The following is a 230,686-nucleotide window of genomic DNA, read 5'->3' as shown; positions in this document are numbered from 1 at the left end:
TCCCGATCGTCTTGAGCACAGGCAGCAGGGCACGGCCGAGGTCGATGGCGAGGGCACGGGCTTGGTTGGCAGCCAGCTGCCATTGGCCTGTGACGGTGTCGGTCTGAAGGGCATACGCCTTCTGCGTGGCTTCAGCGCGCGCCACTTCGCTGGCGATGCCCGCGTAGGTGTTGGCGTAGTTCTGTCCGCCAGCGGTGGCCAGGGCGAGAGCCGCGCGAGTGGCGCGGATGTCCTTCCACATGTTCGCGATGCCCTCGGCGGTGTTGCCCGCCGCACCGTTGAGCTTGTTCACGACCACGTACAGGCCGTCTTGTTCGACGGCGGAGGCTGCCGACTCGTATCCGAGGTCCTTGATCGCCTGCTTGAGGTCCTGCGTCGGCTTCATCACCCGGGTGAGGAGCATGTTCAGTGCGGTTACGGCCTCGGCCGCAGGGATGCCAGTGAGGGTGATCGCGGCGAGCGCGGCGCTCATGTCGTCGAACTCCACGCCGGCCGCCGCGGCCATAGGTACGACGTCGCCAAGCTGCTGCGCGAGCTCTTCGAAGGAGATAACGCCGTAGTTGACGGTCTGGAACATGACGTCCATGACGTCGCTGGCGTCGGCCGCGGTCATCCCGTACGCGTTGAGGACGCCGAGCAGGGCTCGTGCGGACGTCTCCGACGTGGTCAGACCCGCTGCGGCGCCCTGGGCCGCGACTTCCAGGATCTTCATGGCGGCCGCGCCGTCGAAGCCGGACGAGACCACCTGGTAGAGGCCCTCGGCGAGCTGTTCGGCGGTCTGCGGCAGACGGGTGGACAGCTCGACGATCTGGTCGGTGAAGGCACCGACGTTCTCGGACGTGATCTGCCGGGAGATCGTCAGTACGTTGGCCATCGCCCGCTCCAGTGCGATGGCCTGCGCCACGCTGACGCCGAGCGCCGCCCCGATCAGCAGTCCGTTCTGAGCAGCTCGCGCGGCTTGGGCGTTGCGTGCTGCCGCCAACTGGGCTTCCGCCCGCGCGACTTGCTGCGCCTGCCGTTGCGCACTGCGGGCTGCGGCGGCCTGTGCCTCGTCACGCATCCGCACCGCTGAGGTCGCGCGGGCCTCGGCCGACGCGGCGAGAGTCGCGGCACGCGAAGCTGTAGTCTGCGCGGCCGTCGCCCGCCGCTGAGCATTCGCGTGTTCCTGAGTGGCGCGAGCGGCGGCTGTCTGGGCTGCTGCGGCTGTGCGAGCGGCAGCCGCCGCTCCGGCGCCGACCGTGGCCTGGGCGCGGGCGGTCATCGTCTGCGCCAGCGCCTGGGCGCGCGTTGCGCGCTCTGCGGCGGCCGTCACCGCAGCCTGTGCGGCCGCCGCACGGCGTGCTGTCGCCGCCACCACCGCTTGGGCGCGCCGAGCGCGCTCCTGTGCTGCGGTCGTCCGCTGGACCGCCTGGGCCACTTGGGCCTGGGAGCGCACCATCTGCGCCGACGCGGCGGCCTGAGCACGGGCCAGGTTGTCGCTGGCGACGCGTACCTGGTTCAGCCGTGTGGCTGTCCCGTCCAACTGGCCATCGAATGTGCGCAGTTGGGCTGCCCCCTGTCGGAGTCCGGTAGAAAGCCCACCGGTCGACGCGAGCAGGTTGACGTACAAGGTGTAGGCACCGGCCACGTCAGGATGCCTCTCTGGGTCTCAGCCCGATCTTGAGCCCCCGCCCCTCTGGTCCGTCAGGAATGTGTTCGCGCTCCATCTCGATGACCTCGCAGCCCACGCAGCGGTAGGGCTCGGCCACGTACGCGAAGCGGTCGCCGCCCTGGTCCTCGTCCCACTCCGCCGCCCGTGTCCCGCAGGTCTCGCACACGCTGCGCCGGTACGCCAGGTAGGCGATCGCCTTCGCCCGATCCAGGGCCGTCCACCTGCCGTCCCCCGCACCCGTGAACTGCGAGTGCGGGATCCCGTAGGCGTGGCACAGCTCCATCTCGGCCCGGAATTGGTCGTCGGCGATCAGCCTTTTCCCAGGTCGGCCCTCATGGTCTGGTTGACCAGCAGTGCCGCCGTGAACAGGGCCTTGGCGTCCGCATCGCTCCAGCTGTCCAGGAGTTCCTGGGCCTCTGCCTCGCTCATGCCGTCCACCGAGGACGCGGCGATGAGCGCGGCCGGGAACGTCTCGACGTTGTACTCGTGCCCGAGGTCGGCCTGATCCTCCGTGGGCGCGTGCTCGTGCAGCAGTTGCTCCCAGACGGGCCGCGGCAAGGCCCGGAAAGTGAGCGTGAGGGTCCCGGACACCAGAGCCCGCCGCGCGTCGTCCAGCGTGGACTGAGCGGCCAGCACATCCGGCTGAGCGTCCGCCCATATCTCCCGCTGGTCGGCCGGCACCTCCATTTCAGAGGCTCGGCCCAGCGCGCTGGTACGGGCCTTGGCGAGATCGAGCGCCGCATCGGTCACTCGCTGCTTCAGGTCCCGGTCGTCGAGGAAGGAGACGGTACGTTCGGGAAGGCGACGCGCCCGCAGCCGAGCCATCTTGGCGGCCCAGTGCGGATCGCGGGCAACGGCCTCGGCGGGGGGCTCAACAAACGACGTGGTCATACGGCAACCCCGCCCGCTCAGACGCTCGTCGCCGCGGCCGGGACGGGCGCGTCCTGGATGGGCTTGTCGGTCACGTTGAAGCTGACCTTGAACTTGGCCGGTTCGGCGGCCGTCGTGTAGGTGCTCGACCGGGAGCCCACGCGCACCGGGAAGATGTCCATGGACTTCGACCCCGGAGTGTCGCCCTTGCGGAGGATCACCACGTAGCCCTCGGTGCCCTTGGCCAGGAGCACCTCCAGGTCGTTGCTGACCTTGTCCTCGTAGAACGTGAGGCTGGAGTTGTCCGCCTTGTCCTCGCCAGGGATGTTGCCAGTGAACTCGGTCGCCAAGTCGGGGGTGTCGATCGGGGTGTTCTCGACGGCGAAGCCCTCGATGTCGCTGATCGCCGGTGAGAGGTCGGTTCCGTTGGTGCCGCCGAGCTCCGATCGGGTCGGTATCAGGTCCTTCGCGGCGATGTCCTTCAGGAAGTAGAACTTCGTGGTGCCGCGACGGGTGAACCGCTGCTGTGACACTGATTCTCGCTCTCCGGGAACCGGTGTTCCGGAGCACAGACGCCGGGCCGGTCCCCATGAAGGGGGGAATCGGCCCGTGCCGGGTGGCCGGGCGTCCGCGAGGAGGCCTCCGCGGTGAGGTAGCTGGAACGTCAGGACCCGAGAGTCGTCACAGTGAGGACGTACCGCTGCACATAACTGTATACGCCACCACTGACGGACATCCCTTCCTCCTTGTCCAGCTCACGGTCGATCACGACGTAGCCGGTGATGGCGATGGTGTTGACGTAGGCCCCGCTCAAGCGCGCGAGGAGCGCGGTGCGGACCTTGTCGGCCATCCACTCGACCTGTTCGGCGGTTGAGGCAACCGAGGTGACCTGGACGAGCACCCGGGCGTCAGCGTCGCCGTCACCGTAGGGCGGGCCGCTCGTCGTCACGCCCAGCGGGTAGAGGACGCTGTAGGGGATCGTGGCGCCGGTGGGCGTACTTGATGCCGTGGGGGCAGTCCCGTACCCGCAGCTTCGGGCGGTCGCTGTGGCCAGTGTCTTCTGGATCGCGAGCGACACTTCTCTGCCGGAGACGGGCACTACTCCTCCTCTTCTTCTGCGGGGTGGTGATCTGTCGCGCGGTGGCGTGGCGGTCACTCACGGGTCGTCATCGATCGTGTCGCCGAGCGCGGCGATGAACAGCGGCCGGATCTCCTCGACGGCTGGCCCGACATGCGGGTAGGGCGGCTGGTTGTAGATGCGCCCCAGACTGTCTGCGCCGACGAAGCCGTACTCCAGGCGTCGTGCCTGTGGCTTGTTCGTGCCGACGACCGCCGTGACGGTGAACCCGTCCGTGGACACCTCGTGCGTCCAGGAGCGCCGGTAGTCCCCCGTGGGCGCGTTGGGGCCCGGCCTGCCGCTGGCCTTGGCCTTGATCCTCGTTTCCAGCAGCATCGCGTAGTGCTGGACGGCTGCGGTGACCTCGGGCAGAGTGCGCGCCGCCCTGGCGTCGAGCTGCGCGGCGATCTGGAACGCGTTGGAGTAGGCGCCCGCAAGAGGGTGGGCGTTGGGGTGCGGATTCAGCGAGGACGCCACTGACTCACTGCCCGTCTTCCGGTTCCGGCTCGTCCCACTGGCCGAGGGCCCATTCCCGCAGCAGGGCGAGCATGGCGCGGGTCAGCTCGTGCGGTCGGCCGTCCATGAGGTCGTGTCGGTCGAGCGCAGCCTTCTCCAGCTCGGCGGGACTGATCACGGACAGGAAGGCAGCCGCTGCCGGACCAGGGTCCGGCGGGTCGCCGATGACAACGTGCGCCAGGCCCTTGAACACACCGGTCGCCGTGGATCTCGGGGAGAGTTCGATGACCATCTGCGGTACGTGGCCCGCGCGGTGGGCCAGCGAATAGGCAGAGAGGTCCCGGGAGACGTCGTGACCGTCGATCTCCACGACGGCGGTATGCCCCTGCCCGGTGACGCGCACCGACAGGGGCTCACCCTTAGGAGAGGTAGGTTCTTTACTCTGATGTGTTGGCACCTATCTGAGCTTACGGGCATCCGGCGACAGCCCAGTTCGACAGCCGTCTACGGAGGGGTGATCTCGTCGAGACGGGTCACCCGAACAATCTCGACCGTGGACGCCTCCGACGGATCGAGGACCTGCCACACCCGATTCGCTGTCGCCGCGTGCTCCCCAGCTGCGGCCACGACCTCCACGCGGTCGTACCGCACGGGAACGGGCGCCGAAATCGGCGTGAGGAGCCGATACCAGCTGACCGTGTCGTCCAGCCATTCCCGCCCGAGAACGTGCTGCGCAGTGACCTGGCCATGGCCGGACAGGACAGCTCCCGGTCCCTCGTAGACCAGTTCCGCTGGCACGGACCCCAGGAGGCCGGTCGAGGGGTCGAGTTGGGGAGTTCCCGTTGGGCGGGTGATCCGTACCGTGTCCACCAGCAGCGTCGACTCCAGCCTCTCCCGTTCCGCCTCAGTGTCGATCGGCGTGCTCACGAGGTGCTGCCCGAAGTGCTGGACTGGGTGTTCTGATCCAGGAACGTCGTGCGGACCACGGCCAGAGTGGAGGTCTGCCCGACATCGAGGACGCGCCACGTGCGGCCGATCGCTGCCGGGTCGGCGGCGTTGACGACGCTCACCGTGTCCTCGCGCGAGGCCACCGGGGCGTCCAGAGGCGTGATCAGCTTGTACTTCGACGTGGAGTCGTCGACGTACGCCTGGCCTTCCAGATGCAAGACGATGCCGGGATCTCCATTCGGGAAGACCCCGCCATGCCCTTCGTAGATGATGACTGGCGGGCCAGGCTCGTACTGGCCCGTGTCCGGGTTGAAGACCGGCTCGCCCGCTCTGCTGATACGTACGATGTCGGTGAGGATCTTGCGTTCGATCAGGGCGCTGACGGCCCCGAGGGTCAACCCTTCAGCGGGAGTGCTCATATGTTCGAGCGTAGCCCTGTCAACTGACAGCCCGAATTCCTCCTGACTGCAGCCGGTACATATCACCCAAGCCTGCGATATGCCGAACAGCCCCTGCGCTTAACGGAGTTGTCTTACTGGCGTGTCACCTTCGTGTAGCGAGGCCGGCCTCGAAACACCGGGGTCAGGAGGTAATGCGGAGCGTCAGTTCGCGAAGCCGGCGGCCGGTGGTGGTGATGTCGTATCGGCGCGCGTTCTCGAGAGCCGCCTTGGTCAGGGCCTTGCGCCGGTCGGAGTCCCGGCCCATCTCGTCTAGAGCCACGGCCAGCGAGCGCGGGCTTCCAGGAATATAGGGAACGCCAGCACCCCCGAGGATTTCCCTCACACCGGGAAGATCGGAGTAGGCAACCGGAAGTCCGTGGGCTTGAGCCTCAATGAGGACGAGCCCGAAAGCCTCCAGGCCCCTGGTGGTGAAGACCCAGGTGTCGAAGTTCGGCAGGCGGCGCCACAGGTCGGTGCGGGGCAGGAACGGTTCAAAATGAACCCGGGCCCGGAGCCCGAGCTCGACAGCCCGCTGTTCCAGATGCTCCCGTAGGCTTCCTTCGCCGATCACAGTCAAGTGGTGCGGTAGATCCGTTAAAGCGAGGGCTTCGACTGCGGTGATCGTGGATTTGTTGTCGTCCAGACGACCGGCGTGCACCAACGATAGCGGTCCGATTCCGGTAGGCGAGTGATCCCGCACTCGGGCATCACTCAAAGGGATGCCCCATGGGACAACGGTAAGTCGATCGGTGAATCGGCGTCCGGTGAGACGGTCGATGCGGTCAGCGAGGGCGGAGGTCGGAGCCACGATCGCGGCGCTTGCGGCAGCAACTTCATTCATAGCCTCGCGTTCCGATGAGCTGCGCTCGGCCACCATCACGTCGGGGCCGTGGGCGATGGCGATGATCGGGATGCTGCCGGCGGCTCGGGTGAAGGCCAGGCTGAGAGCGAACCCGAGGTACTGGGCATGAATGGCATGCGGCTGGATCTTCTCGATGAGCGCACCGACCTCACACGTCAGCTCGTCAACGTACGGGGCGAAGTCGGGGCCGTGAGGGCGCTTCGTCGTGGAGAGGGTGATCAGCTGATCAAACGCAGCCTTCCAAGCCTGATCGACCGGCGCCCTACCCAGGAAGGTCGTATGGATGTCAGGCATCGCGCCGTAGAGATCGTTGACGAGGATCATGCTCCCGGACGAAGGCGCGGCCGTGCGGTTAATGCCGGTCAGGATGTTCAGGAGCTGGGCGGTCACGCCAGGGCCTCGAATCGTGAATCGTCGGTGACGTTCTGCATCTCGCGCTGACGGGGTGGTGCCCACCACGACGCCAGGTGCGGTGTGAACACGGCCGTGACCTCATCGGCCGGATGTAAATAGCCCTTACCGTCCAGTTCTGCCGTCCATACTCTGACTGTCGATCGGGGGTAGACGGGATTTACCCCCACCTCTCCCTTGGGGAGGACTCCGTTAAAGGGGGTGGGTATTCCCTCGTTGTTCCAGTAGTCCCATGCCTCCAGCGCCTTGGCTTTTTCGAAGCAGTGGTACAACTGCCGATAGCGGGGCATGTACCGGATCTCGCGGAAGATCATCTGGCCGATCAGTCCGGGCGCGGCTTTCCGGACCGTGCAGAGATCGGCGCCCTGGAAGGTGACCGATGCCGCGTCCTGGGACGGGTGCAGCGCGGTCCGGGCGAACAGGTGGGACAGGCGTCTCCGGACGTACTCGGCGGCTCCCTGGCCGAGAGCCGGTTCCATGCCTTCGATGATCTGGACGAGCCGGTCATGGCGCGGATTGAAGCGGGCCAGGTCGAACAACTGGTCCATGCCGTCCACGGCGGCGAAGGCCAGTCGTTTGTAGAGCCAGTTGTTCAGCTCTCCTGCCTGGGCGTAGGTCTTGGTCTCCGGAGTAACGGAGTGGAGCATCAGGTATTCGGACACAACCTCGAAGTAGAGGTAGCCGAGGAACGGCACGTGGGCCACGGCGTCGGACAACTGGTCGATGAACTTGGGTGCCGGAGTGGCATGGCCGACGGCGTTGCGCAGGGCGACGTCGAGGAACACGGCCGCGGCGCGCAGCCCGGCCAGCACTGCGCGGTCGAGCTGGTCGTTCTCGGCCGGGGTGAGGAAGCTCTGGTAGCGCAGGTAGGTACGCAGGTGGATGGCACCGAGATGCAGGTAGTCGACGCCCTTGGGCCGGATCGGGGCATCCGGGGTGACCTCGAAGACCATGGGCGTGGTGGAAGGCTTTGTCCGCATCAGGTAGGCGCCGAGGTTGTGTGGGCGCAGTCCCTCGCGCTGACTGGCCAGAGGCGAGCAGTACAGGGCCCCGACCAGGCATCCAGTGGAGACGTGCAACTGCCGGCTGGCGCGGATGGCGTCGATGTCCTTGGTGGTGTGCAGGAGGTACATCGGCTTTCCGCTGACGAGCGCCTCGGTCATGGCGTTGTGTCGTATCAGCCAGCCGTTGGGGGTTGAGCGTTCCAGGTGGTGGCGCCAGTCACTCTCACTTTCGGCCAGCGACGCAGGAATTTGACGCTGGGCGGGCATGGTGTAGTCCGTGTGGACGTGTTCCCATTCGTCGCGCAAGACAGCTCCCGGGGACGGAGGATTGGCAGCGGGGGCCGGGGGATTTCGAGAAGCTAAAGAGTCTCGACGTTCACTCCGGAAAGGCGGTTTCGGCAGTCGAGAACATAAGTCGCGTTCTTCTCGATCATTGGGAGGTCGAATCGCGGGTGATCCATGAGAAGAACCACTGCATCAGCGGCGGCAACCTCGTCCGGGGTCGCATCGACCCGAGGCACGTTCAGCTTGGCGTCGTCGCCGTCCGGGATGTTGGGTTCGGCGCCGCGGACCTCGGCGCCGAGGCCGATGAGGAGTTCAGCGACACGCGCCGAAGGGGAATTGCGAAGGTCGGTGGCGTTGTACTTGTAGGTCAGGCCGAGCAGCAGAATCCGAGATCGACTGATGGGCATGCCGCGCTTGTCGAGTGCGTCCACGAGACGCCGGACAACGTAGTCGGGCATGTGCCGGTTCACGTCAGCGGCGAGTTCCGCGAACCGGAAAGGGACGCCGAGGTCCTGCTGGGCCTTCCACGAGAGGAACATCGGGTCAACGGGCAGGCAGTGCCCGCCGACTCCCGGCCCTGGGGTGAACCGTGTGAATCCGAAGGGCTTGGTCGCGGCGGCGTCAATCGCCTCCCAGATGTTCACGCCGAGGGAAGCGGCCAGCATCGCCATCTCGTTGACCATGGAGATGTTGACGAACCGGAAGGTGTTTTCGATCAGCTTGGCCAGCTCGGCGACCTTCGTCCCGGACACCGGTACCGTGGTCTGGAAGATGCCGTCGTAGAAACCCTTGATCACGTCGAGTGATTTGGCGTTGATTCCGGACACCAATTTCGGCGTCCCGTCGAACGACCACCGTTTGTTTCCGATCCGCTCGGGGCTGAATCCGGCCAGGAAGTCCACCCCGCCCTTGAGGCCCGACGCCTCCTCCAGGATCGGCAGCAGCAGTTCCTCGGTGGTGCCGGGATAGGTCGTGGACTCCAGGACCACCGTCGCACCGGGGCAAAGGTGCTCGCCCAGCGTCCGGGCGCAGGACTCGATGTAGGTCAGGTCGGGCACGCCGTCCCGCAGCGGGGTCGGCACGGTGATCACCGCGATGTCGAAGCCGACCAGCGCGGCAGCGTCGGCGGTCGCGGAGTAGGCCCCGGAATCCAGCACTGCGCGCAGCCGCGAGGAGTCCACGTCCCTCACGTAGGACTGGCCGGCGGCGAGCTGCTGGACACGGTGCGTGTCCACGTCGTAGCCGACGACACGGTGACCTACCTCGGCGGCGCGTACGGCCAGGGGAAGCCCTACATAGCCCTGACCAGCGACAACTATCTGCATGGCAGCTCCTACTCGATTGCGGTGCTTGAATGGACCGTCGTTCCTGGTCTGGCAAGGAGAAGTGCTGTGCCCCTGGTGTCTGTCGTGATGCCCGTGTACAACTCGGCAGCGACCCTCGGCGCAGCCGTCCGATCGGTGCTCACGCAGACCCACAGCGACCTGGAGCTGCTGGTCACCGACGACCAGTCCTCCGATGGCTCCATGGACCTGCTCCGCGAGTTCGCCGAGCAGGACGAGCGCGTTCTGCCGAAGTCGGCACCCGAACGGGGCGGTGCGGGCCGGGCACGCAACCTGGCGATTCAGCGGGCCCGCGGGGACTACATCGCCTTTCTCGACAGCGACGACATGTGGCTTCCGGAGAAGACCGAGAAACAGCTCGCCTTCGCCGCGGAAGGTGATGCGCCGCTGACGTTCACCTCGTACTTCAAGATGGACGCCGACTACGACGGCGAGAGCACCGACTGGGTACCGAACGGGCGGGTGATCCGTGCGCGGGAGCGCGTGGACTACCGCGCGATGCTGGTCCGAGACCACATCGGTGCCCTCACCGCCATGTACGACCGCAATGTCCTGGGCACGAGGTTGATGCCGGAGATGCGCAAACGGCAGGACTACGCCCTCTGGCTGTCGATCATGCGGGACGGCGCTGACGCCCGGGGCCTGGATGAGCCGCTTGCGGTGTACAGGGCGCACCAGGCGGGATCGCTGTCCTCCAACAAACTGTCGCTCGTGCAATACAACTGGGCCCTGTACCGCGAGCACGAGCGTCTGTCGGTCCCGCGGGCGACGCGGGCGCTGGCCGGCGCTGTGTGGCAGTCGCTGTACAACTCGCGCATATAGGTCCGTGCGCGGGGAGCCCGCTGCCCGACCGTTTCCGGGGGTGCCCGATCGGGCCCCGCCCCGTGGCCGTGCCACGTGCTCGGGGGCTGGACCCGGGGGCGGGACTCGGTGGGTCACCGGTGCTGTCGGCCGGCTACGCGACCGAGTCGTCGCCGGCCCTCGCGCGCAGGAACAACTGGAGGAGCAGCCGCCGGTCGGAGACCGGGACGGTCTCCTGACCGCTGTGGAGCGCCTCCCGACCGTGCAGGAAGCGGCGCTGGTTCACGATGAGGTAGTCCCCGGGCTGAAGCATGAAGGAGACCTGCCCCCGGACGAGCTCCGCGGCGAGCTCCCTGGCGGCGTCGGCGTGCGCCTGGCCGAGCTCGGACCTCTCCAGCATCTTGGCGGTGAACCGGACGAACCCCTCGCCCGGGTCGGAGCCGTCCAGTATCGGAAACGGCTTGTACTCCTCGCCCACGCCGAACAGGTCGAAGAAGGTCCCGTAGTGGTAGGCCGACTCGGCCAGCAGGGCGCGGCTGTCCTCCGACAGCCGCGCCACCGCAGCGTGGGCGTCGGAGAGGATGCTGGGGCCACCGCCGAGCGGGTCGGGGCGAACGCACAAGAGCGTGGTGTAGTCCGGGGGCAGAGTCCCGTTCACCAGGTCCATGTGGAACGCGTTGTACCCGATGCCGCTGGACTTGCCGGGGTCCTTGTCGACCTTGACCCCAATGTCCTTCCACAGAGGCCACCGTGGGAAGGGCGAGAAGGGGACCGCCACCTCGGCCGCGAAGCCCGTCACCAGCCGCAGGAACCGGCCGTCGTCGGTCCCCAGCTCCTTAACGAGGTTCCCCAGGCGCAGCACGGCGTATCCACCGCCCTCCCCGGTCAGCGCGTGGCGCAGCGTCGCGGCGGTCTCCTCGAACCGCAGGGTGGCCGTCAGCTCCGTCCGGTACTCCGCCATGGTGGACTGCGCCAGGAACGAACCGTCCAGTTCCCAGGGCGGGAGAGAGCGGTCGATCAGAGCGGCTTCGAGTTCGCTCGGGATGTCGATAAACACGCGGAGCTTCCTTGTCTCTTGGGGTCTCGGGGTGTCGAATCCGGCTCAAATCAGCCAGTTCATCAGCGCGGCCGTCTATCAAGCCGCGACGTCTGCGGCTTGCTGGTTGAGGACGTCCGAGATGCTGTCGCCGTCGAGCGTGACGCGGACGATGTGGTGGTCCGACACGTCTTCGGGCACCTCGACCACGTCCACACCGGTCACCGCAGTCAGCAGGTCAGTGGTGGCGTAGACGCGGTCGACGCGGGAGTCCGGGCCGTGGGTCTCGCAGCCGTTGACCGTGCGCGAGACCGCCGTGGGGTCGTTGTGTCTGACGGCCCAGTGACGTGCCACGTCTTCCAAACCAGCGGTGCGCAGCGCCTCATCCGGGCGGGTGTCCATCACTCGGGTGCCGTCCGGGCCCACATACGAGCGGTGCAGGCGGTGCGGTCGGTCCTTGATGTCCTCCAGCACCGGCAGCACGCAGTCGCCTTCGATGCCGGGGACCGGATAGCTGTTGGTGTCCCCGGCAGCGAGACACGGCATCCTTACGATCTCGCCGTGCGGGGCGGTCCACTTCTTGTCGGCCCAGGTGGACAGCCACTCAGCCTCAGCGAGACGGTTGGTGCCGGATGCGTAGTTGAGGTGGTAGGAGGCCAAGCAGAGCGGCATGGCCTCGCTCCCGGCGGGCAGGTAGCGCATGGTCAGGGCCGTGGGTGGCAGCACCCACATAGGGCCCGTCTTCGACCACTCACGCACAGGCTGGAATCTGCGTTGGTCCGCGAAGATGGCCGTGCGAGAGTCTCGGCCCAGCCAGCCGCGCAGGCCGAGAATGCCCTCCAGCTCGTACAGGATCGCGTTGCCGTCGGCGTCCGCACCCCACATTTCCTGACGGAATACGAGGTGAGGGCTCAGGGACACCAGCCTCTCGTGCGCCTGGAGACGCTTCGCGGAGTCACCGCCGCCGTTGTTCTCGAAGTTCCAGGACACCACTGTGAGTTGAGTGCTCATGCTGCGACAGCCCCCTTGCCGGGCGCACGGTCCAGGGCGCGACGCAGCTTGGAGCGACTGAACGTGGCCAGGACGGGCGCATGGTCGGAGACTTCGATCACCTCGTCGGTGACGATGACCTCCACCCGGGTCAGGGCCTCGGCAACCCGCGGTGTCGCATAGATGCGGTCGATTCGCCGCCTCGGCCCCTGGTCCTTGCGCCACAGGGAGGCTGTCGCGGTCAGGGCGTCCTGCTGGCCGAGTTCGGTCGCGGCGTAGTGCGCCAGGTCCACGAAGACGGGCGGCTGCCCGTCGTACTCGCCGGCGAGGATCTCATCGGGCACGGTATCGGTGACGCGCCTGCCGTCTAGCTCGATCGTCCGGGCCTGGAACAGCGCCCGGTCCTCGACCTGGCTCCAGTCCGTGGGGTCCGCCGTCTCGTCGTCCTGTCGGTGCGGTTCGCTGTTGCAGTCGCCGCCGAATATGGCTTCCATACCCGGCCGCCTCAGTACGGTCAGCCGCTTCGCTTCCCGGGCCCGCGTCGTCGGGTCCCAGGAGCACAGATGGATCGACGCGAGGCTCAGGGGTGTCGGTGCGTCCATGAGCTGCACCAGCGGATTGCACACGGGGTGCCACATGAGGGTGCGGTGATCGAAAAACTGGATCGGGTCGCAGAGATCCCGGTCGACGTAGACGCCGGTCGGGTTGGCGGACTCCTTGGTGGCACTGGCGAGGAACGGAGTGTGGTTGCCGAGTCGTCGGGCTTCCGCCCAGACCATGCGCTGACCGTACATCTCAGCGCGCGTCAGCTCCTGCCGGAGCAGCACATGTGGTCTTAGCCCCATGAGGATGTCCATCGCCAGGTGCCAGCGGTGGTCGGACCCGTCAGCGTCCGTGCCGTTGTGTTCGACGTTCCACGACACGACGGTGAACTCGTCGTTCGCAGCCTGATTCATCAGATCCCCTGAAGGTGCGGATTGGTCATGTGCACCGCCGTGTCTGGCTGGTGCCGGGTTCGGTGCCGCCCGACGGAGCGGGGCATTGCAGTGGTCCGCCGGGCGGCCGTCTATGCGGCGCTCGTCGCCACGCGCGCCGCGTCGAAAGCGGGGGTCACTCAGGCACGGTCGAATCCGCGTTCCCGCTCGACATCGGTGACTTGTCGGCGGTGCTCGGCGAGTTCGACCTCGGCCGCGATGGCGTAGTGATGCACCACCGCGGCTCCGAGCGCGCTCGTCGCGAAGTTGCTGCCGTCGAAGTACGCCACTGCCTCGGCGAGGTCACGTCGGACGCGGGGCGACTGCCGGTCTGCGTAGGCGTCGCCCACGCAGGGAGCGGGTGGCGTCAGCTTCTCGGCCAGGCCGTGCACGATCCCGGCGAGTGAGGCGGTCAGCGCGAGGTAGGGATTGGCGTCGGCTCCGGGCAGGCGGATCTCCAGGTGCGTGCCCTCGCCGTGTCCGGTGACGCGGACTGCGCACCCGCGGTTGTCGTGCCCCCAGTTCATGTACTGGGGTGCGAAGGAGTGCGCCGTCGCGTACCGCTTGTAGGAGTTTGGGTTGGGCGCGTACAGCGGGGCGAGGTGCGGCATTCCGGAGAGCAGTCCGGCGATGCTGTGGCGCATCGTCTCGGGCAGTTCCTCGCCGGGGGCTGTTGCGAAGGCTGGCGCGCCGTCCTTCCAGAGGGACAGGTGCAGGTGCAGTCCGCTGCCCACGCCGGTGAACGGTGCGCTCATGAACGTCGCCGTCAGGGCCTGGCGTCTGGCCAGGTGCTGCACGGTCTGCTTGTAGACGGTGTAGGCGTCGCATGCTTCCAGCGCCGGGCCGTAGGGGAAGGTGATCTCCACCTGGCCGGGAGCGCCCTCTGTCTTGGTCGCCTCGATCGGCACACCGGCCTCGGGTAGAGCGTCTTCCAGATATCGGAGGAAGTCGCTGAGCGTCGGCGGAAGGTTGAGGGCATAGTCGAGGTTGTGCGGCACTACGGGCTGAAAGCCGTCGCAGAGAACGAACTCGCTCTCCAGCCCCACACGCGCCTCGAAGCCGAGATCTTCCAGCCGATTGAGCTGCGTGCGGAGCATGCGGCGCGGAGCGATCTGAACGGGCGTCCCGTCGGGCTGGACGGCATCGCAGTGCACCAGCGCGAGGCCAGGCATGTAGGGCAGGACACGCAGCGTGCTCAGGTCAGCGACCATGCCGAGGTCCTGGAAGCCTTTGTCCCAACCCGTGAGGTCGAAGCCGCCAAGGGGGTCCATGCTGACGTTGGTGGCCAGGATGTAGGCGCAGGCCTCCGACACCGTGGTCTCTTTGGCGGTCCGGTCAAGGAAGGTGAAGGCGTTGAGCCGCTTGCCCTTGAGGCGCCCCATCATGTCGGGCAGGCAGACCATGACGGTGGTGATGTCTTCGCGCTCGACTGCGGCCCGGAAGTCCTCGGCGGAGATGAGACCGGCGAGCCGGGACAGTTCGTGTTCCGGGTCAGTGTGATGGCTGTTCATCAGACCATGTCCTCCGCGAGGGAAGCGTGCGTGGCGGTGTTGCCCAGGGTCGGGATTCGGTAGTTGCGGCGTCCCTGGGTGATCCACAGGATCCAAGCCAGCGTGAGCACGGCGATGAGAGCGACGCCGGCGTAGTTGAACGACGCGGTGGTGATCGGGGCCACCTGCGGCAGGCAGAACAGGACGGTGACGAAGCCGACCCAGGTCACGGCCGTCCAGCCGATGGGCCTGCTCCACCGGCCGAGGTTCCACGGTCCGGGCCGGAAGTGATCCCCCGCGCGCAGCCGCAGGTAGACGGGGATGGCGTAGGCGGGGGTGATGCCAATGACGTTGATGGCTGTGACCGCTGCGTACGCGGTCGGCGAGTACAGCGACGGTGCAGCCAGGACGAGCGCGACTCCCACCGACAGCCACACGGCTGCAACCGGCGTCTTGGTGCGGGTGCTAACGCGACGCCAGGTGGCGGCGAACGGAACCGCCCCGTCACGGGAGAAGGCGAACACCATGCGGGAGGCAGCGGCGGTCTCGGCGTTGCCACAGAACAGTTGGGCCACGATCACGATCAGCAGCAGGGCCTTGGCGCCGGAAAGCCCGAGGACGTCTTCGAAGATCTGCGCAGGCGGCACTCCGGTGGCGCTTTTCTGCGTGCCCGCGTAGTCCTGGATTGACCAGGTGAGGCCGGCCAGCAGGACGAACCCGGCGATCCACGAGACCCAGATCGAGCGGACGATGCCCCTCGGCGCGGATATCTGGGCGTGCGTGGTCTCCTCGGACAGGTGGGAGGAGGCGTCGTAGCCACAGAAGGTGTACTGCGCCAGAAGCAGCCCGAGTGCGGTCACGTACAGGCCGTTGCTGAAACCGGTGTCGTTGTTGAACGTGGTGAAGACGAAGTCGGCGCTCTGGTGATCGGCCGGGGCGAGGGTCAGGCAGCCGACGATGACCGCGACGCCGATGAGGTGCCACCACACCGAGACGGAGTTGAGGAGGCTGACCAGGCGGACGCCGGCCACGTTCAACAGGGCGTGCAGCAGCAGGATCCCAGCGAAGATCATCATGGTCTTCTCCGGTGTTGGCGTGAAGCCCCACTGGAGGTTGGCGAACGCACCGACGAACGTGGCGGCGCCGTAGTCGATCCCTGCGATGGCGCCGAGCAGCCCGAGCAGGTTCAGCCAGCCGGTCACCCAGGCCCAGCGGGGTCCGCCGAGGCGGTGGGCCATGTAGTAAAGGCCGCCGGAGGTGGGGTAGGCGGAGGTGACCTCGGCCAGCGACAGGCCGAGCAGCAGGACCATCAGGCCGACGCCGACCCAGCCCCACATGATCACGGCCGGTCCGCCGGTGCTCAGGCCGAAGCCGTAGAGAGTCATGCAGCCGGACAGGATGCTGATGACGGAGAAGGAGATCGCGAAGTTGCCGAACGGGCCCATGCGGCGTGCCAGTACGGTCTGGTAGCCGAGCCCGGCCAGGACAGCATCGTCGTCAACCAGCCGGTGGGCGGCACTTCTCGGAGACACCGAAAGAATCCTCTGGATCGAAGGGGTGAGGGACGGGGTGGCGCTGAGGGCTCGGGGCGGGGGTGCGCGGCTTCTCATCTGCGGTTCCGCTCGCGCTTCATCGCGTAGTTGCGCGCTTGGAGGAAGTCGTCCTGCCACCACCGGCTTTCGCTGACGTGCTGCCAGGGCGCGGGCGTGGCGAAGGGGCCGATCGCCGTGAACACCTCTGCCGCGCCGGGCAGACCACAGGCAGTCAGCGTGTAGGCCAGATAGTTCAGGTCCAGCAGGGAGCAGGTGCTCATGTCGGTGACGTGAGCGAACCAGCCATCTCTCGCCCGCTCGACGTAGTGCCGGACCTGCTCGTTGTCCCAGAACCCGAGCGTGCTGGCGACCTGCCTGCTCGCCATCCGAGACCGGTACTCCTCGACCCAGGCGTACAGGGGCAAGGTCAGCTGCACGGACCCCGGCCTCGCCTGGGATGAAACCCACCGTGTGAAGTCCACGGATCCAGTGCCGCGGGCCTGCAAGCACTGGAGCATCCGGTGATACGCCTCCCTGTTGGGCCAGTCCCGCCGGTCTACCTGCCAAAGCAGCGGCCAGGGCCCCCGCGGCAGCATGGCCTCTGGCGGATTCGCCCAGTGATCGACCTGATGCCAGTTCCTCGGGTCGACGTCCAACTGGGAGAGGGCCAGCAGGCACACCCAGGGCACGGGGTCCGCTGGCCAGCGGCGAGCAGCGTCCTCACATGCCACTCGTGCGGCGCTGACCCTGAGGAGCAGCGTGTGACTGTCTGCCGTGCTGTGGCGAGCAGCGAGAACCCGGTGAGTCATGACGCGGGCCCGCATCATCATGGCGTTCGCGTCTCCGGGCTCCTCCGCGCACCAGGCCGCGATGGCGTCACCTTTCGCCGCGCCGGCCGCCAAGACTTGACTGCGGGACGTGCGCAGCGCCCAGCTGAGGGTGTTGGCGAGCAGAGCCTTGGTGGACAGCCACCGATCGAGCAGGAGGTCTTCGAGGGCTAGGCGCAAGTCTTCGTCGTAACCCGCCGGATGCGGGGTCAGGGGCATGTCAGTATCCGTCACTGGAGCACCCGCCCGACGTTGTGGGGACGGTGGCAAGGGGTAGGCCGGCCTTGAACACGTAAGAGGGGCATGGAGGCCTCGTGTGGGGGTCGGAGGACCGCGGGGCGGCAATCGGGCACAGACCTTGGGTAGGCAACTGCGGACCGGCGGCTGCTCAGGGGGTCCCGATGGGGAGGAACGTCTGGTCAACCGCCAGGGCAGAAACCGGCAGCTCATCAAGGTCAGTTGCTCGACACCCTCCCGAATCGGCGCTGGTGGCCAACTGCGTTTCAGCGCAGCGTGCGTCCGGGGAGGGGATGGCGAGGGAGCACCACGTCATCGTGCCGTCGGGGCTAACGCCCCACTCCTTTGCCAGGGTGGCAACGAGCAGCAACCCCCGGCCACTCTCGGCGTCAAGGCCTACCTTGCGTCGTCGGGCCGGAGCGGGGTTTCCGTCAGTAACCTCGATACGCAATTCCTCTGCCAAGATCACGACCCGAACCGCGATCGCCTCGCCTCGGCAGTGCCGCACGGCATTGGTGACCAGTTCCGAAACGGCGAGAATTGCCGTGTCGCTAAGTGCCGTCAGGTCCCAATGGCGCAGGTGCGCTGCGGTGATCCGACGCATATGCCAAACGCGCTCGTCGGCTGGAGCGAAGGTCACCTCGAAGTCACGGATGGCTGCCTGTGCCGATCCAGCCGGAAGGCGTTGAGAGCAACACCCCCGGCGGTCCTCGTAGGTGGGCGCCTTGCGGAACGTGGTCATGGACCTATCGCACCGCGCGCCCGGACAGCCTGCCAGGGGAAACTAGAGGGGGAAAATCCCGTCAAGGGGGAAACCAGCGGGGGGATCTCGCGCCATGATTGGCCCAGTCCACCAACAGAGGTCACACTCATGCCAGCAGATCCGTTCGCTGAGCTGCTTCTCCGACTGCGTAAGGAAGCAGGACGCACACAGGAGGAACAAGCAGAGGCCATCAACGCTGTCTCCGGCCGGGAAACCATGACCCGCCGCGAAATCAACCGGTACGAACACGGGCAGAACATCCCGACCAACCACACGGTCGCGCATATTGCGACGGCCTGCGGCTTACCCCCTGAACAGTTACAGCGGGAGGCAGCAGCCGCCCGCGCCCGGCGGAGGAAGGGACGCCGCCGTGAAGGGGAGGACCTGGACGACGTGAACCGCAGGACACTGATTGGTGGCGCCGTTCTCGGCGCGGCTGCTGCCGCCGAGCCGTGGGGGCGCCTCGCGCACGCCCTCAAACGAGGAACGAAGCTCGATTCAGCGGGGGTGGAGGCTCTCACCGGTCACGCCGCCGACCTCCATGTGAGCGAGCATCACCTCACAGCCCGTCAGCTTCAGAGCAGGGTTGAGGCACATCTTGACGCCATCACTGCCGTTCTGCCCCGCGTCGGCGAGAGCGAGCGTGCTGTGACCATTGCTGCTGGTGAGACGGCCGCCCTGGCAGGTTGGGTGGCCTGGGATCTGGGCGACTCCGAAAGGGCGCGGGCCTACTACGGGGTCACGAGCGAGTGTGCCGAGGCCGCCGGACACCCCCCGTTGAGGGCCTTGGCTCTGGCCTACGCCAGCTACGGGGCTGCCACGCCAGAAAAGGCTATGAAGCTCCTGGCCCAGGCTGCCCAAGATGTACGAGGCCCTGGTAACGCTGCCGCCGCTGCCTGGGTCCACGGCCGCTATGCGGAAGAAGCGGCTACCGCCGGCGATGACATAGGCGCGCTGCGGGCCTTGGAGCGTGCCCAGGCCGTGTACGACTTCGCAGACCACACCACCGAGCAAGCATGGGTGCGCTTCATGACCCCGTACCGCCTCGACTCTCTGTCGTTGTCGGTATACGGGCAGCTCAGGCGGCAGGAGTTGACGGAGACCGCCGACAACGCCGTAAACCGCCTCGGTGATGAGCTACCCGCCTCAGGGGTCGTGGTATTGGGCGACCTGGCCTCAGCACTGCTGCGTGGGGGAGACATCGAACAAGGTGTCTACGTGTCGCATCAATTCGCAGCCGCAGCGGAGGCCCGGCCGAACACCATGGGCAGAGCACGCGCGCGGGACATCGCAACGCTGCTTCCCAGCCGGGAGAACGAACTCGCCTGGCACCTGCAACAGTTGGCAGCGTGAACTGACGTGCGGCTGCCGCACGAAACGGTCCGCGCAGCAGCCGCTTCTCGGTGATGGTCCGCGCTCTACCTCGCGGTCGACTGTTCGGCTACCCAGGCCAGGTAGGCCGCAGACCCTCCGGTAATCGGCAGGACGACCCACTCTGGAACCTCGTAGCTGTGTTCCTGGGCGACCCACGCCTCAAGTTCCGGGAGACGGTCCGTGGTCGTCTTGTACGAGATCCGCCATTCTCGGGCGATCTCGATCTTTTCCTTCCACCAGTACACCGCGGTCAGCGGCGGGTCGATGTGGGCGCCGGCGGCCAGCCGGTTCTCAACCGCGCCTCGCGCCAGCAACGTTGCCTTGTCCTCGTCATCGATGGTGGTCTGCGCCACCACGATCTCGCTCGCCATGAACTCCACTCCTGGTCGATGTGCAACGACCCTACCTAGCCTCCGCTGACCGAACTCACGTGGCAGACCAAGTCCGCCGTTGACGGGGTCCGTATCTCCTCAGGTAGCGTCCACGACATCTGGCCGCGGCCCGAACCCACGCCGGCAGCGTGGATGGGAGATTGGCCACTCCGCAGCGTCCTCGACCGTGCGGATGGTGCGGTTGGCCTTGTCAGGGTCCTGGTGCGCAGTCCAGCCGCAGTCGGATCCGTCGAAGACCTCGACCATGGTGACTCCGGCCTGGCGTGTCCGGTTGAGAGTGCCTGCGTTGTAGGCGACGGCCGACTTGGCGAGCGTCGCGGCCTCCGCCCAGGCACGGACTGGAACGCGGGCACCGTTGCGGTAGATGACGTGGGTCAGCTTGTGGTCGGCCGCGAGCTTGCTCGCCAGTTGCCTCGCTGCCTGCTTGGCCGTCATGTTCCCCGCAGCGAGCAGGGGGACTTCCCGACGGGCGGCTTCACGAGCTGCTCGGTAGAACTGGCTCGCCATCCTCTCCGCCTCTTGCGAGCGGCGTAGGAAGTCGGCGTACGAGTCGGCAGCCAGCGATTGGAGGGCGTCACGGTGGAACATCGTCCATGTGAACGGCTCGCCAAGAGACTCGGCAGCCACGCCGGCACCAGCGGCGTACAGATGGGGCAGCTGTCGCTGGACGAACTGTTGGGCTTCCTGATCAACACGCTTCCGGAAGGCGCGGATCGCCTGCTTGAACTCTTCCAGGGTCGCTGCGGTGCGTGGCGCTCTTGGGTTGTCGGCGAACTGAGTGATGACGGCGCGCTGCTTGTCGGCGAGGCGCTGCCAGGCTTCCTCGAGCACCGCGGCGACCCGGCGGGCAATCTCGTCCTGGTCGCCCGGTACCAGCGGTGGCCACTCGTAGGGCATGTCGCTCTACCGTGCCCGGTGGGTGTGCAGCAGAGGTGCGGTCACGAGGTCGGTCCCTTGCTCGGCTTCCAGCAGTTCGTCAGGCGCGACGAGGTCGACGAGGTCGGTGATCTGTCTTTCGGTGCCTGCGAGGTTGTTGCTTTGGTCGATGGTGACCACGCCGTCCACGGTCATGCGGAGCGGTTCAGCGAGCAGTTTCGCGCGCCGCTCGGCCAGGACCTCGTTGGCAACGGCGCGGGCGGAGAGCAAGCGGGCGTAGCGGACTTCAAGGTCGGCGGTGTCGGTGGCGGGTCCGAGCTGAGCCAGCAGCCAGGCGCGTACAGCGTCGTTCACGGGGTGCTCCTGTTGTACCAAGTGAGGCTCGGCACCCTGGTGGTGTCGAGCCTCACGGATGTTGGTCTGCTAGTCGGCCTCGGTCTTCTTCGACGTACGCCGTCTCGGACTCCTGGCAGGCTCCGGCTCCGGCTCCCCCACGCCAGTGCCGACGGTGGGCGGCCTCTCTACTTCGTCGACGAACGACGGATCGCTCGACGAAGGCTCGCTCAGTTCCCAGGCGTCTGGATGAGTGATCAACTCGGCGAGAACTTCGTCCGGTTCGTCGCCCGGCAGCAGAACTACCGAGTCATGGGTGCGCGGATCCACCAAGTGCACTGCGGTACGCAGTCGTTGAGCCATGTCAGATCACCGTGGCCACGAGATGGGCATCCGGGGTGTGCATCACCGGCATCGCCGCCGCCGCGACCTTCGTCCAGATCTGGCCCGGGTCGGTCTGGATACCGCGCGTGACGATGAGCCCGGGTGCGTCCTCACGGAGGATCTCCGGATTGGTACCGCGGGTGAGGTTCAGTGAGTCCCAGGTACGACCCCACTGGATCTGCGCCCACCTGTCACGCTGCGGCGGGATGTAGATCCACTTGTCCTGCGGCAGGACCTTCGTCGCCACCCCGTCCACGCGGACCTGGGCCTTGTAGAACACCACCCGAGGCAGACCGTACGTGTCGCGCACGGACTGCACCTGCGCCGGCGTCAGTGTCGCGGTCGGCGTCGTGGACGGCGACACGGAGTTCCAGAACGCGGCCCGGTACGCGGCGTTGTTCGCGAAGTAGCTGTTTGCCTTCTTCGACGTGAGGACGAACTCCGGCGTCGGGACCCCAAGATCGTCGAGGTACTGGAGCCAGCCGAGCTCGTCCTTGAGCGGATCCGACGCTGGATCTGACCAGGGCACCGGGGCGGTGACCTGGTTCGCCGCAGGCATGCCGAAGTCGGCCTCGTTGACGTAGTTGTTCTCGTTGATCGTGAGCTTGCCATCCAGCAGTACGTCTGCCGCAGCCAGCTCGATGCGGCCCTGGATGGCCTCCACGTGCCGCTCCACATCGTCGTAGAGCAACTCGATCAGCCGGTCCTGGTCAGCTCCGCGCTCGGCGTCCAGAAGCAGCTGTTCCTGCTCGCCAACGACGAGCTTCTGCCCCATCTCCGCGAGCCCACCTTCACGGACATTCGACCACGCTTCGCGCGAGGCGAACGGGACGGACGCGTCGTACGCCCGGTACTTCGCGACGTTGACGTAGCGGCCGTTGTCCTTGATCCGCCACTTCACCTCGTTGATCTTCAGTGCCGGGAAGACCAGCTGCTGAAGGAGGAAGTCCTCGGGCGCGGGCAGGGCGCGGGCGAAGGTCGTCAGGTCCCTGACCGTGACGTCCTTGAGGAGGTCCTGAATGGTCATCTGCTGGTCACCTCACACGAACCTGATCTGCGCACCGGTCGGCGACCAGGTGACCTTGGTGATGTCGATGCCGCCGGGCACCTTCGACGTCCTGACGACGCCGTGCCACAGCAGCGCGGCCGGCACCTTCGTGGCACCGGGCGCGAAGAACGCCTCGGCGAAGACGACTCCGGCGAGGACCTGGGTGCCGTCGGAGGCGGCCGGGTTCCAGGGCGCGTAAAGGCCCGAGGCGGTGATCTTTCCCACCGGGATCCCGGACACGATTCGGGAGTACGGCTGGTCGGGATCGGTCGACGCGAAGTAGTGCGTGTTCGCAGTGAACTTCGACAAGTCGAGAGTGATCGTTTCGGTCTGGTCGGTTCCGTGCAGCGACGCGAGCCAGTCACGGTTCGCGCTGTACGTCGCCGACCGGGATATGGGCTGAATGGACAACGCCCCTACCTCCAGTGGACGGTCGCGGATGGGTGCCGCGCGCTCACCGCGTCGGTGGCGCCGTCCACGAGTCGGGTAGGGGCGTGGTCCCCGTGTCCGGCCTGCCCGCCGGTGGGATCTGGTCTACGCCATGACGTTGCTGAGCTGGTCAGTCAGCGATGAAGCCGCGTCGCCGGGCCATTTCGAGCCCGGCCGCACCGGGCTTGGGCGGAACGCCTCCTCGCGACGGCGGGCCGCCGGCGGGAGATCCGCCCGGTGCGGGCGGCACAGTCTCACGGGCCTGGCGGAACAGCTCAGGCCGCCGCTCCTTCAACTGCTCGGCAGCAGCGGTGACCGCATCCTCGTCGGCATCGGGCTGATCGAGCAGGGCCCGATCGATGAGCAGCACGGCGTCCGCGAGGTCGTCTCCGGCCGCGCCGAGCCCAGCCAGAGCAGCCCGACGGATGGCTGCGCGCTCCCTTGCTGCGGCCTGCGCTTCGCGAGTCTCCGCTGCCTTCACCTTCTCCTCGGCAGCCTGCTCCCGGCGTTCGATCTCCGTCAGCGCGGCCTTGTCGGCTTCGCGCTTCGCAGTGACGAACTCGGTCAGCGCCTCAGAGTTGTCGAAGCCCAGCTCACCGAGCAGCTTCTTGACGGCGGCCCGCCCGCCCTGCGTCTTCTCGCGGGCCAGCAGCCGGGCCAGGTCTTCCTGGGTGACACCGGCGTTTGGGGTATCACCAGCTTCACCGGGCTTGTTGGTGTCGTCTTCGGGCGAGGGATGCGTCATGCGTGAACCATCCACAGATCTCCAGCGCCCCCGCGCCAGTGATCAGTGTAGCGATCAGCCGGAGTTGGCCGTTGTACTCATGGGGCCATTGCGAACGAAGGCCATCGTGCCCGCTGGCCCTCAAAATCGAACACGTGATTGAATCCGGCCATGAGACCGATTCCCCACGACCTCGCCCAAGCCCTTGAGGAGTGGCACACCACCTACCGCCAGCTGGCCATGCAGCCGCGCACGGAGCTCCGCCGTCGACTGATCCAGCTGTCGATCTCGGTGGTGTTCCATCCACACTGGCAGAACGGCAACAGGACGGCGGCGTGGGCGGCGCTGCACACGGCCGGTCGGGGAGGAAGGAGCTGACGATGAGCGGCTTCACCTGCGGGAATGGTGCGCACCATGCCCCAGCTGCCGCCTGACCCAGTCCGGCTCCGCGCGATCCTCGCTCACCTCGACCGGCAGATCGCGGACAACGAGACGATCGCCATCTACCTGCGGCTGCAGCGCGACGCCGCACTGAAGGCTCTCGCCGACGCCGAACGGCAGCCAGAGCGGCCACAGCGCCAGTCGAAGGGTTCCAGACCACTGCCGACCTTCACGCCGGCGTCCGCGAAGGTCGGCTACGTCGTCCAACAGAAGCGCACGCCGACCGGGCCCGAGCCCGCCCTGATCCACATAGCCGACTGCTCCATGATCGAGGGCACACCCCAATCAATCCGCGCGGATGAGGCTCGGGTCGCGCTCACCGACCCGAACATCACGGCCTGCGAGTTCTGCCGCCCGGACACCGAGCTAGGCATGGATATTGAGTAACCAGTCAGCCGCGCTCGGCAAAGGCTGGCGTTACAGGTAGAAGATGGCGATGCCCGCCAGTCGGCCCTCCAGGTCCGGGGGCAGCGCCCTTCCCGCCTCTGCGTCCCGGACATACGACGGAAGTTCCGTGCGCAGACCGCGCAAAATGTTCCCGTAGTAGGACCGGGAGAAGTGTCCACGATCGACAGGGAGGTCCGGAAAGATCTTTCCATCCCCCACGCCAATCCGCCTGGGAGCGGCCAACAGCATCTGCCCTCTCCGAAGCTTCGAGACTTGCGTGAACAAAAGTTTGGCTACCTGAAGGGCTCCGTACTGCCGTTCCACGAGAAAGGCGCGAAGCTCTGGAACGTTACTGAAGTTTGGGTCATCCCAAAGCGGGCGCTGTCGAACCTTGGGGTCCGCGAGGTCTTCGAGTGGTACGGCGTGGCCGAACGCGTCAACAGCGGCCGAGTCCTGACTCAGCAGCAGGAAGTACTGCACCGCCAACGCGCTAAGAACCGATACCCCAGCCCGGGTGCAGCGGTCGCAGACCGGTTCTGTGTGCCGCAAACCGCAGTGCAGGCCCGTCCGGTATTCGGTGTCTCCGCAGTACAGGACATACGCAGGCGCGACTTGGAAGAGATCTGCCGCTTGGAGCAGAAGATCCAGCTGCTGCCCCTTCTTATTGGCGTGGTCAAAGTCAACTGACCATCTCCCCTTCTTGCGTTCAAGGTTCTTGGCCTGGACGAGCATGCCGAAGCAGGTGCCCGATGGATCAACCCACCACCACAGCCAGTCAGCCCCGATTATTCCTTCTTGCTGCTTGTTGAAGGTGATGGGCTTTACGTGCGGCGCCACGTTCTGGCAGAGGATCGCAGTCATTGGCTCTTCATCCCAACGGCCGTTCTGCTGCACCCAAAACGCCATCGATTCATCGACGGCCTTTCTCCCCCTCGCGAGAGCAGCAAGCAGCGCGGGATTCTCGTTCAAGGGCCCTCCCTGGTCCAGCTCAAGGGTAGGGCAGGGCCACCCACCACATGACGCCCTCTTCATCGGCCTTCGGCAGGCGGCACGAGCGGCACAGAAGAAACGTCTGGATCGGCCTCGGGCAATCCCAGGTACTCGCGCACTGCCGCGTTGTCACCCGTTGCGTCAGCGAGCCGGCCTGCGGCCTCGAAGGCACGCGCTTGAATGCGCTCAATCTCTGTCTGAGCATCGTCGATTGGATAGCCAGCATCGATGAGCATCCGGACTCCGGTCTCGACGGACAGCACACCGGCTCCCACACCCTTGACCACCTCGTCGAGGACGGCAGCACGATCGGTCGGGGTGTGGGGGCCCCACATGAGGCGCGCAGGAAGGGATTCCCCCGCAGGCCAGCCTTGTGCCTGCCCCGCCTGGTGAAGGCGCTGCACCATCCGCAGCAAGACCGCGTACTTATGGGTGCGGGCCAGGCGCATGGCAGCGACCAATGTGTCCAGCGGGCCGAGTGCGAGCTGTAGCGCGTACCCGGAAGGTAGGGCGGTCGGGTCGAGGGTGCCGAGGCCAGCGGCGGTGAGTCGGCTGTTCGCGGCGATGCGGTCGAGGATGTGGTCGACGCGGGCGCGGAGTTCGGCGAGCTGGGCGGAAGTGTCGAGAACATCCATGCGCCCGTTGTCGTTGAGCTGCCATACCGTCCCGGCGCGTACCTTGACCGGGAGCGGCTGGCCGGTGGCGCGGTCAATGGGCAGTCGGGCTCCGGCCAAGCCGATGATCGGGGAGCCGGTGGTGGCCGACGCACCGGAGCTGTCGGTGTCCGTGGCGGACAGCTCGTCCACGGCCTGGAGGACGGTGGCGAGGGTGGGTTTGCCCCAGTGTTCGCCGCTGGCGGGGATGCTGTTCGTGATGTGGATGACGGGGATGAAGTCCGCCATCAGGTCGAGCCGGTCGAGGACTTCGCCGTCCGAGCGGACTCGGAACTTGGCCTTGTGCAGGGGGAGGTCGTACAGGAGCTGGGAGCCCTTGAGGTCATCCAGCTGCCATTCCGCGTCCGTGAGGTAACAGGTCCACGGAGATGGCCGGTTCGGCGCCCAGGGGTAGTTGCGTGTGATGACGCCCGTCTCGGCGTTGAGCGTGTCACCGGCTACCAGGACCGGTTCGCCGTCGCCTGCGTAGAGGTACTCACGGGCTGGGCTGCCGTCTTTCGCCGTGCCGCGCCGACTGGCAGGGCCGATCGGGCCGAGCTCATACGTAACCCGTCGAAGCCTCGCCTTAAGGCCGCGCCTTTCGTCTTCAGGCAGCTCCCAGGCAAGGTGGACCCTCAGCGGGAACTCGGCTCCGTCCTGCTCGCCGTCCTCCGGCCATTCCGGGAAGTACAGGCCCGGGTCCCATGTGCGCAGCAGGACACGGCCTTTCTCCGGCTCCCAGGCCAGGGTGTAGACGGCGTCACCCAGGAGGATCGCGGTGCGCTCGGCCTGCTGAAGTCGCAGCGGCAGCAGCTCCTTCTCTGCCCAGTCCCGCAGCCTTTCCTGCACAGCGAGCGCCATGGCCGCCTCGGCGTTCGGCTCCTCATCGGCGTGCTCGGCGCCCGCGACGGTGATCGTCTGCTCGGAGCCGAGGAGGTACCCGAGCGCGGTGTCGACGAGCTTCGAGGCGTCGCCGAGTTCCCGCCGTTCGGTTCCAGCGTCGTCGTCTCCGGTTACGGCGGCGACCTGGCCGGCCTGATTGGAGTCGTATGCGGCGAGCAGCCGGTAGGCCGCGAGACGGCGCAGGTCCTCGTCCGGTACCCATGACCGGGTCAGCTCTGCCCAGGTGTTACGGCCCGGACGGCGTGGGTCGGTCATCGCTGGCTTGTAGTCCAGCCAGCTCCAGACGTCGGTGATCAGCTCGCGCAGGCCCACAGTGCCCCTCCAGGCAGTCGGCCCCGCGCCGCGCCTCCAGCCTACGAGACGTCTTCCACGTCAGGCTTCCACGTGCACCGCCCCTCGGGGTCGAGAAATTCCGAGCAGCCGAAGGTTCCGAGGTCGAAGATTCCGTCATGAACAGCAACCCGCCGGATGATTGGTCCCCAGCGGACAATCCGTACGCGATCGCGCTCTCGGAAGCGAACTGGTGGCGTGCCACGGTCACCTTGACCGTCGAGCGCATGCACAGCGACGACGTCCAAGTTGGCTGGTTCAGCTCCCGGCAGATCGACGCTCGCATTCTGGTCGTCGCCCTGCGCCAGCTTCTCGCCGCAGTCAAGCTCGAACGGATCGCCCTCAAAGACCTCGGCATGGACCCGGCTGTCGTCACCGCACTTGATGATGCCGAGCAACGCTTCCTTGACACCCTGCCGAACATCAAACACGTCCGCGATGGCCTGACGCACTTCGAGGACTGGGCGCGCGGCATGGGCAAGTTCGGCCCGCAGACAGACGCCCGCAAGAACGCTGACCCTCGTGACGCAGCCCGCGACTTCTGGAGTTTCGGCTACGACCCGACCACCGACACCGTCACCATGGGACCGTTCACCATTTCCGTCAGCGCGGCAGTCCCCGCCGCCAATGCATTGTGCGCCGCCATCTACGCCGCGACACGCTCGGTCGACCAGCGGAACGCTGCTGAACTACGCGACCAAATCGTTCAGGCTCTGGCCGACGCAACGATTCCCTGCGCTCCCCCGCAGGACCGGGTGCGGGTCACGCAGGGCCACGACACGCGAATCTGGCTCTCCCTCGAACTCAGCCGTATTCCGGACGAAGAGCGCGAGAAACTAGCGCACCGTGTCGCAACGGCGATGGCCGGCGCCGGACTGCGGCTGACGTCGTCGACGTTCCCTCAGGCCCAAGACACGACTGAACGTCTGGTCGTTGGCGAGGTGCTGCGCGTGGAGAGGAACAGCCGGTAGACCTGCAAGCCCCCAGGCAGGCCGCTGGAGACCATGACCTCCTGGGCCGTTTCCTCTTGGGGCCGTATCCGCTCGTGCGTCTGTCCTCGCCAGTTCAGCGGCGGCCGTCGAAGCGATCGTCATCGGTATCGGTCGGCAGAGTGTCGAGCTGGTCGGGGTCGGCCAGCTCAGTCAGCCCATGGACGGCGGCGTCCATGCGGTCCGGGCTGTCCATCCCCTCGACCCAAGTGACCATCTGGTCTTCCAGGTCGGGGTACTCGCCGACGTGGTGAACGAGCTGCTGCTCGTAGAGCTGAGCCACGGGAGCAGCGCGAAGGCGCTTGCCGACCTTGGCGGTGACCTCCAGGATCATCGGCATGAGGAGGCCTTTGGTGACACCCTCGCGGCGCAGCTGCTCCCATGCCTGTGTGACGATCTGCCGCGCCATGTCTCCGCCGTAGTTCTTCTCGACCACGATGGCGTCGGCCTTGAGTTCGAGGGCCAGTCGGCACGCAGCGATGCCCCAGTCGTTGGCGCCCATCGAACCGGATCGGTCAGCGAGGAGATACAGGTGCCGGTCGAAGTCACGGCCGACGCCGATGACTCCGGTCTCGTCGCCGACGGTGGACTCTCCGCCGGCGGGGTCGACGGCAACAACGATGCGCGCCAGGTCGATGCCCGAGAACTGGACGGCGTTGATGCGGGCGGTCTCGATCCACTCGCGCTTCCAGACGCCTCCCTCCGGGGGCCGGGGCTTTTGCATGTACAGGGCGCCCCAGACACGTTCGCCGACGCGCTTGCGGGTCTTGGCATGGTGGGCGGCGTCGAAGCGTTCGGGCCAGAGGGGCTCGCCGAGATTGCGGCCGAGTGGGTCGTCGGGGGTGTCGGCGAGGGCGGGAAGGTCGATGACTCGCCAGGCGTCGCCCTCGGTGGCGAGGATGCGTCCGGCGAGATCGTCTTCGTGCCACCGGGTCTGGATGAGGCAGATGGCGCCGACGGGTTCGAGTCGGGTCTGCAGGACGGATGTCCACCAGTCCCAGGCGCGCTTGCGCATGGTGGGGCTGTCGGCGTCGGCCATGTCCTTGACCGGGTCGTCGACGATGGCGATGTGCGCGCCGCGTCCAGTCAGGCCGCCGCCGATGCCGGCGGCGAGCAGTCCGCCTTCGCCGCCGACGATGTCGAAGCGGTTGGCGGCCTGGCTGCCTGACTTCAGCTGGATGCCGAGGTCGTCACCCCAGGTGGTGATGGCGTCTCTGATCCATCGCCCGTGGTCGGCGGCCAGGTCGGCGGAGTAGCTGGCGATCATCATGCGGTGGCCGGGGTTGCGCCGCAGGTACCAGAGGGGAGCCCAGCGGGAGGCGCGTCGGCTCTTGCCGTGCCGCGGAGGCATGGTGAGCATGACGCGGTCGCACCGACCTTCGGCCATGTCGATGAAGGCCTCGTCGATGAGGTCGAGGTGGGGTGCTTGCATCTCGCGTCCGCAAGTGAGGACGGCAGCGAGCGAGCCCGGCGAGCAATCCATGGCCATCTGGCGCTCGATGCGGGCCAGTTCGGCGCGAAGCGCGGGCGAGGCGGCCCGAGCGATTGCACGTCGATGCGACGGGGGAAGCGTCCTGTAGTGGGCTATCGCACTCGCGTCGTCACGCTGCCTCATACGCCGTCCGGATCGGTGAGGTCGATCAGGGCGCTGAGTTCGTCTGCGGTGACGTCCTCGACCTTGACAGGGCCGCCGTCCGGGCCCGACAGTTCCGTCCTGACGGGCATGTCGAGGCCGAGCAGCCGAGCGCGGCGCTCCATGATCCGGAGCGTGCGGTCGATGGCCGCGAGGTCCTGGTCTCGGACGGCCTTCTTGTAGGCGACGAAGAACAGGCGGTCGAGGCGGTCTGCCTCGAGTGCGCGCAACTCGTCGACATCATCATTGAGTTCGGCGCGACGGCTGGCGAGTGCGGTACGGACATCTCGGCAGGCTGCGTGGATCAGCGCCTCGTTAGTGGGCGGGTCCTGGTTCTTGCGGTACCGCTCGATCCCATAGCCCTGCGGATAAGCGATGCCGTCGGAGTTGACGGTCGGATCGGCGGCGAGCTTGCGTGCGATCGTCAACCAGTCCACGCCGGCGAGGCGTAGATCGATGGCGTCCGAGCGGCGGCGGGCGATGGCCGCACGCGCGGCTTTGTCGGGGCGTCCCACGGCGGGGGTCCTCCACTGCTCGGGTGCGCCCCCGCGCCCGGGTCCATGATCCCACTTCGTTGCGGCTGGCCCTCTATCAGCGTGTCTGAGACGGGTACAGTCCCCGCCTTGCACGCTGCGATGAGCCTGGCGGCCCTGTCACTGGCATCGGCTAGGTTTGGGCTCGGCTGCTACGGGAGTGACGGAGGGACGGACCGTGAGTGATATGGGCGAGCGGGCAAAGAATCGCTTGATCATGCTCGATGGTCACTTTGCACACCCTGTGAGAGTGGAGCACGTCGAGCCGATCGGGACCGGCGTCTTTCTTGTTAGGGTCCGGCACGCCAATGGAGCGCCCGATGAAACGCAGGTGCTGGAATCTGAGCTTGACGCTGCTCTTGCGAAGGTTGCACCAAAACCTGAGCTGGTTGACGCGCAGGATCTGTTCCTGTGGGTAGAGTCGCAGCGAATTAAGCACGCCTTTGCTCACGATCCGCTCTTCGCTGTTTCAATGAGCGGCGTTCGAGGCCTGCCGCACCAGATTGAGGCGGTCTATCGGCACATGCTGCCTCAGCCCAGGCTGCGGTTTGTGCTCGCGGATGACCCTGGCGCAGGTAAGACGATCATGGCTGGTCTGCTACTCAAGGAGCTGAAACTCCGAGGGGCGGTGGAACGGATCCTGATCCTCAGCCCTGCTCCGCTCACCACACAGTGGCAAGACGAAATGCTCGACAAGTTCGACGAGCAATTCGAGATCGTGTCAGGCGAGCAGGTTCGCCATCAGCTTGGACAGAGCCCTTGGGAACGCTTCCCTCTCGCCATCAGTAGCATCGACTTTGCCAAGCGGGACGACGTGCGCGATGAACTTCTCCGCGCCCAGTGGGACCTGGTCATCGTTGATGAAGCCCACAAAGCATCGGCATTCACGAAGCGTGGCCGTGACGAGCGGGTCATCAAGACGAAACGGTACGTCCTGGTGGAGGGGGTAGCACAGCAGGCAGATCGGTTGCTGCTACTCACAGCGACACCGCACTCAGGTGACGAGGACAGGTTTACGCGCTTCCTGGGGCTGCTGGATCCCGACCAGTTCTCGACACCTGACCTCGTGAAGAAGCAGATTTCGAATGACGGAAATCCGTACTTCTTGCGGCGCCAGAAGGAAGACCTGGTCGACGAACAGAATCACGCGCTCTTCGTCGAAAGGCATGTCCGCACTCAGCCGTTCCAGCTCTCGACCGCAGAATATGCGCTGTACCAGGATGTCACTGAATACGTGAACACCTACCTGGGGTCGAGCGGAGGATCGAGGGGTAACGCGGTCGCTCTCGCACGCACCGTTCTCCAACGTCGTCTCGCGTCGAGTCTGGGCGCCATCAGGTCCTCGCTGGCCAAGCGAGCCGACCGCTTGAGCGATCTCGTCGACCAGCTGACCGCCATGGACCCCGCTGATCGAAACCGGCGCTTGGCCGCACTGGGACGTATGCCGGCGGACTCAGACTTCGAAGACGACGGGGAAGCTGAGTCGGACGACATCGACGAGATCGTCGATGACGCCCTGGCCACGGAGGTAAGCAGCGCGGAACAGATCTCCCAACTGCGCACCGAAGTGAGCGAACTCCGCAAGCTGGTCTCTCACGCGGACAGAGTCCGAGCCCAGGGGGACGAACGGAAGCTGGTGGCTCTGCGAGAGTGCCTAGCAAGGGCAGAGTTCGAGGAATTGCGGGACGGCCGCGGGAAGCTCCTCATCTTCACAGAGCACCGCGACACCCTGAGCTACCTGGAAGAGAACCTCCGGAGGCAGGGCTACTCCGTGTGCACCATCCACGGCGGTCACTCTCCAGCGGAGCGGAAGCGGATCCAGCACGACTTCCGGCAGAACAAGCAGATCTGCATCGCCACCGAAGCGGCTGGCGAGGGCATCAACCTCCAGTTCTGCCACCTGATGATCAACTATGACCTTCCCTGGAACCCGGTACGCCTGGAACAGCGGATGGGTCGAGTGCACCGCATCGGTCAGAGCGCAGACTGCTGGATCTTCAACTTCTGTGCCACCAATACGGTTGAGGGCCAGCTCCTGGCAGGTCTCCACGCCCGTCTCGAAGCGATGCGCGCCGACCTGGATGGCCGCGTCTACGACGTGATCGGCGAGCTCCTCACGATCAACGGCATCGACTTCGAACGGCTCGTCAAGGAGACACTGGCCAACCCCACCCGGGCCAACAGGGACGCCGCAGTCGCCGCGATCAACCAGCTCAACTCGGAGAAGCTGGCCGAGTACGAGAAGGACACAGGGATCGCCCTGGCGAAGAAGTACGTGGACATCGACTGGGTTCGCGGCCAGAACTTCCTCTCCGACGAGCGTCGACTCATGCCCGAATACGCGGAAGCGTTCTTCCTACGTGCCGCGAGTCGGCAGCGCCTTCGTGTTGAGCGCCGAGCGGACCAGCTGCTCCGCATCGAGCACGTCCCCGTCGCGCTGCGCAGTGAAGACCTTGCGGCGGTGAAACACCGGGGCCGCCCGGATTCCGAATACCGCAAGCTCACCTTCCGGAAGGAAGAACGAAGCCGCATCGAGCACGAGGACTCGGTGCTGTGCTCGCCGGGCCACCCGCTGTTCGCGGCGCTTGCCGAGTCTCTGGAACGCGATCTCACTGCTGACAACGTCCCCCAAGGCGCTGCAGCGTTCGTAGACCCGGGTGCTCTGGCCCCGTACTTCGTCCACCTCTTTGCATATGAGGTGGTGGGTGAGGACGTGCACGGCGCCTCGGAGCTTGCCTTCGCAGAGGTCGTGGCGGTGATAGAGGACCAAGACGGCCTCCACCGGGGACCGGCAGATGTCCTTCACACGCTTACGCCCGCGACCCCTGTGGAAGCGCGGAAGGCGGCTGCTCCTTCGCCGGACCAGATTAAGACCGCGACCGACTGGCTACGCGTGGAGGTCCAGCTTTCGCGGAGTACGGCGGAGCGAAACAGCCGGCTCGATCAAGCCAAACTCCGCGCCTCTTACCTTGAGGAGGCGATGGACGCACAGAAGCGACGGCTGGAGAGTCGATGGGACACCTACGATGCCAAGGTCGCTGCAGGTGATGACTCGTACCGGCTCCAGCGGGACAACGCTGCACGACAGCTCCAGGAGCTGAAGCATCGACGGGCCTCCAAACTGGAGTCCCTCAACCGCCTCGGTGTCGTGCGCTCAGGCAAAGTGACGCACCTCGGCTCCGCCTCCGTGGTGCCGCCCCACAAGCCAGAGCACCCTGACGTCGACGTCATGCGCTCCAGCAGCAAGGAAGTCGAGGAGGCTGCGGTCGAGGTCGCGATGGCTTTCGAAACGGAACAGGGCTGGGAGCCCGAATACCTCGGGCACCTGATGGACGGCAGCGGCTTTGACATTCGCTCGACACGAACGCTTCCCGACGGCAGCTCGCAGGTGCGCCGCATCGAGGTGAAGGGCCGCAGCGCCGCATCGGGCGACGTGGGCCTGTACCGGACCGAGTGGTACGCCGCCCAGCGATGGGCAGCAGGCTTCTGGCTGTATGTCGTCTACAGCGCGACATCGAACCCTGTATTGATGAGGGTGCAAGATCCGTACCACACGCTGCCCAATGTGTCCGAAATCCGGCAGGTTACCGGCTATCGCGTGCCAGGCGCTAGCATCCGAGCTCACGCGGTTGTAGAGACGAGAGCTGCGGAGCGAGAGGAATAGAGTGCGCGACAGCAGTGACAAGCGGCTCATCGAGGACGTCATCCCCATCGACGTCATCAGCCGCACGAGCGCCAGCGAGAAGGTGGGCGGCCGTGTCGGCCACCCGGCATCGCTGCACCTCTGGTGGGCTCGTCGGCCGCTCGCGGCCTCCCGCGCTGCCGTTTACTCGGCCCTTGCGCCAGCGGAAGGGCGGACTCGCACGCTCGAGGAGGAGTCGATCTTCTTCGACGCACTCTGCACATGGGGGGCCGGAGATCACGCCATTCGTACAGCGCGTAGCGAGGTACTCGCCGCTAGCGACGATGGCCCGCCGAAGGTTGTGGACCTCTTCTCCGGCGGAGGTGCTATCCCCCTGGAGGCACTGCGTCTGGGATGCGAGGTCACAGCAAATGAGCTCAACCCAGTGGCCCACCTCATCGAGCGCATGCTCCTGGAGTTTCCGCAGAGCTACCCCGGTCTCGCTGACGACGTGCGTAAGTGGGGTCAGACGTGGGTCGACGCGGCCTGGGGCGACTTGTCTGACTTCTACCCGGCCGTCGACGGTGGCACGGGACAGCAGCACCTCCTCGCCGACGATGAAAGCGAGCAGCGTCTCCCCCTGGCCTACCTATGGACACGCACCGTGCGCTGCCCCAACCCAGCGGCTCCCGAGCACGACGCCCATCTTGTTCGGCAGACCTGGCTTGGCCGGAAGAAGAACCGGGTCGTCGCTCTCAAGCCGGTAGTCGACCGTGATGCGTTGTCACTGCGCTACGAGGTGGTTACCGGAGCAACCGAAGAGGATCTTGGTTTTGACCCGGCTGAGGGCTCGCGAGGCGGTCAAGTGACGTGCCGCATTTGCGGTGCACCCGTGACGGGGAAGTACGTCAAGGACGAGGCCCGTGCCGGTCGCATGGGTACAGCGCCACTCGCGGCTCTCGCGGCAAAACCGGGCCCGCGGCGCGGACGCGACTACCTGGCCGTCGGCGAGTACGAACTCCCGGACGATGCGGAGTGCCTGAAGCGCCTAGAAGAACTACCGGTCGATCCGCTCAACGAGCCGCTTCCCGGCACCATGCGCATCACAGGCGGCACATGCATGGTTTACGGCTTCTCTCAGTACCGTGATCTGTTCACCCCCAGGCAGCTTCTTGCGCTGAGCACACTGGCCGCAGGTATCCGCACCGTGCATGACAAGGCCTGTGCCGAGGGCATGGAGCCGGGGCGCGCAGCCGCGCTGTCAACGGCATTGGCCATGGCCCTGAACCGGGTCGCGGACCGGCTATCGAACCTGTGCCGGCTTGACACGAAGAATGAGGGTGGAACGAATACGTTCGCCCGCCAGGCGCTGCCGATGGTGTGGGATTTCTATGAGGCTAATCCGTTCGCGGGGGCCTCTGGGGACGTGCGTAAGTACCTCAAGGAAACGGCCGACCTCATCGAACGGCTGTCCACTCTTCCGAACGCTGCAAAGTGTGTGCGTGGGTCCGCCGCTTCTCTCCCCCTTCCGAGTGACTCTCAGGACGCGGTCATCACGGACCCGCCGTACTACGACAACATCTCGTACGCGGACCTGTCTGACTTCTTCTATGTCTGGCTGAAGCGGTCGGTCGGATTCCTGTACCCCACGGATCTCGGTGGGGAGCTGACTCCGAAGAGGAACGAGGCAGTGGTCGCTGCCTATCGCCACTCCGGCAGCAAGGATGACGCGCGTCGGCACTACGAAGACCTCATGGAGAAGGCATTCAAGGAAGCTCATCGGGTACTCAAGCCCGGCGCACCGCTCGTCTGTGTCTACGCGCACAAGACCACTTCAGGGTGGTCCAGCCTGGTCGAGTCGCTCAAGAGCGCAGGCTTCACGATCACCGAGGCATGGCCTCTCGACACCGAGATGCCGGAGAGGGCCGTCGGTCGCGGAACGGCCAGTCTCGCCTCGTCGATCTTCCTGGTCGCGCGCAAGCGCAGGCCCGACGCAGGTGTAGGCAGTGAAGCCGAGGTGATGGCCGAGCTCACTCAAATCATCCTGGAGCGCCGTGCACGGCTGGAAGAGCTTGGCATCACGGGCTCGGACCTGGTCATTGCCACCGTCGGGGCTGGCCTTCGGGCCCTGACCCGGTACGAACGTGTGGAGCAGGACAACGGCGAGGTACTGCCCGCTGAGACGTTCTTGGAGATGGTCCAGAGCCGTGTGCTTGACGCTATCTTCGGGTCGCTCGCCGGCACGGACCCCGTTACCCGCTACTACGTGGCGGCCCAGTACTCCTACGGGTACGCGGCAGTCCCCTTCGATGAGGCCAACAACCTGGCCAGGATGACCGGCGCCAACCTGGACGGACCTGGCGGTCTCACAACCGGCCCCAACCCGCTCGTGTCGAAGGTCAAATCCACCGTCGTCCTCAGAGACTTCGAAGACCGGGGCGACGACGCTCGCCTGGGGCAACCAGACACCGAAGCCAGCGGGACGATGCCGCTCTACGAAATTGAGTCATCAGTCGCACCACCCCTCATCGATGTCGCGCATGCTGTCCTTTGGCGTGCAGAACATCGTCCAGCCTCCGAGGTTCGCTCCTATCTGATGTCCGTGAACGTCGATGCTGTCGCGCTCCGCCAAGTTATCCAGACCCTGGCAGGTCGGGCCCTGCGCGCCAGCTCAAGCGAGACGAAGAGCCGAGAGGCCAGCGCGGCAGAGCGGCTGCTGGTGTCGTGGAGGACGATTGTTGGTGAACGGGGGCTGCTCTGAGGTGCTGGCCATCCACAACGTTGAAGTACAGGGGGTAGGAACGCTGTGAGTTCGAGCTATCGGCTGTCGCCTTGGACGCAGGTAGCACGTCCGCATGATGACGTTGCGGCAGGCGTCCTCGACATGGGGACTTACGCGGCCAATCTGGCCGGGGTCTTCAGAGGCCGGACGGGTATCGCACCCGTCTACACGGACGCCGGTAGGTTTTATCAGGCGACGTACCTCACCAAGAAGATGCGGGAGTTGCTCACGGACGTCATGGACGTCCTCTCAGGTGGAACCGGCTCCCACGTCCTGCAACTCCGCACCCCCTTCGGCGGCGGTAAGACCCACAGTCTTGTCGCCCTCCTCCACCTGGTCCGCGACCGCGCCGCCTCCATCGCTGCTTGCCCGGACTTGAAGGACATCGCCGATCCAGGCGAGGTGCAGATTGCCGTGCTGTCTGGAGAGGAACTCGACCCTCTCTCCCCGATGAGCGCGACAGGAGTCGAGACACACACTCTCTGGGGAGAACTCGCAGCCCAGCTCGGACGCTACGAGCTCGTAGAGCAACACGACCTGACGGGGTCCGCCCCAGGCGGAGATGTCCTCCGGCAGGTCATCGGCGATGGTCCGACCCTCATCCTCCTCGATGAGGTCCTGATCTATGTCGAGAAGGCCATGGCGCTTCAGCGCGCAGAGTCCACCGCCGGCCGTCAGGCCATGCTGTTCGTTCAGGCGCTCACCGAAGCCATCAGCGCGCAGCCGCGTGCCGCCATGGTCTACAGCCTCCAAGCCAGTGTCGGCGAGGCCGTCGGCGCTGAGGGGTTGCTGAGCGACCTGGACAAGCTCGTGGCCCGAGTTGATGCCAAGCGCGAGCCGGTGTCAGGCGACGAGGTGCTCCGCGTTGTTCAGCGGCGGCTCTTCGCGGAGCTCGGCGACGAGGCCATCCACAGAGAGGTCGCACGCTCCTATTCCGACGTCCTTCGGAAGCAACTGCTGGCCACGGCGGAAACCGGCGACGCACGCCGGGAAGCAGAGGAGGCGGCAGACTCCCTGGAGAAGCGGGTACTGGCTGCATATCCCTTGCATCCCGACCTGCTTGATCTCATGTACCACCGTTGGGGGTCTCTGCCTTCGTACCAGCGAACCCGTGGTGCATTGCAGTTCTTGGCTGCAGTCGTCCACGCCCTGTGGCAGTCGGGAGCGAAGAGCCCGCTCATCGGGCCGGGTGACATCGACTTCACTGATGAGGCGTCCCGCGGCGCGTTCTTCTCCCAGGTAGGCGAGAGGGAGCGGTACACGTCCGTGCTGTCGAGCGACGTGACCTCGGAGGGCGCGGGGTGCACGACAGTAGACCGGACGCTCGGGGCTGACAGCCCGACAATCGCGCAGCTTCGGGTGGGGACGCGCGTTGCCACCGCCATCATGCTCTACAGCTTCGGGGCACGTGAGGGCGAGGACCGTGGCGTGCTCGAATCAGACCTTGTCCGAAGTGTCCTTGTTCCCGGCCTGACCCGGAACATCGTCATTTCTGCATTGCATGATCTCCGCGAGGAGGAGCTGTACCTCCACTACACGGGACGCCGCTACCGCTTCGAAGCCACTCCCAACCTGACGAAACTCGTACGCGACGAGGCCAGCAAGCTCAACTCCAATGAAGTGCTCACCGAGGTACGCGCTGAACTCGACAAGCAGCTGCAGGGAAACAAGGGCGTAGCTCTGTGGCCGGAGACTCCTGGCGGTATCGCTGACGAGCGCCCCCTGTTCACGGTCGCCTACCTGCATCCGGACTGGTCTGAAGACCGTGACCCGCAGGAGAAGTTCATTGAACAGGCCGGCAAGGGCAGTCCACGGCGATACCGCAACGGACTCGCGCTGGTCCTCCCGGACAAGGCCCAGTTCGATCTCGCCCGACATGCAATAAGGCTGCGTTTGGCCGCCAAATCACTCCTGGACCAGCACAGGAAATACAACTTCAGCGCCGAGCAGATCGAGGAACTTCAAGAGAAGGCTGCCAACGCTCGACGCGACGGCTCTGCGGCCATCGGCGCCGCTTACAGCACCGTGACGATCCCCACGCGATCGCGGTCAGGCGACGCGCCCTATGTACTTGAGCCTTCAGATCTCCGCACGATGCTGGCAGCAGGCCGTGCCCTCCACGAGCGTGTCGTGGAAGCCCTGAGCCAGCGCGTGTTCAGTTCCGTCACCACCGCGAAGCTCGTCGCCTTGGCGGGCCTGGGACCGGACCGTAAGGCGGTCACCTGCGCTGACCTGGTGGACTGGTTCTACAGCTACTACGAGTTCACCAAGCTCTGGGATAAGAAGGTCATCGCCTCGGCTATCGCGAACGCAGTCAAGACTTCCGAACTCGGTTACGCCGTCGGGCTTGTGCGAGAAGAGGAAGAGATCGTTCCTCGCGACGCACGGCAAGTGCGCTTCGGGGAACGCCTTACGGCAGATGAGATCGACCTCTCAGACGACGCAGCGATCCTCTGGCACGACTACGCCCGTGAGTGTCTGCAGGCGACCGTTGAGCCCGCCCCCAACGCCCCCCAGTCCGAAGCGCCCGCAGCGCCCCAGCCCACTCCGCCATCGCTAGCTCCACGCCCGCAAGGAGGCACGTCGGCCGGCGGCGCTCCCGCTGCCCCAGCTCCCAATGACAGCGTTCGGGTGGCGGACATTGAGGCGGTCCTCGATAGGTCTGGTCTCTTCAACCTGCGGCGCGCGCTTTCCTGGCTCTCGGATCAGCCGGGCCAAGCTCGCATCGAGATCAAGATCCATGCGGAGGGCGAGTTCGACCGGGTTTCCTTCCGGAATGGCTTGGTAGAGCCCTTGGAGGAAGCAACCGAGGTTCTCGACGTCGACACCCAGTAGCCCATAGCCGTCATCGCCGACAGCAACGGCGCCCGCAGCATGGGAGATAGGCGAGCGCCGTGTCGACGAGAGTCGCCGGGTCATCGAACTCCCGGGCGTTCGACTGCAGCCTGGTTGACAGCCAAGGCTGCGGGCGCGCCTACGTGGTCGGAGTCGCGGGGTGCCGAGTTTATGGTCGGCCAGGTTCCGTCCGCCACGTGGGGTAGCCAGGTGGCACTACGTACCAGGCCCCACTTACACCAGGGGGAGGGCGACGGGCGCTGGTAAATCGCGGGCGCACACAGCCTGCTCATCGATACGGTGAGTCATTGAAGTGGCGCGGGGAGAGACGATGCAGCGGGATGTGAAGCCCGAGAAGGTGGTGCTCGCGGTCGCGAAGGCCATTGAGGCCAAGTTCGATCGCGGGGATTGGCTGACACTCGGCTACGAGACGGGGTACGCCGACCGAATCCGGGAGCACCCCAGGCTCCTGCGCAGTCTGGATTGGAACGACGAGGACTATTCCGGCCATGTGCTGGACATGGTCGAGGCGATCCTCCGACCACCTGGCCAGTACACCGGTGCCGGCCCCTACAGGATCTCGACCAAGGCCATTGATGAAGCGCACTTCGCGGTTGCCGAACGAATGCTGGGGCTCCCCGAGTGGCTGACCCAGCACGAGCCTGTCCTATTCAGCGACATCTACGGCAGCCAAATGGCTGACGTCGGCGTGGATGAACTACAGGCTGCGGCCAAGCAACTGGGCCTTGCAGATGTTGACGAACATGCGGCCCGTATCCGGCGCGGCATTCGAGACGATCCAGCCCAGGCGATCGGATCAGCCAAGGAACTGCTGGAGACCGTCCTCAAGGCAGTGCTGGGACTTCACGGCAACGGACCAGAAACGAAGAAGGACATCCCGCACTTGTTGAAGGAGGCCAACATCGCTCTGGGCCTTGATCCGGCGGGAGTTCGGGGCAGCGAGCCAGGGGCCGTACAGCGCCGCAAGACGCTTGGTGCTCTCGCGAACCTCGTGAACAGCATCGCGGAGCTACGGAACGCTGGATTCGGGACCGGCCACGGACTAAGCCAACGTCCCACGCTGGATGTTGCGACCGCACGCCTGGCCGTGTCCGCGGCCGTCACGGCCGCGACCTTCTATATCGAAGCCCACGCTGCGGAGCAGGTGTAGCCGATCAGCGCCGCGCCCGACAGATGATCGGCACGGTGCGGTGGCATCACACTCACGCCCGTACCGTTGTAGCGCGGCGAGCTGCTTCAGGGTGCGCGGCCGCATCCACACGGTCAGGCAAGTCTCTGCCGGCCACCTAACACCCTTCTGCTGTCCGACTGTTGGTCACACGACGATGTGATGGTCACGCTCCTGCTCGTAGAGCTGGGCCGTCGGTTCCGCTCCGGCCCTGTCCCGTGTGGCTTTGACGGATGGACCGTGGGTTTCCTCTCAGGTCCCACCCCGCGTGCGCTCGAAACCGAAATGAGCATTGCGGGACCAGTGACAAGCCATGTCGTGCAGAGTCTGTCGGCGCTGATGAATGGCCGTAGGGAACACATTGGGACGGCTGCAATCGATACGGCTACGCTGACCTGTCTGAGTCCGGCTGCACGCGTGTGCAGGCATCGGCTGGCCGTGTGGGAGCGCGGGCGGGACAAGGCGGAGGAAGCTTGCAGTTCACGGTCGTGGAGCGGGGTCAACGACAACCGAAGGGCGTCCGGTCCCAGGCGCTGCTGGTCAGAGACAAATGGAACGACTATGGCTTCGTCACCATGTTCCACCTGGTGATTTACGACCAGGACGGGCGCCGTCACGGGATCGGCGAGGTGAAGATCGGCGAGTTTGGGATGCACCCGGGGCGGGATCAGAACCCGGAAGAGCCGGGCCGCATTGCGCGCATACCTCAGAGCTTCGAGGTACTTGGGGAACGGCATTTTTCCTTGGGCCAGGACGACTCGTACTACGAACGCCTGCGCCAACTCGGCGACGACATTCGCGTACCAGTCCTGAGCGCGCTGAAGGACATGGCCTTCGACGCGAGCATCTTCGACCGCGTCCAGCACGAGCAAGTGACTCGCGATTCCCTCATGCGGTTCGTGAAGGCAACCGCAGTCGAGGAGCAGTTCCGCCGCATCGCTCAAGGCGGCGTTCGAGTGTCAGGTTTCCAGGTGGCTTATGAGGCGCCGGTCCCCGCTGGCAGCGGGGGCAAGTCGGTGATCCTTCCGTTCGAGGTGTCTCCGAACTCGCGACCGTCCACCAACATCCATGTGCTGATCGGCCGCAACAGCGTCGGCAAGTCTTACCTCCTGAACAGTCTGACACGCTGTGTTGCCGACTACGCAGCTCCTGAGGAAGACGTCGGTCGCATCATTGAGTACAACCGAGGCGCTCGCAGGTCCTTCGCGAACCTGGTCAGCGTTACCTTCAGTGCCTTCGATGAGTTCCCGCTTATCCACGACGACGATGTGGCTATCTCCTATGCCTATGTCGGGCTGAAGATCCCCACTGGCGGAACGCGTGCGCCGCGGGTCAAGACATCGGGTCAGATCAAGAAGGACTTCGCGGACAGTGTGGAGGCCTGCCTGACGGGAGAGCGGGCAGATCGGTGGGCGATGGCGCTTCGAACCCTGCAATTCGCTGGCAGCGGCCTCCTCGAGGAATCATGGCTGGCGGACTTCCAGTCCACCCGGAGCGCGAACATGCGCCGGCGGAAAGCTCGGCAGTTGTTCAGTAGCCTGAGCTCGGGTCATAAAGTTGTACTGCTGACCATGACTCGGTTGGTCGAGCACGTCACTGAGCGTTCGCTGGTGATCATCGACGAACCTGAATCTCATCTGCACCCACCGCTGCTGGCCGCGTTCATACGCGCTCTGTCCGACCTACTCGCGGACCGTAACGGTCTGGCAGTCATCGCCACACACTCGCCCGTCGCCCTCCAGGAGGTTCCGGCGTCCTGCGTGTGGAAACTGAGGCGCCACGGCAATCAGTTGGTCGCTGACCGCCCCGCCATCGAGACTTTCGGTGAGAACGTCGGCGTCCTCACTCACGAGGTCTTTGGGCTAGAGGTAACCGACTCCGGATTCCACCGTGACCTGAAGGCCGCGGTACGCCAGGGCCTCTCGTACGAGCATGTCCTCGGACGGTTCGACGGCAAGCTCGGAGGCGAGGCCAAGGCTATCGTCCGATCCCTCATCGCTGTCCGAGACTCAGACGGACCCGTGAACTGGGAGGGCCGGACCTGATGTGGACTCTGCCAGTCCCTGCCCTCTCGGCCCGCACGGTCTACCTGACTTGCATAAGCAAGTCCCGGCCGAAGGCCATGACACGGCTGATGGCCCTGGAAGAAGAGGTGGTCAACGCCGCTGACCGCTTTGAAACCGCAGCCGCGGCGGCAACCCTGCACACGCTGGCTGACCTCAGGGCCAAGCCCGCCGACAAGACCGATAGAGCCGAGCTGAAGAAGAACTACACGCAGCGTATGTCCCGAAAGGGCAATCCAGGTAGGGACGAGTACGACAAGCTGAAGGCCGCCGCGCCCCTGGGGCGTTGCCCCCTGTGCGGTCATCGGGATGTAGAGACCCTCGACCATCAGTTGCCGAAGACGGCGTATCCGCTGCTGTCCGTTGTGCCGTTCAACCTGGTTCCCGCGTGCCGTAGCTGCAACACGGTGAAGGGCGAGACCGTTCCGACGAGTGCCGTTGAGCAGACGCTTCACCCCTACTTCGACGACGTCGGTAAAGAAAAGTGGCTCTTCGCCCGTGTCCACGAAGTGGCCCCTGCAGCCGTCGAGTTTTATGTGAATCCGCCGTCGGCGTGGGACACCGTTCTAACGGCACGGGTTCACGGGCACTTCCGCACGTTCGAACTCGCGTCGCTGTACGGATCGCAGGCAGCTCGAGAGATGAGCAGTCTTCGGTACGTCCTGAAGCGCAAGGCTCCGTCGGTGGTGGGCGATTATCTGCGAGACGAAGCCGCAGGCTTAGCCGAGGAAGATCCGAACCTGTGGCGGGCTGCCATGTACCAGGCACTGGCTGACAGCTCATGGTACATAAATGGCGGCTTCGCCCTGGAGTAGTTGTGAACCTTCAGTGAGCCAGTACACCAGGCTGATAACGGGGGAATAATTGAACGCAGATCACTCCTGGGAGCCATCGTCAGCGAGCTGGCTTGCGACTACTTCGGTGCCGCTACAGGTGAGCCGGTTTCCGGCTGAGGCAGCTATGTGACGCCAGCCTCTTGGACCAAGGACAAGGGGAGCCCGCTATGGGCGGAAAGGGCTGCGGAGTCAAGAATACCAACAGCGTGAGCCGCGGCGAGCACATCTCGAATTTGCTGGCGCGGGTCTATGTCAAGGTCCCAGCGGCTATAAACACTTCCGCTAGTCCGCACGGAGGCCATTCTGGCGTTCCAACTGCCTGCTGGAATAATCCGCTCGTCCGTCACGGCCCGCCCAATTAGGGCCTCTATTCCATCAGCAAAAATGGGCGGCTCTCCGAAGGCTGTCAATGCTGGTGCAGCAGGGGTTCCTACACCACCCATTTGGTCGAACTCAGGCAGTGATCCGGGACCGCATAGCAGGTGACGAACAAGGTGAGCATCTGGGCTATGAGGAATTAGCTGCAAAATCCGATTAGCAATGACAGACGACCATTCCGCCCGATCTTCGTCCCCGATTTCACACTTATAGTAGTTCACAAACCCAAAGGCAAGACCGTAGGCGCCAATTAGGGCGAGGATTGGGTTATCGAATTTGCCATTCCGGAGAGCACGCTCATCCTTTCGAGAGAGAATGATCCGCCCCTCGGCCAGTCCGTCAAGTGCTGCTTCGACATGAGTGTATTGCCACGCCGCTTTCGGAGAAAACCCTGCCGCACGCGGCACCATAGTGAAAAGACTCCGCTCGAGTTCAGCTTCGCCGCCAGGAAAATCAGAAGCGCCTCCCTCTGCACCCCAGGGCACGAAGAGCTGTGTCTGCCAGCCTTCCTCAACAAAGACTGCCTGGCCACGCAAACCTAGATCTGACACTTGATGGGTAAGCAAGTAAGTGCCTGGCGGTAGCGCGACAGAGAGCGCATAGAATCCCATCCCTAGGTCACCGACGCCGTCCTCGGCAACGCTGGCAATGGGTTCGCGGTCCAGGGTCTCAACAGTGAGGACCGGTGGCAGACTACGAGGAGATCCGTCGGTTCGGACGAAGATGAAAAGCTGTCCAGAGCTGTTTGTCCCCCAGTCCAGGTGAACCTTTCGACTCTCGTGGACCGCGGCGGCCTCGTGGATCGCACGGTGCGTACGCACATCATGCAGGGGAACCGGCGAGTCCAAGATCGGCGCTAGATCCTTAAGGTGAATCCACCCAGATGACGGGAGGGTGACCAGACGTTCGTCAACTGCACCGGGCACTCGCGCTTCTACACGATAGATGCCACGGGGCAGGTGCGCCGTGAGCATGTGCGTGCCGGCAGCGACCTCGCGCATGAGCGAGTCGAGCACCCGGAGTTGAGTAAACTCGTGTCTACCCTCGACGATCAACCGTGGCATGAGTAGGTCCCCGAGAGATCAAGGGGGTAGGCGTTGCCGTCGAGGTCGGGTAGCAGATCGATGGTCATCGAGACTCCCGTCGGCTCAACCTTGATCGTGTAAAGGCCCAACGTCAGGTGCAGCGCCGCCTGCGTTTGCCCTGGGGCCGTCACTTGCGTCCACACAGTGTCACCGTGTTCGTCGTTCACGACAATGCGACTCGCATCGATCGGCAGCGTGACGCTCACCTCCCTGCGCCATGGCTCAACGCCCGAAGCCAGGATGAGGTGCTGCTTCTCACCTTGAGTGTCCCCCGTGTAACATTGACGAACCTTTTCACTCTTTGCCAGCACAGCGAGCCGTCTTTGGACATATGCCCCAAGTCCGGCGCTAGTGATGACACCGCTTGCGGTTGCTGCCGCCCCCTCCAGGCCTTCCATCAGTGCCTGGGTGAACAAACCGCGACGCACCGACCAGCGCATGCTGCGTTCGTGGGCTGCCTGTCTGAAGCCGGCTGCGTACATCACCACCTGAGTGAGGCCCTGAACGTCCTCCTCGGTGTCATCGCTAGTCCAGTCGGGTCCGTGCCCTGTGATTCGGCCGTCATACTTGCGGCAGCAATCAAATAGATAGATTTGTTCCGGAAACATGCGCCGAGCCAATGCGTTACGGTATTCTGTAGAGTTCATCGCGCGGTTCAGATTGCGCCGATCCGCATTAGCCATGATGAGCGCGAGGTGGTTCCGCTCTCGAGAGCAGCCGTGCCCAGCAAAGTAGACGTATAGCCTACGGACGGGCCTCCGGGGGCGTTCCTTATTGTAGGCTTCGGCACGTGCAAATATTTCATCGAACCCCTTGTTAATCTCGTCGATAACGGGCCGCTCGTGCTCCAGCCCCAGACTTTCAATGACTTTGACATTTTGCCATGGCAGGCCCCCCGGTCCCTTTAGCCAATGCGCCACTCGACGAGCATCTTCGATCGGACCCTGCAGGGACTTCAGATGCGGGTAATGCGCTATACCAATGATCAACGCATAGTCCTGATCTTGAGTCACGGCGCCCACCCCGCTGCCAACTTTCGATAAGTCTCGGGTAGGTTCCAGTACTCGCTGTGCGCTGCAGGGAATGGTGCACCAGTATCGAGCACGATGTCGTTGACTCGCGTGAAAACAGGAGCAGCGAGGAAGCTCAATACGTCATCCGGGTCGTAAATATTGAGCCAGGTGCCCACGTGCGCCGGAGACTCAAACTGTCCACTAGCCAGCCGCGCAGGGACCTGATGTATTGCACCAAGTTCAGAAAATAGACCAACTTGGCTTCCTACCGTGCCGAGCAACTCTATGGTTCTTCCCGCCTCCATGCAGTATTCGAAGGCAATCACCCCACCCAAACTATGGCCTATGATGACCAATGGGCCCTGGTTGCCCGCATCTCTCACCGCAGCCTCAACCCGCTCCAAGATCTGGGTCCTGTTACGGAACCACGCGAAGACGTCACCCAGAAACAGCGACAATCCCGGCATAATGCGATTTCGAAGCCCTGCCCGGAATGCAAATGTCAGTGACTCGGACGCCAAATCCTTGGCGAGTTCCCTAAACATTCCTCGTTCGCCGCCGAGTTGCTCGTTCTCGCGCAGTGCGGTTTCGACGAGGTCAACTGCTTGATTCCATCGGAATCCGCCAGCCAGCACATCACCTCTCACAGTGTCTCGGTAGAGCCATGCCGTGATGGCACGCGCTACTGGGGGGCACAGGTCCTCCACCCCCAATGCACGATCCGCGCGCTTTACCTCATCGAATACCGCGTGGACGATGGTGTCGACCGTCTCGTGATCAAGCGGGGGGTACGGACCAGAGACCGAGGGACTGATGCTCGCAACTCGGTTGCTAACCGCAGCATCCGCCTCGTCGAACCGTTGGTTTCGCTCTTCCACGGCCTCGGGTACCGAGAGGAAACCGGGAGCGTCATCCCCAAAGTCCTCGACGTCCCTCAGGCCCGCCAACTCTGCCAACGGGGCCTCCAGCAGCGCAGTGAGGAGACCCACTTCCGACTCCTCCGGCAGCGAGCCTTCCAGATCCCGGGTTCCTACTGTAAAGCCCGGAATGGTTGCGCCTTTGTACGCATCGGATCTGCCCAGGTCGCCCCAATAGCATGGTTTCACAGACTGAACGGCAGTGGTTGAAACGGCAGCAAATCCCTTCTCAAGGTCACCTAGCAGGCCATCGAAACGTTCCCGGCGAACGGTGATTCCGTGAATAAAGAGGATCGGCATCGGTGGCCTCCCCTGCCATAGGGGAGCAGGGATCGAACCCACTGCTCGCAAGATCTATCGACCACTCCCACTACATTCTAAGGACATCTTGAGAACTCCGCGCGGGCTGCGGCTGGTGATCGGCTGTGCCACGCAGACGGCATCGTGGAGGGGCGCGTCAGGATGCCAGGAGGGATGGTGGTCAGCGTCCTGATCTACGTCTCATCCCCTTGAGATGGCGGGTAACGAGTGACAGCGGACCGGCTCTGCATCGTCTCCAGAGCCCGAGGAGCCGCGCACTGCTGCGGCGTGCCTTGGTGACCGCGCACGGGCCCGCTCGGCTGCTACTCAACGCGCGGCAAGGGCCTACTCGGCTACGCGGGCCTTCTGAGTTCGCAGATGAGCGACCCAGCCAAGTGGGCAAGCTCCTCGGCCACGCCGGGGTAACCGCCTGTCCTTCGCCTCGTTGATCCGCTCCTCAGCGTTGACCCGCGCCCTCGGCACGCCTTACGAGATGGAGGAATAGCCCTACAGCTCGTACGGAGTGTCGCGAGGGCCAGGTCCTGGCATGGGGCCGGAAACACCACTCCGGCCCCGCCAAGTTCACATCAGCGACATCTGTTCACCTTCGCCAGGCCTCTTGGGCGGCACGAGCTCAGGCGGGGCGTCCGGCGCGTTGCGCTCCGTCCGCAGCCACCAGGCGAACTGATAGTTGCGGCACGTGCGGAAGCGGTACGAGCGCCGCCGAGGTTCGGCGTCAGGAATGCTGTGCTCACCCCACCCGGCGATCGGGCGAGCGTTCTCCAAGCGGACATACAATCCCGACACCAGGGCTGGCCCCTCCCATTGCTCACCCGGAGCGTCCTCGAAGGCCAGGTGGGCGTTGTCGCTCCACTTCCAAGGGTTAGGCAGCGCACAGAGATACCAGGCCAACGGGGGTTTCTGCTCGGGCAGTTCGACGATCTGGCGCCGGCGGCGAACATCCACCCGAGGCCGATCGGGCTGACCAAAGCTCCGAAGGCAGTGCTGATCCAGGGCGACGTGCCGCACACCTGCCAGCCACATGATGTGATATCGGGTCCGCGACTCAATTTCGACCTTTATTCGCTGCGACATGCACTCCCCATTTGAAACTCTAATTCACGAGAGAGGAACTTCTCTCTTCTGTCAATTTTATCAAATTTCCCACCAATTCCAGATGCCTATCGTGCCGGAATCCGTTCGGATAGGGCATGTTGAATTCTTCTTCAAAAGCCTTCTCGTATTCTTCCCTGGGGAGCGCGATCGGACCTCGGCAGGTGGCTTTCAGATTGGAGCCGCTCAGGTCGCTGAGCTGCACGTCCTTGAAGTAGCGCCGTAGCAGTGCCTCCAGGGTTTCCGGCGTGTGGAAACGGAGCTTCTGCCACTTTCCCTTGACGAAGTTCATCTCGACGTTGTTCTCGTCGAGGAAGCTCATCTTCGTGGTGGCTGTCTGGGAGGTGACGCGCTTGGCTTGCTCGTCGCGGAGTTCGCGGGCGAGGCTGCGTGTGCCGAGGCACACGACGCCGTCAGCCGCGCACAGGGCGTTGACGGTGGTCAGCACCCAGTGCTGGTAGTCGAGAGACGTGGTGGCGTTGATGACCGAGTCGAGGACCACGACGTCGTAGAGACCATGGGCCTCGATGTCGGTGTTGATGTCGCGGATCATGCCGACGACGGCGCGGACGTCGACGGCGTACGAGCCGTCACGGCAGCGGTAGGGCTCGTAGTCGTGGATGTTGAAGCCCTTGGCGCGTAGGTGCTTGGCGTAGTCGCCGTATCCGGCGCCGAAGTCCACGACCCTGTGTGTGGGCTTGAGCCATGGGGTGACCAACTGGTCCCAGGTCTCGGATCCGTAGGCGAGCTTTCCGGCCTTGGCCTTGGAGGAGAACTTCCGCAGGCGCTTCGGTTGGACGATGTGCTGGTTCCAGACGGGGGCCTTGTCCTCGATGGCCGTCCAGTCGTAGACGCCGTATTCGCCGGTGAGGTCGGCGTGGAGCTGGGCGGCGTCGCCTGATGTCACGGTCCAGGCGAGGAGGTCGAATCGGGAGATGGAGGCGACGACGGCGTACTCGGCGTTCAGCACGATGCGGCCCTGGTCGTCAATGACGACGCTGCCCCAGGGGCCGTGGCCGGCGGTCATGTGGCCGATGGCGTTGACGAAGCTGAGGTTCTTGCGCTCGGCGACGTGGATGGACTGCCAGGGAATCCAGGACCATGCGCCGATCGGGCCGGGCTCGGCGTAGACGACGCTGGCCTCGGTCTCGACCCGGTTGTGCAGAAGGTTGAACTGGATTTCGTCCTGCAAGCGAACCTTCGTCCCGAGCATGACAGCGGGCGTGTGCGTCAGCCCGATGGCCTTGAGTCCCTTGGTTCGCTGGTGACCTGCGACCAGCGTGCCATCGGCGTTGAGGATGACCGGCTTCACGACGCCGTGGCGACGCAGGGAAGCCTGGAGCCGGACGAACGCGTCCTCGCTGAGGCGGCGCGGGTTGTAGTCGGCCGGGCGGAGCTGGTCGAGCGGGTACGCCTCGTAGAACTGTGTGGTGGGCGCTGTACTCATGCGGTCTGCCCCTCCTGGCCCTCCTGGTGGGCGTGCTGAATGACGTGCCAGCCGAAGCCGAGGTCGCTGTTGGTGTCGTCCACGAACTTCGTGTAGATCGCGTTGAGGGTTTCGACCTCTTCGGAGGTGATCCGTACGCGCTTGGACTCCCACTGGAGGTAGCCCCACTGGAGGTAGTCGACGGTGGCTGCGGCCCCGGTGCCCGCTCCGTCGGAGGTGAGTTCGAGCGTCTCGGGGAGGGAGGTGTCGTCCAGGAGTCGGTCTACGCTCTCGCGGTCGTAGCCGGTGCCTGCGAGGTCGGGGATGTCGGAGAGAATCTCGGCCAGGAGAACGGAGTCGTATCCGGCGAGGTCGTTGGTCCGGTTGTCGACGACGACGATGCGGTCTGCTGCGCTGTCGTCGACGTCAACCCAGGTGACGGCGATCTGCTCCCAGCCGAGCTGCTGAGCGGCGGCGTAGGTGTGGTTGCCCGCGAGGATCTCGTTGGACCGTCCGGTGAGCGTGCCCTTGTTGACGACGATCGCGCGGTACTGGCCGTTCACGGTGAGCGATTCGGCGATGGCGGGGAGATCGCCGTTGCGCGGGTTGCGGTAGTACGGCGTCAGATCCCCGATGGGGACGGCGAGAGGCAGGAGCAGTTCGGGGATGTTGGCGGGCGTCGACGTCACGGGGGATCCCTTGTGTAGGTCGGTCCCCGCGCCCTACAGCTGCTCAGAGTAGACGATCTACGCCGCGTCGCGGTGGTCGCCGGATCCAGCCACTCAGCCTGTACGACGCTGGCCGGCGTCTCGTCCGACGTTGAGCGTGGTCTATGAAGGCTGCCACGAGTGCGCAGGCGGGGATGGCAAGGAGGCTGGCGAGGAAGGCCTCGCCGCCGAGCTGGACGATCACCCAGGCGATGACGGCGATAAGCGCCATGAGCAGGGCGGCCAGCGCGTCGGCGGCGAGGCGAAGGAGGGTGCGCATCACCGGTTGTTGCAGCGGCAGATGCCGGGCGGCAGGCACCAGGAGTCACAGGATGCGCACCACACAGCTCCAGGTACGGGAGGGGTCCGGTTTTCCGGCTCGGGCTGGGGCACCTGCTTGGCGGTCATGCTGCTGTGTCCTTTCGGCGTCGGGGGGATAGGGCCTGTTCAAGTTCCGCCAAGTGCCTTGCTGCGTCGGGATCCGGGCCTCCCCGGGGTTCGGGGACGGGGTCCCGCTCAGCAAGGACTTTGGCCACCGGACCGTCCCGCTCGACGAGGAGGCGCTCGTACAGCTCCCGGTCTCCTGGGTCCCCCTTGAAGTCCTCTGCGTTCATGGCACTCCTGAGTGCAGGGGGACCCGCCCCCAGCGTGAGCTGGGGGCGGGTCGGGTCGCGATCGTGGATCTTGGCGGCGTCCCGGGTGGCTCCGCTTTCGGTGCGGGGCCGGTGCCTGGCGGGTAGGGCGCGGGGGATTGGCCACCCGCCAGACACCGAAGGGGATGCCGCATGCCACGGCGTGCTGACGGGCCGGTTCCTCGGCTGTGGCCGTTCCCGCCAACGAAATAGAACGTATCACGCTTCAGTGTTGGGATCTATCTTTGCCCATAGGGCTGCTCCGTATCCGAGTCCGTCAAAGGGGGCCGTCCCGTGGGCTGTTGGAGCGTCGACAAGGAACAGGTCCTGCTGGACAGCTCGAGGTCGCGCTCGGAAGTCCTCGACTCTCGGCGCGAACCGGTTGAAGCCGGAGGGCGGCGGCGCATCCCGGACCGGTATCACCGCGACAACCGTACGCACCCCCACGGAGGGGAACGCGCCGTCCGGCAATTCCGTGATGGTGCCTCGCGCCTCCTGGACACGCGCGCGGAAGTCCTTGGTCAGGCGGTCGGAGCGAAAAGTGAGGCCGCCGGACATCACCGCAACCACCAGGCCGCCCGGCCGAACGAAGCGCAGGGCCCTCTCCACGTGCCTGATGTCCTGCCGGTCTGCGAAGGGTGGGTTGAGGACTGCCCGGTGGTACCGGCGCTCAACCTTGACGTCGAGGAAGTCTGCGGTCATGACTCTTCGGGCGTACCCGTCGGAGCGGATGTGCTCGGCCCGGGTGGCGTCGAGCTCCACGCAGTCGACGATGACGCCGCGGGCGGCGGCAGGCTTGGCGATGGCGCCGCGGCCGGCCGACGGCTCCAGCATCTCGCAGCCGGGTTCGAGCTCGGCCAGCTCCAAGAGCTGTTCAACGACGGGATCAGGCGTCGGATAGTAGCCGCGCTCGGCATCGGTGGTTACCTCACCGGTGGCGAGTAGTCCCGCGATGGCCTCGGCGGCATCACCGGGGAAGAGGTGAGCGCGCTTGTAGCGGTTCCACCGGCCACCCGCCGCGCCCAAGGCGAGGTTGACGCGCTCGTACAGCTTGCGGTCGAGCTGACCGGGAAGTCGAAGCATCGGGCCGTCGGCCGTGGCCGCCCGGATCACGTCGAGGACATCAGGATCTATCTGCATGGCTCGGTCTCCTGATCACGAGTACTGAGTGCAGGTGGCGGCGAGCGGATGGCCCTTGTGGTCGTCGCAGACGGCGTCGCCCGTGTTCGGGTCGGTACCGCCATCGCACAGCTCGCAGACCCAATAGCCGCAGACAACACAGATCGCGGAGGCGAGCCGGTTGTAGGCATCGGCCAGGTCGGTGTCACAGAGTCGACAGACGGAGGGCGGCAGCGTGCCGTCGTCGGGCCAGGTCTTCAAGCCGTTGATGTGGGCGGGGCGCTTCATGCCGTCCGCCCTCCTCGCTCACCCGCGGTCTTGGTTCCAGCGGCAAGCAGCGCCGCTTCGAGCTCGACCAAGCGGGCCGTGATCATGATGTGGGTGCGTACGTACACCGAGCTACCGGCACCCTTCATGAGGTCGGCGGCGGCGAGGAGGGTCAGGTTGTACGCCTCGTCCAGGGCCGCCTGATCGTCGTCACGGCGTGCCGTGAACAGGTGATTGGCAGCCTGGCGAACGAGTTCGGCCACGTTGGAGTCGTACTCCTCAAGGGCGTTGGCCGAGGCCGGCACGTCGAACAGGTTGCGGTTGATGTTGCGCATGCTCGGGATCGGGTTCATTGCGGTGGGACTCCTCAGGGAAGGGGGCGGCCCCCTCAGCGGGCCGCCCCCGGCGGGTAGGTCAGGCCGCGACGGCGATCGGCTCGGCCTCAGCCTCGGCGCCCTCCGACTCCGCCGGGCTCTCGGACTCCGTCTCGGCGGCGGGAGCGAGCTCCGCCCGGCCGTCCGCCTCTTCCTTCGGAGCGGGCTCGACGTCCATCTCCGGCTCGGCGTCCCCCGCGGTCGGCTCCAACTCGGCGAGCCGCGCGTCGGCCTCAGCCGCCAGGTCGGGCGCCGCCGCGTCGGGGTTGACCATGATCTCCTTGGCGTCGGCATGTGCCTTGGCCTGACGGAGCTGGAAGCGAGCCTTCTGGAGGAGGGCGGCGACTCGGTCCATCTGCTCAAGCCGCTTGCCGACCTCGCCCTCCAGGCTGTTGGCCAGCTCCATAGGGTCGGCCTTGCCGATGTCCTCCAGCAGCGTGCACATCCGCTCGATCTCGTCGAGGTCGTTCTTGGTCTTGGCCTGGGCGCGGCTCCGCTCGGCCTTCTGCTCCTCGGTCATCTCCTCGACATCGACCATGGAGTCCTGCTTGGCAGCCTTCTCCTGCTTGCGCATGGCGTAGGCCATGTGAACCAGCTGGTTGTCGCTCTTGGCGCCCTTCTTCCAGTCCTCGAAGACCGCCTTCTGGTTGCCCGGCGAGAGCGCGGCGATCTGTACGGCAGCCTGTGTGCCGATGTGGCCCATGTCGACGGCGGTCTGGATCTCCGGGCGCAGGTTGAGCAGTGCCAAGCGGAAGTTGACGTACTGGACTGACTTGGAGAACGTCTTCGCGACGGTCTCGACCGCGGCTCCCTCCTCCTGGTCCAGGACCTTCTTGAAGCCGCGGGCCTCCTCGAGCGGCAGCATGTCCTCGCGGTTGAGGTTCTCGGCCATCGCCTTCTTGAAGGAGTCCATGTCGCTGATCTCGACGTCGTCGCCGTCGGGCAGGAGGATCTTCGCCTCGATGGTGATGTTGTCGGCCATCTGGTTTGCGCGGAAGCGGCGCTCACCGGCGACCAGCTCGTAGCCGCCCTCCGCCACCTTTCGGACGACGATCGGCTGGAGGAGGCCGTGCTGCTTGATCGAGTCGGCCAGCTCCTTCAGGGCCTCCTCGTCGAAGGTCTCGCGGGGCTGGTTCTCGTTGCGGCGGATCTGACGCATCTTCAGGGTGGCGAACTTGTGCGACATTTCAGACTCCAAGAGGTCGGTGGAGGCTTCTTGTTTCCCTCTCCTTCTAGTTCTATTCTATATGCATTACAGGGGTGGGTCCACATTTTTCGAGAAGTTTTTGCAGGTCAGACGCGTAAACGCGGACGCACAAGGGTCCGCGTTTGGCTACCCGCCAAAATCAGCCCGCGCTCGGAACGCCCGGCTGCCGCACTTCACAGTCAACCCGCTTCGGGTCGACGATGGCCAGCGCCCCGAGTGCGGCGAGCGCCGCCCTCTCATCCAGAGTGACGTTCTCCACGCCGTCCGACTCTTCCAATCGGGCCAGCACTCGGTCCAGCTCGATCCCCACCCGTACCCTCCCCGCATTGCAGTTCCGCCCGATAGCAAGCGGCGGCAAACTTAGATCCCCACACAGTCATGCTGGCGGCACACATCAAGTGGCCCAAGGGGTGCCGGACACGATCTCGCAGCCTGGGAGGTGGAAGAGGGGGCGGCAACCCGGCACTGAGTGCGCTATCTACTGCGACTACCGATCTTGCCCAGCGGGTTACCCATTGTCAACTAACCTAGACAATAGGCAGGTCCGCGAGACATCGTCGCCTCATACACGGATACTTGGGTGCGCCTTGACCTGCCACGTTCCGCCCAACCGGGCCTGCCACACCACCGAGGAGTAGCCGCCATATGCCGCTCGGCCCGGACACCCCTCTCTCCAGCAAGCTCGCCGTCCTGCTTGGCAGGAAACGACAGAGAGACGGGAGAACCCCCAGCACGCGCGCCCTGGCCGCCGCAACGGCGGCGACGCCCGGGGGTAAACCGGTGATGACCCACCAAGTGGTCAATGATCTCCTGAACGGGGTGAAGACGGACCCGAAGACCACTCAACTAGTCGGGCTCGCAAGGGCGTTCGGTGGTCCGGTAGCTTACCTACTCCCCGGTTACAACGGTCTGACCTCCCTATCGGTCTACGAGGAACACCAAGACGCTCGCGAGGCGCTCCGGCTCATCCATGACCTAGGTGAAGCCGGCGCCGCTGAACTACTGGAGGCCGCGCGTGAGATCCGGCTGCGACACGGACGCAATGATCTAACTGTCCCAGAGGTGCCTGAGCCGCTTCCCCCTGTCGCGGAACCACCGCGGCCAGGCCGGCGGAGGCGCCTCAGCTTCACCGAAGCAGCCGAGCGCGCGGTCTCTGATCTGGAAGGAAACTGAACCAAATGGACAGCATCGTCTTCGGACTTTGCGCCCTGTTCGGCATAGCGGGCACCGCGCTCTCCGCCCGCGAGGCGTGGCGCCATCGGGATCAAGTCGAATACCGCATCGCTCGATTCACCCGGGCTACGGCCTTCGGCGTCTGCACGGTGGGCGTGATCCTGGCCGTGCCGCCAGTTGAGGATCTCGTCGAGTCCGTGACCGGCATGAACAACGCCGCGAAGATAGGCGCTCATATCTGCGCGGTGCTCTGGTGCGGCAGCCTTCAACTCATGCTCGTGGACTGGTCGTACAACCAGGAGGTACTGAAGGCCAGCCTCTACGCGCGTATCGCCTTCGCGGTGTGCGTCCTCGCAGCCATGCTGCCGCTGTTCGCCTACACCACCGAAGAGGGCATCGAGTTCACAACCGAATACGCCAGCATCCCTGGCGTCACCGTCTACTTGCTGGTCTACCTCGGCTACGTCGCGATCACTTGCGGCGAGATCGCGTTCCTGTGCTCCGGGATGGCGCTCGTCGCCCGGCGTGGCGGACACTCCTGGTCGGCTCGCGGTCTGGGCCTGTCTACGGTGTCGGCACTTCTCGGAGTCGGGTACGCCGCCAGCAAGGGCTCATACCTCGTGGCCAACTACCTCGGACACCCATGGGCGCTGGAGACGGAAGAGGTCATCTCCCCCCTCCTGGCCGGGCTCGCCGTGATCACGCTAATCACCGGACTGACTATGGCAATGATCGGCAGGCGGCTCGCCGCGCGCATCGTCTGATTCCGCTGAGAGGTCGGCCAGCTTGCGCCAGTGGAGGACGACGCGCCCTGGCTCCACCGTTCGGACACCGCGGGCGCTCGCTGGGAAGACCTCAACGCTCGACAGGAGCAGCGTGGTGATCGCCTTCTTCGATGCGGTCGGCGCAGAGTTCCACCACCTCACCAGATCCTTCGCCCTACCCAGTGAGAAGTTCGCCATCTGCTCCGCGTACCTCTTCCGCGATCGGGCGGACTTGAGGCTGTCGGCGATCTGCTTCTCGGCGGCCACGAGCGCGTCTTTGCTGATCTGACGCGTTCCGTACAGGGTCCCTACCTCGGTCCGTCGCGCTTCCAGGTCCTTGATCTCACGGTCAAGGTTTTCCACCAGCTGTCGCACAAAGGCCTGGGACTTGAGGATCTGGGCGCGGACACCGGGCTTGAGGAGCTCGGCCACGACGTACTCACCGACGTGACCCTCCAACAGCTCCGCATCGATACGGACTTCGCCGCACCCGCCTCGCCCGTCCTTGTCCTTCGGACGACAGCGATAACCAGGGGTCCCCGCGTTGGTCCGTGCGCCCTGAAGCGCATGGGTGCACTGGCCGCAGGTGCACCCGCCATCGGTCAGCAGGTAGTCGTACGGCTTATCGGCGTCGCCCGTCTTCCGATGCTGCTCACGCGCGAGCAGTGCCTCGAACTCCTCACGGGTGATGACGCCCGGGTGGCCGGCGTCGACGAGCTGGCCATCGTCGCCGTAGCGCAGCCCCGCAATCGCCGGGTTACGGAAGAGCCGTCCGACCGAGGCGTCCTTCCACTCCCCGCCGAGCGTCCCCCGGTAGCCCTGTCCGTTCGCCCAGACAGCGACGTCCGCATTGGACACAGACAAGTCGACCAGAGCCCGGCTGACCATCTGGCGCAGCGGGTCCACTTCGTCATCACGCAGCCGCTGACGCGACTGATCGTCGAAACCGTAGAGCCGTGGCATGCGGTGGTCCGTTCTCATCTCATACGCCCTGTAGCCGCCCGAATCCTAGGCCACAGCGCCCGTGCCGTGGCTATGACCAGAGGACCGGCTGATCAAGGGCTAGGCAGGTCACTACTCCGGGGGCGTCACCCCCAGAACGCGCCAGAGTGCAGCAGTGGGGACTCTCACCGTGCTACCCAGAGGGAGTGTCTGCACGGGGAAAGACCCCTTCTTGATCAAGCTGTAAGCCTTGTGCGTACCGATCCCGAGCGCCCGAGCAGCCGTCGTGACGTTCACGGTCGGCGGAAGCGCGAGCAGTTCTTCCCGGGTCATGGGTCTGGCCCCGGAGTCCGTAGGTACAGAAGCGTCCTTCGTTGTCATTCCCGTTGTCGCGATCTCCCCCGCGCCAACATGCCACAAGGATACTCCAACACTGGAGTGTTGGGGCAAGATAGGAGATGGGTCGACATAGACCGGCACAGAAGATCCACAAGCGGAGACGACAAGGAGCCATAGGTGTTCAACCCCAGCTACTACCGGCAATGCGCCTGCCGAGAGGATGTGATCGGCGATGATGGCAAACCGGTGTTCAACGACGACGGCAAACCGAAGCGGCGCCTGGTCGGCGCGGGCTGCCCCAAGCTCAAGCAGAAGAGCCACGGCCGCTGGTACTTCTACTTCGAACTCGAAGCGGGCGAGGGTGGCGAGCGACAGCGCGTGCGGCGAGGTGGCTTCGCCACGAAGGACGCGGCGCAGGCCAAGGCGGCCGAGGTCTACCGGGAATCCGTCGACGGCACAGATGTGCTCAGTAACGCCACCGTGAAGGAAGACCTGGATGCGTGGCTCAAGAGGAAGAGGAGCCTGGCGCGCACGACCTTCCACGGGTATGAGGAGCACGTCCGGCTCTACCTCGAACCTCACCTCGGGCACATCAAACGCCGGGACCTCAAGCTGCGGCACGTCGAGGCGATGTACGGCGCGATCGAGCGGGAGAACGCCGAGCGGCTGATCCACCACGGCCGGATAGTCGAGCTGCAGCAAGCTCGCGACGCCGCCTACACGGCGTGGGTCCGCGCTGCGGGGAACAAAGAGGAGCGTCGTGCCACGCGCCTCGCTTACCTCGATGCCAACGCCGCCCTCCGCGAAGGCCGCAAGGGCAAGCGGAAGATCACCAGCGCCTCCACGATGCACCGTATCAACGCCACCCTGAGCTCGTTCCTGGGCAGCGGCATCAAGCGCGGCGACTACACGAAGAACTGGGCCGCGATGGTCGAGCTGCCGCCGGTCAAGCGGCCCAAGGCACTGGTCTGGACGCCGGAACGGGTCGCAGAGTGGAAGCGCACGGGCGTGAAACCCAGTCCCGTCATGGTCTGGACCCCGGAGCAGACTGGCGAGTTCTTGGACTACATCGCCGACGACAGGCTGTACGGCATGTGGCACGGGTTCATCTTCCGAGGACCCCGACGCGGTGAGATGTGTGCGCTGCCGTGGAGCGAGGTCAGTCTGACCGGCTCGTGGTTCCGCATCTCCGCACAGGTCGTCGAGATCGCCTATCGGATGTACGACGAGGCCCCGAAACAGGACAGTGTGCGCACCGTCACGCTCGACACGCTGACACGCGCGCTGTGGGCCGAGTGGCGGGAGACCCAGAAACAGGAACGGCAGCAGTGGTCCGGGGAGAAGGCATGGGTTGAGAGCAACCGGGTCTGGACCCACGAGAACGGCGAGCCGCTCCACCCCGACTGGATCAGCCGGCGGTTCAACCGGCTGGTCGAACTGTCTGGGTTACCTCCGATCCGCCTGCACGACACTCGGCATCTGTCGGCAACGTTGGCGCTGCTCGGCAAGGCGGACATCAAGGTCGTCCAGGAGCGGCTGGGACACAGCTCCCGCCAGATCACCTCAGACACGTACACGAGCGTCCTGCCTCAGCTCCTGACCGCCGAGGCGGAGTCCACGAGCGCGGTCGTACCCCGCTCGAAGAAGGTCGGTCCCCGGCGAGAGAAGCCGAGGCGATCGAGGGCACAGGATGAGGCGCCCAAGACAGGCGGGGACACCGAGGGCGATAAGCCGGAGGAGGGGCTCCGTACCGCCGCGTGACCTGCGTCCCAACATTGTCCCAACATGCGTAATCCCATGATCGGGACGGGCCGCCAAGATCTCTCGACTGTCGCCCCCAACCAGCTAAGTTGCTGGTCAGAAGGTTTCTCCTCGCGTAGCGAGTGGTGGGGCGGGTGGGACTCGAACCCACGGCCGACGGATTATGAGTCCGCTGCTCTAACCGGCTGAGCTACCGCCCCATAGCGGCGTGTCGCGTACATGTGTGCGCGCCGTCTGCCGCAGCATAGCCGCTCATACGATCTCCTGCTTCGGATGGTCGGCTTCGCACGGCCCTCGTGACCATGAGGACCGCGTACAGCGCCGCCCGGTTCCCGGGAGATCGGAACGGACATGAAAAAGGACCCCTGCGGGGTCCTCGTTCATCCTGCTCCCCCGACTGGACTCGAACCAGTAACCTGCCGGTTAACAGCCGGCTGCTCTGCCAATTGAGCTACGGAGGACCGAGCTCCCCGGACTGGACTCGAACCAGTAACCTGCCGGTTAACAGCCGGCTGCTCTGCCAATTGAGCTACCGAGGAAGGTCTCGTTGCATCGAACGTACCTACCTGGGTATTCGCCAGGGGGCGCGCGCTCGCTGCGACACATACATTAGCGCAAGCAGGGGGGTGCTCCGCCAATCGGTACTCCCCGGCGCCGCCACCGCACCGGAGACCTACGCAAGAGAAGGGTGGCCGACATGCGTTACCGGCTCACGTTCGTCGCGGGAGTCGTCCTTGGTTACGTGCTGGGCACGAGGGCCGGACGCGAGCGCTACGAACAGCTGAAGAAGACGGCCCAGCAGTTCGCTCAGAACCCGGCCGTCCGCAACACCGCGGAGACCGCGGCGCACCAGGGCCGCGAGTTCGCGGGCAAGGCGTACCACGTGGTGAGCGACAAGGTCGGCGACCGCGTCCCCGACTCGGTGACCGAGCGGGTCCGCCACCTCCGCGACCGGGCCACCCACAACGGCGGTGAGGACGACTGGGGCACGAGCAACACGTAACAGTTCCTTTGCAGACACCGAGCACACGCGTGCCTTCCGAAGGGCGCGGGGAACTGCGCGACCAGCCACGACGCAGCCGCGCCCGAAACTCCACGCACAGCCCCCACGGTCTCCCCTGCTCAACCCCGGCGGAGCGTGCGGCAGAATTTTGGCCATGGGGATAGTCGCCGGGTTGGACAGTTCACCCGATTTCACTCGCATCGTCGTCTGTGACTCGGATACCGGAGCCGTGCTCAGGCAGGGATATGCGCCGCATCCGGTGGACGGCCCCGAGGGCGTCGGACGGCCGTCCGACGTCGACCCGCAGGCCTGGCTGCTGTCCCTGGGCGAGGCCGCGGGCGGCGGGCTGCTGGAAGGCGTGCAGGCGATCGGCGTCTCGGCGCAGCAGAACGCCGTCGTGCCGCTGGACGCGCAGGGCGGCACGGTGCGCCCGGCGATGGTCGGCGGCGACAAGCGGACGCAGGTCGCCGCTGCCGACCTGGTCGACGCGCTCGGCGGGCGCGAGGCGTGGGCGCAGGCGGTGGGCTGTGTGCCGCAGGCCGCGCAGCCGGTGACGAAGCTGCGGTGGCTGGCCCGGACCGAGCCCGAGAACGCGCAGCGCACGGCGATCCTCCTGCAGGCGCACGACTGGCTGGTGTGGCAGCTGCTGGGCCGGCCGGTCCGCAGAACCACCGACCGCGGCGGGGCGTCCGGCACCGGGTACTGGTCGGCGGCGACCGGTGCCTACCGGCCCGACCTCGTCGAGCTGGCCCTGGGGCACCAGGTGATGCTGCCGGAGGTGATCGGCCCGGCGGACGCGGCCGGTACGACGCCGGAGGGCCTGATGATCTCCGTCGGGACCGGCGAGACCATGGCGGCGGCCTTCGGGCTGGGCATCGGCCTCGGGGACGCGGTGGTGTCGCTGGGCGCCTCCGGGTCCGTGATGGCCGTGCATCCCGAGGCGCTGGTCGATCCGACGGGCATGATCACCGCGCTCGCCGACGCGACGGGCATGCACCTGCCCGTCGTCACCACGCTGAACGCCGTACGGACACTGCGCGGGGCCGCCGAGTTGCTGGGGCTGCCCGATCTGGAAAGCCTGTCCGACCTGGCGATGAAGTCGACGCCGGGGTCGCACGGGCTGGTGCTGCTTCCCTATCTGGAGGGTGAGCGGACGCCGAACCTGCCGCACACCGCCGGGACGCTGGCGGGGCTGCGGCGTGAGTCGATGAAGCCGGAGCATCTGGCGCGGGCGGCTTTCGAGGGCATGCTGTGCGGGCTCGCGGACGCGCTGGACGTGCTGCGCGGCCGGGGTGTGGAGGTGCGGCGGGTGTTCCTGCTCGGGCCGGCCGCCGAGCTGCCCGCTGTGCAGGCCGCCGCTCCGTCGCTGTTCGGGACGCAGGTCGTCGTCCCCCAGCCGGCCGACTACGCGGCGATCGGAGCCGCCCGGCAGGCGGCCTGGGCGCTCGGGGCGTCCCAGGGCACGCTCGACGCCCGGACCCCGCCGGCCTGGCAGGGCGCGGTCGCGCAGGTGCTGGAGCCCGGGGAGGAGCTGGCCGTGGGGCAGGCGGTGCGGCAGCAGTTCGTGGCGGTGCGGGAGCAGACCCATCCGGGGGCGTTGCGGCCGTAGCGGCTGGTCATGGAGATCCGGTGCGCCCCGGGGGGCTTTGACCGCCTGTTGGGTTAATTCGGTTGAGGTAACACCGGTGGAGTGTCCGACGATAGGGGCCAGGGGCAACCAACCGGCCCCGTCGTCCACTCCGAGAGAAGCAGCGTGCTCATACGACTCCTGCGGACCTATCTCAGGCCCTACAAGAGACCCATCGCCCTGCTGGTGCTGCTGCAGTTCCTGCAGACCTGCGCCACGCTCTACCTGCCCACGCTGAACGCGGACATCATCGACCAGGGTGTCGTGAACGGCGACACCGGCTACATCCTGGGCTACGGCGGTCTGATGATCGGCATCTCGCTGGTCCAGGTCGTGTGCAACATCGGGGCCGTGTACTACGGCGCCCGTACGGCGTCGGCGCTCGGGCGGGACGTGCGGGCGTCCGTGTTCGACCGGGTGCAGTCGTTCTCCGCGCGTGAGGTGGGTCACTTCGGTGCGCCGTCGCTGATCACCCGGACGACGAACGACGTCCAGCAGGTGCAGATGCTGGCGCTGATGACGTTCACGCTGATGGTGTCGGCGCCGATCATGTGCGTGGGCGGCATCGTGCTGGCGCTCGGTCTGGACGTGCCGCTGTCCGGGGTGCTGGTGGCGGTCGTGCCGGTGCTGGGCGTCTGCGTGACGCTGATCGTGCGGCGGCTGCGGCCGCTGTTCCGGGCCATGCAGGAGCGGCTGGACACGGTGAACCGGGTGCTGCGTGAGCAGATCACCGGCAACCGGGTCATCCGGGCCTTCGTCCGGGACGAGTACGAGCAGCAGCGCTTCCGGAAGGCCAACACCGACCTCACGGACTTCGCGCTGGGCACCGGCAACCTGCTCGCGCTGATGTTCCCGATCGTGATGACGGTGGTGAACCTGTCGTCGATCGCGGTGGTGTGGTTCGGTGCGCACCGGATCGACAGCGGCGGGATGCAGATCGGCGATCTGACGGCGTTCCTCGCCTATCTGATGCAGATCGTCATGTCCGTGATGATGGCCACCTTCATGTTCATGATGGTGCCGCGGGCCGAGGTGTGCGCGGAGCGGATCCAGGAGGTGCTGGACACCGAGTCGAGCGTCGTGCCGCCGGCCGCGCCGGTGCGGGAGTTGCGCCGGCACGGGCATCTGGAGATCCGCGGGGCGGGCTTCCGCTACCCGGGTGCCGAGGAGCCGGTGCTGCGGGCCGTGGACCTGGTGGCCCGGCCGGGTGAGACGACCGCCGTCATCGGGTCGACCGGCAGCGGCAAGTCCACGCTGCTGGGGCTGGTCCCGCGGCTGTTCGACGCGACCGAGGGGCAGGTGCTCGTGGACGGTGTCGAGGTGGCGGACATCGATCCCGTGCTGCTGGCGAAGACCGTCGGGCTGGTGCCGCAGAAGCCGTATCTGTTCGCGGGCACGGTGGCGACCAACCTGCGGTACGGCAATCCGGACGCCACCGACGAGGAGCTGTGGCACGCGCTGGAGGTGGCGCAGGGCAAGGACTTCGTCGAGCGGCTGGAGGGCGGGCTCGACGCGCCGATCGCACAGGGCGGGACGAACGTCTCCGGCGGTCAGCGGCAGCGCCTGGCGATCGCCCGGACGCTGGTGCAGCGGCCCGAGATCTACCTCTTCGACGACTCCTTCTCCGCGCTCGACTACGCCACGGACGCGGCGCTGCGGGCCGCGCTGGCCGAGGAGACCGCGGAGGCGACCGTGGTGATCGTCGCCCAGCGGGTGGCGACCATCCGGGACGCCGACCGGATCGTCGTCCTCGACGAGGGCCGGGTCGTCGGCGCGGGCCGGCACCACGAGCTGATGGCGGACAACGAGACCTACCGGGAGATCGTGCTCTCCCAGCTCACGGAAGCGGAGGCTGCCTGATGGCGGGGCCCATGGGGCGGATGATGGCCGGGGGCGGCCCCGACCAGCGCTCGCTGGACTTCAGGGGATCGGGCAAACGGCTCGTCGCGCAGTTCCGGCCCGAGCGGCTGACCATCGGTGTGCTGCTGCTGTGCGTGGTGCTGAGCGTCGGCCTGAACGTCGTCGGGCCGAAGATCCTCGGCAAGGCGACCGACCTGGTCTTCGCCGGGATCGTCGGGCGCGGCATGCCGGAGGGGGCGAGCAAGGAGCAGGTCCTGGAGCGGATGCGGCAGCGCGGGGACGGTGACGTCGCCGACATGCTGCGCAGCACCGACTTCATCCCGGGCGAGGGCATCGACTTCACGGCCGTCGGGCATGTGCTGCTGCTCGCGGTGGGCGTGTTCACGGTGGCCGGTCTGCTGATGGCGGTGGCGACGCGGCTGGTGAACCGGGCCGTGAACCGCACCATGTTCCGGATGCGCGAGGACGTGCAGACGAAGCTTTCGCGGCTGCCGCTGTCGTACTTCGACAAGCGCCAGCGCGGTGAGGTGCTGTCGCGGGCGACGAACGACATCGACAACATCGGGCAGACGCTGCAGCAGTCGATGGGGCAGCTCATCAACTCGGTGCTGACCATCATCGGTGTCCTGGCGATGATGTTCTACGTGTCCTGGATCCTGGCGCTGGTCGCGCTGGTGACCGTGCCGCTGTCGTTCGTCGTGGCCACGCGCGTGGGCAAGCGGTCGCAGCCGCACTTCGTGCAGCAGTGGCGCTCCACGGGCAAGCTGAACGCGCACATCGAGGAGATGTACACCGGGCACACCCTGGTGAAGGTGTTCGGGCGGCAGGAGGAGTCGGCGCGGCAGTTCGCCGAGCAGAACGAGGCGCTGTACGAGGCCGGGTTCCGGGCGCAGTTCAACAGCGGGGTCATGCAGCCGCTGATGATGTTCGTGTCGAACCTCAACTATGTGCTGGTCGCGGTGGTGGGCGGGCTGCGGGTCGCCTCGGGCTCGCTGTCGATCGGTGATGTGCAGGCCTTCATCCAGTACTCGCGGCAGTTCTCCATGCCGCTGACGCAGGTCGCGTCCATGGCGAACCTGGTGCAGTCGGGTGTCGCCTCGGCGGAGCGGGTCTTCGAGCTGCTGGACGCGCAGGAGCAGAGCGCCGATCCGGTGCCGGGTGCGCGGCCCGAGGAGCTGCGCGGGCGGGTGGCGCTGGAGAACGTGTCGTTCCGCTACGACCCGGACAAGCCGCTGATCGAGGACCTGTCGCTGAAGGTCGAGCCGGGGCAGACGGTCGCCATCGTCGGCCCGACGGGTGCGGGCAAGACGACGCTGGTGAACCTGCTGATGCGGTTCTACGACGTCACCGGCGGGCGCATCACCCTGGACGGGGTCGACATCGCGCGGATGTCCCGGGACGAACTGCGCGCCGGGATCGGCATGGTGCTGCAGGACACCTGGCTGTTCGGCGGGACGATCGCGGAGAACATCGCGTACGGGGCCGCCCGCGAGGTCACCCGCGGGGAGATCGAGGAGGCGGCCCGGGCGGCGCACGCGGACCGGTTCATCCGTACGCTGCCGGACGGGTACGACACGGTGATCGACGACGAGGGGACGGGGGTCAGCGCGGGTGAGAAGCAGCTGATCACGATCGCTCGGGCGTTCCTGTCGGATCCGGTGATCCTGGTGCTGGACGAGGCGACGAGTTCGGTCGACACGCGGACCGAGGTGCTGATCCAGAAGGCCATGGCGAAGCTCGCGCACGGGCGGACGTCGTTCGTGATCGCGCACCGGCTGTCGACGATCCGGGACGCGGACGCGATTCTGGTGATGGAGAACGGGGCGATTGTCGAGCAGGGCACCCACGGGGAGCTGCTGGCGGCGGACGGGGCGTATGCGCGGCTGTACAAGGCGCAGTTCGCGCAGGCGGTGGCCGAAGTGGACTGAGTTGCGTCGGGGGGTGCCGAGTGGGGTCGTGGGGCGGCTGCGGGTCCGGTGGGGGCGGATCACGCAGTTCCCCGCGCCCCTGAAGGGGCGTCAGCCGCACGCACCCCAGGGGCGCGGGGAACTGCGCGACCAGCCTCCACCGGGCCCGCGGACAGCGTCAGTCCAGGTAGCCCCTCAGCTGGTCCGCGAAGGTGTGGTCCCTCAGCTTGTTGAGGGTCTTCGACTCGATCTGCCGTATCCGTTCCCGCGTCACCCCGAAGATGCGGCCTATCTCCTCCAGGGTGCGGGGGCGGCCGTCCGCCAGCCCGTAGCGGAGTTGGACCACCTTCCGCTCCCGCTCCCCCAGGGTCGACAGGACCGCCTCCAGGTGCTCCCTGAGCAGCAGGAACGCCGCCGACTCCACCGGGGAGGCCGCGTCGCCGTCCTCGATGAGGTCACCGAGGGCGACTTCGTCCTCCTCCCCCACCGGCGCGTGCAGCGACACCGGCTCCTGGGCGAGGCGGAGCACCTCGCAGACCCGCTCCGGGGGGAGGTCCAGGTGCGCGGCGACCTCCTCGGGGGTCGGCTCGCAGCCCCGCTCCTGCAGCATGCGGCGCTGGACGCGGATGACCCGGTTGATGAGCTCCACGACGTGCACGGGCACCCGGATGGTGCGGGCCTGGTCGGCCAGGGCGCGGGACATGGCCTGGCGGATCCACCAGGTGGCATAGGTGGAGAACTTGTAGCCGCGGGCGTAGTCGAACTTCTCGACGGCCCGGATGAGTCCGAGGTTGCCCTCCTGGACGAGGTCGAGCATGGTCAGCCCACGCCCCACGTAGCGCTTGGCGACGGAGACCACGAGCCGCAGGTTGGCCTCGATGAGCCGGCGCTTGGCCACCCTGCCCATCACGACGAGCCGGTCGAGGTCCAGCGCCAGCTGGCTGTCCAGGTCGGGGGTGAGCCGCAGTTTCTCCTCGGCGAACAGGCCGGCCTCCACGCGGCGGGCGAGTTCGACCTCCTCGGCGGCGGTCAGCAGGGGGATCCGGCCGATCTCCCGCAGATACTGGCGGAACAGGTCCGAGGAGGGGCCGCCGGTCTCGGTCCGGGCGGGGGGCGGTACGACGGCTTCGGGGGCCTCGGCCGCGGCGACGGCCTCGGCGGGCGGCTCCTCCGGTTCCGGCTCCGGCTCCGGGTGGAGCGCCACGCGGCTCTGCGCGGGGACTGCGGGGAGGACGTCGGCCTCCGGCACGGGGCCGTCCGCGCCGACCGCAGCACTGACGTCGGTCTGGGTGAGGGTCTGGGTCTGCACGGGGGCGACCTCCAGGATGATCGCTGCCAGGGCGGGCGACAGCGGTACTTCGGGGGCGGAGTAGGCGGCCTCGCCGCTGTCCGTCCCGTACGCGATGAGCGGAACCGCGGGGGTGTGGAACCCGTCGGTGACGGATCGGCCGCGCTCCGAGGACTCAGGCACCGCAACCCAGTGTGGGGTAAGACACACAGTCCCCACGAGGGGCGTGCGATGACTTTTTGCGCTCGGTCCGTGACCGGGCGGTGACCTCAGAGCGCGGCGGCGCCGTGGACGCGGAGGGTCTGGTCGTACTGCTGGAGGACCCAGAGTTCGTTCTGCACGGCGGCCAGCTGGGCGGGGTCGCCGTGGGCGCCGAGGCGGGTGAGCTGGCTCTGGATGTCGCGGATGCGGCGTTCCACGGCGCGGCGGCGGACGGTGACCAACTGGGCGCCCGCGTAGGCCTCGTCGACCGCCCGGCGGAGCAGGATCGCCTCCACCGCGAGTTCCGTCACCATGGCGCGGACCATGTCGTCCGGGGCGGCCTCGCGGACCCTGACCAGGTAGTCCTGGGGGTCCTGGACGCCCAGCTCGGCGCCGCCGGCGTCCAGGATGGCCTGGCGTACGGCGGCGTAGGGCGGGGCGGTGAACTCGTCGACGCCGTACGCGTCGAAGGCCGGGGAGACCAGCTCGGGGCGCTGGAGGGCCAGTTTGAGCAGTTCGCGTTCGGTGGCGTAGACGGGGTTGCGGAGGTTGAGGGCCGGGCCGCGGGGGGCGGCGGACGGCTGGGCGGCGGCGTACTGCTGTGACGCGTGCTGGTGCCGGTCCGGGGCCGGGCCCTTGCCACCGCGGTCGCGGGCCCAGCGGGCCAGCTGGGCCACGCGCTTGACGACGAACTGGGTGTCGAGGATGCCGAGCATGCCGGCGAGCTCGACGGCGACCTCGTGCTGGGCGCCGCTGTTCTTGATGCGGGCGACGATCGGGGCCGCCTCGTCCAGGGCCGCGGCACGGCCCGCCGGGGTGTCGAGGTCGTAGCGGCTCACGATCTGGCGCAGGGCGAACTCGAAGAGCGGGGTGCGGGGTTCGACCAGGTCGGCGACGGCCTCGTCGCCCTTGGCGAGGCGCAGGTCGCAGGGGTCCATGCCGTCCGGGGCGATGGCGATGTACGTCTCGGCGGCGAACTTCTGGTCGTCCTCGAACGCGCGCAGGGCCGCCTTCTGGCCGGCCGCGTCACCGTCGAAGGTGAAGATGACCCGGGCCGAGCCGTTGTCCATGAGCAGCCGGCGCAGGATCTTGATGTGCTCGCCGCCGAAGGCCGTGCCGCAGGTGGCGATGGCGGTCGTGACGCCGGCCAGGTGGCAGGCCATCACGTCCGTGTAGCCCTCGACCACGACCGCGCGGGACGTCTTCGCGATCTCCTTCTTGGCGAGGTCGATGCCGTAGAGGACCTGGGACTTCTTGTAGATCGCCGTATCGGGCGTGTTGAGGTACTTGGGGCCGTTGTCCGCCTCGTAGAGCTTGCGGGCGCCGAAGCCGACGACGTCGCCGCCGATGTCGCGGATGGGCCACATCAGCCGGCCGCGGAAGCGGTCGATGGGGCCGCGGCGGCCCTCCTGGGAGAGGCCGGAGAGGAGCAGTTCCTTGTCGGTGAAGCCCTTGCCGCGCAGATAGCGGGTGAGGTGGTCCCAGCCCTGGGGGCTGTAGCCGACGCCGAAGTGGACGGCGGCGGCCTGGTCGAAGCCGCGCTCGGCGAGGAAGACCCGGCCGGTGTCGGCCTCGGGGGAGGTCGCGAGCTGTTCCGCGTACCACTCGGCGGCGATCTTGTGGGCCTCGACCAGGCGGATCCGTTCGCCGCGCTGGTGGGAGGGGTTGTACCCGCCCTCCTCGTAGCGCAGGGTGATGCCCGCCTGGCCGGCCAGGCGCTCGACCGCCTCGGAGAAGGAGAGGTGGTCGATCTTCATCACGAACGTGATGGTGTCGCCGCCCTCCTGGCAGCCGAAGCAGTGGAACAGGCCCTTGCTGGGGCTGACCTGGAAGGAGGGCGACTTCTCGTCGTGGAACGGGCAGAGACCCTTGAGGTTCCCGCCGCCCGCGTTTCGCAGCTGGAGGTACTCGGACACCACGGCGTCGATCGGGACCGCGTCCCGTACCGCCTTCACGTCCTCGTCGTTGATCCGTCCTGCCACGCGTGAATTCTATGCGGGCGGGCCGACACTCACGGTCCGAGGTCTTCGAGCGGAATGTGCGGATCCGCGAGGTTCTCCGTGTTCACCCGGGCCTTGCTGCGGACCAGGCGCTGGATCTTGTCCGTGACATCCCACACGTTCACGTTCATCCCGGCCAGCACCCGGCCGTCCTTCAGCCAGAAGGCGATGAACTCGCGTTTCCCGGCGTCCCCGCGGATCACGACCTGGTCGTACGTCCCCGGCGGCGCCCAGCCGGAGTACTCCATGCCCAGGTCGTACTGGTCGGAGAAGAAGTAGGGCACACGGTCGTACGTCACGTCCTGGCCCAGCATGGCGCGCGCGGCCGCCGGGCCGCCGTTGAGAGCGTTGGCCCAGTGCTCGACGCGCACCCGCGTGCCGAACAGGGCGTGCGGGAAGGAGACGACGTCGCCCGCGGCGTAGATGTCCGGGTCGGAGGTGCGCAGCCGCTCGTCGACGACGATGCCGCCCCCGTGCGCCCGGTCCGCGATCTCCAGGCCGGCCGCCTCCGCGAGGTGGGTGCGCGGTGCCGCTCCGATCGCGGCCAGCACGTCGTGCGCCGGGTACTCCTCGCCGTCGTCGGTGCGGGCCGCGAGGACCATGCCGTCCTGGCCGACGATCTCCGTCAGCCGCCTGCCGAAGTGGAAGCGCACCCCGTGCTCACGGTGCAGTTCGGCGAAGAGCGCGCCGAGCTCCGGGCCCAGCACGCCGTGCAGCGGGGTCGGCCCGTGTCCGACGACCGTGACCTCCGCGCCGTACTCGCGGGCCGCCGCCGCGACCTCCAGGCCGATCCAGCCGGCGCCCGCGATCACCAGGTGGCCGTTGTCGCGCCCGAGGCGGGTCAGGACCTGCTTGAGGCGCTCGGCGTGGGCGAGGCGGCGCAGGTGGTGGACGCCGGCCAGGTCCGTGCCCGGGATGTCCAGGCGGCGGGGCTCGGCGCCGGTCGCCAGGAGCAGCTTGTCGTAGCGGACGACCGTGCCGTCCTCGCCGAAGTGGACCGTCTTCGCCGTGCGGTCGATGGCGTCGACGGTCTGGCCGAGGTGGAGCTCGATGTCGTTGGCCGCGTACCAGGCCGGCTCCTGCACGAAGACGCTGTCGCGCTCCTCCTTGCCGAGGAGGTAGCCCTTGGACAGCGGCGGGCGCTCGTACGGGTGGTCACGCTCGTCGCAGATCAGTATCACGCGGCCGGTGAAGCCCTCCGCGCGGAGCGTCTCGGCCGCCTTGGCGCCGGCCAGCCCGCCTCCGACGATGACGAATGTCTGATCCGCGTCGACCACTTGTTGCCTCCTCGTAAGGGTGTCGCCACTTGCGAGCGTCCCGCACGGAGCGTGATGCGGGAAGGGGGAGTGACCCGATCAGGCCACGGGGTGTCACATTCGGGGTCACATGCGCGCGTACCGGGTCCTCCCTCTCCCTCCGGTCTCACGCGTGCCCGGTCAGACGGGCGTGCAGCGAGCGGGCCGAGGTGTCGGTGAGGGAGGCGATCTGGTCGACGATCACCCGTTTGCGCGCCCGGTCGTCCGGCGCCCGGTCGAACAGGGCGCGGAACTGCGGATCCAGTCCGTCCGGGGCGCGGGCGGTGAGCGCCTCGGCCAGTTCGGCGACGACGACGCGCTGGTCGGCGCGCAGGCGTTCCTGCTCGGCGCGCTGCATGACGTAGCGGTCGGCGACGGCCTTGAGGACGGCGCACTCCATCCGGGTTCCGCGCGGGACGACCAACTCGGCGGCGTACCGGGTGAGCCGCCCGGCCCCTCCCCCAGTGCCTGCACGGCCTGGGTGGTACCCCCATGCGGTGCGGGTCGCGGTCTCGGCCGCCAGGCAGAAGCGGCCGATGAGCTGGCTGGTGGCGTCCTTCAGCCGGGCCTGGGCGACCGCCGTGCCGTCGTAGCCGTGCGGCCACCACTCCTGGGCGAGGAGCCGGTCGAGGGCTTCGGCGAGTTCGGCGGGGTCGGTGCCGGCGGGGACGTAGCGGCCGAGGGCGACCTGGAAGACGTCCCGCCGTTCGGGTTCGGCGTGCAGGCAGCGCGGGTCGATGTGGCCGGCGTGCAGGCCGTCCTCCACGTCGTGCACCGAGTAGGCGACGTCGTCGGACCAGTCCATGACCTGGGCCTCGAAGCAGGTGCGGGTGCCGGGGGCGTCCTTGCGGACCCAGTCGAAGACGGGCCGGTCGTCCTCGTAGACGCCGAACTTGTTCGACGCCGGGTCGGTGGGGTGGGCGCCCCGGGGCCACGGGTACTTGGTGGCGGCGTCCAGGACGGCGCGGGTGAGGTTGAGGCCGACGGAACCCTCGGGGGTGAACCGTTTGGGCTCGATGCGGGTGAGGAGCCTGAGGGACTGGGCGTTGCCCTCGAAGCCGCCGCAGTCCGCCGCGAACTCGTTGAGGGCCTGTTCGCCGTTGTGGCCGAAGGGCGGGTGGCCGAGGTCGTGGGAGAGGCAGGCGGCTTCCACGAGGTCCGGGTCGCAGCCGAGGGCCGCGCCCAGTTCGCGGCCGACCTGGGCGCATTCGAGGGAGTGGGTGAGGCGGGTGCGGGGGCTGGCGTCCCAGGCGGGGCCCATGGTGCCGGGCGTCACCACTTGGGTCTTGCCGGCGAGTCTCCTCAGGGCGGCGCTGTGCAGGACCCGGGCCCGGTCGCGTTGGAAGGCCGTGCGGCCGGGGCGTTTGTCGGGTTCCGGGGCCCAGCGGGCCACTGACGTGGGGTCGTAGGCCGGGGGGTTGTCTGTGGTGCCTGACATGTGTCGAACAGTAGGCGCCTGTGCGTGTGCCGGGTTCTCTTTTCGGGCGTGTGCGGGTGGTCTGTGGCTGGTCCCGCAGTTCCCCGCGCCCCTGGGGGCGTGCCCGGCCGCCGCTCTTCAGGCCGAGGCCAGCTCCTGTACGGCAGCCGTTGTCGTCAGTGCCTCGTCGTAGCGGTGGAGGAGGAGGTGGGCCATCGACGGGTGGGTGCCGAGGGGGGCCGCGGCGATCCAGGGGGCCGCCTGGGCGCACTCCGTGGCGAAGCGGCCGGGGGCGGTGAAGTAGGAGGCGAGGGCTATGTGGCGGCGGCCCCTGGCCAGGAGGGTGCGGACGGCCTCCGGGACGGTGGGGGTGGCGGCAGAGGCGTAGGCGGGCAGGACGGGGACGCCCAGGCGGGCGGCGAGGAGGTGGGCCGTGCGGGCGGTGTCCGTCTTGGCGTCGGGGTCGCGGGAGCCTGCCGCGGCGAGGACGACCGCGCTGTCGCGGCGGGGTGTGCCGCCCCAGCCTGCCTCCGTGAGGCGGGCCTGGAGGGCGTCCACCAGGAGCGGGTGCGGGCCCAGGGGGGCCGCCAGGTGCGTGCGGGCCGGGGAGGCCGCCGCCATCTCGGGGATGTCCTGCTTGACGTGGTAGCCACGGCTGAGGAGGAGCGGGACGAGGACCGCCTCGGTGTCTCCCAGGGCGGCCAGCGTGTCGGGAAGCAGGGGGGCGTTCAGTTCGATGTGACCGAGGTGCACCGGCACGTCGGGGCGCAGGGCGCGGACCCGGTCGAGGAGCGCGCGGACCGTGCTCAGCGCGCGTGGGTCGCGGCTGCCGTGCGCCACGACGACGAGGGCGGGCCGGGCCGGGCGGCGCGTGGCGGGCGGCGGGACGAGGCTGAGCTTGCTGGTCATGCACCGATGGTCGCGGCGCCACGTTGCCTTCCCGTTGCATGGGCGTCACGGGTGTTTTCCGGCGGTTCACGATCCGGGACAGAGGGTGTGTGAGCCCCTTCGACCTGCGGTTTCCGTGGCGGGAATGAACCGGGGGGCCCGGATGGACGTCCCTGACTGTCGAGGGGCCGACCTGGGGAGGGACCGTTCGATGCGGCGTTTGACGTTGCGCAGACCCCGGCTGCCGCGCACCCGTCGCGGCCGGCGGCGGCTGGTGCAGGCCGTGATGGCCGGGTGCGCGCTGGCGCTGCTTCCGGCGACCTGGATGTACGCGGTGGCGGGTGACCGGCTGCGGACGGCGGCGGACGTGCCGCGTACCGATGTGGCCGTGGTGTTCGGTGCCGGACTGTGGGACGGGGAGCCGTCGCCGTATCTCGCGCACCGGCTGGACGCGGCGGCCGGGCTGTACCGGGCGGGGCGGATCGAGGTGGTGCTCGTGACCGGGGACAACAGCCGCGCGGACTACGACGAGCCGGACGCGATGCGCGCGTACCTGACGCGGCACGGGGTGCCCGACGCTCGGATCGTCAGCGACTACGCCGGGTTCGACACCTGGGACTCCTGCGTGCGCGCGAAGAAGATCTTCGGGGTGGACGAGGCGGTGCTGATCAGCCAGGGGTTCCACATCCGGCGGGCGGTGGCGCTGTGCGAGGCCGCCGGGGTGGAGTCGTACGGCGTGGGTGTGGACGCCGTGCACGACGCGACCTGGTACTACGGGGGTGCCCGGGAGATCCTCGCCGCCGGGAAGGCGGCGATGGACGCCGTGTTCCGTCCCGATCCCCGGTTCCTCGGGCCGCGGGAGCCGGGCGTGGAGCGGGCGTTGGCCGGGGCCGTGCCCTGACCGGGCCTCCGCGCCGAAGTAGCGGTACGCGTCGTGGGAGAGGCGCACCATGTCGGGCTTGCCGTGCCGGGAGGTGTCCCAGATCAGGGCGTGCGGCTGGACGGCGAGGATCTCGTCGGCGAGTGCGTCTCCATAGGTGGCCCGGGGGTCGCGGGTCGCCCAGACCAGGCGGGAGGGAACCTCGGCGGCGAGCAAGTGGGGCAGGCAGGGGCCGATGCCGCTGCCGGTCGCCACGTAGACCACCTTGGCGAAGAGGACCTCGATGTTGGCGACGCCGGCCGTGGTGATGCCCTTCACCCACACCCGTTCGGGCAGGTCGTCGATGAAGGAGCCGGTCCAGTCGCCGGCCCGGGAGATGGTGAGGCGGAAGCCGGACTCGCCGGGGGCGGGGACGTTGGCGAACGAGTGCCACTGGCTCAGCGGACTGCGGCTGATCGCGGTGGAGGAGCCCGCGAACGGGGTCTCGCCGTGGTCGAAGCGGGCCAGCACCACGTGTGCGGAGGGGCGTTCGAGGCGTACGTCCACCTTGCGCAGCCGCAGCCAGGGCAGGGCGACGCTGAAGGTGACCACCGCGAGGACGCCGACCTCGACGGGGCCCGGTGACGACAGCAGCGTGTGCGTCCGGAACAGGGCCAGGGCGGTCCAGCCGCCGAAGCGGTGGATCTTCTAACACTCAACGAGGTTGGATCGGCCATGAAAGGAACGAAATGAGCCACATGTGACGTTTTATGCCACAGAGGCAACGCAGGTGCCGGCCGGCGGCGACCTGAAGGTGGCCAGCCCTGTGCCTCACGCGGGCGGGGCGAGGGCGGGGAGGTCCCCGTCCCGGCCGTGTAACAGGGAACCGTCGCGCACGTAACACGGCCGAAGCACGCTGAACTGCATGCAGAACACCGCCACGCCCACGCACTGCCCGTACTGCGCCCTGCAGTGCGGGATGAACCTCACGCCTGCACCGGACGGGACCGTCGAGGTGAGCGAGCGGACCGACTTCCCGGTGAACCGGGGCGCGCTGTGCGGCAAGGGCCGTACGGCGGCGGCGGTGCTGGCGCGCGACGTCCGCCTGACCTCGCCGCTGGTGCGGGACGAGGGCGGCGCGCTGGTGCCCGCCTCCTGGGACGAGGCGCTGGAGAGGATCGCCGAGGCGCTGCGCCGCACGCGTGCCGAGTACGGGCCGGACGGGGTCGGGGTGTTCGGCGGGGGCGGCCTGACGAACGAGAAGGCGTACACGCTCGGCAAGTTCGCGCGGGTCGTGCTCGGCACGTCCCAGATCGACTACAACGGCCGTTTCTGCATGTCGTCGGCCGCGGCGGCCGGCATCAAGGCCTTCGGGCTGGACCGGGGGCTGCCTTTCCCGCTGGAGGACATCCCGAGGACCGGCTGCGTGATCCTGGTCGGCTCGAACCTCGCGGAGACCATGCCGCCGTCCCTGCGGTTCCTCACCGAGCTGAAGGAGAACGGCGGCACGCTCGTCGTCATCGACCCGCGCCGCACGAAGACCGCCGAGCAGGCGGACCTGCACCTGGCGCCCCGGCCGGGCACGGACCTGGCCCTGGCGCTGGGCCTGCTGCACCTGGTGATCGCCGAAGGGCGGGTGGACGAGGAGTACGTCCAGGAGCGGACCGTGGGCTGGGAGGACGCCCGGGCCGCCGCGATGGCGCACTGGCCGGAGTACGTGGAGCGGATCACGGGGGTGTCCGTTCCCCAGCTGCGGGAGACCGTACGGCTGTTCTGCGAGCCGGAGTCGGCCATGGTGCTCACCGCGCGCGGGCCCGAGCAGCAGTCCAAGGGCACGGACACGGTGGGCGCCTGGATCAACCTGTGCCTGGCCACCGGCCGGGCGGGCCGCCCGCTCTCCGGGTACGGCTGCCTGACCGGGCAGGGCAACGGCCAGGGCGGGCGCGAACACGGGCAGAAGGCCGACCAGTTGCCGGGCTACCGCAAGCTCGACGATCCGGCGGCGCGGGCACATGTCGCCGAGGTGTGGGGCGTGGACCCGGACTCACTGCCCGGCCCGGGGCGCAGTGCCTACGAGCTGCTCGACGCGCTGGGCACGGACATCCGCTCCCTGTTGCTGATGGCGTCCAACCCGGTGGTGTCGGCGCCGCGCGCCGCCCACATCGAGGAGCGCATCAGGTCGCTGGACTTCCTGGCCGTCTGTGACGTGGTGCTGTCGGAGACGGCGGAACTCGCCGACGTGGTCCTGCCGGTCACGCAGTGGGCGGAGGAAACGGGCACGACGACCAGCCTGGAGGGCCGCGTCCTGCTGCGCCGCCAGGCCGTCACGCCACCCGACGGCGTCCGCAGCGACCTGGAGGTCCTGCACGAACTGGCCGCCCGGCTGGGCGTGGAGAAGGGCTTCCCGACCGACCCGGAGGAGGTCTTCGAGGAGCTCCGCAGGGCGAGCGCGGGCGGAGCGGCGGACTACTCGGGGATCACCTACCGGCGGCTGGCGGAGGAGAACGGGGTGTTCTGGCCGTGTCCGGCGGTGGAGGCGGAGGAGCCGGCGGGCAGCCCCTCCCCCGCGACCGGTTCGGCGGACCCCACGGCCGACACAGCCGGCCGCTCAGCCGTCGTCGGCGACCCGGCGAGCCGCCCGGCAGCCGGTGACGCGACAGGCCCGGCGCACCCCGGCACCCCCCGCCTCTTCCTCGACCGTTTCGCCACCCCCGACGGCCGCGCCCGGTTCGTTTCCGTCTCGCACCGCGCGACCGCCGAGGAACCCGACGACGAGTACCCGGTGCTGCTCACCACCGGGCGGGTCGTGGCGCAGTACCAGTCCGGGGCGCAGACCCGGCGGGTCACGGAACTCAACGCCGCGGCGCCCGGGCCGTTCGTGGAGCTGCATCCACGGCTGGCGGCCCGGCTCGGGGCGGCCGAGGGCGACCCCGTCGCCGTCGTGTCCCGGCGGGGCCGGGCCGTGGCACCCGCCCGGATCACCAACGCCATCCGGCCCGACACCGTCTTCATGCCGTTCCACTGGCCGGGCGAGGGCCGCGCCAACTCCCTCACCAACCCCGCGCTCGACCCGACCTCCAGGATGCCGGAGTTCAAGACGTGCGCGGTGCGGTTGGAGGCGGTGCGGCCTTAGACCGTGCCCTCCGTGGTGAGGCGGGCGGGGGCGCAGCACAGAGGTAGTGCGCCGCGACGTCATCTCGGAGGACGTCGGTTCGAATCCGACCGCCCCGCTCCCTCCAGTCCAGGACGCCGCCCCCTGGCCCGAATCTGTGGCCGGTGACGAGGTACGCGCCGATTCGGCGACAACCGCCCTGCCTCGTCGCCCCGGAGGGCGAAGCTGCACCGGAATGGTCGCGGTGTGCCATCGACTCGGTGAACATGCGGGCCCTGAGTGGGACCGATAGGGCTCGCGGTGAAGTGCGGTATCGGGCGGCATCGACGGACCGAGCCCGCCGTAAGCGGGCCGGTGCGGCCCGACATCCTCCGGGTGGACGAATTCCTTCCCGTCGCGTGAGATGGGCCAATCAACCGGTGGGAGGATGAACACATGGTCACCGCCACGGTTTTCACGCCGCTGTTGATGGTGGCGCTGCTGGTGTTGGCACTGATCGCGGGCGGGTTCATGCGCTCGCTGAAGGGCGGATTCCTGATCGCCGCCCTTCTCGGGATCCCGCTCTTGATCAACCACCTCACCTTCAGCTGGCTGCTGGCCGGACAGGTGGTGCTCATGTTCGCCGTGCCGCTGCTTTTCGGGCAGGGCAGCCAGAACAGCGGCCATGAGAAAAAGCCCGGTTGAGGTTCTCGTCCGCCCCGGCCTGGGCAGTAGGGGCGGTGAAGACCCGCTCAGGAGATGGTTCCGGCCCAGGCGCCGCCCTGCTGCATCCCGGGGCGCGTGTCCGGGGCCCGGAGTGCACACGCGCCCCTACGACAACCTGACCGTCGGCATCCCGCACCGCGGACACACACAAGGGTCGTGACCCGGCGCGGCTCAACCGACGCCGACCGCGCTCCAGGCCGCTGCCACCGCCTTCCGCTCCGCGCTGTCAGCGCCGTAGAGGTCCCCGGCCGCGTTCAGGGTGGCCTTGCGTGCGCCCGCGTAGTCGGTGGAGGACGTCATGTAGACCGTGAGGGCGCGGTACCAGATCTTGCCCAGTTTGGCCCGGCCGATGCCCTGCACCGTGGAGTCGTCGCAGGTCGGGGAGGTGTAACTGACGCCGTTCAGCGTCTTCTTGCCGCTGCCCTCCGCGAGCAGGTACGCGAAGTGGTTGCCCACGCCCGAGGAGTAGTGGACGTCGAGGTCGGCCAGTTCCTCGCTCCAGCAGTCGGCGGACTTGCCGTCCCTCGACGGCTTGTCCATGAAGCGCAGGGCCTCTCGGCCGAGGCCGGAGCGGACGACCTTCTCGCCGATCAGCCAGTCGCCCGGGTCCTCGGCGTTGCCCGCGTGGAACTCCACCAGCGTGCCGAAGATGTCCGAGGTGGCCTCGTTCAGGCCGCCGGGCTCGCCCGAGTACGTCAGCGCCGCCGTCTTCGATGTCACGCCGTGGGACATCTCGTGCCCGGCGACGTCCAGTGAGACCAGCGGGCCCATCACCTTCCCGTCGCCGTCGCCGTACGTCATGCAGAAGCAGTTGTCGTCCCAGAAGGCGTTGTTGTAGGCCTTGCCGTAGTGGACTCGGTTGAACGAGCCCTTGCCGTCGCCGGCGATGCCGCTGCGGCCGTGGACGTCCTTGTAGTAGTCCCAGGTGACGTCCGTGCCGTACTGGGCGTCCACCGCGACCGTGGACCGGTCGGCGGTCGTGCCCGTCCCCCACTGGTTGTCGGCGTCCGTGAAGACCGTCGCGGGGGCGCGGGTCAGGCAGACGGTCAGCAGGCACCGGTCCGTCTTGTTCGCCGCGTCGCCGGTGTACGTGCCGCCGCGCGTCGCGTCCTTCAGCCGGTACGTCGAGCCGGACCTGGTCGTCTCCAGCGCAACCGTGCCTCCGTAGAGGGACTCGCCGTCGCCGGAGGCCGACTCCATGGTGTCCCAGGTGTCTATTCGGGCGCCGGTGGCCGCGTCGGTCAGCACGGTGCGCCCGACCGGGTTGCCGAGTTCGTCGTGTGCCACCGCGTCGGTCTGCCAGGCCAGCCTCGGGGCGCCGTGCAGGGCGTCGACGACCAGCCGGGGCCTGGCGGTCAGCTTCTCCAGGGTCTCGCCGAGGTGCGCCGCGCGCAGCAGGCTCGCCGCGAGGTCGGCGGCCTTCGGGGCGGTCACCTTCGGTGTGACGGTGTCGAGGGAGAGCTCCGACCTCGTCGCCCTGCTGGTGCCGCGGTACGTGCCGTCCGGGTTCAGGTGGACGACGAAGTCGCCGCCGAGGACGGGGAGTCGGTGGTAGGTGCGGTCGTAGCGGACGTGCCGGGTGCCGTCCTGGTCCACGACGACGTCCCGGACCTTCGTCTCCTGGGCCGGGGTGAGGCCCAGTTCCGCGGCCCGGTCGGAGAGGACCGTCTCCGCGCTCTCGATCGCGTCGGACCGGGTCGGCCGGTCCTCCGCCAGGGCGGCCGGCGAGAGGGCGGCGGCCAGCAGGGCGGCGGTGCCGGTGACGGCCACACCCGTGGTGGCGAGACGGGAACCCCGGGCGGTGCGTATCCGACTCATCGGTCTCCTCATACGGGCGCGCCCGGTCGCGTGGGGTCGACCGGGTGCGGCGTTGATGTTGACCGCGAGTTAAGGCGGCCCGGACATGTCATGTCCATAGGCCCGATGTGGAGGTGTGTGAGGGTGGAGAATCGTTCCTGTGACCTTGCCCTTCTTCGTCTACGGCACCCTCCGCCCCGGCGGGGTGAACCACGGCACCTTCCTGCGCGGCCGCACCCGCTCCGCGGAACCGGGGCGCCTCGTGGGAGCGGTGCTGTACGAGGGGCCCGGCTACCCGTACGCGGTCGAGGAGCCGGGCGGCGGCGCGGTCAGCGGGGAGCTGGTGACCGCGCTGCCGGAGACGTACGCGGAGCTGCTCGCCGAGCTCGACCGCCTGGAGGAGTACGTGCCCGGCGACCCGCGCAGCCTGTACGAACGCGTCGAGCGGAAGGTCGTACGGGACGCGGACGGGGCGACGGTCCGCGCCTGGGTGTACGTGGCCGCGCCCGCCGTCGCCGCACGGCTCCGGGCCAGGGGCAGGCCGATCCCGGGCGGTGACTGGCGGGCGCGGGGGTGAGGGCGGGGCGCCGCGGGAGGTGAGCGGGCCGTTCCGGGCAGGTGGCCGCGGGTCAGCCCGCGTACGGCCACCTCTCCCTGGCCTCCCGCAACGCCCGTCCCCACCACACCAGTTGGTCCAGCATGGCCTTCGCCGCGGCGTCCGGGCCCGCCGGGTCCCGCAGGGTGCCCTCGTCGTCGAAGGAGGCACCGGCGTTGTGGAAGGAGACGGTGTCGCGGACCGTCACGGCGTGGAGCTCGGCGAAGACCTGACGGAGATGCTCCGCGGCCCGCAGGCCGCCCGCCAGTCCGCCGTAGGAGACGAGGGCGACGGGCTTGGCCCGCCACTCGCCGTAGTGCCAGTCGACGAGGTTCTTCAGGCCCGCCGGGAAGGAGTGGTTGTACTCGGGCGTGAGGACCACGAAGGCGTCCGCCCCGGCCAGCTTCGGGGTGATGCCGGCCAGCGCGGCGGTCGCCTCGGGGGTCCGTTCGAACGAGGTCGGCAGCTCGGCGCCGGCGACGTCCACCACCTCGGCGGTCAGGTCGTCCCGGCCGCGGAGGTGGCTCAGGAGCCAGTCGGCCACGACGGGGCCGAAGCGGCCGTGGCGGTTGCTGCCGACGACGAGGGTCACGCGGAGAGGACCGGTCGCGGGCGGGGCTGCGGTGGGTGCGTGGGTAACTGCTGTGTCCATGCCGCAGAGCCTCGTACCTCAACCATTGTTGAGGTCAAGCCGTGATGCGCGCCACCCTCGGATCACCCGTTCACACCCGCGCCCGGCCCTTTTCCTCGCCTCGCCCAGTGAACCCCTGTGACCTGCCCAAACTGCGCCGAGCAGCCGTAGCCGCCACTCACCCTGACACCCATTCACCTCAATTCTGACGACCCATCAGAAAGCGGGGTCGGCCCGTTGCCCGTTACCTCTGGAGGGCAGGTGCACGACCGAACCGCTCGAAGGAGCACCGATGCGACGTACCGCCCGGCCGCTGACCGGCACCGCGCTCGCCGTCACCGCCGTGGCCCTCGCCGTCGCCCCCGCGTACGGCGTGCCCGCGTACGGCGTGCCCGCCGACGAGGTGCGGGTGGACCCGTCGGCGGCCGTCCCGGGCGACCGGGTCACGGTCCGCACCTCGGCCTGCGGGGAGGGCGGCACGGCGACGGGCGACGCCGGCGCGGTCGGGGCCGGCCCGCTGGGTCTGGCGCCGGAACCGGGCGAGCGGGACGCGACCGGGCGGTTCAGGGTGCCGCCGAGCGCGCAGCCGGGGACGTACGAGATCAGAGCGACGTGCACCGCGAGCGGCCGGCGGGTCACGGGTGATCTGGTGGTGACGCTGACGCCGGCGCGGGAACGGGTGCAACCCCGGGGAGGTGTGAAGACGGGGGTCGGCGGCGCCCTGGGCCCCGACCCCGTGCAGACCGCGGCCGGTGTGGCGGCCTTGGCCGTCGCCGCCGCGGGCGGTACCTGGCTCCTGCATCGCCGGGCGAGAGGCGACGGGATCTGACGGGCACCCTCCGCTGCCCGTCGCCGGTACCGCGTGCCCCTCCCCTCCGGGTCCGACGCCCCTCGCGGCCCGGAGGGGGTGCGGGGGCGCGGGTGCGTCAGGGGGTTCGCGCGCCCGCCCGGCCGGCGGCCGGTGCCCCGCCCAGGACGTTGGCCCTGCCCCATGCCCCCAGTGGCTCCAGCGCCTCGTTGAGCGAGACGCCCCGGGGTGTCAGCGAGTACTCGACGCGGGGCGGCACCTCGTCGTACGCCTCACGGTGCACGAGCCCGTCGGACTCCATCTCCCGCAGGTGCGAGGCGAGGACCTTCTCGGTGACCCCCGGCAGTTCCCGGCGCAGCTCGCCGAAGCGGCGGGGCCGCTCGTTCAGCGCCCAGAGGATCAGCACCTTCCACTTGCCGCCGATCAGGTCCATCGCCGCGTCGATCCCGCAGACGTACGCCCCCGGCCGCCCCGCCGTCGCCATACCCGGCACCCTCCCCCTCCTGCTGCCTGCACCCTTTCCCCGGGGTAACCACCCACTCCGAAGTGCGTACTTGAGCGGACCGCCCCCCGCGACGAGCCTAAACGCCATGACCCACAACCCAGTTGCCTCCCCCAACCCCGTTGCCTCCCCCGCCCCCCTGACCCTCCTCGGCACCGGCGCGATGGGCACGGCCCTCGCCCGTGCCTGGCTCGCCGCCGGGCACGAGGTGACCGTCTGGAACCGCACGCCCGCGCGGGCCGAGGTCCTCGCCGCCGAGGGCGCCACGGTCGCCAGGACCGCCGCGGAGGCGGTGGCCGCGAACCGGCTCGTGGTCGCCTGCCTGCTCGACGACGCCTCCGTGGACGCGGCCTTCGAGGGGGCGGACCTCACGGGGCGGGACCTGGTGAACCTCACCACGGGCACCCCCGCCGAGGGCCGCGCCCGCGCCGAGTGGGCGGCCGCGCGCGGTGCCCGTTTCCTGGACGGCGGGATCATGGCCGTACCGCCGATGATCGGGGCCCCGGAGTCCGGCGCCTACGTCTTCTACAGCGGCTCCCCCGAGCTCTTCGCCGAGCACCGCGAAACCCTCGCCATTCCGGCCGGCACCCGCTACGTCGGTGCCGACGCGGGCCTCGCCGCGCTGCACGACGTGGCGCTGCTCAGCGCGATGACGGGCATGCTCGCGGGCATCGCGCACGCCTTCGCGCTGATCCGCCCGGAGGACATCGCGCCGAAGGACTTCGCGCCGCTGCTCGCCGAATGGCTGACGGCGATGATGCCGGCCGTGCACCAGAGCGCCGAGCGGCTGGAGAGCGGCGACTACACCAGCAACGTCGTCTCCAACCTCGCGATGCAGGTCGCCGGCAACACCACGCTGCTGCGCACCGCCGAGGAGCAGCGGGTCAGCCCGGAGCTGCTGACGCCGTACATGGAGCTGATGGCGCGGCGGCTCGCGCAGGGGCACGGCGACGAGGACGGTACCGGCATCATCGAACTGCTCGGCCTGCGGCCGGGGGTGTCCGCCTAGGTGTGCGGCCGGGCCGGGCCGTTGGGTCCGGAGATGGCGCCGAGCTGGGTGAGGCCGGCCAGCACGTCGGTGCAGGTCCAGTACTCGACGAACTTGCCGCCGGACACTCGCAGGATGTCGTGGCCGCTGAAGGAGATCTCCGTGCCGACCGGTGCCGTCGCATGGTCGAGGCCGCCCGTGTAGCGGGCGCGCATCGTCCATCGCGCCGCGATCAGGTCACCCTGGACGATCGGCCCGACGTCCACGGTGATGGTGATGTCGCCGAACGCCGCCATGGTCTGCTCGATCTCGGGAAGCAGTCGCGCGGGACCCCTCGACGCTTCCGAGTCAGTGCCGTCCGGTCGCGCCTGATGGACGACGAAGTCCGGGTCGAGGATCTCCGGGGCATGGCTGAAGTCTCCGCGCCATAACTCGGACCAGCGGCCGTACAGTTCGCGCATCCGCCAGGCGGGCAAGGTGCTCACGGTGTTCTCCAAGGAGGTAGAGTTTGCGTCACGCATCATGTGCGTGACGCAATTTCTTCGCAACACATTATCTTCGTGGCGCATTATCTGCGTGACACAGGAATTGAAGAGGTGGAGGCCGAGCCTTGTCAAACCGGAATCGCGCGGACCTGCTCGCGGCCGTCACCGTGGCCGCCCGGCGCCAGCACGCCGCCTACGCCCTCTTCAACCAGGCCATGGCGGACCGCCTCGGCCTGCACCCGACGGACCTGCAGTGCATCAGCCTGCTCGGCCTCGAACCAGGGCCTCTGACCACGGGTGAGATCGCCAAGCTGACCGGCCTCACCTCCGGTTCGGCCACTCGGCTCGTCGACAGGCTGGAGCGAGCCGGGCTGGTCGAGAGGCGGCCCGACCCGCACGACCGCAGGAGAAGCCTGATCTCGCTCACCGCGCGGCGCTCCCCGGAGGCGGACGCGGCGTGGGACGCGCCGGGCAGCGCCTTCGCGCAGGCCCTCGACGACTTCACCGACGACGAACTCGCGGTGGTCGAGCGGTACCTGCACCGCGCCACGCAGGTGGGGTCCGAACAGGCCGAACGGCTGCGCGGGCGGTAGCCGGGGCAGATCGGGCCCCTGGAGCGGGTCTCTCCGGCGGGGGCGCCACCGCCGACCGTGACATCGACGGCAACTGCAGGAACCGGCGCAGGACTTGGCGTGCCCGCGGAGTGAATCCTTGGCGTACGATTTCGCGAATGAGAGCAAGATCGCGCATAGCCACAGTCATCGGCGGCATTGCCGCCGCCACCATGCTGACCATCACCAGCGCCTCCGCGGTGGACGGGGACGAGCGCGCCACCTCCACGGGAGGGCCGGACAGCGGTGCAATCTGCACCTCCGGCGGTTCGTGGTCTCAGGCGTGCTTCTACCATGAGGGTGACTGGTTCGGCGTCAGGGACACCTACGAGGATGGCCTCTCAGCCGTCATCGAGTGGTTCTTGCAGGTGCCCACCACCGGCGAGAAGGTGCGCTCCGGACGCATCTGGAACCCTGACGGTGTCGACGCGGGATGGCGCTCGAAGAACAAGGACTTCACCGAGGGCTACTACGTCAACTTCAGAGCTTGCAGGGGCAGTTACTCGAGGCTGAATGTGCAAGCCGGCTCCTGCAGCCCTTGGCACGCGAAGAAGGCCTGATGTCCTGAGTCGGGAACTCGGTCGAAAACTCCGGCGAGGCCGTTCGAGGTCTCTGTCCGCGGTCCGCGTCCGGACGAACCGCTTCGGATCAACGATCCAGGCTGGGCATCCAGGTCGAGGCCGGGCGGGCGCCTTGGCGTCCCCGCCGGAGACGGCGGCCGAACTGGCCCGAGACACGCCCACCCGACAGCAGCGCCGGCGACAGCAGCAGTCCGCCGCCGCCGGCCACGGCGTCGATCCACCCGGCGGCGAGGGCCGCGAGGCAGAGCAGGACGATCACGGTCAGGGATATGCCGGGCATGATCGAGACCCTGTGCGAGGCCGGTGCGACGCCCTCTCACAGCCCGCCGCCGCCACCTGCCGGGAACCCTCACAGCCCGCCGCCGCCACCCGCCGGGAACCCTCACAGCCCGTCGCCGCCGCACCCCGGGAACCCTCACAGTGCGCTGTCACCGCACCTCAGGAAGCCTCACACCGGTCCCCCGCCCCCGCTGAGGGCAGCGTTCCCCGTGGGAAACAGACGTGATGCTGCCGGGTAACACCGGCACCGCACGCTCAAGGACATGACCTCGAATGAGCGTGTGGTGGTGATCGGCACCGGCCTCGCGGGCGTACGGCTCGCCCGGCGGCTCGGTGAGCTCGGCACGCCCGCGCTGCTGATCGGCGAGGAGGAGCACCGGCCCTACAACCGGGTGCTGCTCGCCGAGGTGCTGGCCGGACGATACAGCCCGGAGGTGATCGCCCTGCCGGCGCCCGCGGAGCTGCGGCGCGGCCGGGTCACCGGCATCGACCGCGACGGAAGGACCGTCGAACTGGCGGACGGCTCGCTGGTCTCATACGACCGGCTCGTCCTCGCCACCGGATCCAACCCCGTCCTGCCGCCGCTGCGCGGGCTGTTCACCCCCGACCACGTCCTGCCCGAGGGCGTGCACGCCTTCCGCACCATGGACGACTGCCTGGGCCTTTCCAAGGCGGTACGGCCCGGGGCGCGGGCGGTCGTCATCGGCGGCGGGCTCCTCGGGGTCTCCGCGGCCCGCGCGCTCGCGCTGCGCGGCGCCCAGGTCGTCCTCGCCCAGCAGTCCGAGCGGCTGATGGAGCGCCAGCTCGACCCGGCCGCCTCGAAGCTCGTCAAGCGGCACCTGAACGACCTGGGCGTCGAGGTGCACACCGAGTGCCGCGTCCGGGACGTGCGCTGCGTGGGCGGCGCCGTCCGCTCCGTGGAGATGGCCGACGGGTACGCGCTCGACGCGGACCTCGTCGTCGTCGCCTGCGGGGTCCGCCCCCGGGTGGGTCTCGCCCAGGCCGCCGGCCTCGACGTCCGCAAGGGCGTCGTCGTCGACGACGAGCTGCGCACCTCCGACCCCCGCATCCACGCGATCGGCGACTGCGCCCAGCACGACGGCGTCCTCTACGGACTCGCCACCCCCGCGCTGGAACAGGCCGACGCCCTCGCGGAACTGCTCGCCGGTGACGCGACCGCCCGCTACACCGGCACCCGCTCCCTGACCCGGCTCACGCTGAACGGGCACGACAGCCCCTTCGACCTCGCCGCGTTCGGCGAGACCGAGGCGCTCCCGGGCGACGACGTCGTCCAGCTCACCGACGCCACCCGCGGCACCTACCGCAAGGTCGTCGTCCGCGACGACCGCCTGGTCGGCGGGGTCCTCGTCGGCGAACTCGGCACCGTCGGCGCGCTCGCCCGCGCCTGGGAGGGAGCAGAGCCGCTCCCCTCCGACGGCGGCCCGCTGCTCCACCTGCTCACCAACGATGGAGGCTCCTGATGACGGCCACCCTGGGGGCCACCCCCACGATCGTGCTCGTCGGCCACGGCATGGTCGGCCAGCGCTTCCTCGAAGCGCTCGCCGAGCGCGGCCTGACCGCCACGCACCGCGTGGTCGTGCTCTGCGAGGAGCCGCGTCCGGCCTACGACCGCGTCGCCCTCACCTCGTACTTCTCGGGCAAGACGCCGGAAGACCTGTCCATGACGGACATGGAGTTCATCAAGGACCACGGCATCGAGCTGTACATCGGCGACCCGGCGGTCGCCGTCGACCGTGACGCGAAGAAGGTCACCGCCCGCTCCGGCGAGGTCTTCGAGTACGACACGCTCGTCCTCGCCACCGGCTCCTACCCGTTCGTGCCGCCGGTGCCCAACAAGGACGCCGAGGGCTGCTTCGTCTACCGCACGATCGAGGACCTGCTCGCGATCGAGGAGTACGCGAAGACGAGGGCCACCACGGGTGCCGTGGTCGGCGGCGGCCTGCTGGGCCTGGAGGCCGCGGGTGCGCTGAAGGGCCTGGGTGTCGAGTCGCACATCGTGGAGTTCGCGCCCCGGCTGATGCCCGTACAGGTGGACGAGGGCGGTGGCGCCGCCCTGCTGCGCACCATCGAGGAGATGGGCCTGAGCGTCCACACCGGTGTGGGCACGCAGGAGATCGTCGTCGGCGAGGACGGTGCCGTGACCGGCATGAAGCTGTCCGACGGCTCCGAACTGGCCACCGACATGGTGGTGTTCAGCGCCGGCGTGCGGCCCCGCGACCAGCTCGCCCGGGACTGCGGTCTCGACGTCGGCGAGCGCGGCGGCATCACCGTCGACGAGCAGTGCCGCACGGTCGGCGACCCGCACGTCTTCGCGATCGGCGAGTGCGCGCTGGCCGCCGACGGCCGGGTGTACGGCCTGGTGGCGCCCGGTTACGAGCAGGCGGAGACCGCGGCGGCCACGATCGCCTCGGACGAGGCGTCGTTCACCGGCGCCGACCTGTCCACCAAGCTGAAGCTGCTCGGCGTGGACGTGGCGTCCTTCGGCGACGCGCACGGCACCGCCGAGGACTGCCTGGACGTCGTCTACTCCGACTCCCGCGCGGGCCTGTACAAGAAGCTGGTCATCGGCCGCGACGGGACGCTGCTCGGCGGCATCCTGGTCGGCGACGCGGAGGCGTACGGCACGCTGAAGGCGTTCACCGGCTCCGTCCCGCCGGTCTCGCCCGAGTCGCTGGTACTCCCGGCCGGTGCCGGGGAGTCCGCCCAGCTCGGCCCGTCCGCGCTGCCGGACGACGCGATCGTCTGCTCCTGCCACAACGTCTCCAAGGGCGCGATCCGCGGCGCGGTCACCGACCACCAGTGCACGACCGTGCCCGAGGTGAAGAAGTGCACCAAGGCCGGCACGGGCTGCGGCTCCTGCGTGAAGGTCCTCGGCCAGCTCGTCAACGCCGAGCTGGAGGCCAGCGGCATCGAGGTCGACAAGGGCCTGTGCGGCTGCTTCGGGCAGACCCGCGAGGAGCTGTACGAGATCGTCCTCGCCCTGCGCATCAACACCTACCAGGAGCTGCTGGACCGCTACGGCCGCGAGGAGGCCCGGGGCGGTGACGGCTGCGAGATCTGCAAGCCGGCCGTCGGCTCCATCATCGCCTCCCTCGCCCCGGCGATCGGCGCGAGCGGCTACGTCCTCGACGGCGAGCAGGCGGCCCTGCAGGACACCAACGACCACTTCCTGGCCAACCTGCAGAAGAACGGCTCGTACTCGGTGGTGCCGCGGATCCCCGGCGGTGAGATCGCCCCGGAGAAGCTGATCGTCATCGGCGAGATCGCCCGCGACTTCGGCCTCTACACGAAGATCACCGGTGGTCAGCGCATCGACATGTTCGGCGCCCGCGTCGAGCAACTGCCCCTGATCTGGGCCCGGCTGGTGGACGCCGGCTTCGAGTCCGGTCACGCCTACGGCAAGTCGCTGCGCACGGTGAAGTCGTGCGTCGGGCAGACCTGGTGCCGCTACGGCGTCCAGGACTCCGTCCGCATGGCGATCGACCTGGAGCTGCGCTACCGGGGCCTGCGCTCCCCGCACAAGCTGAAGTCGGCGGTCTCCGGCTGCCAGCGCGAGTGCGCGGAGGCCCAGTCGAAGGACTTCGGCGTCATCGCCACCGCCAACGGCTGGAACCTCTACGTCGGCGGCAACGGCGGCGCGACCCCGCGCCACGCGGACCTGCTCGCGCAGGATCTGTCGGACGCCGAACTGGTCCGCCTGATCGACCGGTTCCTGATGTTCTACATCCGCACGGCCGACCGGCTGGAGCGCACCTCGACCTGGCTGGAGCGGATCCCCGGCGGCCTGGACCACGTCCGCGACGTGGTCGTCCACGACTCGCTCGGCATCTGCGACGAGCTCGAGAGCCTGATGCGGGCGCACGTCGCGCACTACCGCGACGAGTGGGCCGAGACCATCAACGACCCCGAGAAGCTCGCCCGGTTCGTGTCCTTCGTGAACGCCCCGGACACCCCGGACCCGGTCGTCGCCTTCGTGCCGGAGCGCGACCAGATGAAGCCCGACCTGCCGCTGCTGTCCATCGGTATGCGACCCGCCGACGTTCTGGAAGGAAGCACCCAGCGATGACCCTGGCACCCGAGACCACCGAGCTGAAGATCGAACTCGCCCTGGACGGCGACTGGTTCCCGGTCTGCGACCTGAGCACGCTGCTCCCGGGCCGCGGGGTGGCGGCGCTGCTGCCGGACGGCCGCCAGGCAGCGATCTTCCGCGACCGCTCCGGCGAGCTCTTCGCCATCGACAACCGCGACCCGTTCACCGGCGCGGCGGTCCTCTCCCGCGGCCTGACCGGCACCCACCAGGGCCGCCCCTTCGTCGCCTCCCCGCTGCTCAAGCAGCGCTTCGACCTGGCCTCCGGGCAGTGCCTGGACGACGAGGCGGTACAGGTCACGGTGTACAAGGTCCGCGCCGCGTAGGAGCGCCCGACTGGGAACACCCCTCTTCGGAGGGGTGTTCCCGTCGCGTCCGTTGCCCGCCTTCGCGCTGTGGACGTCACGCCTTCCAGGCGCCGTACGTCACCCCGGTCAGCTCCTCCGACGCGGCCCACAGCCGTTCCCCGGCCGCGTCGCTGAGGGTCCAGGGCGCCCGCCAGGAGGGTGCGGGCGACCCGCGCCACATCGCGAAGGACGGACCGGTGAAGGAGTCGGGCGGTACGCCGGGCTGTGTCGCGGCGTACAGGATCGGCAGGGCGCCCGCCTCGGCCGACTGGGCGAGGAAGCGGTTGCCGATCCGCATGAACCGCTCGGCGGCCCGGCGGCCCTCGGCCCGCAGACCGGCCGTCTGGAGGTTGGTCGCCGCGTACCCGGGGTGGGCCGCGACCGCCACCAGGTCGCTGCCGTGGGCCGCCGCCCTGCGCGCCAGCTCGTGTGTGAACAGCAGGTTCGCCGTCTTGGAGCGGGCGTACGCGGTCCAGCGCCGGTAGCGCCGCTCGCTGCCCAGGTCGGTGATGTCGATGTTGGCGAGCGCGTGCGCCGGGCTGGACACGGCCACGACTCTCGCCTCCGGCGCCGCGAGCAGCGCCGGCAGCAGCAGGCCGGTGAGGGCGAAGTGCCCCAGGTGGTTGATCCCGAACTGCGTCTCGAATCCGTCCGCCGTCGTCCCGTACGGCAGCGCCATCACCCCGGCGTTGTCGACGAGCACGTCCAGCCGCTCGTACGGGAACCCGGCCGCGAACGCGCGCACCGCTCGACCCGGGCCTGCGGCACTTCGGCACGGAGCCGGTCCAGGGCCGCGTTCCCCCGGGCCTCGCTCCGGCAGGCGAGCACCACCCGCGCGCCCTTGCGGGCCAGCTCCCGTGCCGTGACGAGGCCGATCCCGCTGTTGGCTCCGGTGACCACGGCGACGCGGCCGCTCTGGTCGGGGATGTCGTGCGTGGTCCAGCCTGGCATGACGGGCTCCCTCCGCGGTGGCACGACCAGCCTACGAGGGGCTGCCGGCTGTCGGCGACGGTGTGGGACCGGCGGCCCTGGCGCAGTGCGGCCAGTCACCGAAGTCGCGGTCCCGGCTCCACAGCCTTCTCGCCGCCTGGATGTTCCACTCCGGGTCCAGGGCCTGGCGCGGTGTGCCTCCGAGTTCGCGCAGCCGGGCGTCGGAGATCTGGAACAGGCCCCGGTTCCGGGTGCCGTTGGTGTTGGGCAGGATGTGCAGCGGGTCGAGGAAGGACTGGCAGTCGGCGATGGCGACCGCCTTGTCCGGCGCCTCGGGGAACACCTCGCGAACCCGCTCGCGCACCTTTTCCGGCGGCCAGACGCCCATCCGGACGTCCGAGGTGTAGAGCGCCCTCTTGGTGGGTTCCTCGACGACGCCGTTGGGCCGGAGACCGGTGAGCACCTGGAAGGCGGTGACGCGGCGCTGCGTCTGCGGGCCGAAGCTCCCGTCGACGTCGATGTCCGCTCCCTTGGCGTGCAGGAGCCGCTGCACCTCCCGTACGCACTCGTCCTGTTCACCCATGGCGACCACGGGTGGGCAGTTGGCGGAGAACAACGGCCGTCCGTCACCGGTGCTCCGCCCTCCGCCGCCGCTGCCGGACGGCGCGCGGCCGCTCTCGGGCAGCTGCGGCTGATCCGCCCCCTCGCACCGGGTGGCGTGCACGCGTACTCGCGCGTGCACGCCACCGCGGCATGTCCGGCGGGTCAGCCCACGAGGGGCGAGCCCGGCCGCTGTTCCTCCGCGAGAGGCCGGGTGTCGAGGTAGAACCACTCGGCGTCGGCGGATGGCCAGGGCGGTGGTCCCACCGGTTCCTGCACCGTCGCGGCGACCGGGCGCCGGGGCAGCGGCGCCTGAGCGCCGGCGGCGGCCGGGGAACGGGCCGGCTTCGTCTCGCCCGGCATCAGCAGTTCCACCCGTAGTCCCAGGCCCCGCTGCTGGGCGGTGAACTCCTCGACCTGGTTGCGGCAGGCGTGGTCCAGGTGCGTCACGCCCGTCAGGTCGAGCCGGATCCGCTGCTTGCCGGAGGCGGCGGCGGCCTCCAGCGCCTCGATCACCTGCGGCAGCCGCAGGAACGTGGCGTTGCCCGCCATGACGACCTTCGCCGTGTCCTCCTCGATGTGCTGGCGGATCACGGTCTGCGACATGCGCAGCGCGGCCAGCAGGATTCCCGCGGCGACACCGAACAGCACGCCTTCCAGCAGCGCGGTCGCCACGATGACGAGCATGGTCGTCGTCATCACCGCGAACTCGCCCTTGTCCTGCCGCCACATCTTCGGGAACTCCGCGGGCGCGAACAGCTTCCAGCCGCTGTGCACGAGGACACCGGCCAGCACCGAGATCGGGATCAGCGCGAGGACCTGCGGCAGCAGCAGCGCGAACAGCAGCAGCCACAGGCCGTGCAGCGTGCGGGAGAGCCGGGTCTTGGCACCGGCCTGGACGTTGGCCGAACTGCGGGCCACGACCGCGGTGACGGGGAGCGCGCCGAGGATGCCCGCGACGGTGTTGCCGGCGCCCTGCGCGATCAGCTCGGTGTTGTAGCGGGTGCGCGGCCCGCTGTGCATGCGGTCCACGGCGGCTGCCGTGAACAGGCTCTCGGCGGAGGCGATGACCGTGAAGGTGAGGATGGCGGTGATGATCGCCCCGTCCGTGAGCCGGGCGAACTGCTCCGCCCCGGGCACCTGTACGGACGCGAGCAGGTTGCCCACCTGGAGCGTCTTCACGTCCACTCCGGGCAGCGCGGCGACGACGATGCCGATGCCCACGGCGACCAGTGCGGCCGGGATCTTCCCGGCCGGGCCGGGCACCTTCTTCCACACGAAGCTGAGCACGATCGTGACGACGCCGAGCAGGGTGGCGATCATGGCCTGCGGGTTCGTCAGGACGGCGGCCAGCAGCCCGGGGATTCCGGCCATGTTCTCCAGCGCGGTGCCCGGGGCCTTGGCGTCCGCCATCGGATAGGCCTGGCTGAAGATGAGCGGTACGCCGATGCCCGCCAGCATGCCCTGCACGACGGCGACCGAGATGGCCTGGAACACCCGGCCCAGCCGCACCAGTCCCAGCACGATCTGGAGGAGGCCGGCGAACAGCACGATCACGCCGAGCATGGCCACGCCGACTTCGGCGACGGTCTCCGCGACCAGCGCGGCGAGTCCGGCGGCCGGGCCGCTGACCTGGAGCGTGCTGCCCCGGACCGCGCCGACGACCAGACCGCCGATCACCCCGGAGATGATCCCGAGCTCGGCGGGGACGCCGGAGGCGACGGCTACGCCGATGCAGAGCGGCAGTGCGACGAGGAAGACGACGAGCGAGGCGGTGATGTCGGTGACGAGATCGCCCTTGGCCCCGCCCTTGCCGCCGACGGTCTTCGCACCACGCGTCACCCTGGCGATCAGCCCGCCCAGCGCACCGCCGACCGGCCCTCCCATCGGCCGTCCGGCCTCGCCCGGTGCCGGACCGCCGCCGGGGGCACCCGCCCGACGTCCCGGCGGACCACCCGGTAGACCGCCCACCGTGCGGCCGGACGGACCGCCCATCGCGCTCCCCAGGCGTCCGCCCACCGGCCCGGTCGCCTGCCGGCCGGCGCTCCCTCCGACGTAGCCCGCCCCCCAGTCCGCGTCACCCCCCGCGTGGCCGCCGGCGGACCCCCAGCCCGCGGCCCCTTCCCCACGACCGCCCGGGCCCCAGTCAGCGGCACCCTCCCCTCTGCCGCCTGGACCCCAGTCAGCGGCACTCTCCGTGAAGCCGGACGCGCCCCAGTCCCCGGCGCCCCCCTCGGGCACGGCCGAGCCCCAGTCCGCGCCATCGCCGGAGAATCCGCCCGTTCGCCAGTCGCCACCGCCGGGGAACCCGCCCGTTCCCCAGTCGGCGTCGCCTCCCCCGGAACCGGCGGGCCCCCAGCCCGCGGCACCCCCACCGGTGCCGCCCGCCGGGCCCCCCGGCGCGGTACCGCCCCGTGCCCGGCCCCTCGCGTGCGCCCCGCTCACGCGGCATGCACCCGGAAGTCGCCGTCGTCGCCGAGTTCGTACACGAACGCCGTGTCGACCTCGTAGTACCAGCCGTGCAGCCGCAGTCGGCCGGTGTCGAGCCGCTGGCGCACCCCCGGGTAAGTCCGCAGGGCCGCCAATTGGTTGACGACGTTGCCCTGGGACACCTCCGGCAGCGACGGGTCGTCGGGAGCGGTCTGGAGGACGGGGGTGAGTTCGGGGCGGGCGATGCGCAGCCAGGCGTCGACGCCGGGCAGCCGGGAGAGGTCGTCGCCGGACTTCAGCGCGCCCATCGCGCCGCAGTGTGAGTGACCGCACACCACGATGTCCTGAACCCCGAGCACCTCCAGCGCGTACTCGATGGTGGCCGCCTCTCCGGAGGCCCCGGGCCGTCCGTAGGGCGGCACGATATTGCCCGCGTTGCGTAGCTCGAATATCTCTCCGGGTCGCGCACCGGTGATCAGTGCGGGTATGACCCGCGAGTCCGAGCAGGTAATGAACAACGCCTCCGGATATTGCCCTTCAGCCAGTTTCCGGTATTCACCGCTGTCGAAATCGATGCGCGTCCTGAAGGTGCGCGCACGGTCCAGCAAAGCCTTCAACTCGGCCTCCTGAGCTGCGAGTTCAACCTGTGCACCACACCGTAGACGGACGACCTACAGCGGAAGGTTAAGCCAGACCCTGCACCCGTCCAGGAATTGAACATTCTTTGTCCTGGATATACATACGAACCACTGTCTTGTAGCGTGTGAACTCCTGGGCGGGGAATAGGAATTCACACTGCCCGGGTTCATGCCGGCTCACGGAGAGACAGGACGAATGGGCATACGAGTACTGCTCATCGAGGACGACGAGACGATCGCCGAACCGCTCACCGAGGGGCTCGGTCACTTCGGGCTGACGGTCGACCACGTCGCCACGGGCACGGACGGTCTGAGAGGTCCGTACCACGACGCCGTCCTGCTCGACCTGGGACTGCCGGACATGGACGGCATCGACGTCTGCCGCGGCATCCGGCAGGTCTCGGACGTGCCCATCCTCATCCTCAGCGCGCGCGGCGAGGAGGCCGACCGGGTGCTGGGCCTGGAGCTGGGCGCCGACGACTACCTGGCGAAACCTTTCAGCGTTCGAGAGCTGGTGGCCCGGGTCCGGGCGGTGACCCGCCGTACGCAACGCACCCGGCAGACGTTCCCCGAGCCCGCGGCTCCAGCCGGTCAGGCGTACGAACCGCCCACCCCGGCCCCGGCCCCCGAACCGGCCCCGGCCCTCTCCTACGAACCCCCTGCCGCACCGCCGTACGACCCCGCCCCCGGCCCGGCGCACGATCCGGGCCCCCTCGTCGTGGACCGCCGCACCCGGCAGGTCTGGGTCGGTGAGTCGCCCGTGCCGCTCACTCCCAAGGAGTTCGACCTGCTGGCGCTCCTCAGCGAGGACCCGGGCGCGGTCTACTCCCGTCAGCAGATCCTGGACCGCGTGTGGGACGAGCACTACGACGGCCCGACCAAGACACTGGACGTCCACGTCGCCGCGCTGCGCCGCAAGCTGGGGCACCCGGCGTGGATCCGGACGCTGCGGGGCGTGGGTTTCCGGCTGTCGGTGCACACGGGCCCGAACGCGACGCAGGTGGCCTCTCCATGACCCGCCGGCTGCTGGTCAGTTACCTCAGCCTCGCCGCGCTGGTGCTGCTCTGCCTGGAGATCCCGCTGGGTTTCGTCTACTCCCGCGGGGAGCGGGAGCGGGTGGTCAACGCGGCGAAGGACGAGGCCGAGTCGGTCTCGGCGTACGCGGCGCTGTCCCTCGCGGCGGGGCGGGCCGAGCGCGACCTGCCCGAACGGGTGGTGCACTGCGCGCGGCGTATCGGCGGGAAGGTGGTGATCGTCGACGCTTCCGGCACGCTGCTCGCCACCTCGCACCGGCTCGACGTCGGTCTGTCCGGCACCCTGGCCGCCCGGCCGGGGATCGCGGCGGCGCTGCGGGGCACCTCCACGGTGGACGTGCGCACCTCGAGGATCGGTGGCGTCGAGTACCTGTCGGTGGCCGCGCCGGTCGGGCCGGAGGCACGGCCGGCGGGTGCCGTGTGGCTGACGGTGCCCACTCGGACGGTGCACGAGCGGGTCCACCACGTGTGGCTGCTGCTGGCCCTGGGCGGACTCGCCGTGCTGGCGGCGGTGGCCGTGCTGGGCTTCGCCTTCGCCCGCTGGGCGGGCCGCCCGATCCGCGAGCTGGAGGTCGCCACACACGAGCTGGCCGAGGGAGGCGGCCGGTTCACCCCGGTGACGATCACGAAGGGTCCGCCGGAAGTACGCAGTCTGGCCGCCGCGTTCAACCACACCGCGGCACGGTTCGCCCATCTGCTGTCCTCCCAGCGGGCGTTCGCGGGCGAGGCCTCGCACCAGCTGAAGACGCCGCTCGCGGCGCTGCGGCTGCGCCTGGAGAACCTGGAGCCGGACGTGACCGCGCGTGCCCGGGGCAGCCTCACCGCCGCCGTCACCGAGACGGACCGGCTGGCCAGGATGGTCGGGCACCTGCTGGCGATGGCCCGGCTGGAGGAGCACGCGGCCATCCCCGCAGCCGTCGACCTGGGGGCGGTCTGCGCGGAACGGCACCGCACCTGGCAGCCGCTGTTCGCGCGGGAGGACGTCTCCCTGGTGCTGTTCGCGGGGAGCGTGGGCCCGGTGCTCGCGGTGCCGGGGGCCGTCGAGCAGATCATGGACAACCTGCTCTCCAACGCCCTGCGGGCGTCCCCGGCGGGCAGCACCGTCACGATCGAACTGCGGATGCAGACACCGCCCCGCCGCACCCTGCGCGACGGCCGCCCCGGCTGGGTCGACCTGCACGTCACCGACGAGGGTCCCGGCATGACGGAGGAGCAGCGGGTCCGCGCCTTCGACCGGTTCTGGCGCGCTCCCGGTGCCCCCAAGGGCGGTACGGGACTCGGCCTCGCCCTGGTGCAGCGCCTCGCCCATGCCAGCGGCGGCGAGGCGACCCTGCGCGCGGCGGCGACCGGTGGCCTGGACGTGGTGATCCGGCTGCCGTCGGCGCGGGCGCAGGGCGAGGGCGGCGGGCCGGGCGGGGACCGTCCGAGGCGGCCGAGACGAGAGGCCCCGGCGCTGCCCGCGTAGGGGGTGGCCGCAAAGTCCCGCCCACCCCGCGACGCCCGGCACGCTCCCCCAAGCTCTCGGCTTCGCTCGAGCAGGGGGCACCCTCGTGACACCGCGCGACCCGCCCTCCGGGCGGACGACGCGGCTGCGCGGACACCCCCCAGGGGGACACTGGCGGCACACAGCACGCCGCCCCACGGCCACGAGTTGTCCACGCTCCGTCAACCCTGCCCCCATAGCGTCCCTTCCGCCTCCCCCCACGCACAACCCTGCCGTCGACCGGCGGCGGGGCGGTACGGCACCTCTTGGAGTGAGCGTGGAACGTCGTAACCTCCTGCGTGCGGCCGTCCTCGGCGGTACCTCCGCCGCGCTCGGCGGAACCCTGTGGCGCGGCGCCGCGTACGCGGCCCCGGCCCAGCCCGGCGCCGGCCCCTACGGCCCGCTGGGCTCCCCGGACGCCAACGGCATCCGGCTCCCCAGCGGCTTCACCAGCCGGGTCATCGCCCGGTCGGGCCAGCGCGTCGGCAGCACGTCCTACACCTGGCACAACGCCCCGGACGGCGGCGCCTGTTACGCCGACGGGACGGGCTGGATCTACGTCTCCAACTCCGAGATCAACCCCTCGGGCGGCGCGAGCGCGGTGAGGTTCTCCTCGACGGGCGCGATCACCGGCGCGTACCGCATCCTCTCGAACACCCGGCAGAACTGCGCGGGCGGCAAGACGCCGTGGAACACCTGGCTGTCCTGCGAGGAGGTGTCCCTCGGCTACGTCTACGAGACCGACCCGTGGGGCACGAACGCGGCGGTGCAGCGCGCGGCGATGGGCCGCTTCAAGCACGAGGCGGCGGCCGCCGACCCGGTGCGCAAGGTGATCTACCTGACCGAGGACGAGTCGGACGGCCGCTTCTACCGCTTCGTGCCGACGACCTGGGGCAACCTGTCCTCCGGCAAACTCCAGGTGATGGTCGCGGGCAGCGCCACGAGCGGCTCGTTCACCTGGACCGACGTCCCCGACCCGGACGGCTCCCCCACCGCCACCCGCTCCCAGGTCTCCGGCTCGAAGTCCTTCAACGGCGGCGAGGGCTGCCACTACGCGAACGACACCGTCTGGTTCACCACCAAGGGCGACAACCGCGTCTGGCAGCTCAACCTGCTGAACAACACGTACGAACTGGCCTACGACGACTCCCTCGTCAACGGCACGGCCCCTCTCACCGGCGTCGACAACATCACCGGCGCCTCCTCCGGTGACCTCTTCGTCGCCGAGGACGGCGGCAACATGGAGATCTGCGTCATCACCCCGGACGACGTCGTCGCCTCCTTCCTGCGCGTCGACGGCCAGTCGAGCTCGGAGATCACGGGCCCGGCCTTCTCCCCCGACGGCACCCGCCTCTACTTCTCCAGCCAGCGCGGCACCACCGGAAGCTCCTCGGGCGGCATCACCTACGAGGTGACGGGACCGTTCCGCTCGTAGCCCCGCCTTCACGTGACCATTACAAAATGGTCACCCATCCCTCATACCGGGCCACCCGGTCCTACGGTCATCCCCTCACGAACGACGCCTGGGGGGATGACCATGACCAACCCGTACACCGGCCCGCACAACACCCCGTACCCCGCACCGCCGATGCCGCAGCCCGGCAGACCGGCACCCCGCTGGGCCCGGAAGCGCTACATACTGCCCGCGCTCGCGCTGGCCCTGTTCCTGGGTGCCGGAATAGGCGCCGGCGGCGGGGAGTCCACCCCCGACGCCGAGCCGGCGGCCGCCAAGCCGCAGCCGACCGTCACGGTCACCGCGACGACCACCGCCACCGCCACGGCGACCGCCACCCCGCTCGCCGAGAAGCCGGAGCCCGCCCCCACCGTCACCGTCACGAAGACCGTCAAGGTCACCACCACGGTCACGGCACAGCCGGCCGGGGGCGGCGGCTTTGACGACGGCGGCTCGGGCGGCTCGGGCGGCTCCCAGGACGTCTACTACGGCAACTGCGCCGAGGTCCGGGCCGCCGGTGCCGCCCCCATCCACCGGGGCGAACCCGGGTACGCCTCCCACCTGGACCGGGACGACGACGGGGTCGCCTGCGACACATGACCCGGTGCGCCGGTGACCATCGGCGCGCGCGGCCGTTCCACCGGTTGGGCAGCTCGTCCGGGCTGCCCGGCCGACGGAAGGAACACCACCGTGGACACGACCGTGCCCGCCCCCGACACCGAACGCGTGCTGCCGCGCGCCGAGTGGGTCAAGACGCTGCCGCAGACCGTCGTCGCGTCCTGCGTCCTGCTGCTCGACGCCGAGGACCGGATGCTGCTGCTGCGCTACGCCGGGGGCCAGCCCGGCGCGGGACTGTGGGGGCTGCCGGGCGGCATGCTCGACCACGGTGAGGATCCCGTCGCCGCCGCGCGCCGGGAGGTGTGCGAGGAGACCGGGATCGTGCTCGACGGCCCGCCCCGGCTCATCGGGTACGACCACCGGGCCGACGTGAAGGAGACCGGCCCGGTGATCGACTTCTACTTCTACGGCGGCCGTCTGCCGAGTGAGCTGACCGTCCTGCGCAGCGCGGAGCACGACGACGACGGCCTGTTCGCCCTCGCCGACCTGGAATCCGCGCGGTTGTCGACCCCGCTGCCGGCCCTCACCGCCCTGCACGGGGCGGCGCTGGCCGGGACCGTCGTCTGCCTGCGCGAAGGACTGCCCAGGTGACCGCCGTGCCACCGAAGGGGCGGCACCTCCGCACAAGGTGCCGCCCCTTCTTCTCCGTGCACCGGAGCCGCCGCGATCGGTGAGGGTCGGGGACCGCCGACGGCTCCGGGTTCCTGCGTGGCCCCGCACGGGCCACGGGTCTAGCGGTGGTCGCTGCCCTGGGACTGGACCGCCGCCCGGCCCGCTTCGAGACGGGCCACCGGGATGCGGAACGGGGAGCAGGAGACGTAGTCGAGTCCGACCTCGTGGAAGAAGTGGACCGACTCCGGGTCGCCGCCGTGCTCGCCGCAGACGCCGAGCTTGAGGTCGGGCCGGGTCTCGCGGCCGGCCTTGGCGGCCAGCTTCACCAGGGAGCCGACGCCGTCCTTGTCGATCGTCTCGAACGGGGAGACACCGAAGATGCCCTTCTCCAGGTACGCCGTGAAGAAGCTCGCCTCCACGTCGTCCCGGGAGAAGCCCCACACCGTCTGGGTGAGGTCGTTGGTGCCGAACGAGAAGAACTGGGCGGCCTCGGCGATCTGACCGGCGGTCAGCGCGGCGCGGGGCAGCTCGATCATCGTGCCGATGGACAGCTTCAGCTGGGTGCCCGAGGCCGCCTCGACCTCGGCGATGACCTTGTCGGCCTCCTCGCGCACGATCTCCAGCTCCTGGACCGTGCCGACGAGCGGGATCATGATCTCGGCGCGCGGGTCGCCCTTGGCGGCCTTGCGCTCGGCCGCGGCCTCGGCGATCGCCCGGACCTGCATGGTGAACAGGCCGGGGATGACCAGGCCGAGGCGTACACCGCGCAGACCGAGCATCGGGTTCTGCTCGTGCAGCCGGTGCACGGCCTGGAGCAGTCGCAGCTCGTTCTCGTGCGGCTCCTGCCGGGACTCGGCGAGGGCGACACGGACCGAGAGTTCCGTGATGTCGGGGAGGAACTCGTGCAGCGGCGGGTCGAGGAGGCGGATGGTGACCGGCAGGCCGTCCATCGACTCGAAGAGCTGGACGAAGTCCTGCTTCTGCAGCGGCAGCAGCTGCTTGAGGGACTCCTCGCGCTCGGCGTCCGTGTCGGCCAGGATCAGCCGCTCCACCAGCTCGCGCCGGTCGCCGAGGAACATGTGCTCGGTGCGGCACAGGCCGATGCCCTGGGCGCCGAAGCGGCGGGCGCGCAGCGCGTCCTCGGCGTTGTCGGCGTTGGCGCGCACCCGCAGGCGGCGCTTGCGGTCGGCGAAGGCCATCATGCGGTGGACGGCCTCGACCAGCTCGTCGGCGTCGTCGGCGCCCGGGTGCATCCGGCCCTCGAAGTACTCCACGACCGGCGACGGCACGACCGGGACCTCACCGAGGTAGACCTTGCCGGAGGAGCCGTCGATGGAGACGACGTCGCCCTCCTCGACGACGTGTCCGCCCGGCACGGTCATCCGGCGGCGCTTGGTGTCGACCTCCAGCTCCTCGGCGCCGCAGACACAGGTCTTGCCCATGCCGCGGGCGACGACGGCCGCGTGGGAGGTCTTGCCGCCGCGGGAGGTCAGGATGCCCTCGGCGGCGATCATGCCGTCCAGGTCGTCGGGGTTGGTCTCGCGGCGGATCAGGATGACCTTCTCGCCGGAGCGGGACCACTTGACGGCCGTGTAGGAGTCGAAGACGGCCTTGCCGACGGCCGCGCCCGGGGAGGCGGCGATGCCGCGCCCGACCTGCTCGACCTTCGCGCTCTCGTCGAAGCGCGGGAACATCAGCTGGGCGAGCTGGGCGCCGTTGACGCGGGTGAGCGCCTCGGCCTCGTCGATCAGGCCCTGGTCGACCAGCTGGGTGGCGATGCGGAAGGCCGCGCCCGCGGTGCGCTTGCCGACGCGGGTCTGGAGCATCCAGAGCACACCGCGCTCGATGGTGAACTCGATGTCGCAGAGATCCTTGTAGTGGTTCTCCAGCGTCTCCATGATCTGCATCAGCTGGTCGTACGACTTCTTGTCGATCCGCTCCAGCTCGGCGAGCGGCACGGTGTTGCGGATGCCCGCGACGACGTCCTCGCCCTGCGCGTTCTGCAGGTAGTCGCCGTAGACGCCCTGGTGGCCGGAGGCGGGGTCGCGGGTGAAGGCGACGCCGGTGCCGGAGTCGGGGCCGAGGTTGCCGAAGACCATGGAGCAGACGTTGACGGCCGTGCCCAGGTCGTGCGGGATGCGCTCCTGGCGGCGGTAGAGCTTGGCCCGGTCGCCGTTCCAGGAGTCGAAGACGGCCTTGATGGCGAGGTCCATCTGCTCGCGCGGGTCCTGCGGGAAGTCCCGCCCGGCCTCGGTCTTGACGATCTTCTTGAACTTGGTGACGAGCTTCTTGAGGTCGGCGGCCTCCAGCTCGGTGTCGACGGTGACCTTCTTGGCCGCCTTCGCCGCCTCCAGCGCGTCCTCGAACAGCTCGCCGTCGACGCCGAGGACGGTCTTGCCGAACATCTGGATGAGGCGGCGGTAGGAGTCCCACGCGAACCGGTCGTCACCGGCCTGCTTGGCCAGGCCCTGCACCGACTTGTCGGAGAGGCCGATGTTGAGGACGGTGTCCATCATGCCGGGCATGGAGAACTTGGCGCCCGAGCGCACCGACACCAGCAGCGGGTCGTCGGCCTGGCCGAGCTTCTTGCCCATGCGGGCCTCGAGGGCGTCGAGGTGCGCGCTCACCTCGTCACGCAGTGCCGCCGGCTCCTCGCCGCTGTCGAGGTAGACCTTGCAGGCCTCGGTGGTGATCGTGAAGCCGGGCGGAACCGGGAGGCCCAGGTTCGTCATCTCGGCGAGGTTCGCGCCCTTGCCACCGAGGAGGTCCTTGAGGTCCTTGTTGCCCTCGGTGAAGTCGTAGACGAACTTCACGCCCTCAACGCTCGCGGCCTTCTCGGCTACCGGGAGATCTTTGTTTTCCGACACGGGTCTCGACTCCTCGAGGACGCGGTGGCTGCCCTGACGGGCAGGAACATACCCAGATCAAAGGCGTCTGGGTACGTCCACTTGTGCGTCATGCGCCTGTAACCATTGGTCCGCCAGTGGATCGAAAGTCAAGGCTGAGCAAGTGATCGCAGCCGCATGTTTTCACTTCTTGAACGCAAGAACCTCCCTGAGCCCTCCGGTTGCTCAGATGAGCGGGGTTCCTGCACGCTTGATTTCGCTCGATGAACGATCAAAGCGTGGCACTCAGTGCCACCCTTTGAGGAAGTGCAGCCGCTCAAGATCCGCTCATCTGAGCGCAGCCCTTATCAAGGGTGGCGAGAATCACGCTGCCACAGCCGACCGGATTTCACCATGCGGACGTGCCCCGGGGCCGGAACGCGCCCGTCACACGCCGAGTGCGCGCAGCCGCTCCTCGGCCCGCTCCGGGGCGTACAGGTGCTCCACGACCATCGCACCGGCCCCCACCAGCCCGGCTCGTTCACCGAGCCGGGCCGTCACGACGTCCAGGTGGGCGGTGGAGCGGGGCAGGGCCCGCTGGTAGAGCAGTTCGCGCACGCCGGTGAGGAAGGGAGTTCCGGCCAGATCCCCGGCGATCATCAGCACGCCCGGATTGAGGAGGGTCACCACGGTCGCCAGCACGTCCCCGACCCGCCGCCCGGCCTCCCGGGCGAGGCCGACCGCCTCGGGGTGTCCGGACGCCAGCAGGTCCCGCACGTCCGAGCCGGACGCCGCCGGCACCCCGGCCTCCATGAGCCGCCGGGCCACCGCGCCACCGCTCGCGACGGCGGCCAGACAGCCGTAGGAACCGCACCGGCACAGCGCCTGGGCGCCCTCCGGCACCCGGATGTGCCCGATGTCCCCGGCGCCGCCGTCGATGCCCCGGAACACCGACCCGCCGACCACGACGCCGGCGCCGATGCCGGTGGAGACCTTCACCAGCACGAAGGCGGAGCAGTCGGGGTAGCCGGTGCGCTGTTCGCCGTACGCCATGAGGTTGGCGTCGTTGTCCACCAGTACCGGCACGGCGTCGGCGCCCGTGTGCGCGGCGAGCGCCCGGGCCAGTCTGCCCCTGATGTCGTAGCCGTCCCAGCCGGGCATGATCGGGGGCTGGACGACACGCCCGGTCTCGGTGTCGACCGGGCCGGGCACCGCGAGCCCGATCCCGCACACCGTCTCCGCGCCACGCCCGGCCTTCTCCAGCAGCTCGGCGAACCAGCGGCCGACCTCACCGAGCACGGCGTCCGGGCCGTCCTCGACGAGCAGGACGCCGGAGTGCTCGGCGAGGATCTGGCCGCTCAGCGACAGCACGGCGGCACGCGCGTGCCGGGTGTCGAGGTCGGCGGCCAGCACCACCGCGTGCTCGTCGTCGAACTCCAGGGTGATGGAGGGACGTCCGCCCAGCGGGGAGTCCACCGGCCCCCCGGCGCCCTCGCGCAGCCAGCCCGCTCTGAAGAGCCGGTCGAGCCGTTGCCCGACAGTGGCCCGGGACAGTCCGGTCGCCTGCTGAAGGGCACCCCGGGTCACGGCGCGGCGACTGCGCACCAGTTCGAGCAGTTCGCCGGCGCTTGCCTGAGCACGTCCCGTCATGCGCACCCCCTTGTGTTTCCCAACCCTGCATTACATATTGGGTTTTGCGTGTTAAATAGACGTAACCCTACGGCAGGCCTCGCCGAACTGGTCGGCCGTACGTCTTTGGGAGAGGCCCGAGTGGATCGCATCGTCCAGCTCACAGCGCGTCCCGGCGGGCGCGAGGTCGCATACGATCCGGCCGTCGCGCCGCCATCCCTGCAGGTCAGGGCAGCGAAGGTGCTGGAGGGCAACTGGACGGGCAAATCCACCGTGCCCTCGCGCAGCCTGTATCCGCACCAGTGGTCGTGGGACTCGGCGTTCATCGCAATCGGTCTGCGCCACCTGTCGCCGTTACGGGCGCAGACGGAGCTGGAGACGCTGCTGGCCGCCCAGTGGGCGGACGGCCGGATCCCGCACATCGTCTTCAACCCCTCCGTCCCGCTCGACGCGTACTTCCCGAGCCCCGACTTCTGGCGCTCCTCGACCGCGGGACGCGCCGCGGGTGCCCCGCGCACCGTACAGACCTCCGGGATCGTGCAGCCACCGGTGCACGCGCTGGCCGCGTGGCTGGTCCACCTCGCCGACCCGGGGCTGTCCCGGGCGCGCGGCTTCCTCGCCCGGGCGTACCCGCGACTCGCCGCCTGGCACCGCTACTTGCTGCACCGGCGCGACCTCGGCGGCGGCGGGCTGGTCTCCGTCGTGCACCCCTGGGAGCAGGGGATGGACAACAGCCCCTGCTGGGACCGCCCGCTGTCCCGGGTCGCTCCGGCCCCGGCCCGCTCCTTCCGCCGCGCCGACCTCGACCACGGCTCCCCCGGGGACCGGCCGACGGACCTGGACTACGGGCGGTACGTGCGGCTGGCGGCGGACTACCGCGACCGGGGATACGCCGACGGCGGAATCGAGGGGGTGGGCGACTTCGCGGTGGAGGACCCGGCGTTCAACGCCCTGCTCATCACGTCCGAGTACGCCCTGGCCCGGATCGCGCACGAGCTGGGCGCGTCGGAGTCTGGTCCGCGGGCCCGCGCCGAGCGGCTGACCGCCACCCTCGTGGAGCGGCTGTGGGACCCGGCCGCGGGGATGTTCCTGTGCCGGGACGTGCGCGCCGGGGAGCTCATCCCCGAGCGCGGTGTCACCGGCCTCGTCCCCCTGCTGCTGCCCGCCCTCCCCCGCGACCTCGCCACCACCCTGGTCCGCACGGTCTGCGGCCCGCACTTCGGCCTCGGCGGCACGACCCGCCTGGTGCCCAGCTACGACCTGCTCGGCGAGGCCTTCGACCCGCACCGCTACTGGCGCGGCCCGGCCTGGTTCAACACCGGCTGGCTGCTGGAGCGCGGGCTGCGGCTGCACGGCGAGCGCGGCCGGGCCGACGCCCTGCGCAAGGGCATCCTGCACGCCGCCGGCGCCTCCGGCTTCGCGGAGTACGTCGACCCGTACACGGCACAGCCCTGCGGCGCCACCGGCTTCGGCTGGACCGCCGCGCTCGCACTCGACCTGCTGCACGACCGGCCCACGGGGGACGGGAACCGCGTCACGACCATCAAGGGAGGGGACCTGGGATGACGGACCGGCATCATCTGCTCGTGCACGGCGGCACGTTCGCCGCCGTCGGCGACCGCGGCGACATCAGCGGCTACCGGGGCGGCAGCGCCCCGGACGGCATGTTCGTACGGGACGCGCGGCATCTGAGCCGCTGGCAGCTCACCGTCGACGGGGCCGTGCCGGACACGCTGACGCCGGTCACGGACGGCGACACGGCGTCGTGCGTCCTCGTCCCGCGCGGCGGCCGCGACGAACCGCCCGCCTGCACGCTCTTCCGCGAACAGGCCGTCGGTGACTCGTCGTTCGTCGAGGCCCTGCGCGTCACCAGCAACCGTCCCGTTCCGACGACGGTGCGGCTCGCGGTCACCGCCGACGCCGACTTCACCGACCAGTTCGAACTGCGCGCCGACCACCGCACCTACACCAAGCCCGGGGCGGTCCGCTCCCGCCGGGTCCTCGGGCACGGTGTGGAGTTCACCTACCGGCGGGGCGAGTGGTGTTCCGTCACGTCCGTGACGGCCGAACCGCGGCCGGACGCCGTGGAGGAGACCGGCACCGGCGCCCGCCGCCTGGTGTGGACCCTGGACCTCGCCGCGCACGGCACCGCCGAGCTGATCCTGCGGGTCGTCGCCCGCCCGCACGGCGACAAGCGCGCCCTGCGTGTGCCCCGCTCCCCCGCCGCCCTCCGGGAGCGACTCCGCGCGCGGGAAGCCGATTTCATGGAGGGGGTGGCCCTCCCCAGCGGCCGGCCGGAGCTGGCGGCGGCCTGCGCCCGGGGCCTCGCCGACCTCGCCGCGCTCCAGGTCCCGGCGACCGGCCCGGACGGCGAGGAACTGCGCGTCCCCGCGGCCGGCGCGCCCTGGTTCCAGACCCTGCTGGGCCGGGACGCCCTGCTGACCTCGCTGTTCGCGCTGCCCTACCGGCCACGGCTGGCCGCCGCCACACTGCCCGCGCTCGCCGCGACCCAGGCCACGGAGGCCGCGGTCAGCGAGGTCGCCCAGCCGGGCAAGATCGTGCACGAGGTGCGGCACGGCGAACTGGCGCACTTCGGCCAGGTCCCCTACGGCCGCTACTACGGCTCGGTCGACGCCACACCCCTGTTCCTCGTCCTCCTCGGCGCCTACGTGGAGCAGACCGGCGACACCGCCCTGGCCCGCCGCCTCGAACCCCACGCCCGCGCCGCCGTCGGCTGGATGCTCGACCACGGCGGCCTGACCTCACGCGGCTACCTCGTCTACCGCGCCGACCAGGGCGGCCTCGCCAACCAGAACTGGAAGGACTCCCCCGGCGCGATCTGCTCCGCCGAAGGCACCCGCCCGCACGGCCCGGTGACCGCGGCGGGCGCCCAGGGCTACGCGTACGACGCGCTGCGCCGCACGGCGTGGCTCGCACGCACGGTGTGGCAGGACGGCACGTACGCGGACCTGCTGGAACAAGCGGCCGGTGACCTGCGCGACCGTTTCCAGCGGGACTTCTGGATGCCGGAGCACTCCTTCCCGGCACTCGCCCTCGACGGCCGCGGCGACCAGGTCGACGCGCTCGCCTCCGACGCCGGTCATCTGCTGTGGTCGGGCCTGCTGGACAAGGAGTACGGCGAGCAGGTCGGCCGGCGTCTGCTGGAGCCGGACTTCTTCTCCGGCTGGGGCGTGCGCACCCTGGCCGCCGGCCAGCCGGCCTACCACCCGCTCTCCTACCACCGCGGCTCGGTCTGGCCGCACGACAACGCGCTCATCGCGCTGGGTCTGGCTCGCTACGGGCTGCACGACGAGGCGCGGGCGATCGCGGGCGGCCTGGTCGACGCGGCGGCCGCCACCGGCCACCGGCTGCCGGAGGTCATCGCGGGCTACGGCCGCGACACCCACCCGGAGCCGGTGCCCTATCCGCACGCGTGCGTGCGCGAATCCCGGTCGGCCTCGGCCCCGTTGGCGCTGCTGACGGCGGTCGGCGGCGTCTGAGACCCGGTTGGCCCGCGGTTTGCCGGGTGTTTGCCGAGCGCTGGCCCGGCGGGCTGAACACACCTGGTGAACGCCCCGTACGGAACTGAGGCGGACCCGAACCCCCACGCGGGTCCGCCGCTCCACCGGGTTTCGTACGGGAAGGACCTCCGGGTGCCTGTCTTCACACGCCGCTTCAGCGAGTCACCGGGGCCTGGTGACCCGCCCTCAGAGGCCGTATCACAGACGCCGCGTGCGGAGACGGGGTCCGAGGCGGCATCGGAGCCGGAGTCCGCGTCCGCCTCGACGACTCCCGCCACGGGAGGCGTACCCGTCACGCCCGAGTCCGCCACGCCCGAACCCGGCGCGGCCGCGCGCCGCGCCACGCCCGGGTCCCGGCTCGCCCGCCTCAGCGGCATCACCCACCTGCGCACCCGCCACCCAGAAGCCACCCGTGTCCTCTCCTGGATCACCACCGCTCTCGCCGCCGCTCTGGTCCTCGGCGCCCTGCTGCTGCCCAACACCCTCCCCGCCGTCGAGCCGAGGAGCTTCACGAGGATCCCCGCGGAGGCGATCATCGGAGCGGTCCTCGTACTGGGGCTCCCGCACCGCCCCCGGCAGGCCGTGGCGGTGCTGTTCGGGCTCGGTCTCGCCGCGCTGACCGCCGTGAACCTGCTCGACATGGGGTTCAACGAGTACCTGGGCCGTGGCTTCAACGCCGCCCTCGACTGGGATCTGCTGCCCGACGCGCACGCCTACGTCGAGGACACCCTGGGCGGCGGCGTCGCGATCGCCGCCGCGGTCGGCGCGGTCGTCCTCGTCCTGCTCCTGGCGGTCGTCATGGTCCTGGCGACGCTCCGGCTCAGCGGCCTCCTGGTCCGCCACCGGCCCAGGGCGGCCCGGGGCGCGCTGATCGCCGGCACCGCCTGGATCACCTGCTCGGCTCTGGGCCTGACGCTCTTCGGCGGGCCGATCGCCTCCGAGCGCGGCGCGGGGGCTCTCCGGGTGCACGCGCAGCGGACGGTGGAGTCGCTGCGGGACGAGGCGGCGTTCGTGAAGCAGTCGAAGGCGGACAGCTTCGGCAACACCCCGCCCGACCAGCTGCTGCCGGACCTGCGCGGCAAGGACGTCATCTTCACCTTCATCGAGAGCTACGGCCGCAGCGCCGTCGAGGACCCGGTCATGGCGCCGGGCGTCGACCGGACCCTCGACACGAGCACCAAGGCCCTGGAGAAAGCCGGCTTCGCCGCCCGCAGCGGCTGGCTGACCTCGGCCACCTACGGCGGCAGCAGCTGGCTCGGGCACTCCACGACCATGTCCGGACTGTGGATCGACAACCAGCGCCGCTACCGCACGGTCACCGCCGGGGATCACCTCACCCTCACCAAGGCGTTCCAGAAGACCGGCGCGTGGGACACGGTCGGCGTCATGCCGGGCGTGCAGAAGGGCTGGCCGGAGGAGAAGTGGTACGGCCTCGACAAGGTCTACGACGCCTTCGACCTGGGCTACCGGGGCCCGAAGTTCAGCTGGTCCACCATGCCCGACCAGTACGCGCTGGAGGCGTTCCAGCGCCGGGTGCACGGCAGGAAGCATGACAAGCCGCTGATGTCGTTCGTCATCCTGACCTCCAGTCACCAGCCCTGGGCGCCGATCCCGAAGATGGTCGGCTGGGACGAGCTCGGCGACGGCTCGGTCTTCGACGCCGTCCAGAAGGCCGGCAACAAGGCGTCGGACATCATCACCGACACCACCAGGTCCCGGCAGGAGTACGGCAAGTCCATCCAGTACTCGGTCACCAGCCTCACCCAGTGGCTTCAGCGTTACGGCACCGACGACACCGTCCTGGTCTTCCTCGGCGACCACCAGCCCATCGCCCGGGTGAGCGGCGAGCGCGCCAGCCGGGACGTGCCCGTGTCGATCGTCGCGAAGGACCCGAAGGTCCTTGAGAAGATCAGCGACTGGGACTGGGCGGAGGGCCTCAAGCCGGACCGCGGCACACCCGTGTGGCGGATGGACTCCTTCCGCGACCGCTTCCTCAAGGCGTTCGGTTCCACACCGCACCCTTCCTGAGACGCCGTTTCCTCGTCCATTGCTGGTGGTGGTGCCCAGCGGGGTGTTCAGAAAGCGGTGTACCCGCCGTCGACGGTCAGGACCGATCCGGTGACGTAGGACGACTCCGACGACGCGAAGAAGAGGACCGCGTCGGCGATCTCTTCGGGGGTGGCGAGGCGTTGCAGCGGGATCTGGCTCTCGCGCTCGCGGCGGTAGGCCTCGGGGTCGGGGCGGCGCTGGAACGACGCCTCGATGACCGGGGTGGCGGTCAGCCCCGGGGCGACGACGTTGACGCGGATGTTGCGCGGTGCCCATTCGATCGCCGCGCCCTTGGCCAGCATGATGAGGCCACCCTTGGCGGCGGAGTACAGGACTTCCCCGGGCTTGCCGACCATGCCGAGCCGGGAGCCGACGCAGACGAACGATCCCCCTGTCCCGGGCATCAGCGGCGCGAAGTGCTTCATCACCAGGAACGAGCTGAGCAGGTTGCTCTCGAGCACGTTCCTCGCGTCGTCGTAGGCCATCTCGGTGAGCGGACTGGACGCCTGCAGGCCGTGGTTGAGGACGACGACGCCGACTGTGCCGAAGGACTCGGCGGCCTGCTTGGCCAGGTGCTCGACGAACGCCTCGTCATTGAGGTCTCCCGGAACATACAGGTCGTCGGGCTCGGCGCTGTCGAGCCGTTCCCGGCGGCCGGTGAGGAGCAGTCGCGCGCCCTCGCGGCGGAGGCGGGAACTCACCGCCTCCCCGATTCCGCTGCCGGCGCCGGTCACCAGGGCCGTCATGTTGCCGAGTCTCATGTCATACATTCCTTTACGGGCTGGGGGCCGGTCAGTTGAGGAATCCGCGGGCGTCGACCGGCCACCGCTGCAGCGACGTGCCCGTGCTGTCGGTGGCGATCAGTTCCTCGAAACCGAGGACGACCGGGCATACGTGGTTCGGCACCACCGGTACGACGGTGCCGACGCCGGGGCGGAACTCGCCGTCCGGCAGCGGGAGGAACCCGTGGTACTCGTTGAGCTTGGCCAGCACCGCGTCGGTGCCGGCGATGCCGCCGTAGCCGAGCTCGGGGCTGCCCTCACGGCTGAGGGCTTTGGTGCCCACGTCGAGGATGACCTGGCCGGGGACCCAGTCGCTGACCACGGTGGCGGCGACGAACAGCGCGATCTGGTCGTCCGTGCAGGAGCCCAGCCGGGCGTTGTTCAGATCGCCGAAGACGTACTCGCCGGGACGGATCTCGTTGATCACGCCGCTGGTGGAGAACTCGAGGGTGGGAGTGGACCCGGCACTGACCACCTCGGCGGTGACCCCGACGTCGGCGAGGCTGCGTACCGCGGTGACGAGCGCGGCCTCCTGGTCCTGCGCGGCGCGCCGGCGAGCGTCCCGGCCGGCGCCGCCGTGGCCTGGGTAGGTGAAGACACCCACCGGCACCAGACCGCGCTTGCGGGCGGCGCGCGCGAGGTCGCCCGCGGCATCGGGCGGCGCCCCGGAACGACGGGCGCCGCAGTCGACCTCGATCACGACCCGCAGCCGGTCCGGTTCGTCTCCCATCGCGTCGGCGAGGGCCTCGATCGCCGGCATGTTGTCGACGCCGACCCGCAGCCGGGCGGACTCGGCGAGCCGGCGGATCCGGGCCTTCTTCGTGCCCGCGGCCCAGATCGGGTAGGCGAGGAAGATGTCGTCGAATCCGGCCGCGGCGAAGACCTCGGCCTCCCCGACATTGCCGGCGGTGATTCCGACCGCGCCGGCCTCGATCTGACGTCGCCCGATCTCCACGCACTTGTGCGTCTTGACGTGCGGTCTGACCTTGAGGTTGTGCTGGTCGGCGAAGCCCTGTACGCGGTCGATGTTGCCTTGCATGACGTCGACCAGCACGATCGGCGCAGGGGTGTCGATCCGCTCGACCAGAGCGTCGAGTGCTCGTTGCAGCCGGTTCACGCTGCCCTCCTTGTGGTTCCATCCGGGATGATCGAGGGGTGCGGGTACTGGCCCCCTGCTACCGGACGCGCGCGGCCCGCGACATCGCGCGCGCTTGCCTGTACCGCCGCCCGATCCGCCCTACACCGCGGTGCAGACCATCTGGATCTCGACCGGACTGTTGACCGGCAGCCCGGCGACACCGATCGCGGTGCGGGCGTGCCGTCCGTTCTCGCCCAGCACCTCGATGAGCAGTTCGCCGGCCGCGTTGGCGACCTGTGACTGTTCACCGAAGTCCGGCGTACTGGCCACGAAGACCAGCATCTGCACGATCCGGACCCGGTCCAGCTCGCCCACCGCCTGCACGGCGGCGGCGAGGGCGTTGAGCGCGGCATGGCGCGCGAGCTCCCGCGCCGTCTCCAGATCCACGTCCCGGCCGACGATGCCCTGACCCATCAGCCAACCGTCCTTGTAGGGCAGTTGGCCCGAGATGTGGATGCTGGAGTCCACCGCCCGGTGGTGCGCGTAGTACGGGTTGTCAGGGAGTTCGGGAAGGTCCAGCCCCAAGGCTTGAAGCCGATCGGTGGCCGAGCCGGTGGGCGCTGTGGCGGTCGCGGGCCCGCTCATCGCGCCACCTCTGCGGACGGCACAGGGCACAAACGAGTCTTGATCATCTGCACTCGGGTCTCCTCTCGAGTAACAGTGGCGGAGAAACGCCGCATGGTGGCTCAAAAGCGCCACCAGATTGTCGTTTGTCGACCATATGAGCGCCTATCGAGCACTGTCAATACAGACTTCACAGACTTCGATCCGGTGCGGACGAGCTGTCAGGCGTGCTCCGGCAGCGGCTGACCTCATGCACGCGGAGCGCGCGCGTCCCCTTGATCTTTCGTCTGGGCTCCCAGCCCCACGGGGAAGTGGGCAGCCAGTTCCCGGAGGAACGCGTCGGTGTCGCCCTCCAGGGCGACCGCGGCCAACCTCTCGTGCTCGCGGACCAGGAGATGCGGATCCTCGGTGTATGTGCGGTGATCGACGTTGAGGTAGAGGCGCAGCTTGGTTTCCCAGCCGTTCCACAGGCTCTGCAGGACGCGATGCCCCGAGAGTTCGTAGAAGAGCCCGTGGAAGCGAAGGTGGGCGTCGACGCCGGCCGGGATGTCGTTCTCCTCGACCGCCCGGCGGAGATCCTCGACGGTCCGCAGCAGCCGTGGCCGCTCGGGACCGCGCAGAGCCGCGGCCGAGAGTTCGGCGGCATACGGCTCGACGCGCAGCCGGACCGAGTCGATCTCGGCGATCTCACGAGCGCTCACCTCGACGACGAACGCCCCCCGGTAGGGGATCCGTACGACGAGCCCTTCCTCCTCCAGCTTGGTCAGCGCCTCACGCAGCGGGGACCGGCTGATCCCGAGATCCCCGGCGATGTGCGCCTCGCGAAGCTGTCCGCCAGGAGGCACCGCACCGTCGAGGATGGCGGCACGCAGTGTGCGGTACACGCCGTCCGGCGTCGTCGTCCGCTGCTCCTGCCACTCGAACTTGTGGTCCACCCCGACGCCCTCCCTGGCCATTGCCGACCACTTGGTCGTTTGTCGACTGTACCTCCGCCGGTTTTGGACCAGCACCTCACATCGATGACCCGCTCCACAGGCAGACGTGATTGACAGCCGACGAGCGGACGGTCGACAATCGACCAGACATGGATGGTCGACAATCGACCACTGGAGGAGGAGTCATGGGATTCGAGGTCAAGCCCAAGTTCGTGACCTTCGACATGAACGGAACGCTGATCAGGTTCAGCATCAACGACGCGATGCGCGAGGTCCTGGGCGACCGGCTGCCGGCCGAGGTCGCCGACGAGTACCTGCGGATCTGCAAGGCGTACCGGATCGACGAGTGCACGGGCCCGTACCAGCCGTTCCATCAGGTCGTCGCGCGTTCCATGGAACGCGCCTCCCGTCGGGTCGGCCTCGAGTACCGCGAGGACGAGGCGCGGGCGGTGTACGAGCGCATCCCCACGTGGGGCCCGTACCCCGGTGTCACCGAGGCACTGAACCGCCTGGCCGAGGAAGTCCCGCTCGTCATCATCACGAACAGCGACACCGCGCACGCCGTGCGCCTCGCCGAGAACCTCAAGGCACCGTTCGAGGTCGTCATCAGCGCCGAGGAGATGGGCGTCTACAAGCCACGGCTCGCCGCGTTCGAGTACGCGTTCGACAAGCTCGGCGTGACACCCGACGAGCTCGTGCACGTCTCCGCGAGCCCGATGTACGACCATCGCTCCGCGGCCGTCATGGGCATCGAGAACAAGGTGTACGTCGACCGCGGCTTCGAGCACGACGAGCACTGGCTCGGCTACGAGCGGATCACCGACATCGCCGACCTCCCCGTCCTCTTCGGCCTGCCGCGCCCTGCCGCCTGAGCGGAGCTCCACGGAAGAGAAGAGGGACACACATGAACGCCCCCGCGGCACCACCCCGGAACGGAGAGCTCGGCTTCTGGGTGGCCCAACTGGTCGGCAAAAGGCCGTCATTCCCCCGTTTCACCGGCCAGGACACCGTCGACGTGGCCATCGTCGGCGGTGGCTACACCGGCCTGTGGGCGGCGTACTTCGCCAAGAAGCTCGAACCGTCGCTCTCGGTCGCGGTCTTCGAGGCCGAACAGGTGGGTTACGGCGCATCAGGACGCAATGGTGGCTGGCTGTCGGCGATGCCTCCGGGAAACCGCGCCACCTTCGCCCGCGCCGGGGGAGGGCTGGAGGCAAGCCGGGCGCTGCAGCGGGAGTTCGTCGCCGGCGTCGACGCGGTCCTTGACATCCTCGCCGCCGAGGGCATCGACGCCGATCAGCACAAGGGGGGCGCGCTCGTCGCCGCCCACACGGAGGCGGGGCTGGGCCGGCTCGTCGCCAGGCGTGACGCCGACCTGAAGTACGGGCTGACGGAGGACGAAGTCCACATGCTCGGCCGGGAGGAGTTCCGCAGCCGGATCGACATCTCCACCGTCCACGGCGGGCTCTTCTACAAGCACTGCGCGCGGTTCCACCCCGCGAAACTCGTCTACGGCCTCGCCGAGACCCTGACCTCCATGGGGGTCAGGATCTACGAGGACAGCCGGGTGGAGGGTGTCGCGGGCGGGACACTCACCCTGGCCGACGGACGCGTCACCGCGGCCAGGACGTTCATCTGCACCGAGGGCTATTCGGGACCGCTGCTCGGCCGCCGGAGCCTGATCCCGGTCAACTCCTCGTTGATCGTGACCAGGCCCCTGCCGGAGGAGGCATGGCAGCGGATCGGCTGGGACGGGCCGCAGTGCCTCAGCGACTCCGCGCACACGTTCATCTACGCCCAGCGCACGGCGGACGGCCGTATCGCCATGGGAGGCCGCGGTGTCCCCTACCGGTTCGGGTCCGGCACCGGGGGAGCCGGTGCGACCGCCCGGTCCACCATCGACCTGATCTCGCACAAGCTCGGTTCCTTCTTCCCGGGCGTTCCCTTCGAGGTGGAGCACGCCTGGTCGGGAGTCCTGGGCGTCACGCGGGACTGGAACGGCGGCGTGCACTGGGACCCCGCATCGGGGATCGGATCGTCCACCGGCTACGCCGGACACGGTGTCACGTCGGCCTATGTCGGCGGCAGGACTCTCGTGGAGCTCGCCTTCGAGAGGGAAACCGAGCGGACCACCCTTCCCTGGGTCGGCTACCGGGCACGCAAGTGGGAGCCGGAGCCCTTCCGCTGGCTGGGCGTGCACGCCATGTACCGGCTCTTCGGTATCGCCGACCGGTGGGAAGAGCGCAGGGGCTCCGGCAGGACCTCACTCCTGGCCCGACTCGGCGGCGGACTCGCCGGACTTCACGAGTAAGGACAAGGAAAGTGATGGACGCGAAACTCGCCGTCATCGGCCTGGGCAGCATCGGAAGCATGGCCCTGTGGCAGGCCTCCCGGCTGTCCGACTCGGTAGTGGGATTCGAGGCCGCGACCCCCGCCCACGGCCGCAGTGCCGTGGGGGGAGACACCCGCCTGTTCCGCATGGTCTACCTCGGCAGGCCCGAGTACCACCCCATCATCGAACGCTCCCGTGGCCTCTGGGCCGAACTCGAAGCGGAAACCGGGCAGGACATCCTCACCCCCACCGGGGGGCTGTCCATCGGGACGGCCAACGGCGGCTTCATCACCAGCCTCCTGGAGACGACACGCATCACCGGAGCCGAGCACCGCGTCCTCACCCGGAAGGACTTGGCGGAACGCTACCCCCAGCACAACCTCCGCCCCGACGACTGCGCCGTCTACGACCCCCACGCCGGCGTTCTGCGCACCGACCGGGCCGTCAGCGCCGCCGTCGCGGCGGCCCAGGCCAACGGCGCCACCGTCCTTCAGAACACACCCGTGGACAGCGTCACCGAAACCGACCACGGCGTCGTCGTCACGTCGGGCGACAGAACCTGGACCTTCGAGAAGGTCATCGTCGCCTCGGGCGGCTGGTCCCGAAGGCTCATGCCCGGCCACCTCAGAGCCGTCACGGAAACCCATCGGCTGGTCCTGACCTGGTTCATCGCCCAGGACGGCGCAGAGTTCTCGCCGGAGAACTTCCCCGTCTTCAGCCGGCTGCACGGCGAGCGCTCCCTGTACGGCGCACCCGCCGTCGACGGCGTGACGGTCAAGGCATCGGTGGACGGACCGCTGGACGGGCGCGGAAGGGAAACCCCCGACCCGGACTCCGTTCCCAGGGAGATCACCAGGGAGGAAACCGAGAAGGTCACCGATGTCGTCACCGAGTTCCTCCCCGGCCTGATCCCCACCGTCGCGCGCTCCGACGCCTTTCCCGACCTCTTCACCGCGGACAGGCACCCCCTCCTCGGCTGGCTGGACGAGAACAGCAGGGTCTACTGCGCCACCGGATTCTCCGGAAAGGGCTTCAAGATGGCCACCGGCTACGGCCACATAGCCGCACACGAGGCGCTCGGCAAGCAGACCGTCGACGGCCTGGACTTCGTGCGCCCCGACCGGTTCAAGACCAGGCAGGCAGCGACCGGGCAGGAGCCTGACGCACCCCCAAGGGCTGATCAGCCGCCCGAGGTGTCCAGCTCCGCGTCCTCGCCGACGCCCGCGCAGTCGTAGGGGTCCTTCAGCCAGCCGTCCGGCAGCACCACCCGGTTGTTGCCGGACGTACGGCCCCGGGGCCCGTCGGCACCGGCCGGCCAGGGCTGGTCGAGATCCAGTTCGTCCAGGCCCGCCCGCAACTCCTCCAGCGAGGAGGTGATGGCGAGGCGCTTGCGCATCTCGGAGCCGACCGCGAAGCCCTTCAGGTACCAGGCGACGTGCTTGCGGAAGTCGACGACGCCCTTGGACTCGTCGCCGATCCACTCGCCGAGCAGCGTGGCGTGCCGGACCATGACGTCGGCGACCTCGCGCAGGGCGGGGCGGGCGATGTCCTGGGTGCGGCCCTCGAAGGCCGCGACCAGGTCCGCGAACAGCCACGGCCGCCCGAGGCACCCGCGGCCTACGACCACTCCGTCGCAGCCGGTCTCCCGGACCATCCGCAGGGCGTGCTCGGCGGACCAGATGTCGCCGTTGCCGAGTACCGGGATCTCCGGCACGTGCTCCTTCAGCCGGGCGATGGCGTCCCAGTCGGCGGTGCCGCCGTAGTGCTGGGCGGCGGTGCGGCCGTGCAGGGCGATGGCGGTGACGCCCTCCTCGACGGCGATCCGGCCGGCGTCGAGGTAGGTGATGTGGTCGTCGTCGATGCCCTTGCGCATCTTCATCGTCACGGGCAGGTCGCCGGCGCCGCTGACCGCCTCCCGCAGGATGGCGCGCAGCAGGTTCCGCTTGTACGGGAGCGCGGAGCCGCCGCCCTTGCGGGTGACCTTCGGCACGGGGCAGCCGAAGTTGAGGTCGATGTGGTCGGCCAGGTCCTCCTCCGCGATCATGCGGACCGCCTTGCCGACCGTCACCGGGTCCACGCCGTACAGCTGGATGGACCGGGGGCGCTCACTCGCGTCGAAGTGAACGAGCTGCATGGTCTTCTCGTTGCGTTCGACCAGCGCCCGAGTGGTGATCATCTCGCTGACGAACAGGCCCTTGCCACCGCTGAACTCCCTGCACAGGGTGCGGAAGGGCGCGTTGGTGATCCCGGCCATGGGGGCCAGGACGACGGGGGGCTGGACGGTGTGCGGGCCGATCTGGAGGGGCGTGGACATTCCTCCATTGTGCCGTGCAATGAGAAGGCAAAATTCATTAGTTAGCCCAACTATCGAAATCGGCGTACGATGGAGCCCATGCCCGAGCTCAGCCCCCGCCGCCGCATGCTGGTGCTCGCGATCTGCTGCATGAGCCTGCTGATCGTGAGCCTGGACAACACCGTCCTGAACGTGGCCCTGCCGTCCATGCAGCAGGACCTGCACGCGAGCACGTCCGGCCTGCAGTGGACGATCGACGCGTACACGCTCGTCCTGGCCTCGCTGCTGATGCTCGCGGGCTCCACGGCCGACCGGATCGGCCGCAAGCGCGTCTTCATGGCGGGACTGGTGGTCTTCACCCTCGGCTCGGTGCTGTGCTCCCTCGCACCGAACCTTCAGGCGCTGGTCGCCTTCCGCATGGTGCAGGCGGTGGGCGGCTCGATGCTGAACCCGGTCGCGATGTCGATCATCACCAACACCTTCACGGACCCGCGTGAGCGTGCCCGTGCGATCGGCGCGTGGGGCGCGGTGGTCGGCATATCGATGGCCGCCGGCCCACTGGTCGGGGGCCTGTTGGTGGAATCGGTCGGCTGGCGTTCGATCTTCTGGATCAACCTGCCCGTGGGGCTCGCCGCCCTCCTGCTCACCCTGCGCTTCGTCCCGGAGTCCCGCGCCGGGCGGGCCCGCCGCCCCGACCCGGTCGGACAGCTCCTGGTGATCGCCCTGTTCGGCTCCCTGACGTACGCGATCATCGAGGCGCCCTCGACGCCGTTCACCTCGATCGCCCCGCCGGCCGTGATCGCCCTGGCCGCCCTCACCGGACTGCTCCGCTACGAGCCCCGCCGCGCGGAGCCCCTGATCGACCTCCGCTTCTTCCGCTCGGCGCCGTTCAGCGGGGCCACGGTCATCGCGGTCAGCGCGTTCGCCGCGCTCGGCGGCTTCCTGTTCCTCTCCACGCTGTACCTGCAGAACGTGCGCGGTCTGACCGCCCTGGAGGCGGGGCTGTGGATGCTGCCGATGGCGGTCCCGACGTTCTTGTGCGCCCCGCTCTCCGGCCGCCTGGTGGGCACGCTCGGCCCCCGGCTGCCGCTGCTGATCGCGGGCGGCGCGATGACGACCAGCGGCGTGCTCTTCGCCGCGTTCGACGCGCAGACCTCGAACACCACCCTGTTCGCCGGCTACGTCCTCTTCGGCGTCGGCTTCGGCTTCGTCAACGCCCCCGTCACCAACACGGCGGTCTCCGGCATGCCGCGCGCCCAGGCGGGCGTGGCCGCGGCGGTCGCCTCCACGAGCCGTCAACTCGGCCAGACCCTGGGCGTAGCGGTGGTCGGCGCGGTGCTCGCCTCGGGCGTGGCCGCGTCGTCGTACCGGGAGAGCTTCGTGCCGGCCGCGCGGCCGGGATGGTGGATCATCGCCGCGTGCGGTGCCGCGGTGCTGGCGCTGGGAGCGGTGACGAGTGGGCGGTGGGCCCGCCGGACCGCCGAGCGGACGGCCGAGCGACTGGAATCGGCGGAGGTACGGCAGGCGGTCGGGACAAGCGGCTGAGCGTGGACCGGAAGCGCCCTGCCCCCAACGCTGTTGGGCGGCCGCGCTCCCTCACGGACTGATAACTCGCTCCCGGGGAAACCCTGTCGATGTTGGTCTTGCCGCACACTCATTGCTGCGAGCGGACCGGATCCGCCGGATCCGTGGACGAGGGAGGGTCATGCCACAGATCGACACGAGCAAGGTCAGCCGCTGGGACCAGCACGGGCGGGAGCACGTGGTGCGGATACAACGCACGGGCGTGCAACGCACCATCAGATGCGGCACCTGCGGCTGGCGGCGGGGCGCACAGTTCCTGCCGTGGCTCAAGGCGGAGGAGCACCTGACGGAGGCCCATCAGGCGACGGTGAACCCGGCGGCGGTCTGAGAGGGGTCACGAACCCCGGCGGCAGGCCCAGTGCCGGGGCTTTGCCCGTCGAGAAGCGGCGTCCGGTGCGTGCCGGGCGCCGCGACGGGGCGAACGTCGCAGCAGCGGCGCTAGTAGAGGATCGAGGGCAGGTACGCCCCGTCGGGCTCGTTGTACAGGCCGATGGTCATCAGGCTCATCAGCTGCACGACCTTGAGGCCGTTGGACAGACACCACTTGAGCAGCACGCTGTCGCTCGCGGGTACGAGGATGCCGGGGCCGCCGAACCGCGGGGCCGCCGCGATCAGAGCCTGCAGGTCGGGCGTGGTCTCGCCCACGGCGTGCGCGAAGAAGGCCAGGTCGGTCGCATAGCCGGTGACACGTCCCGCGCGCTCGACGACCCGGGCGGTGCCCTGTTTGAGCGCGTCGGCGACCTCGCCGCCACGGTCGACGCCGTGGACCTGCCGGCACACGTCGTTGCAGGCGCCGAGGTCCGCGTCCGTGGCCTCCCGCACCGCGAATCCGGGCATCGCTCGCCGGATCGGCGGGCCCTGCACGCAGGCCATCGTGGTCCGGTAGGCGAAGCCCAGGCTCACGTACAGGGAGAACGACCTGTTGTGGTAGCCCGTCTGCAACAGCCGGATGCCCGGTGCCCCGCGCTCGACCGCCCGGTCCATGACGTCCAGCATCAGACGGCGCCCCACGCCCGCGTTCTGCACGGTGGGGTCGACGGTGACGGGCCCGACGCCGACGACGGCCGAGCGTTCGTCGAGGAAGTTGCTGCCCAGGATCCGCCCGTCGAGTTCAGCGACGACACTGTAGAAGCCCGGGTGGGTCAGGGCGCCCTCGATCAGTGCGACACCCACGTCGGGGCTCGGAAAGTCAGGTGGGAACGCGTGCTTCCCGGCGATGTCGGCGAAGGCCTCGTAGCAGATCCTGCCGCACTCCGCGGCATCGTCCGCGGTGCCCGGACGCAGTGTGAGATCCACGATCGCCATCCCCTTCTCAGCACGTCCCGTGCGGCGACCCACCCCCTCGCTTCCCATCCTGTGCTTCTCAGGCCCGGGGCGCACGCGGTACGGCGATCCCCCGTGTCCGCGGCGCCCGCACCCCGGTCCGCACTGGAGCGGTCTTGGCACGTGGTGGTCGCCGGGGACCTGAACGACGAGCCGTCCAGCGAGGCGATCCGAGCCCTGCTGGGCACCGGCCTGCGGGAGGTGATGAGCCACGATGCCGCCGCCGCCGCTGCGGGATCAGGTGCAGCACGTGGAGGTCGAACGGCGGGGCGTCTGGGCGCCCTCGACGGTGAAGTCCTTCGACACCGTCACCCTCGAAGTGGAACCGCGCCTCGGACCACGCCGCCGTCCACGCGGACCTCGACCTCTGAAACAGGCCGGAACGCACGGTGCCGGGCCCTTTCGAGGAGGAACCCGGCACCGCGGTACAGGCGAGTGATCAGCAGCCGACCAGGCGGGCCGCCAGGTAGCCCTCGATCTGGTCGAGGGAGATGCGCTCCTGCTTCATGGAGTCACGCTCGCGGACCGTGACGGCGTTGTCCTCGAGGGTGTCGAAGTCGACGGTCACACAGAACGGCGTGCCGATCTCGTCCTGGCGGCGGTAGCGGCGGCCGATGGCGCCGGCGTCGTCGAACTCGATGTTCCAGTTCTGCCGCAGGGCCTGGGCGAGGCCCTTGGCCTTCGGCGACAGCTCGGGGTTGCGGGACAGCGGGAGCACCGCGACCTTCACCGGGGCGAGCCGGTGGTCGAGGCGCAGCACGGTCCGCTTCTCCATCTTGCCCTTGGCGTTGGGCGCCTCGTCCTCGACGTAGGCGTCCAGGAGGAACGCCAGCATCGCGCGGCCGACACCGGCCGCGGGCTCGATGACGTACGGCGTCCAGCGCTCGCCGGCCTCCTGGTCGAAGTAGGTGAGGTCCTGGCCGGAGGCCTTGGAGTGGGCGCCGAGGTCGTAGTCGGTGCGGTTGGCGACGCCCTCGAGCTCGCCCCACTCACTGCCGCCGAACTGGAAGCGGTACTCGATGTCGGCGGTGCGCTTGGAGTAGTGGGAGAGCTTCTCCTTCGGGTGCTCGTACCACCGCATGTTCTCCTCGCGCAGGCCCAGGCCGGTGTACCAGTTCCAGCGCTGCTCCATCCAGTACTCCTGCCACTTCTCGTCCTCGCCCGGCTTGACGAAGAACTCCATCTCCATCTGCTCGAACTCGCGGGTGCGGAAGATGAAGTTGCCGGGCGTGATCTCGTTGCGGAAGGACTTGCCCATCTGGGCGATGCCGAACGGCGGCTTGCGGCGCGAGGTGGTCTGCACCTGGGAGAAGTTGGTGAAGATGCCCTGCGCGGTCTCGGGCCGCAGGTAGGCGACGGAGCCGGAGTCCTGGGTCGGGCCGAGGTGCGTGGACAGCAGGCCCGAGAACTGCTTGGGCTCGGTGAACTGGCCCTTGTTGCCGCAGTTGGGGCAGTTGACGTCGGCCAGGCCGTTCTCCGGGGCGCGGCCCTTCTTCTCCTCGTACGCCTCCTCCAGGTGGTCCGCGCGGAACCGCTTGTGGCAGGAGGTGCACTCGGTCAGCGGGTCCGTGAAGGTGGCGACATGGCCGGAGGCGACCCAGACCTCGGGGGCAAGGATCACGGACGAGTCGATGCCCACGACGTCCTCGCGCGACGTCACCATGTAGCGCCACCACTGGCGCTTGAGGTTCTCCTTGAGCTCGACACCCAGGGGGCCGTAGTCCCAAGCGGCGCGCTGACCGCCGTAGATCTCACTACAGGGGAATACGAAGCCACGGCGCTTGCTCAGGCTGACGATGGTGTCGATCTTGTCGGCGGCCACGGTGCTCTCTTCATTACGACGACGGGCGGCGGAGCGAGTTGCTTCCAGCGAATGCTTCAGGTTACCGGCGGGGACGCCCCCTCAATCAAATCGCTCCCCCTCCATGGACCTCAAGGTCCTGCGCCGACCCTTTGTTGACAACGGTTTCCATATTTGTTGAAAATGAGTGTCATGAACGTACGACGACGCCTCATACCCGCCGCCCTGGCCTCCGCTCTCGGCCTCGGCGCCCTCACCGCCTGCTCCAGCGACAGCGCGGCGACGGGCAACACGGACAAGTTCGACGTCGTCGCGTCGTTCTACCCGATGGCCTTCCTCGCCGAGCAGATCGGCGGCGACCACGCGAACGTCACCAGCCTGACCAAGCCCGGCCAGGAGCCGCACGACCTGGAGATCAGCACCCAGCAGCGGGCGCAGCTCGAGGAGGCCGACGCGGCGCTCTACCTCAAGGGCCTCCAGCCCGCCGTCGACGAGGCGGTCTCGCAGACCGGCATCAAGACGAAGATCGACGCGGCCTCCCTGACCCACCTCGAGGACCACGGCACCGGCGGCCACAGCCACGAGGGGGAGGAAGGCCACACCCAGGAGGCCCCCTCCGAGGAGGAGGAGCACGCCCGCGACCCGCACGTCTGGCTCGACCCGGTGAAGTACGCCGAGGTCGCCCAGGGCGTCGGCAAGGCCTTCGAGAAGGCCGACCCCGACCACGCGGCCGACTACAAGAAGAACACCGAGGCCCTGGTCAAGAAGCTGAACGGGCTGAACAGCGACTTCGAGAACGGCCTGAGGAACACCAGGACCAAGGTCTTCTTCACCAACCACGCCGCCTTCGGCTACCTCGCCGAGCGCTACGGCCTCACCCAGGAGGCCATCTCCGGCCTCGACCCCGAGAGCGAGCCCAGCGCCGCCCGGGTCAGGGAGCTCCAGCAGGAGGCCAAGGCCGACGGCGTCACCACCGTCTTCTACGAGACACTGGTCTCCGACAAGACCGCGAAGACCCTCGCCAAGGACGCGAACCTCAAGACGGACGTCCTCGACCCGCTCGAGGGCATCACCGGCAAGTCCCGCGGCGACGACTACTTCCAGGTCATGGAATCCAACCTCAAGGCGCTTCAGGCAGCTCTGGGAGCCAAGTGATCGACCCATCGGAGGACGGCATGACCGAGCCCGTCATATCCCTGCGCGGCGTCCGCGCTGACCTGGGCTCACGCCCCGTCCTGCGCGGTATCGACCTCACCGTGCGGCGCGGCGAGGTCGTCGCCCTGCTCGGCGCGAACGGCTCCGGCAAGTCGACGGCCGTGCGCAGCGTCATCGGCCAGGTGCAGACCGGCGCCGGCGAGATCCGGCTGTTCGGCACGGACCGCAGGCGGTTCCGCGACTGGCACCGGGTGGGCTACGTCCCGCAGCGCACCACGGCCGCCGGCGGCGTGCCCGCCACCGTGACCGAGGTGGTCTCCTCCGGCCGCCTGTCGCGGGCCCGCTTCGGCATGCTGCGCAAGGCGGACCACGCGGCCGTACGGCGGGCCCTGGAGCTGGTCGGCATGGCGGACCGGGCCAAGGACTCGGTCGACGCCCTCTCCGGCGGCCAGCACCAGCGCGTCCTGATAGCCCGCGCCCTCGCCTCCGAACCCGAACTGCTGATCATGGACGAGCCGATGGCCGGCGTCGACCTGGCCAGCCAGGAGGTGCTCGCGCACACCCTGCGGGAGCAGGTCGGCCGGGGCACGACCGTGCTGCTCGTGCTGCACGAACTGGGCCCCCTGGAGCCGCTCATCGACCGGGCGGTCGTCCTGCGCGACGGCTGCGTCGTCCACGACGGCCCGCCCCCGAAGGCCGTCGGGCAGCACGCCCTGCCCGGCCACGACCACGTGCACCCGCACGCACCCGCGGGCGCAGAACCCCTCCGCACGGGACTGCTGAGCTGATGGACATCCTCGACTACGCCTTCATGCAGCGGGCCCTGCTCGCCGCCGTCCTGGTCGGCATCACCGCCCCCTCGGTGGGGATCTACCTGGTCCAGCGCCGCCAGGCCCTGATGGGCGACGGCATCGGCCACGTCGCGATGACCGGCGTCGGCCTCGGCTTCCTGCTGACCTGGTCCCCGGTGTGGATGGCGGCCCTCGTCTCCGTCCTCGGCGCGGTCCTCATGGAGCTGATCCGCTGGTACGGCAGGACCCGCGGCGACATCGCCCTCGCGATGCTGTTCTACGGCGGCATGGCCGGCGGTGTGATGTTCATCAACCTCGCGCCGACCGGCTCCAACGCCAACCTCACGTCGTACCTGTTCGGCTCCCTGTCGACGGTGTCCGAGTCGGACGTCACGGCGATCTGCGTGCTGGCCGCCTTCGTCGTCCTGGTCACCCTCGGCCTGCGCCGGCAGCTCTTCGCCGTCAGCCAGGACGAGGAGTTCGCCCGGGTGACGGGCCTGCCGGTGCGCGCCCTGAACCTGCTCACTGCGGTCACCGCGGCCGTCACGGTGACCGTGGCGATGCGCGTGGTGGGCCTGCTGCTGATCAGCGCGCTGATGGTGGTGCCGGTCGCGGCCGCCCAGCAGATCGGCCGCAGCTTCGCCGTCACCTTCGCGATCGCCGTCGCCATCGGCGTGAGCGTGACCATCGGCGGCACGGTCACCTCGTACTACCAGGACGTGCCGCCCGGCGCGACGATCGTGCTGCTGACCATCGGCGCGTTCATCGTGCTGACGGCGCTCGCGGCCCCGCTGGCCCGCCGCCGCGCCCGCGCCCGGTCCGCCGCTCAGGGCACCACGGACCCGGCGGAGTGCGCGATTCCGGCCACCCGGGGGACGTCCGACGAAGTCGGCGTCTGACCGCCCCCACCCCGGACTGGCACAATGGCCCGGGCAAGGCAGACGTGAGGAGGCAACGGTGACGACCGCTGGACCGTCCGTGAAGGGCCGCGCCACCAAGCAGCGGGCCGCTGTGGCGGCGGCCCTGCAGGAGGTCGACGAGTTCCGCAGCGCGCAGGAACTGCACGACATGCTCAAGCACAAGGGCGACTCGGTCGGGCTCACCACGGTCTACCGCACCCTCCAGTCCCTCGCCGACGCCGGCGAGGTCGACGTCCTGCGCACCGCCGACGGCGAGTCCGTCTACCGCCGCTGCTCCACCGACGACCATCACCACCACCTGGTGTGCCGCGGCTGCGGCAAGGCCGTCGAGGTGGAGGGCCCGGCGGTGGAGAAATGGGCGGAGTCCATCGCCGCCGAGCACGGCTATGTGAACGTGGCCCACACGGTGGAGATCTTCGGCACCTGCGCGGACTGCGCGGCCGCGGCGAAGTGACGTTCCGGGCGCCCTGGGGGGTGTCCGCTCGCGGCGGCAGAGCCGGCGTGACCGCCGCGATGACGAGCAACGCCCGCCCGGTGCCGAGCGGCACCAGCAGCAGCGTGCCCAGCACACCGCCGGTGAGGATCCCGCCGACGGTGGCCGTCCACCGCGTCCGGGCCGGCCGCCGAACCGCGACCCGGACGCGCGGCCGACGGCTACGCCCGGCCTACTGCTGCTTGCCCTCCATGGCCAGCAGCTCCTCGTTCGGGATGGCACCGCCGAACCGCCGGTCCCGGGAGGCGAACTCCAGGCACGCCCGCCACAGGTCACGCCGGTCGAAGTCCGGCCACAGCACGTCCTGGAAGACCATCTCCGCGTAGGCGCTCTGCCAGAGCAGGTAGTTGGAGGTGCGCTGCTCGCCGCTGGGACGCAGGAACAGGTCGACGTCCGGCATGTCCGGGTAGTACATGTACTTGGCGAAGGTCTTCTCGTTGACCTTCGACGGGTCGAGCTTCCCGCTCTTCACGTCCTCGGCCAGCGCCTGCGCCGCGTCGGCGATCTCGGCCCGCCCCCCGTAGTTCATGCAGAAGTACAGCGTGAGCCGGTCGTTCCCCTTGGTCTGCTCCTGGGCGATCTGGAGCTCCTTGGCGACCGAGCGCCACAGCTTGGGCATACGGCCCACCCAGCGCACCCGGATGCCCAGCTCGTCGAGCTGGTCGCGGGTCTTGCGGATGAAGTCCCGGTTGAAGTTCATCAGGAAGCGGACCTCGTCCGGCGACCGCTTCCAGTTCTCCGTGGAGAAGGCGTACAGGGAGATGGCGCCGACGCCCATCTCGATGGCGCCCTGCAGCACGTCGAGCACCCGCTCGGCGCCGACCTTGTGGCCCTCGGTGCGCGGCAGCCCCCGGTCCTTGGCCCACCGCCCGTTGCCGTCCATGACGATCGCCACATGCTTCGGTACGAGCTCCGCGGGGAGCTTCGGCGGCCGCGCGCCGGACGGGTGCGGCTCCGGCGTCCTGTACTCCCGGCGCTGCCGCCCCAGGATCCCGCGTACGGCCATGTGTCTCTCGTCTCCTCGTGCTCGCTTGCCTCTGTGCAGCTGTGCTCTCTGCACTTCTCTGCTGCTCTACTTCTCGACGTAGCGCAGGGAGCGCAGCCCGCGCTCCATGTGCCAGTGCAGATAGGCGGACACCAGCCCGCTTCCCTCCCGGACGTACCGCGCCTCGCAGGCGTCCGCGGTCTCCCAGTCTCCCGTAAGCAGCGCGCCGAGGAGTTCCAGGGCCTGCGGCGAGGGTACGACGCTGCCGGGCACCCGGCAGTCCACGCAGACGGAGCCGCCCGACGCGACCGAGAAGAACCGGTTCGGTCCCGGCATACCGCACTTGGCGCAGTCACTGAAGCTTGGTGCGTACCCGTTGACGGCGAGGGACCGCAGCAGGAACGCGTCGAGCACGAGATGCGGCGCGTGCTCACCCCGGGCGAGGGTGCGCAGCCCGCCGACGAGCAGCAGGTACTGCTGGACGGCCGGCTCCCCCTCGTGATCGGTGAACCGCTCGGCGGTCTCCAGCATCGCGGTCCCCGCGGTGTACCGGGCGTAGTCGCTCACGATCCCGCCACCATAGGGCGCGATCGTCTCACTCTGCGTGCACAGCGGCAGCCCGCGCCCGACGAGCTCGCTCCCCTTCGCGAAGAACTGGACGTCGACGTGGGAGAACGGTTCGAGGCGCGCGCCGAACTTGGACTTCGTCCGGCGCACGCCCCGGGCCACCGCCCGTACCCGACCGTGACCGCGAGTGAGCAGCGTGATGATCCGGTCCGCCTCACCCAGCTTCTGGGTGCGCAGCACGATGCCGTCGTCGCGGAACAGACTCATGGCGCCATTCTCGCAGGGCCGTCACGTCAGGGGACCTCGCCCCTGCTGCGTGCGTTGGCATACGCGGTCGCCGCGCGCAGCCGCTCGGCCGGGGTGGCGTACCGGACGGCACCGGGGTCGACGTCCCACTCCCTGCCACCCCCGTGCGGCCTCAACTGCACATAGGGCCCCTCATGCCCCATGACGATCCCGACGCGTCCACTGCTCATGTCCACGACGTACGCACCGAGCGGGAGCCTCATCGCAGAGCCGCCGCGAGGCGCCGGGCGGTCTCCACGGAACACCGGCCCAATTCCACGAGCGGGCAGGGCGCTTCCCGCGCAAGACTTACCGGGTCGAGTCCCAATGAGGGCAGGACAACTCCGGCCTTGGCGAGTTCGGCCCGCAATTCTTTCACCACGTCCTCCGCTTCTTCGGCGCAGAGCGCCGAGTGTCGTGCCTCCACCGTGCTCCCCTTCCCCTTCCGGTTTTACTCTTCGTGTCTCCACGATGACGCTCCGCGCCTACACTCGGGAGGGGGCGGAGCCCTACAACTACGGGGCAGCGCAGAGGGGTCCGGTAATGGCCAACGGTTCTCGGCAGGCGGCGTGGGAGTTCTTCGGAACGGAGCTGAAACGGCAGAGGGAGGACACCGGCCTCACCCAGGTGGAGCTGGGCTCCCGGGTATTCGTCTCCGGCGGCTACATCGGCCAGTTCGAACAGGCCATTCGCAAACCACAGTTGGATGTGGCCCAGCGGATCGACGGCGTGCTGCAAACCGGCGGTATTTTCGAGCGGTTGTGCAGGAAGCTGATTGACGACAACCGGTATGCGGAGTATTTCGCGGGGGTTGTGGAGCTGGAGGGGCAGGCTACGGCGATCTGCGAGTTCGAACCGACCGTGGTGCCAGGGCTCCTCCAAACACCGGCGTACACGAGAGCTCTCACTCTGGCGACGCATCCATTCGCGACGGACGAGTTCGTCGAGGAGAGAGTCGCCGCCCGCGTGGAACGCGCCCAGATCCTCGGTGGCGCTACAGGGCTGGTGTATTGGGTCGTTGTCCACGAGACCGTACTGCGCGTACCGGTGGGTGGGCCGGCTGTCACGGCCCGGGCTCTCGACCACATGGCCGACCTCGCGGACGCGCGCAAGGTGGTGTTGCAGGTGCTTCCGTTCTCCGCCGGGGCCCCTGCCAACAACGGCTCGCTACGGCTCATGGAGTTCCAGGACGCGCCGCCGGTCGCCTATACAGAGACGTCGTTCTCAGGGACGTTGGTCGATGATCCGGCCATGGTGAAGCGTGCGGAGCGCGCCTACGATCTGCTCAGGGGCGCCGCACTGTCGCCGGAGGCGTCCCTCGCCCTGGTCCGATCGGCGGCTGAGGACTTCAGACGATGCGCGAGTACGACCTGAGCAACGCCCACTGGCGAAAGAGCAGTCACAGCAACGGCGACGGCGGCAACTGCGTCGAAGTCGCCGACGGAACCCCCGGGTTGGTCCCCGTCCGGGACAGCAAGCTGACACCCGACGGCGGACCCGTACTCCTGGTCGGGCCGGACGCCTGGAGGGCGTTCATAGGTACGGTCGGGGCCGCCCGCTTCCTTGCCAGTGTCGTGCCTCCACGACCCGAGTAAAGGGCGCTGCGCGTCGCCTTCGGCGATGGCCCTGCGGGCCACCCTTGACTCGGCTCGCTCCGGCACGGGAGAGAAGCGAGCGAGCGGCCCGGGGAAAGCGGGGTCCCAGGCCGGGCGACGCTTGGGTCGCCTGCGTGGCTGACCGGCATCGGCGGGCGCACCCGCGCCTCGGCGGCACGCCGGGTGGTCTCAGCGGCTGACCGTCGGCACGTGGTGGTCCGCTGGCACAATGCCGCAACGAGTACGAGCACGAGCGCGGACGGCATACAAATTCTCCGCAGCGCCCGATGAGCCCGCGAGTGGAGCGATCGGGCCACTCCAACCCGCTATCCATGGGCCATTCCTGACCCAAACGCTCCACTCACACCCCACTCCGCCCCACATCGCACCCGCCCCACCCGGAACAGGCCGTCAGCCGCCGAGACCGGCCGGCGTGCATGCGAGGCGCGGCCGCGCCCGTCCACGCCGGTCGGCGACACGACGGGCCGAGGTCCGCGATCAGTCCTTGGCCACCCGCCTTTCCGGGCCGCCCGCTCGCTTCTCTCCCGTGATTCCGTGGGCCGAGTCAAGGGTCGGCCGGAGGCCGATCGGCGAAGCCGACGCGCAGCGCCCTTTACTCGGCCCACGGAATCACGACACTGGCAAGGAAGCGGGCGGCCCGACGACAGCGCCCCTGGAGGGCGAACGGGGCAGGGGGTAAACCCCCTATCGTCCCGGCCCGGGAACCCGCAACGGGTGGCCCGTAAGGCCGCGGACGTACGCCCCCTCTTCCTGCGGCTGGCTGAGCGGCTCGACCACGAGCCCATCCCATGGCCCGGTGCCAACCCGGCGGAGCTGAACGGCACCGTCCTGCGCCAGACCATGCTGGAGAGCCTGTACGACCCCGACGACCACCCCAAAAACGTCGCCCGGCTGATCCCTTTCGCTTGCTTTCTCCCCTTGGGCCCTTCCATGCCGCCCACTGTGCCGAGCGGGCGCTCCGTCCCGCTGTCGGCCGTCGGTCAACGGCAGCGCCACCAAGCTATGAGGTGCCGCGCCGGAAGAGAGCGGCTCACCTCTCGCCGAACCGGCGCACGTACCGCGACTGCCAGGGCGTTTCCACCGCCCGCCGGTCGTAGTGCTCGCGGACGTACGCCACGGCCTCCTCCGCCGGTACGCCGTCCAGCACCGCCAGGCAGGCCAGGGCCGTGCCCGTCCGGCCCCGGCCACCCCCGCAGGCGATCTCCACTCGCTCCCCGGCGGCCCGCTCCCATGCCCCTGTCAGGGCCACCCGGGCCGCTGCCCGGTCCGCGGGGAGGCGGAAGTCGGGCCAGCGGATCCAGTCCGACTCCCAGGGCGCCTCGGGTGGCTGCCGGCCGAGCAGGTAGACACCGTAGGCGGGGAGGGGCGCTGCGGGGTCCAGGGGCCGGCAAAGGCCCCGGCCCCGCACCAGCCGACCGGAAGGCAGTCGCAGGACGCCGGCGTCACTCTCGCTCCAGAGCTCACTCACGTCCCTCATCATGCTCTTCGCTCCCTTTTCCCGGCAGGCTGACAAGACGTCAACTCGTGTCACCCACGGCACCATTGGTCGGACCGGTGGCAGATACCGCCATTCGTGTTCACTCCCTTGACCGCCCCCACGGGCCCTCCTAAGGTCCCGCTGACCGCAGGACATAGGACGTCGTATCTCCTCAGTCAGTCCGTCTCCCTCCCGCCTCCTCTCCCCCCTCAGACCTCTCGCTGGAGGACCCGTGCGCGACGTGACCTTTGACGTGCCGGCGCTGCGGCGCCGGACGCTCCTGAAGTACACCGGCGCGCTGGGTGCGGCCGCCGCCGCCTCCGCGTCGTTGTCGGCCTGTTCGGCGGGCCCGGAGTCCACGAACGACACCGGCGGCGGCAGCGGCGGGGCGGACCGGACACTCACCGCGGTGATCGGCTACGGCAACGACGGCAGCTGGGACCCCACGCAGACGGCGTCCGCGTTCTGCATGGCCGCCAACAACCACATCTACGAGGGTCTGCTGGACACCGACCCGATTTCCCGCGAGCCGTACGCGGCCCTGGCGACCGAGGTGCCGAAGGACCCGGACAGCACGTCGTGGAGGTTCGAGCTGCGTGCCGGGGCCACGTTCCACGACGGCAAGCCCGTCACCGCGGACGATGTCGTCTTCGTCTTCGAGCGGATCCTCGACCCGGACACCCAGACCCTCGCCAAGGGCTTCTTCGCGAGCTGGCTGAAGGAGGCCCGGAAGATCGACGCGCGGAACGTGGAGCTGGTGCTCAAGTTCCCTTTCCCGGACGGGCTTTCCCGGCTGACGCTCGCCAAGATCATGCCGAGGCACGTCTTCTCGAAGCCGGGCGCCTGGGACGACGCCATCAAGGGCAAGGCGATCGGCTCGGGGCCGTACCGGCAGACCGCGCACCACCCCAAGTCGAACACGACCTTCGAGGCGTTCGACGGCTACAACGGCCCGCGGCCGCCCGCCTTCCGCAGGATGAACTGGCTGACGATCGTGGACGCGGCGCCCCGCGTCGCGAAGATCTCCGGGTCGAGCGCGGGCGCGCAGATCGCGGACAACATCCCCTACGCCAACATCGGGCAGTTGGAGAGCGGCGGGCTCGCGGTCGCCGGCGGGGCCGGGATGAACAACCTGTTCCTGATGTTCAACACCCAGCACAAGCCGTTCGACGACGTGCGCGTGCGCCAGGCGCTGCACTACGCCATCGACACCGGGAAGATGGTGGAGGTGGCGCTCAAGGGCCACGGGAAACCGTCGAGTTCGTTCCTCGACGAGGGCAATCCGTCCTACCGCCGGGCGAAGACGGTCTACGACTACGACCCGGACAAGGCGAAGGCGTTGCTGAAGGCCGCCGGGGTCAAGGGGCTGAGCATCGACATCCTCGCCGTGAACGTCAGCTGGATCGTCGACTGCCTGCCGACCATCAAGGCGTCCTGGGACGCGATCGGGGTCCGTACCACCCTGTCCCCGCAGGAGACCACGGCCGTGTTCACCAAGATGGACCAGAAGCAGGACTACCAGGTCGTCGCCGCCGCCTCGAACCCCAACCAGTTCGGCCTCGACGCCGACCTGATCATGCACTACAACTACGGGCCCGCGAACCTGTGGATGCAGTACACGCGCTGGGCCGGTGACTCCGTCGCCAAGGCGCTCTTCAAGGACATGGACCGGGCCACCCGGGAGCCGGACGCCGAGAAGAAGAAGGCGATGGTCCAGGACTACATCGACGTCGTCGCCGAGCAGGCGGTGCTGTACCCGGTCGTCCACAACGAGCTGATGACGGCCTGGGACCCGAAGCGGCTCAGCGGGATAAGGGCCCAGCCGTACCCGGGAATCAACCTGCTCCAGGCCAAGTGGGCCTAGCGGCATGACGGCCGTCCTGCGGATCCTGCTCCGCCGTGTCGCCCTGCTCGTGCCGCTGATGCTCGGCATCGTCCTGTTCGTGTTCCTGGTGATGCGGTTCTCGGACGTCGACCCGGCGTCCGCGTTCTTCCAGGGCGCCAACCCGACACCGCAGCAGCTGCACGACTTCCGCGAGGAACACGGCCTGCTCGACCCGCTGCCCGTGCGCTACGCCGCCTTCGTCGCCGACCTGCTCCACGGCGACCTGGGCACCAGCGCGCTGACCCGGGCGCCGGTGATCGACCAGGTCACCACCGCGCTGCCGCTCACCCTGCAGCTGACGTTCCTGGGGCTGGGCATCGCGGTCGTCCTCGCCCTGCTGGGTGGGGTGACCGCCGCGATCCACCGGGACCGGCTGCCCGACCAGATCATCCGGGTCGTGTCGCTGACCGGCGTCGCGACGCCCGGCTTCTGGCTGGCGCTGCTGATGATCCAGTACCTGGCGGTCGAGCTGGGCTGGTTCCCGACGGGCGGGTACGTCAACCCGGCCGACTCCTTCACCGGCTGGCTGAGGACGATGACGCTCCCCGCCCTCGCCCTCTCCCTCCCGGTGGCGGCGCAGCTGACCCGGATCGTGCGGACGGCCGTGGTGGAGGAGCTGGACAAGGACTACGTACGGACGGCGATCGGGAGCGGCCTGCCGCCCCGGGTGGTGGTCGGGCGGAACGTGCTGCGGAACGCCCTGATCAATCCGCTCACCGTGCTCGGTCTGCGCGTCGGCTATCTCCTGGGCGGCGCGGTCGTCATCGAGACGATCTTCTCGCTGCCCGGCATGGGCAAGCTGATGATCGACGCCGTGAGGAACGGGGATCCGGCCGTCGTCCAGGGCGTCGTCCTGACCACGGCGGCCGGGTTCGTCGTCGTGAACCTCGTCATCGACGTTCTCTACCTGCTGGTCAACCCGCGACTGAGGGATGCGACCACATGATCACCCGCATGATGACCCGTAAGGGCCTCACCGAGGCGATGTCCCGGCCCGGGGTCCGGCTGCGTGGCTGGCGCCGGCTGCCGCCGCCGTCGAAGGTCGCCGTCTGCTTCCTGGCGGTCGTCGTGCTGATGGCGCTGCTCGCGCCGCTCCTCGCCCCGCACGATCCGCTCGACCAGCAGCCGCCGGTCGACGGCACCGGGCATCCGTCCGCCGGGCACTGGATGGGCCAGGACAGCCTGGGCCGGGACATCCTGAGCCGGCTGATGTACGGGGCGCGCTGGTCGCTCGCCATCGGGCTCGGCGCGACCGGGCTCGCCCTGCTGGCCGGCGCGCTCCTCGGGGCGGTCGCGGCCACCTCCCGTAAGGCGGTCGACGAGACGCTGATGCGCTGTCTGGACGTGGTGATGGCGTTCCCGGGCATCGCGCTGGCCGCTGTGCTGGTGGCGGTGTTCGGCGGTGGTATCACGGTGCTGATCTGCGCGATCGCGTTCCTTTTCACCCCGCCGGTGGCGCGGGTGGTCCGGGCGAACGTCCTCGACCAGTACGGCGAGGACTATGTGACGGCGGAACGGGTGATCGGCGCCCGGACGCCGCACATCGTGCTGAAGCACGTGGCGATCAACTGCGCCGCGCCGGTGCTGGTGTTCTGCACGGTGCAGGTCGCCGAGGCGATCGTCTTCGAGGCGTCGTTGTCCTTCATCGGGGCGGGCGTACGGCCGCCCGACCCGTCCTGGGGCAGTGTCATCGCGGACGGCAAGAACATGGTGCTGACCGGCGGATGGTGGGCGACCGTGTTCCCGGGGCTGCTGATGCTGGTCACGGTGCTGTCGCTGAACATCCTGTCCGAGGGGGTGTCGGACGCGTGGGCGGCCCCGTCTGCCCGGGAGGTGGAGGCCCCCGGCGACGACCGGGAGGAGGCGCCGGAGCCCGGCAGCGGGGAGGTCGTGCAGCTGCCCGGTCTCGCGGAGGCGGCGCGGCGGCTGCGGGCCCGGGCCCGCCATCTGGCCCGGGACGGGCAGCCGGTGCTCGCGGTCGAGAACCTCGCCATCGGCTTCGAGGCGCGGCACGGCGGCGTGGACATCGTGGACGGCATCTGCTTCGAGGTGCACCCCGGTGAGGTGCTCGGGCTGGTCGGGGAGTCGGGCTGCGGCAAGTCGCTGACGGCGCTCGCGATCATGGGGCTCGAGCCGAAGGGCGCGCGCGTCAGGGGCCGAGTGCGCTTCGGCCGGCGGGATCTGCTCGCCGAGCCGATGCGGGTACGCCGCAGGCTGCTGGGTCACGAGATGGCGATGATCTACCAGGACGCCCTGTCGTCGCTGAACCCGGCGATGACGATCCGCGCGCAGCTGAAACAGGTCGTCCGGCGCGGAGGCCGGCGCAGTCCGGCCGAGCTGCTGACGATGGTGGGCCTCGACCCCGAGCGCACCCTGCGCAGCTACCCGCACGAGCTGTCGGGTGGGCAGCGCCAGCGCGTCCTGATCGCGATGGCCCTGTCACGCGATCCGAAGCTGATCGTCGCCGACGAACCGACGACCGCCCTCGACGTCACGGTGCAGGCGCAGGTCGTGGAGCTGCTGCTGCGGCTGCGCGAGGAGCTGGGCTTCGCGCTGATCCTCGTCTCGCACGACCTGGCGCTGGTCGCGGACGTCACCGACCGGGTGGTGGTGATGTACGGCGGACAGATCGTGGAGTCGGGTGTGACCGCCGACCTGGTGGAGGCTCCGGCCCACCACTACACGCGCGGCCTGCTCGGCAGTGTGCTGTCGCTGGAGTCGGGGCAGGAGCGGATGACGCAGATCGAGGGGGTCGTGCCGTCCCCGGCGGACTTCCCGGCGGGGTGCCGGTTCGCCGACCGGTGTCCACGGGCGAGCGGGGTGTGCCGGACGACGGTTCCCGTCCTCGCCGGGACCTCGGCGCACACGGCTGCCTGCCATCACCCGGCTGTCGATCTGGTGACGGCCGAGCCCGAGGCGGTGTCGTGAGCGCCCTGGTGGAGGTGTCCGACGCACACGTCGTGCACAGGGCCCGCAGCGGCGGCCTCTTCACCCGCGACCGGGTGTACGCCCTGACCGGCGCCGATCTGGCCATCGCCCCGGGCGAGACCGTCGGGGTGGTCGGTGAGTCGGGCTGCGGGAAGTCGACCCTGGCGAAGGTCCTGGTGGGGGTGGAGCGGCCGACGCGGGGGACGGTGTCGTTCCGGGGCCGCGACCTGTGGGCGATGCCGGCCGCCGAGCGCCGCCGGGCCGTCGGCGGAGGCACCGGCATGATCTTCCAGGACCCGTCGACGGCCCTGAACCGCCGCCTGACCGTCCGGCAGATCCTGCGGGACCCGCTGGACGTGCACGCCCGGGGTACGAGAAGCCGGCGCGACGAGCGGGTCCGGGAGCTCATGTCCCTCGTCGGCCTCCCCCGGGCCCTCGCCGACGCCCTGCCGGGTCAGCTGTCGGGCGGGCAGCGGCAGCGCGTCGCGATCGCCCGGGCGCTGGCGCTCGACCCGGACCTGGTCGTGGCGGACGAGCCGACCAGCGCCCTGGACGTCTCGGTCCGGGCGCAGATCCTCAACCTCCTCCTCGATTTGAAGGAACGCCTGGGTCTGGCCCTGGTGTTCGTCTCGCACGACATCCAGACCGTGCGGCGGATGAGCGACCGCATGATCACCATGTACCTGGGCCGGATCGTGGAGGAGACCCCGGCCGCCCTGGTCACCGGCCGGGCCCGGCACCCGTACACCCGCGCTCTCTTCTCCGCCACGCCCGGACTGCTCGACCCGATCGACCCGATCCCGCTGGCCGGCCCGGTCCCGTCCGCGACGCGCCCGCCGAGTGGCTGCCCGTTCCGGACCCGCTGCTGGAAGGCGGACGAGTCGTGCGCGGAGGTGATGCCGGACTTCTCGGCCGCGTCGGCCCCCGCGCACCGCTTCCGCTGCCACCATCCTGTCCAGGAGGACGAGTCGACCCGCGATCTCGTCCGCCGGAGCGACCCGATGGAGGCCTCATGACGACGATCACCCCGCTGAGCGGTGTCATCCCGCCCGTCTGCACGCCCCTGACACCGGATCGCGAGGTGGACGTCCCCTCGCTGCTCAGGCTGGTCGACCATCTGGTGGCCGGCGGAGTGCACGGCCTGTTCGTGCTCGGGTCGTCGTCGGAGGCGGCCTATCTGACGGACGGACAGCGCAGGCTGGTGGTCGAGTCGGTCACGGCCCATGTCGGCGGACGGCTCCCGGTGCTGGCCGGGGCCATCGACATGACGACGCCCCGGGTGCTGGACCATGTCGCGTCGGTGACGGCGGCCGGCGCGGACGGGGTCGTCGTCACCGCGCCGTTCTACGCGCGCACCCATCCGGCGGAGATCGCCCGCCACTACCGGGCGGTCGCGGCGGCGAGCCCGGTCCCGGTCGTCGCCTACGACATCCCCGTCGCCGTCCACACGAAGCTGCCGGCGGACGTCGTCCTGAAGCTGGCCGCCGACGGCGTCCTGGCCGGGCTGAAGGACTCCAGCGGCGACCTCGCGGCCTTCCGCAAGGTCGTGACCGGCGCCCGGGGCCAGGGCATCAGCGGCTTCAGTGTGCTGACCGGCTCCGAGCTGATCGTCGACTCCGCGCTCGCGGCCGGCGCGGACGGCGCGGTGCCCGGCCTCGCCAACGTCGACCCGCACGGCTACGTCCGCCTCCACGACCTGTGCCGCTCCGGGGACTGGGACGGGGCCCGTGCCGAACAGGAGCGGCTGTGCGCCCTGTTCGGCATGGTGACCGTCGCGGACCCGGCGCGCATGGGCCCCGGCTCCTCGGCGCTCGGTGCCTTCAAGGCGGCCCTGCACCTGCGGGGCGTGATCGACTGCCCGGCCACGGCGGAGCCTCAGGTGCCGCTGGAGCAGGACGAGGTGGCTCGGGTGGGCAAGTACCTGGCGGCGGCCGGGCTGCACTAGAGCTCGTCGACGGACAGGCGGCGGAACTCGATCGTCTCGTAGGCCCCCCGCGTTCCCGTCTCGTACAGGATCCCCACCGTTCGCCGGCCGAGCGGCACCAGGTCGGAGTAGGCCGCGGGCTGCTGGGAGAGCGTCCGGGCCTTGGTGAAGCCGGAGCCGCCGTCCGTGCTGCGCCAGACGGCCATGGCCCGGCGGGCGGTGGGGACGGACGGGCCGGAGAACAGCAACGGCCCTCCCCGGAGTCGGAGGACACTGCCCTGGACGACCGGGACCTCGTCCAGGGCCGGCTGCACGGCGTAGGGCCGGTCGAGGGACGAGCCGCCGTCGCTCGAATGACTGTCGAGGCGGTTGCCGACGCTGGTGCCGTGCTGGTCGCGGGCGTTGAAGTACACCCTCCCGTCAGGTAGCTCGGCGGCGGTCGACTCGTTGGCGTTGTCCACGCCGTCGTAGGAGTCGTCGACGAAGCCCAGTCGCCAGGTCCGGCCGCCGTCGTCGCTGAGGAGCGCGTGGGCGCCGTAGTGCCGGGGCTCCTGGCCGGTGTCCGGGGAACCGGCGGGCGGGGCGGCCGAGTGGTTGGCGGGGACGACCAGGCGGCCCGCGTACGGACCCCGGGTCAGGGCGATCGCGTGGCCGGGGCCGGTCGCGTACCAGCGCCAGGAGGGGCGTTTCACCTGCGCCGTGATCTCGCGGGGCGGGCTGAAGTGCCGACCGTCGTCGCGGCTGTGCTGCACGAACACCCGGCGGCTCTGTTCGGGCGTCACCTCGCCGCGCATGATCTGGGCTTCGGTCACCTTGCCGCTGTTGTAGGAGGTGAGGAGCACCACCGCTCCGGTGCGCGGGTCGACGACGGGGGCCGGGTTGCCCCGGGTGTCCCCGTCCCCGGCGGCGACGACGGTGAGCGGGCCCCAGGTGCAGCCGCCGTCCGTCGAGCGCCTGAGGACGACGTCGATGGCGCCGGTGTCGCCCGCGCCACCGCGTCGCCCTTCGGCGAAGGCGAGGACGGTCCCCCTGCGGGTGACGACCGTGGCCGGGATGCGGTACGTGTCGTAGCCGCCCTCGCCCGAGACGTACGGGACGGAGGAGGCGCAGCCGGGGGCGGCCGAGGCTTGGGTGGCGACGGTGAGGGGGGCGAGGAGCGCCGAGGTGACGAGGAGTGTGCGGCTGAGGAGTCTCATCCTTCTCCCAGGAGAGCGTCGGGCCGTGCCTGTCCGTCAGATGTTCCCCGGTGTCACGATCCCCGACTCGCAGGCGACGATGACGAGCTGCGCCCGGTCCCGCGCCGTCAGCTTGCCCATGATGCGGCTGACGTGGGTCTTCGCGGTGAGGGGACTGAGTCCCAACGCCTCGGCGATCTCGGTGTTGTCGATGCCGCGCGCGACCAGCGCGAGCACCTGCCGCTCCCGGTCCGACAGGCACTCCGGCCGGCCGGTCTCCGGTGCGGAGGGGCTGCGCAGGAACCGCTCGATCAGCCGTGCCGTGGGCCCGGGCGACATCGGGGGTTACAGCCAAAGGCGGTACGGGCCGGGGACTACTCCCCGGGGAGTAGCGCGGGGCGAGTCTTACGACGGTGTACGCGCGGCCGCCGCCAGCAGCCGCGTCACGTCGTCCGAGCAGATGGTGAGCGCGGCCCCGACCGTCGCGAGGACGTCCCGCTCGGCCGGGGTGTACGGGGCGTCCGCCAGGGCGATCCGCGCCCCCTGGAGCAGGATCGATTCGCGGCCGACGGTGGCGAGGTGCGGGGCGAGCGGATCCAGCGCCTCGTGCAGCTCTATGGCGAGACCCGTACCGCAGGGCTCGCCGGTGATCCGCCCGGTGTCCGCCTCCAGCGCCTCGACGAGGGCGGCCAGCTGCTCCTCCGTGCAGTCGTCGAATCCGGCGGCGCGCACGGCGAGGACGGCGGCCTCCAGCGCGGTGCGCGAACCGGCGCCGCCCGCCGCCAGCACGGCGAGGGCGACGGTGTGCACGGCGTCGCGGAGCATCGCGGAGAAGCGGATGGTGGTCGGATGGTCGAGGACGTCCGTGCCGAAGTGGCGGCGGCAGGCGGCGCACTCCACCACCGGGCCGGTCTCGCCGCGCGGCAGCACGGGCAGGCCGAGCAGGGTGAAGCGGCGCTGTCCGGTCAGCCGCTGGTAGTTGCGGTCGCCGCCGCAGCCGGGGCAGAAGAACTCCCCGTCGCCGGCGGCCGTCCATGCGATACGGGTGCCCAGGATGCGCGAACCCCTGGCGGCATGGCCGTTTCGTCCCCGTCCTGGCAGCACGTCGCACCTCCGTCACGCCGCACGGCGGCGTCGCCGCGCTTGCGTGATGTTAGCCACATCCATGAGGAGGAGTCAGTACCCCGGAGGAGACCTTTCCGTGACCCTCACAGGGATTGGCCGGTATGTGACGGGGCTCCGCCCGCCGGACAACAGCGGACGGAGCCCTCGAAACCGCCTCCAGGGCTGGTCAGCGCGTCGCGCGGTTGACGGCCGAGACGACCGCCTTCAGCGAGGCGCGCGTGGTGTTCGCGTCGATTCCGATCCCCCACAGGACCTTGTCGTCGATCGCGCACTCGATGTAGGAGGCGGCCTGCGCGGAGGCGCCCTCGCTCATCGTGTGCTCCTGGTAGTCCAGCAGGCGCACGTCGATGCCGACGGACTGCAGCGCGTCGAAGAAGGCCGAGATCGGGCCGTTGCCTGATCCGGTCAGGACGGTGTCCTGCCCGTCGACCGTGGCCTCCACCTTCAGCGTGTCCACACCGTCGGTGTCGGTGGTCGACTGGTTGTTCTTGACCTGGATCCGGCCCCACGGGTTCTCGGGGTTCGGCAGGTACTCGTCCCGGAAGACCGACCAGATGTCCTTCGGCGTGACCTCGCCGCCCTCGGCGTCCGTCTTGGCCTGGATGATCTTGGAGAACTCGATCTGCATCCGGCGCGGCAGTTCCAGCTTGTGGTCGTTCTTCAGGACGTAGGCGATACCGCCCTTGCCGGACTGCGAGTTGACCCGGATGACCGCCTCGTAGGAGCGGCCGACGTCCTTGGGGTCGATCGGCAGGTAGGGGACGGCCCACTCGATGTCGTCGACGGTGACGCCCTTGGCGGCCGCGTCGGCCTCCATGGCGTCGAAGCCCTTCTTGATGGCGTCCTGGTGGGAGCCGGAGAAGGACGTGTAGACCAGGTCGCCCACGTACGGGTGGCGCGGGTGGACCTCCATCTGGTTGCAGTACTCCCACGTGCGACGGATCTCGTCGATGTCGGAGAAGTCGATCTGCGGGTCGACGCCCTGGGAGAACAGGTTCATGCCCAGGGTGACCAGGTCGACGTTGCCGGTGCGCTCGCCCTGGCCGAACAGGCAGCCCTCGACGCGGTCGGCGCCGGCCATCAGGGCCAGCTCGGCGGCGGCGACGGCGGTGCCGCGGTCGTTGTGCGGGTGGACCGACAGGCAGACGTGCTCGCGGCGGGAGAGGTTGCGGCCCATCCACTCGAAGCGGTCCGCGTGGGTCGACGGGGTCGAACGCTCAACGGTGGCGGGCAGGTTGAGGATGATCTCGCGGCCCGGGCCGGGCTGCCAGACGTCCATGACCGCCTCGCAGACCTCCAGGGCGAAGTCCAGCTCGGTGTCGGTGAAGATCTCGGGGCTGTACTGGTAGCCGAACTCGGTCTCGGGGCCCAGCAGCTTGTCCGCGTACTCCATGACCAGGCGCGTGCCGTCGACGGCGATCTGCTTGATGTCTTCCTTGGAGCCCCGGAAGACGACCCGGCGGAAGACGGGGGCCGTGGCGTTGTAGAGGTGCACGGTCGCGCGCTTGGCGCCCTTCAGGGACTCCACGGTGCGCTCGATCAGGTCCTCGCGGGCCTGGGTCAGCACGGAGATGGTGACGTCGTCGGGGATGGCGCCCGGCTCTTCGATGATCGACCGTACGAAGTCGAAGTCCGTCTGGCCGGAGGCCGGGAAGCCGACCTCGATCTCCTTGTAGCCCATCTTGACCAGCAGATCGAACATGGCGCGCTTGCGGGCGGGCGACATGGGGTCGATCAGGGCCTGGTTGCCGTCACGCAGATCGGTGGAGAGCCAGCGGGGGGCGGTGGTGACGCGGTTCTGCGGCCAGGTGCGGTCCGGGATGTCGACCTGCTCGTAGCGGCCGTACTTGTGGATCGGCATGGAACTGGGCTGCTGGCGGTTGGCCATGATGCTTCGGGCTCCTCAGAGTGTCCGGATGGACGGCCGACGACGCAGCACCAAGCTCCGCGGGGAGGGAGTCGGCCTCGACTACAGGCCCTCGCCGCGGCAGCTAAGGAGAAGCAGCCCGAAACGCATGATGCGCAGCATGCTAGCCGAGGCCCTCCGGATGCGCCGGTCCGTATCAGTATGCGGGACCGGCTGCGCATACGGGACAAAAAGTGCGCTATACCACTTCCCCATACCACCTCACCACGGAGAGTGAGGATCGTTGTCCCGGTATTTCACCAATCATGGTGGCGACTAGTGACAGTGTCGTCACACAGTGCAAAGGTGCCGGACATGACGACTCACGGGGGCTTCGAGCCCGTCTTCTGCACCATCGTCCCGCCCCACGTCCTCGACAAGCTCGCCCAGGCCGAGGACCCCGCGCTGGCGGGTCCCGCCCGCCGCACCCTGCAGCGCGACGCCTACGAGCGCACCCAGCGCCGCCTCACCACGGTCATCGGCGCCGCCGCCGTCGCCTCGGTCGCCGACGGCAAACCGCGGCGCACGATCCACGACGCCGGCAACGGCACCGACCTGCCCGGCCGCAAGGTCCGCGGGGAGGGCGAGGACCCCGGCAGGGACGCCACCGTCAACCGCGCCTACGCCGGCCTCGGCGCCACCTTCGAGCTGCTGCTCACGGCGTACCGGCGCGACTCGATCGACGGGAACGGGCTGCCGCTGGACGCGACGGTCCACTACGACCGCGACTACAACAACGCCTTCTGGAACGGCGAGCAGATGGTCTTCGGCGACGGGGACGGGGAGATCTTCCTCGACTTCACCATCCCGATCGACGTCATCGGGCACGAACTCGCGCACGGCGTCACCCAGTACACGGCCAACCTCACCTACTTCGGCCAGCCGGGCGCGCTGAACGAGTCGGTGTCGGACGTCTTCGGCTCGCTCATCAAGCAGTACACCCTCGGCCAGACCGCCGCCGAGGCCGACTGGCTGATCGGCGCGGGCCTGCTCGCCCCGCGGGTGACGGGCGTGGCGCTGCGCTCCATGAAGGAGCCGGGCACGGCGTACGACGACGACGTCCTCGGCAAGGATCCGCAGCCCGCGACGATGGACGACTTCGTCCGCACCGGCCGCGACAACGGCGGTGTCCACATCAACTCGGGCATCCCGAACCACGCCTTCTACCTCGCTGCCACGGCCCTCGGCGGCTACGCCTGGGAGCGTGCGGGACAGATCTGGTACGACGTGCTGACCGGCGGTGAGCTGAGGGAGCAGGCGATGTTCGTCGACTTCGCCACGCTCACCGTCAAGGCCGCGCGGGAGCGGTACGGCGACGGGGACGAGCTGGACGCCGTGTCGAAGGCCTGGGAGCAGGTCGGGGTGCGGACCCTGTAGTTCCGTACTAGACAGGTGCCATGCGGATTCAGGTGAGGCGCACGGGCGGGTTCGCGGGCATCGAGCGGTTCGCCGAGGTGGACACCTCGGGCCGCCTCGATGCCTCCGAGTGGCACGCCCTGGCCGAGCGGGCGGTCGCCGCCGGCCGGACCACCCCGCCGGTCGGGGTCCCGGACGGCTTCAGCTACCAGATCACCGTGGACGGCAGGACGGTGTACTGCGCGGACCCCCGGCTCACCGAGGAGCAGCGGAAGCTGATCTCTCGGGTGTTGAGGGACGGGGCGTAACAGGTCCTCGGCAGCGGCCTGTTGACTTCCGTTACCGCTGGTACGGATGATCCGCGCATGGCGACTGACGCAGGCACCCCGATCCCCCGTTTCCCGGCCGGCTTCCTCTGGGGCGTGTCCACCTCGGCGCACCAGATCGAGGGTGCTGCTCAGACGCGCGAGCCGTCCGTGTGGGACGCCTTCACGGCCGAGCCCGGACGGGTGAAGGACGGCTCGACGGCGGCGGTGGCCTGCGACCACTACCACCGCCACCGGGAGGACGTGGCGCTCCTGGCCGATCTGGGGGTGAACGCGTACCGTTTCTCGGTCTCCTGGCCGAGGACGCGGTCGGAGAAGGGCCTGGACTTCTACGACCGGCTGGTGGACGACCTGTGCGCGGCGGGCGTCCGCCCGGTGCCGACCCTGTTCCACTGGGACCTGCCGACGGACCTGGACTGGCTGGAGCGCTCCACGGCGGATCGCTTCGCCGAGTACGTGTCGCTGGTGGCCGGCCGCCTCGGTGACCGCGTGACGAAGTGGATCACCCTGAACGAGCCGGCCGAGCACACCCTGCTCGGCCACGCCCTGGGCGTCCACGCACCGGGCAGGCGGCTGCTGTTCGACGCGCTCCCGGCCGCCCACCACCAGCTGCTGGCCCACGGCCTGGCCGTCCGTGCCCTGCGCGCCACGGGCGCCACGGACATCGGCATCGCCAACTCGCACGGCCCGACCTGGGCGGCGTCCACCGAGGCGGCGGACGTCGAGGCGGCCGACTTCTACGACCTCCTGCTGAACCGCCTGTTCGCGGACCCGCTGCTGCTGGGCCGGTACCCGGACGGCATCGGTGAGCTGATGCCCGGGGACGTCGAGGCCGACCTGAAGGTGATCGCCGAGCCGCTCGACTGGTACGGGATCAACTACTACGCGCCGACCCGGGTGGGCGCCCCGCAGGGCACGGAGATCGAGTTCGGCGGTGTCAGCATGCCCGCCGGACTCCCCTTCTCGGTGCGGCAGATCGAAGGGCACCCGGTCACCGACTTCGGCTGGCCGGTCGTGCCCGAGGGTCTCACCGAACTCCTCACCGGCTTCCGGGACCGCTACGGCGACCGTCTCCCGCCCGTCGTCATCACCGAGAACGGCTGCTCCTACCCGGGCGTCGACGACCAGGACCGCATCGCCTACCTCGACGGCCACGTCCGGGCCCTGCACCGGGCCGTGGCGGCGGGCGTCGACGTGCGGGGCTACTTCGTGTGGTCCCTGCTGGACAACTTCGAGTGGGCGGAGGGCTACGCCCGCCGCTTCGGCCTGGTCCACGTCGACTTCGACACCCTGGAGCGGACCCCGAAGGCGTCGTACCGCTGGTACCGGGAGATGCTGCGGGCCCAGGGGTCCACGGCCTGATTTCCGTCCCGGTTCACACCCTGATGGTTGCGGTATCAACTGCTCTGCGAGCATAGTTACTTGTGCGAACAGGGCTCCGGAAGTCCGAAGTCCACTTTCCGGCCGTTCCGTTGCCTGCCTCGCCCACCCCCACGGAAGGCGACCGCCGTGTCCCCCCACACGACTTCTCCCCGTTTCCTGGACGCGGTGCGCCCGGGCCGCACGCACTGGCTGGAACTGCCGCCCCACCGGACCAGTGCCAGAGTCGCCCGTCACGCCACGCAGGCCCGGCTGACCTCGTGGCGGGTGCCCGACGAGGCGTGCGCGAACGCCGTGCTGCTGGTGTCCGAGCTGGTGACCAACGCCGTCCTGCACACTCTCAGCGAGCACATCCTGTGCGGTGTGGGCCGGCTGACCGACGACCACTTCCGGCTGGAGGTGCACGACGGCGACCTCACGGGCCACCGCATACCCGACTGCCGCCCCGGCCCCGACGACGAGCACGGCCGCGGGCTCCTGCTCGTCAGCGAGATAGCCGTCAGCTGGGGAATCGTCCGCTCCCCGCTCACGGGCGGCAACGCGGTCTGGGCCAGCCTGGCCACCGCCTCCTAGTGACGCGGCACCAGCGACCGGGGCTCAGAACCCGAGCCGGCGCAACTGCTTCGGATCCCGCTGCCAGTCCTTGGCGACCTTCACGTGGAGGTCCAGGAACACGGGAGTGCCGAGGAGCGCCTCGATCTGCTTGCGGGACTTGATGCCGACGTCCTTCAGGCGTTTGCCCTTGGGGCCGATGATGATGCCCTTCTGGCTGGGGCGCTCGATGTAGACGAAGGCATGGATGTCGAGGAGGGGCTTGTCGGCGGGGCGGTCCTCGCGGGGGAGCATCTCCTCGACCACCACCGCGATGGAGTGCGGCAGCTCGTCGCGGACGCCTTCCAGGGCCGCCTCGCGGATCAGCTCGGCGATCATGACCTGCTCGGGCTCGTCCGTGAGGTCACCCTCGGGGTAGAGGGCGGGACCCTCCGGAAGCAGCGGGACCAGGAGGTCCGCCAGCAGCTCGACCTGCTTGTCGCCGACCGCCGACACCGGGACGATCTCCGCCCACTCGATGCCCAGCTCCTTGCCCAGCTGGTCGATCGCGATGAGCTGCTCGGCCAGCCTCTTGGAGTCGACGAGGTCCGTCTTGGTGACGATGGCGACCTTCGGCGACTTCTTGATCCCCGCGAGCTCCTTGGCGATGAAACGGTCACCGGGACCGATCTTCTCGTTCGCCGGCAGGCAGAAGCCGATCACGTCGACCTCGGCCCAGGTGGTGCGGACGACGTCGTTGAGCCGCTCGCCCAGCAGCGTGCGCGGCTTGTGCAGCCCCGGGGTGTCGACCAGGATCAGCTGCGCGTCCGGGCGGTGCACGATGCCGCGCACGGTGTGCCGCGTCGTCTGCGGCTGGTTCGCTGTGATCGCCACCTTCTGGCCGACCAGAGCGTTCGTCAGGGTCGACTTGCCCGCGTTGGGGCGGCCGACGAAGCAGGCGAAGCCGGCACGGTGGACGGTCTCGCCCGACTCTTCGGATGACTGGGTGCGAACGCTCATGCCGCCCATTCTCCCTGATCCACGAGGCCTCTGAGCACAGCCCCCGCGCACCCCTCCTGGCTGCCAGGGCGGGCGCGGGCCGGACGCGCCGTGGATCGCGCCCGGACCCGCCGGGATCAGCCGGGCGGGATCAGTCGAGAACGAACGGGCCCGGCGACTGCGGCCCGGCCGCCGTGCAGGGGGATGGTGATACCGAAGACGGTCATCCGCAGCGAGCCGAAGGCCTCCAGGCACGCAAGGTGGGAATCCGGCCTTATTACCGACGGTTACAGCGAATTCAGCCAGGCTGACCCGGACGGCCTGTCGGTCATCGACCAGCCCGTCCGGCGTTTGAGGACGAGGCCGCCAAGGCCGACGGGGGGCTGGGGGGGCGCAGCCCCCAGGACCTCAGCCCGCCGAGACCGTAAGCCGAACGACCCCGTCGGGCCCCGCCACCAGCACGGGCGTCTGCGCGCCACCGAGGTCCCGTACCGCCGCCCGGTCCTCCGCGGAAGCGGTCTCCGACTCGGTCACGACCGCCGCGGCCTCCAGCGACGTGGCGCCGGAGGCCACCGCCATGGCCACCGCCGTCCGAAGGGCGCTGAGCTTCAGGGAGTCGAGGGCCACGGTCGCGGCGACATAGGTGCGGCCGGTCTCGTCGCGTACGGCCGCCCCCTCGGGCACACCGTTGCGGGCCCGCGCGGAACGGGCCAGGGTGACGATCTTGCGGTCCTCGGGGTCGAGCGCGCTGCTGTCGGTCATGATCCGAGCATACGGAAGCGTCAGGGGCGGTCGAGGCGCAGGCGGTCCGCTCGGGGCAGGCCCGCCACGACGAGGTCGTAGGAGTCCTCGACGAGCTCCCGGACCAGCTGGTCGGGGAGGTCGCCGTCGGCCGTGACGGTGTTCCAGTGCCGTTTGTTCATGTGCCAGCCCGGCACGATCAGCCCCTCGTGCTCACGGCGCAGCCGGATGGCGTCGTCCGGGTCGCACTTGAGGTTGACCTTCAGGGGGCGTGCGTCGAGGTGCGACAGCGCGAAGAGCTTCCCCTGGACCTTGAAGACCGAGATCTCCGGGCTGAAGGGGAAGTCCTCCACCGCCGCGTTGAAGGACAGGCAGAACGCGCGCAGTTCCTGTGGGGTCACTCCGGCTTCTCCTCCTCCTGTGGGTCCACCGGGTCCACCGGCTCCGCCAGCACCGTCACGATCTTGTTGCGGCGGCCGGCCGCCGCCTCCGCGGTCAGGCGCAGTTCCCGGCCGTCGGGGAGGGCGACGACGGACGACGCCCCGGCGATGGGCACGCGGCCCAGGGCCTTCGCCAGCAGGCCGCCGACCGTCTCGACGTCCTCGTCGTCGAACTCCTCCAGGCCGTACAGCTCGCCCAGGTCGCTGATGTCGAGGCGGGCCGTGACCCGGTAGCGGTCCTTGCCGAGGTCCTCCACCGGGGGCAGTTCGCGGTCGTACTCGTCGGTGATCTCGCCGACGATCTCCTCGAGGATGTCCTCGATGGTGACGATGCCGGCGGTGCCGCCGTACTCGTCGACGGCGACGGCGACGTGGTTGCGTTGCTTCTGCATCTCGCGCAGCAGGTCGCCGGCGTTCTTGGTGTCGGGCACGAAGAACGCCGGGCGCATCGCCGTGGACACCTGCTCGGACTCGGCCTCGCGGCTGATGTGCGTCTTGCGGACCAGGTCCTTCAGGTACACCACGCCGACGATGTCGTCCTCGCTCTCGCCGGTCACCGGGATGCGGGAGAAGCCGGAGCGCAGGGCGAGGGTGAGGGCCTGGCGGATGGTCTTGAAACGCTCGATGACCACCAGGTCCGTGCGCGGGACCATGACCTCCCGGACCAGGGTGTCGCCCAGTTCGAAGACCGAGTGCACCATACGGCGCTCCTCGTCCTCGATGAGCGACTCCTTCTCGGCGAGGTCGACCAGGGCGCGCAGCTCCGCCTCGGAGGCGAACGGGCCACGGCGGAAGCCCTTGCCGGGGGTGAGCGCGTTGCCGATGAGGATCAGCAGCGACGGGATCGGGCCCATGATCCGGGCCAGCGGCACCAGGACGTAGGCCGAGACCGTCGCGGTGTTCATCGGGTGCTGGCGGCCGATGGTGCGCGGGGAGACGCCGACGGCGACGTACGACACCAGGACCATGACGGCGATGGCGATCAGCAGCGCCTCGGTGGTGCCGTCGAACTCCTTGAGGCAGCCGTAGGTGATCAGCGCTGCGGCGGCCATCTCGCAGGCGACGCGGACCAGCAGCGCCACGTTCAGATAGCGGGTCGGGTCGGCGGCGACCTGGGAGAGCTTGGCGCTGCCCCGGCGGCCGGAGCGCACGGCCTCCTCGGCCCGGAAGCTGGAGACGCGCGCGAGGCCCGCCTCCGCGCAGGCGGCGAGCCAGGCCACGACGACCAGGGCGATCGCGCCCAGGGCGAGTTGCGGACTCATCGGCGGGCGTTACGAGACCGTCGGCGCCGGGGACGGGCCCGTCAGGCCCCGCTCCGCGCGCCAGCCGTCCACGATGGCCGCCTGGAGGCCGAACATCTCGGCCTTCTCGTCCGGTTCCTCGTGGTCGTAGCCCAGCAGGTGCAGCACGCCGTGGACGGTGAGCAGCTGGAGCTCCTCGTCCATGGTGTGCTGCGTCTCCGCTTCCCTGCCCTGCTTCTCGGCGACCTCGGGGCACAGCACGATGTCGCCGAGCAGCCCCTGCGGCGGCTCGTCGTCGTCCTTGGACGGCGGGCGCAGCTCGTCCATCGGGAAGGACATGACATCCGTGGGGCCGGGCAGGTCCATCCACTGGATGTGGAGCTGCTCCATGGCGTCGGCGTCCACGACGATCACCGAGAGTTCGGAGAGCGGGTGGATGCGCATCCGCGCGAGCGCGTAGCGGGCGATGTCGAGGATCGCCTGCTCGTCGACCTCGGTGCCGGACTCGTTGTTGACGTCGATCGACATGGTGTTGTGCTTGTCTACTTCCCCTTGTGCACGGACTTGCCGCGGCCCTTGTTCCCGCCGTTCTGGGTGCCGTGCTTGGTGTCGTACTTCTCGTACGCGTCGACGATACGGCCCACCAGCTTGTGCCGGACCACGTCGTGGGACGAGAGCCGGGAGAAGTGGACGTCCTCGACGCCCTCCAGGATGTCCTGCACCTGCCGCAGACCCGACTTCTGCCCGTCGGGCAGGTCGACCTGCGTCACGTCACCCGTGATCACGATCTTCGAGTCGAAGCCGAGCCGGGTGAGGAACATCTTCATCTGCTCGGGGCTCGTGTTCTGGGCCTCGTCCAGGATGATGAAGGCGTCGTTGAGGGTGCGGCCGCGCATGTAGGCGAGCGGCGCGACCTCGATGGTGCCCGCCGCCATCAGCCGCGGGATGGAGTCCGGGTCGAGCATGTCGTGCAGCGCGTCGTAGAGCGGGCGCAGGTACGGGTCGATCTTCTCGTAGAGCGTGCCCGGGAGGAAGCCGAGCCGCTCTCCGGCCTCGACCGCCGGGCGGGTCAGGATGATGCGGTTGACCTGCTTGGACTGCAGGGCCTGCACCGCCTTGGCCATCGCCAGGTACGTCTTGCCGGTGCCCGCCGGGCCGATGCCGAAGACGATCGTGTGCTTGTCGATCGCGTCCACGTAGCGCTTCTGGTTGAGCGTCTTGGGGCGGATCGTGCGGCCTCGCGAGGACAGGATGTTCTGCGTGAGCACCTGGGCCGGGGTCTCCTGGCCGTCGCTCTCCCCGTCCTCGCTCGCCTTCAGCATGGCGATCGAGCGTTCCACTGCGTCCTCCGTCATCGGCTGCCCGGTGCGGAGCACCAGCATCATCTCGTCGAAAACGCGCGCGATGAGGGCGACGTCCTTCGGGTCGCCGACCGCGCTGATCTCGTTGCCCCGGACGTGGATGTCGGCCGCCGGGAAGGCCTTCTCGATCACGCGCAGGAGGGAGTCGCCGGATCCCAGCACGGTCACCATGGGGTGCTGGGCGGGGACGGTGAACTGCGCTCTCGCCTGCTCCTGCGCGGCGGTGTGAGCTGTGGGTGTCTGAGTCATGGGCCGGCGCTGAAGGCCTGCGGTTCCTCCTCGTCACGGCCGCGTAGCTGAGGGCGGCCTCGCGATTCCCAGGGTACGACGGGGCACTGACAACGCCGTAGGGGTTTTGGTGGCGGTGCCGGAATCCTAGGCGACGGTTCTTCTTGACCGAGCGATTCGGGCGGTGGGGGGGGACAGAGGCCGGGGGCTCAGGGGGCGGAGCCCCCCGGCAGGCCGGGAGGTCACGCCGAGCGCCGGAACCCGATCGTCGGCACGGCCCGCCGCAACGGCCAGGGCCTCACCAACTCCTCCGGCACGAGCCCCGCCAGGAACCCGTACCGCCGCAGCGCCGCCGGCGACTGCCCCCGCACCGACTGCACCCGCCGCCACCACCCCGCGATCTCCGCCCACCCGGGCGCCGACAACGACCCCCCGAACTCCTGCACCGACAGCGCCGCCGTCAGCCCGGCGAAGGCCAGCCGGTCCGCCAGCGGCCAGTCCGCCAGCGTGCCGGTCACGAACCCGGCGACGAACACGTCCCCCGCCCCGGTGGGGTCGAGCGCCTCCACGTCGATCGCCGGCACCTCCGCCGTCTCCCCCGTACGCCGGTCCACCGCGTACGCCCCGTCCGCACCGAGGGTGACCACGGCGACGGGCACGTGCTCGGTCAGGGCGTGCGCGGCGGCCCGCGGGCAGTCCGCGCCCGTGTACCGCATGGCCTCCTGCGCGTTCGGCAGGAACGCCTCGCAGTGCCTGAGGTCGGGCAGCGCCGCCAGGTCCCACGCGCCGGTGTCGTCCCAGCCCACGTCGCCGAAGACCCGGGTGCCCCGGCTCGCCGCCTGGGCGATCCAGGGCGCGCTCACGCCGGGCGCCAGCGAGGCGACGGCGGCCCGGGCGCGGGGCGGGCACTCGGGGGCCGGCTCCTCCGGGGGCGGCTCGTGGCCGTGCGAGACCATCGTGCGCTCCCCCTCGTACGCCATGGAGACGGTCACCGGGGAGTGCCAGCCGGGCACCCTGCGCGACGGGGAGAGGTCGATGCCCTCGCCGTGTTCCAGGGCGTCCCAGCAGTAGTCGCCGTAGTGGTCGTCGCCGAAGGCCGCCGCGAGGGACGTACGCAGGCCGAGGCGGGCCAGCGCGGTGGCCATGTTGGCGACGCCGCCGGGGCTCGACCCCATCCCGCGTGCCCAGGACTCGGTCCCGCGCACCGGGGCGGTGTCGAGCCCGGTGAAGACGATGTCGAGGAAGACGGTGCCGGTGAGGTAGACGTCCCAGGGCGGGTCGTCCGGCTCGCGCAGCGGGGCGAGGGGATCGACCTGGGTCTGGCGGTGCGATCCCTTCCCGGCCGGGCGCTTGGCTGCCTGGGCGGTGGACGCGGTCACGATGCGCTCCCTGACACGGTGGTTCTGATCTGCCCAGTCTGCACCACACCAGCTGCCACGTGACGCCGGTCACATGCTACACAGGCGTCACCAGCGGGGCATCGAGGGCGTCACCCACGTGGGATCGGCGACCCGCATCGCCGCCGCGTCGTCGCGATCCCGCAGCGCGCCGTCGTCGTCCAGCCAGCGCCGGTGCAGCACGGCGAGGCGCTCGCGGTCGAGCTCCACGCCGAGCCCGGGCGCGTCGGACACGGCAACCCGGCCACCCTCGAAGGCGAGCCGCTCGGTGAGCACGTCCTCCGACTGCCAGGGGTAGTGGGAGTCGCAGGCGTGGTGCAGGTTCGGGACGGTGGCCGCCACGTGGGTCATCGCGGCCAGCGAGATGCCCAGGTGGGTGTTGGAGTGCATGGACACGCCGACGCCGAAGGTGCGGCAGACGGCGGCGAGCTGCTGGGTGTTGCGCAGCCCGCCCCAGTAGTGGTGGTCGGAGAGCACGACCTGGACGGCGTTCCTGGTGAACGCCTCCTTGATCTCGGCGAACGTCGTCACGCACATGTTGGTCGCGAGCGGCACCCCGGTGCGTTCGGCGACCTCGGCCATGCCGGAGGTGCCGAGGGTCGGGTCCTCCAGGTACTCGAGGAGGTCTCCGAGCTCCCGCGCCACCTTCAGCGAGGTCTCCACGGACCAGGCGCCGTTGGGGTCCAGCCGCAGCGGGTGTCCCGGGAAGGCCGCCGCCAGCGCCCTGACCGCGGCGATCTCCTCGTCGGGCGGGAAGACGCCGCCCTTGAGCTTGAAGGACGTGAAGCCGTACCGCTCGGTGAACCGGCGGGCCTGCTCCACCACCCCGGCCGGGTCGACGGCGGCCCCCCAGTCGTCCTTCTCGCAGGCGACGCCGTCCGGGTGGCCGGCCCACTTGTAGAACAGGTAGGCGCTGTACTCGACGGCGTCCCGCACCTTGCCTCCGAGCAGCGCGTGCACGGGCAGTCCGAGGGACTTGCCGAGGGCGTCGAGGCAGGCCACCTCGAAGCCGGAGACGACGGAGAGCCTCAGCTTGTCGGCGGTCTGCACGCCGCGCAGTCCGCCCACGTCGACGGCGTTGTCCACCCGGGACGCGTGCACCGTGATCTGGTCCATGAGCGTGAACAGGCCGCCCAGATCGCTGACCTGCCGCCCCTTCAGCCGCTCGGCGAGGGGCCGGGCCAGCTCCAGGTACTTGGTGTCGCCGTAGGTCTCCCCCACGCCGGTGACGCCGTCCCCCGTGACGACCTCGACGATCAGCCGTGGCGTGTACGGCTGGTGGACGCCCTGGGTGTTCAGCAGCGGCGGGTCGGCGACCAGGATCGGCGTCAGCCGGACGTCTGCGATGGCGAGGCGCACGGGCATCTCCTCATGTAGATGTCATCTATGTATGAGAATGTAGGTCGGGTAGGTGAACGTCAACGGCTCGCCGCAGCCCGTCTACGCTCGGCGCATGTCAGACACAGGGGGCGCCCGCGAGGTGAAGTCCGCGGCAGACCCTGATCTCGCGCGGCTGGGGCCGCACCGACGTCACCGGCTCCCTGTACGGCATCGGTATCCACGCCCTGCTCGCCGGAACGAGCTATCTCGACTCCGTCGGCGAGATCGGCCGCCAGTGACTCCCGGCTGGTGTGCGAGTTCGGGGTCAGCGCCTCGCGGCTGCTCGGTGCCGGTGGCACGCCTCACGCCGGGGCACCAGGAGCGGATCATCGCAGTGATGCGGGACATCCGGGCCAAGGCCGAGGCGACGGCCCCCGCAGGCGGCGGCGCGGTGCGCCGGCGGTAAGGGACAGGACCCTCAACGCCGCAGGAAACACCAGCGTTTACCCGGACTTCACCGCACCAAACACGATGTGCTTTAGATCACGCCCCCCGGGTTCTCGTCTGCGACTGCTTGCTTGATACAAATTGCCCGCGCGTTCCTGTCCGTCGACGGTCGTCGCCCAATCCCCCTTTTTCCCCGCTCCTTTCGCATGCCCTGGGAACGCCCGTGTTCGCCCCTCGCACCACCCCCTGGCCCCTCGTCGCCCTTTTCACGGCCGGGTACCTCGCTCCGTATCTGCTGCCGACCACCGTCGGCCGACTCGATTCGGGGCTTCCGCTCTCCGTCACACAGGCCGGTGCCGTCGGCAGTGCGCTGCTGCTGAGCTCGGCGACCGCCGGGTTCGCCCTCGCCTCGCGGGTCGAACGGATCGGCGCCCGCACCCTCGCCCGGCTCGGCCTCGCTCTGGCCCTGCTCGGCTACGGCGCCGCCGCGCTGGCCACGGCCGTGCCCGCCGTCGTGGCGGGCGCGATGGTCGGCGGGTTCGGATCCGGCACGGCCACCACCGTCGCCGCCACCCTGATAGCGGCGCAGCGCGATCCGCACCGGGCCTCCACCGCCGGTCTGCTCAGTGTCTCCGCCCTCGCGGGCGCCGTGTACCTGACGGTGCCGCACCTCGGCCCCGGCCACGGCCTGCCGCTGGCCGCGATCGCCCTCACGGCCCTGGCCGTCTGGCCGCTCACCGGCCGTCTCCCCGCCGCCGCCCCCGCCGCACCCGCGCGGCACCACAAGGCCCGGCTGCCGCATGCCCGTTCGGGGCTGGTGCTGGCCGCCGCCATGCTGTGCTGGTCGCTCGCCCAGAACTCCCTGTGGGGCGTGAGCGGGCAGATCGGTCTGACGCAGGCGGGCCTCGGTGAGGCCACGGTCGGCGCAGTCTTCGCCGTCGCCCTGGTCGCCGGGCTGACCGGCGTGCTCGCGGCGGGCGCCCTCGGGGCGCGGCTGGGACGCGCGGTGCCGATCGGGGCGGGCACCGTCCTCATCGCCGGCTGCGTCGTGCTGAGCGCCTCCGCGACCGGCCTGACGAGCTTCGCGGCCGGTGAGATCGCCTGGAACACGCTCTACCCGGTGGTGCTGTCGTACCTGATCGGCCTCGCCGCCTCGCTCGACCCGCGCGGCCGCTGGGCGGTGCTCGTCGGTTCGGCGTCCTCACTGGGCACGGCCGCCGGGCCGCTGACCGGCAGTGTGCTGTCGGCGCAGGCCGGGTTCCCGGTCATGGGCACCATCCTCGCCGCCGGCCTGCTGGTCGTCGCCCTGCCGATGACCGCCGTGGCGCTGCACACCGGCGGGCGCCCGCTGCTGCCCGGCGCGATCCGCCGCCGCGGCGGCCACCCGGCCGCCCTGGTCGCCGCCGCCCCGGCCACCCCCACCGGCGCGGTCCCCGAGATCGGCGCCCCGGAACAGCCGGTGGTGGAGATCCCGGTGGACACCCCGGCCGTCCCCGCCCAGCGCGACTACGACAAGGCGGGGTCGGAGGTCTTCTGAGGGCCCTTTGCGCGAGAGGCCTACGCGAAGGTGTAGGCCTCCACCTCGGCGAGATACCGCGCCCGCAGCTCCTCGTCGTCCTGGAGGAAGGAGGCGAGGAAGGAGTTGCGGGCCAGCTCGCGCAGCCGCTCCTCGCTCAGGCCGAGGGTGGCGCGCACGGCGTCGAAGTTGTCACCGGCGTATCCGCCGAAGTACGCCGGGTCGTCGGAGTTCACCGTGCACATGAGGCCGGCGTCCAGCATCGCGGGCAGCGGATGGTCGGCGAGGGTGTCGACGGTGCGCAGCCGGACGTTCGACAGCGGGCACAGGGTCAGCGGCACCCGGTCCCGCACCAGCCGCTCCACCAGCGCCGGGTCCTCGACACAGCGCAGCCCGTGGTCGACCCGCTCGACCCCGAGCACGTCCAGCGCCTCGGTGATGTACTCCGGCGGGCCCTCCTCACCGGCGTGGGCGACCCGCCGCAGCCCGAGCGCGGCGGCGGCCTCGTACACCTCGCGGAACTTCGCCGGCGGGTGTCCGACCTCGGCCGAGTCCAGGCCGACGCCCGTGATCCGGTCCAGGTACGGCTTGGCCGCGTCCAGGGTCGCCAGGGCCGATTCGGCGGACTCGTCGCGCAGGAAGCACAGGATCAGCCGGGTCGAGACGCCGTGGTTCGCCTCGCTGGTCCCCAGCGCGCGCCACAGCCCCTCGACGACGGTGCCGAGCTCGAGACCGCGGCTGGTGTGGGCCTGCGGGTCGAAGAAGATCTCCGCGTGCCGCACGCCCTGCGCGGCGGCCCGTGCGAGGTACGCGTTCGCGAGGTCCTCGAAGTCCCGCTCGGTGCGCAGGACGGCCATGAGTTCGTAGTACAGGTTCAGGAAGGACTGCAGGTCCTCGAACCGGTACGCCTCGCGCAGCTCGTCCGTGTCCGCGTAGGGCAGGGTGACGCCGCCCCGCGCGGCGAGCTCGAAGGCCAGTTCCGGTTCCAGGGTGCCTTCGATGTGAAGGTGCAGTTCGGCTTTGGGGAGGGACATCAATTCATCGTACGGCCGTTTCATCGACGCTTCGGAACCGGCACTCTCAGTAGATCGTGCGCCACGGTCAGCTCCCCGTCGTACCCGGCGGCCCGCGCCTGCCGCTCGAACTCCTCCGGGTCGCCGTAGCGCTGACTGAAGTGGGTCAGCACGAGGTGCCGCACCCCGCCGTCCCGGGCCACCCGGGCCGCCTGAGCCGCCGTCAGGTGCCCGTGCTCGACGGCGAGTGCCTCGTCCTCGTCGAGGAACGTCGACTCGATGACCAGCATGTCGCAGCCCTCGGCGAGCGCGTACACCCCGTCGCACAGCCTGGTGTCCATGACGAACGCGAAGCGCTGCCCGCGCCGCACCTCGCTGACGTCCTCGAGCGAGACCCCTCCGAGCGAGCCCTCGCGCTGGATCCGGCCGATGTCCGGGCCCTTGACGCCGTGCGCGGCGAGCCGTTCGGGCAGCATGCGGCGCCCGTCGTGTTCGACGATCCGGTAGCCGAAGGACTCCACCGGGTGGGACAGCTTCCGGGCCTGGAGCGTGTAGCCGTCCGTACGGGCGAGGGTGCCGTCGGTTGCGACGGGCGACTGGGTGATGTCGACGGTCTCCCGGTAGGCGGTGGCGTACCGGAGCCGGTCGTAGAAGCGCTGGCCGGAGCGGGGGTAGTGGGCGGTGATCTCGTGGGGCACCTTGTCGAGGTTGATGCGCTGGATCACACCGGCCAGGCCGAGGGAGTGGTCGCCGTGGAAGTGCGTGACGCAGATCCGGTTCAGGTCGTGCGCGGCGACCCCGGCGCGCAGCATCTGGCGCTGCGTGCCCTCGCCGGGGTCGAACAGGATGCCCTCGCCGTCCCAGCGGAGCAGATAGCCGTTGTGGTTGCGGTGCCGGGTGGGAACCTGGCTGGCGGTGCCGAGGACCACCAGTTCACGTACGGACAAGGCGGACTACCCCGGGGGCCACTCGAGACCGCGGCCGCCGAGGATGTGGCCGTGCACGTGCCAGACCGTCTGGCCGGCGCCGCTGCCGGTGTTGAACACGAGGCGGTAGCTGTCCAGTTTTTCCTCGTCCGCGACGGCCTGGGCCTCACGGAGCACGTCCGCGGTGAGCCCCGGGTCGGCGGCGGCGAGGGCGGCGGCGTTCTCGTAGTGCGCCTTGGGGATGACCAGGACGTGGGTGGGGGCCTGGGGGTTGATGTCGCGGAACGCGACGGTCGTCTCCGTCTGGCGGACGATGGTCGCCGGGACGGTGCCTGCGACGATCTTGCAGAAGAGGCAGTCGTCCTGGGGTTCCCCTGCCATGTTCCCTCCGGGGGTTGGCCGAATTTGGTCCGACTCGGGCATCGTATCGTCGTCGGGTGCGGGTGCGTTGTGGCTGGTCGCGCAGTTCCCCGCGCCCCTAAGAAGTAGGCAGAGCCGGAGGCGTTTTTGCCGGACTGGCCTCCAGACTCTCAAGTGCCAGTCGGATCGCCTCGTCCAGTTGGGTGTCCCTGTCCGCCGCGTAGTCCTGCGGGCGTTGCACCACTTCCACATCCGGGTCCACGCCGTGGTTCTCCACGCCCCAGCCGTAACCCTCCAGCCAGAAGGCGTACTTCGGCTGGGTGACGAGGGTGCCGTCGACCAGGCGGTAGCGGCTGTCGATGCCGATGACGCCGCCCCAGGTGCGGGTGCCGACCACGGGGCCGATGCCCAGGGCCTTGATGGCGGCGTTGACGATGTCGCCGTCGGAGCCCGAGAACTCGTTGGCGACGGCGACGACCGGGCCGCGGGGCGCGTCACGCGGGTAGCTCTCGGGGTGCATGCCCCGGGGCAGGTCCCAGCCGACGACGCGCCGGGCCAGTTTCTCCACGACCAGCTGGGAGGTGTGGCCGCCGCGGTTCTCCCGGACGTCGACGACCAGGCCCTCGCGGGCGACCTCGACGCGCAGGTCGCGGTGGATCTGGGCCCAGCCGGGGGCCTGCATGTCCGGGACGTGCAGGTAGCCGAGCCGGCCGCCGGACTTCTCGTGGACGTAGGCGCGGCGGTCGGCGACCCAGGCGTGGTAGCGCAGGGGCTCCTCGTCGGCGACGGGGACGACGACGACGTGCCGCGGGTCGCCGCCGCCGGACGGGGAGATGGTCAGCTCGACCGGTTTGCCCGCCGTGCCGATCAGCAGCGGGCCGGGGCCGGTCACCGGGTCGACCGGCTGCCCGGCGACCGCGAGGATCGCGTCCCCGGGACGTACCGCCACACCGGGCGCGGCCAGCGGGCTGCGGGCGTCCGGGTCGGAGGTCTCGGAGGGCAGGATGCGGTCGACGCGCCAACTGCCGTCCTCGTGGCGGGAGATGTCGGCGCCGAGCAGACCCTGGCGGGGGCCGCCTCCGAAGCCGCCGCGCGGAGTGACGTAGGCGTGCGAGGTGCCGAGTTCGCCCTGGACCTCCCACAGCAGGTCGACCAGGTCGTCGTGGGTGGCGCACCGGTCCACGACCGGACGGTAGCGGTCGAGGACCCCGTCCCAGTCGACGCCGCTCATGTCCGGCCGCCAGAAGTGGTCGCGCATGATCCGGCCGTTCTCGTCGAACATCTGCCGCCACTCGGCGGCCGGGTCGATGAACTGGCGTACGCGGCTGAGGTCGACGGTGATGTTGCTGTCACTGTCGTCGTCGCCGGAGGCCCGCCGGTCGCTGGGAACGACCTTCAGCCGCCCGTCGGTCCAGAGCAGCACCCGCTTGCCGTCGCCGCTGACCTCGAAGTGGTCGGCGTCGGCGGCGAGATGCTCGACCCGCTGCTGGGCGAGGTCGTAGCGCTCCAGCTCGGACTTGGGCTCGGGGTCGTCCGGGTTGGCCCGGGACGCGCCGAGGACACCGGCGACCGGGTGCCGCAGCCACAGGACGCCGTCCTTGGCGGCGCGCAGGTTGGAGTAGCGGGCGGCCTCGACCGGGAACGGCACGATGCGGTCGGCGAGGCCTTCCAGGTCGATGCGGGTGGTGGGGGTGCCCTCGCTGTCCGGGGTCTCCTCCCGGTCGGGTGTCTCGAAGGACCGGCCGTGCCGCTGCGGCCCGAACGGGGAGGGGGTGGTGGCCGCGAGCGTGATCAGGTGCGGCCTGGCGCCCTCCACGAAGGCCAGGTCGAAGACGTGCTCGTCGTAGACCGGGTCGAAGGAGCGGGTCGACAGGAAGGCGAGGTGCTTGCCGTCCGTGGTGAAGGCGGGCGCGTAGTCCTGGAAGCGCAGCGGGGTCGCCTCGGTGACCGACAGGTCGGTGGTGTTGGCGAGCCTCAGCTGGGACAGGGGCCGCGGGCCGGGGTGGGACCAGGCCAGCCAGGACGAGTCGGGCGAGAAGACCAGCCCGGACACGTCGCCGTTCTCGCTGCGGTCCACCTCCCGCACCTCGCCCGACTCCCGCTCGACGAGCAGCAGGCGGCCGTCGTGGGAGGCCACGGCGGCCCGGCTGCCGTCGGGAGCCATGGCGAGATCCAGTACCCGGCCGAGCTGCCCGGCGGCGAGCCGGCGCGGCGTCGCCCCCGGGGTGAGGCCGGTGGCGGGCGCGAACTCCAGGGCGTCGTCGCCCTCGGCGTCCGTCACCCACACCACCCACTCCTCGCCGTCGGCGCGGAACGCCCTGGGCAGCCGGGCCCGTACGCCGGGCGTCGAGGCGAGGGCGCGGGCCGGGCCGGAGCGGTGGGTCACCCAGTGGACGGAGCCGCGGACGGAGACGGCGCTGCCGCGCGCGGTGTGGTCCGGGGACGCCGACCCGAACCAGCGGGAGGCGTTCACCGGGAACGGCTGCAGATCGACGCGCTGCCCTCCGAGCCGCACGTCGAGCCGCCGTGGCTCGGCCCCGTCCAGGTCGTCCAGCACCCACAGCTCACCGGCGCTGGAGTAGACGACGCGGGTGCCGTCGGTGGCGGCGTGCCGGGCGTAGAAGCCGTCGAGTGGTGTGTGGCGCCGCAGGTCCGATCCGTCGGCGAGGGAGGAGTAGAGCGCACCGGTGCCCTCGTGGTCGGACAGGAAGGCGACGCGCTCCCCCACCCACACCGGGTACTCGATGTTGCCGTCCAGTTCCTCGTGGAGCCGTACGAACTCCCCGTCGCCCTCCCGGTCGATCCACAACTTGCCCGCCGTGCCCCCGCGGTACCGCTTCCACCAGGCGGCCTCGCGTCCCATCGGGGCGGACAGGAGCACCGGGTGCGGACCGTAGGCGATGTCGCCGACCGGTCCGTACGGCAGGGTGGTGGCCGGGCCTCCGTCGAGCGGGACGGCACGCGCCCAGGTGCGGCGCAGGCTGGCCTGCCCGTGGGTGCTGATCGCCAGCACCTCGCCGTCGGGGGTCCAGCCGCACACCTGGGTCTTCAGGCTGCCCCAGTAGGTCAGCCGCTTGGCGGGGCCGCCGTCGACCGGGGCGATGTGCACCTCGGGGGCGCCGTCCCGGGTGGAGGTCCAGGCGACGGTGGTGCCGTCGGGCGAGATGCGCGGGTGGGTCACCGGCACGTTGTCGGCGCTGACCCGCCAGGCCCGGCCGCCGTCGAGAGGAGCGAGCCACACGTCGTCCTCAGCGGTGAAGGCGACCAGGTCACCGTGCACGTGGGGGAACCGGAGGTAAGCAGGCGCTGGGGACTGAGTCACCCGATCACCCTATGCAGGGACGACGCCGCGCGGACAGAGTTCGGATCACTTGCCCTCGACGGGGCGGCAGTCCGGGTACCGGTCGCACCAGATGGTCTGTGTGACGGTCACGGTGACGGTGGGGCCGGGCCGCCCGTTCGCCGGTCCGCCGCCCACGGGTGACGGGGTCGCGCCGCAGTCGCCGAGCCCGTCGACCTGGAACCACACCTTGCCGTCCACCTTGGCGGTGATGTTCCCGCGCACACAGGCCCCGTCCACCGCGTGGGTGACCTTGCCGGTGACGGTGATGTCCTTGCCGTCCTTGGTCTCCCCGTCGCAGTCGACCGTGGCGACGGTCTTCTCACTCGCCGAGGGCGACGGCTTCCCGCCCTTGCCCGAGTCCCCGTAGGAAGCGGTGCAGGTCAGCCAGCGCACGTCGGCCTTCTGCCGGTCGAGCTCCCTGGTGACGGTCTCGTCGGTGGTGTACGCGACGGTCGCCGAGCTGATGCCGCCGGGTTCACACGCGGCGGCGCCACCCGCGGCGACGACCGCGAACACCGCCGCGACAGCCGTCCGCCGACCGCGCGCGCCCCGCCCGATCCTCCTCAAAGCCCCCATGGAGGGCAGCCTGCCACTGACGGAGGTCGCGCGGTAGGGCGCAAAGGCGTCAGGCGCGCAGCAGGAGCCGCTCCTGAAGCTCCACCAGGTTGCCCTCAGGGTCCTTGAGGTGGGCCACTCGCGTGCGGTCCGTCATGGGTGCCGGGCCGTGACCTCGTCGCAGAAGCGGTAGCAGGCGGCGAAGTCGTCGACGAGAAGTCGAACCTGTGCGAGTTCCGCGGTGCCTCCGAAGTGGTCAGGACCATCGGCCGGTGCGAGCCAGGAGCACGGCCGCGGCGGCCGTCCCGGCAGTCGATGTGCGCAGCACACTGCGCCCGAGGCGGTACGCCTTCGCCCCGGCCGTCTCGAACAGCGTCAACTCCTCCGGCGCCACACCGCCTTCGGGCCCCACGACCAGCACGATCTCGCCGGACGAAGGCAGTTCGGCCGTCGCCAGGGGCTCGTCCCCGCTCTCGTGGAGCACGGCGGCGAAGTCCGCGCCGGCCAGCAGCGCGGCGACCTGCTTGGTCGTGGCGGCGTCCGCGACCTCTGGAAAGCGCACCCGGCGGGACTGCTTGCCGGCCTCCCGCGCCGTCGCCCGCCATTTGCCCAGCGCCTTCAGCCCGCGGTCGCCCTTCCACTGCGTGATGCAGCGCGCCGCCGCCCACGGCACGATCGTGTCGACGCCGACCTCCGTCATGGTCTCCACGGCCAGTTCCCCGCGGTCGCCCTTGGGCAGCGCCTGGACGACGGTGACCCGGGGCTCCTCCGGCGGCTCCTCGGCCACCGAGCCGAGCCGGACGACCAGCCGGTCCTTGCCCTCGGTGTCGAGCACGACACAGTCCGCCCAGCGTCCGGCCCCGTCCGTGAGGACGATGTCCTCCCCGGGACGCAGCCGCTTCACGGAGACGGCGTGCCGCCCTTCGGGGCCGTCGAGGACGTAGCGGCCGCCACGCCCCGCGTCGAAGTGCTCGACCACGAAGACCGGCGCCGTCATCGAACGCCTCCGTTCGTCAACGCCGTGGTGGACGCGGCGAGTTCACCCAACAGCACCTCCATGAGCTGCCCCGCGGGCAGTTCCCGTGCCAGGCGGTGGCCCTGCCCGGCCCACAGTGCCATGCCCTGCGCGTCGCCGGCCTTGGCGGCGGCCTTGCGCAGCGGTGCGGTGAGGTGGTGGATCTCGGGGTAGGCGGCGGGCGCGTAGGGGCCGTGCTCGCGGACGAAGCGGTTGACGAGGCCGCGCGCCGGCCGGCCCGAGAACGCCCGGGTCAGCTCCGTGCGGACGAACAGGGGGTTGGTCAGTGCCTGCTTGTGCAGGGCGTGCGCGCCCGACTCGGACGTCGCGAGGAACGCGGTGCCGAGCTGGGCCGCGCTGGCGCCCGCCGCGAGCACGGCGGCGATCTGACCGCCGCGCATTATGCCGCCGGCGGCGATGACCGGGATGCTCACGGCCTCCCGGACCTGGGCGACCAGTGACAGCAGCCCGATGCCGGAACCGTCCCTCTCCGGGACGTCCCGGTGGGTGCCCTGGTGGCCGCCCGCCTCGACTCCCTGCGCGATGACCGCGTCCGCGCCGGTGCGCTCGACGGCCCGCGCCTCGTCAGGGGTGGTGGCGGTGGCGAGGACGAAGGTGCCGACGCGGTGCAGGGCGTCGACGACGTCCCGGCTCGGCGCGCCGAAGTGGAACGACACCACGGGCACGGGGTTGTCGCGCAGCACCGCCAGCTTGGTCTCGTAGCCGTCGTCGCGGCCGCTCTCCGGATCACCGAGCTCGGCCTCGTACCAGGTGGCCTCGCCGGCCAGCTGGTGGGCGTAGCCATCGATGGCGGCCGGGTCGGCGTACTCCGGCTGCGGTATGAAGAGGTTCACGCCGAACGGCCTGCCGGTGAGGCTCCGGAGCTGTTTGATCTCCTCGTACATCCCGTCGGCGGTCTTGTACCCGGCGGCGAGGAAACCGAGCCCGCCCGCCTCGCACACGGCGGCGGCGAGCCGCGGCAGGGAGACTCCGCCCGCCATGGGGGCCTGCACGATCGGGTGGGGGAAGAGATCGGTCAGTGCGGAGGACATGAGCGCATGTTGTCACGTCCTCCGAACCATTCCGAAACCGCCCTGCCGACTGGCATAGACCAGATGCACGCCCGGGCTCAGCGCCCGTTGAACGCGTCCTTCAGGCGGGAGAACAACCCTTGCTGCCCCGGCTGGAACTGGCCCGTGGGACGCTCCTCGCCGCGCAGCTTGGACAGCTCGCGCAGGAGGCGTTCCTGTTCGGGGTCGAGCTTGGTCGGGGTCTGGACCTCGACGTGGACGATGAGGTCGCCGCGTCCGCCGCCGCGCAGGTGCGTGACGCCCCGGCCGTGCAGCGGGATGGACTGGCCGGACTGGGTGCCCGGGCGGATGTCGACCTCCTCCATGCCGTCGAGCGTCTCCAGCGGCACCTTGGTGCCGAGGGCCGCCGCCGTCATGGGGATCGTCACCGTGCAGTGCAGGTCGTCGCCGCGCCGCTGGAACGTGGAGTGCGGGAGCTCGTGGATCTCGACGTAGAGGTCGCCGGCGGGACCGCCACCGGGCCCGACCTCGCCCTCGCCGGCCAGCTGGATCCGCGTGCCGTTGTCGACACCGGCCGGGATCTTGACCGTGAGCGTACGGCGGGACCGCACGCGCCCGTCGCCCGCGCACTCCGGGCACGGCGTGGGCACCACGGTGCCGAAGCCCTGGCACTGGGGGCAGGGGCGGGACGTCATGACCTGGCCCAGGAAGGACCGGGTCACCTGCGACACCTCACCGCGGCCGCGGCACATGTCACACGTCTGCGCGGAGGTGCCGGGCGCGGCCCCCTCGCCGCTGCACGTGGTGCAGACGACCGCCGTGTCGACCTGGATGTCCTTGGTCGTGCCGAAGGCCGCCTCGTCGAGCTCCACCTCGATACGGATCATCGCGTCCTGGCCGCGGCGGGTGCGCGAGCGCGGTCCGCGCTGCGACGCCGTGCCGAAGAACGCGTCCATGATGTCGGAGAAGTTCCCGAAGCCGCCGGCGCCGAAGCCGCCCGCGCCGCCGCCCTGGGCCTGCGAGAGCGGGTCGCCGCCGAGGTCGTAGACCTGCTTCTTCTGCGGGTCCGACAGCACCTCGTAAGCGGCGTTGATCTCCTTGAACCGCTCCTGGGTCTTCGGATCGGGGTTGACGTCCGGGTGCAGCTCGCGGGCGAGCCGCCGGAAGGCCTTCTTGATCTCTTCCTGCGACGCGTCGCGGCGCACGCCGAGTACGGCGTAGTAGTCCGTGGCCACTACGACTCCGCCAGGATCTGTCCGACGTACCGTGCCACTGCGCGTACCGCTCCCATCGTTCCCGGGTAGTCCATGCGGGTCGGTCCGACCACGCCGAGCTTGGCGACTGCCTCGCCGCCCGAACCGTAGCCGACCGACACGACGGACGTGGAGTTGAGTCCTTCGTGGGCGTTCTCATGACCGATCCGTACGGTCACGCCCGGATCCTTGGCCTCGCCGAGCAGCTTGAGGAGCACGACCTGCTCCTCCAGCGCCTCCAGCACCGGCCGGATCGTGAGGGGAAAGTCATGCCCGAAGCGGGTCAGATTGGCGGTGCCGCCGATCATCAGCCGCTCCTCGTTCTCCTCGACGAGCGTCTCCAGAAGTGTGGAGAGCACCGTGGAAACCGTACCCCGGTCCTCGTGCTCGAACGCCTCGGGTAGATCTTCCACCAGACCCGGCACATCCGCGAAACGGCGGTTCGCCACACGGCTGTTGAGCCGCGCGCGCAGATCCGCGAGCGAGGCCTCGCCGAAGGGCGCCGGACAGTCGACCACGCGCTGCTCGACCCGCCCGGTGTCCGTGATCAGCACGAGCATCAGCCGCGCGGGCGCGAGGGCGAGCAACTCCACATGCCGCACGGTCGACCGGGTCAGCGACGGGTACTGCACCACGGCGACCTGCCGCGTGAGCTGCGCGAGCAGCCGTACCGTGCGCGCCACTACGTCGTCGAGGTCGACGGCGCCCTCGAGGAAGTTCTGGATCGCGCGCCGCTCGGGCGCGGTCATCGGCTTGACGCCGGCGAGCTTGTCCACGAACAGCCGGTAGCCCTTGTCCGTGGGGATCCGCCCGGCGCTGGTGTGCGGCTGGGCGATGTACCCCTCGTCCTCCAGGGCCGCCATGTCGTTGCGGACGGTGGCCGGGGAGACGCCGAGGTTGTGCCGCTCGGTGAGGGCCTTGGAGCCGACCGGCTCCTCGGTGCCGACGTAGTCCTGGACGATGGCGCGCAGCACCTGAAGCCTGCGTTCACTGAGCATCGCGCACACCTCCAGAAGTCGTCCGCCCGTGTCCTGACTGTCGAGCCTGGCACTCTGCGCGTGCGAGTGCCAGCATTCCCCGGCCCAGTGTACGGCGGTGGGGTACACCCCCGGCAAGGCTGGTCGCGCGCTGTCGTGCCGGTGGCGGGTGTCACCGCTAGCGTCGCCGTATGACGGTGACTTGGGAAGACCTCGGGTGGGAGCGGGTGGCCGCGGGGGTGGGGCGGTGCCGCCTGCCGGTGTGGGACTGCACGGCGGGGCTGGTCGCCGGTGAGGGCGCGGTCCTGCTGATCGACGCGGGGTCGAGCCCGTCCGAGGGCGCGCGGTTGCGCGAGCAGGCGCGGGCGATCACCGGTCACCGTGTGACACATCTCGCCCTGACCCACCCCCACTTCGACCACGTCTTCGGGGTTGCGGCGTTCACCGACGCGGAGGTGTTCGGCGCTGTCGGCGTGGACGGGGTGCTGACGCGGGTGAGGGACCGGGAGGAGCTGCGCGCGGACGCCGTGCGCAACGGCCTGGCGCAGGCCACCGCGGCGGAGGCCGTGGACCTGCTGTCCCCGCCCCGCCACCTGGTCTCCGGGGAGTGGACCCTCGACCTGGGCGGCGGGCGGCAGGTGCTGCTGGCGAACGTTGGCCCGGGGCACACCGCGCACGACCTGGCCGTCCTGGTACCGGGCGACCCCGAGGTCGTCTTCTGCGGTGACCTGGTCGAGGAGTCCGGCGATCCGCAGGCGGGTCCCGACGCCCTGCCGTCGCACTGGCCGGCCGCCCTGGACCGGCTTCTCGACCTGGGCGGCGAGGACGCGCTGTACGTGCCCGGTCACGGAGCGGTGGTGGACGCGGCGTTCGTCCGGGCCCAGCGGGACGCGCTGGCGGCGCGTTTCGGCGTGTCGCGGTGATCGCCGTACGCCTTCTCCTATCGTCATCCGAATGCGCCAGTACTCTCCGGACCTGACCCCGCCGTGGAAGAAGCCGAAGCCGGTGCCGGAGGTTCCGGCGGAGCCGGGGCTGGTGGTCGAGGAGCCCGGGACCGGTTTCTGCGGTGCGGTGATCCGCTGCGAGGCCGGCACGGTGACGCTGGAGGACCGCTTCGGCAAGCACCGGGTGTTCCCGCTGGAGCCGCGCGGGTTCCTGCTGGAGGGGAAAGTCGTGACCCTGGTCCGGCCGTCGGGGGCGGCACCCGCACGTCCTGCCCGTACGGCGTCGGGCTCGGTGGCCGTCCCGAACGCACGCGCACGCGTGGCCCGCGCCGGCCGGATCTACGTCGAGGGCCGGCACGACGCCGAGCTGGTCGAGAAGGTGTGGGGCGACGACCTGCGCATCGAGGGCGTGGTGGTGGAGTACCTGGAGGGCGTGGACGACCTGCCGTCCATCGTGGCCGAATTCGCACCCGGGCCGGACGCGCGGCTGGGTGTGCTGGTCGACCATCTGGTCCCCGGCACCAAGGAGTGGCGCATCGCCGAGTCGGTGACGAGCGAGCACGCCCTGGTGGTGGGCCACCCGTACATCGACATCTGGGAGGCGGTGAAGCCGTCGTCCCTCGGCATCGAGGCGTGGCCCCGGATCCCGCACGGCCAGGACTGGAAGACGGGGGTGTGCCGGGCACTGGGCTGGCCGTCCGAGAACACCGGGGCGGTGTGGCAGGCGATCCTGCAGCAGGTGGAGTCCTACAAGGACCTGGAACCAGAGCTTCTGGGACGCGTGGAAGAACTGATCGACTTCGTCACGGCTTAACTGCGGGCCGTCGCGCCGCTCAGCTGCGGCCAGTCGTGCCGCCGCCGCTGCGGGCAGTCGTGCCGCTGGGGCGGCACGGGTGGGCGCAGCGGCACCCCGCCACGCCGGGCTGCGAAACCCCCCGCCCCCGGCACCGACGCCGAGCACAGGTCAGTCCACCAGGTCCCGCACCACCGCATCGGCCAGCAACCGCCCCCGCAGCGTCAGCACAGCCCGCCCGTCCTCATACGGACCGGCGTCCAGGAGCCCCTCCGACAACGCCCTGCGCGAGGCAGCGAGCCCCGCCTCCCGCAGCAGCCCCAACGGCACCCCCTCCCGCAACCGCAGCTCCAGGAGAATCCGCTCGACCCGCCGGTCCTCCTCCGACAGCACCTCACGCCCGGCCCCCGGCGACCTCCCCGCCGCCAGCGCCCCGGCGTACGCCCCAGGATGCTTGACGTTCCACCACCGCACCCCGCCCACGTGGCTGTGCGCCCCCGGTCCGGCCCCCCACCAGTCGGCCCCCCGCCAGTACAGCTCGTTGTGCAGACACCGTCCGGCCGCAGACGTCGACCAGTTCGACACCTCGTACCACTCGAAGCCCGCCGCCGAGAGCATCTCCTCGGCGATCAGGTACCGGTCCGCGTGCACGTCGTCGTCGGTCATCGGCACCTCGCCCCGGCGGATCCGGCGGGCCAGCTGCGTGCCCTCCTCCACGATCAGGGCGTACGCGCTGACGTGGTCGGGCCCGGCCCCGAGCGCCGCCTGAAGCGACGCCCGCCAGTCCTCGTCGCTCTCCCCCGGCGTGCCGTAGATCAAATCCAGGTTGACGTGCTCGAAGCCCGCCGCCCGTGCCTCCGCCACGCAGGCCTCGGGCCGCCCCGGCGTATGCGTACGGTCCAGCACCTTCAGCACGTGCTGCCTGGCGCTCTGCATCCCGAACGAGATCCGGTTGAAGCCCCCCTCACGCAGGGCGGCCAGATACGCCGGATCGACCGACTCCGGGTTGGCCTCCGTCGTGACCTCGGCGTCCGCCGCCAGCCCGAACTCGTCGCGGATCGCGCCCAGCATCCGTACGAGATCGCCCGCGTCCAGCAGCGTCGGCGTGCCCCCGCCCACGAACACCGTGCGGACGGGCCGCGGGTCGTCACCCAGTACCTTCCGGGCCAGACGGACCTCCTCGGCGAGCGTCTCGGCGTAGTTGTCCCGCGAGGCGAGCACTCCGCCGGTCCCGCGCAGCTCGGTCGCCGTGTACGTGTTGAAGTCGCAGTAGCCGCAGCGGGTCGCGCAGTACGGAACGTGCAGGTAGAACCCGAGCGGGCGGTCGGCGGCCCCGGCGAGGGCGGACGCGGGCAGCGCGCCGTCGTCGGGGACGGGCTCGCCGTCGGGGAGTGCGGAAGGCATGTCTCCCATTGTCCAGCACCACCGCGGTCACTCGGCCTGGAGCACCAGCAGTGCCAGATCGTCCGCCGGGGGCCGGGCCCCGAACTCGTGCACCAGCCGCTTGATCCGCTCGGCTATCAGCTCGGCGTCCAGCCCCGCGCAGCCTGCCAGCGCCGTGGCCAGCCCGTCCTCGTCGTCGAACTGGCGGGAGCCCGAGCGGCGCTCGGTCACCCCGTCGGTGACGCAGAGGAGCGTGTCGCCGGAGCGCAGCTCGAAGGTGTCACTGGTGTAGGTGGCGTCCTCGACGACGCCCAGGAGGGTCTGGGGCCGCGCGGCCGTGTGGACCTCTCCGCCGGCGCCGAGCAGCAGGGGCAGCGGGTGCCCGGCGGAGGCGACGGTGCAGCGGATGCCGCCGTCGAAGGGGACCAGCTCGCCGTACAGCAGGGACAGGAAGCGCGTCTGGGGGCCGTCCCCGGGCGCGGTCGGCCGCGCACCGGCCGCCACCAGCGCACGGGCCGCGGCGTCGGCGGCCTCCGTGGCGTCGTCGAGCAGGAGCTGGTTGAGGCGGTCGAGGACGTCGGCGGCCCGGTAGCCCTCGCGGGCCAGCAGCCGAAGCCAGGGCCGGGCCAGGCCGATCACGACGGCGGCCTCGGGGCCCTTGCCCTGGACGTCGCCGACGGCGAAGCACCAGCGGCCGTCGCCGGCCGGGAACAGGTCGTAGAAGTCGCCGCTGGGCCCGCCCTTGTCGTACGGCTCGTAGACGAGGGCGCTGCGCACCCCGGGGATCTCGGCCACCGCGCCGGGCAGCAGTCCGCGCTGGAGGACGGCGCTGATGGTGGCCTGGCGGGCGTACTGGCGGGCGGCGCCGATGGCGAGCGCGACGCGGCGGCTGAGGTCCTCGACGAGGCCGGTGATCTCGTCGGGGAAGCCGGCCGTCCCGGACCGTCCGATGACGAGGGTGCCGAGCGGGCGTCCCCCGGCGACGAGCCGGTAGGCCAGGGCGGAGCCCGGCTCGCCGGGCGCGTCACCGAGCGCCCCGCCGGGCGAGGGGTAGCCGACGGGCCCGGACCGCAGGGGGTCGGATGCCGACGGCGGGTCCTTCTCCAGGGCGCGGCGCAGCTCCTCGATGCGGTTCTCGCTGGCGTGCCAGACCCTGGCCAGCCGGGGTCCGCCCGCTCCGGCCCCGCCGTGCCAGCCGCCTGCGGTGGCCTCGTCCTCGAGCCACACCGCGCACCAGTCGGCCAGCCGGGGCACGATCAGCTGCCCGGCCAGGGCGGCGACCAGGTCCTCGTCGAGCTGCCCGGCGAGCAGGTCGGAGGCCTCGGCGAGGAAGGACAGGGCACCGCGGCCCAGCCAGGCGTCGTCCTGTCCGGCACGGTCCTCGCTGCTGCCGTGCCGCTCGCGCCAGTGCTGGTCGTACCAGTCGTGCGCGTCGCGGCTGTCGCGTGCGTCCTTCCCCGGCAGCCCGCCCTCGTCGAGCAAGGGCTCCGGGCCCGTCGCGGGCACCGGCTCCGGCGCCAGGATCTCCGCCACCCGCAGCCCGCGGGCCAGCGCGTGGTCTCCGGCGTACGCCTCGATCTGCTCGTCCGCCTCGCACCCCGCGGCGGGCAACCGCGCCCACACGGTCTTCCGGCCCGTGCGGTACGTGATGCCCCAGGCCTCCGAGAGCGCGCCGACGAGCCGCAGGCCGCGCCCGTACTCCGGGATGTCGTGCGGCGTTTCCGGTTCGCTGCCGCGCGGGGCCCGTGAGGGGTGGTGGTCGGACACCTCGACGACGAGCGCGGCCGTGTCCCGGTCGTCGCCTTCCAGCCGGCACTCGAACTCCACGACGGTCCCGGCGTGCACGACGGCGTTGGTGACGAGTTCGCTGACGACGAGCAGCGCGTCCGCGGCGAGGCGGTCGGTGAGGTGCTCCGCGCCGGGCAGGCCGCGGGTGGTCCACTCGGCGAGCGCCGTACGGGTCAGGGCGCGGGCGGAGCCGGGCGCGAGAGAGCTGCCGGACAGGGTCGCGTGCGCCCGCGCGGCCGCGTCATGGGCGTGGGCAGGCGCCTCTGAGGCACGGGAGGCGGTCTCCCGTTGCGTCGGAATGGCCCCCATGGACAGCTCCCCGGGCAGTTCGTACGAATACGCCACAGTCGTTGCCGACAGAGTGACAGACTGACCACGGCCATAAGCGCCGAGTTACCGAAGTGGGCCGTCATGAGTGAAAACACTGCTACTCCTGTGGTCGAAGACCGGTACGAAGATGGTCAGATTCGTGCATCCGATCTCCGTCCCCTGCTCGCCGCGATGACAGCCGCACGCGACGGGGAGTTCATCAAGATGCCGGAAACCGGCCACGGAATGGTCGCCGAGCTCTCCGCGACGTTCAACCAGATCATGGACCGCAGCCTCCATTTCACCGCCGAGGTGCGGCGCGTGAGAAGGGAGCTGATACGGCACGGCCGGCTCGACGAGCGGCTCTCGGCCAGCCCGGGGCAGGGTCTGTGGACGTCCCGCGTCAACGACGTGAACCAGTTGCTCGACGCCCTGGTCGCCCCGGCGGCGAACGCCACGCGGGTGCTCGACGCGGTGGCCGGCGGCGATCTGACCCAGCGGGTCGATCTGCACGACGGCACCCGGCAGTTACGCGGCGACCTGCGCCGCCTGGGCCGGGCCGTGAACACGATGGTAGACCAGCTGTCCCTGTTCACCGGCGAGGTGACCCGGGTCGCCCGCGAGGTCGGCACCGAGGGGCGGTTGGGCGGCCGGGCCAACGTACGCGGCCTCTCGGGCAGCTGGCGGGACGTGACCGAGGCGGTCAACACGATGGCGTCGCGGCTGACGGCCCAGGTGCGGGACATCGCGGCGGTGACGACGGCGGTGGCACGCGGCGACCTGACCCGCACGGTCACCGTGGAGGCGACCGGCGAGCTGCTGGAACTGAAGCTGACCGTGAACACGATGGTGGACCAGCTCTCCGCCTTCGCCGACGAGGTCACGCGGGTGGCCCGCGAGGTCGGCACCGAGGGGCAGCTGGGCGGCCGGGCCCAGGTCCGGGGCGTCTCCGGGGTCTGGAAGGACCTCACCGACAACGTCAACTTCATGGCGTCGAACCTGACCTCCCAGGTCCGTAACATCGCCCAGGTGACGACGGCCGTGGCCAACGGTGACCTGTCCCAGAAGATCACGGTCGACGCTCAGGGCGAGATCCTGGAGCTCAAGTCCACCATCAACACGATGGTCGACCAGCTCTCCGCCTTCGCCGACGAGGTGACCCGCGTCGCCCGCGAGGTCGGCACCGAGGGCAACCTCGGCGGCCGGGCCCAGGTCCGGGGCGTCTCCGGCGTCTGGAAGGACCTCACCGACAACGTCAACTTCATGGCCGACAACCTGACCTCCCAGGTCCGCAACATCGCGCTCGTCTCCACCGCCGTCGCCCAGGGCGATCTCGGCAAGAAGATCACGGTGGAGGCCAAGGGCGAGATCCTGGAGCTCAAGTCCACCATCAACACGATGGTCGACCAGCTCTCCGCCTTCGCCGACGAGGTGACCCGGGTCGCCCGCGAGGTCGGCACGGAAGGCAACCTCGGCGGTCAGGCCCAGGTCCGGGGCGTCTCCGGCGTCTGGAAGGACCTCACCGACAACGTCAACTTCATGGCGCTGAACCTGACCTCCCAGGTCCGCAACATCGCCCAGGTCACCACCGCGGTGGCCAACGGCGACCTGTCGAAGAAGATCACGGTCGACGCCCGCGGCGAGATCCTGGAGCTGAAGGACACCGTCAACACGATGGTCGAGCAGCTGCGCGCCTTCGCCGACGAGGTGACCCGGGTCGCCCGCGAGGTCGGCACCGACGGCCGGCTCGGCGGGCGGGCCCAGGTGCTGGGCGTCTCGGGCGTCTGGCGGGACCTGACGGACAACGTCAACTCCATGGCCGACAACCTCACCTCGCAGGTCCGCAACATCGCCCAGGTCGCGACCGCGGTCGCGCAGGGCGACCTGTCCCGGAAGATCGACGTGGACGCGCGCGGCGAGATCCTGGAGCTGAAGACCACCATCAACACGATGGTCGACACGCTGTCCTCCTTCTCCTCCGAGGTCACGCGCGTGGCCCGCGAGGTCGGCTCCGAGGGGCAGCTCGGCGGGCAGGCCCGGGTCGAGGGCGTCTACGGCACCTGGAAGCGCCTGACGACGAACGTCAACGAGCTCGCGCTGAACCTCACCACCCAGGTCCGCGCGATCGCCGAGGTCGCCTCCGCCGTGGCCCAGGGCGACATGTCCCGCTCGATCACCGTGGAGGCGCGCGGCGAGGTCGCCGAGCTGAAGGACAACATCAACCTGATGGTGGCCAACCTGCGCGAGACGACCCGCGCGAAGGACTGGCTGGAGTCCAACCTGGCGCGCCTGGCCGCCCTGATGCAGGGCCACCGCGACCTGATGGAGGTCGCCGACCTGATCCTGCGCGAGCTGACCCCGCTGGTGAACGCCCAGTACGGCGCGTTCTACCTGGCCGACCCGGAGGAGGCCGGAGCGACGGTTCCCACCAAGGGGCTCGCCTTCATCGCCGGGTACGGCGCCGCGCAGGACGCGACCGTCGAGACCGGGGGCCTGCCCGTGCACGGCCTGGTGGCACAAGCGGCCCGGGAGAAGAAGCGGATCCTGGTCGAGGGCGCCCCGCCCGACTACATCAAGATCAACAGCGGTCTGGGGGAAGCCGCTCCCACCACGATCGTCATCATCCCGATCCTCTTCGAGGACAAGCTCCTCGGCGTCATCGAACTGGCCTCGTTCTCCCGCTTCTCCGACGTGCACCTGGCGTTCTTCGACCAGTTCGTCAACACCATCGGCGTCGCCATCAACACGATCATCGCCAACTCCCGCACCGAGTCCCTGCTGGGCGAGTCCCAGCGCCTCGCCATGCAACTGCAGGAACGCTCGGACGAACTGCAGAAGCAGCAGGCCGAACTCCAGCGCTCCAACGCGGAACTGGAGGAGAAGGCCGCCCTGCTGGCGACGTCCTCCCAGTACAAGTCGGAGTTCCTGGCGAACATGTCGCACGAGCTGCGCACCCCGCTGAACTCCCTGCTGATCCTGGCCCGGCTGCTCTCCGACAACCCGGACGGCCATCTCTCCGACCAGGAGGTGCAGTTCGCGACGACGATCCACCGCTCGGGCTCGGACCTCCTCCAGTTGATCAACGACATCCTGGACCTGTCGAAGATCGAGGCGGGCCGGATGGACGTACGCCCCAAACGGCTGCCGCTGATCAAGCTGCTCGACTACGTCCACGCCACCTTCCGTCCCCTCACCATCGACCGGGGACTGGCCTTCGAGGTGGCGGTCGGCGAGGACGTACCGCGCGAGATGTACTCGGACGAACAGCGCCTGCAGCAGATCCTCCGCAACCTCCTCTCCAACGCGATCAAGTTCACCGCGAACGGCAGGGTCGAGCTGCGCGTGGACCGGGTGCAGGACGCCGAGCAACGACGAGGCTCCCCCCGCCCGAGCGAAGCCGGGAGTGGAGGAGTCCGCGACACCGACGACGTCATCGCGTTCACCGTGTCCGACACGGGCATCGGTATCGCGCCGGAGAAACTCCCGGTGATCTTCGAGGCGTTCGCGCAGGCCGACGGCACCACCAACCGCAAGTACGGCGGCACCGGCCTCGGCCTGTCCATCAGCCGGGAGATCGCGGGCCTGCTCGGCGGCCGGATCGTCGCGGAGAGCGAGCCCGGCAAGGGCTCCAGGTTCACCCTCTACGTTCCTGTCGTCGGCCCGGGCCACACGGTGCCGCAACCGGACCCCGAGGACCTCCCCGAACCCCCGCCGCCCCACCGGCCGTCCGCCGCAGGGCCGTTCCCGGCCGCGCCCGACACGGAGGACGCCTGGCCCTCGCCGACCAGGCTGGAGGCATGGACGTCCGGCAGACCGGGCCAGATCCTGGCAGGACGGCGGGTACTGATCGTGGACGACGACATCCGCAACGTCTTCGCCCTCACCCATGTCCTGGGCCGGGTCGGCATGACCGTGCTGTACGCGGAGAACGGCCGTGAGGGCATCGAGACCCTGGAGCGCAGCGCCGAGGTCGAGCTCGTCCTGATGGACATCATGATGCCGGAGATGGACGGCTACGAGACCATCTCCGCCATCCGCCGCGCCCCACGCTGGGCGGACCTGCCCATCGTCGCCCTGACCGCCAAGGCGATGCCCGGCGACCGCGAGAAGTCCATAGCCCGCGGAGCCAACGACTACGTGCCCAAGCCGGTGGACATCGACCGGCTGCTGACGGTCGTGTGCGAACTGCTGGACCGGGAGGGCACGCCGTCATGAGCTCCGAGCGCGCCGGAATACTCCTGGTCGACGACATGGAGGACAACCTGACGGCCCTGGAGGCCGTCCTGGCCTCCCTCGACGAACCGCTGGTACGCGCCCGCTCCGGCGAAGAGGCGCTGAAGATCCTGCTGCGGCAGCCGATCGCCCTGGTCCTGCTCGACATCCGGATGCCCGGCATGGACGGCTTCGAGACGGCCGCCCACATCAAGCGCCTCGGCCAGACCCGCGACGTCCCGATCATCTTCCTGACGGGCGCCGCCGACGACTCGGGCTACGCCTTCCGCGGCTACGCGACAGGCGCCGCGGACTACGTCACCAAGCCGTTCGACCCCTGGGTCCTGAGGGCGAAGGTCAGCGTCTTCCTGGACCTCTACCGCAAAGGCCGGGAGGTGGAACGCCTGCGAAAAGAGGTCCAGGACCTCAAACGCCGGGCCAGGGAACGTACCTAGGGGCGCGGGGAACTGCGCGGCCAGCCACAGCGGGCCCGCAGCCGCCCCGCGACCCCGCGGCCCCTACGCCTCGCGAGAGCCGTCGTACATCTCATCGATCAGATGCTTGTACTCCCGCTCCACAACGGGCCGCTTCAGCTTCAGACTCGGCGTGATCTCCCCGTGCTCCACGTCGAGATCCCTCGGCAGCAGCCGGAACTTCTTGATCGTCTGCCACCGCTGGAGCCCCTGATTGAGCTGCTTCACATACCCGTCGACCATCTCCACCGTCACCGGCGAGGCGACGATCTCCGCGTACGACTTCCCCGCCAGCCCGTTCTCCTTGGCCCACTCGGTGATCGCCACCTCGTCGAGCGCGATCAGCGCCGTGCAGAAGTTCCGGTCGGCTCCGTGCACCAGGATGTTGGACACGTACGGGCAGACGGCCTTGAACTGCCCCTCGACCTCCGCCGGCGCGATGTACTTGCCGCCCGAGGGCTTGATGAGGTCCTTCTTCCGGTCGGTGATCCGCAGGTACCCGTCGGGCGACAGCTCCCCGATGTCCCCGGTGTGGAACCAGCCGTCCGGCTCCAGCACCTCCGCGGTCTTCTCGGGCAGCTTGTGGTAGCCCTCCATGATCCCCGGGCCCCGCAGCAGGATCTCCCCGTCGTCGGCGATCCGCACCTCCGTGCCGGGCAGCGGCTTGCCGACCGTGCCGGTGCGGTAGGCCTCGCCGGGGTTCACGAACGAGGCCGCCGAGGACTCGGTCAGACCGTACCCCTCGAGGATGTGGATGCCGGCGCCGGAGAAGAAGTACCCGATCTCGGGTGCCAGCGCCGCCGAGCCGGAGACACACGCCCGCAGGTTCCCCCCGAACGCCTCCCGGATCTTCGCGTACACCAGCGCGTCGGCGACCTTGTGCTTCGCGCCCAGCCCGAACGGCACGGACATGATTCCGGTACGCCGGTAGTTGTCCTGCGCGACCTTGGCGTACTCCCGGGCGACCCCGGCCGCCCACTGGAAGATCTTGTACTTGGCCCCGCCGCCGGCACGGGCCTTCGCGGCCACGCCGTTGTAGACCTTCTCGAAGATGCGCGGCACGGCCGCCATGTACGTCGGCCGCACCACCGGCAGGTTCTCGATGATCTTGTCGACCCGGCCGTCCACGGCGGTGACGTGCCCGACCTCGATCTGGCCCGAGGTGAGCACCTTGCCGAAGACGTGCGCGAGGGGCAGCCACAGGTACTGCACGTCCTCGCCGCTGACCAGCCCGGTCGCGGCGATCGCCTTCGCCATGTACGACCAGTTGTCGTGCGGGAGACGCACGCCCTTGGGGCGGCCGGTGGTGCCCGACGTGTAGATGAGGGTGGCGAGCTGGTCCTTGGTGATCGCGCCGACCCGCTCCTTGATCAGGTCCGGGTCCTTCTCCAGCCGGGCCGCGCCGCGCTTCTCCAGCTCGTCGAGGGTGAGGATCCAGTCGGCGGTCTCGACACCGGCCCCGTCGACGACCACCACATGGGTGAGGTCGGGCAGCTCGGCGTGCTTCTCCTTGGCCTTGGCCAGCTGCTCGGCGTTCTCCGCGATGAGCACCCGGCTCTCGGAGTCCGACAGGATGTACGCCGACTCGTCGGCGTTGGTCTGCGGATAGACCGTGGTCGTGGCCGCGCCGGCGCACATGATGCCGAGGTCGGCGAGGATCCACTCGATCCGGGTGCTGGAGGCGAGGGCGACACGCTGCTCGGGCTGTACACCCAGCTCGATGAGGCCCGCCGCGATGGCGTAGACCCGTTCGGCGGACTGCGCCCAGGTCAGCGACTTCCAGTCGTCCGGGCCCTGCCCGGAGGCCGCGGGCACCGGATAGCGGTACGCCTCGGCGTCCGGCGTGGCCGCCACACGCTCCAGGAAGAGGCCCGCCACGGACGGCGGACGGTTCTCGATCAGTGTCTGTGTGTCGCTCACGACATCCTCCGGGCCCGCGACAGTGCGGCTGGCTCAGGTGCGGCTGGTTTGTACTCACGAGCCGCTGGTCGCAACCCGTTGTTTAACTCGTGAGTAACTATCGAGCAGGGATCAGAGTAAAGGCCGGCCGGCCCGTGCGTAAGAGGCCGCGGCCTGTCATTTCGTACAGAGAGCTACCCCGCGTACGCACAGGGGCCCACCGCACTTTGGTGCAGTGAGCCCCTGATGTACCCGATTTGGGCTGTAACCCTCGGTAATCAGTGATTACTTCTTGCCCTTGCCCGACCCCGCGCTGTCATCACTGGACAGGACGGCGATGAACGCCTCCTGCGGAACTTCCACGGAACCCACCATCTTCATCCGCTTCTTGCCCTCCTTCTGCTTCTCCAGCAGCTTCCGCTTACGGGAGATGTCACCGCCGTAGCACTTGGCGAGGACGTCCTTGCGGATGGCGCGGATGGTCTCGCGGGCGATGACCCGGGAGCCGATGGCCGCCTGGACGGGCACCTCGAAGGCCTGCCTCGGGATCAGCTCCTTGAGCTTGGCGACGAGCCGCACACCGTACGCGTACGCCTGGTCCTTGTGGGTGATCGCCGAGAAGGCGTCCACCTTGTCGCCGTGCAGCAGGATGTCGACCTTGACCAGGCTGGAGGTCTGCTCGCCGGTCGGCTCGTAGTCGAGCGAGGCGTAGCCGCGGGTCTTGGACTTCAGCTGGTCGAAGAAGTCGAAGACGATCTCGGCGAGCGGGAGGGTGTAGCGGATCTCGACCCGCTCCTCGGACAGGTAGTCCATGCCGAGCAGGGTGCCGCGCCGGGTCTGGCACAGCTCCATGATCGAGCCGATGAACTCGCTGGGCGCGAGGATCGTGGCCCGCACGACCGGCTCGTAGACCTCCGAGATCTTGCCCTCGGGGAACTCGCTCGGGTTGGTGACCGTGTGCTCGCTGCCGTCCTCCATCAGGACCCGGTAGACCACGTTCGGGGCGGTCGCGATCAGGTCGAGGCCGAACTCGCGCTCCAGCCGCTCACGGATCACGTCCAGGTGCAGCAGGCCGAGGAAGCCGACGCGGAAACCGAAGCCGAGGGCGGCGGAGGTCTCCGGCTCGTAGACCAGCGCCGCGTCGTTGAGCTGCAGCTTGTCGAGGGCCTCGCGCAGCTCCGGGTAGTCGGAGCCGTCCAGCGGATACAGGCCGGAGAACACCATGGGCTTGGGGTCCTTGTAGCCGCCCAGCGGCTCCTCGGCACCCTTCTGCTGGCTGGTGACGGTGTCACCGACCTTGGACTGGCGGACGTCCTTCACACCGGTGATCAGATAGCCCACCTCGCCGACGCCGAGGCCGTCGGCCGACAGCATCTCCGGCGAGTTGGTCCCGATCTCCAGCAGCTCGTGCGTGGCACCGGTGGACATCATCCGGATCCGCTCGCGCTTGTTGAGCTGGCCGTCGATGACGCGGACGTACGTCACCACACCCCGGTAGGAGTCGTAGACGGAGTCGAAGATCATGGCACGCGCGGGGGCGTCCTTCACGCCGACCGGGGCCGGGACCTGCTCGACCACCTTGTCCAGCAGCGCCTCGACGCCGAGCCCGGTCTTGGCGGAGACCTTGAGCACGTCGTCGGGGTCGCACCCGATGAGGTGGGCCAGCTCGTCGGCGAACTTCTCGGGCTGCGCGGCCGGCAGGTCGATCTTGTTGAGCACGGGGATGATCGTGAGGTCGTTCTCCATCGCCAGGTAGAGGTTGGCGAGGGTCTGGGCCTCGATGCCCTGGGCGGCGTCGACGAGGAGGATCGTGCCCTCGCAGGCGGCGAGCGACCGCGAGACCTCGTAGGTGAAGTCGACGTGTCCCGGGGTGTCGATCATGTTGAGGATGTGCGTACTGCCCTGGTCGGGGCCCTGGGTCGGGGCCCACGGCAGACGCACGGCCTGGGACTTGATCGTGATGCCGCGCTCGCGCTCGATGTCCATGCGGTCGAGGTACTGAGCGCGCATCTGCCGCTGCTCGACCACTCCGGTCAGCTGGAGCATCCGGTCGGCGAGCGTGGACTTGCCGTGGTCGATGTGCGCGATGATGCAGAAGTTGCGGATCAGAGCCGGGTCGGTACGGCTCGGCTCGGGCACATGGCTAGGGGTCGCGGGCACGCAGGGTCCTGATTCTTGAGGCGTCCGCAGTGTCTGCGGTCTCGGGTCGGATCGGATCGATACGTAGCCTCCATCGTCCCACGGGCGGGGACCACGGACGGGTTTGGGCCGGGGATGGGGCCGCTGGTAGCCTGGGTGGCTGTGCCTCATGCCCTCTCGCAGGAGGCACGTCTTCAAGAAATCACCCGGTACCGGAACCGTGCGGCCTCGTGCGGCCCCGGGCCAGAACCTGAGAAGGCTCATTCGTGGCGAACATCAAGTCCCAGATCAAGCGGATCAAGACCAACGAGAAGGCGCGGCTGCGCAACAAGGCCGTCAAGTCCTCCCTCAAGACCGCGATCCGCAAGGCCCGTGAGGCCGCTGCCGCGGGTGACGTCGAGAAGGCCACCGAGTACCAGCGCGCTGCCGCGCGTCAGCTCGACAAGGCCGTCTCGAAGGGCGTCATCCACAAGAACCAGGCTGCCAACAAGAAGTCGGCGCTGGCTCAGAAGGTCGCCGCGCTCAAGGGCTGACGTTTGATGTGACGCCGGAGGGACTCGAGCGGGCCCTCTCTCATCCGCTCCCGTCCGGCACCCCCGGATCCACGCGCGGCCTGCGTTCGCCACGCGGGCGTGGATCCAGCAGCTTGAACCGAAGGCCGGGTGCTCTCCTGTTCCCCATGGGAGGGCACCCGGCCTTCGGCCTGTTCCTGTTCCTGTTCCTGTTCAGGACCAGAACGCGTTGCTCTCGTCGATGTCCTCGACGCACTCGTCGAGATCGGTGACCTTGTCCCCGACGATCCGGAAGATGATGCAGCCGGTGTCGTCGAGGCGCTTGCCGTCGCGCTCGGCGGTGAAGCGGGTCATCCCGACCGCGTGACCACGGCCGTCGACACAGACGCCGATGAGCTCGGCGCGCGCCGTCCCGTTGGTCTCCGTGCCGATCCGCTGGTACATCTCGATGATCGCGTCCACGCCCTTGAAGTCACCCGACAACGGGTGATCTCCCGGCACGTGGTGTGTGGCGTCCGCCGAGATCAGCTCACGCAAGGTGTCCATGTCACCGCGCGAGAAGGCGTCGAAGCCCTTGCGTACCAGTGCTGCGTGCGGGTGCTCAGCCATGCCCCTCGCCACCTCTCCGTCCCTTGGCGACGTACGGCTGACACTCCCGATTCTCCCTCCGACCGGTCCTCGCGGCACAGTGGAGACATGGACGCTGACGACGCAGACGTGCTGGCCGGGGTCCGCGTGGCGACCCGGCTCCCCGCTCAGGACCTGGACCGGGCGCGCCGCTTCTACTCCGAGAAGCTCGGCCTGGAACCCGCCGACGAGCGGCCCGGGGGGCTGCTGTACCGGTGCGGGGATGCGGAGTTCGTGCTGTTCCGGTCGACCGGGGCCTCTCCCGGCACCTTCACCCAGATGGCCTTCGAGGTCGACGACATCGAGAAGGCCGTCGCGGAGCTCAAGCGGCGCGGTGTCGTGTTCGAGGAGGTCGATGTGCCCGGCCTGCGCACAAGGGACGGGATCGCCGAGGTCGAGGGGAACTACCCGAGCAAGGGGGCGCGGGGCGAACGCGGCGGCTGGTTCCACGACAGCGAGGGGAATCTGCTGGGGATCGGGGAGCCTGTCACTTGAGGTTCCGTGGCAGGGAGGCGTCAGCCCCGGCCCCTGGACCGCGCCGCCCGCGCGATGGTGACCACTGCCTTCTCCAGCGCGTACTCGGGGTCGTCCCCGCCGCCCTTCACGCCCGCGTCCGCCTCGGCCACCGCCCGCAGGGCCACGGCCACCCCGTCCGGAGTCCAGCCCCGCATCTGCTGCCGCACCCGGTCGATCTTCCACGGCGGCATGCCCAGCTCCCGGGCGAGGTCCGCCGGACGGCCCCCGCGCGCCGACGACAGCTTCCCGATCGCCCGGACGCCCTGCGCCAGCGCGCTCGTGATCAACACCGGCGCCACGCCGGTCGCCAGCGACCAGCGCAGCGCCTCCAGCGCCTCCGCCGCCCGCCCCTCGACCGCCCGGTCGGCGACCGTGAAGCTCGACGCCTCGGCCCGGCCCGTGTAGTAGCGCCCGACGACGGCCTCGTCGATCGTGCCCTCGACGTCCGCGCACAGCTGGGAGACCGCGGACGCGAGCTCGCGCAGGTCGCTGCCGATCGCGTCGACGAGCGTCTGGCACGCCTCCGGCGTGGCGGACCTGCCCGCCGTCCGGAACTCGCCCCGCACGAACGCCAGCCGGTCCGCCGGCTTCGTCATCTTCGGGCAGGCCACCTCGCGCGCCCCCGCCTTGCGCGCCGCGTCGAGCAGCCCCTTCCCCTTGGCCCCGCCGGCGTGCAGCAGCACCAGGGTGATCTCCTCGGCGGGCGTCCCGAGATACGCCTTCACGTCCTTGATCGTGTCGGCCGACAGATCCTGCGCGCTGCGTACGACGACGACCTTGCGCTCCGCGAAGAGCGACGGGCTCGTCAGCTCGGCGAGCGTGCCCGGCTGGAGCTGATCCGGGGTCAGGTCCCGTACGTCCGTGTCGGCGTCGGCGGCCCTCGCCGCGGCCACCACCTCCTGCACGGCGCGGTCGAGCAGCAGGTCCTCCTGGCCCACGGCGAGTGTCACCGGGGCGAGAGGGTCGTCGTTCGCAGTCTTCCTGGCCATCGCGACAAGCATCCCACGCGCCACTGACAACGAGGCCTACGGTTCTTCCCGCCAGCCCTCCCACTCGCCGGCGAACCGGTCCAGCTCCGCGGGGTCCAGCCGCCCCGCCTCGTCCCTCAGCACGACCAGCCACTGAGCGTCCTCGGCGTCGTCCTCACCGGCCAGCGCGTCCCGCACCAGCTGCGGCTCCTCGACGACTCCGAACCGCTCCGGGAGCGCCTCCACCACCTCTTCCGCGGCATCCCTGTCGGGCAGCACCAGCACATGTCGCACATCACTCACGCCGGACATTCTCCGACACCGCGCCGCGGCCCGGCCGCTCAGCCCCTGCGGACGACCTGTACGTCGAGTTCGACGTTGATGCTCGGCCCCACCACCGCGATCCCCCGCGCCAGCATGGTCTGCCAGCTCACGGTGAAGTCGTCCCGGTGCAGTTCGGTGGTGGCCCGGCAGGCCGCCCGCACCTCGCCCTCCATGCCGTTGCCGAGCCCCAGGTACTCCGTGTCCAGGGTGACCGTCCGCGTCACACCGTGCAGCGACAGCGCGCCCGTCACGGCCCACCGGTTCCCGCCCTTGTGCACGAACCGGTCGCTGTAGAACTCGATGGTCGGGAACCTCTCGACGTCCAGGAAGTCCGCCGACCGCAGGTGATCGTCGCGCATCCGCATGTTGGTGTCGATGGACGCCGCGTCGATCACCACGTGCATGGCCGAGCGCTCCACCGGATCGGCGAGCCGTACGACTCCCGCGAACGACTTGAACTGCCCGTGGATCCGGGCCATTCCGATGTGCCGCGCGGTGAAGCCGATCGAGGAGTGCGCCGGTTCCATCTCCCAGTCGCCGGGCCCGGGCAGCTCCGCCGGCCGGGCCAGCTGGAGGGTCACGTCACCGAGCGACGCGAGCGTGTTCTCGGTGACCTGCGTGGTAACCCGGTAGGGGGTGTACCCCTCCGCCTGCACCGCGAGCCGATACTCCCCCGCCGGCACCGTCGTCACGAACGACCCGTACGGATCCGTACCGCCGCTGACCACCGGACGCCCCATGGTGTCGGTGACCGCGAACTCCGCGTACCTGACCGGCTCGTTGACCGGGTCGAGTACCCGGCAGCTCAGCACCCCGGCGCTGGGCGGGGTCGGCACCGCCGCCAGAGGGCTCGTCAGTTGCACCCGGTTCGTCCGGGTTCTCCTCAGCCAGCGAGCGATCATATGGACACCTCGTGCGAACTAGAAGTCGGCGCTTGATCACTGTTCGTCGAGGACGCATTCGACCATCGATGAGGCTTTCGAGGCAAGACGAGACCACATCACGGGAATCCAGTACATGTGATGGGTCTGCGTACGAGTGGTTACGAGAAATCCCGATCCGCGCCCCGGACGGTCGGCACGCTGCCGAGCTCGATGCCGAACCGCTCCCGGTACACCCCGAGCACCTCCTCGTCCGCCTCCAGCTCCCGCACCTCCCGTGTCCCGTCGGCTCCGGTGACCGTGAACGTGCGGCCGCTGAGCGTGATCCTCCCTCCGTCCTCGGTGATCCGCGAACAGACCAGCGACCGCGTGAAGTGCGACACCGGCGACGTGCTGTGCCACCACGCGCCGGCCGTGAAATCGCCCAGCACCCGCGGCCGTACCTCCAGGCGGTACTGCGGTCTGCCGTCCCGGAACACGTCCAGGTCCGCCGCCTCCACGGTGGAGTGCCCGCCGCGCACCCCGGCCGCGTCCGGCCGCGCCTCGACGATCCGGAACGTGCCCGCACGGTCCTCCTGTTCTCCCCGGTCCCCGAACGCCAGCGGCAGGTGGCTGTTCGCCCCGAACCCGACGTCGACGAGCCAGTCGCCTCCGTCCACCGTCCGCACCCGCAGCGCGAGATGGTCGTACGGGATCCCGAGCCGCTGCCCGTCCCCGTACACCCGCCCCGCGAGCAGCATCACGTCGTATCCCAGCGCGGCGAGCAACGCACCGAAGGAACCGTTGAGTTCGTAACAGAACCCACCCCGCCGCGCGCCCACCACCTTGTCCAGCAGCCGCTTCTCCTCCAGCACGATCTCCTCACCGAGATGGATGGAGAGGTTCTCGAACGGCACGGTCCGCAGATGGCGCAGTTGCAGCTCGCGCAGCGCGTCGACAGTGGGCCACGCCGGGTGCTCGGCTCCCAGACGGCGGAGATAGGCGTCAACCTGTGCTGAGTCCATGCCCCCAGTTTCGCGCCACCCTCAGCTCTGCGCCCTCTCCCCCGACCGCCAGCGCGCCGTCCCGGTCCGTCCGCAGCACCGCGGCGCCTCCGGCGCGCAGCGCGGCGACCGTGCCGGGCGCCGGGTGTCCGTACGTGTTGTCCTCACCGCAGGAGATGAGCGCCAGCCGTGGAGCCGCCCGGCGTATCAGGCCGGGGTCCTGGTAGGCCGACCCGTGGTGGGCCACCTTCAGCACGTCCACCCTGTCCATCGCCGCTGCCGCCGGCGACCGGGCCAGCGCCCGCTGGGCCGGGGGTTCGAGGTCGCCGAGGAGCAGCAGACGCAGTCCGGCCGACCGGACCAGCATGGCGACACTGGCGTCGTTCGGCCCGTCCGGCTCCGGGTGGGCGGGGAGCACCCGCGGCCACACCACCTGCCAGGACAGGTCCGCCGTGCGCCACCGGTCCCCGGCGGCGGCCCGGGTCACGGGGACCCGCCGGGCCGCCGCCAGTCTCCGGACGAACGCCGCCTGGTCGGCCGGCTCTTCGAAGCCGGTCGTCTCGATGCCGCCCACGGCCCGTCCGCGCAGCACACCGGGCAGCCCCGCCACGTGATCGGCGTGGAAGTGGGTGAGCACCACCAGCGGAACCCTGGTGATGCCGAGCGAGCGCAGGCAGTGGTCGACGAGGTGCGGATCGGGGCCCGCGTCCACCACCACACCGGCGCCCTCGCCCGCCGCGAGCACCATGGCGTCCCCCTGTCCCACGTCGCACATCACCAGCCGCCAGCCCGGCGGCGGCCAGCCCGTGATCACCCGGGTCAGCGGTGGCGGCTGCACCACGGCCAGCGCCAGCAGCAGGCCGCACACCCCGCACCACCAGGGGTGCCGGAGCAGACGCCGTCCCACGAGCAGCACGATCAGGGTCACGGCCGCGAGCAGCGCCGCACCCGCCCAACCGCCCGGCCAGTCCACTCCCGCGCCCGGCAGGGCCGCCCCCGTGCGGGCGACCGTGGCGATCCACTCGGCGGGCCAGTGCGCGCACCACGCCAGCGACTGGGCCACCGGCATCCCGACCGGTGCCGCGGCCAGCGCCGCGAAACCCAGCACTGTGGCCGGCGCGATGGCCAGCTCCGCGATCAGGTTGCACGGCACCGCCACCAGGCTCACCCGCGCCGACAGCACGGCGACGATCGGCGCGCACAGGGCCTGCGCGGCGGCAGCCGCACCCAGCGCCTCGGCGAGCCGTGCCGGCACCCCGTGCCGCCGGAGCCCCGCGCTCCAGCGCGGTGCGAGGGTGAGCAGGGCACCGGTGGCCACCACGGAGAGCAGGAACCCGTAGCTGCGCGACAGCCACGGGTCGTACAGCACCAGCAGCAGGACCGCCGTCGCCAGCGCCGGGATCAGTGACCTGCGGCGGCCGGTCGCGAGGGCGAGCAGCGCCACGGCGCCGCAGGCCGCGGCCCGCAGCACGCTCGGATCCGGTCTGCACACGACGACGAAGCCGAGCGAGAGCACACCGCCGAGCACCGCGGTCGCCCGCAGGGAGATACCGAGCCGAGGTGCGAGGCCACGCCGCTCGGCGTGCTGTGCCAGGCCCGGCGGCCCGAGCAGCAGGGCGAGCAGGATCGTGAAGTTCGCCCCGGACACGGCGAGCGTGTGGGTGAGGTCGGTCTCCTGGAAGGCCTCCTCCAGTTCCGGTGTGATCCGCGAGGTGTCCCCCACGACCAGCCCCGGCAGCAGTGCCCTGGCGTCCGCCGGCAGAGGGTCGGTCGCCTCACGCAGCCCGGCCCGCAACCGCCCGGCGAGCCGCTGTGCGTCCGACGGCTCCCCCACGACCTGCGGCCCGGCCTCCCCCGTCACCCGCAGCACGGCCGCGGCCCGGTCGCCGCCCGTCGCCGTGGGCGCCAGGCGCCCGGTGACCCGCAGCCGCGTCGACGGCAGCAGCCCGAGCCACGGCGACCGCGCGGTCTCGCCGGCGGCAGGCCGCCCGTCCCCGCCGCCCCGCCCGGACCGGCCCACGCCGACGATCATCAGTACGGGCGTCCGCGTCCGCACCGTCGCGCCTGCGTTGTCGTGGACGCGCCGCACCTCGGCGTCGATCAGTACGGCGGTGGGAGCGACGTGAGCGCCCCGGACCCTGGGCCGGGTGAGCCTGGGGTCGGCGGTGAGCTCGACCTCGGCGGTCACGGTCGCGTACTGGCGCGCCAGGCCGGGCACGGGCCCCCGCCGCAGATCCGCCCCGTGCAGCCCTGCCGAAGCGGCGGCGCAGGAGACGCACAGCAGCACTGCGGCGGCCGACGCCCGTGGCCAGGACGCCCGCCCTGCCCGCCGGGCCGGCGGCAGCAGGCCGGCCGCGACGAGGCATCCGGCCACGATGCCCACGGCCCATCCCGGGGACGCGTCCAGCACCAGCGCTGCCGTGCCCCACGCGGCCAGGGCCGGTGGGACCAGCCGCAGGTCCGTGGGGCCCTCCTGTCGTGGGCGGGCGGCGCCGAGCCGCTTGCCCGAGGAGGCATGTACGGCTGACCGGGCGGGAGCGTGGTCAGGGACGCTGCTCATGGCCGCACGAGATTCCGCAGGTCGGCGAAGCGGCGGTCGCCGATGCCGTTCACCTCGCGCAGCTCGTCCACGGAACGGAATCCGCCGTTCTGTGTGCGGTAGTCGATGATGTGCTGCGCGAGCACCGGGCCGACGCCGGGCAGGGTGTCGAGCTGGTCGGCGGTGGCCGTGTTGAGGGAGACCGGCGCGGCCGGAGCGGCGCCGCCCGCCGCCCCGCCGCCGGCCGCGCCCCCGGGAGACGTACCGCCCGCTCCCGTGCCCGCGGCGGGAGCCGGTCCCCCGACGATCACCTGCTCGCCGTCCACGAGAAAACGGGCGCGGTTGAGGCCGTCCGTGTTCGTGCCGGGCTTCACTCCGCCCGCCGCGCGCAGGGCGTCCGTGACACGGGAGCCGGCCGGAAGCCGGTGGACCCCGGGTTGCCGGACCTTGCCGCCCACGTCCACCACGATCTCGGCCGCCGCTGCCGCACCCGCCGCCTTCGCCGCCCCGGCGGGCGCCCCCGGCCCCCCTTCCTCCCCCGTCCGAGCGGCCCGCCCCTGGTCCTCCCCGTACGGTGCCGCCGCTCGCACCACCTCGGGTGGGCGCACGGACTGGGTGCGCCCGGCCCAGAAGTGCTGCACGGCGAACGCCGCTGCGACGAAGAGCACCACGGTCAGCGCGAGCACGCTCCGCCGCTCCAGGCCGCATCTCGCCTGCAGCCACAGCGGCATCCGCTCCCGCAGTGCGAGCCCGGCCCGCCCCCGCCACACGCCCTCGGCGACGGGCCCGTCCCGGCGGTCGGCCGCGGCGTCCACCAGGTCCTCCGCCCCGGCCTCGGCGGTGAGGGGCCCGGTCCCGTCGGCGTGCCGCGCACCGCCGGGCGGGCCATGGCCCGACTCCCGCCGCTCCCCGGCCCGTTCGGCGGGCTCACCGAGCAGTACCTGTGCGCGCCGGCGGAGTTCCTCCGCCGAGTCATGACGGTGTCGTGGCCGGCCCCGTGCGGCGGGCCGGTGGCGGCGGTGCCGGACGCGGCCGTCGGACGCCGGTCCACGGCCCGGGCCGCTGGTCGCGGTCGCTGTGCGTGAACGTGATCGAAGTGCCATGCGACGAGGATCGGCCACATCGGCCCACTCGCGATGATCTTGGTCAATTCCCGGGGACAGCGCTCCACTTGTGGACAACCCGCCCACCCACACGGGTGAGCGGTGCCCGCGGCGGCCCGTTCACCTCAGTGAAACCACCACGCCCAGCAACCCGGGTCCCGTATGCGCCCCGATCACCGCACCGACCTCGCTGACATGCAGGTCGGCCAGCCCTGACACCCGCCTCCGCAACCGGTCGGCGAGGGCCGACGCCCGGTCCGGGGCGGCGAGATGGTGGACCGCGACGTCGACCTGGGCGCCGCCCGCGCGGTCGGCCGCGATCTCCTCGAGCCGGGCGATGGCCTTCGACGCGGTCCGCACCTTCTCCAGCGGTTCGATACGGCCGTCGGCCAGTTGCAGCAGCGGCTTCACCGCGAGCGCCGATCCCAGCAGGGCCTGCGCGGCACCGATGCGGCCGCCCCGCCGCAGGTAGTCGAGGGTGTCGACGTAGAAGTAGGCGGACGTGCCCGCGGCCCGCTTCTCGGCTGCGGAGACGGCCTCGTCCACCGTTGCGCCCGCCTGAGCCGTCTCCGCCGCGGCGAGCGCGCAGAAGCCGAGCGCCATCGCGATCACGCCGGTGTCCACCACCCGTACCGGCACCGGAGACCGCCGCGCGGCCACCACGGCCGCGTCATAGGTGCCGGAGAGCTCGGCGGAGAGATGGAGGGAGACGATGCCGGTGGCACCGGACTCGGCGACCTTGCGGTACGTCTCCTCGAAGACCGCGGGACTGGGCCGCGAGGTCGTCACCGGGCGCCGCTTCTGCAAAGCCTGGGCGAGCGCGCGGGTCGAGATCTCGGTGCCCTCCTCCAGCGCCCGGTCGCCGAGGACCACGGTCAGAGGTACCGCGGTGATGCCGTGGCGCTCCATCGTCCGGGCCGGCAGGTAGGCCGTTGAATCGGTGACGATCGCGACATGGCGGGACATGTGCTGGAGGTTACCTGCCGTAGCGCTCATGTGGCAGCCCGGCCCCGGCTCCCCCGTGCCGCGAGTGGCCGATCAAGTGGTGCTCTCGGGGCGGGGCTTCTTCTGCCACGGGTAGGTGGGACGCGGCCCCGGCGGGGTGATGGCGGGCCGGGCCGGCTCCTGCGCCTGGCCGGACCGCGCGGTCTCCGGCCAGGTCTGCCCGGCCGTGGCGGCACCGGCGGCGGGGGCCTCGGGCCATGACGGCGAGACCGTCTCCGAGTCCGTCGTCGTCCAGTGCCGCAGCGCGCCGGCCTCCACGTCGATCTGGGTGCTGAGCGTGTCCAGGTCGTCCTGGGCGAAGCGGCGGGCGCGGTCGCGGGCCGCCCAGCGCAGCGCGTCCGCCGACTCCGTGATGCGCTCGGTGCGTTGCCGCAGCTCGGGCAGCCGCTCGGACAGTGCCGCCCGGTTCGGCTCGGACTCCAGGCGCTTCAGCTCGTCGTCCAGCTCGTGTCCGCGCACGCTGAGCCGTTCGAAGAGGCCGACGGACTCCCTCAGGGACTCGTCCTCGGCGACGGCCGCGTGCAGCGCGTCCTGGGTGGCACGCATGGAGGTGCGCAGTTTCAGCCGGAGCTGGGCGAGTTCGCCCGCGGCGCCGGGCTGGGCGAAGGCCTTGGCCCTCAGGGTGTGGTCCTCGACCGTGCGGCGCGCCTGCGTGATGTGGCGGTCGGCGCTGCGCTTCGCGGCACCGACGACCTTCACCGTGGCGTAGGCGCCGAGCACCACGAAGAGGACGACGAGCAGGGCGAACACTGCGATCACTGCTTCCACGGGCTCCTCCTCAGGGCGTCCCGGCCCACCTCACGTCACTCTCCACGGTAAACGCAACAGGCAGGCCCGGAGTTCCAGAAAAACCCCGAACCTGCCCGTAGAGGACCACTAGGGGATCACTCGGGGGTCACCCTGATGGCGGCCCGAACCCCTCGCGGTCACGCGGGGACGATGTTCACCAGCTTGGGGGCCCGCACGATCACCTTCCGGATCCCGGCCCCGCCCAGCGCGGCGACGACCTTCTCGTCGGCCAGCGCGACCTTCTCCAGCTCCTCGTCGGAGACGGACGGCGAGACCTCCAGGCGCGCCTTCACCTTGCCCTTGACCTGCACCACACATGTCACGGTCTCGTCGACCACGTACGCCGGGTCGGCCACCGGGAAGGCCTGGTGCACCACCGAGTCCTCGTGACCCAGCCTGCGCCACAGCTCCTCGGCGATGTGCGGGGCCAGCGGCGCGACCATCAGCACCAGCGGCTCGGCCACGGAGCGCGGCACGGCCCCGCCGGCCTTGGTCAGGTGGTTGTTCAGCTCGGTGACCTTGGCGATGGCGGTGTTGAACCGCATGCCCTCCAGGTCGCCGCGCACCCCGTCGATGGCCTTGTGCAGGGCGCGCAGCGTCTCCCCGTCGATGTCGGCCTCCTCGACGTCGACGACGGTCACCTCGCCGGTGGCCTCGTCGACGATGTTGCGCCACAGCCGCTGCAGCAGCCGGAACTGGCCGACCACCGCGCGCGTGTCCCAGGGCCGGGAGACGTCCAGCGGGCCCATCGCCATCTCGTACAGGCGCAGCGTGTCGGCGCCGTACTCCTCGCAGATCTCGTCCGGGGTGACGGCGTTCTTCAGCGACTTGCCCATCTTGCCCAGCAGCCGGGAGACCTTCTCGCCCTGGTAGTAGTAGGCGCCGTCGCGCTCCTCCACCTCGGCGGCCGGCACCGCGATGCCACGGCTGTCGCGGTACACGTAGGCCTGGATCATGCCCTGGTTGAACAGCTTGTGGAACGGCTCGGCCGAGGAGACGTGTCCCAGGTCGAACAGCACCTTGGACCAGAAGCGCGCGTACAGCAGGTGCAGCACGGCGTGCTCGGCCCCGCCGACGTACAGGTCGACGCCGCCGTGTGGCATACCCTCGCGCGGGCCCATCCAGTACTGCTCGATCTCCGGGTCGACCAGCTTCTCGCTGTTGTGCGGGTCCAGGTAGCGCAGCTCGTACCAGCAGGAACCGGCCCAGTTGGGCATGGTGTTGGTCTCGCGGCGGTACTTCTTCGGCCCGTCGCCCAGGTCCAGCGTCACGTTGACCCAGTCCTCGTTGCGCGACAGCGGCGTCTCGGGCTGGGTGTCGGCGTCGTCCGGGTCGAAGGTGCGCGGCGAGTAGTCCTCGACCTCGGGCAGTTCCAGCGGCAGCATCGACTCGGGCAGCGCGTGGGCGATGCCGTCCTCGTCGTAGACGATCGGGAAGGGCTCGCCCCAGTAGCGCTGGCGGCTGAACAGCCAGTCACGCAGACGGAAGTTGACGGTGCCTTCGCCGATGCCCTTGTTCTCCAGCCATTCGGTGATGCGCGCCTTGGCCTCGGCGACGCCCAGGCCGTCCAGGCTGACCTCGTCGTTCGACGAGTTGATGATCCTCGCGTCGTGCGACGCGAAGGCGCTCTCCCAGGTGGCGGTGTCCGTGCCGCGGCCGTCGGTCGGCTCGACGATGCAGTGGACCGGCAGCTCGAAGGCGCGCGCGAACTCGAAGTCCCGCTGGTCACCGGCCGGGACGGCCATGATCGCGCCGGTGCCGTAGCCCATCAGCACGTAGTCGGCGATGAAGACCGGGATCTGCTCGCCGTTGACCGGGTTGGTCGCGTACGAGCCGATGAAGACGCCGGTCTTGTCCTTGGCCTCGGCCTGGCGCTCGACGTCGGACTTGGAGGCGGCCTGGGCGCGGTAGGCGGCGACGGCCTCGGCCGGGGTCGCGTGACCGCCGGTCCAGACGTCGTGGGTGCCCTCGGGCCAGGCGTCCGGTGTGAACTTCTCCACCAGCGGGTGCTCGGGCGCCAGCACCATGTAGGTGGCGCCGAACAGGGTGTCGGGGCGGGTGGTGAAGACGGTGATGCGCTCGCCGTCGATGGGGAAGTCGACCCGGGCGCCCTCGGAGCGGCCGATCCAGTTGCGCTGCTGCAGCTTGATGGCCTCGGGCCAGTCCAGCGCGTCCAGGTCCTCCAGCAGCCGGTCGGCGTAGGCGGTGATGCGCATGTTCCACTGGCGCAGCTTGGCCTTGAAGACCGGGAAGTTGCCGCGCTCGGAGCGGCCCTCGGCGGTGACCTCCTCGTTGGCCAGCACGGTGCCCAGCCCGGGGCACCAGTTGACCGGCGCGTCGGAGGCGTAGGCCAGCCGGAACTCGCCCAGGACGTCGGCCTTCTCGGCCTCGGTCAGCTCGCTCCACGCCCGCGTGTGGCCCGGTACGGGCCGCTCACCGGACTCGAACCGGGCGACCAGTTCGGAGATCGGACGGGCCTTTTTCGCCTCGTGGTCGTACCAGGAGTTGAAGATCTGCAGGAAGATCCACTGGGTCCACTTGTAGTAGTCCGGGTCGATCGTGGCGAACGACCGGCGCTTGTCGTGGCCCAGTCCCAGCCGGCGCAGCTGGGACTTCATGTTCTCCATGTTGGCCTCGGTGGACACACGCGGGTGCGTGCCGGTCTGCACCGCGTACTGCTCCGCGGGCAGGCCGAAGGCGTCGAAGCCGAGGGTGTGCAGGACGTTGTGCCCGGTCATCCGCTGGAAGCGGGCGAAGACGTCGGTGGCGATGTAGCCCAGGGGGTGACCGACGTGCAGGCCCGCGCCGGAGGGGTACGGGAACATGTCCATGATGAACTTCTTGGGCCGCGCGGCGATCCCCGGGTCGCCCGCCAGGTCACCCTTCGGGTTGGGCGCGGCGTAGGTGCCGTCGGCGTCCCAGAAGTCCTGCCAGCGTGCCTCGATCTCGGCTGCCATGGCGGCCGTGTAGCGGTGCGGCGCTGCCACCTCGGAAGCGGCAGCGGGGTTCGTCTCGCTCATGATCCTCAAAGCTCCATCGATCGTCTCTGCCTGCGGCTGTGGGGTTCGTGAAACGAAAAATCCCCTCGCACAGGAGGGGACGCCGCGCTGACTCCGGCCACTCGGCTCGCCCGGTGGCCGGGACTGATCAGCGCGGCCCGCTAAGCAGAAGGCGTACGGCACGCATGGCGATAGGGTACCGCAGGCCCTCAGCGCGCCGCGAGGCGCTCCGCGAGGGCCACCCGGTACCCGAAAAGCTGAACCATGGTCAAAGGTTACTTCGCGTAATAGTCACTAAGGGACATCACAACAAGCACATTGTCTCTTGATAACAACGCAATAACTCAAACCTCGTACCCATCGGTATGGCTCCGTTTAGAGTGCGGCAGCGGGACCGCTTTCCCGAACCGCTCGGAGTTGCCCCCATGAACCCTCATCGCAGTAACAGCTCGCTACATCCGGTCGCCGGGATGTGGGGAGGCCGGTCGTGAACCCAAACGACTCCACCGCGGACGACTCGTTCGCCGAGTTCCTCAACTTCGGCGCCGGCGTGCTGGCCCTCGTATGCCTCTCCTGCTCGGTGATCTGGGGGCTGGTCGCCCAGGACCGGGTCCTGCTCGACACCCGCAGGCGCATCCTGGCGCAGGCCGTGCACCGGACCACGGCGGTCGCCTCGATCGTCTTCCTGCTGGTGCACATCGGCGTGAAGCTGGCCCTGGAACACACCACCTGGGTGGCCGCCATCGTCCCCTTCGGGCTGGCCCTCACCGACGACGAGATGGTCACGGGCCGGTCGTTCCTGATCGGCCTCGGCACCGTCGCCAGCATGCTCATGATCTTCGTGGGCGTCACGGGCGTGCTGCGCAACCGCTTCGCGTCCCCCGCGCCCGTCGCGGCCCGCTGGCGGGCCATGCACATGCTGGCCTATCCGGCCTGGTGCGCCGCCCTGATCCACGGACTCTACGCGGGTCGCGCGGCCAAGCCGATCTTCGTCATCCTGTACGGCCTGTCCGTGGCCGGAGTGGCCGGAGCCCTCGCCCTGCGCGCCGCTCCCCGCCAGGTCAAGCGCAAGGTCACCGACAAGCTGACCGGGCTCATCGGCGCCGGGGAGAGCCAGGCCATCAGGGACCTGGAGGAGAGCCGCTCCCGGGCGGCCGCCGGCTCGGCCCTGCCCGGATACGAGAGCCGGGGAGCCGCCGCGGGCGCCACCGCTTCCCCGAGGGGCCCGCTGTTCGAGAAGGCGGAACGCGCCACGGCCAAGGAGCCCGCGAACGGCTTCGCGGCCGCCTACCGGGCCGTGTCGGGCCCGTCCCAGGACCAGGCCTTCGCACCGGGGCCGACCACCCGCACGGAGCTGCCGCTGGACATGCAGCCGACCCAGACCATCCCGACCGTGGACGGCCCCTCCAGCACCTCGGGCAACTGGCCGATCCCGTCCCCGCCTCCGGTCGGCGAGGCGCCGCCGTCGGCCTACGACCCGCTGCAGGACACGGGCTTCAACATCCCGCCCTACAACCCCCTGCAGGACACCGGACAAAGCATCCCGGGCTATGGCACTCCAGGCGCTTCCGGCTATGGATCGAGTGACGTGTACGACACGAGTGAGACGAACGCCGTCTACGACACGTACTACCCGAACGACACGTACAACAGCGGTCCCGCCACTGAAACAACGCCCGGTGCGTCCTATGACTTCGACGCTCCGGGATCGGGCGAACCTTGGAACACGCCTTCCGGAGGCTTTAAGTGAACGAGGCTTTGCCTGACGTACCCGAAGTCCGAGTCGTCGGCCTTCCTCAGCTCACGTCCGGCTTCGACCTTGTCGATCGGCTCGATCTGCCCATGCACCTGAAGGTGCACGGGCCGCTCGAGCCGATGGGCGGCGAGCAGCTCGCGCAGCTCGCCGAACGCATCAACCTCAAGGGCCGCGGCGGCGCGGGCTTCCCCTTCCACAAGAAGCTGCGCTCGGTCGCCGAGGCGGCGATCAAGCGCGGCGTCCGGCCGGTCGTCGTCGTCAACGGAAGCGAGGACGAGCCGGCCTGCCGCAAGGACACGGTGCTGATCAACCGTGCCCCGCATCTGATCCTGGACGGCGCGCTGCTGTGCGCCGAGGCGCTGGGTGCCCGCACGCTCGTGGTGGGGGTCACCCGGGAGTCCACACAGCGCTCCATGGAGGCCGCGCTCGCCGAACGCGGCCTCAGCAACGGCCGCCGGTCGGCACTGCGGGCGCGCGTGCAGCGCAATCCGATCCGGATGGTCACCGGTGCCGCGGCGTCGCTGATCCGCTCGATCGACGGCGGCCCGGCCGTCCCGCCGGGCCGCAAGGTCAGCGCCTCGCAGAACGGCGTGGGCGGCGCGCCCACACTGCTGTCCAACGCCGAGACCTTCGCCCAGCTGGCCATCGCCGCCCGCATCGGCCCGGAGCGCTACGGCAACACCGGCCTGTACGACGAGCCGGGCACCGTCATGCTGACGGTCTCCGGGGCGGTCGCCCGCCCCATGGTCGTCGAGGTCCCGACGGGCGTGCCGCTGCGCTACGTCCTGCAGCTCGCCGGTGCGCCGCCGGTGCCGCAGGGTGTGCTCACCGGCGGTTACCACGGCAAGTGGATCGACGCGGCGACGGTCAACGAGGCGATCGTCTCCCGCAACTCCCTGGACGCGGTGGGCGGCGCGCTGGGCGCCGGCGCGATCCTGCCGATCAGTCAGGACACCTGTCCGCTGGGCGAGTCGCTGCGGGTCGCCCAGTGGCTGGCCGAGGAGAGCGCCGGCCAGTGCGGCCCCTGCTACCTCGGCCTGCCGGCCGCCGCGCGCGGCATGGAGGACATCCTCAACGGCGGCGGGCCGGCCGCCCTCGAGGCGCTCAAGCAGGTCGCCAAGAACGTGAAGCGGCGCGGCGCGTGCTCGCACCCGGACGGCTCCGCGATGTTCCTGGAGTCCACCATCAAGGCGTTCACGGACGACCTGGCCGCCCACGTCCTCGGCAACGGCTGCGGACGGCGCGTGGAGGGCGTTCTGCCGCTCTTCGAGGGCGGCAGGGCCCCTACGGGCATCCCGGGCGGCGGCGAGGCCGAGGAGAACGGCCCCAGCCGTCAGAAGATCTTCGTCGACTGGACGCTGTGCCGGGGCCACGGCCTGTGCGCGGACCTGCTGCCCGAGGTGTTCCAGCTCGGCGCGGACGGCTTCCCGACCGTGGCGCAGGCGAAGGTGCCGCGGCACGCCGAGGACAAGGCTCTACGCGCGGTGCGCCGTTGCCCGGCGCTGGCGCTGCGCATCGAGGAGGACACACGCTCCCAGGGCGCCTCCTCGCGCAACCTCCCGGTCCTGTCCCAGGGCCGCGGCCGCCGCGCTCTCGGCCGCTGAGCATACGTACGGCGGGCTCCCCTTCCGGGGAGCCCGCCGTACGCGTACACGCGACAAGAAGGCGGGCCATCCGATCGGATGGCCCGCCTTCTCATCTTCTGTGGAGCTAAGGAGAATTGAACTCCTGACCTCCTGCATGCCATGCAGGCGCTCTACCAACTGAGCTATAGCCCCTCGAACCAAGCCGAGCCACGCGGCGGAGCCGCATGTCCCCTTGGTGTCCGCCCGGTTTCCCTGGCGGCGACGCCAACATTACTGGTCCATCGGGCCCAACACCAAATCGGTTTCGCCTTGCCTGAAATGCCCGTTATGACGGGCATCAGGCCGTGACGAACGAGTAGAACCGCTTGAGCGTGCAGTGCTCCTCCAGAAGCCGGCCGTAGATCGGCTCGCCCTCCAGCTCGCGGTACGTCTCGATCGGGTCGCCTTTTATGATCAGCGCCCGTGCGCACTCCTCGCACCAGTACTGGTAGTCGGGATTGAGCGGTTCCATGTCGCGGACGATCGGAGTCCCGCTGCCGCACCAGTCGCACTTCCGCCTGTGTGCACCCATCGATCAGCTCCAGCTGTGGCCGCAGGCCGTGCACACGTAGGAAATCCCGCCGTTGTCCCCGAGCATCTGGGCAACATGCCCGGAACCGCAGGAAGGGCAGCTGAGGCGGGTGGACATGTCCCCGGTCAACGCTGCTCCGAGGAGGTGGTCGACCTCCTCGAGGATGCTCGCAGGCATCGCTACTCCTCCCGTCGGGCCGCGCCCCCTTCCGGCCGTTTGATTCTGCCACGGCCGGACCAATACGGTCAGCGACGCCTCAGCACCAGTCCGGACACGGCAGGCGTCGCGACGTAGAGGTATACGCCTGAGCAGGCGTGACCGACTCAAACCCGGGGCACGAAAAATCCCGCCCCCTGGAAGGGAACGGGATCTTGACGTGGAGCTAAGGAGAATTGAACTCCTGACCTCCTGCATGCCATGCAGGCGCTCTACCAACTGAGCTATAGCCCCTCTGTTCTGTCCCGTCGGGCGGGGCGAACAAGAAGAACTTTAGCCTGCGACCTGCCAGAAAGTGAAATCCGGGGTCAGTCGTCGTCGCCGAGCACCGGTTCCGGCAGGGTGCCGGCGTTGTGCTCCAGCAGCCGCCAGCCGCGGGCGCCCTCACCGAGGACGGACCAGCAGCAGTTGGAGAGACCGCCGAGGCTCTCCCAGTGGGAAGGATCCAGGCCGAGGAGACGGCCGATGGTGGTGCGGATGGTGCCGCCGTGGCTGACCACGACGAGCGTGCCGTCCTCGGGGAGCTTCTCGGCGTGCCGCAGCACCACGGGGGCGGCGCGGTCGGCGACCTCCGTCTCCAGTTCGCCACCACCGCGGCGCACCGGCTCGCCGCGCTTCCACGCGGCGTACTCCTCACCGTGCCGGGCGATGATCTCGTCGTGCGTCAGCCCCTGCCAGACGCCCGCGTACGTCTCGCGCAGCCCTTCGTCGTGGGCCACGTCGAGGCCGGTGAGCGCGGCGAGCTCGGCGGCCGTGTTCGCGGCCCGCCGCAGGTCGGAGGCGACGATGGCGTGCGGCTTCAGGGCCACCAGCAGCCGGGCGGCGCGGCGGGCCTGGGCGACGCCGGTCTCGGTGAGCGCGACGTCCGTGGTGCCCTGGAAGCGGCGCTCCACGTTCCACGAGGTCTGACCGTGCCGCCACAGGATGACGCGGCGGCCCCGGCCGGGCCGGCCCGCCTCACTGACGGCGCTCACCGCCAGTCTCCGTCCAGCTCCGCCGCCTCCTCGGCGGCCTGCAGCTTGGCGTGCTCCTCGGCCTTGCCCCGGGTGGCCCTGGCGTCCTCGGGCAGCTCGAGCTCCGGGCAGTCCTTCCACAGCCGCTCCAGGGCGTAGAAGACGCGCTCCTCGCTGTGCTGGACGTGGACGACGATGTCGACGTAGTCGAGCAGTACCCAGCGGGCCTCGCGGTCGCCCTCGCGGCGCACCGGCTTGGCGCCGAGTTCCTTCTGGAGGCGCTCCTCGATCTCGTCGACGATCGCCTTGACCTGACGGTCATTGGGGGCGGAGGCCAGCAGGAAGGCGTCGGTGATGGACAGCACGTCGCTGACGTCGTAGGCGACGATGTCGTGCGCCAGCTTGTCGGCGGCCGCCTGGGCGGCGGTGTTGATCAGCTCCTGGGAGCGGTCGGTCACGGTCACTACAAGGCTTTCCGTCGGCGGTCACTTGCCACCAAGGGTCTCACGGACCGCCTGGAGCCCCCCACGCGATTACGGGGATCGTGTGGGGGCTCCACCTGCCGCCTAGTCGGACGACGGCTTGTAGTCCTGGCCGAGAACCACCAAGACGTCGGCGTTCGCCGAGATCCTGCCCTTCGTGACGGAACCCGGGGGCAGGCCGAGGGTCTTGGCGACCTCGGTGGCGTTCGCCTTGCCGGCGGCGTCGGCGTAGACGACCTCCGAGGTGGCCCGGGCGCCTGCCGTTCCGCCCTTCAGGAAGGTGAAGCCGCCGTTGAGGAGCACGACGCGGGCCTTCTCGGCGTTGTCCTCGGAGCCACTGGCGTTCTGGACGGAGACGCTGACGGCGGCGTCCTTGTCGGGGCTCTTGGCGGTGCCGCCGAGGACGTTCTTGACGACCCTCGCGCCGGCCTGGGCGCTGAGGGTGCCGTCGCTCTGGACGGGCAGCAGGTCCGTCTTGTAGTCGCCGCCCTTGGCGAGGTCGGAGAGCCCGGCGAGGAAACTGCCGAGGTCCTTGTCGGTCAGGGACGGGTCGAGGATCTGGTTCAGTGTCTGGATCGTGGTCGTCGCGGCCTGCGGGTCGGACGACAGCTTGCGCAGAACGCCCTGCATGACCTGCCCGAAGCGCTCCAGCTGGGCGTTCTGGGCCTCCCCTGGCGCCCGGTAGGTGGCGTAGGCGACGGCCGTCTTGCCGCTGAGGGTCTGGTCCTGGCCCTTGTTGACCAGCGGGGCCGTGCCCTTCTTCTTGGCCGCGGGGTCGGGGACGTCGGTGTCGGTGTCGACCTCGATGTTGCCGACGAGGTCGACGAGGTTCTGCAGGTAGGGGGTGTCCAGCCGCCAGGTGCCCTGGATGTCGGTGCCGAGGACCGAGTCGAGCGCGTCGCGGGTGCCGTCGGAGCCGTCGTCGTCGACCGACTCGGCGAGCGTCGTGGTGGTGCCGTCGTCGCTGGTCAGGGCGAGGGAGTTCGGCACCAGGACGGTGGTGCCCCGCTTGGTGGTGGTGTTGTCGACGAGGAGGGCCGTGGCGGTCTCATCGCCCTTGGTGTCGTGCAGGTGGACGACGATCACATCGCGCTTCTGGGCGCCCGTGGCGGTGGTGGTGCCGGCCTCGGTGCCCTCGGAGGACAGGCCGGGCAGCTTCCCCGCGTACCAGAGGTAGCCCACGCCGCCGACCGCGGTGAGCGCGAGGACGACGACCAGGGCGACGATCCGGCTGCGGGCCCGGCGCCGGGCTTCCTCGCGGCGCTCGGTGCGGTTCTCGGTGAACTTCAGCCAGTCGATGACGTCCTCGGAGTTGCCGTCGGGCTCCTCCACGAAGGCGAACTGCTCGGTGCGGTACTCCGGCTCGGGCCGGTCCCGGACCTCCTCGTCGGCCGGTCCCGCCTGCTGCGGGATGTGCGCGGTCTGTTCGGCGACGCGGGGCTGCCGGGCCGTGCCGGCCGCGCTCTGCCCCGTCTGCCCGTAGGGGTCGTGGGCCGGGGCGCCGCCCTGGTGCGGGCCGGTGGCGTAGGGGTCGTAGGAGCCGTAGGAGTGCGCGGACTGCTGCTGGCCGCTGCCGTAGCCGTACGCCGACGGGGGCTGCTGCCCGCCCTGGGCGTACGGGTCGTAGCCGTAGCCCTGCTGGTGCTGCTGGTGCTGCTGGTGCTGCTGGGCGTACGGGTCGTACGTCTGCTGCTGCGCCTGCAGCCCCTGGGCCTGCTGGTAGACAGGCCGGCCGTACTCGTCGTAGCCGACGAGCTGGTACTCGTCGGCGCCGTGGTCCGCGGCCCCCGCGTCGTATCGGTCGTTCACCGGTGCTCCTCTCGGCTCAGACGCCGCGGTACAGCTCGCGCTTGTCGATGTAGCGCACGACTCCGTCCGGCACCAGATACCAGATGGGGTCGCCCTTGGCGACTCTCGCACGGCAGTCCGTGGAGGAGATGGCCAGGGCGGGAACCTCCACCAGCGAGACGCCGCCCTCCGGGAGCCCGGAGTCGTCCAGGTGGTGGCCCGGTCGGGTGGCCCCGATGAAGTGCGCGAGGGAGAACAGCTCCTCGCTGTCCCGCCAGGTGAGGATCTGGGCGAGCGCGTCGGCGCCCGTGATGAAGAAGAGGTCCGTGTCCGGGTTGAGTGCGCGCAGGTCGCGCAGGGTGTCCACGGTGTAGGTCGGGCCGCCGCGGTCGATGTCGATGCGGCTCACGGAGAACTGCGGGTTCTCGGCCGTCGCGATGACCGTCATCAGGTAGCGGTCCTCGGCCGGGGAGACGCTGCGGTGGCTCTTCTGCCAGGGCTGGCCGGTGGGGACGAAGACCACCTCGTCCAGGTGGAACGCCGCGGCGACCTCGCTGGCCGCCACCAGGTGCCCGTGGTGGATCGGGTCGAAGGTGCCGCCCATGACGCCGAGGCGGCGCCTGCCCGGCTGCGACGGGCTCTTGCCGGGGCCGTCGATCTGGCGGGCCACCATGGCGGCACGGCGGGGCTCCGAGTGTCGCTCGGTGCCGCTCGCCGTGTCCGCTGCCGGGTCGTGCGGCGTCTCGTGCGCCGGACCGGTAGGCATGTCCTGCTCTCCCATGCGTGCAGACCCTACCGGCCCTGCCTGAGGGGTCCTTCCACCATGAGCGTCCGATCAGGCCGGGCGACGCGGTGAGGTGCGGTGCCGGGCGGCGCGACCCGGACGGGCATGGTGAAAGGATCCCTGAGGGCTCCGGCCGTCCCCGTGATCCCCGGGCGCCCCCGCGCGGGGCGCCCCGCCGGGTTCAGCGGTCGCGGTTGAAGCGGGTGGTGATCCACAGCATGAGCAGCAGGACGAAGAGGGCGCCGCCGCCGGTGAGGTAGGGGCTGAGGCTCTCGTGGTTTCCGCCGTGCTCCTCGCCCTCGGCGGCGAGGGTGACCAACTGGGCAGCGGTGCTGTGGAAGCTCATCTTCGGCAGGACCTATCGCGTGTGGGCGGGATAAAGACGTCGGCTCATCGTAAGCGGGCACCTTCGGCGCGATCACGCCGACTCCGCCTGTTCGTCCCGCGGGCGATGGCCCGTACCGCCGCCGGGCCCCGGCCCGGGGGCCGGCGGGGAACCTCCCCGGCGCCTCAGTCGTCCTTCCGTCTGTAGCCACGCAGCAGGAACCACCCGGTCAGCACACAGCCCACGATCATCACGACGAGAACGATCCGGAGCATCCCCGGCCCCCCTTGACGGTCGGCGGCGGTCGCGGCCTCGGCGAGCCGGGCGGCTGCCCAGTGGTGCTCCATGACGGCGGTCCCCTTCCTGTACTGCCCGACCACCGTAACTCCGCCTAGGCTGGTCTCCGCCTCGGGGAAGCAAAAGGCCGCACAAGGGGCCGCAAAGGCCATACAGAGCATGGGGGAAGACATGTCCGACGGCCACGAGCACAGCGGGTACGAGCGCGTGCCCAGCAGGCAGCGCAGGCGCTTCCCCGGAATCTCCTCGCGCACGTACGAGCACCCGGCCGACCGTTCCGCCCTGGTGGCGCTGCGCAAGCTGAGCGGGTTCGACACGGTGTTCAAGGCGCTCAGCGGCCTGCTGCCCGAGCGCAGTCTGAGGCTGCTGTTCCTGTCCGACTCGGTGCGGGTCTCGGACCGGCAGTTCGCCCATTTGAACGTGATGCTGCGGGACGCCTGCTACATCCTGGACCTGGAGAAGGTCCCGCCGATGTACGTGAGCCAGGACCCGCAGCCGAACGCGATGTGCATCGGCCTGGACGAGCCGGTCATCGTCGTCACCACCGGCCTCGTCGAGCTGCTCGACGAGGAGGAGATGCGGGCGGTCGTCGGCCACGAGGTCGGGCACGCGCTGTCCGGGCACTCGGTCTACCGGACCATCCTGCTGTTCCTGACCAGCCTGGCCGTCCGGGTCGCCTGGATCCCGCTGGGCAATCTCGCGATCATGGCGATCGTGACCGGGCTGCGGGAGTGGTTCCGCAAGTCGGAGCTGTCCGCGGACCGGGCGGGCCTGCTGGTCGGGCAGGACCTCCAGGCGTCGATGCGGGGCCTGATGAAGATCGCGGGCGGCAACCACCTGCACGAGATGAACGTGGACGCGTTCCTCGAGCAGGCCGAGGAGTACGAGGCCGGGGGCGACCTGCGGGACTCCGTGCTGAAGATCCTGAACGTGCTGCCCCGCTCCCACCCGTTCACCACGGTGCGGGCGGCCGAGCTGAAGAAGTGGGCCGAGTCCCGGGACCACCAGCGGATCATGGACGGCCACTACCCGCGGCGCGACGAGGACAAGGACACCTCGGTCCGCGATTCCTGGCGGGAGTCGGCGAACCACTACAGCACCCATGTGAAGAGCTCCAAGGACCCGCTGATGAAGCTGGTCACCGACCTCGCGGGCGGCGCCGGCGACCTGGGCGACCGGGTCCGCCGCGGCTTCGGCGGCTTCACCAACCCGTCCCCGAAGCCGCCGGGGGGCACTCAGGGCCCGGACGCACCGGACCCGTCGGGGGACGACCGGCCGCCGCGCGACGACAGCTGATCCGGGCCCGCACCCGCCCGTGAGGGCCCGCCCGCCTCACACCTTCGGCTGCGCGCTGGTCGCCAGCGAGCCACACAGGGCCGTGGCGCTGCCGGTGGCGTAGGGGTCCGTGCCGGCGGGGCCGCCTTCCTTGGCCGTCTGGCCGGCGAGCAGGGGGCGCAGGTGGTGTGTGGAGTCCTCGGCGCAGGAGAGCGGGCCGGCCTGAAGGTAGGAGACGACGAGCTGGGCCTGATGCAGGCGCAGGTTCTCGCGGTCGAAGCGGAAGTGCAGTTCGCGCCGAACGGTGAACAGGGACACCTCGGCCTCGTCACCGGCCCCGGCCGGCCGCAGCGCGTACACGAACGTGTGGTCCGCGGTGACTTCGAGCGTGGACGCGTCGGCCTCGGCGGCCTGCAGCGTTCCCTGGACCCGCACATGACGGTCCGCGAGCTCGGCGCGGGAGGGATCGAAGCGGACGAGCCAGCCGGTGGGCGCGTGGCGTCCGTCCGCCGTGGGGCGGGCGAAGCTCTGGTCGAACTGGTCCAGTTGGTCGGAGTCGAGCAGGACCCGGACGGCACGCACCTCACCGCCGGTGAGCACCTCCGGGTCGAGGGCGGACCGGACGATGTAGTCCTTGGCGGTGCTGAGGGCGGTCACCACCTGGCTGTCCGAGAAGTGCTCGGTGCGCCGTGAGGCGGGCAGTGGTACGCCCTCCGCGCCCGACTTGAACTGCGCGGCGGGGCTGTGCTCGTACAGATAGGCCGTGTCGGCCGTGCCGGGCACCTTGCCCTCGGGGACGAGCGGGATGACCGTCATCCGCAGGGGCTCGGCGGTCTCCTTGGCGGCGGGGGCCTGGTAGGGGTGCCGGACACCCATGTAGATCGCGGTGCCGAAGGCGACGGCGATCAGCAGGACCAGGACCAGCGCCTGCCGGGACAGGCCGCGGCGCACGGGCGGGCGGCGGCGCACGGCGGGCGCGTGGTCGGAGATGCGCTCCTGGGCGGAGAACTCCTGGAGGCGGGCAGCACGGACGAACGACTCGTCGAAGACGACGGATCGGTACTCGTCCTCTCCACCTCCGGGAGCGCCCTCGGGCCCCTCAGGTGGGTCTGCAGGCCCGCCCATATCTTCAGGGTAGGTCGCCGGAAGCTCGGGTAAACGCCCTGTTCCGCCACAAGTTCTGACAGGTTCTCACCACCATGGGCGGGTTCCGGTCAGGGGTTGCGCGGGATCACCGAGATGGCAGGCTGGGAGTGGTCGGCGGAAGCGGAGGGTGTCACCGCGCTGCCCTGGTCCAGACCGGTCGAGGCGGGTGGCGGAGCGGGTTCCTCCCGGCTGGAGTTCGCCCCCCGGTAGACCGCCGTGAAGGCCAGCGCGACCATGCCGACGCCCATCACGACGGCGAGCACCCAGGCGACGGGGCGGTGCCAGCGGACCTGTTTGGCGTACGGGCCCGTGCCGTAGTGATCCTCGAGGACGTCGAGGTCGTCCAGCTCGTCAAGGCCGGGATCACGGCCTGGATCGTGGTGCCGGTCGGGGCCCCACCCGTCGTCGTAACGCTCACCCGAGGGGTGGGTGCGGCGCGCCTCCGCCTCGGAGGCCTCGGCTCTGGCCTGCGCCGCGGCCAGGAGGCGCTCCACCGCGGTCGGCTCGTGCACCACGGCCGCGCGTACGAAGGCCTCGTCGAAGACCACGGAGGCGAACTCTTCGTCCGACACCCCGCGGTCGTGGTCGTCGTCGGGCTCCCGGCCGTCCGGAAACGGCGTGCCCCCCACGTCCTCCGGCACGGTTCCAGAGTAGACCTGGGGGGTCTCTTTGGGCAGACGGTATGGAAATTCATCCGCCGGCTGAGACGGGGTTCACGGGCACTTCCACGGCGCGCGCCCGGCGGGCGCACGCCGTGTCGCCCGCACCCGCGCCCGCAGGGTTATGCGCCGTCCCGCATGGCCCCTTAGGCCATACGTGGCTCAGCGCCGCACGTGCCCGTCCCCGGTCACGATGTACTTCGTGCTGGTCAGCTCCGGAAGGCCCATCGGGCCGCGGGCGTGCAGCTTCTGCGTGGAGATGCCGATCTCGGCGCCGAAGCCGAACTGGCCGCCGTCGGTGAAGCGGGTGGAGGCGTTGACCGCGACCGTGGTCGAGTCGACCAGCTGGGTGAAGCGGCGGGCGGCCTGCTGGGAGGTCGTGACGATGGCCTCGGTGTGGCCGGAGGTCCACAGCCGGATGTGCTCGACGGCCTTGTCCAGCGAGTCCACCACGGCCGCGGCGATGTCGTACGACAGGTACTCGGTCTCCCAGTCCTCGGCCGTCGCCTCGACGACGGTGGCCTTGGAGTCCTTGGCGAAGGCCTGCACCCGCTCGTCGGCGTGCACGGTGACCCCGGCCTCGGCGAGGGCGTCCAGGGCGCGCGGCAGGAACTCGGCGGCGATGTCCTGGTGGACCAGGAGGGTCTCGGCGGCGTTGCAGACGCCGACCCGCTGGGCCTTGGAGTTGATCAGGATCTCGACGGCCATGTCGAGGTCGGCCTGGGCGTCGACGTAGACGTGGCAGTTGCCGGTGCCGGTCTCGATGACCGGGACGACGGACTCCTGGACGACCGTGTTGATCAAGGAGGCGCCGCCGCGCGGGATGAGCACGTCGACCAGACCGCGGGCGCGCATCAGCTCGCGCACGCTGTCGCGGCTCTCACCGGGTACGAGCTGGATGGCGTCGGCCGGCAGCCCGGCCCCGCCCACGGCGTCGCGCAGGACGCGCACCAGGGCGGTGTTCGACCGGTAGGCCGAGGAGGAACCGCGCAGGAGGACGGCGTTGCCGGACTTCAGGCAGAGGGCGGCGGCGTCGACGGTGACGTTCGGCCGGCCCTCGTAGATGATCCCGACGACGCCGAGCGGCACCCGGACCTGGCGCAGGTCGATGCCGTTGGGCAGGGTGGAGCCGCGCACGACCTCACCGACCGGGTCGGGCAGGGCGGCCACGTCGCGCACGTCGGAGGCGATGGCGCGGACCCGCTCCGGGGTGAGCGTGAGCCGGTCGATCATGCCCTCGCTGATGCCGGCCTCGCGGGCCTTGGCGACGTCCTCGGCGTTGGCCTCGACGATCTCGCTCGTACGGACCTCCAGGGCGTCGGCGATGGCGAGCAGCGCGTCGTCCTTGTCGGCCCGCGGCAGCGGCGCGAGGCTCGCGGCGGCGGCCTTGGACCGGTAGGCGGCCTGCGTGACCGGGGTCATGGAGTCGTACGGGGAGAGCGTGGTCATGAGGGAAGGGTAGTCCGCCCGGCGGGTCCGTTCATCGCTCGTTCCACACCCCGAGACACGCCCTGGACAGGGTCAGAACGGATGGACGCCGACCGGGGACGCCGGCGGCGGGCCGTAGCCCTCGGCGATGCGCTGGTGGTAGGTGGCGCGGTCGATGACCTCCAGGCCGACGATCTCCCAGGGCGGCAGCCCGGCGGTCTGCCGGTGCTCGCCCCACAGGCGCAGGGCGACGGCGGCCGCGTCGTGCAGGTCGCGGGCCTCCTCCCAGTAGCGGATCTCCGCGTGGTCGACGGCGTAGCGGCTGGTCAGCAGGAAGGGATGGTCGTGGGCGAGTTGTTCCAGGGCGCGCCGGACCTCCTCGAGCGGGGCCTGCTTGCCGGACACGCTGAGGGTGACGTGCCACAGGCGTGGGGTGTCCGCGGGCTCCTCGCCCCGGAGCCGGTCTCCGGCCGCCACGCTCGCCAGGGCGCGCTCCTCGCCGGCCGCGCGGGAGCCGGCACCACCACGGGACGCGGCGGCCCCTTGGCGCACTCGCCTCACGACGGCCTCCTTTGCACAATGGCGCTGCTGCGGACATGTCCCCGAGGGAACCCAGGGGGATACGCCCCCGGGACAAAGTTGAGCAGGCCGCAGGAGATCGCGTGGTGGTTTTGCGGAACGTCCACCACCGGGGGCGGATGTTTCGGCCTATTACGAGTGCAGAACCACCAGGTCGTCCCTGTGTACGACCTCGCGTTCGTACGCGGGTCCCAGATCGCGGGCCAGTTCCCGGGTCGAGCGGCCGATCAGCCGGGGGATCTCCTTGGCGTCGAAGTTGACGAGCCCACGGGCCACCGCGTGTCCCGTGCCGTCCCGCAGCTCGACCGGGTCGCCGGCGCTGAACTCGCCCTCCACGGCGGCGATACCGGCCGGCAGCAGCGACTTGCGGCGCTCCACGACCGCCTGCACGGCGCCGTCGTCCAGGGTGAGCGCGCCCTGCGGGGTGGAGGCGTGCTGGAGCCACAGCAGCCGGTCGGCGGAGCGCTTGCCGGTGGGGTGGAAGTAGGTGCCGGTGTCCTGGCCGGTCAGGGCGTCGGCCGCGTGAACGGCGCTGGTGAGGACGACGGGGACACCGGCGGCGGCCGCGATCCGGGCCGCCTCGACCTTGGTGACCATGCCGCCGGTGCCGACGCCGGCCCTGCCCGCGCTGCCGATCTCGACGTCCGCGAGGTCGGAGGGGTCCCGGACCTCGGCGATGCGGGAGGTGCCGGGCCTGCCGGGGTCGCCGTCGTAGACGCCGTCCACGTCGGAGAGCAGGACCAGCAGGTCGGCGTGGACGAGGTGGGCGACGAGGGCGGCGAGACGGTCGTTGTCGCCGAAGCGGATCTCGTCCGTGGCGACGGTGTCGTTCTCGTTGACGATCGGGAAGGCGCCCATCGCGAGCAGCTTGTCGAGGGTGCGGGAGGCGTTGCGGTGGTGGGCGCGACGGCTCATGTCGTCGGAGGTCAGCAGCACCTGGCCGACGCGGACGCCGTAGCGGGCGAAGGAGGCGGTGTAGCGGGCGACCAGCAGGCCCTGGCCGACGCTGGCGGCGGCCTGCTGCCGGGCCAGGTCCCTGGGGCGGCGGCGCAGGCCCAGCGGGGCGAGGCCGGCGGCGATGGCGCCCGAGGAGACCAGGACGATCTCCCGCTCGCCCCCGCTGCGGACCTTGGCCAGCACGTCGACCAGCGCGTCCACGCGGTCCGCGTCCAGGCCGCCCGACGCGGTGGTCAACGACGAGGACCCGACCTTGACGACGATCCTGCGGGCCTCGCCCACGCCCTGCCTTGCCCCTGCCACGTCGCCGCCCGTCCCTCACTTCGTCCCGGTCCCTCACCAGGAAATCTACGGGACGCGCGGGTGCGGCGCGGAGCCGGTCCACGCTACGGACGGTGCGGGTGGCATCACGCTAGGGACGGTGCGGGCGGGGTCACGTGACGGCGGCGCCCCGCGTCACGTCCCACCCCACGACAGGAAGGCGATATTCCGCTACGGTCCCACGACACGGCGGGACGGCAGCCGCCCGCTCGGGCCCCCGACACGCGCGTGTCGTCCTGACGTCGCCGCGCGTTAACCCGGACGGCCGACCTGCGCCGACCCGACGCTCCTGGAGTGACAGCAGTGCCCGTACCTCTCCCCCGCCCACCGGCCCTGCTGAAGGGGCTGGTCATCACCGTCCTCGCCGCCGCGTTCGCCGCTCAGGCGGTCGCGGCGCTGCTCCCCCACGTACCGCTGCTGCTCGCCGCGACCGCCGTCTGCCTGGCCACCGAGGGTGTCCTGCACCGGTGGCAGCGCGGAGTGCTGGCGCTGTTCGCCAAGTCGCACGCGGACATCACGGTGCGGCACGTCCTGCGGGACCTGCTGCTGGTCGTGGGGCTGCTGCGGCTCGGCGGGCAGGACCGGGAGACGGCGTACGCCCCGCTGTTCGCCGGGCTGCTCGCGTTCTACGCGCTGCACTGCGCGATCCAGGCGGTATCCGTGCTGGTGCGCCGTACCCGCACCCTGCCGGTGGTGACCCGGAACATCGACGCCTCGGCGCTGCGGCTCTCCCCGGCCCCGTCCACGCTGCTGCGCCGCCCCGGCCATCGGCTTCTGGTGTTCGGTCTGCCGGCGACGGCCGGGCTGCTGGCCGCCGCGGCGGGCGACGAGCCGGTGTACGCGGCCGCCGGCATCGCGCTCTCCCTGGCCCTGTCACTGACCGGGCTCGGCGCGCTGCTGTTCCGGCTGCTGCCGGGGCGCCGTCCGGCCGGCGAGCAGGAGGTGCTCGACTGGTTCGACGCGTGGCTGGCCGCGTACCGGCCGACCGTCGGCCTGTACTTCTCCGGCGGTGTCTCCTCGGCCTACCAGGCGAACATGTGGCTGGAGCCGCTCGCCCGGACCGACGGCCGGCCGGTCATCGTGCTGCGCGAGCGGTTCATGGTGCAGAAGATCGCGGCGACGGACATCCCGATCGTGTGCCTGCCGAAGGTGTCGACGCTGATGCGACTGGAGCACTCCACGCTCCAGGTCCTCATCCACCCGTCGAACTCCGGCAAGACCTCCCAGGTGCTGCGCATCCCCACCATCAGGCACACCTTCGTCAACCACGGCGAGAGCGACAAGCTGTCCTCGTGCAATCCGTACGCGAAGGCGTACGACGAGGTGTGGGTGGCCGGTCCCGCCGCGCGCGAGCGATACGCCCTGGCCGAGGTGGGCGTCGAGGACAAGGACGTGGTGGAGACCGGCCGCCCGCAGCTGGACGGCGTGCTGCCCTACCGGGGCCGGCCGGCCGGGGCGTACACGACCGTCCTGTACGCGCCGACCTGGGAGGGCTGGGACGGCAACCCCGGCAACACGTCGGTGATCGCGGCCGGTGAGAACCTGGTGCGGGCGCTGCTCGCGGACCCGGGCGTGCGGCTGCTGTACAAGCCGCATCCGCTGACGGGTTCGGTGGACCCGCGCGCGGGCGCGGCCGATCTGCGCATCCGGGAGCTGATCCGGGCGGCCAACCGGGAGCGGGCGGGGGCGCGCCCCTCGGGCAGCGCGGAACTCGCCCGGTGTACGCGGGAGCTGGACCGGCTCACCACGGCGGGCTTCCGGGCTGCGGCCGACACGGTGGAGCGGATGCTGCTGCAGTCGGCGCCGGAGCCGGGCCGGGCCGAGGCGGTGCGGCGGGCGACGGCCGCCTGGGAGGAGGCGTACTGGGCCTCGCTGCCGGAGGGAGAGCACCAGGTCCTCAACGACGTCCGGCCGGCGCTGTACTCCTGTTTCAACGTGGCCGACCTGCTGATCAGCGACGTGTCGAGCGTGATCAGCGATTTCCTGGCGAGCGAGAAGCCGTACGCGGTGGCCAACACCAGCGGGATGCCCGAGGAGGTCTTCCGCGCGGCGTTCCCGACGGTGGCGGCGGCGACCGTGCTCACGCCGGACGCGGCCGGGGTTCCCGGCCTGCTGGAAATGGTCAGGAACCCGGAGAAGGACGACCTGGCAGCGGTGCGCGCCGAGTTGAAGCTGCGCCTGCTGGGCCCGGCCGATCCGCCCTCCCAGGAGCGCTTCAACGAGGCCGTGCGGGCCCTGTGCGAGAAGGCCCGGGAGCACAGGGCCCGGGCGGCGGAACGGCTCACGGCGGAGCGGCTGACGGCGGAGCTGCCCGGCCAGCGCACCGGGACCGCGGTGCCCACCGCGCCGCACTGAGCGGCGATGCGCAGAGCGGCGCGGGAGCGTGCGAAAGCAGGCTCCCGCGCCGGCGTTCACGCCGCCGTCCGTACCTCCCGGGAGGTCAGCACCCGCCGCGCCTTGCGCACCGCCCGGCGGACGAACGTGTCGACACCGCCCTCGCGGTAGCCCGGGAAGGCGCGGGCCTCGCGGGGCTCGGCGAGGTAGACCGAGTCGGGAATGCCCGCGGCGCGGTCGCGGAAGTGCGGGTAGGCCAGGTAGACACGGCGGCCCTTCTTCTCCAGGAGGGCCGCCGCCTGCTTCTTGGCCTTGACGAACTTCACGACCTCCAGGAGGAGTTCGGGACGCTGCTCGGCCACCAGGTGCAGCCGCAACCGCTCGTGGACCTTCAGGCGCTGGGCGACGCCCTCCGTCCAGTGGGCGTCCATCAGGGGCTTGGCCAGTTCGAACTTGTGCCGGCGTATCTCCTCGCTGTCCGTGAGGTACTTGGGCCCGAACTGCGGCAGCAGCGTGACGAGGAACGGCCGGACCATCAGCTGGTCGCGGCGCCCGCCGGCCGGGACGAGTTCGGCGATGAGGTTCATCAGGGCCCGCGCCGAGTCGAAGCGCAGGGTGTAACTGCCGCTCTTGGTCACGTGCTTGCCGTCGTCCCGCCCGACCAGGTAGTAGCAGGTGTGGTCGGCCACCACGGAGACGCCGTCCGCCCGCAGGTACGCCTCCATGGTGAACAGCGCGTCCTCACCGGTGAACAGCGACTCGTCGAACCGCATGCCGTGCCGCTCGAGGAGCTCCCGGCGGAACAGCTTCTGCGCGCTGAGCGTGAACTTGATGTTGGAGGAGAAGACGTCCGTACGCTCCACCGTCCTCCCCCACATGGACTTGGGCGCGGAGCGGTTGACGCCCTCGACCTTGCCGAGGACGACGTCCGTGCCGGCGCGGTCGGCCATGGCGACCATCCGCTCCAGGGCCTCTGGGCCCAGCCGGTCGTCGGCGTCGAGGAAGAAGACGTAACGGCCGGTGGCCTTGGCCAGGCCGACGTTGCGCGGGCCGCTCGGGCCGCCCGAGTTCTCCTGCCGGATCACCAGGACGTCCATGGGAGCGCGCTCGGCGAACTCCTCCAGGTACTCGCCCGTCCCGTCCGTCGATCCGTCGTCCACCGCGATGACCTCGATGCGCTCCGGACCGATGGTCTGCGCCTCCACGGACGAGAGGCACTCGATCAGATACGGCATCGCTTCGTACGCCCCGATGATCACACTTACATCAGGCTGCGCCACGGACACGTCTCCCCCTAGTCAACGGGAATTCCCCCTGTATCGCCTCATTCGCTACCTGGAAGACGGGTGACCCGGGCAAGCGGTTGCCTCGATCACCCGTTTCAGTGGGTTACATCACATGGCCGAGCAACAGGAATTGGGGAACGCGAAAAGGCCCGGCCCCCGAGACATACGTGTCTCGGGGGCCGGGCCCTCAGTTCCGACGGGGTGGTTCGGTTCAGCCCGTACCGACACCGTCCGCGTCACCGGTCGCGGACAGCCGCTGCACGGGCACCGCGTTCGCCAGCCCGGTGTCCGAAGCGGCCACCGCGGCCCGTGACTCCTGGCCGACGTTGCGGGTCTCGGCCTTGAGCGCGAGGTTCGCGACGGCGGCGTTGAACTGGGTGAGGGAGCTCGGCTCGTCCGGGCCCAGCAGGTACTGCTTGAGCTCCTTGCGGTCCTCGGCCAGCGGATCGGCGGCCGGGTCGCGCACCGCGGCGAGCAGTTCACCCAGCTCGGCCGCGCTGTTGGACAGGATCACCGCGGCGCGCACCGCCGTGTTGTTCCGCTTGAACTCCTCGGCACCCACCGCTGCGGAGTCGGTGACCGCGTAGGGCTTGCCGCTCGCGATGAAGTCCGAGACCACGCTGGAGATGTCGGAGACCATGGCGTCGGAGACGTTGAAGCAGTCGTACAGACGCGGCTGCGCGCCGGTGATGACGCGGTGCTCCCAGGACGGGAAGGAACGCCAGTAGGCGTCGTTCCACTGGGCCCGCAGCCGGGCGATCTCCTCGTGCTTCGCGACGTCGACCAGTCCGTCACGGGTGGCCTCGGCCTCGTCACGCCGCTCGCCGCCGGAGCCGGACAGCTCGGCGAGCCGGGCCTCGATCCGGGCCAGTTCGGCCTTGGCGTCCGCCTGCGCGGCGGTGTCGGCGACGAAGCGCGGGTCCATGGCCCGCTCGGCGGCCGCCTTCCGGACCAGGGCGGTGATGCGCTGGTGGGCGGCCTTGGCGTCCTTGCTGACGTTGCCGGTGAACGGGTGCGGCTTGTACAGGACGCGGACCGGCGGGTCGGCCGTGACCAGCCTCTGCACGATGTTCTCGCCGGCCAGCACGATCGAGGTGTTGCCCGGGTTTCCGTCCCAGCCCTCCCAGGTGGGGGCGTAGAGCACCGTGGGGCAGCGTCCATCGGCGGCTCCGCCGCGGGGGCCCTCGGGCGCGCCCTGCCAGGTCTGGATGGGGGCGAGCTGCGGGCGGCCGACCTCGACGATGTCCTCGTCACGGACACCGACGTCCGCGATGGCGTACCGGTCGCGGCCCGCGCGGCCGGCGGTCCACACCTCGTCGTAGACCTTGCTGTACGGGTTGACGCTGGCGAGCTTGTCGCTGTCGCCGTGACCGATGAAGACGTGCTTCATGGTGGGCACGCGCAGCATGTGGATGTTCTTGCCGACGTTCGCCGCGTAGAGCGCGACCCGCACCGTGGACAGGTCCATGTTCATCAGGTGCACCCCTCCGGGCACGCAGATGACGGGGACCGTGGTGGGCGCCAGGTTGTTGAGGATGGCCCGCTCACGCAGGATGATCAGCGGCTTGGAGTCCAGGTTCTCCATGGTGTCCAGCCACATGTTGACCTGGTACGCGGAGTCCTTCGAACCGGAGAAGTACAGCACCGTCTCCGGCTGGTACTCGCCCAGCCAGTCGTCGACGGCCGCCAGGACCCTCTCCGCGTTCGGCGGGATCCTCCGGCCGCGCACGTACGGCACCAGCGCCAGCACGTACAGGGTGCTGAGGAGCACCGTGATGCCGATGCCGACGAAGCCGACGAGGGACGACTTGACCTGGGCGGCGAGCAGGACGCCGGCGACCGCGAAGAGGTCGAGGTGCAGCATCTTCTCGGCGGAGCGGTGCAGCAGCCTCCGCGGCGGGGCGTCCGGGATGCGGATGCGGGACTTCAGGTCGACGTTGCGGGTGGCGACCGGCATGCGGCGGCGGTTGCGGATCAGCTGGACCAGCGCGCCGTGCGGGGCCTGCAGTCCGTAGAAGGCGATGAAGCAGGCGATCGCCCCGTAGTAGATCAGGTTGTCCGCCAGGGACAGCCGGGCCAGCAGCAGCACGAGCAGCAGCTGCCGGATCAGGAAGCGGATCGACAGGCCGGCCCGGACCTTGCCGAGGCGGTTGATCAGGTAGCTGCCCTTGCGGTGCAGATAGTGGTCCGCCAGGTACGTCACGGCGGCCGCTGCCGCGAAGGCGGGGACGCTCGGGACGAGCGCGGCCAGCATGAGGACGGGGAAGCCCGCCACCATGAGGACCGCCGCGGCCAGCTCGGCCTTGCTGCCCACCCGGGCGACGCGAATAGCGGTGGATATCACGGAGAAACCTGCTCTTGGGAGGGGTGTGCCGGTCTTGTTCGGAAATTCGGCTGGTCTGTGAATATTCGCGAGTGGTATGGATTCAGGCCCCTGCGAACACTCCCGCCGACGGACGAACCCGTTAACAGGAGGGCGCAGAGGCCTGAATTACCGAAGTCTATTTGGCGCCAATTATTACACGCCGTCCTGCCGGTCCAGCACCGAGGCCAGCGCCTGCTCGAAGCCGGAGGCACGGGCCGCGCCGGCGGTCGGGTCCTGCTGGCGGACGTCGATGACGTGGCCGGTCAGCTCGGACAGCAGCACGTCGAGCGAGGTGCGCGCCACGGCCTCGGAGGACAGCAGCGAGCCGGACGGCTCCTGGCCGAAGGCCTTGGTGCGCATGGGGGTCGCGGTGCGCTCGGGGTTGATGCAGTTGACGCGGACGCCGTCGCCGGCCCACTCGTCGGACAGCGCCTGGGTGAGGTTCACCATGGCGGCCTTGGTGGAGGAGTACAGGCTGTACTCGGCGCGACCGCGCGTGTAGCTGCTGGACGTGTACAGCAGCAACTGGCCCTTGGTCTCGGACAGGTACTTGTACGACGACCGGGCGATCTGCACCGGGGCCAGGTAGTTGACCTTCAGCGCCTCCTCGATGGTGGCGTTGTCGGTCTCGGCGAGCTTGCCTATGCGCAGCACGCCCGCGGTGTTCACCACGTAGTCGATGCGGCCGGTCTCGGCGTACGCCTTGGACAGGGCGTCGTCGACCTCCTCCGGGTTCTCCACGTGGGTGCCTGTGGTGGAGCGGCCGAGGGCGTAGACCTTGGCGCCGTAGGACTCGGCGAGTTCGGCGATGTCCTTGCCGATGCCGTAGGAGCCGCCGAAGACGACCACCGTCTTGCCGGTCAGCAGCTCGCGGTAGGCCTCCTCGGAGACCTGCTCGGGCGCGGCCGTGGAGGCGAGCTGGAAGAGCTTGTCGGCGATGAAGACGTCGACGGGCTGGGTGACCTTCATGTTGTACTCGTCACCCGCGACGACGTGGATCGGCACGTCCGGCAGGTACTTGAGCACGACCGAGCAGTCGTCGGTGGCCTGGAAGTTGGGGTCGCCTGCGGCGACTTCGTAGGCCCGCTTGATCGTGGACAGCTTGAACGCCTGCGGGGTCTGGCCGCGGCGCAGCCGGGAGCGGTCCGGGATCTCGGTGATGAACTCGCCGTCCTCGCCGTGCGTGCGCGTGACGATGATGGTGTCGGCGGAGGGGATGGCGACGTCGACGGCCTGGTAGCGGTCCAGCGCGGCGACGCAGTCGTCGATGACGCGCTGCGACAGCAGGGGGCGCACGGCGTCGTGGAAGAGGACGTTGGCGTCCTCGCCCTCGGCCAGGCCCTCACCCAGCGCGGCGATGGCGCGCTCGGTGGTCTCGTTCCGAGTGGAGCCGCCCTCGATGATCTTCGAGACCTTCTTGAAGCCGGCCTTGGCGACGATCTTCTCGACGTCGGGCACGTAGCCCTGCGCCATCAGCACGATGATGTCGTCGATCGAGTCAGCGTTCTCGAAGGTGGTCAGCGTGTGCTCGATGACTGCCTTGCCGGCGATCTTCAGCAGCTGCTTGGGGATCGACAGACCCACCCGCTGACCGGTGCCACCGGCCAGGATCACTGCGGTGGTACGGGGCTTGGCTATGTGCTGGGACACAGGTGACCTACCTTGGGGCGACAGGGAACTTGGAAATGGTCCCACTTGTGGATACCGCTGTGCAAGGTGAGCGACCTCTGCCGCATATGTGCGCGCAACCTGTCATTCACCTCCCACCGCTGGTGATTGGTGAGACGGTTGTGCGGGCCTCCGGGAAATGCGCTGTGAGTAACTCCACAGAGGCTCAGCGGCGTCGGAGACGCTTGAGGCAGCGGTGACCGAGGGCCTTCACCAGTTCCTTGGACGATGTCTGCTGCACGGTACGCGCTTTGACCGTACCGGCCACAGCCGCGAGCGCTCCGTGCGGTGCCCGCGCGGCGCGGTGTGCCGATCTTCACGTCGCCGGGCGCCGGACTGCACGCGTTCTCCATATGCCTGACCCCGTCGGCGCGGGCGAGTCCCGAATACCGCGCGCGGGCGGCTCATTGCCGCGGAATTGGTCGTTGCGATTCCGCAGCTTTTCGGTCTCGGCAAGGGTAAGGGCGCGATTCGCCGCGTCCAGGACCGCTTGGAAGAACGGAAAAGAGCCCGGGAACCGATGGGTCCCGGGCTCTCGCGGCGGCCGCTCGAGAGGTCAGACGACCTCGACGCCCGGCCGGCCCGCCTCGACCCTCAGCCTGGCCAGCGTGCTCGGCGTCGCCGTGGGCTGCCGCACGGTGTCGACCACGCGCACCTGTGCGTCGATGCCGTCCCCTCGGACGTCGAAGAGGTGGTAGCCGCGGTGCGCGTCGAGCAGCTTCCAGTGCGGGTTGTCCGGGCGCCGCGGGTCCCACTCCCTGCGGAAGGCCTCCTGGTCCTGGTCGCCGTTGCTGGAGATGGAGGTGCCGACGAACTCGGCGCCGACGACCGCGGAGTCCGGGTCGGCGTAGTCCGCCTTGAGGTCGCTGATCATCGTCAGGTGCCGGTCGCCGGAGAGCACGACCGGGTTGCGGACCTGCTCGAACTCCTCCATGAACTGGTTGCGTTCGGCCTGGTAGCCGTCCCAGGCGTCGTAGAACCAGAGCTTGCCCTCCCCGACCTTGAGGTCCGTCTCGGCCATCATGATCTGGGAGGCGATCAGGTTCCAGCGGGCCGGCGAGTACTGCAGCGAGTTCAGCAGCCACCGCTTCTGCTGCGCGCCCAGCATGGTGAGCGACGGGTCCTGGGCCCCGGCCTGGCTGGTGGCCTGGTCGCTGCGGTACTGCCGGGTGTCCAGGACGTTGAGCCTCGCCAGGCGGCCGAACTCCAGGCGGCGGTACATCCGGATGTGCGGCCCGTCCGGGACTGCGGTGGCACGGACCGGCATGTGCTCGTAGAACGCCTGGTAGGCGGCGGTCAGCCGGGCCACGAACGCGTCGTGCGGCTGCTTGTCCGGGTCCTGCGGGATCTCGCCGGCGAAGTCGTTGTCCACCTCGTGATCGTCGAAGGTCACCACGAAGGGCGCGTGCGCGTGCATCGCCGCGAGGTCCGGGTCGGTGCGGTACTGGGCGTACCGGTTGCGGTACTGCACGAGGCTGATCGGCTCGCCGGTGCCCTCGTGCCGCCGCAGGGCCGTCGCCGAGGGCGTCGACTCGTAGATGTAGTCGCCGACGAACACCACGACGTCCGGGTCCTGGTCGAGCATGTCGGCGTATGGCGTGAAGTAGCCGTGCTGCCAGTTCTGGCAGGAGGCGAGGGCCATGCGCAGGGAGCCGCCGGTGCTGTAGGGGTGAGCTGCGGTGCGGGTGCGGCCGACGGGCGAGAGCTGGCCACTGGTGCGGAAGCGGTACCAGTAGGTGCGGTCCGGACGCAGTCCGCGTACGTCCACGTGAACGCTGTGCCCGTACTCGGGCCGGGCCTGGGCCGTGCCGCCGCGGACGAGCCTTCTGAACCGGTGGTCCTCCGCGATCTGCCATTCCACGGGAACCACCCGGTCGGGCATCCCGCCGCCGTTCAGCGGGTCCGGGGCGAGCCGGGTCCACAGCACGACGCCGTCCGGCAGCGGGTCGCCGGAGGCGACGCCGAGGCTGAACACGTCCTCGGGCAGCGGCGTCTCGGCCGCGCGCGCGGCGGCCGGAAGCCACAGCTGGGCGGAGGCCGCGGCGCCGACCACGGCGGCGCCGGCGGTCAGGAAGCGGCGTCGGTCGGGGGAAACTGCTCCGGTCATCGGGTGACTCCCTTACCTCGCTGGCCACTTGGACTCTGGGAAGCTTCACGTTCGCGGGCGGTCCGCCCGCTGAACGCCGGGGTTCACGTACATGACAACTAAGCAGACAAAAGAAGACTCGCCGCCAGCGCTGGAACAAGCCTTTGCCGGGGCGAGTCTGACAGATGATCAGTAAGCGTAGCCGGAGCCGAGGCGGGCTCCCGTTGCGGTCGTGCCGAGGAGCGTGTTGCCGAAGGTCGTGGTGCCGTTGGGGCTGACGACGGTCGTCGGGCCGGACCTGAAGTACCAGACGGACCCGGCGTCGCCGTTCTCACCCGGCGCGCCCGCGGACAGGTCGGCCAGTCCGTCCCGGTTCGCGTCGGCGAGGTGGACGGCCTTGCCGAACGCGTCGAGCTTCTCCGCGGAACCCGGCACGTTGGGCGTGTCCTGGGTGACCGCCTGGGCGCCGGTGCCGGTGAGCCCGGCCTTGGTGCCGCGCAGCACGACGACCGCGCCCGCGTCGGACACCGCGCCCAGGTCCTCGCCGGGCAGACCGGTCACCACGTCCGGGTGACCGTCGCCGTTGACGTCGCCGACCTGGACGTCCGTTCCGAAGCCGTCGCCCCGCTCGGCGGAACCGGGCACCCCGGGGCTGTCCTGGTTGAGGTGCGTTGCCCTGGTGCCGTCGGCTCCGTCGGCGCCGCCCGGTATCCAGGTGACCCGGCCGCCCTTGGCGGCGGGGGTGTCGAGGTCGCTGTCGTATCCGGTGACGGCCCGGCCGACCACGATGTCGTCGAAGCCGTCCTGGTCGATGTCCCCGATGTCGAGGTTCTCGCCGCCCTGGAGCCGGTAGCCGTCGCGGTCCTGCACGGTGGTGTACGGGGCCAGGCCCTGCCGGCCGCCCAGCCAGTACACGACCCGCCGGGCGTCGTACTCGTCGCCGTCGTTCTCGGTGGCGGCGACGTCGGTGACACCGTCACCGTTGAGGTCACCGGTGGCCAGGTCGAGGACGCGGCTGTCGAACTCGTCCCGCACGATCTGCTCGCCGTGTCCCGGGGCACCCTCGCGGGAGAACGGGCCGTTCAGCACCCTCAGATTGAACTGGTTCTCCACGGTCACCAGGTCCTCGGCGCCGTCGCCGTTCACGTCGCCGACGGTCAGGCGTCCCTGGGCGCCGAGCCTGTCGTAGGCCTTCCCGGTGGCCAGGGCGGCGCCGCCGGACAGGCCCTTCGCACCGCCCCACAGGACCTCGACCAGCCCGGACCCGGTGCCGCCGTCGGCCGTGTCCTCCCCGCCCACGCCGACGACCAGGTCCGCGTATCCGTCGCGGTCGAGGTCGGCGGTGGTGAGCGCGCTGCCGAACGCGTCGTCCGCTTCGGGGCTGCCGGGCACACCGGCCGTGCTCTGGGTGACGACCTGCCTCGTCGTCACGTTCAGCCCGTTCTGCGAGCCGTAGACCACGGCGACGTAGCCGGCGCCCTTCTTGCCGCCGACGGTCGCGGCCGGGGCGGCCACCGCGAGGTCGGCGTAGCCGTCGCCGTTGAAGTCGTCGCGGAGTTCGGTGGTGGCCTGGCGCGTGTCGGCGTCGGCGTGTGCGGCGGGGAGCACGACGCCCCCGGTCACCGCCATGACGACGGCGAGCCCGGTGCGCCACGTTCCTCGGTGCCTGCTCATCCGGTGGTTTCTCCTGTCGTGGTCATATTCGTGGTCGTACGTGGACATGGCCGGCGTCAGTCCGCCAGCGACGCCCCGAACCGGGCCCCGGTCGCGGGCAGGCCCATCGTGGCCGAGCCGAACGCGAGGGAACCGGTCGCGGTGATGCCGGTGGACGTCGCGGAGAAGACCCAGACTGCGCCGTTGTCCGCGTTCTCGGCCGGGTCGCCGACGACCAGGCCGTCCTTCTTGTCCGCGTCGGCGTCGACGAGGGCGGTCCGCGCGCCGAACCTGTCGCCCTTCTCGGCACTTCCGGGGACGCCGCCGGTGTTCTGGCTGAAGGACTTGGCGCCGGTGCCGGTCAGCCCGTTCGCGCCGCCGCGCAGGACGAGGACACTGCCCGCGTCGGTGATGCCGTCGAGGTCCTCACCGGGCAGGCCGGTCGCCACGTCGAGGTAGCCGTCGCCGTTGGTGTCGCCGATCGACAGGCTCGAGCCCATGCCGTCGCCGAGTTCGCCGGTGCCCGGCACACTCGTGGTGTCCTGGTTGATCCACACCGGTTTGCGGGTGGTGGAGACGCCGCCCGGGCCGCCGTAGACGACACCCAGCGCGCCGCCCTTGGTGGGCAGGCCGAGGGCGCCGTCGTAGCGGTCGTCGGAGCGGCCGACGACGATGTCGCCGTACCCGTCCTTGTTCAGGTCGCCGATCGCGACCTCCTCGCCGCCGACGCTGCGGCCCTGGGCGTCCCTGAGCCAGCCCTTGGGGGTGAGGCCGTTCGCACCGCCGGTGAGCAGGGCGACCCCACGCGAGTCGGACGTGCCGGAGCTCCCGGCGCGCACGGCGATGTCGGCGATGCCGTCGCCGGTCACGTCACCGGCCGTGAGGGACTTGTAGCCGTCCCGCTGCGGGTCCACCTCGAAGTAGGTCTTCTTCGCCTCGAGGTGTTCCCGGGTGAACGGACCGTGCCGCACCGTGCCGTCCCCGTTGTCGGTCTCGGGGGTCTCGTCGAGCCAGGCGTCCGCGCCGAACGTCACCAGGTCCGGGTGCTTGTCGCCGTCGACGTCGCCGACGGCGAACTGGCCCTGCGACTCGTTGGACGGGCTCCAGGTCAGGGTCCGCGCGGACGACGAAAGGCCGCCCGGCCCACCCCAGTTGACGACGACCGCGTAGCCGTCCTCGACGTCCATCATGTACCTGTGGACGGACGAGAGCAGATCGGCGTAGCCGTCACCGTCGAGGTCCGCGCTCGCGATGTTCGTGCCGTACGAGCCCGAGCCGTACTCCGCGTCCGGAGCGCCCGGCCACTGCACCACCTGCTTGCGGGAAGTCGACAGCCCGCTGGAGGAGCCGTACAGCACGCTGACCGCCCCGGCCGAGCGCTGGCCGTTCACCGTGGTGCCCGGCGCGCCGATCGCCAGGTCGGCGTAGCCGTCGCCGTTGAAGTCGTCGTGCAGACGCTTGGCGCTGGGCGTGGTGGCGGTCGTGGCCGAGGTCACGGCGACGGCGCCGGGTATCGTCAGGGCGCCGGCGACGAGGGCGACGCCGGTGGCGACGACGAGGCGTCTGCGCGGGGAACGCCGGTGGGAACGCGAGGTCATGTGATTCCTGTCGTGGAAAGAGGTGTTCAGCGTGTGCAGCCCGTACCGAGGGTGCCTGTGGGGCCGGTCGTCGCAGTCGGGGGTCAGCGCGGGAAGGTGCCGAGGTGGGCTCCATCGGGCATGGCCATGCCGAGGGCACGGGGGCCGAACGAGAACGAGCCCTTGGCCGTGACGCCGTCGGAACCGGACCGGAACACCCATACGGCACCGGCGACCGCGTCCTCCTCGGTCGCCGCCACCACCGGCTCCACCCGGCCGTCGCCGTTGCCGTCGACGAGGTGGACATTGCCCCCGAAGAGGTCCCCGCTCTCGGCGGTGCCGGGCACATCGGCGCTGTTCTGGCTCAGCACCTTGGTGCCTGCGCCGGTCGGCCCGTTCGCCCCGCCCGGTACGACGGCGAAGGTGCCGGCGTCCTGCAGCCCGCCGAAGTCCTCGTGGGGGATGCCGGCGAGCACGTCCCCGTACCCGTCGCCGTCGACGTCCCCGACCGAGAGCGCGGCGCCGAAGTCGTCGGTGCTCTCCTGCTCACCCGGCACGCCTGGGGTGTCCTGGGTGATCACCTGGGGCGTCGCGGCGGCCGGGCCGTTCTGGGTGCCGTAGACGATCCGCAGGGCCTGGCCGCCCATGACGAGGTCGGCCCGGCGATCGCCGTCGAGGTCGCCGAGGGCCAGGGTGGCGTTCTGCGGGTCGAGGTGTTCGCCCTGCCCGTCCTTGAGGATGACGGGCGGCCGCAGGCCGTCGCGGCTGCCGCGCACGTAGTTGAGGTAGTAGCCGTACTCGTGATCGTCGTCCCAGTCGTACGCGCGGGACATGGTGACGAGGTCGGTGATGCCGTCGCCGTCCGTGTCCCCGGCCACCGTGGCGAGCTCGTACATGTCGCCGTCGATGAGCGGCGCACCGCTCTGGGTGGAGGCGGGCACGCCGTCACGCCCGAAAGGCCCGAACCGCACGGGCCCGAATCCCGCGAGGTCCTGGTGCCCGTCGCCGTTGAAGTCACCGGCGGCGAACTTACCGGCCTGCCACGAACCGCTGCCGACGGCGGGCAGCACCTTGCCGGAGGTGAAACCGCCGGGCCCGCCCCACAGCACGGTGTGGTTGCCGTTGCGCGCGTTGCCGCCCTGCACCCACGACTCGCCGGAGGCCTCGACGACCAGATCGGTGAACCCGTCCCCGTCCAGATCGGCCACGGTGAGCCGGGACCCGAAGTGGTCGTACGCCTCAGGAGCCCCGGGAACGCCGGTGGAGGCCTGGGTGTACACCTTCCTGGAACCGGCGTTCAGCCCGTTCGCGCCCCCGTACAGCACGGCGACATACCCGGCCTGGTGCACGCCGTTCACGGCTCCGTCGGGCGCGGCGACGGCCAGGTCCTGGTACCCGTCCCCGTTGAAGTCCTGCCGCAGCCCCGAAGGAGCGGACGGCTCCGCATGGGCGGCGGGCAGCGCACCACCGATCGCGGCGAGAAGCGCCGTGGCGACGACCAGGGCACGCCGTGTTCCGGGCGGAACGGGCTTGGCGGGCTGGAGGAACAGGGTCACGTCGACTCCGGGAATCCGAGAGGCAGTTGACCGCGCAGAGGAACAAGATCCTCATCCGCGTTGCCCAGTACGACTCCCGGGGCAACCGGTTGGTTGCCCTCACTTACCCCACGACTTCACCGACCGTTAACCGGCCCGGGGATCCGGCGCCGGTCAGAACGGCTCGAAGTCGTCGTACTCGCGCTCCGCCTCGTCGCGCTCGGCCTGCCGGTCCCGGCGGCGCTGCGCGGCCGGCCGCGTGCCCTCGAACCGGTGGTCCTCGCCACGCCGGCCGAGCATCTCGGCCCCGGCCGTCAGGGACGGCTCCCAGTCGAAGACGACCGCGTTCTCCTCGGGGCCGATGGCGACGCCGTCACCGCCCCGGGCGCCGGCCTTGACCAGCTCCTCCTCGACACCGAGCCGGTTGAGCCGGTCCGCCAGGTAGCCGACCGCCTCGTCGTTGTTGAAGTCGGTCTGCCGCACCCAGCGCTCGGGCTTCTCGCCACGCACCCGGAACAGGCCGTCGGCCTCGCGCGTCACGGTGAAGCCCGTGTCGTCCACGGCCTTGGGCCGGATCACGATCCGCGTGGCCTCTTCCTTCGGCTTGGCCGCCCGCGCCTTCGCGACGAGCTCACCGAGCGCGAACGACAGCTCCCTGAGCCCCATGTGCGCCACGGCCGACACCTCGAACACGCGATAGCCGCGCTTCTCCAGGTCGGGTCGCACCATCTCGGCCAGGTCCTTGCCGTCCGGTACGTCGATCTTGTTCAGGACGACGACGCGCGGACGGTTGTCGAGGCCGCCGTACTGGCGCAGCTCCTCCTCGATGATGTCGAGGTCGGAGACCGGGTCACGGTCGAACTCCAGGGTGGCGGTGTCCAGGACGTGCACGAGCACGCTGCACCGTTCCACGTGCCGCAGGAACTCCAGCCCCAGGCCCTTGCCCTGGCTGGCCCCCGGGATCAGCCCGGGCACGTCGGCGATCGTGTACACCGTCGAACCGGCCGTGACGACGCCGAGGTTGGGCACGAGGGTGGTGAAGGGGTAGTCGGCGATCTTCGGCTTCGCGGCGCTCAGCACGGAGATCAGCGACGACTTGCCGGCGCTCGGGTACCCGACGAGCGCCACGTCGGCGACCGTCTTCAGCTCCAGGACGATGTCCCGCAGGTCTCCCGGCTCGCCGAGCAGCGCGAACCCGGGCGCCTTGCGCCGCGCGGAGGCCAGGGCCGCGTTGCCGAGCCCGCCCCGGCCGCCCTGCGCCGCGACGAAGGACGTGCCGTGCCCGACCAGGTCGGCGAGGACGTTGCCCGCCTTGTCGAGCACCACCGTGCCGTCCGGCACCGGCAGGATCAGGTCCTGGCCGTCCTTGCCGGAGCGGTTGCCGCCCTCGCCGGGCTTGCCGCCCGTGGCCTTGCGGTGCGGGGAGTGGTGGTAGTCGAGGAGCGTGGTGACCGACTGGTCGACGGTGAGGATCACGTCCCCGCCGCGACCGCCGTTGCCGCCGTCGGGCCCGCCCAGCGGCTTGAACTTCTCACGGTGGACGGAGGCACAGCCGTGTCCTCCGTTACCCGCGGCGACATGCAGCTCGACGCGGTCCACGAAGGTGGTCATGGTGGGTGCCTCCAGAAGTACGTACGAGATTTATTTGTTCAGCACTTGCTCAACAAGCGAAAGGCGGACCCGCCTTCCCGCCCGGGAAGTGAGGTCCGCCTCGCGAAAGTGTCCGATCAGGCGACCGGAACGATGTTCACGACCTTGCGGCCACGGTGGGTGCCGAACTGCACCGAACCGGCCTCCAGCGCGAACAGCGTGTCGTCGCCGCCACGGCCGACGCCCGCGCCCGGGTGGAAGTGGGTGCCGCGCTGACGGACCAGGATCTCACCAGCGTTCACGACCTGACCGCCGAAGCGCTTCACGCCGAGCCGCTGGGCATTGGAGTCGCGACCGTTCCGGGTGGACGATGCGCCCTTCTTGTGTGCCATTTCTCCTCAGTCCCTTACTTCGCAGCCGTGGGGATCTCGGTGACCTTGATCGCCGTGTACTGCTGGCGGTGGCCCTGGCGACGGCGGTAACCGGTCTTGTTCTTGTAGCGCAGAATGTCGATCTTCTGCCCCTTGTGGTGGTCCACGACCTCGGCCTGGACCTTGATGCCGGCCAGCACCCACGGGTCGCTGGTCACGGCGTCGCCGTCGACAACGAGCAGGGTCGAGAGCTCGACCGTGTCGCCAACCTTGGCAGTGGAAATCTTGTCAACCTCAACGATGTCGCCGACAGCAACCTTGTGCTGGCGGCCACCGCTGCGCACGATGGCGTACACGCGGAACTCACTCTCTCGCTCGGGAAACGGCACCCCCGCAGGCCAGCCACCCGCGACAGCACGCGGGCGACCTCTCCCGGTCACAGCCCGTGTCCGGGAGGATGAGGTTTACGGGGATGTGGCACGTCTGACGACACGCCGACGGTCAAGGTTACGGGGCCGTGGCCGAGGGGGTCAAACCGGGCCCCTCGGAGGTCAGGAACCGAGGCTCTCCCGGTACGCCAGGCAGGCCTCGTACGAGGGCAGCAGCCCCTGCTCCCGGGCCTCGGCCAGGGTCGGCGCCTGCTCGTCCTTGGCGGAGAGCAGCGGGGTGATGTCCGCGGGCCAGTCGATGCCGAGGGCCGGGTCGAGCGGCTGGATGCCGTGCTCCCGCTCGGGGGCGTAGCCCTCGGAGCAGAGGTAGACCACGATGGCGTCCTCGGTCAGTGCCATGAAGGCGTGGCCGAGCCCCTCGGAGAGGTAGACCGCGTGGTGGTCGAGGTCGTCCAGGCGGACGGCCTCCCACTGCCCGAAGGTGGGCGAGCCGGTCCGGATGTCCACGACCACGTCGAGCACCGCTCCGCGCACGCACTTGATGTACTTGGCCTGGCTGGGCGGCACGTCCGCGAAGTGGATGCCGCGCAGGGCGCCCAGGCTGGAGACGGACATGTTGGCCTGGGCCAGCTTCAGCGGGTGGCCGACCGTCTCGGTGAAGAGCGACGCCTTGAACCACTCGTGGAAGCTGCCCCGGCTGTCGGGGAAAATCTTCGGCTCGTGCACCCAGGCGCCGGAGATGGAAAGGGGCCGCATCACAGTGTCCTCAGTTCTTCTTCGGCTCTTCTTCAGCTCTGCTTCTCGCCCGCCACGGCGCGCTCGAGACGACCGGCCGCGCGGCGGCACAGGAGACGCGGCGGCGCGGGCGGCTTCGGGACCGGCTCCCTCGCCGCCGAAGGGATGTGCCGGTCGACCACCCGGGCGGAGCCGGGGGCGTCCACCACCACCTCGACCGGGAGCCGCGTCCAGCGGCAGCGTAGCCGTCACGGTACGGCCATCGGCAACGGCGTCGGCGGGGCGGGTCAGTCCAGCGCCGCGCGCTCCTTCAGCGGCTCCCACCAGGCGCGGTTGTCCCGGTACCACTGCACGGTTTCCGCGAGGCCCTCGCGGAAGTCCTTGCGCGGTTCGTAGCCGAGTTCCCGGCGGATCTTGGTGCAGTCGACCGAGTAGCGGCGGTCGTGGCCCTTGCGGTCCTGGACGTACTCGACGCTGGTCTCCCAGTCGGCGCCGCACGCCTCGAGGAGCAGCTCGGTGAGCTCCTTGTTGGACAGCTCGGTGCCGCCGCCGATGTTGTAGATCTCCCCGGGGCGGCCCTTGGTGCGGACCAGTTCGACGCCCTGGACGTGGTCGTCGATGTGCAGCCAGTCGCGGACGTTGCCGCCGTCGCCGTACAGCGGGACCTTCTTGCCGTCGAGGAGGTTGGTCACGAACAGCGGGATGACCTTCTCGGGGAAGTGGTGGTGCCCGTAGTTGTTGGAGCAGCGGGTGACACGGACGTCCAGGCCGTGGGTGCGGTGGTAGGACAGCGCGATCAGGTCGCTGGAGGCCTTCGCCGAGGAGTACGGCGAGTTGGGCTGAAGCGGGTGGGTCTCGGGCCAGGAGCCCTCGTCGATGGAGCCGTAGACCTCGTCGGTGGAGATGTGCACGAAGGTCTTGATGCCCGACCGGTGGGCCGCGTCGACGAGTGTGTGGGTGCCGACCACGTTGGTGCGGACGAACTCCGCGCCGCCTTCGATGGACCGGTCGACGTGCGACTCGGCGGCGAAGTGCACCACCTGGTCGTGCTCGGCCATCAGCTTGGCGACCAGTCCGGGGTCGCAGATGTCGCCCTGCACGAAGGCGAAAGCGGGATGGGCGCGCACCTCGTCGAGGTTGGCCGGGTTGCCCGCGTAGGTCAGCTTGTCCAGGACGGTGACGGTGACGTCACCTGGCCCCTGGGGGCCGAGCAGGGTACGGACGTAGTGGGAGCCGATGAAGCCGGCGCCGCCGGTGACCAGGATCCGGGTGGGGCGGGCGGCGGGAGAGGAGGGGGCCGTCATGAGGAGATCTGCACCTTGCTGTGATCACCGAGCACGAGCCGGTGGGCCTTGGGGTTACGGGGGGCGGGGGTGACTTCGACGTCGCGCCCGATGAGCGAGGCCTCCACCCGGCGCACACCGGTGACGGACGAGCCGCGCAGCACGATGGAGTACTCGATCTCGCTGTCCTCGATCCGGCAGTCCTCGGAGACGGATGTGAAGGGTCCGATGTACGCGTTGTCGACCACCGAACCGGCTCCGACGATCGCGGGCCCGACGATCCGGCTGCCGCTGACGCGGGCGCCCTCCTCGATGCGCACCCTGCCGATGATCTCGCTGTCCTCGTCCACCGTGCCCGCGTTCAGCGGCTGCACGGTCTCCAGGACGGACCGGTTGACCTCCAGCATGTCGGTGACGTTGCCGGTGTCCTTCCAGTAGCCGGAGATGACGGTGGAGCGGACGTCACGCTCGTGGTCGATCAGCCACTGGATGGCGTGGGTGATCTCCAGCTCGCCGCGCCACGAGGGTTCGACGGAGCGGACACCCTCGTGGATGGCCGCGGTGAACAGGTAGACGCCGACGAGGGCGAGATCGCTCTTGGGCTGCTTCGGCTTCTCCTCCAGCCCGACCACCCGGCCGTCGCCGTCGAGCTCGGCGACGCCGAACGCGGTGGGGTCGGGGACCTTGGTGAGCAGGATCTGCGCGTCGGGCCGTTCGGCGCGGAACTCCTCCACCAGGCCGGTGATGCCACCGACGATGAAATTGTCGCCGAGGTACATGACGAAGTCGTCGTCGCCGAGGAATTCCTGGGCGACGAGCACGGCGTGGGCGAGGCCCAGCGGTGCTTCCTGCGGGATGTAGGTGACGTCGATCCCGAACCGGGAGCCGTCGCCCACCGCCTCGCGGATCTCGTCCGCGGTGTCGCCGACGATGATTCCGACCTCGCTGATACCGGCTTCGGCGATCGCCTCGAGACCGTAGAAGAGGACGGGCTTGTTGGCGACGGGTACCAGTTGTTTGGCGGACGTGTGGGTGATCGGACGGAGGCGGGTGCCCGCTCCCCCGGAGAGCACTAGAGCCTTCACACTTAAATCCCGTTTTGCCTTGATTTGTTTAGAATTCTGGCCGATCTCGGCTCGCATCATCATCGCATCAGCAGACATCAATTCACCGGTTGTTCATACCCGGGGACCGGAAAAGGCCGGCCAAAAGTGATCCGCCCCCGGTCGTCGGACCGGGGGCGGATCACTTCTCTCCGTCGGTGTGAGGGGGTCAGCCCTCGTCCGCCGGGCTCGAGACGGACGGGACCGGCTGCTGCTCGGCCGCCGCGGTCTTCTTGGCGGCCGCCTTCTTGGTGGTCGCCTTCTTCGCGGTGGTCTTCTTCGCAGCCGTCTTCTTGGCCGTCGTCGTCTTCTTGGCCGCCGTCTTCTTGGTGGCGGCCTTCTTCGCCGTGGCCTTCTTGGCCGTCTTGCGGGCGGTCTTCTTGGCCGCGGCCGGCTCCTCGGCAGCCTCACTCGCCTCGACGGCCAGGGCCTCGTCCGCGGCGGTCGCCGCGACGACGACCACGGCCGCGTCCTCGGAGGCCGTGGGTGCGGCGGTCCTGCGCACCGCACGACGCCGCGGTCGCGCCGGGGCGGCGCTCTCGGCCGGCGCCCCGGACTCCGTCCCCTCGGACTTCGGCTCCTCCGACTTCGGCTCCTCGGCCTTCGGCTCCTCGGCCTTGGACTCCTTGGGCTCGGACGCCGTCTCCGGGACCGTCACCACGGCCGCCTCGGCTCCCGCCGGCGAACCGGCCGGAGCGGACACCTTGCGGGTGGCCCGCCGCCGGGTGCGGCCCTTCGGCGCGGCGTCCTCGGCGGCCGGGGCCGAAGCCTCGACCACCGGGTCCTCGACGGCGGCCGGCTCGGCCTGCGCCTCGGCGGCCGGCTCGGGCCGCACCGGCCGGGCGGCCTCCTGCTCGGCGGTCACGCCCTGAGCCGTCGGCACCTCCGCCTCGGCCAGGCCGGCCTTGGCCGGCTCGGCCGTACCGCCGGTGTCGCCGCCACGCGGAGCGCCCGCCGGAGCCGACGCCCGCCGGCTCGCCCGGCGCCGGGACCGACCGCGGGTGGCCGCGGCCTCCGCCTCGGCGGCGCTGCTGTACAGCTCCTCGTCGGGCTCGAAGGCAGGCGCGGGCAGCGCGACCGGCTCGGCGACCTCGGCGACGACCTCCGCCTCGGTCTCCGCCTCCTGCTCGGCGGTCTCGGCGGTGTCGACGGCGGCCTCGTGCACGTGCGGCTGCTCGGCGGCACCGGCACGGGCGCGCTTCTTGCGCTTGCCGCCGCCTCCGGCCGAGGTCGGCTGCTCCATGTGCACGATGACACCGCGCCCGTTGCAGTGGACACAGGTCTCGGAGAAGGACTCCAGCAGCCCCTGTCCGACCCGCTTGCGGGTCATCTGCACGAGCCCCAGCGAGGTCACCTCGGCGACCTGGTGCTTGGTACGGTCCCGGCCCAGGCACTCCAGCAGGCGCCGCAGCACCAGGTCCCGGTTGGACTCCAGCACCATGTCGATGAAGTCGATCACGATGATGCCGCCGAGGTCGCGCAGCCGCAGCTGGCGCACGATCTCCTCGGCCGCCTCCAGGTTGTTCCTGGTGACGGTCTCCTCGAGGTTGCCGCCCTGACCGGTGAACTTGCCGGTGTTGACGTCGACGACGACCATCGCCTCGGTCCGGTCGATCACCAGCGACCCACCGCTGGGCAGCCACACCTTGCGGTCCAGGGCCTTGGCGAGCTGCTCGTCGATGCGGTACGTGGCGAAGACGTCGACCTCGGAGGTCCACTTCTGCAGCCGCTCGGCGAGGTCGGGCGCGACGTGCGAGACGTACCCGTGGATGGTCGACCACGCTTCGTCGCCGCTGACGACGACCTTGGAGAAGTCCTCGTTGAAGATGTCGCGCACGACCCGGACGGTCATGTCCGGCTCGCCGTACAGCAGAGTCGGCGCGTTGCCGCTCTTGGCCTTCTTCTGGATGTCCTCCCACTGCTGCTGCAGCCGCTCGACGTCCCGGCGCAGCTCGTCCTCGCTCGCGCCCTCGGCGGCGGTGCGCACGATGACGCCCGCGTCCTCGGGGACGATCTTCTTGAGGATCGTCTTCAGCCGCGACCGCTCGGTGTCCGGCAGTTTGCGGCTGATGCCGGTCATCGAGCCCTCGGGCACGTACACGAGGTAGCGGCCCGGCAGGGAGACCTGGCTGGTCAGGCGGGCGCCCTTGTGCCCGATGGGGTCCTTCGTCACCTGGACGAGCACGGACTGCCCGGACTTCAGGGCGGACTCGATGCGCCGCGGCCCGCCCGCCATGCCGAGCGCCTCGAAGTTGACCTCACCGGCGTAGAGGACGGCGTTGCGGCCCTTGCCGATGTCGATGAAGGCGGCCTCCATCGACGGCAGCACGTTCTGCACCTTGCCGAGGTAGACGTTGCCGACGTAGGAGGTCGACTGCTCCTTGTTGACGTAGTGCTCGACGAGCACGTTGTCCTCGAGGACGCCGATCTGCGTGCGGTCGCCGTTCTGGCGGACGACCATCACGCGCTCGACGGCCTCGCGCCGGGCGAGGAACTCGGCCTCGGTGATGATCGGGACGCGCCGGCGGCCCTGCTCACGGCCTTCCCGGCGGCGCTGCTTCTTGGCCTCCAGACGGGTCGAGCCCTTGATGGACTGCACCTCGTCGGACGGTTCCGCGCCCTTCTCCCGCTGGGGCCGGGGCTCGCGGACCTTGACGACCGTGCGCTCGGGATCGTCGTCGGTGGGCTCGGAGTCGCCCGCGGTGTCACCGGCACGGCGACGGCGGCGACGGCGACGGCGACTGCTGCTGCTGGAACCGCCGCCGGCCGACTCGTCGTCCCGGTCGGCGTCCTCGGAGTCCTGGTCCTCCTCGGACTGCTCTGCGGTGTCCTCGGCGCCCCGCGCGGCGGTGGCCCGGTCGGTCTCCGCTTCGGTGCCCTCGTCGTCGGTGTCGGTCTCGGCGGACTCACCACGCCGGCGGCGACGGCCGCCCCGGCGACGGCGGCGGCGCGAGCCGGGCCCGTCGGAGTCGTCCTGCTCGTCGCCCTCGGCGGACTCCTCGGGCTCGTCCGCCTCGTCGGCGGTGCCGTCCGCGGCGGCGGGTTCGGCGGTCCGGGTCTCGGACTCGTCGGCGGAGCCCCGGCGGCGGCGCCGGCGACGCGACGCGCCGGACTGCTCCTCGCGCGGGCCCTCGGCCGAGGCGGACCGCTCCGCCTCCTCGGACTCCTCGGGCTCCTCGGCCCCGACCGCCTCGGCGGCGGCCGCGGCAGCGGCCCGCTCCGGTGTCTGGAACTGGGGCTCGGTGAAGACGGGCGCCTGGAACAGGGCGACGGCGGGCCGCGCCGGACGGGCCGGCGACTCGTCCTCACCGGCGGCCTCACCGGCGGTGCCCCGCGAGGCCTTCGAGGTCCGGGCGGGCTCGGCGAAACCACCGGCGGCCCGGCGGACGACGCGGCGGCGGCGCCGCGGAGCGGCCTCCTCGGCAGGCTCACCGGCCTCAGCGGACGGGGCGGCTTCGGCGGGCGCCTCGGCGGCAGCGGCCTCGGACGCCCCAGCAGGCTCGGCGGCCGGGGTCCCGGTCTCGGGGGTCTTCGTCTCCTCGGCGGGCACGTCGGGCGCGGCGGCGGCCGCGCCGGAGGCAGTGGCCTCCTCCGCGTCGGCAGCCGCGGGCGCCCCGGTGGGCGCGGTCACCCGGCGGGTGGCACGGCG

General features: G+C 69.8%; 197 protein-coding genes, 5 tRNA genes and 6 pseudogenes (1 of these 208 cut by a window edge). 69 read left to right on the top strand and 139 right to left on the bottom strand.

The genetic code is table 11. From position 1 onward, the window contains the following. From IE212_RS08935 to IE212_RS08880, 12 genes are all read right to left on the bottom strand, one after another. Positions 1 to 1,627, bottom strand: the start of a protein-coding gene (locus tag IE212_RS08935) for a phage tail tape measure protein (RefSeq protein WP_190197185.1). The gene continues 3,197 nt to the left of window position 1, outside the view; only the first 1,627 of its 4,824 coding nucleotides appear in the window; the start codon lies at positions 1,625 to 1,627; its stop codon lies off the left edge, out of view. A gap of 1 nt (position 1,628) precedes the next feature. Continuing rightward, positions 1,629 to 1,934: a hypothetical protein gene (locus IE212_RS08930; protein ID WP_229864150.1), complete on the bottom strand. Its 306-nt coding sequence runs from the start codon at positions 1,932 to 1,934 to the stop codon at positions 1,629 to 1,631. A gap of 26 nt (positions 1,935 to 1,960) precedes the next feature. Continuing rightward, positions 1,961 to 2,542 (bottom strand): hypothetical protein, encoded by a 582-nt coding sequence (locus IE212_RS08925; RefSeq protein WP_190197377.1) that lies wholly within the window; start codon positions 2,540 to 2,542, stop codon positions 1,961 to 1,963. Between the two features lie 17 nt (positions 2,543 to 2,559). Next, complete coding sequence (locus tag IE212_RS08920) at positions 2,560 to 3,054, bottom strand: phage tail tube protein (protein ID WP_190197184.1); 495 nt, start codon at positions 3,052 to 3,054, stop codon at positions 2,560 to 2,562. Between the two features lie 131 nt (positions 3,055 to 3,185). Continuing rightward, positions 3,186 to 3,620 (bottom strand): hypothetical protein, encoded by a 435-nt coding sequence (locus tag IE212_RS08915; RefSeq protein ID WP_190197183.1) that lies wholly within the window; start codon positions 3,618 to 3,620, stop codon positions 3,186 to 3,188. A gap of 57 nt (positions 3,621 to 3,677) precedes the next feature. Continuing rightward, positions 3,678 to 4,115, bottom strand: coding sequence for an HK97 gp10 family phage protein (locus IE212_RS08910; RefSeq protein WP_190197182.1), 438 nt, complete (start codon positions 4,113 to 4,115; stop codon positions 3,678 to 3,680). 4 nt (positions 4,116 to 4,119) lie between these two features. Continuing rightward, positions 4,120 to 4,497 (bottom strand): hypothetical protein, encoded by a 378-nt coding sequence (locus IE212_RS08905; protein ID WP_190197181.1) that lies wholly within the window; start codon positions 4,495 to 4,497, stop codon positions 4,120 to 4,122. A 101-nt stretch (positions 4,498 to 4,598) separates the two neighbouring features. Then, positions 4,599 to 5,021 carry a DUF6093 family protein gene (locus tag IE212_RS08900; protein WP_190197180.1) on the bottom strand — a complete coding sequence of 141 codons (423 nt, stop codon included), beginning with the start codon at positions 5,019 to 5,021 and terminating at the stop codon, positions 4,599 to 4,601. Next, complete coding sequence (locus IE212_RS08895) at positions 5,018 to 5,461, bottom strand: DUF6093 family protein (protein ID WP_190197179.1); 444 nt, start codon at positions 5,459 to 5,461, stop codon at positions 5,018 to 5,020. The genes IE212_RS08900 and IE212_RS08895 overlap by 4 nt, the downstream gene beginning before the upstream one ends. A 163-nt stretch (positions 5,462 to 5,624) precedes the next feature. Then, positions 5,625 to 6,734 carry a glycosyltransferase family 4 protein gene (locus IE212_RS08890; RefSeq protein ID WP_229864148.1) on the bottom strand — a complete coding sequence of 370 codons (1,110 nt, stop codon included), beginning with the start codon at positions 6,732 to 6,734 and terminating at the stop codon, positions 5,625 to 5,627. After that, positions 6,731 to 8,065, bottom strand: a complete 1,335-nt coding sequence (locus tag IE212_RS08885) for a hypothetical protein (protein WP_190197178.1) — start codon at positions 8,063 to 8,065, stop codon at positions 6,731 to 6,733. The genes IE212_RS08890 and IE212_RS08885 overlap by 4 nt, the downstream gene beginning before the upstream one ends. Positions 8,066 to 8,118: 53 nt before the next feature. Beyond that, on the bottom strand, positions 8,119 to 9,369 hold the full coding sequence (locus IE212_RS08880; protein ID WP_190197177.1) for a nucleotide sugar dehydrogenase: 1,251 nt from the start codon (positions 9,367 to 9,369) through the stop codon (positions 8,119 to 8,121). Positions 9,370 to 9,435: 66 nt separating this feature from the next. Here IE212_RS08880 and IE212_RS08875 point away from each other — a divergent pair, with 66 nt between their 5' ends. Next, complete coding sequence (locus IE212_RS08875; RefSeq protein WP_190197176.1) at positions 9,436 to 10,209, top strand: glycosyltransferase family 2 protein; 774 nt, start codon at positions 9,436 to 9,438, stop codon at positions 10,207 to 10,209. A 133-nt stretch (positions 10,210 to 10,342) separates the two neighbouring features. Here IE212_RS08875 and IE212_RS08870 read toward each other — a convergent pair whose 3' ends face one another. From IE212_RS08870 to IE212_RS08840, 7 genes are all read right to left on the bottom strand, one after another. Continuing rightward, on the bottom strand, positions 10,343 to 11,245 hold the full coding sequence (locus IE212_RS08870; RefSeq protein ID WP_190197175.1) for a TauD/TfdA family dioxygenase: 903 nt from the start codon (positions 11,243 to 11,245) through the stop codon (positions 10,343 to 10,345). Positions 11,246 to 11,323: 78 nt separating this feature from the next. Next, positions 11,324 to 12,235: an endonuclease/exonuclease/phosphatase family protein gene (locus IE212_RS08865; RefSeq protein WP_190197174.1), complete on the bottom strand. Its 912-nt coding sequence runs from the start codon at positions 12,233 to 12,235 to the stop codon at positions 11,324 to 11,326. After that, positions 12,232 to 13,170, bottom strand: coding sequence for an endonuclease/exonuclease/phosphatase family protein (locus IE212_RS08860; RefSeq protein WP_190197173.1), 939 nt, complete (start codon positions 13,168 to 13,170; stop codon positions 12,232 to 12,234). The genes IE212_RS08865 and IE212_RS08860 overlap by 4 nt, the downstream gene beginning before the upstream one ends. Before the next feature lie 158 nt (positions 13,171 to 13,328). Beyond that, positions 13,329 to 14,699 carry a glutamine synthetase family protein gene (locus IE212_RS08855; RefSeq protein WP_190197172.1) on the bottom strand — a complete coding sequence of 457 codons (1,371 nt, stop codon included), beginning with the start codon at positions 14,697 to 14,699 and terminating at the stop codon, positions 13,329 to 13,331. Further along, positions 14,699 to 16,288, bottom strand: a complete 1,590-nt coding sequence (locus IE212_RS08850) for an amino acid permease (RefSeq protein WP_190197171.1) — start codon at positions 16,286 to 16,288, stop codon at positions 14,699 to 14,701. The genes IE212_RS08855 and IE212_RS08850 overlap by 1 nt, the downstream gene beginning before the upstream one ends. After that, a complete protein-coding gene (locus IE212_RS08845) occupies positions 16,285 to 17,256 on the bottom strand; it encodes a hypothetical protein (RefSeq protein WP_190197170.1) in 972 nt (323 codons plus the stop codon). The genes IE212_RS08850 and IE212_RS08845 overlap by 4 nt, the downstream gene beginning before the upstream one ends. Before the next feature lie 169 nt (positions 17,257 to 17,425). Continuing rightward, positions 17,426 to 18,016, bottom strand: a complete 591-nt coding sequence (locus tag IE212_RS08840; RefSeq protein WP_190197169.1) for an ATP-binding protein — start codon at positions 18,014 to 18,016, stop codon at positions 17,426 to 17,428. A 129-nt stretch (positions 18,017 to 18,145) separates the two neighbouring features. On the opposite strand from IE212_RS08840, the gene IE212_RS08835 reads away from it, so the two are divergent. After that, entirely contained in the window at positions 18,146 to 19,390 is a 1,245-nt protein-coding gene (locus IE212_RS08835) for a helix-turn-helix domain-containing protein (RefSeq protein WP_190197168.1), read from the top strand. Between the two features lie 65 nt (positions 19,391 to 19,455). On the opposite strand, the gene cutA is transcribed toward IE212_RS08835, so the two are convergent. The 7 genes from cutA to IE212_RS08800 all read right to left on the bottom strand — a co-directional run bounded on the left by cutA (position 19,456) and on the right by IE212_RS08800 (position 23,618). Beyond that, positions 19,456 to 19,782, bottom strand: a complete 327-nt coding sequence (gene cutA, locus IE212_RS08830) for a divalent-cation tolerance protein CutA (RefSeq protein ID WP_190197167.1) — start codon at positions 19,780 to 19,782, stop codon at positions 19,456 to 19,458. A 99-nt stretch (positions 19,783 to 19,881) separates the two neighbouring features. Then, entirely contained in the window at positions 19,882 to 20,700 is an 819-nt protein-coding gene (locus tag IE212_RS08825) for a hypothetical protein (RefSeq protein ID WP_190197166.1), read from the bottom strand. 6 nt (positions 20,701 to 20,706) lie between these two features. After that, entirely contained in the window at positions 20,707 to 21,033 is a 327-nt protein-coding gene (locus tag IE212_RS08820) for a hypothetical protein (protein WP_190197165.1), read from the bottom strand. 69 nt (positions 21,034 to 21,102) lie between these two features. Next, a complete protein-coding gene (locus tag IE212_RS08815; protein ID WP_190197164.1) occupies positions 21,103 to 21,375 on the bottom strand; it encodes a hypothetical protein in 273 nt (90 codons plus the stop codon). Between the two features lies 1 nt (position 21,376). Then, a complete protein-coding gene (locus IE212_RS08810) occupies positions 21,377 to 22,423 on the bottom strand; it encodes a major capsid protein (protein ID WP_190197163.1) in 1,047 nt (348 codons plus the stop codon). 12 nt (positions 22,424 to 22,435) lie between these two features. Then, positions 22,436 to 22,855, bottom strand: coding sequence for a head decoration protein (locus IE212_RS08805; protein WP_190197162.1), 420 nt, complete (start codon positions 22,853 to 22,855; stop codon positions 22,436 to 22,438). Positions 22,856 to 23,003: 148 nt separating this feature from the next. Continuing rightward, positions 23,004 to 23,618: a hypothetical protein gene (locus tag IE212_RS08800; RefSeq protein ID WP_190197161.1), complete on the bottom strand. Its 615-nt coding sequence runs from the start codon at positions 23,616 to 23,618 to the stop codon at positions 23,004 to 23,006. A gap of 150 nt (positions 23,619 to 23,768) precedes the next feature. On the opposite strand from IE212_RS08800, the gene IE212_RS08795 reads away from it, so the two are divergent. Beyond that, positions 23,769 to 23,975 carry a DUF8825 domain-containing protein gene (locus tag IE212_RS08795; protein ID WP_190197160.1) on the top strand — a complete coding sequence of 69 codons (207 nt, stop codon included), beginning with the start codon at positions 23,769 to 23,771 and terminating at the stop codon, positions 23,973 to 23,975. 36 nt (positions 23,976 to 24,011) lie between these two features. Further along, on the top strand, positions 24,012 to 24,425 hold the full coding sequence (locus IE212_RS08790) for a DUF6233 domain-containing protein (protein WP_190197159.1): 414 nt from the start codon (positions 24,012 to 24,014) through the stop codon (positions 24,423 to 24,425). Between the two features lie 30 nt (positions 24,426 to 24,455). Here the strand turns inward: IE212_RS08790 and IE212_RS08785 are convergent, their stop codons facing one another. Both IE212_RS08785 and IE212_RS08780 read right to left on the bottom strand, forming a co-directional pair. Beyond that, the gene (locus IE212_RS08785) at positions 24,456 to 25,394 is read right to left on the bottom strand and encodes a DUF6615 family protein (protein WP_190197158.1); all 939 of its coding nucleotides are present in this window, start codon (positions 25,392 to 25,394) and stop codon (positions 24,456 to 24,458) included. Between the two features lie 59 nt (positions 25,395 to 25,453). Then, a complete protein-coding gene (locus tag IE212_RS08780; protein ID WP_190197157.1) occupies positions 25,454 to 27,283 on the bottom strand; it encodes a hypothetical protein in 1,830 nt (609 codons plus the stop codon). A gap of 137 nt (positions 27,284 to 27,420) precedes the next feature. Between IE212_RS08780 and IE212_RS08775 the strand changes: the two genes are divergently transcribed. Further along, a complete protein-coding gene (locus IE212_RS08775; protein WP_229864146.1) occupies positions 27,421 to 28,272 on the top strand; it encodes a hypothetical protein in 852 nt (283 codons plus the stop codon). 94 nt (positions 28,273 to 28,366) lie between these two features. Here the strand turns inward: IE212_RS08775 and IE212_RS08770 are convergent, their stop codons facing one another. Together IE212_RS08770 and IE212_RS08765 are read right to left on the bottom strand one after the other, a co-directional pair. Further along, positions 28,367 to 29,722 (bottom strand): terminase large subunit domain-containing protein, encoded by a 1,356-nt coding sequence (locus IE212_RS08770; RefSeq protein WP_229864144.1) that lies wholly within the window; start codon positions 29,720 to 29,722, stop codon positions 28,367 to 28,369. Between the two features lie 179 nt (positions 29,723 to 29,901). Further along, positions 29,902 to 30,438, bottom strand: coding sequence for a hypothetical protein (locus IE212_RS08765; RefSeq protein WP_190197155.1), 537 nt, complete (start codon positions 30,436 to 30,438; stop codon positions 29,902 to 29,904). Between the two features lie 268 nt (positions 30,439 to 30,706). Here IE212_RS08765 and IE212_RS08760 point away from each other — a divergent pair, with 268 nt between their 5' ends. The 6 genes from IE212_RS08760 to IE212_RS08735 all read left to right on the top strand — a co-directional run bounded on the left by IE212_RS08760 (position 30,707) and on the right by IE212_RS08735 (position 43,762). Next, entirely contained in the window at positions 30,707 to 34,120 is a 3,414-nt protein-coding gene (locus IE212_RS08760; RefSeq protein ID WP_190197154.1) for a helicase-related protein, read from the top strand. Position 34,121: 1 nt separating this feature from the next. Further along, a complete protein-coding gene (locus IE212_RS08755) occupies positions 34,122 to 36,839 on the top strand; it encodes a DUF1156 domain-containing protein (protein ID WP_190197153.1) in 2,718 nt (905 codons plus the stop codon). 45 nt (positions 36,840 to 36,884) lie between these two features. After that, positions 36,885 to 39,695 carry an ATP-binding protein gene (locus IE212_RS08750; RefSeq protein ID WP_506005129.1) on the top strand — a complete coding sequence of 937 codons (2,811 nt, stop codon included), beginning with the start codon at positions 36,885 to 36,887 and terminating at the stop codon, positions 39,693 to 39,695. Positions 39,696 to 40,026: 331 nt separating this feature from the next. Then, positions 40,027 to 40,866, top strand: coding sequence for an abortive infection family protein (locus IE212_RS08745; protein WP_190197151.1), 840 nt, complete (start codon positions 40,027 to 40,029; stop codon positions 40,864 to 40,866). 491 nt (positions 40,867 to 41,357) lie between these two features. Next, a complete protein-coding gene (locus tag IE212_RS08740; RefSeq protein ID WP_190197150.1) occupies positions 41,358 to 42,929 on the top strand; it encodes an AAA family ATPase in 1,572 nt (523 codons plus the stop codon). A gap of 89 nt (positions 42,930 to 43,018) precedes the next feature. Further along, positions 43,019 to 43,762, top strand: coding sequence for an HNH endonuclease (locus tag IE212_RS08735; RefSeq protein ID WP_190197149.1), 744 nt, complete (start codon positions 43,019 to 43,021; stop codon positions 43,760 to 43,762). A gap of 143 nt (positions 43,763 to 43,905) precedes the next feature. Here the strand turns inward: IE212_RS08735 and IE212_RS08730 are convergent, their stop codons facing one another. The 11 genes from IE212_RS08730 to IE212_RS08680 form a co-directional block, all read right to left on the bottom strand. Next, on the bottom strand, positions 43,906 to 45,177 hold the full coding sequence (locus IE212_RS08730; protein ID WP_190197148.1) for a hypothetical protein: 1,272 nt from the start codon (positions 45,175 to 45,177) through the stop codon (positions 43,906 to 43,908). 35 nt (positions 45,178 to 45,212) lie between these two features. Continuing rightward, on the bottom strand, positions 45,213 to 46,259 hold the full coding sequence (locus IE212_RS08725) for a caspase family protein (protein WP_190197147.1): 1,047 nt from the start codon (positions 46,257 to 46,259) through the stop codon (positions 45,213 to 45,215). Continuing rightward, positions 46,256 to 47,476 (bottom strand): thioesterase domain-containing protein, encoded by a 1,221-nt coding sequence (locus IE212_RS08720; RefSeq protein WP_190197146.1) that lies wholly within the window; start codon positions 47,474 to 47,476, stop codon positions 46,256 to 46,258. The genes IE212_RS08725 and IE212_RS08720 overlap by 4 nt, the downstream gene beginning before the upstream one ends. A 582-nt stretch (positions 47,477 to 48,058) precedes the next feature. After that, positions 48,059 to 48,571 (bottom strand): hypothetical protein, encoded by a 513-nt coding sequence (locus IE212_RS08715; protein ID WP_190197145.1) that lies wholly within the window; start codon positions 48,569 to 48,571, stop codon positions 48,059 to 48,061. A 19-nt stretch (positions 48,572 to 48,590) separates the two neighbouring features. Further along, positions 48,591 to 50,036, bottom strand: coding sequence for a methyltransferase domain-containing protein (locus IE212_RS08710; RefSeq protein ID WP_190197144.1), 1,446 nt, complete (start codon positions 50,034 to 50,036; stop codon positions 48,591 to 48,593). After that, positions 50,033 to 50,704, bottom strand: coding sequence for a ParB N-terminal domain-containing protein (locus tag IE212_RS34715; protein WP_229864142.1), 672 nt, complete (start codon positions 50,702 to 50,704; stop codon positions 50,033 to 50,035). The genes IE212_RS08710 and IE212_RS34715 overlap by 4 nt, the downstream gene beginning before the upstream one ends. Before the next feature lie 869 nt (positions 50,705 to 51,573). Continuing rightward, the gene (locus IE212_RS08700; RefSeq protein ID WP_190197143.1) at positions 51,574 to 52,494 is read right to left on the bottom strand and encodes an O-methyltransferase; all 921 of its coding nucleotides are present in this window, start codon (positions 52,492 to 52,494) and stop codon (positions 51,574 to 51,576) included. 15 nt (positions 52,495 to 52,509) lie between these two features. After that, entirely contained in the window at positions 52,510 to 52,761 is a 252-nt protein-coding gene (locus IE212_RS08695; protein WP_190197142.1) for a hypothetical protein, read from the bottom strand. Next, the gene (locus IE212_RS08690; RefSeq protein WP_229864141.1) at positions 52,758 to 53,075 is read right to left on the bottom strand and encodes a hypothetical protein; all 318 of its coding nucleotides are present in this window, start codon (positions 53,073 to 53,075) and stop codon (positions 52,758 to 52,760) included. Before IE212_RS08690 ends, IE212_RS08695 begins: the two co-directional genes overlap by 4 nt. A 79-nt stretch (positions 53,076 to 53,154) precedes the next feature. After that, on the bottom strand, positions 53,155 to 54,300 hold the full coding sequence (locus tag IE212_RS08685; protein WP_190197140.1) for a ParB/RepB/Spo0J family partition protein: 1,146 nt from the start codon (positions 54,298 to 54,300) through the stop codon (positions 53,155 to 53,157). Positions 54,301 to 54,460: 160 nt separating this feature from the next. Continuing rightward, positions 54,461 to 54,631 carry a hypothetical protein gene (locus IE212_RS08680; RefSeq protein ID WP_190197139.1) on the bottom strand — a complete coding sequence of 57 codons (171 nt, stop codon included), beginning with the start codon at positions 54,629 to 54,631 and terminating at the stop codon, positions 54,461 to 54,463. An 868-nt stretch (positions 54,632 to 55,499) separates the two neighbouring features. Here IE212_RS08680 and IE212_RS08675 point away from each other — a divergent pair. Beyond that, complete coding sequence (locus IE212_RS08675; RefSeq protein WP_190197138.1) at positions 55,500 to 56,258, top strand: hypothetical protein; 759 nt, start codon at positions 55,500 to 55,502, stop codon at positions 56,256 to 56,258. Here the strand turns inward: IE212_RS08675 and IE212_RS08670 are convergent. Next, on the bottom strand, positions 56,199 to 57,221 hold the full coding sequence (locus IE212_RS08670) for a recombinase family protein (protein WP_190197137.1): 1,023 nt from the start codon (positions 57,219 to 57,221) through the stop codon (positions 56,199 to 56,201). The two genes, IE212_RS08675 and IE212_RS08670, sit on opposite strands and share 60 nt — an antisense overlap. Before the next feature lie 495 nt (positions 57,222 to 57,716). On the opposite strand from IE212_RS08670, the gene IE212_RS08665 reads away from it, so the two are divergent. Then, positions 57,717 to 59,300, top strand: a complete 1,584-nt coding sequence (locus tag IE212_RS08665; RefSeq protein ID WP_190197136.1) for a site-specific integrase — start codon at positions 57,717 to 57,719, stop codon at positions 59,298 to 59,300. A gap of 123 nt (positions 59,301 to 59,423) precedes the next feature. Here the strand turns inward: IE212_RS08665 and IE212_RS08660 are convergent. From IE212_RS08660 to IE212_RS08650, 3 genes are all read right to left on the bottom strand, one after another. Then, positions 59,424 to 59,500 (bottom strand) — tRNA-Ile (locus IE212_RS08660). Positions 59,501 to 59,688: 188 nt separating this feature from the next. Continuing rightward, positions 59,689 to 59,761, bottom strand: a tRNA-Asn gene (locus IE212_RS08655). 5 nt (positions 59,762 to 59,766) lie between these two features. Further along, positions 59,767 to 59,839 (bottom strand) — tRNA-Asn (locus tag IE212_RS08650). Positions 59,840 to 59,997: 158 nt separating this feature from the next. Here IE212_RS08650 and IE212_RS08645 point away from each other — a divergent pair. The 4 genes from IE212_RS08645 to IE212_RS08630 all read left to right on the top strand — a co-directional run bounded on the left by IE212_RS08645 (position 59,998) and on the right by IE212_RS08630 (position 65,718). After that, positions 59,998 to 60,303 carry a YtxH domain-containing protein gene (locus IE212_RS08645; RefSeq protein WP_190197135.1) on the top strand — a complete coding sequence of 102 codons (306 nt, stop codon included), beginning with the start codon at positions 59,998 to 60,000 and terminating at the stop codon, positions 60,301 to 60,303. 154 nt (positions 60,304 to 60,457) lie between these two features. Continuing rightward, positions 60,458 to 61,912, top strand: a complete 1,455-nt coding sequence (locus IE212_RS08640) for an FGGY family carbohydrate kinase (protein WP_190197134.1) — start codon at positions 60,458 to 60,460, stop codon at positions 61,910 to 61,912. 144 nt (positions 61,913 to 62,056) lie between these two features. Continuing rightward, complete coding sequence (locus IE212_RS08635) at positions 62,057 to 63,790, top strand: ABC transporter ATP-binding protein (RefSeq protein WP_190197133.1); 1,734 nt, start codon at positions 62,057 to 62,059, stop codon at positions 63,788 to 63,790. Continuing rightward, the gene (locus tag IE212_RS08630) at positions 63,790 to 65,718 is read left to right on the top strand and encodes an ABC transporter ATP-binding protein (protein WP_190197132.1); all 1,929 of its coding nucleotides are present in this window, start codon (positions 63,790 to 63,792) and stop codon (positions 65,716 to 65,718) included. The genes IE212_RS08635 and IE212_RS08630 overlap by 1 nt, the downstream gene beginning before the upstream one ends. Positions 65,719 to 65,875: 157 nt before the next feature. Here IE212_RS08630 and IE212_RS08625 read toward each other — a convergent pair whose 3' ends face one another. The 5 genes from IE212_RS08625 to IE212_RS08605 form a co-directional block, all read right to left on the bottom strand. Continuing rightward, positions 65,876 to 67,168 carry an RNA polymerase sigma factor gene (locus IE212_RS08625; protein WP_190197131.1) on the bottom strand — a complete coding sequence of 431 codons (1,293 nt, stop codon included), beginning with the start codon at positions 67,166 to 67,168 and terminating at the stop codon, positions 65,876 to 65,878. 86 nt (positions 67,169 to 67,254) lie between these two features. Continuing rightward, positions 67,255 to 69,168, bottom strand: a complete 1,914-nt coding sequence (dnaG, locus tag IE212_RS08620; RefSeq protein WP_190197130.1) for a DNA primase — start codon at positions 69,166 to 69,168, stop codon at positions 67,255 to 67,257. Positions 69,169 to 69,197: 29 nt separating this feature from the next. After that, positions 69,198 to 70,463 (bottom strand): NAD(P)/FAD-dependent oxidoreductase, encoded by a 1,266-nt coding sequence (locus tag IE212_RS08615; protein ID WP_190197129.1) that lies wholly within the window; start codon positions 70,461 to 70,463, stop codon positions 69,198 to 69,200. A gap of 145 nt (positions 70,464 to 70,608) precedes the next feature. Further along, the gene (locus tag IE212_RS08610; protein ID WP_190197128.1) at positions 70,609 to 71,919 is read right to left on the bottom strand and encodes a deoxyguanosinetriphosphate triphosphohydrolase; all 1,311 of its coding nucleotides are present in this window, start codon (positions 71,917 to 71,919) and stop codon (positions 70,609 to 70,611) included. A 117-nt stretch (positions 71,920 to 72,036) separates the two neighbouring features. Beyond that, positions 72,037 to 72,807 (bottom strand): sirohydrochlorin chelatase, encoded by a 771-nt coding sequence (locus IE212_RS08605; RefSeq protein ID WP_190197127.1) that lies wholly within the window; start codon positions 72,805 to 72,807, stop codon positions 72,037 to 72,039. A 190-nt stretch (positions 72,808 to 72,997) separates the two neighbouring features. Here IE212_RS08605 and IE212_RS08600 point away from each other — a divergent pair, with 190 nt between their 5' ends. Next, complete coding sequence (locus tag IE212_RS08600; protein WP_190197126.1) at positions 72,998 to 73,687, top strand: SanA/YdcF family protein; 690 nt, start codon at positions 72,998 to 73,000, stop codon at positions 73,685 to 73,687. Between the two features lie 3 nt (positions 73,688 to 73,690). Here the strand turns inward: IE212_RS08600 and IE212_RS34835 are convergent. Further along, positions 73,691 to 74,353: pseudogene (locus tag IE212_RS34835) on the bottom strand (FNR domain-containing protein); the annotation flags it as partial. Positions 74,354 to 74,570: 217 nt separating this feature from the next. Between IE212_RS34835 and IE212_RS08590 the strand changes: the two are divergent. Further along, entirely contained in the window at positions 74,571 to 76,778 is a 2,208-nt protein-coding gene (locus IE212_RS08590; RefSeq protein ID WP_190197124.1) for a molybdopterin oxidoreductase family protein, read from the top strand. A 414-nt stretch (positions 76,779 to 77,192) separates the two neighbouring features. After that, entirely contained in the window at positions 77,193 to 77,441 is a 249-nt protein-coding gene (locus IE212_RS08585; protein WP_190197123.1) for a hypothetical protein, read from the top strand. A gap of 192 nt (positions 77,442 to 77,633) precedes the next feature. Here the strand turns inward: IE212_RS08585 and IE212_RS08580 are convergent, their stop codons facing one another. Continuing rightward, positions 77,634 to 79,280 (bottom strand): M4 family metallopeptidase, encoded by a 1,647-nt coding sequence (locus tag IE212_RS08580; RefSeq protein WP_190197122.1) that lies wholly within the window; start codon positions 79,278 to 79,280, stop codon positions 77,634 to 77,636. Positions 79,281 to 79,419: 139 nt separating this feature from the next. Between IE212_RS08580 and IE212_RS08575 the strand changes: the two genes are divergently transcribed. Beyond that, positions 79,420 to 79,836, top strand: a complete 417-nt coding sequence (locus IE212_RS08575) for a gamma-glutamylcyclotransferase family protein (protein ID WP_190197121.1) — start codon at positions 79,420 to 79,422, stop codon at positions 79,834 to 79,836. Positions 79,837 to 79,888: 52 nt separating this feature from the next. Here the strand turns inward: IE212_RS08575 and IE212_RS08570 are convergent, their stop codons facing one another. Continuing rightward, complete coding sequence (locus IE212_RS08570) at positions 79,889 to 80,506, bottom strand: NADPH-dependent FMN reductase (RefSeq protein ID WP_190197120.1); 618 nt, start codon at positions 80,504 to 80,506, stop codon at positions 79,889 to 79,891. Positions 80,507 to 80,777: 271 nt separating this feature from the next. Here IE212_RS08570 and IE212_RS08565 point away from each other — a divergent pair, with 271 nt between their 5' ends. Further along, positions 80,778 to 81,314 carry a GVDTG sorting domain-containing protein gene (locus IE212_RS08565; RefSeq protein ID WP_190197119.1) on the top strand — a complete coding sequence of 179 codons (537 nt, stop codon included), beginning with the start codon at positions 80,778 to 80,780 and terminating at the stop codon, positions 81,312 to 81,314. 97 nt (positions 81,315 to 81,411) lie between these two features. Here IE212_RS08565 and IE212_RS08560 read toward each other — a convergent pair whose 3' ends face one another. Next, complete coding sequence (locus IE212_RS08560; RefSeq protein WP_190197118.1) at positions 81,412 to 81,777, bottom strand: winged helix-turn-helix transcriptional regulator; 366 nt, start codon at positions 81,775 to 81,777, stop codon at positions 81,412 to 81,414. A gap of 106 nt (positions 81,778 to 81,883) precedes the next feature. Here IE212_RS08560 and IE212_RS08555 point away from each other — a divergent pair, with 106 nt between their 5' ends. Next, on the top strand, positions 81,884 to 82,804 hold the full coding sequence (locus IE212_RS08555; protein WP_190197117.1) for an NAD(P)-dependent oxidoreductase: 921 nt from the start codon (positions 81,884 to 81,886) through the stop codon (positions 82,802 to 82,804). Here IE212_RS08555 and IE212_RS08550 read toward each other — a convergent pair. Further along, entirely contained in the window at positions 82,801 to 83,268 is a 468-nt protein-coding gene (locus IE212_RS08550) for an ester cyclase (RefSeq protein ID WP_229864140.1), read from the bottom strand. The genes IE212_RS08555 and IE212_RS08550 overlap by 4 nt on opposite strands. A 125-nt stretch (positions 83,269 to 83,393) precedes the next feature. Here IE212_RS08550 and IE212_RS08545 point away from each other — a divergent pair, with 125 nt between their 5' ends. Together IE212_RS08545 and IE212_RS08540 are read left to right on the top strand one after the other, a co-directional pair. Then, positions 83,394 to 83,861 (top strand): MarR family winged helix-turn-helix transcriptional regulator, encoded by a 468-nt coding sequence (locus IE212_RS08545; RefSeq protein ID WP_190197116.1) that lies wholly within the window; start codon positions 83,394 to 83,396, stop codon positions 83,859 to 83,861. A 137-nt stretch (positions 83,862 to 83,998) separates the two neighbouring features. Then, positions 83,999 to 84,439, top strand: coding sequence for a hypothetical protein (locus IE212_RS08540; protein WP_190197115.1), 441 nt, complete (start codon positions 83,999 to 84,001; stop codon positions 84,437 to 84,439). Positions 84,440 to 84,527: 88 nt separating this feature from the next. Here IE212_RS08540 and IE212_RS35395 read toward each other — a convergent pair whose 3' ends face one another. Further along, on the bottom strand, positions 84,528 to 84,740 hold the full coding sequence (locus IE212_RS35395) for a hypothetical protein (protein WP_268250614.1): 213 nt from the start codon (positions 84,738 to 84,740) through the stop codon (positions 84,528 to 84,530). Positions 84,741 to 85,002: 262 nt separating this feature from the next. Between IE212_RS35395 and IE212_RS08530 the strand changes: the two genes are divergently transcribed. The 3 genes from IE212_RS08530 to nirD are packed head-to-tail and all read left to right on the top strand — an operon-like array spanning position 85,003 to position 89,173. Next, positions 85,003 to 86,220 (top strand): NAD(P)/FAD-dependent oxidoreductase, encoded by a 1,218-nt coding sequence (locus tag IE212_RS08530; protein WP_190197114.1) that lies wholly within the window; start codon positions 85,003 to 85,005, stop codon positions 86,218 to 86,220. Further along, positions 86,220 to 88,826, top strand: coding sequence for a nitrite reductase large subunit NirB (gene nirB / locus IE212_RS08525; RefSeq protein ID WP_190197113.1), 2,607 nt, complete (start codon positions 86,220 to 86,222; stop codon positions 88,824 to 88,826). Before IE212_RS08530 ends, nirB begins: the two co-directional genes overlap by 1 nt. Then, complete coding sequence (gene nirD / locus IE212_RS08520) at positions 88,823 to 89,173, top strand: nitrite reductase small subunit NirD (RefSeq protein ID WP_190197112.1); 351 nt, start codon at positions 88,823 to 88,825, stop codon at positions 89,171 to 89,173. The genes nirB and nirD overlap by 4 nt, the downstream gene beginning before the upstream one ends. Positions 89,174 to 89,249: 76 nt before the next feature. On the opposite strand, the pseudogene IE212_RS08515 reads toward nirD, so the two are convergent. From IE212_RS08515 to IE212_RS08500, 4 genes and pseudogenes are all read right to left on the bottom strand, one after another. Then, a pseudogene (locus IE212_RS08515) lies at positions 89,250 to 90,145 on the bottom strand (oxidoreductase). Positions 90,146 to 90,176: 31 nt separating this feature from the next. Beyond that, positions 90,177 to 90,848, bottom strand: a complete 672-nt coding sequence (locus tag IE212_RS08510; RefSeq protein ID WP_229864139.1) for a peptidoglycan-binding protein — start codon at positions 90,846 to 90,848, stop codon at positions 90,177 to 90,179. A 41-nt stretch (positions 90,849 to 90,889) separates the two neighbouring features. After that, positions 90,890 to 92,611, bottom strand: coding sequence for a SulP family inorganic anion transporter (locus IE212_RS08505; RefSeq protein WP_229864137.1), 1,722 nt, complete (start codon positions 92,609 to 92,611; stop codon positions 90,890 to 90,892). 554 nt (positions 92,612 to 93,165) lie between these two features. Next, entirely contained in the window at positions 93,166 to 93,771 is a 606-nt protein-coding gene (locus tag IE212_RS08500; protein ID WP_190197110.1) for a carbonic anhydrase, read from the bottom strand. 217 nt (positions 93,772 to 93,988) lie between these two features. On the opposite strand from IE212_RS08500, the gene IE212_RS08495 reads away from it, so the two are divergent. From IE212_RS08495 to IE212_RS08475, 5 genes are all read left to right on the top strand, one after another. Further along, on the top strand, positions 93,989 to 94,807 hold the full coding sequence (locus tag IE212_RS08495; protein WP_190197109.1) for a response regulator transcription factor: 819 nt from the start codon (positions 93,989 to 93,991) through the stop codon (positions 94,805 to 94,807). Beyond that, positions 94,804 to 96,291 carry a sensor histidine kinase gene (locus tag IE212_RS08490; protein ID WP_190197108.1) on the top strand — a complete coding sequence of 496 codons (1,488 nt, stop codon included), beginning with the start codon at positions 94,804 to 94,806 and terminating at the stop codon, positions 96,289 to 96,291. Before IE212_RS08495 ends, IE212_RS08490 begins: the two co-directional genes overlap by 4 nt. Positions 96,292 to 96,586: 295 nt before the next feature. Next, positions 96,587 to 97,744 carry an alkaline phosphatase PhoX gene (locus tag IE212_RS08485; protein ID WP_190197107.1) on the top strand — a complete coding sequence of 386 codons (1,158 nt, stop codon included), beginning with the start codon at positions 96,587 to 96,589 and terminating at the stop codon, positions 97,742 to 97,744. Positions 97,745 to 97,846: 102 nt separating this feature from the next. Beyond that, positions 97,847 to 98,362, top strand: a complete 516-nt coding sequence (locus IE212_RS08480; RefSeq protein ID WP_190197106.1) for an excalibur calcium-binding domain-containing protein — start codon at positions 97,847 to 97,849, stop codon at positions 98,360 to 98,362. Positions 98,363 to 98,452: 90 nt separating this feature from the next. Next, positions 98,453 to 98,971, top strand: coding sequence for an NUDIX hydrolase (locus IE212_RS08475; RefSeq protein ID WP_190197105.1), 519 nt, complete (start codon positions 98,453 to 98,455; stop codon positions 98,969 to 98,971). A 140-nt stretch (positions 98,972 to 99,111) separates the two neighbouring features. Here IE212_RS08475 and ppdK read toward each other — a convergent pair whose 3' ends face one another. Continuing rightward, positions 99,112 to 101,859 (bottom strand): pyruvate, phosphate dikinase, encoded by a 2,748-nt coding sequence (gene ppdK / locus IE212_RS08470; RefSeq protein WP_373301361.1) that lies wholly within the window; start codon positions 101,857 to 101,859, stop codon positions 99,112 to 99,114. Positions 101,860 to 102,264: 405 nt separating this feature from the next. Then, positions 102,265 to 103,467, bottom strand: coding sequence for an ROK family protein (locus tag IE212_RS08465; protein ID WP_190197104.1), 1,203 nt, complete (start codon positions 103,465 to 103,467; stop codon positions 102,265 to 102,267). A gap of 120 nt (positions 103,468 to 103,587) precedes the next feature. Between IE212_RS08465 and IE212_RS08460 the strand changes: the two genes are divergently transcribed. The 3 genes from IE212_RS08460 (at position 103,588) to IE212_RS08450 (ending at position 108,995) form a co-directional block, all read left to right on the top strand. Continuing rightward, positions 103,588 to 105,012, top strand: coding sequence for an MGH1-like glycoside hydrolase domain-containing protein (locus IE212_RS08460; protein ID WP_190197103.1), 1,425 nt, complete (start codon positions 103,588 to 103,590; stop codon positions 105,010 to 105,012). Continuing rightward, positions 105,009 to 106,946 (top strand): amylo-alpha-1,6-glucosidase, encoded by a 1,938-nt coding sequence (locus IE212_RS08455; RefSeq protein WP_190197102.1) that lies wholly within the window; start codon positions 105,009 to 105,011, stop codon positions 106,944 to 106,946. Before IE212_RS08460 ends, IE212_RS08455 begins: the two co-directional genes overlap by 4 nt. Positions 106,947 to 107,099: 153 nt before the next feature. Next, positions 107,100 to 108,995 carry a CDP-alcohol phosphatidyltransferase gene (locus tag IE212_RS08450; protein WP_373301360.1) on the top strand — a complete coding sequence of 632 codons (1,896 nt, stop codon included), beginning with the start codon at positions 107,100 to 107,102 and terminating at the stop codon, positions 108,993 to 108,995. 47 nt (positions 108,996 to 109,042) lie between these two features. On the opposite strand, the gene IE212_RS08445 is transcribed toward IE212_RS08450, so the two are convergent. From IE212_RS08445 to IE212_RS08430, 4 genes are all read right to left on the bottom strand, one after another. Next, positions 109,043 to 109,777, bottom strand: a complete 735-nt coding sequence (locus IE212_RS08445) for an SDR family NAD(P)-dependent oxidoreductase (protein ID WP_190197101.1) — start codon at positions 109,775 to 109,777, stop codon at positions 109,043 to 109,045. Between the two features lie 31 nt (positions 109,778 to 109,808). Beyond that, positions 109,809 to 110,915, bottom strand: a complete 1,107-nt coding sequence (locus IE212_RS08440; RefSeq protein WP_190197100.1) for an alanine racemase — start codon at positions 110,913 to 110,915, stop codon at positions 109,809 to 109,811. Between the two features lie 120 nt (positions 110,916 to 111,035). Next, positions 111,036 to 111,521 carry a RidA family protein gene (locus IE212_RS08435; RefSeq protein WP_190197099.1) on the bottom strand — a complete coding sequence of 162 codons (486 nt, stop codon included), beginning with the start codon at positions 111,519 to 111,521 and terminating at the stop codon, positions 111,036 to 111,038. A 227-nt stretch (positions 111,522 to 111,748) separates the two neighbouring features. After that, the gene (locus IE212_RS08430; protein ID WP_190197098.1) at positions 111,749 to 112,435 is read right to left on the bottom strand and encodes a GntR family transcriptional regulator; all 687 of its coding nucleotides are present in this window, start codon (positions 112,433 to 112,435) and stop codon (positions 111,749 to 111,751) included. Between the two features lie 185 nt (positions 112,436 to 112,620). On the opposite strand from IE212_RS08430, the gene IE212_RS08425 reads away from it, so the two are divergent. Genes IE212_RS08425 through solA form a run of 3 tightly spaced genes read left to right on the top strand, consistent with a single transcriptional unit; the run spans position 112,621 to position 115,999 of the window. Beyond that, a complete protein-coding gene (locus IE212_RS08425) occupies positions 112,621 to 113,307 on the top strand; it encodes a haloacid dehalogenase type II (RefSeq protein ID WP_190197097.1) in 687 nt (228 codons plus the stop codon). 32 nt (positions 113,308 to 113,339) lie between these two features. Beyond that, on the top strand, positions 113,340 to 114,743 hold the full coding sequence (locus IE212_RS08420) for an NAD(P)/FAD-dependent oxidoreductase (protein ID WP_190197096.1): 1,404 nt from the start codon (positions 113,340 to 113,342) through the stop codon (positions 114,741 to 114,743). Positions 114,744 to 114,757: 14 nt separating this feature from the next. Further along, positions 114,758 to 115,999 (top strand): N-methyl-L-tryptophan oxidase, encoded by a 1,242-nt coding sequence (gene solA / locus IE212_RS08415; protein WP_190197095.1) that lies wholly within the window; start codon positions 114,758 to 114,760, stop codon positions 115,997 to 115,999. Here solA and dusB read toward each other — a convergent pair. After that, on the bottom strand, positions 115,945 to 117,078 hold the full coding sequence (gene dusB / locus IE212_RS08410) for a tRNA dihydrouridine synthase DusB (RefSeq protein ID WP_190197094.1): 1,134 nt from the start codon (positions 117,076 to 117,078) through the stop codon (positions 115,945 to 115,947). The two genes, solA and dusB, sit on opposite strands and share 55 nt — an antisense overlap. Positions 117,079 to 117,156: 78 nt before the next feature. On the opposite strand from dusB, the gene IE212_RS08405 reads away from it, so the two are divergent. Then, positions 117,157 to 118,602 (top strand): MFS transporter, encoded by a 1,446-nt coding sequence (locus tag IE212_RS08405; protein WP_190197093.1) that lies wholly within the window; start codon positions 117,157 to 117,159, stop codon positions 118,600 to 118,602. Positions 118,603 to 118,762: 160 nt separating this feature from the next. Continuing rightward, the gene (locus IE212_RS08400) at positions 118,763 to 118,969 is read left to right on the top strand and encodes a hypothetical protein (RefSeq protein WP_190197092.1); all 207 of its coding nucleotides are present in this window, start codon (positions 118,763 to 118,765) and stop codon (positions 118,967 to 118,969) included. Between the two features lie 110 nt (positions 118,970 to 119,079). Here IE212_RS08400 and IE212_RS08395 read toward each other — a convergent pair whose 3' ends face one another. Continuing rightward, on the bottom strand, positions 119,080 to 119,946 hold the full coding sequence (locus IE212_RS08395) for a GNAT family N-acetyltransferase (protein WP_190197091.1): 867 nt from the start codon (positions 119,944 to 119,946) through the stop codon (positions 119,080 to 119,082). A 457-nt stretch (positions 119,947 to 120,403) separates the two neighbouring features. Next, entirely contained in the window at positions 120,404 to 121,786 is a 1,383-nt protein-coding gene (locus tag IE212_RS08390) for a glycine--tRNA ligase (protein ID WP_190197090.1), read from the bottom strand. 171 nt (positions 121,787 to 121,957) lie between these two features. Between IE212_RS08390 and IE212_RS08385 the strand changes: the two genes are divergently transcribed. Genes IE212_RS08385 through IE212_RS08370 form a run of 4 tightly spaced genes read left to right on the top strand, consistent with a single transcriptional unit; the run spans position 121,958 to position 125,085 of the window. Beyond that, on the top strand, positions 121,958 to 122,920 hold the full coding sequence (locus IE212_RS08385) for a zinc ABC transporter substrate-binding protein (protein WP_190197089.1): 963 nt from the start codon (positions 121,958 to 121,960) through the stop codon (positions 122,918 to 122,920). A 20-nt stretch (positions 122,921 to 122,940) separates the two neighbouring features. Then, the gene (locus tag IE212_RS08380) at positions 122,941 to 123,708 is read left to right on the top strand and encodes a metal ABC transporter ATP-binding protein (RefSeq protein ID WP_190197088.1); all 768 of its coding nucleotides are present in this window, start codon (positions 122,941 to 122,943) and stop codon (positions 123,706 to 123,708) included. Next, positions 123,708 to 124,610: a metal ABC transporter permease gene (locus IE212_RS08375; protein ID WP_190197087.1), complete on the top strand. Its 903-nt coding sequence runs from the start codon at positions 123,708 to 123,710 to the stop codon at positions 124,608 to 124,610. Before IE212_RS08380 ends, IE212_RS08375 begins: the two co-directional genes overlap by 1 nt. 58 nt (positions 124,611 to 124,668) lie before the next feature. Continuing rightward, complete coding sequence (locus IE212_RS08370) at positions 124,669 to 125,085, top strand: Fur family transcriptional regulator (RefSeq protein ID WP_003990107.1); 417 nt, start codon at positions 124,669 to 124,671, stop codon at positions 125,083 to 125,085. A 211-nt stretch (positions 125,086 to 125,296) separates the two neighbouring features. On the opposite strand, the gene IE212_RS08365 is transcribed toward IE212_RS08370, so the two are convergent. The 4 genes from IE212_RS08365 to IE212_RS34830 all read right to left on the bottom strand — a co-directional run bounded on the left by IE212_RS08365 (position 125,297) and on the right by IE212_RS34830 (position 127,388). After that, entirely contained in the window at positions 125,297 to 126,130 is an 834-nt protein-coding gene (locus IE212_RS08365) for an isoprenyl transferase (protein ID WP_190197086.1), read from the bottom strand. Positions 126,131 to 126,196: 66 nt separating this feature from the next. Next, positions 126,197 to 126,943 carry a DNA repair protein RecO gene (recO, locus tag IE212_RS08360; protein ID WP_190197085.1) on the bottom strand — a complete coding sequence of 249 codons (747 nt, stop codon included), beginning with the start codon at positions 126,941 to 126,943 and terminating at the stop codon, positions 126,197 to 126,199. A 26-nt stretch (positions 126,944 to 126,969) separates the two neighbouring features. Next, positions 126,970 to 127,185 carry a hypothetical protein gene (locus IE212_RS08355; RefSeq protein ID WP_190197084.1) on the bottom strand — a complete coding sequence of 72 codons (216 nt, stop codon included), beginning with the start codon at positions 127,183 to 127,185 and terminating at the stop codon, positions 126,970 to 126,972. Then, positions 127,182 to 127,388 carry a hypothetical protein gene (locus IE212_RS34830; RefSeq protein ID WP_229864135.1) on the bottom strand — a complete coding sequence of 69 codons (207 nt, stop codon included), beginning with the start codon at positions 127,386 to 127,388 and terminating at the stop codon, positions 127,182 to 127,184. The genes IE212_RS08355 and IE212_RS34830 overlap by 4 nt, the downstream gene beginning before the upstream one ends. A gap of 116 nt (positions 127,389 to 127,504) precedes the next feature. Here IE212_RS34830 and IE212_RS08350 point away from each other — a divergent pair, with 116 nt between their 5' ends. The 3 genes and pseudogenes from IE212_RS08350 to IE212_RS34825 form a co-directional block, all read left to right on the top strand. After that, on the top strand, positions 127,505 to 128,335 hold the full coding sequence (locus IE212_RS08350; RefSeq protein WP_190197355.1) for a helix-turn-helix domain-containing protein: 831 nt from the start codon (positions 127,505 to 127,507) through the stop codon (positions 128,333 to 128,335). Continuing rightward, complete coding sequence (locus tag IE212_RS08345) at positions 128,317 to 128,556, top strand: DUF397 domain-containing protein (protein WP_190197083.1); 240 nt, start codon at positions 128,317 to 128,319, stop codon at positions 128,554 to 128,556. Before IE212_RS08350 ends, IE212_RS08345 begins: the two co-directional genes overlap by 19 nt. Positions 128,557 to 129,264: 708 nt before the next feature. Next, positions 129,265 to 129,516, top strand: a pseudogene (locus tag IE212_RS34825) (alpha/beta hydrolase); the annotation flags it as partial. Positions 129,517 to 129,607: 91 nt separating this feature from the next. Here the strand turns inward: IE212_RS34825 and IE212_RS08340 are convergent. Continuing rightward, on the bottom strand, positions 129,608 to 130,045 hold the full coding sequence (locus IE212_RS08340) for a protein-tyrosine phosphatase family protein (protein WP_373301358.1): 438 nt from the start codon (positions 130,043 to 130,045) through the stop codon (positions 129,608 to 129,610). 241 nt (positions 130,046 to 130,286) lie between these two features. Between IE212_RS08340 and IE212_RS08335 the strand changes: the two genes are divergently transcribed. The 5 genes from IE212_RS08335 to IE212_RS08315 are packed head-to-tail and all read left to right on the top strand — an operon-like array spanning position 130,287 to position 136,812. Beyond that, positions 130,287 to 131,918, top strand: a complete 1,632-nt coding sequence (locus IE212_RS08335) for an ABC transporter substrate-binding protein (RefSeq protein WP_190197082.1) — start codon at positions 130,287 to 130,289, stop codon at positions 131,916 to 131,918. 4 nt (positions 131,919 to 131,922) lie between these two features. Next, entirely contained in the window at positions 131,923 to 132,885 is a 963-nt protein-coding gene (locus tag IE212_RS08330; protein ID WP_190197081.1) for an ABC transporter permease, read from the top strand. A gap of 8 nt (positions 132,886 to 132,893) precedes the next feature. After that, positions 132,894 to 134,867: a dipeptide/oligopeptide/nickel ABC transporter permease/ATP-binding protein gene (locus tag IE212_RS08325; RefSeq protein ID WP_190197080.1), complete on the top strand. Its 1,974-nt coding sequence runs from the start codon at positions 132,894 to 132,896 to the stop codon at positions 134,865 to 134,867. Further along, a complete protein-coding gene (locus tag IE212_RS08320; RefSeq protein WP_190197079.1) occupies positions 134,864 to 135,883 on the top strand; it encodes an oligopeptide/dipeptide ABC transporter ATP-binding protein in 1,020 nt (339 codons plus the stop codon). Before IE212_RS08325 ends, IE212_RS08320 begins: the two co-directional genes overlap by 4 nt. Beyond that, on the top strand, positions 135,880 to 136,812 hold the full coding sequence (locus IE212_RS08315) for a dihydrodipicolinate synthase family protein (RefSeq protein ID WP_190197078.1): 933 nt from the start codon (positions 135,880 to 135,882) through the stop codon (positions 136,810 to 136,812). Before IE212_RS08320 ends, IE212_RS08315 begins: the two co-directional genes overlap by 4 nt. Here the strand turns inward: IE212_RS08315 and IE212_RS08310 are convergent. The 4 genes and pseudogenes from IE212_RS08310 to leuA form a co-directional block, all read right to left on the bottom strand. Continuing rightward, complete coding sequence (locus tag IE212_RS08310; RefSeq protein WP_190197077.1) at positions 136,809 to 137,987, bottom strand: sialidase family protein; 1,179 nt, start codon at positions 137,985 to 137,987, stop codon at positions 136,809 to 136,811. The two genes, IE212_RS08315 and IE212_RS08310, sit on opposite strands and share 4 nt — an antisense overlap. Before the next feature lie 36 nt (positions 137,988 to 138,023). Next, positions 138,024 to 138,305 (bottom strand): annotated as a pseudogene (locus IE212_RS08305) (response regulator transcription factor); the annotation flags it as partial. Positions 138,306 to 138,371: 66 nt separating this feature from the next. After that, complete coding sequence (locus IE212_RS08300; RefSeq protein ID WP_190197076.1) at positions 138,372 to 139,070, bottom strand: TerB family tellurite resistance protein; 699 nt, start codon at positions 139,068 to 139,070, stop codon at positions 138,372 to 138,374. 187 nt (positions 139,071 to 139,257) lie between these two features. Then, positions 139,258 to 140,979 (bottom strand): 2-isopropylmalate synthase, encoded by a 1,722-nt coding sequence (gene leuA, locus IE212_RS08295; RefSeq protein ID WP_190197075.1) that lies wholly within the window; start codon positions 140,977 to 140,979, stop codon positions 139,258 to 139,260. 333 nt (positions 140,980 to 141,312) lie between these two features. Between leuA and IE212_RS08290 the strand changes: the two genes are divergently transcribed. The 4 genes from IE212_RS08290 (at position 141,313) to IE212_RS08275 (ending at position 144,632) form a co-directional block, all read left to right on the top strand. Continuing rightward, positions 141,313 to 142,374 carry a M4 family metallopeptidase gene (locus tag IE212_RS08290; RefSeq protein ID WP_190197074.1) on the top strand — a complete coding sequence of 354 codons (1,062 nt, stop codon included), beginning with the start codon at positions 141,313 to 141,315 and terminating at the stop codon, positions 142,372 to 142,374. A 20-nt stretch (positions 142,375 to 142,394) separates the two neighbouring features. Further along, entirely contained in the window at positions 142,395 to 142,661 is a 267-nt protein-coding gene (locus tag IE212_RS08285) for a protealysin inhibitor emfourin (protein ID WP_190197073.1), read from the top strand. A gap of 57 nt (positions 142,662 to 142,718) precedes the next feature. Beyond that, on the top strand, positions 142,719 to 144,041 hold the full coding sequence (locus IE212_RS08280) for a GH1 family beta-glucosidase (RefSeq protein ID WP_190197072.1): 1,323 nt from the start codon (positions 142,719 to 142,721) through the stop codon (positions 144,039 to 144,041). A 147-nt stretch (positions 144,042 to 144,188) separates the two neighbouring features. Further along, entirely contained in the window at positions 144,189 to 144,632 is a 444-nt protein-coding gene (locus IE212_RS08275) for an ATP-binding protein (RefSeq protein ID WP_229864133.1), read from the top strand. A 24-nt stretch (positions 144,633 to 144,656) separates the two neighbouring features. Here the strand turns inward: IE212_RS08275 and era are convergent, their stop codons facing one another. The 8 genes from era to IE212_RS08235 form a co-directional block, all read right to left on the bottom strand. Then, a complete protein-coding gene (gene era, locus IE212_RS08270) occupies positions 144,657 to 145,610 on the bottom strand; it encodes a GTPase Era (protein WP_190197070.1) in 954 nt (317 codons plus the stop codon). 387 nt (positions 145,611 to 145,997) lie between these two features. After that, positions 145,998 to 146,351, bottom strand: a complete 354-nt coding sequence (locus IE212_RS08265; RefSeq protein WP_190197069.1) for a cytidine deaminase-like protein — start codon at positions 146,349 to 146,351, stop codon at positions 145,998 to 146,000. Positions 146,352 to 146,371: 20 nt separating this feature from the next. Then, complete coding sequence (locus IE212_RS08260) at positions 146,372 to 146,731, bottom strand: MmcQ/YjbR family DNA-binding protein (protein WP_190197068.1); 360 nt, start codon at positions 146,729 to 146,731, stop codon at positions 146,372 to 146,374. Beyond that, on the bottom strand, positions 146,728 to 148,032 hold the full coding sequence (locus tag IE212_RS08255) for a hemolysin family protein (RefSeq protein ID WP_190197067.1): 1,305 nt from the start codon (positions 148,030 to 148,032) through the stop codon (positions 146,728 to 146,730). The genes IE212_RS08260 and IE212_RS08255 overlap by 4 nt, the downstream gene beginning before the upstream one ends. A gap of 9 nt (positions 148,033 to 148,041) precedes the next feature. After that, a complete protein-coding gene (gene ybeY, locus IE212_RS08250; RefSeq protein ID WP_190197066.1) occupies positions 148,042 to 148,539 on the bottom strand; it encodes an rRNA maturation RNase YbeY in 498 nt (165 codons plus the stop codon). 14 nt (positions 148,540 to 148,553) lie between these two features. Beyond that, on the bottom strand, positions 148,554 to 149,621 hold the full coding sequence (locus IE212_RS08245; protein WP_190197065.1) for a PhoH family protein: 1,068 nt from the start codon (positions 149,619 to 149,621) through the stop codon (positions 148,554 to 148,556). Between the two features lie 221 nt (positions 149,622 to 149,842). After that, positions 149,843 to 150,979, bottom strand: a complete 1,137-nt coding sequence (locus IE212_RS08240) for a carbohydrate kinase family protein (RefSeq protein WP_190197064.1) — start codon at positions 150,977 to 150,979, stop codon at positions 149,843 to 149,845. A gap of 87 nt (positions 150,980 to 151,066) precedes the next feature. Then, positions 151,067 to 152,362 (bottom strand): glucarate dehydratase family protein, encoded by a 1,296-nt coding sequence (locus IE212_RS08235; protein WP_190197063.1) that lies wholly within the window; start codon positions 152,360 to 152,362, stop codon positions 151,067 to 151,069. Positions 152,363 to 152,490: 128 nt separating this feature from the next. On the opposite strand from IE212_RS08235, the pseudogene IE212_RS35730 reads away from it, so the two are divergent. Then, a pseudogene (locus IE212_RS35730) lies at positions 152,491 to 152,592 on the top strand (IclR family transcriptional regulator); the annotation flags it as partial. 395 nt (positions 152,593 to 152,987) lie between these two features. Then, a complete protein-coding gene (locus tag IE212_RS08225) occupies positions 152,988 to 154,301 on the top strand; it encodes an MFS transporter (RefSeq protein ID WP_190197062.1) in 1,314 nt (437 codons plus the stop codon). A gap of 20 nt (positions 154,302 to 154,321) precedes the next feature. Here IE212_RS08225 and IE212_RS08220 read toward each other — a convergent pair whose 3' ends face one another. From IE212_RS08220 to hrcA, 10 genes and pseudogenes are all read right to left on the bottom strand, one after another. Further along, positions 154,322 to 155,314: an adenosine deaminase gene (locus IE212_RS08220; RefSeq protein WP_190197061.1), complete on the bottom strand. Its 993-nt coding sequence runs from the start codon at positions 155,312 to 155,314 to the stop codon at positions 154,322 to 154,324. Between the two features lie 20 nt (positions 155,315 to 155,334). After that, positions 155,335 to 156,240 (bottom strand): ribonuclease Z, encoded by a 906-nt coding sequence (locus IE212_RS08215; protein ID WP_190197060.1) that lies wholly within the window; start codon positions 156,238 to 156,240, stop codon positions 155,335 to 155,337. Between the two features lie 6 nt (positions 156,241 to 156,246). Continuing rightward, a complete protein-coding gene (locus IE212_RS08210; RefSeq protein WP_190197059.1) occupies positions 156,247 to 156,600 on the bottom strand; it encodes a histidine triad nucleotide-binding protein in 354 nt (117 codons plus the stop codon). 97 nt (positions 156,601 to 156,697) lie between these two features. Beyond that, complete coding sequence (locus IE212_RS08205) at positions 156,698 to 159,901, bottom strand: S41 family peptidase (RefSeq protein WP_190197058.1); 3,204 nt, start codon at positions 159,899 to 159,901, stop codon at positions 156,698 to 156,700. Between the two features lie 45 nt (positions 159,902 to 159,946). Continuing rightward, positions 159,947 to 160,498 carry a hypothetical protein gene (locus IE212_RS08200; protein ID WP_190197057.1) on the bottom strand — a complete coding sequence of 184 codons (552 nt, stop codon included), beginning with the start codon at positions 160,496 to 160,498 and terminating at the stop codon, positions 159,947 to 159,949. Positions 160,499 to 160,547: 49 nt separating this feature from the next. Then, a pseudogene (locus IE212_RS34820) lies at positions 160,548 to 160,649 on the bottom strand (VOC family protein); the annotation flags it as partial. 84 nt (positions 160,650 to 160,733) lie between these two features. Further along, positions 160,734 to 161,474: a 16S rRNA (uracil(1498)-N(3))-methyltransferase gene (locus IE212_RS08195; RefSeq protein ID WP_190197056.1), complete on the bottom strand. Its 741-nt coding sequence runs from the start codon at positions 161,472 to 161,474 to the stop codon at positions 160,734 to 160,736. Further along, complete coding sequence (locus IE212_RS08190) at positions 161,471 to 162,544, bottom strand: nitronate monooxygenase (RefSeq protein ID WP_190197055.1); 1,074 nt, start codon at positions 162,542 to 162,544, stop codon at positions 161,471 to 161,473. Before IE212_RS08190 ends, IE212_RS08195 begins: the two co-directional genes overlap by 4 nt. A 77-nt stretch (positions 162,545 to 162,621) precedes the next feature. Further along, positions 162,622 to 163,758 carry a molecular chaperone DnaJ gene (dnaJ, locus tag IE212_RS08185; RefSeq protein WP_190197054.1) on the bottom strand — a complete coding sequence of 379 codons (1,137 nt, stop codon included), beginning with the start codon at positions 163,756 to 163,758 and terminating at the stop codon, positions 162,622 to 162,624. After that, the gene (gene hrcA, locus IE212_RS08180) at positions 163,758 to 164,774 is read right to left on the bottom strand and encodes a heat-inducible transcriptional repressor HrcA (protein WP_190197053.1); all 1,017 of its coding nucleotides are present in this window, start codon (positions 164,772 to 164,774) and stop codon (positions 163,758 to 163,760) included. Before hrcA ends, dnaJ begins: the two co-directional genes overlap by 1 nt. Before the next feature lie 170 nt (positions 164,775 to 164,944). On the opposite strand from hrcA, the gene IE212_RS08175 reads away from it, so the two are divergent. Both IE212_RS08175 and IE212_RS08170 read left to right on the top strand, forming a co-directional pair. Next, positions 164,945 to 165,676 (top strand): MBL fold metallo-hydrolase, encoded by a 732-nt coding sequence (locus IE212_RS08175; protein ID WP_190197052.1) that lies wholly within the window; start codon positions 164,945 to 164,947, stop codon positions 165,674 to 165,676. 31 nt (positions 165,677 to 165,707) lie between these two features. Continuing rightward, complete coding sequence (locus tag IE212_RS08170) at positions 165,708 to 166,511, top strand: DUF3097 domain-containing protein (RefSeq protein ID WP_190197051.1); 804 nt, start codon at positions 165,708 to 165,710, stop codon at positions 166,509 to 166,511. Between the two features lie 150 nt (positions 166,512 to 166,661). Here the strand turns inward: IE212_RS08170 and hemW are convergent, their stop codons facing one another. Both hemW and IE212_RS08160 read right to left on the bottom strand, forming a co-directional pair. Beyond that, positions 166,662 to 167,894, bottom strand: a complete 1,233-nt coding sequence (gene hemW / locus IE212_RS08165; RefSeq protein ID WP_190197050.1) for a radical SAM family heme chaperone HemW — start codon at positions 167,892 to 167,894, stop codon at positions 166,662 to 166,664. 27 nt (positions 167,895 to 167,921) lie between these two features. Further along, on the bottom strand, positions 167,922 to 169,970 hold the full coding sequence (locus IE212_RS08160; protein ID WP_190197049.1) for an ATP-binding SpoIIE family protein phosphatase: 2,049 nt from the start codon (positions 169,968 to 169,970) through the stop codon (positions 167,922 to 167,924). Positions 169,971 to 170,162: 192 nt separating this feature from the next. Between IE212_RS08160 and IE212_RS08155 the strand changes: the two genes are divergently transcribed. Both IE212_RS08155 and IE212_RS08150 read left to right on the top strand, forming a co-directional pair. Then, positions 170,163 to 174,185, top strand: a complete 4,023-nt coding sequence (locus tag IE212_RS08155; protein WP_444545055.1) for a HAMP domain-containing protein — start codon at positions 170,163 to 170,165, stop codon at positions 174,183 to 174,185. Further along, positions 174,182 to 174,637: a response regulator gene (locus IE212_RS08150; RefSeq protein ID WP_190197047.1), complete on the top strand. Its 456-nt coding sequence runs from the start codon at positions 174,182 to 174,184 to the stop codon at positions 174,635 to 174,637. The genes IE212_RS08155 and IE212_RS08150 overlap by 4 nt, the downstream gene beginning before the upstream one ends. 63 nt (positions 174,638 to 174,700) lie before the next feature. Here IE212_RS08150 and IE212_RS08145 read toward each other — a convergent pair whose 3' ends face one another. Next, positions 174,701 to 176,575, bottom strand: coding sequence for an AMP-dependent synthetase/ligase (locus tag IE212_RS08145; RefSeq protein ID WP_190197046.1), 1,875 nt, complete (start codon positions 176,573 to 176,575; stop codon positions 174,701 to 174,703). Between the two features lie 264 nt (positions 176,576 to 176,839). Beyond that, on the bottom strand, positions 176,840 to 178,714 hold the full coding sequence (gene lepA, locus IE212_RS08140) for a translation elongation factor 4 (protein ID WP_190197045.1): 1,875 nt from the start codon (positions 178,712 to 178,714) through the stop codon (positions 176,840 to 176,842). A gap of 245 nt (positions 178,715 to 178,959) precedes the next feature. On the opposite strand from lepA, the gene rpsT reads away from it, so the two are divergent. Further along, positions 178,960 to 179,226, top strand: coding sequence for a 30S ribosomal protein S20 (rpsT, locus tag IE212_RS08135; protein ID WP_010042013.1), 267 nt, complete (start codon positions 178,960 to 178,962; stop codon positions 179,224 to 179,226). A 192-nt stretch (positions 179,227 to 179,418) separates the two neighbouring features. Here rpsT and IE212_RS08130 read toward each other — a convergent pair whose 3' ends face one another. Further along, complete coding sequence (locus IE212_RS08130; protein WP_190197044.1) at positions 179,419 to 179,814, bottom strand: nuclear transport factor 2 family protein; 396 nt, start codon at positions 179,812 to 179,814, stop codon at positions 179,419 to 179,421. 87 nt (positions 179,815 to 179,901) lie between these two features. Here IE212_RS08130 and IE212_RS08125 point away from each other — a divergent pair, with 87 nt between their 5' ends. Next, positions 179,902 to 180,327, top strand: coding sequence for a VOC family protein (locus tag IE212_RS08125; RefSeq protein WP_190197043.1), 426 nt, complete (start codon positions 179,902 to 179,904; stop codon positions 180,325 to 180,327). 20 nt (positions 180,328 to 180,347) lie between these two features. Here the strand turns inward: IE212_RS08125 and holA are convergent, their stop codons facing one another. The 9 genes from holA to leuS form a co-directional block, all read right to left on the bottom strand. Beyond that, complete coding sequence (holA, locus tag IE212_RS08120; RefSeq protein ID WP_190197042.1) at positions 180,348 to 181,337, bottom strand: DNA polymerase III subunit delta; 990 nt, start codon at positions 181,335 to 181,337, stop codon at positions 180,348 to 180,350. Positions 181,338 to 181,373: 36 nt separating this feature from the next. Further along, entirely contained in the window at positions 181,374 to 181,619 is a 246-nt protein-coding gene (locus IE212_RS08115) for a hypothetical protein (protein ID WP_190197041.1), read from the bottom strand. Positions 181,620 to 181,657: 38 nt separating this feature from the next. Continuing rightward, positions 181,658 to 182,542, bottom strand: coding sequence for a YceI family protein (locus IE212_RS08110; protein ID WP_190197040.1), 885 nt, complete (start codon positions 182,540 to 182,542; stop codon positions 181,658 to 181,660). A gap of 140 nt (positions 182,543 to 182,682) precedes the next feature. Then, positions 182,683 to 183,525 (bottom strand): arylamine N-acetyltransferase family protein, encoded by an 843-nt coding sequence (locus IE212_RS08105; RefSeq protein ID WP_190197039.1) that lies wholly within the window; start codon positions 183,523 to 183,525, stop codon positions 182,683 to 182,685. Then, positions 183,506 to 186,064: a ComEC/Rec2 family competence protein gene (locus IE212_RS08100; protein WP_190197038.1), complete on the bottom strand. Its 2,559-nt coding sequence runs from the start codon at positions 186,062 to 186,064 to the stop codon at positions 183,506 to 183,508. Before IE212_RS08100 ends, IE212_RS08105 begins: the two co-directional genes overlap by 20 nt. Then, a complete protein-coding gene (locus tag IE212_RS08095; RefSeq protein WP_190197037.1) occupies positions 186,061 to 187,146 on the bottom strand; it encodes a ComEA family DNA-binding protein in 1,086 nt (361 codons plus the stop codon). Before IE212_RS08095 ends, IE212_RS08100 begins: the two co-directional genes overlap by 4 nt. Positions 187,147 to 187,266: 120 nt before the next feature. Further along, positions 187,267 to 188,112: a DegV family protein gene (locus tag IE212_RS08090; RefSeq protein WP_190197036.1), complete on the bottom strand. Its 846-nt coding sequence runs from the start codon at positions 188,110 to 188,112 to the stop codon at positions 187,267 to 187,269. 72 nt (positions 188,113 to 188,184) lie between these two features. After that, on the bottom strand, positions 188,185 to 188,919 hold the full coding sequence (locus IE212_RS08085; RefSeq protein ID WP_190197035.1) for a hypothetical protein: 735 nt from the start codon (positions 188,917 to 188,919) through the stop codon (positions 188,185 to 188,187). 158 nt (positions 188,920 to 189,077) lie between these two features. Continuing rightward, complete coding sequence (leuS, locus tag IE212_RS08080) at positions 189,078 to 191,960, bottom strand: leucine--tRNA ligase (RefSeq protein WP_190197034.1); 2,883 nt, start codon at positions 191,958 to 191,960, stop codon at positions 189,078 to 189,080. 466 nt (positions 191,961 to 192,426) lie between these two features. On the opposite strand from leuS, the gene IE212_RS08075 reads away from it, so the two are divergent. Continuing rightward, positions 192,427 to 193,689 (top strand): ferric reductase-like transmembrane domain-containing protein, encoded by a 1,263-nt coding sequence (locus tag IE212_RS08075; RefSeq protein ID WP_190197033.1) that lies wholly within the window; start codon positions 192,427 to 192,429, stop codon positions 193,687 to 193,689. Further along, positions 193,686 to 195,299, top strand: coding sequence for an NADH-quinone oxidoreductase subunit NuoF family protein (locus IE212_RS08070; RefSeq protein ID WP_190197032.1), 1,614 nt, complete (start codon positions 193,686 to 193,688; stop codon positions 195,297 to 195,299). The genes IE212_RS08075 and IE212_RS08070 overlap by 4 nt, the downstream gene beginning before the upstream one ends. A 101-nt stretch (positions 195,300 to 195,400) precedes the next feature. Here IE212_RS08070 and IE212_RS08065 read toward each other — a convergent pair. From IE212_RS08065 to IE212_RS08020, 10 genes are all read right to left on the bottom strand, one after another. Continuing rightward, positions 195,401 to 195,473, bottom strand: a tRNA-Ala gene (locus tag IE212_RS08065). A 145-nt stretch (positions 195,474 to 195,618) separates the two neighbouring features. Continuing rightward, entirely contained in the window at positions 195,619 to 195,852 is a 234-nt protein-coding gene (locus IE212_RS08060) for a hypothetical protein (RefSeq protein WP_019523121.1), read from the bottom strand. A gap of 3 nt (positions 195,853 to 195,855) precedes the next feature. Continuing rightward, positions 195,856 to 196,029, bottom strand: coding sequence for a hypothetical protein (locus tag IE212_RS08055; RefSeq protein ID WP_190197031.1), 174 nt, complete (start codon positions 196,027 to 196,029; stop codon positions 195,856 to 195,858). Positions 196,030 to 196,229: 200 nt separating this feature from the next. Beyond that, positions 196,230 to 196,302: transfer RNA gene (locus tag IE212_RS08050), tRNA-Ala, on the bottom strand. A gap of 74 nt (positions 196,303 to 196,376) precedes the next feature. Continuing rightward, positions 196,377 to 197,042 carry a histidine phosphatase family protein gene (locus IE212_RS08045; protein ID WP_190197030.1) on the bottom strand — a complete coding sequence of 222 codons (666 nt, stop codon included), beginning with the start codon at positions 197,040 to 197,042 and terminating at the stop codon, positions 196,377 to 196,379. Next, positions 197,039 to 197,485: a ribosome silencing factor gene (rsfS, locus tag IE212_RS08040; RefSeq protein ID WP_190197029.1), complete on the bottom strand. Its 447-nt coding sequence runs from the start codon at positions 197,483 to 197,485 to the stop codon at positions 197,039 to 197,041. The genes IE212_RS08045 and rsfS overlap by 4 nt, the downstream gene beginning before the upstream one ends. A 102-nt stretch (positions 197,486 to 197,587) precedes the next feature. Continuing rightward, the gene (locus IE212_RS08035; protein WP_190197028.1) at positions 197,588 to 199,312 is read right to left on the bottom strand and encodes an LCP family protein; all 1,725 of its coding nucleotides are present in this window, start codon (positions 199,310 to 199,312) and stop codon (positions 197,588 to 197,590) included. Positions 199,313 to 199,328: 16 nt separating this feature from the next. Then, the gene (nadD, locus tag IE212_RS08030) at positions 199,329 to 200,072 is read right to left on the bottom strand and encodes a nicotinate-nucleotide adenylyltransferase (protein ID WP_190197027.1); all 744 of its coding nucleotides are present in this window, start codon (positions 200,070 to 200,072) and stop codon (positions 199,329 to 199,331) included. 184 nt (positions 200,073 to 200,256) lie between these two features. After that, the gene (locus IE212_RS08025) at positions 200,257 to 200,421 is read right to left on the bottom strand and encodes a hypothetical protein (RefSeq protein WP_190197026.1); all 165 of its coding nucleotides are present in this window, start codon (positions 200,419 to 200,421) and stop codon (positions 200,257 to 200,259) included. A 164-nt stretch (positions 200,422 to 200,585) separates the two neighbouring features. Further along, positions 200,586 to 200,747: a hypothetical protein gene (locus IE212_RS08020; protein WP_190197025.1), complete on the bottom strand. Its 162-nt coding sequence runs from the start codon at positions 200,745 to 200,747 to the stop codon at positions 200,586 to 200,588. Between the two features lie 121 nt (positions 200,748 to 200,868). On the opposite strand from IE212_RS08020, the gene IE212_RS08015 reads away from it, so the two are divergent. Beyond that, positions 200,869 to 201,993, top strand: coding sequence for a M48 family metallopeptidase (locus tag IE212_RS08015; protein WP_190197353.1), 1,125 nt, complete (start codon positions 200,869 to 200,871; stop codon positions 201,991 to 201,993). 36 nt (positions 201,994 to 202,029) lie between these two features. Here IE212_RS08015 and IE212_RS08010 read toward each other — a convergent pair whose 3' ends face one another. The 5 genes from IE212_RS08010 to proB form a co-directional block, all read right to left on the bottom strand. Continuing rightward, on the bottom strand, positions 202,030 to 203,097 hold the full coding sequence (locus IE212_RS08010; RefSeq protein WP_190197024.1) for an SCO2583 family membrane protein: 1,068 nt from the start codon (positions 203,095 to 203,097) through the stop codon (positions 202,030 to 202,032). Positions 203,098 to 203,186: 89 nt separating this feature from the next. Next, positions 203,187 to 203,759: an SCO2584 family spore wall biosynthesis protein gene (locus IE212_RS08005; RefSeq protein WP_190197023.1), complete on the bottom strand. Its 573-nt coding sequence runs from the start codon at positions 203,757 to 203,759 to the stop codon at positions 203,187 to 203,189. A gap of 180 nt (positions 203,760 to 203,939) precedes the next feature. Next, complete coding sequence (locus IE212_RS08000; protein ID WP_190197022.1) at positions 203,940 to 205,226, bottom strand: glutamate-5-semialdehyde dehydrogenase; 1,287 nt, start codon at positions 205,224 to 205,226, stop codon at positions 203,940 to 203,942. A 72-nt stretch (positions 205,227 to 205,298) separates the two neighbouring features. Beyond that, on the bottom strand, positions 205,299 to 205,757 hold the full coding sequence (locus IE212_RS07995) for a DUF8830 family protein (RefSeq protein ID WP_190197352.1): 459 nt from the start codon (positions 205,755 to 205,757) through the stop codon (positions 205,299 to 205,301). A gap of 159 nt (positions 205,758 to 205,916) precedes the next feature. Next, on the bottom strand, positions 205,917 to 207,023 hold the full coding sequence (gene proB / locus IE212_RS07990; protein ID WP_190197351.1) for a glutamate 5-kinase: 1,107 nt from the start codon (positions 207,021 to 207,023) through the stop codon (positions 205,917 to 205,919). 342 nt (positions 207,024 to 207,365) lie between these two features. Between proB and IE212_RS07985 the strand changes: the two genes are divergently transcribed. Next, on the top strand, positions 207,366 to 209,417 hold the full coding sequence (locus IE212_RS07985; protein ID WP_190197021.1) for a hypothetical protein: 2,052 nt from the start codon (positions 207,366 to 207,368) through the stop codon (positions 209,415 to 209,417). Positions 209,418 to 209,473: 56 nt separating this feature from the next. On the opposite strand, the gene IE212_RS07980 is transcribed toward IE212_RS07985, so the two are convergent. From IE212_RS07980 to IE212_RS07915, 14 genes are all read right to left on the bottom strand, one after another. Beyond that, positions 209,474 to 210,682 (bottom strand): glycosyltransferase family 2 protein, encoded by a 1,209-nt coding sequence (locus tag IE212_RS07980; protein WP_190197020.1) that lies wholly within the window; start codon positions 210,680 to 210,682, stop codon positions 209,474 to 209,476. A gap of 211 nt (positions 210,683 to 210,893) precedes the next feature. Beyond that, positions 210,894 to 212,996 (bottom strand): hypothetical protein, encoded by a 2,103-nt coding sequence (locus IE212_RS07975; protein WP_190197350.1) that lies wholly within the window; start codon positions 212,994 to 212,996, stop codon positions 210,894 to 210,896. Positions 212,997 to 213,200: 204 nt separating this feature from the next. Continuing rightward, on the bottom strand, positions 213,201 to 214,697 hold the full coding sequence (locus tag IE212_RS07970; RefSeq protein WP_190197019.1) for a bifunctional cytidylyltransferase/SDR family oxidoreductase: 1,497 nt from the start codon (positions 214,695 to 214,697) through the stop codon (positions 213,201 to 213,203). Between the two features lie 574 nt (positions 214,698 to 215,271). Beyond that, positions 215,272 to 216,822, bottom strand: a complete 1,551-nt coding sequence (locus IE212_RS07965) for an alkaline phosphatase D family protein (protein ID WP_190197018.1) — start codon at positions 216,820 to 216,822, stop codon at positions 215,272 to 215,274. A 168-nt stretch (positions 216,823 to 216,990) separates the two neighbouring features. After that, a complete protein-coding gene (locus tag IE212_RS07960) occupies positions 216,991 to 218,475 on the bottom strand; it encodes an FG-GAP-like repeat-containing protein (RefSeq protein ID WP_190197017.1) in 1,485 nt (494 codons plus the stop codon). A 56-nt stretch (positions 218,476 to 218,531) separates the two neighbouring features. Continuing rightward, positions 218,532 to 220,052: an FG-GAP-like repeat-containing protein gene (locus IE212_RS07955; protein ID WP_190197016.1), complete on the bottom strand. Its 1,521-nt coding sequence runs from the start codon at positions 220,050 to 220,052 to the stop codon at positions 218,532 to 218,534. Between the two features lie 83 nt (positions 220,053 to 220,135). Then, entirely contained in the window at positions 220,136 to 221,587 is a 1,452-nt protein-coding gene (locus IE212_RS07950) for an FG-GAP repeat domain-containing protein (RefSeq protein WP_190197015.1), read from the bottom strand. A 153-nt stretch (positions 221,588 to 221,740) separates the two neighbouring features. Beyond that, on the bottom strand, positions 221,741 to 223,177 hold the full coding sequence (gene obgE, locus IE212_RS07945) for a GTPase ObgE (protein ID WP_190197014.1): 1,437 nt from the start codon (positions 223,175 to 223,177) through the stop codon (positions 221,741 to 221,743). Positions 223,178 to 223,293: 116 nt separating this feature from the next. Further along, complete coding sequence (gene rpmA, locus IE212_RS07940; protein WP_003990207.1) at positions 223,294 to 223,548, bottom strand: 50S ribosomal protein L27; 255 nt, start codon at positions 223,546 to 223,548, stop codon at positions 223,294 to 223,296. 14 nt (positions 223,549 to 223,562) lie between these two features. Continuing rightward, positions 223,563 to 223,883, bottom strand: coding sequence for a 50S ribosomal protein L21 (rplU, locus tag IE212_RS07935; protein ID WP_003990208.1), 321 nt, complete (start codon positions 223,881 to 223,883; stop codon positions 223,563 to 223,565). Between the two features lie 195 nt (positions 223,884 to 224,078). After that, entirely contained in the window at positions 224,079 to 224,672 is a 594-nt protein-coding gene (rfbC, locus tag IE212_RS07930; RefSeq protein ID WP_190197013.1) for a dTDP-4-dehydrorhamnose 3,5-epimerase, read from the bottom strand. A gap of 266 nt (positions 224,673 to 224,938) precedes the next feature. Further along, positions 224,939 to 225,955, bottom strand: coding sequence for a dTDP-glucose 4,6-dehydratase (gene rfbB, locus IE212_RS07925; RefSeq protein ID WP_190197012.1), 1,017 nt, complete (start codon positions 225,953 to 225,955; stop codon positions 224,939 to 224,941). Further along, positions 225,952 to 227,019 carry a glucose-1-phosphate thymidylyltransferase gene (locus tag IE212_RS07920; RefSeq protein ID WP_190197011.1) on the bottom strand — a complete coding sequence of 356 codons (1,068 nt, stop codon included), beginning with the start codon at positions 227,017 to 227,019 and terminating at the stop codon, positions 225,952 to 225,954. Before IE212_RS07920 ends, rfbB begins: the two co-directional genes overlap by 4 nt. A 187-nt stretch (positions 227,020 to 227,206) precedes the next feature. Further along, positions 227,207 to 230,686, bottom strand: a 3,480-nt coding sequence (locus IE212_RS07915) for an Rne/Rng family ribonuclease (protein ID WP_190197010.1), incomplete at its 5' end; no start/stop codon positions are given.

The sequence above is a fragment of the Streptomyces djakartensis genome (assembly GCF_014651075.1).
In the GTDB taxonomy this organism is placed as follows: Bacteria; Actinomycetota; Actinomycetes; order Streptomycetales; family Streptomycetaceae; genus Streptomyces; species Streptomyces djakartensis.
The sequence above is the reverse complement of the archived record's forward strand: the minus strand, read 5'-3'. Positions and strand labels throughout refer to the sequence as shown.

What these genes read in the sequence shown, in the direction of transcription:
- IE212_RS08490 (WP_190197108.1), top strand. Translation starts at nt 94,804, where the DNA reads ATGACCCGCCGGCTGCTGGTCAGTTACCTCAGCCTCGCCGCGCTGGTG.
- IE212_RS08350 (WP_190197355.1), top strand. Translation starts at nt 127,505, where the DNA reads ATGGCCAACGGTTCTCGGCAGGCGGCGTGGGAGTTCTTCGGAACGGAG.
- IE212_RS08155 (WP_444545055.1), top strand. Translation starts at nt 170,163, where the DNA reads ATGACAGCCGCACGCGACGGGGAGTTCATCAAGATGCCGGAAACCGGC.
- IE212_RS08860 (WP_190197173.1), bottom strand. Translation starts at nt 13,170, where the DNA reads ATGAATCAGGCTGCGAACGACGAGTTCACCGTCGTGTCGTGGAACGTC.
- IE212_RS08285 (WP_190197073.1), top strand. Translation starts at nt 142,395, where the DNA reads ATGCGGATTCAGGTGAGGCGCACGGGCGGGTTCGCGGGCATCGAGCGG.
- IE212_RS08670 (WP_190197137.1), bottom strand. Translation starts at nt 57,221, where the DNA reads ATGCCACGGCTCTACGGTTTCGACGATCAGTCGCGTCAGCGGCTGCGT.
- IE212_RS08220 (WP_190197061.1), bottom strand. Translation starts at nt 155,314, where the DNA reads ATGTCCCTCCCCAAAGCCGAACTGCACCTTCACATCGAAGGCACCCTG.
- IE212_RS08710 (WP_190197144.1), bottom strand. Translation starts at nt 50,036, where the DNA reads ATGAGTACAGCGCCCACCACACAGTTCTACGAGGCGTACCCGCTCGAC.
- IE212_RS08630 (WP_190197132.1), top strand. Translation starts at nt 63,790, where the DNA reads ATGGCGGGGCCCATGGGGCGGATGATGGCCGGGGGCGGCCCCGACCAG.
- IE212_RS08590 (WP_190197124.1), top strand. Translation starts at nt 74,571, where the DNA reads ATGCAGAACACCGCCACGCCCACGCACTGCCCGTACTGCGCCCTGCAG.
- IE212_RS08000 (WP_190197022.1), bottom strand. Translation starts at nt 205,226, where the DNA reads ATGACCACGCTCTCCCCGTACGACTCCATGACCCCGGTCACGCAGGCC.
- hrcA (WP_190197053.1), bottom strand. Translation starts at nt 164,774, where the DNA reads ATGCTCAGTGAACGCAGGCTTCAGGTGCTGCGCGCCATCGTCCAGGAC.
- IE212_RS08355 (WP_190197084.1), bottom strand. Translation starts at nt 127,185, where the DNA reads ATGAGGCTCCCGCTCGGTGCGTACGTCGTGGACATGAGCAGTGGACGC.
- IE212_RS08745 (WP_190197151.1), top strand. Translation starts at nt 40,027, where the DNA reads ATGCAGCGGGATGTGAAGCCCGAGAAGGTGGTGCTCGCGGTCGCGAAG.
- IE212_RS08200 (WP_190197057.1), bottom strand. Translation starts at nt 160,498, where the DNA reads ATGGGGGCTTTGAGGAGGATCGGGCGGGGCGCGCGCGGTCGGCGGACG.
- IE212_RS08425 (WP_190197097.1), top strand. Translation starts at nt 112,621, where the DNA reads ATGGGATTCGAGGTCAAGCCCAAGTTCGTGACCTTCGACATGAACGGA.
- IE212_RS08555 (WP_190197117.1), top strand. Translation starts at nt 81,884, where the DNA reads ATGACCCACAACCCAGTTGCCTCCCCCAACCCCGTTGCCTCCCCCGCC.
- IE212_RS08420 (WP_190197096.1), top strand. Translation starts at nt 113,340, where the DNA reads ATGAACGCCCCCGCGGCACCACCCCGGAACGGAGAGCTCGGCTTCTGG.
- IE212_RS08825 (WP_190197166.1), bottom strand. Translation starts at nt 20,700, where the DNA reads ATGCCCTACGAGTGGCCACCGCTGGTACCGGGCGACCAGGACGAGATT.
- IE212_RS08125 (WP_190197043.1), top strand. Translation starts at nt 179,902, where the DNA reads ATGGACGCTGACGACGCAGACGTGCTGGCCGGGGTCCGCGTGGCGACC.
- IE212_RS08610 (WP_190197128.1), bottom strand. Translation starts at nt 71,919, where the DNA reads ATGTCAGGCACCACAGACAACCCCCCGGCCTACGACCCCACGTCAGTG.
- cutA (WP_190197167.1), bottom strand. Translation starts at nt 19,782, where the DNA reads ATGGCGAGCGAGATCGTGGTGGCGCAGACCACCATCGATGACGAGGAC.
- IE212_RS08380 (WP_190197088.1), top strand. Translation starts at nt 122,941, where the DNA reads ATGACCGAGCCCGTCATATCCCTGCGCGGCGTCCGCGCTGACCTGGGC.
- IE212_RS08640 (WP_190197134.1), top strand. Translation starts at nt 60,458, where the DNA reads ATGGGGATAGTCGCCGGGTTGGACAGTTCACCCGATTTCACTCGCATC.
- IE212_RS08925 (WP_190197377.1), bottom strand. Translation starts at nt 2,542, where the DNA reads ATGACCACGTCGTTTGTTGAGCCCCCCGCCGAGGCCGTTGCCCGCGAT.
- IE212_RS08395 (WP_190197091.1), bottom strand. Translation starts at nt 119,946, where the DNA reads ATGGCGATCGTGGATCTCACACTGCGTCCGGGCACCGCGGACGATGCC.
- IE212_RS08025 (WP_190197026.1), bottom strand. Translation starts at nt 200,421, where the DNA reads ATGAGCTTCCACAGCACCGCTGCCCAGTTGGTCACCCTCGCCGCCGAG.
- IE212_RS08715 (WP_190197145.1), bottom strand. Translation starts at nt 48,571, where the DNA reads ATGTCGCAGCGAATAAAGGTCGAAATTGAGTCGCGGACCCGATATCAC.
- IE212_RS08375 (WP_190197087.1), top strand. Translation starts at nt 123,708, where the DNA reads ATGGACATCCTCGACTACGCCTTCATGCAGCGGGCCCTGCTCGCCGCC.
- IE212_RS35395 (WP_268250614.1), bottom strand. Translation starts at nt 84,740, where the DNA reads ATGCCCGGCATATCCCTGACCGTGATCGTCCTGCTCTGCCTCGCGGCC.
- IE212_RS08060 (WP_019523121.1), bottom strand. Translation starts at nt 195,852, where the DNA reads ATGGGTGCACACAGGCGGAAGTGCGACTGGTGCGGCAGCGGGACTCCG.
- IE212_RS08365 (WP_190197086.1), bottom strand. Translation starts at nt 126,130, where the DNA reads ATGGCCGTACGCGGGATCCTGGGGCGGCAGCGCCGGGAGTACAGGACG.
- IE212_RS08800 (WP_190197161.1), bottom strand. Translation starts at nt 23,618, where the DNA reads ATGACGCATCCCTCGCCCGAAGACGACACCAACAAGCCCGGTGAAGCT.
- solA (WP_190197095.1), top strand. Translation starts at nt 114,758, where the DNA reads ATGGACGCGAAACTCGCCGTCATCGGCCTGGGCAGCATCGGAAGCATG.
- IE212_RS08565 (WP_190197119.1), top strand. Translation starts at nt 80,778, where the DNA reads ATGCGACGTACCGCCCGGCCGCTGACCGGCACCGCGCTCGCCGTCACC.
- IE212_RS08095 (WP_190197037.1), bottom strand. Translation starts at nt 187,146, where the DNA reads ATGGCACTTCGATCACGTTCACGCACAGCGACCGCGACCAGCGGCCCG.
- IE212_RS08600 (WP_190197126.1), top strand. Translation starts at nt 72,998, where the DNA reads ATGCGGCGTTTGACGTTGCGCAGACCCCGGCTGCCGCGCACCCGTCGC.
- IE212_RS08580 (WP_190197122.1), bottom strand. Translation starts at nt 79,280, where the DNA reads ATGAGTCGGATACGCACCGCCCGGGGTTCCCGTCTCGCCACCACGGGT.
- nirB (WP_190197113.1), top strand. Translation starts at nt 86,220, where the DNA reads ATGACGGCCACCCTGGGGGCCACCCCCACGATCGTGCTCGTCGGCCAC.
- IE212_RS08150 (WP_190197047.1), top strand. Translation starts at nt 174,182, where the DNA reads ATGAGCTCCGAGCGCGCCGGAATACTCCTGGTCGACGACATGGAGGAC.
- IE212_RS08865 (WP_190197174.1), bottom strand. Translation starts at nt 12,235, where the DNA reads ATGAGCACTCAACTCACAGTGGTGTCCTGGAACTTCGAGAACAACGGC.
- hemW (WP_190197050.1), bottom strand. Translation starts at nt 167,894, where the DNA reads ATGCCTTCCGCACTCCCCGACGGCGAGCCCGTCCCCGACGACGGCGCG.
- IE212_RS08675 (WP_190197138.1), top strand. Translation starts at nt 55,500, where the DNA reads ATGGACAGCATCGTCTTCGGACTTTGCGCCCTGTTCGGCATAGCGGGC.
- IE212_RS08880 (WP_190197177.1), bottom strand. Translation starts at nt 9,369, where the DNA reads ATGCAGATAGTTGTCGCTGGTCAGGGCTATGTAGGGCTTCCCCTGGCC.
- IE212_RS08690 (WP_229864141.1), bottom strand. Translation starts at nt 53,075, where the DNA reads ATGCGCAACATCAACCGCAACCTGTTCGACGTGCCGGCCTCGGCCAAC.
- IE212_RS08110 (WP_190197040.1), bottom strand. Translation starts at nt 182,542, where the DNA reads ATGATCGCTCGCTGGCTGAGGAGAACCCGGACGAACCGGGTGCAACTG.
- IE212_RS08435 (WP_190197099.1), bottom strand. Translation starts at nt 111,521, where the DNA reads ATGAGCGGGCCCGCGACCGCCACAGCGCCCACCGGCTCGGCCACCGAT.
- IE212_RS08770 (WP_229864144.1), bottom strand. Translation starts at nt 29,722, where the DNA reads ATGCAAGCACCCCACCTCGACCTCATCGACGAGGCCTTCATCGACATG.
- IE212_RS08835 (WP_190197168.1), top strand. Translation starts at nt 18,146, where the DNA reads ATGCCAGCAGATCCGTTCGCTGAGCTGCTTCTCCGACTGCGTAAGGAA.
- IE212_RS08645 (WP_190197135.1), top strand. Translation starts at nt 59,998, where the DNA reads ATGCGTTACCGGCTCACGTTCGTCGCGGGAGTCGTCCTTGGTTACGTG.
- rfbC (WP_190197013.1), bottom strand. Translation starts at nt 224,672, where the DNA reads ATGCGGCCCCTTTCCATCTCCGGCGCCTGGGTGCACGAGCCGAAGATT.
- IE212_RS08010 (WP_190197024.1), bottom strand. Translation starts at nt 203,097, where the DNA reads ATGGGCGGGCCTGCAGACCCACCTGAGGGGCCCGAGGGCGCTCCCGGA.
- nadD (WP_190197027.1), bottom strand. Translation starts at nt 200,072, where the DNA reads ATGGGAGAGCAGGACATGCCTACCGGTCCGGCGCACGAGACGCCGCAC.
- IE212_RS08720 (WP_190197146.1), bottom strand. Translation starts at nt 47,476, where the DNA reads ATGCCGATCCTCTTTATTCACGGAATCACCGTTCGCCGGGAACGTTTC.
- IE212_RS08210 (WP_190197059.1), bottom strand. Translation starts at nt 156,600, where the DNA reads ATGGCAGGGGAACCCCAGGACGACTGCCTCTTCTGCAAGATCGTCGCA.
- IE212_RS08100 (WP_190197038.1), bottom strand. Translation starts at nt 186,064, where the DNA reads ATGAGCAGCGTCCCTGACCACGCTCCCGCCCGGTCAGCCGTACATGCC.
- recO (WP_190197085.1), bottom strand. Translation starts at nt 126,943, where the DNA reads ATGAGTCTGTTCCGCGACGACGGCATCGTGCTGCGCACCCAGAAGCTG.
- IE212_RS08775 (WP_229864146.1), top strand. Translation starts at nt 27,421, where the DNA reads ATGAACAGCAACCCGCCGGATGATTGGTCCCCAGCGGACAATCCGTAC.
- IE212_RS08845 (WP_190197170.1), bottom strand. Translation starts at nt 17,256, where the DNA reads ATGCCCCTGACCCCGCATCCGGCGGGTTACGACGAAGACTTGCGCCTA.
- IE212_RS08815 (WP_190197164.1), bottom strand. Translation starts at nt 21,375, where the DNA reads ATGGCTCAACGACTGCGTACCGCAGTGCACTTGGTGGATCCGCGCACC.
- IE212_RS08480 (WP_190197106.1), top strand. Translation starts at nt 97,847, where the DNA reads ATGACCAACCCGTACACCGGCCCGCACAACACCCCGTACCCCGCACCG.
- IE212_RS08840 (WP_190197169.1), bottom strand. Translation starts at nt 18,016, where the DNA reads ATGACCACGTTCCGCAAGGCGCCCACCTACGAGGACCGCCGGGGGTGT.
- IE212_RS08530 (WP_190197114.1), top strand. Translation starts at nt 85,003, where the DNA reads ATGACCTCGAATGAGCGTGTGGTGGTGATCGGCACCGGCCTCGCGGGC.
- IE212_RS08130 (WP_190197044.1), bottom strand. Translation starts at nt 179,814, where the DNA reads ATGGCTGAGCACCCGCACGCAGCACTGGTACGCAAGGGCTTCGACGCC.
- IE212_RS08790 (WP_190197159.1), top strand. Translation starts at nt 24,012, where the DNA reads ATGCCCCAGCTGCCGCCTGACCCAGTCCGGCTCCGCGCGATCCTCGCT.
- ybeY (WP_190197066.1), bottom strand. Translation starts at nt 148,539, where the DNA reads ATGTCGATCGACGTCAACAACGAGTCCGGCACCGAGGTCGACGAGCAG.
- IE212_RS07955 (WP_190197016.1), bottom strand. Translation starts at nt 220,052, where the DNA reads ATGACCTCGCGTTCCCACCGGCGTTCCCCGCGCAGACGCCTCGTCGTC.
- IE212_RS08190 (WP_190197055.1), bottom strand. Translation starts at nt 162,544, where the DNA reads ATGTCCTCCGCACTGACCGATCTCTTCCCCCACCCGATCGTGCAGGCC.
- IE212_RS08585 (WP_190197123.1), top strand. Translation starts at nt 77,193, where the DNA reads ATGGTCACCGCCACGGTTTTCACGCCGCTGTTGATGGTGGCGCTGCTG.
- IE212_RS08570 (WP_190197120.1), bottom strand. Translation starts at nt 80,506, where the DNA reads ATGGACACAGCAGTTACCCACGCACCCACCGCAGCCCCGCCCGCGACC.
- IE212_RS07960 (WP_190197017.1), bottom strand. Translation starts at nt 218,475, where the DNA reads ATGAGCAGGCACCGAGGAACGTGGCGCACCGGGCTCGCCGTCGTCATG.
- IE212_RS08330 (WP_190197081.1), top strand. Translation starts at nt 131,923, where the DNA reads ATGACGGCCGTCCTGCGGATCCTGCTCCGCCGTGTCGCCCTGCTCGTG.
- IE212_RS08385 (WP_190197089.1), top strand. Translation starts at nt 121,958, where the DNA reads ATGAACGTACGACGACGCCTCATACCCGCCGCCCTGGCCTCCGCTCTC.
- IE212_RS08895 (WP_190197179.1), bottom strand. Translation starts at nt 5,461, where the DNA reads ATGAGCACTCCCGCTGAAGGGTTGACCCTCGGGGCCGTCAGCGCCCTG.
- IE212_RS08445 (WP_190197101.1), bottom strand. Translation starts at nt 109,777, where the DNA reads ATGAGACTCGGCAACATGACGGCCCTGGTGACCGGCGCCGGCAGCGGA.
- IE212_RS08930 (WP_229864150.1), bottom strand. Translation starts at nt 1,934, where the DNA reads ATGGAGCTGTGCCACGCCTACGGGATCCCGCACTCGCAGTTCACGGGT.
- IE212_RS08795 (WP_190197160.1), top strand. Translation starts at nt 23,769, where the DNA reads ATGAGACCGATTCCCCACGACCTCGCCCAAGCCCTTGAGGAGTGGCAC.
- IE212_RS08560 (WP_190197118.1), bottom strand. Translation starts at nt 81,777, where the DNA reads ATGGCGACGGCGGGGCGGCCGGGGGCGTACGTCTGCGGGATCGACGCG.
- IE212_RS08020 (WP_190197025.1), bottom strand. Translation starts at nt 200,747, where the DNA reads ATGGAGCACCACTGGGCAGCCGCCCGGCTCGCCGAGGCCGCGACCGCC.
- IE212_RS08235 (WP_190197063.1), bottom strand. Translation starts at nt 152,362, where the DNA reads ATGCCCGTGCGCCTCGCCATCGCAGACGTCCGGCTGACGCCGATCCTG.
- IE212_RS08405 (WP_190197093.1), top strand. Translation starts at nt 117,157, where the DNA reads ATGCCCGAGCTCAGCCCCCGCCGCCGCATGCTGGTGCTCGCGATCTGC.
- holA (WP_190197042.1), bottom strand. Translation starts at nt 181,337, where the DNA reads ATGGCCAGGAAGACTGCGAACGACGACCCTCTCGCCCCGGTGACACTC.
- IE212_RS08495 (WP_190197109.1), top strand. Translation starts at nt 93,989, where the DNA reads ATGGGCATACGAGTACTGCTCATCGAGGACGACGAGACGATCGCCGAA.
- IE212_RS08540 (WP_190197115.1), top strand. Translation starts at nt 83,999, where the DNA reads ATGAGAGCAAGATCGCGCATAGCCACAGTCATCGGCGGCATTGCCGCC.
- leuA (WP_190197075.1), bottom strand. Translation starts at nt 140,979, where the DNA reads ATGGCCAACCGCCAGCAGCCCAGTTCCATGCCGATCCACAAGTACGGC.
- IE212_RS08105 (WP_190197039.1), bottom strand. Translation starts at nt 183,525, where the DNA reads ATGGACTCAGCACAGGTTGACGCCTATCTCCGCCGTCTGGGAGCCGAG.
- rpmA (WP_003990207.1), bottom strand. Translation starts at nt 223,548, where the DNA reads ATGGCACACAAGAAGGGCGCATCGTCCACCCGGAACGGTCGCGACTCC.
- IE212_RS08160 (WP_190197049.1), bottom strand. Translation starts at nt 169,970, where the DNA reads ATGGGGGCCATTCCGACGCAACGGGAGACCGCCTCCCGTGCCTCAGAG.
- IE212_RS08735 (WP_190197149.1), top strand. Translation starts at nt 43,019, where the DNA reads ATGGCCCTGGAAGAAGAGGTGGTCAACGCCGCTGACCGCTTTGAAACC.
- IE212_RS08605 (WP_190197127.1), bottom strand. Translation starts at nt 72,807, where the DNA reads ATGACCAGCAAGCTCAGCCTCGTCCCGCCGCCCGCCACGCGCCGCCCG.
- rfbB (WP_190197012.1), bottom strand. Translation starts at nt 225,955, where the DNA reads ATGACGGCCCCCTCCTCTCCCGCCGCCCGCCCCACCCGGATCCTGGTC.
- IE212_RS08195 (WP_190197056.1), bottom strand. Translation starts at nt 161,474, where the DNA reads ATGACGGCGCCGGTCTTCGTGGTCGAGCACTTCGACGCGGGGCGTGGC.
- IE212_RS08055 (WP_190197031.1), bottom strand. Translation starts at nt 196,029, where the DNA reads ATGCCTGCGAGCATCCTCGAGGAGGTCGACCACCTCCTCGGAGCAGCG.
- IE212_RS08265 (WP_190197069.1), bottom strand. Translation starts at nt 146,351, where the DNA reads ATGACCGACAGCAGCGCGCTCGACCCCGAGGACCGCAAGATCGTCACC.
- IE212_RS08345 (WP_190197083.1), top strand. Translation starts at nt 128,317, where the DNA reads ATGCGCGAGTACGACCTGAGCAACGCCCACTGGCGAAAGAGCAGTCAC.
- IE212_RS08685 (WP_190197140.1), bottom strand. Translation starts at nt 54,300, where the DNA reads ATGTCGCACAAGTTCGCCACCCTGAAGATGCGTCAGATCCGCCGCAAC.
- IE212_RS08400 (WP_190197092.1), top strand. Translation starts at nt 118,763, where the DNA reads ATGCCACAGATCGACACGAGCAAGGTCAGCCGCTGGGACCAGCACGGG.
- IE212_RS08695 (WP_190197142.1), bottom strand. Translation starts at nt 52,761, where the DNA reads ATGAAGCGCCCCGCCCACATCAACGGCTTGAAGACCTGGCCCGACGAC.
- IE212_RS08700 (WP_190197143.1), bottom strand. Translation starts at nt 52,494, where the DNA reads ATGCAGATAGATCCTGATGTCCTCGACGTGATCCGGGCGGCCACGGCC.
- IE212_RS08505 (WP_229864137.1), bottom strand. Translation starts at nt 92,611, where the DNA reads ATGGGAGGGCCGGTCGGCGGTGCGCTGGGCGGGCTGATCGCCAGGGTG.
- IE212_RS08810 (WP_190197163.1), bottom strand. Translation starts at nt 22,423, where the DNA reads ATGACCATTCAGGACCTCCTCAAGGACGTCACGGTCAGGGACCTGACG.
- IE212_RS08175 (WP_190197052.1), top strand. Translation starts at nt 164,945, where the DNA reads ATGACGGTGACTTGGGAAGACCTCGGGTGGGAGCGGGTGGCCGCGGGG.
- IE212_RS08245 (WP_190197065.1), bottom strand. Translation starts at nt 149,621, where the DNA reads ATGACTCAGACACCCACAGCTCACACCGCCGCGCAGGAGCAGGCGAGA.
- IE212_RS08310 (WP_190197077.1), bottom strand. Translation starts at nt 137,987, where the DNA reads ATGAGACTCCTCAGCCGCACACTCCTCGTCACCTCGGCGCTCCTCGCC.
- IE212_RS08315 (WP_190197078.1), top strand. Translation starts at nt 135,880, where the DNA reads ATGACGACGATCACCCCGCTGAGCGGTGTCATCCCGCCCGTCTGCACG.
- IE212_RS08090 (WP_190197036.1), bottom strand. Translation starts at nt 188,112, where the DNA reads ATGTCCCGCCATGTCGCGATCGTCACCGATTCAACGGCCTACCTGCCG.
- IE212_RS08280 (WP_190197072.1), top strand. Translation starts at nt 142,719, where the DNA reads ATGGCGACTGACGCAGGCACCCCGATCCCCCGTTTCCCGGCCGGCTTC.
- obgE (WP_190197014.1), bottom strand. Translation starts at nt 223,177, where the DNA reads ATGACCACCTTCGTGGACCGCGTCGAGCTGCATGTCGCCGCGGGTAAC.
- dusB (WP_190197094.1), bottom strand. Translation starts at nt 117,078, where the DNA reads ATGTCCACGCCCCTCCAGATCGGCCCGCACACCGTCCAGCCCCCCGTC.
- IE212_RS08455 (WP_190197102.1), top strand. Translation starts at nt 105,009, where the DNA reads ATGACGGACCGGCATCATCTGCTCGTGCACGGCGGCACGTTCGCCGCC.
- IE212_RS08170 (WP_190197051.1), top strand. Translation starts at nt 165,708, where the DNA reads ATGCGCCAGTACTCTCCGGACCTGACCCCGCCGTGGAAGAAGCCGAAG.
- IE212_RS08465 (WP_190197104.1), bottom strand. Translation starts at nt 103,467, where the DNA reads ATGACGGGACGTGCTCAGGCAAGCGCCGGCGAACTGCTCGAACTGGTG.
- era (WP_190197070.1), bottom strand. Translation starts at nt 145,610, where the DNA reads ATGAGCGTTCGCACCCAGTCATCCGAAGAGTCGGGCGAGACCGTCCAC.
- IE212_RS08290 (WP_190197074.1), top strand. Translation starts at nt 141,313, where the DNA reads ATGACGACTCACGGGGGCTTCGAGCCCGTCTTCTGCACCATCGTCCCG.
- IE212_RS08255 (WP_190197067.1), bottom strand. Translation starts at nt 148,032, where the DNA reads ATGAGTCCGCAACTCGCCCTGGGCGCGATCGCCCTGGTCGTCGTGGCC.
- IE212_RS08325 (WP_190197080.1), top strand. Translation starts at nt 132,894, where the DNA reads ATGATGACCCGTAAGGGCCTCACCGAGGCGATGTCCCGGCCCGGGGTC.
- IE212_RS07965 (WP_190197018.1), bottom strand. Translation starts at nt 216,822, where the DNA reads ATGACCGGAGCAGTTTCCCCCGACCGACGCCGCTTCCTGACCGCCGGC.
- leuS (WP_190197034.1), bottom strand. Translation starts at nt 191,960, where the DNA reads ATGAGCGAGACGAACCCCGCTGCCGCTTCCGAGGTGGCAGCGCCGCAC.
- IE212_RS08855 (WP_190197172.1), bottom strand. Translation starts at nt 14,699, where the DNA reads ATGAACAGCCATCACACTGACCCGGAACACGAACTGTCCCGGCTCGCC.
- IE212_RS08015 (WP_190197353.1), top strand. Translation starts at nt 200,869, where the DNA reads ATGTCCGACGGCCACGAGCACAGCGGGTACGAGCGCGTGCCCAGCAGG.
- IE212_RS08850 (WP_190197171.1), bottom strand. Translation starts at nt 16,288, where the DNA reads ATGAGAAGCCGCGCACCCCCGCCCCGAGCCCTCAGCGCCACCCCGTCC.
- nirD (WP_190197112.1), top strand. Translation starts at nt 88,823, where the DNA reads ATGACCCTGGCACCCGAGACCACCGAGCTGAAGATCGAACTCGCCCTG.